At 40.2% G+C, this 230686-nt stretch carries 187 protein-coding genes, 5 tRNA genes and 1 other RNA gene (1 of these 193 cut by a window edge); 96 read left to right on the forward strand and 97 right to left on the reverse strand.

Translation table 11 applies throughout. The features are described 5' to 3' along the window. Positions 1–810: 810 nt before the first annotated feature. The 16 genes from rpoC to BWD42_RS17805 form a co-directional block, all read right to left on the reverse strand. The gene (gene rpoC / locus BWD42_RS17730; protein ID WP_077437769.1) at positions 811–5088 is read right to left on the reverse strand and encodes a DNA-directed RNA polymerase subunit beta'; all 4278 of its coding nucleotides are present in this window, start codon (positions 5086–5088) and stop codon (positions 811–813) included. 71 nt (positions 5089–5159) lie between these two features. Beyond that, the gene (gene rpoB / locus BWD42_RS17735) at positions 5160–8969 is read right to left on the reverse strand and encodes a DNA-directed RNA polymerase subunit beta (RefSeq protein WP_046672286.1); all 3810 of its coding nucleotides are present in this window, start codon (positions 8967–8969) and stop codon (positions 5160–5162) included. A gap of 168 nt (positions 8970–9137) precedes the next feature. Continuing rightward, positions 9138–9515 carry a 50S ribosomal protein L7/L12 gene (gene rplL / locus BWD42_RS17740; protein WP_002992785.1) on the reverse strand — a complete coding sequence of 126 codons (378 nt, stop codon included), beginning with the start codon at positions 9513–9515 and terminating at the stop codon, positions 9138–9140. A 78-nt stretch (positions 9516–9593) separates the two neighbouring features. Continuing rightward, a complete protein-coding gene (gene rplJ, locus BWD42_RS17745; RefSeq protein ID WP_077437770.1) occupies positions 9594–10112 on the reverse strand; it encodes a 50S ribosomal protein L10 in 519 nt (172 codons plus the stop codon). A gap of 2 nt (positions 10113–10114) precedes the next feature. Next, on the reverse strand, positions 10115–10813 hold the full coding sequence (rplA, locus tag BWD42_RS17750; protein WP_046672240.1) for a 50S ribosomal protein L1: 699 nt from the start codon (positions 10811–10813) through the stop codon (positions 10115–10117). Positions 10814–10835: 22 nt separating this feature from the next. After that, the gene (gene rplK / locus BWD42_RS17755; RefSeq protein ID WP_028072660.1) at positions 10836–11279 is read right to left on the reverse strand and encodes a 50S ribosomal protein L11; all 444 of its coding nucleotides are present in this window, start codon (positions 11277–11279) and stop codon (positions 10836–10838) included. 352 nt (positions 11280–11631) lie between these two features. Continuing rightward, complete coding sequence (locus tag BWD42_RS17760; protein WP_077437771.1) at positions 11632–12003, reverse strand: S41 family peptidase; 372 nt, start codon at positions 12001–12003, stop codon at positions 11632–11634. After that, positions 11943–12710: a hypothetical protein gene (locus BWD42_RS17765; RefSeq protein WP_077437772.1), complete on the reverse strand. Its 768-nt coding sequence runs from the start codon at positions 12708–12710 to the stop codon at positions 11943–11945. The genes BWD42_RS17760 and BWD42_RS17765 overlap by 61 nt, the downstream gene beginning before the upstream one ends. A gap of 70 nt (positions 12711–12780) precedes the next feature. Then, a complete protein-coding gene (nusG, locus tag BWD42_RS17770; RefSeq protein ID WP_077437773.1) occupies positions 12781–13326 on the reverse strand; it encodes a transcription termination/antitermination protein NusG in 546 nt (181 codons plus the stop codon). Positions 13327–13345: 19 nt separating this feature from the next. Next, positions 13346–13540 (reverse strand): preprotein translocase subunit SecE, encoded by a 195-nt coding sequence (gene secE, locus BWD42_RS17775; RefSeq protein ID WP_028072657.1) that lies wholly within the window; start codon positions 13538–13540, stop codon positions 13346–13348. Positions 13541–13563: 23 nt separating this feature from the next. Continuing rightward, a tRNA-Trp gene (locus tag BWD42_RS17780) sits at positions 13564–13634 on the reverse strand. A 160-nt stretch (positions 13635–13794) separates the two neighbouring features. Next, on the reverse strand, positions 13795–14979 hold the full coding sequence (gene tuf / locus BWD42_RS17785; RefSeq protein ID WP_077437774.1) for an elongation factor Tu: 1185 nt from the start codon (positions 14977–14979) through the stop codon (positions 13795–13797). A 71-nt stretch (positions 14980–15050) separates the two neighbouring features. Continuing rightward, positions 15051–15122: transfer RNA gene (locus BWD42_RS17790), tRNA-Thr, on the reverse strand. A gap of 95 nt (positions 15123–15217) precedes the next feature. Continuing rightward, positions 15218–15290, reverse strand: a tRNA-Gly gene (locus BWD42_RS17795). Between the two features lie 48 nt (positions 15291–15338). After that, positions 15339–15419, reverse strand: a tRNA-Tyr gene (locus BWD42_RS17800). A 26-nt stretch (positions 15420–15445) separates the two neighbouring features. Beyond that, positions 15446–15518, reverse strand: a tRNA-Thr gene (locus BWD42_RS17805). Between the two features lie 324 nt (positions 15519–15842). On the opposite strand from BWD42_RS17805, the gene BWD42_RS17810 reads away from it, so the two are divergent. After that, a complete protein-coding gene (locus BWD42_RS17810) occupies positions 15843–17006 on the forward strand; it encodes a BamA/TamA family outer membrane protein (protein WP_077437775.1) in 1164 nt (387 codons plus the stop codon). A 289-nt stretch (positions 17007–17295) separates the two neighbouring features. Here the strand turns inward: BWD42_RS17810 and BWD42_RS25015 are convergent, their stop codons facing one another. The 4 genes from BWD42_RS25015 to BWD42_RS17830 form a co-directional block, all read right to left on the reverse strand. Continuing rightward, positions 17296–17823, reverse strand: a complete 528-nt coding sequence (locus tag BWD42_RS25015; protein ID WP_077437776.1) for a hypothetical protein — start codon at positions 17821–17823, stop codon at positions 17296–17298. 266 nt (positions 17824–18089) lie between these two features. Further along, a complete protein-coding gene (locus BWD42_RS17820) occupies positions 18090–19409 on the reverse strand; it encodes a sensor histidine kinase (RefSeq protein WP_077437777.1) in 1320 nt (439 codons plus the stop codon). Between the two features lie 3 nt (positions 19410–19412). Further along, positions 19413–20774, reverse strand: a complete 1362-nt coding sequence (locus BWD42_RS17825; RefSeq protein WP_077438030.1) for a sigma-54-dependent transcriptional regulator — start codon at positions 20772–20774, stop codon at positions 19413–19415. 31 nt (positions 20775–20805) lie between these two features. Next, on the reverse strand, positions 20806–22185 hold the full coding sequence (locus BWD42_RS17830; protein WP_139351203.1) for a TolC family protein: 1380 nt from the start codon (positions 22183–22185) through the stop codon (positions 20806–20808). Between the two features lie 324 nt (positions 22186–22509). On the opposite strand from BWD42_RS17830, the gene BWD42_RS17835 reads away from it, so the two are divergent. The 15 genes from BWD42_RS17835 (at position 22510) to BWD42_RS17905 (ending at position 56569) form a co-directional block, all read left to right on the forward strand. Continuing rightward, positions 22510–23763, forward strand: a complete 1254-nt coding sequence (locus BWD42_RS17835) for an efflux RND transporter periplasmic adaptor subunit (RefSeq protein ID WP_077437779.1) — start codon at positions 22510–22512, stop codon at positions 23761–23763. Positions 23764–23849: 86 nt separating this feature from the next. Next, positions 23850–26216, forward strand: a complete 2367-nt coding sequence (locus BWD42_RS17840; RefSeq protein WP_077437780.1) for an ABC transporter permease — start codon at positions 23850–23852, stop codon at positions 26214–26216. A 101-nt stretch (positions 26217–26317) separates the two neighbouring features. Further along, on the forward strand, positions 26318–27001 hold the full coding sequence (locus tag BWD42_RS17845) for an ABC transporter ATP-binding protein (RefSeq protein ID WP_077438031.1): 684 nt from the start codon (positions 26318–26320) through the stop codon (positions 26999–27001). Positions 27002–27106: 105 nt separating this feature from the next. Further along, positions 27107–29524, forward strand: a complete 2418-nt coding sequence (locus BWD42_RS17850; protein WP_077437781.1) for an ABC transporter permease — start codon at positions 27107–27109, stop codon at positions 29522–29524. A gap of 135 nt (positions 29525–29659) precedes the next feature. After that, positions 29660–32035 carry an ABC transporter permease gene (locus BWD42_RS17855; RefSeq protein WP_077437782.1) on the forward strand — a complete coding sequence of 792 codons (2376 nt, stop codon included), beginning with the start codon at positions 29660–29662 and terminating at the stop codon, positions 32033–32035. A gap of 15 nt (positions 32036–32050) precedes the next feature. Next, positions 32051–34468, forward strand: coding sequence for an ABC transporter permease (locus BWD42_RS17860; protein WP_077437783.1), 2418 nt, complete (start codon positions 32051–32053; stop codon positions 34466–34468). Between the two features lie 57 nt (positions 34469–34525). Next, positions 34526–36928: an ABC transporter permease gene (locus BWD42_RS17865; RefSeq protein ID WP_077437784.1), complete on the forward strand. Its 2403-nt coding sequence runs from the start codon at positions 34526–34528 to the stop codon at positions 36926–36928. A gap of 37 nt (positions 36929–36965) precedes the next feature. Then, the gene (locus BWD42_RS17870; protein WP_077437785.1) at positions 36966–39374 is read left to right on the forward strand and encodes an ABC transporter permease; all 2409 of its coding nucleotides are present in this window, start codon (positions 36966–36968) and stop codon (positions 39372–39374) included. A 53-nt stretch (positions 39375–39427) separates the two neighbouring features. Next, positions 39428–41809, forward strand: a complete 2382-nt coding sequence (locus tag BWD42_RS17875; RefSeq protein WP_077437786.1) for an ABC transporter permease — start codon at positions 39428–39430, stop codon at positions 41807–41809. Between the two features lie 84 nt (positions 41810–41893). Then, positions 41894–44260 (forward strand): ABC transporter permease, encoded by a 2367-nt coding sequence (locus BWD42_RS17880; RefSeq protein WP_077437787.1) that lies wholly within the window; start codon positions 41894–41896, stop codon positions 44258–44260. Between the two features lie 214 nt (positions 44261–44474). After that, a complete protein-coding gene (locus tag BWD42_RS17885; protein ID WP_077437788.1) occupies positions 44475–46838 on the forward strand; it encodes an ABC transporter permease in 2364 nt (787 codons plus the stop codon). A gap of 30 nt (positions 46839–46868) precedes the next feature. After that, on the forward strand, positions 46869–49262 hold the full coding sequence (locus BWD42_RS17890) for an ABC transporter permease (RefSeq protein ID WP_077437789.1): 2394 nt from the start codon (positions 46869–46871) through the stop codon (positions 49260–49262). Positions 49263–49312: 50 nt separating this feature from the next. Continuing rightward, on the forward strand, positions 49313–51697 hold the full coding sequence (locus tag BWD42_RS17895) for an ABC transporter permease (protein ID WP_077437790.1): 2385 nt from the start codon (positions 49313–49315) through the stop codon (positions 51695–51697). A gap of 31 nt (positions 51698–51728) precedes the next feature. Beyond that, positions 51729–54134, forward strand: a complete 2406-nt coding sequence (locus BWD42_RS17900; RefSeq protein ID WP_077438032.1) for an ABC transporter permease — start codon at positions 51729–51731, stop codon at positions 54132–54134. A 50-nt stretch (positions 54135–54184) separates the two neighbouring features. Then, complete coding sequence (locus tag BWD42_RS17905; protein WP_077437791.1) at positions 54185–56569, forward strand: ABC transporter permease; 2385 nt, start codon at positions 54185–54187, stop codon at positions 56567–56569. Positions 56570–56604: 35 nt separating this feature from the next. Here the strand turns inward: BWD42_RS17905 and BWD42_RS17910 are convergent, their stop codons facing one another. Beyond that, a complete protein-coding gene (locus tag BWD42_RS17910; RefSeq protein WP_077437792.1) occupies positions 56605–57222 on the reverse strand; it encodes a hypothetical protein in 618 nt (205 codons plus the stop codon). 931 nt (positions 57223–58153) lie between these two features. On the opposite strand from BWD42_RS17910, the gene BWD42_RS17915 reads away from it, so the two are divergent. Continuing rightward, positions 58154–60559 (forward strand): ABC transporter permease, encoded by a 2406-nt coding sequence (locus BWD42_RS17915; RefSeq protein WP_175992088.1) that lies wholly within the window; start codon positions 58154–58156, stop codon positions 60557–60559. Positions 60560–60586: 27 nt separating this feature from the next. Further along, entirely contained in the window at positions 60587–62983 is a 2397-nt protein-coding gene (locus BWD42_RS17920) for an ABC transporter permease (RefSeq protein ID WP_077437794.1), read from the forward strand. Between the two features lie 148 nt (positions 62984–63131). Here the strand turns inward: BWD42_RS17920 and BWD42_RS17925 are convergent, their stop codons facing one another. Next, entirely contained in the window at positions 63132–63515 is a 384-nt protein-coding gene (locus tag BWD42_RS17925) for a hypothetical protein (RefSeq protein WP_139351204.1), read from the reverse strand. Between the two features lie 93 nt (positions 63516–63608). After that, the gene (locus BWD42_RS17930) at positions 63609–63815 is read right to left on the reverse strand and encodes a hypothetical protein (RefSeq protein WP_139351205.1); all 207 of its coding nucleotides are present in this window, start codon (positions 63813–63815) and stop codon (positions 63609–63611) included. 136 nt (positions 63816–63951) lie between these two features. On the opposite strand from BWD42_RS17930, the gene BWD42_RS17935 reads away from it, so the two are divergent. The 6 genes from BWD42_RS17935 to BWD42_RS17955 all read left to right on the forward strand — a co-directional run bounded on the left by BWD42_RS17935 (position 63952) and on the right by BWD42_RS17955 (position 69223). Next, positions 63952–64176: a helix-turn-helix domain-containing protein gene (locus tag BWD42_RS17935; protein WP_077437797.1), complete on the forward strand. Its 225-nt coding sequence runs from the start codon at positions 63952–63954 to the stop codon at positions 64174–64176. A 33-nt stretch (positions 64177–64209) separates the two neighbouring features. Then, positions 64210–64437 (forward strand): hypothetical protein, encoded by a 228-nt coding sequence (locus BWD42_RS17940; RefSeq protein ID WP_077437798.1) that lies wholly within the window; start codon positions 64210–64212, stop codon positions 64435–64437. Between the two features lie 212 nt (positions 64438–64649). After that, complete coding sequence (locus BWD42_RS17945) at positions 64650–67052, forward strand: ABC transporter permease (RefSeq protein WP_254846269.1); 2403 nt, start codon at positions 64650–64652, stop codon at positions 67050–67052. 246 nt (positions 67053–67298) lie between these two features. Then, a complete protein-coding gene (locus BWD42_RS24540) occupies positions 67299–67514 on the forward strand; it encodes a hypothetical protein (RefSeq protein ID WP_139351206.1) in 216 nt (71 codons plus the stop codon). Between the two features lie 100 nt (positions 67515–67614). After that, positions 67615–68274 carry an ABC transporter ATP-binding protein gene (locus tag BWD42_RS17950; protein ID WP_077437800.1) on the forward strand — a complete coding sequence of 220 codons (660 nt, stop codon included), beginning with the start codon at positions 67615–67617 and terminating at the stop codon, positions 68272–68274. 97 nt (positions 68275–68371) lie between these two features. Beyond that, a complete protein-coding gene (locus BWD42_RS17955) occupies positions 68372–69223 on the forward strand; it encodes a transglutaminase-like domain-containing protein (protein ID WP_317041809.1) in 852 nt (283 codons plus the stop codon). A gap of 14 nt (positions 69224–69237) precedes the next feature. On the opposite strand, the gene BWD42_RS17960 is transcribed toward BWD42_RS17955, so the two are convergent. Next, positions 69238–70380, reverse strand: a complete 1143-nt coding sequence (locus BWD42_RS17960; RefSeq protein ID WP_077437802.1) for a hypothetical protein — start codon at positions 70378–70380, stop codon at positions 69238–69240. Positions 70381–70558: 178 nt separating this feature from the next. On the opposite strand from BWD42_RS17960, the gene BWD42_RS17965 reads away from it, so the two are divergent. From BWD42_RS17965 to BWD42_RS18020, 12 genes are all read left to right on the forward strand, one after another. Continuing rightward, complete coding sequence (locus BWD42_RS17965; protein WP_077437803.1) at positions 70559–71209, forward strand: epoxyqueuosine reductase QueH; 651 nt, start codon at positions 70559–70561, stop codon at positions 71207–71209. A 102-nt stretch (positions 71210–71311) separates the two neighbouring features. After that, positions 71312–71848, forward strand: a complete 537-nt coding sequence (locus tag BWD42_RS17970) for a YceD family protein (RefSeq protein ID WP_046672268.1) — start codon at positions 71312–71314, stop codon at positions 71846–71848. Between the two features lie 14 nt (positions 71849–71862). After that, positions 71863–72054, forward strand: a complete 192-nt coding sequence (gene rpmF / locus BWD42_RS17975; protein ID WP_077437804.1) for a 50S ribosomal protein L32 — start codon at positions 71863–71865, stop codon at positions 72052–72054. A gap of 106 nt (positions 72055–72160) precedes the next feature. Next, positions 72161–73099, forward strand: a complete 939-nt coding sequence (gene plsX, locus BWD42_RS17980; protein WP_077437805.1) for a phosphate acyltransferase PlsX — start codon at positions 72161–72163, stop codon at positions 73097–73099. 6 nt (positions 73100–73105) lie between these two features. Then, entirely contained in the window at positions 73106–74095 is a 990-nt protein-coding gene (locus BWD42_RS17985) for a beta-ketoacyl-ACP synthase III (RefSeq protein ID WP_077437806.1), read from the forward strand. Between the two features lie 75 nt (positions 74096–74170). Then, positions 74171–74650, forward strand: coding sequence for an acetyl-CoA carboxylase biotin carboxyl carrier protein (gene accB, locus BWD42_RS17990; RefSeq protein WP_077437807.1), 480 nt, complete (start codon positions 74171–74173; stop codon positions 74648–74650). 71 nt (positions 74651–74721) lie between these two features. Then, positions 74722–76077, forward strand: coding sequence for an acetyl-CoA carboxylase biotin carboxylase subunit (gene accC / locus BWD42_RS17995; RefSeq protein WP_077437808.1), 1356 nt, complete (start codon positions 74722–74724; stop codon positions 76075–76077). A gap of 76 nt (positions 76078–76153) precedes the next feature. After that, entirely contained in the window at positions 76154–77014 is an 861-nt protein-coding gene (gene tatC / locus BWD42_RS18000; RefSeq protein WP_077437809.1) for a twin-arginine translocase subunit TatC, read from the forward strand. 13 nt (positions 77015–77027) lie between these two features. Then, positions 77028–77474, forward strand: a complete 447-nt coding sequence (gene rpiB, locus BWD42_RS18005) for a ribose 5-phosphate isomerase B (protein ID WP_077437810.1) — start codon at positions 77028–77030, stop codon at positions 77472–77474. 278 nt (positions 77475–77752) lie between these two features. Next, positions 77753–79327 (forward strand): M28 family peptidase, encoded by a 1575-nt coding sequence (locus BWD42_RS18010; RefSeq protein WP_077437811.1) that lies wholly within the window; start codon positions 77753–77755, stop codon positions 79325–79327. Positions 79328–79454: 127 nt separating this feature from the next. Then, positions 79455–80390, forward strand: coding sequence for a DnaJ C-terminal domain-containing protein (locus BWD42_RS18015; protein ID WP_077437812.1), 936 nt, complete (start codon positions 79455–79457; stop codon positions 80388–80390). Positions 80391–80394: 4 nt separating this feature from the next. After that, entirely contained in the window at positions 80395–80685 is a 291-nt protein-coding gene (locus tag BWD42_RS18020; RefSeq protein WP_077437813.1) for a chaperone modulator CbpM, read from the forward strand. A 36-nt stretch (positions 80686–80721) separates the two neighbouring features. Here the strand turns inward: BWD42_RS18020 and BWD42_RS18025 are convergent, their stop codons facing one another. The 5 genes from BWD42_RS18025 to BWD42_RS18045 all read right to left on the reverse strand — a co-directional run bounded on the left by BWD42_RS18025 (position 80722) and on the right by BWD42_RS18045 (position 85347). Next, a complete protein-coding gene (locus tag BWD42_RS18025; RefSeq protein ID WP_139351207.1) occupies positions 80722–81612 on the reverse strand; it encodes a hypothetical protein in 891 nt (296 codons plus the stop codon). A gap of 12 nt (positions 81613–81624) precedes the next feature. Next, positions 81625–83679, reverse strand: coding sequence for an energy transducer TonB (locus tag BWD42_RS18030; RefSeq protein WP_077437815.1), 2055 nt, complete (start codon positions 83677–83679; stop codon positions 81625–81627). Between the two features lie 29 nt (positions 83680–83708). Continuing rightward, entirely contained in the window at positions 83709–84077 is a 369-nt protein-coding gene (locus BWD42_RS18035) for a BlaI/MecI/CopY family transcriptional regulator (RefSeq protein ID WP_077437816.1), read from the reverse strand. Positions 84078–84226: 149 nt separating this feature from the next. Beyond that, a complete protein-coding gene (arfB, locus tag BWD42_RS18040) occupies positions 84227–84631 on the reverse strand; it encodes an alternative ribosome rescue aminoacyl-tRNA hydrolase ArfB (RefSeq protein WP_077437817.1) in 405 nt (134 codons plus the stop codon). Next, entirely contained in the window at positions 84628–85347 is a 720-nt protein-coding gene (locus BWD42_RS18045; RefSeq protein ID WP_077437818.1) for a DUF1003 domain-containing protein, read from the reverse strand. Before BWD42_RS18045 ends, arfB begins: the two co-directional genes overlap by 4 nt. Before the next feature lie 262 nt (positions 85348–85609). On the opposite strand from BWD42_RS18045, the gene bshA reads away from it, so the two are divergent. The 4 genes from bshA to BWD42_RS18070 all read left to right on the forward strand — a co-directional run bounded on the left by bshA (position 85610) and on the right by BWD42_RS18070 (position 89352). Next, positions 85610–86752 carry an N-acetyl-alpha-D-glucosaminyl L-malate synthase BshA gene (bshA, locus tag BWD42_RS18050; protein ID WP_077437819.1) on the forward strand — a complete coding sequence of 381 codons (1143 nt, stop codon included), beginning with the start codon at positions 85610–85612 and terminating at the stop codon, positions 86750–86752. 74 nt (positions 86753–86826) lie between these two features. Further along, positions 86827–87531, forward strand: a complete 705-nt coding sequence (gene pyrH / locus BWD42_RS18055; RefSeq protein ID WP_075991132.1) for a UMP kinase — start codon at positions 86827–86829, stop codon at positions 87529–87531. Between the two features lie 29 nt (positions 87532–87560). Further along, positions 87561–88124: a ribosome recycling factor gene (frr, locus tag BWD42_RS18060; RefSeq protein WP_077437820.1), complete on the forward strand. Its 564-nt coding sequence runs from the start codon at positions 87561–87563 to the stop codon at positions 88122–88124. A gap of 244 nt (positions 88125–88368) precedes the next feature. Then, positions 88369–89352, forward strand: coding sequence for a sugar phosphate isomerase/epimerase family protein (locus BWD42_RS18070; RefSeq protein ID WP_254846270.1), 984 nt, complete (start codon positions 88369–88371; stop codon positions 89350–89352). Between the two features lie 44 nt (positions 89353–89396). On the opposite strand, the gene purE is transcribed toward BWD42_RS18070, so the two are convergent. From purE to glyA, 8 genes are all read right to left on the reverse strand, one after another. Beyond that, positions 89397–89906 (reverse strand): 5-(carboxyamino)imidazole ribonucleotide mutase, encoded by a 510-nt coding sequence (purE, locus tag BWD42_RS18075; protein WP_077437822.1) that lies wholly within the window; start codon positions 89904–89906, stop codon positions 89397–89399. 7 nt (positions 89907–89913) lie between these two features. Beyond that, the gene (locus tag BWD42_RS18080; protein WP_077437823.1) at positions 89914–91056 is read right to left on the reverse strand and encodes a 5-(carboxyamino)imidazole ribonucleotide synthase; all 1143 of its coding nucleotides are present in this window, start codon (positions 91054–91056) and stop codon (positions 89914–89916) included. A gap of 32 nt (positions 91057–91088) precedes the next feature. Then, the gene (locus BWD42_RS18085) at positions 91089–91592 is read right to left on the reverse strand and encodes an NADH-quinone oxidoreductase subunit B (RefSeq protein ID WP_077437824.1); all 504 of its coding nucleotides are present in this window, start codon (positions 91590–91592) and stop codon (positions 91089–91091) included. A gap of 2 nt (positions 91593–91594) precedes the next feature. Then, positions 91595–92182: an NADH-quinone oxidoreductase subunit A gene (locus BWD42_RS18090; RefSeq protein WP_077437825.1), complete on the reverse strand. Its 588-nt coding sequence runs from the start codon at positions 92180–92182 to the stop codon at positions 91595–91597. 126 nt (positions 92183–92308) lie between these two features. Next, positions 92309–93649: a signal recognition particle protein gene (gene ffh, locus BWD42_RS18095; protein WP_077437826.1), complete on the reverse strand. Its 1341-nt coding sequence runs from the start codon at positions 93647–93649 to the stop codon at positions 92309–92311. Positions 93650–93784: 135 nt separating this feature from the next. Then, complete coding sequence (locus tag BWD42_RS18100) at positions 93785–94480, reverse strand: zinc metallopeptidase (protein ID WP_077437827.1); 696 nt, start codon at positions 94478–94480, stop codon at positions 93785–93787. A 232-nt stretch (positions 94481–94712) separates the two neighbouring features. Further along, a complete protein-coding gene (locus tag BWD42_RS18105) occupies positions 94713–95303 on the reverse strand; it encodes an RNA polymerase sigma factor (RefSeq protein ID WP_077437828.1) in 591 nt (196 codons plus the stop codon). Positions 95304–95903: 600 nt separating this feature from the next. After that, complete coding sequence (gene glyA / locus BWD42_RS18110) at positions 95904–97175, reverse strand: serine hydroxymethyltransferase (protein ID WP_077437829.1); 1272 nt, start codon at positions 97173–97175, stop codon at positions 95904–95906. A gap of 284 nt (positions 97176–97459) precedes the next feature. On the opposite strand from glyA, the gene BWD42_RS18115 reads away from it, so the two are divergent. The 7 genes from BWD42_RS18115 (at position 97460) to BWD42_RS18145 (ending at position 105319) form a co-directional block, all read left to right on the forward strand. After that, positions 97460–97810 carry a HesB/IscA family protein gene (locus BWD42_RS18115; RefSeq protein WP_077437830.1) on the forward strand — a complete coding sequence of 117 codons (351 nt, stop codon included), beginning with the start codon at positions 97460–97462 and terminating at the stop codon, positions 97808–97810. Between the two features lie 335 nt (positions 97811–98145). Further along, positions 98146–101559, forward strand: a complete 3414-nt coding sequence (ileS, locus tag BWD42_RS18120) for an isoleucine--tRNA ligase (protein ID WP_077437831.1) — start codon at positions 98146–98148, stop codon at positions 101557–101559. A 3-nt stretch (positions 101560–101562) separates the two neighbouring features. Beyond that, the gene (locus BWD42_RS18125; protein ID WP_046674049.1) at positions 101563–101949 is read left to right on the forward strand and encodes a TraR/DksA family transcriptional regulator; all 387 of its coding nucleotides are present in this window, start codon (positions 101563–101565) and stop codon (positions 101947–101949) included. A 54-nt stretch (positions 101950–102003) separates the two neighbouring features. Beyond that, the gene (locus BWD42_RS18130) at positions 102004–102654 is read left to right on the forward strand and encodes a lipoprotein signal peptidase (protein ID WP_077437832.1); all 651 of its coding nucleotides are present in this window, start codon (positions 102004–102006) and stop codon (positions 102652–102654) included. Between the two features lie 131 nt (positions 102655–102785). After that, complete coding sequence (locus tag BWD42_RS18135; protein ID WP_077437833.1) at positions 102786–103730, forward strand: M20/M25/M40 family metallo-hydrolase; 945 nt, start codon at positions 102786–102788, stop codon at positions 103728–103730. A 132-nt stretch (positions 103731–103862) separates the two neighbouring features. Continuing rightward, positions 103863–104777, forward strand: coding sequence for an SDR family oxidoreductase (locus BWD42_RS18140; RefSeq protein ID WP_077437834.1), 915 nt, complete (start codon positions 103863–103865; stop codon positions 104775–104777). Positions 104778–104791: 14 nt separating this feature from the next. Next, positions 104792–105319 (forward strand): acyl-CoA thioesterase, encoded by a 528-nt coding sequence (locus tag BWD42_RS18145; protein ID WP_077438034.1) that lies wholly within the window; start codon positions 104792–104794, stop codon positions 105317–105319. A gap of 113 nt (positions 105320–105432) precedes the next feature. Here the strand turns inward: BWD42_RS18145 and BWD42_RS18150 are convergent, their stop codons facing one another. From BWD42_RS18150 to BWD42_RS18165, 4 genes are all read right to left on the reverse strand, one after another. Continuing rightward, positions 105433–105843, reverse strand: coding sequence for an EVE domain-containing protein (locus BWD42_RS18150; protein ID WP_077437835.1), 411 nt, complete (start codon positions 105841–105843; stop codon positions 105433–105435). Between the two features lie 26 nt (positions 105844–105869). Next, positions 105870–106220 carry a gliding motility protein GldC gene (gene gldC / locus BWD42_RS18155; protein ID WP_077437836.1) on the reverse strand — a complete coding sequence of 117 codons (351 nt, stop codon included), beginning with the start codon at positions 106218–106220 and terminating at the stop codon, positions 105870–105872. Positions 106221–106319: 99 nt separating this feature from the next. Then, positions 106320–106565: a hypothetical protein gene (locus BWD42_RS18160; protein WP_077437837.1), complete on the reverse strand. Its 246-nt coding sequence runs from the start codon at positions 106563–106565 to the stop codon at positions 106320–106322. A gap of 5 nt (positions 106566–106570) precedes the next feature. Beyond that, positions 106571–107941, reverse strand: coding sequence for a DEAD/DEAH box helicase (locus BWD42_RS18165; protein WP_077438035.1), 1371 nt, complete (start codon positions 107939–107941; stop codon positions 106571–106573). Between the two features lie 176 nt (positions 107942–108117). Here BWD42_RS18165 and BWD42_RS18170 point away from each other — a divergent pair, with 176 nt between their 5' ends. Next, positions 108118–110256 carry a S46 family peptidase gene (locus BWD42_RS18170; protein WP_077437838.1) on the forward strand — a complete coding sequence of 713 codons (2139 nt, stop codon included), beginning with the start codon at positions 108118–108120 and terminating at the stop codon, positions 110254–110256. Positions 110257–110374: 118 nt separating this feature from the next. After that, positions 110375–110554, forward strand: a complete 180-nt coding sequence (locus BWD42_RS18175) for a histone H1 (RefSeq protein WP_077437839.1) — start codon at positions 110375–110377, stop codon at positions 110552–110554. A 75-nt stretch (positions 110555–110629) separates the two neighbouring features. Here BWD42_RS18175 and BWD42_RS18180 read toward each other — a convergent pair whose 3' ends face one another. The 7 genes from BWD42_RS18180 to BWD42_RS18210 form a co-directional block, all read right to left on the reverse strand. Beyond that, positions 110630–111421 carry a GLPGLI family protein gene (locus BWD42_RS18180; RefSeq protein ID WP_077437840.1) on the reverse strand — a complete coding sequence of 264 codons (792 nt, stop codon included), beginning with the start codon at positions 111419–111421 and terminating at the stop codon, positions 110630–110632. Between the two features lies 1 nt (position 111422). Beyond that, positions 111423–114140 (reverse strand): outer membrane beta-barrel protein, encoded by a 2718-nt coding sequence (locus BWD42_RS18185; RefSeq protein ID WP_077437841.1) that lies wholly within the window; start codon positions 114138–114140, stop codon positions 111423–111425. A gap of 296 nt (positions 114141–114436) precedes the next feature. Continuing rightward, entirely contained in the window at positions 114437–115231 is a 795-nt protein-coding gene (locus BWD42_RS18190) for a GLPGLI family protein (RefSeq protein WP_077437842.1), read from the reverse strand. Positions 115232–115242: 11 nt separating this feature from the next. Continuing rightward, positions 115243–117984, reverse strand: coding sequence for an outer membrane beta-barrel protein (locus tag BWD42_RS18195; protein WP_077437843.1), 2742 nt, complete (start codon positions 117982–117984; stop codon positions 115243–115245). Positions 117985–118166: 182 nt separating this feature from the next. Next, complete coding sequence (locus BWD42_RS18200) at positions 118167–118517, reverse strand: hypothetical protein (protein WP_077437844.1); 351 nt, start codon at positions 118515–118517, stop codon at positions 118167–118169. Then, positions 118510–119061, reverse strand: coding sequence for an RNA polymerase sigma factor (locus BWD42_RS18205; RefSeq protein WP_077437845.1), 552 nt, complete (start codon positions 119059–119061; stop codon positions 118510–118512). The genes BWD42_RS18200 and BWD42_RS18205 overlap by 8 nt, the downstream gene beginning before the upstream one ends. A gap of 6 nt (positions 119062–119067) precedes the next feature. After that, the gene (locus BWD42_RS18210; protein WP_077437846.1) at positions 119068–119382 is read right to left on the reverse strand and encodes a hypothetical protein; all 315 of its coding nucleotides are present in this window, start codon (positions 119380–119382) and stop codon (positions 119068–119070) included. 108 nt (positions 119383–119490) lie between these two features. On the opposite strand from BWD42_RS18210, the gene BWD42_RS18215 reads away from it, so the two are divergent. The 16 genes from BWD42_RS18215 (at position 119491) to BWD42_RS18290 (ending at position 136803) form a co-directional block, all read left to right on the forward strand. Continuing rightward, positions 119491–120861, forward strand: a complete 1371-nt coding sequence (locus tag BWD42_RS18215; protein ID WP_077437847.1) for a dipeptidase — start codon at positions 119491–119493, stop codon at positions 120859–120861. Positions 120862–120922: 61 nt separating this feature from the next. After that, positions 120923–121825, forward strand: coding sequence for a LysR family transcriptional regulator (locus BWD42_RS18220; RefSeq protein WP_077437848.1), 903 nt, complete (start codon positions 120923–120925; stop codon positions 121823–121825). Between the two features lie 80 nt (positions 121826–121905). Further along, positions 121906–122886: a c-type cytochrome gene (locus BWD42_RS18225; protein WP_077437849.1), complete on the forward strand. Its 981-nt coding sequence runs from the start codon at positions 121906–121908 to the stop codon at positions 122884–122886. 1 nt (position 122887) lies between these two features. Then, on the forward strand, positions 122888–123361 hold the full coding sequence (locus BWD42_RS18230; protein ID WP_254846271.1) for a DsrE family protein: 474 nt from the start codon (positions 122888–122890) through the stop codon (positions 123359–123361). Positions 123362–123365: 4 nt separating this feature from the next. Next, on the forward strand, positions 123366–124280 hold the full coding sequence (locus BWD42_RS18235) for a substrate-binding domain-containing protein (RefSeq protein ID WP_077437851.1): 915 nt from the start codon (positions 123366–123368) through the stop codon (positions 124278–124280). Between the two features lie 67 nt (positions 124281–124347). After that, the gene (locus BWD42_RS18240) at positions 124348–125139 is read left to right on the forward strand and encodes a lysophospholipid acyltransferase family protein (protein WP_077437852.1); all 792 of its coding nucleotides are present in this window, start codon (positions 124348–124350) and stop codon (positions 125137–125139) included. Next, positions 125121–125879 (forward strand): ABC transporter ATP-binding protein, encoded by a 759-nt coding sequence (locus BWD42_RS18245; protein WP_077437853.1) that lies wholly within the window; start codon positions 125121–125123, stop codon positions 125877–125879. Before BWD42_RS18240 ends, BWD42_RS18245 begins: the two co-directional genes overlap by 19 nt. Positions 125880–126002: 123 nt before the next feature. Further along, the gene (locus tag BWD42_RS18250; protein WP_028072584.1) at positions 126003–126224 is read left to right on the forward strand and encodes a DUF2795 domain-containing protein; all 222 of its coding nucleotides are present in this window, start codon (positions 126003–126005) and stop codon (positions 126222–126224) included. Positions 126225–126304: 80 nt separating this feature from the next. Next, a complete protein-coding gene (locus BWD42_RS18255) occupies positions 126305–126772 on the forward strand; it encodes a hypothetical protein (protein WP_077437854.1) in 468 nt (155 codons plus the stop codon). A gap of 389 nt (positions 126773–127161) precedes the next feature. Next, positions 127162–128151 carry an anthranilate phosphoribosyltransferase gene (gene trpD, locus BWD42_RS18260; protein ID WP_077437855.1) on the forward strand — a complete coding sequence of 330 codons (990 nt, stop codon included), beginning with the start codon at positions 127162–127164 and terminating at the stop codon, positions 128149–128151. Between the two features lies 1 nt (position 128152). Beyond that, complete coding sequence (locus BWD42_RS18265) at positions 128153–128779, forward strand: phosphoribosylanthranilate isomerase (protein WP_077437856.1); 627 nt, start codon at positions 128153–128155, stop codon at positions 128777–128779. Then, positions 128776–129960, forward strand: a complete 1185-nt coding sequence (gene trpB, locus BWD42_RS18270; protein ID WP_077437857.1) for a tryptophan synthase subunit beta — start codon at positions 128776–128778, stop codon at positions 129958–129960. The genes BWD42_RS18265 and trpB overlap by 4 nt, the downstream gene beginning before the upstream one ends. Positions 129961–129963: 3 nt before the next feature. Beyond that, positions 129964–130725, forward strand: coding sequence for a tryptophan synthase subunit alpha (trpA, locus tag BWD42_RS18275; protein WP_077437858.1), 762 nt, complete (start codon positions 129964–129966; stop codon positions 130723–130725). A gap of 150 nt (positions 130726–130875) precedes the next feature. Then, positions 130876–133341 (forward strand): phosphocholine-specific phospholipase C, encoded by a 2466-nt coding sequence (locus BWD42_RS18280; RefSeq protein WP_077437859.1) that lies wholly within the window; start codon positions 130876–130878, stop codon positions 133339–133341. A 350-nt stretch (positions 133342–133691) separates the two neighbouring features. After that, on the forward strand, positions 133692–134111 hold the full coding sequence (locus BWD42_RS18285) for an HYC_CC_PP family protein (RefSeq protein ID WP_077437860.1): 420 nt from the start codon (positions 133692–133694) through the stop codon (positions 134109–134111). Positions 134112–134214: 103 nt separating this feature from the next. Beyond that, the gene (locus BWD42_RS18290; RefSeq protein ID WP_077437861.1) at positions 134215–136803 is read left to right on the forward strand and encodes a TonB-dependent receptor domain-containing protein; all 2589 of its coding nucleotides are present in this window, start codon (positions 134215–134217) and stop codon (positions 136801–136803) included. Between the two features lie 39 nt (positions 136804–136842). Here BWD42_RS18290 and BWD42_RS18295 read toward each other — a convergent pair whose 3' ends face one another. Together BWD42_RS18295 and BWD42_RS18300 are read right to left on the reverse strand one after the other, a co-directional pair. Next, on the reverse strand, positions 136843–137424 hold the full coding sequence (locus BWD42_RS18295) for a Maf family protein (protein WP_254846272.1): 582 nt from the start codon (positions 137422–137424) through the stop codon (positions 136843–136845). Continuing rightward, positions 137424–137942 (reverse strand): KdsC family phosphatase, encoded by a 519-nt coding sequence (locus BWD42_RS18300; protein ID WP_077437863.1) that lies wholly within the window; start codon positions 137940–137942, stop codon positions 137424–137426. The genes BWD42_RS18295 and BWD42_RS18300 overlap by 1 nt, the downstream gene beginning before the upstream one ends. 603 nt (positions 137943–138545) lie before the next feature. Between BWD42_RS18300 and BWD42_RS18305 the strand changes: the two genes are divergently transcribed. The 7 genes from BWD42_RS18305 to BWD42_RS18335 all read left to right on the forward strand — a co-directional run bounded on the left by BWD42_RS18305 (position 138546) and on the right by BWD42_RS18335 (position 147823). Then, on the forward strand, positions 138546–141977 hold the full coding sequence (locus BWD42_RS18305) for a response regulator (protein ID WP_077437864.1): 3432 nt from the start codon (positions 138546–138548) through the stop codon (positions 141975–141977). After that, positions 141965–142804, forward strand: a complete 840-nt coding sequence (locus BWD42_RS18310; protein ID WP_254846273.1) for a CheR family methyltransferase — start codon at positions 141965–141967, stop codon at positions 142802–142804. The genes BWD42_RS18305 and BWD42_RS18310 overlap by 13 nt, the downstream gene beginning before the upstream one ends. A 6-nt stretch (positions 142805–142810) precedes the next feature. Next, positions 142811–143371: a chemotaxis protein CheB gene (locus tag BWD42_RS18315; protein ID WP_077437865.1), complete on the forward strand. Its 561-nt coding sequence runs from the start codon at positions 142811–142813 to the stop codon at positions 143369–143371. Positions 143372–143393: 22 nt separating this feature from the next. Further along, positions 143394–144995 carry a response regulator gene (locus BWD42_RS18320; RefSeq protein ID WP_077437866.1) on the forward strand — a complete coding sequence of 534 codons (1602 nt, stop codon included), beginning with the start codon at positions 143394–143396 and terminating at the stop codon, positions 144993–144995. 55 nt (positions 144996–145050) lie between these two features. Next, positions 145051–145584 carry a plastocyanin/azurin family copper-binding protein gene (locus BWD42_RS18325; RefSeq protein WP_077437867.1) on the forward strand — a complete coding sequence of 178 codons (534 nt, stop codon included), beginning with the start codon at positions 145051–145053 and terminating at the stop codon, positions 145582–145584. 360 nt (positions 145585–145944) lie between these two features. Then, entirely contained in the window at positions 145945–147351 is a 1407-nt protein-coding gene (lpdA, locus tag BWD42_RS18330) for a dihydrolipoyl dehydrogenase (protein ID WP_077437868.1), read from the forward strand. A gap of 67 nt (positions 147352–147418) precedes the next feature. After that, positions 147419–147823, forward strand: coding sequence for an acyl-CoA thioesterase (locus BWD42_RS18335; protein WP_077437869.1), 405 nt, complete (start codon positions 147419–147421; stop codon positions 147821–147823). 176 nt (positions 147824–147999) lie between these two features. Here the strand turns inward: BWD42_RS18335 and BWD42_RS18340 are convergent, their stop codons facing one another. Beyond that, the gene (locus tag BWD42_RS18340) at positions 148000–148299 is read right to left on the reverse strand and encodes a DUF3817 domain-containing protein (RefSeq protein ID WP_077437870.1); all 300 of its coding nucleotides are present in this window, start codon (positions 148297–148299) and stop codon (positions 148000–148002) included. Positions 148300–148543: 244 nt separating this feature from the next. Here BWD42_RS18340 and lpdA (BWD42_RS18345) point away from each other — a divergent pair, with 244 nt between their 5' ends. Next, positions 148544–149932, forward strand: a complete 1389-nt coding sequence (gene lpdA, locus BWD42_RS18345; RefSeq protein WP_077438037.1) for a dihydrolipoyl dehydrogenase — start codon at positions 148544–148546, stop codon at positions 149930–149932. A gap of 77 nt (positions 149933–150009) precedes the next feature. Here the strand turns inward: lpdA (BWD42_RS18345) and BWD42_RS18350 are convergent, their stop codons facing one another. The 4 genes from BWD42_RS18350 to BWD42_RS18365 all read right to left on the reverse strand — a co-directional run bounded on the left by BWD42_RS18350 (position 150010) and on the right by BWD42_RS18365 (position 153002). Continuing rightward, on the reverse strand, positions 150010–151014 hold the full coding sequence (locus BWD42_RS18350) for a LacI family DNA-binding transcriptional regulator (protein ID WP_077438038.1): 1005 nt from the start codon (positions 151012–151014) through the stop codon (positions 150010–150012). A gap of 133 nt (positions 151015–151147) precedes the next feature. Then, the gene (locus BWD42_RS18355) at positions 151148–151678 is read right to left on the reverse strand and encodes a hypothetical protein (protein ID WP_077437871.1); all 531 of its coding nucleotides are present in this window, start codon (positions 151676–151678) and stop codon (positions 151148–151150) included. 72 nt (positions 151679–151750) lie between these two features. After that, entirely contained in the window at positions 151751–152230 is a 480-nt protein-coding gene (locus BWD42_RS18360) for a hypothetical protein (protein ID WP_254846275.1), read from the reverse strand. 121 nt (positions 152231–152351) lie between these two features. Then, positions 152352–153002 (reverse strand): ABC transporter ATP-binding protein, encoded by a 651-nt coding sequence (locus tag BWD42_RS18365; protein ID WP_175992097.1) that lies wholly within the window; start codon positions 153000–153002, stop codon positions 152352–152354. 172 nt (positions 153003–153174) lie between these two features. Here BWD42_RS18365 and sucC point away from each other — a divergent pair, with 172 nt between their 5' ends. The 3 genes from sucC (at position 153175) to BWD42_RS18380 (ending at position 156851) form a co-directional block, all read left to right on the forward strand. Next, positions 153175–154368: an ADP-forming succinate--CoA ligase subunit beta gene (gene sucC / locus BWD42_RS18370; protein ID WP_077437873.1), complete on the forward strand. Its 1194-nt coding sequence runs from the start codon at positions 153175–153177 to the stop codon at positions 154366–154368. Between the two features lie 250 nt (positions 154369–154618). Then, on the forward strand, positions 154619–156064 hold the full coding sequence (gene asnS / locus BWD42_RS18375) for an asparagine--tRNA ligase (protein ID WP_077437874.1): 1446 nt from the start codon (positions 154619–154621) through the stop codon (positions 156062–156064). Between the two features lie 166 nt (positions 156065–156230). Then, the gene (locus BWD42_RS18380) at positions 156231–156851 is read left to right on the forward strand and encodes an L-threonylcarbamoyladenylate synthase (protein WP_077437875.1); all 621 of its coding nucleotides are present in this window, start codon (positions 156231–156233) and stop codon (positions 156849–156851) included. A 398-nt stretch (positions 156852–157249) separates the two neighbouring features. Here the strand turns inward: BWD42_RS18380 and BWD42_RS18385 are convergent, their stop codons facing one another. The 7 genes from BWD42_RS18385 to tilS all read right to left on the reverse strand — a co-directional run bounded on the left by BWD42_RS18385 (position 157250) and on the right by tilS (position 162237). Further along, positions 157250–157684: an SRPBCC domain-containing protein gene (locus BWD42_RS18385; RefSeq protein ID WP_077437876.1), complete on the reverse strand. Its 435-nt coding sequence runs from the start codon at positions 157682–157684 to the stop codon at positions 157250–157252. A 246-nt stretch (positions 157685–157930) separates the two neighbouring features. Continuing rightward, positions 157931–158494: a Crp/Fnr family transcriptional regulator gene (locus BWD42_RS18390; protein ID WP_077437877.1), complete on the reverse strand. Its 564-nt coding sequence runs from the start codon at positions 158492–158494 to the stop codon at positions 157931–157933. Between the two features lie 15 nt (positions 158495–158509). Beyond that, entirely contained in the window at positions 158510–158839 is a 330-nt protein-coding gene (locus tag BWD42_RS18395) for a DUF721 domain-containing protein (RefSeq protein WP_077437878.1), read from the reverse strand. Then, on the reverse strand, positions 158832–159935 hold the full coding sequence (gene recF / locus BWD42_RS18400; RefSeq protein WP_077437879.1) for a DNA replication/repair protein RecF: 1104 nt from the start codon (positions 159933–159935) through the stop codon (positions 158832–158834). Before recF ends, BWD42_RS18395 begins: the two co-directional genes overlap by 8 nt. 34 nt (positions 159936–159969) lie before the next feature. After that, complete coding sequence (locus BWD42_RS18405; protein ID WP_077437880.1) at positions 159970–160290, reverse strand: DUF4834 family protein; 321 nt, start codon at positions 160288–160290, stop codon at positions 159970–159972. An 88-nt stretch (positions 160291–160378) separates the two neighbouring features. Next, complete coding sequence (locus tag BWD42_RS18410; RefSeq protein ID WP_077437881.1) at positions 160379–160873, reverse strand: hypothetical protein; 495 nt, start codon at positions 160871–160873, stop codon at positions 160379–160381. A gap of 32 nt (positions 160874–160905) precedes the next feature. Further along, a complete protein-coding gene (gene tilS / locus BWD42_RS18415; RefSeq protein WP_077437882.1) occupies positions 160906–162237 on the reverse strand; it encodes a tRNA lysidine(34) synthetase TilS in 1332 nt (443 codons plus the stop codon). 99 nt (positions 162238–162336) lie between these two features. On the opposite strand from tilS, the gene BWD42_RS18420 reads away from it, so the two are divergent. Then, on the forward strand, positions 162337–164715 hold the full coding sequence (locus BWD42_RS18420; protein ID WP_175992090.1) for an OstA-like protein: 2379 nt from the start codon (positions 162337–162339) through the stop codon (positions 164713–164715). 190 nt (positions 164716–164905) lie between these two features. Here the strand turns inward: BWD42_RS18420 and BWD42_RS18425 are convergent, their stop codons facing one another. The 4 genes from BWD42_RS18425 to BWD42_RS18440 all read right to left on the reverse strand — a co-directional run bounded on the left by BWD42_RS18425 (position 164906) and on the right by BWD42_RS18440 (position 168768). Then, a complete protein-coding gene (locus tag BWD42_RS18425; RefSeq protein ID WP_077437884.1) occupies positions 164906–165481 on the reverse strand; it encodes a non-canonical purine NTP diphosphatase in 576 nt (191 codons plus the stop codon). 189 nt (positions 165482–165670) lie between these two features. Beyond that, positions 165671–166303, reverse strand: coding sequence for a hypothetical protein (locus tag BWD42_RS18430; RefSeq protein ID WP_077437885.1), 633 nt, complete (start codon positions 166301–166303; stop codon positions 165671–165673). Between the two features lie 128 nt (positions 166304–166431). Further along, on the reverse strand, positions 166432–167412 hold the full coding sequence (locus tag BWD42_RS18435; RefSeq protein WP_046674101.1) for a deoxyhypusine synthase family protein: 981 nt from the start codon (positions 167410–167412) through the stop codon (positions 166432–166434). A gap of 258 nt (positions 167413–167670) precedes the next feature. Next, positions 167671–168768 (reverse strand): mandelate racemase/muconate lactonizing enzyme family protein, encoded by a 1098-nt coding sequence (locus BWD42_RS18440; protein WP_077437886.1) that lies wholly within the window; start codon positions 168766–168768, stop codon positions 167671–167673. Positions 168769–169073: 305 nt separating this feature from the next. Here BWD42_RS18440 and gltB point away from each other — a divergent pair, with 305 nt between their 5' ends. Together gltB and BWD42_RS18450 are read left to right on the forward strand one after the other, a co-directional pair. Continuing rightward, positions 169074–173588 carry a glutamate synthase large subunit gene (gene gltB / locus BWD42_RS18445; RefSeq protein WP_077437887.1) on the forward strand — a complete coding sequence of 1505 codons (4515 nt, stop codon included), beginning with the start codon at positions 169074–169076 and terminating at the stop codon, positions 173586–173588. 17 nt (positions 173589–173605) lie between these two features. Beyond that, a complete protein-coding gene (locus BWD42_RS18450; protein ID WP_077437888.1) occupies positions 173606–175066 on the forward strand; it encodes a glutamate synthase subunit beta in 1461 nt (486 codons plus the stop codon). A gap of 138 nt (positions 175067–175204) precedes the next feature. On the opposite strand, the gene BWD42_RS18455 is transcribed toward BWD42_RS18450, so the two are convergent. Continuing rightward, the gene (locus BWD42_RS18455) at positions 175205–176497 is read right to left on the reverse strand and encodes an esterase-like activity of phytase family protein (RefSeq protein ID WP_077437889.1); all 1293 of its coding nucleotides are present in this window, start codon (positions 176495–176497) and stop codon (positions 175205–175207) included. A gap of 213 nt (positions 176498–176710) precedes the next feature. Here BWD42_RS18455 and BWD42_RS18460 point away from each other — a divergent pair, with 213 nt between their 5' ends. Continuing rightward, entirely contained in the window at positions 176711–179752 is a 3042-nt protein-coding gene (locus BWD42_RS18460) for a VIT domain-containing protein (protein WP_077437890.1), read from the forward strand. Between the two features lie 158 nt (positions 179753–179910). Here BWD42_RS18460 and BWD42_RS18465 read toward each other — a convergent pair whose 3' ends face one another. From BWD42_RS18465 to tgt, 3 genes are all read right to left on the reverse strand, one after another. Next, the gene (locus tag BWD42_RS18465) at positions 179911–180822 is read right to left on the reverse strand and encodes a DMT family transporter (RefSeq protein ID WP_077437891.1); all 912 of its coding nucleotides are present in this window, start codon (positions 180820–180822) and stop codon (positions 179911–179913) included. A 109-nt stretch (positions 180823–180931) separates the two neighbouring features. Continuing rightward, entirely contained in the window at positions 180932–182011 is a 1080-nt protein-coding gene (locus BWD42_RS18470) for an LptF/LptG family permease (protein WP_077437892.1), read from the reverse strand. Between the two features lie 100 nt (positions 182012–182111). Continuing rightward, a complete protein-coding gene (gene tgt / locus BWD42_RS18475; RefSeq protein WP_077437893.1) occupies positions 182112–183242 on the reverse strand; it encodes a tRNA guanosine(34) transglycosylase Tgt in 1131 nt (376 codons plus the stop codon). Between the two features lie 244 nt (positions 183243–183486). On the opposite strand from tgt, the gene BWD42_RS18480 reads away from it, so the two are divergent. Together BWD42_RS18480 and rsmG are read left to right on the forward strand one after the other, a co-directional pair. After that, positions 183487–184629, forward strand: a complete 1143-nt coding sequence (locus BWD42_RS18480) for a glycosyltransferase (RefSeq protein WP_077437894.1) — start codon at positions 183487–183489, stop codon at positions 184627–184629. A gap of 22 nt (positions 184630–184651) precedes the next feature. Next, positions 184652–185287 carry a 16S rRNA (guanine(527)-N(7))-methyltransferase RsmG gene (rsmG, locus tag BWD42_RS18485; RefSeq protein WP_077437895.1) on the forward strand — a complete coding sequence of 212 codons (636 nt, stop codon included), beginning with the start codon at positions 184652–184654 and terminating at the stop codon, positions 185285–185287. Here the strand turns inward: rsmG and BWD42_RS18490 are convergent, their stop codons facing one another. Next, positions 185288–185878 carry a hypothetical protein gene (locus tag BWD42_RS18490; RefSeq protein WP_077437896.1) on the reverse strand — a complete coding sequence of 197 codons (591 nt, stop codon included), beginning with the start codon at positions 185876–185878 and terminating at the stop codon, positions 185288–185290. 77 nt (positions 185879–185955) lie between these two features. Next, positions 185956–186189 carry a hypothetical protein gene (locus tag BWD42_RS18495; RefSeq protein WP_077437897.1) on the reverse strand — a complete coding sequence of 78 codons (234 nt, stop codon included), beginning with the start codon at positions 186187–186189 and terminating at the stop codon, positions 185956–185958. Positions 186190–186511: 322 nt separating this feature from the next. On the opposite strand from BWD42_RS18495, the gene dprA reads away from it, so the two are divergent. The 5 genes from dprA (at position 186512) to accD (ending at position 190800) form a co-directional block, all read left to right on the forward strand. Continuing rightward, a complete protein-coding gene (gene dprA / locus BWD42_RS18505; RefSeq protein ID WP_077437899.1) occupies positions 186512–187633 on the forward strand; it encodes a DNA-processing protein DprA in 1122 nt (373 codons plus the stop codon). A gap of 129 nt (positions 187634–187762) precedes the next feature. Further along, positions 187763–189265 (forward strand): MFS transporter, encoded by a 1503-nt coding sequence (locus BWD42_RS18510; RefSeq protein WP_077437900.1) that lies wholly within the window; start codon positions 187763–187765, stop codon positions 189263–189265. Continuing rightward, on the forward strand, positions 189258–189485 hold the full coding sequence (locus BWD42_RS18515; RefSeq protein WP_077437901.1) for a DUF6814 family protein: 228 nt from the start codon (positions 189258–189260) through the stop codon (positions 189483–189485). The genes BWD42_RS18510 and BWD42_RS18515 overlap by 8 nt, the downstream gene beginning before the upstream one ends. Before the next feature lie 149 nt (positions 189486–189634). Next, positions 189635–189732, forward strand: an RNA gene (ffs, locus tag BWD42_RS18520) — signal recognition particle sRNA small type. Between the two features lie 225 nt (positions 189733–189957). After that, on the forward strand, positions 189958–190800 hold the full coding sequence (accD, locus tag BWD42_RS18525; protein ID WP_077437902.1) for an acetyl-CoA carboxylase, carboxyltransferase subunit beta: 843 nt from the start codon (positions 189958–189960) through the stop codon (positions 190798–190800). An 81-nt stretch (positions 190801–190881) separates the two neighbouring features. On the opposite strand, the gene BWD42_RS18530 is transcribed toward accD, so the two are convergent. Beyond that, a complete protein-coding gene (locus tag BWD42_RS18530; RefSeq protein ID WP_077438040.1) occupies positions 190882–191217 on the reverse strand; it encodes a hypothetical protein in 336 nt (111 codons plus the stop codon). A 297-nt stretch (positions 191218–191514) separates the two neighbouring features. Between BWD42_RS18530 and BWD42_RS18535 the strand changes: the two genes are divergently transcribed. After that, entirely contained in the window at positions 191515–191850 is a 336-nt protein-coding gene (locus tag BWD42_RS18535; protein WP_077437903.1) for a MerR family transcriptional regulator, read from the forward strand. Between the two features lie 114 nt (positions 191851–191964). On the opposite strand, the gene BWD42_RS18540 is transcribed toward BWD42_RS18535, so the two are convergent. The 3 genes from BWD42_RS18540 to mutS form a co-directional block, all read right to left on the reverse strand. Beyond that, complete coding sequence (locus tag BWD42_RS18540; protein ID WP_077437904.1) at positions 191965–192459, reverse strand: metallophosphoesterase family protein; 495 nt, start codon at positions 192457–192459, stop codon at positions 191965–191967. A gap of 3 nt (positions 192460–192462) precedes the next feature. Next, positions 192463–193170, reverse strand: coding sequence for a tRNA1(Val) (adenine(37)-N6)-methyltransferase (locus tag BWD42_RS18545; protein WP_139351210.1), 708 nt, complete (start codon positions 193168–193170; stop codon positions 192463–192465). Positions 193171–193462: 292 nt separating this feature from the next. After that, on the reverse strand, positions 193463–196069 hold the full coding sequence (gene mutS, locus BWD42_RS18550; RefSeq protein ID WP_077437906.1) for a DNA mismatch repair protein MutS: 2607 nt from the start codon (positions 196067–196069) through the stop codon (positions 193463–193465). A 136-nt stretch (positions 196070–196205) separates the two neighbouring features. Between mutS and mtgA the strand changes: the two genes are divergently transcribed. Then, a complete protein-coding gene (gene mtgA / locus BWD42_RS18555) occupies positions 196206–196970 on the forward strand; it encodes a monofunctional biosynthetic peptidoglycan transglycosylase (RefSeq protein WP_077437907.1) in 765 nt (254 codons plus the stop codon). Positions 196971–197137: 167 nt separating this feature from the next. On the opposite strand, the gene BWD42_RS18560 is transcribed toward mtgA, so the two are convergent. The 16 genes from BWD42_RS18560 to BWD42_RS18635 all read right to left on the reverse strand — a co-directional run bounded on the left by BWD42_RS18560 (position 197138) and on the right by BWD42_RS18635 (position 214275). Next, a complete protein-coding gene (locus BWD42_RS18560; protein ID WP_077437908.1) occupies positions 197138–197593 on the reverse strand; it encodes an ABC transporter ATPase in 456 nt (151 codons plus the stop codon). A gap of 24 nt (positions 197594–197617) precedes the next feature. Beyond that, on the reverse strand, positions 197618–198163 hold the full coding sequence (locus BWD42_RS18565) for a DUF420 domain-containing protein (RefSeq protein WP_077437909.1): 546 nt from the start codon (positions 198161–198163) through the stop codon (positions 197618–197620). Positions 198164–198171: 8 nt separating this feature from the next. Next, on the reverse strand, positions 198172–198900 hold the full coding sequence (locus tag BWD42_RS18570) for an SCO family protein (RefSeq protein WP_077437910.1): 729 nt from the start codon (positions 198898–198900) through the stop codon (positions 198172–198174). A gap of 12 nt (positions 198901–198912) precedes the next feature. Then, positions 198913–199290 (reverse strand): cytochrome C oxidase subunit IV family protein, encoded by a 378-nt coding sequence (locus BWD42_RS18575; protein ID WP_077437911.1) that lies wholly within the window; start codon positions 199288–199290, stop codon positions 198913–198915. Positions 199291–199317: 27 nt separating this feature from the next. After that, complete coding sequence (locus BWD42_RS18580) at positions 199318–200052, reverse strand: cytochrome c oxidase subunit 3 (RefSeq protein ID WP_077437912.1); 735 nt, start codon at positions 200050–200052, stop codon at positions 199318–199320. A gap of 9 nt (positions 200053–200061) precedes the next feature. Beyond that, positions 200062–200643, reverse strand: coding sequence for a heme-copper oxidase subunit III (locus BWD42_RS18585; protein ID WP_077437913.1), 582 nt, complete (start codon positions 200641–200643; stop codon positions 200062–200064). Next, positions 200643–201548 (reverse strand): heme o synthase, encoded by a 906-nt coding sequence (gene cyoE / locus BWD42_RS18590; RefSeq protein WP_077437914.1) that lies wholly within the window; start codon positions 201546–201548, stop codon positions 200643–200645. Before cyoE ends, BWD42_RS18585 begins: the two co-directional genes overlap by 1 nt. A 73-nt stretch (positions 201549–201621) precedes the next feature. Then, positions 201622–202665, reverse strand: a complete 1044-nt coding sequence (locus BWD42_RS18595; protein WP_077437915.1) for a COX15/CtaA family protein — start codon at positions 202663–202665, stop codon at positions 201622–201624. 80 nt (positions 202666–202745) lie between these two features. Next, a complete protein-coding gene (locus BWD42_RS18600) occupies positions 202746–204617 on the reverse strand; it encodes a cbb3-type cytochrome c oxidase subunit I (RefSeq protein WP_175992091.1) in 1872 nt (623 codons plus the stop codon). Positions 204618–204645: 28 nt separating this feature from the next. After that, entirely contained in the window at positions 204646–205983 is a 1338-nt protein-coding gene (locus BWD42_RS18605) for a cytochrome c oxidase subunit II (RefSeq protein ID WP_077437916.1), read from the reverse strand. Positions 205984–206026: 43 nt separating this feature from the next. Beyond that, positions 206027–207262, reverse strand: coding sequence for a quinol:cytochrome C oxidoreductase (locus BWD42_RS18610; RefSeq protein WP_077437917.1), 1236 nt, complete (start codon positions 207260–207262; stop codon positions 206027–206029). 19 nt (positions 207263–207281) lie between these two features. Further along, the gene (locus BWD42_RS18615) at positions 207282–207920 is read right to left on the reverse strand and encodes a c-type cytochrome (protein WP_410528293.1); all 639 of its coding nucleotides are present in this window, start codon (positions 207918–207920) and stop codon (positions 207282–207284) included. After that, a complete protein-coding gene (locus BWD42_RS18620) occupies positions 207904–208440 on the reverse strand; it encodes a DUF3341 domain-containing protein (RefSeq protein ID WP_077437919.1) in 537 nt (178 codons plus the stop codon). The genes BWD42_RS18615 and BWD42_RS18620 overlap by 17 nt, the downstream gene beginning before the upstream one ends. Positions 208441–208446: 6 nt before the next feature. After that, positions 208447–209931: an NrfD/PsrC family molybdoenzyme membrane anchor subunit gene (nrfD, locus tag BWD42_RS18625; RefSeq protein ID WP_077437920.1), complete on the reverse strand. Its 1485-nt coding sequence runs from the start codon at positions 209929–209931 to the stop codon at positions 208447–208449. Positions 209932–209960: 29 nt separating this feature from the next. Then, positions 209961–212975 (reverse strand): TAT-variant-translocated molybdopterin oxidoreductase, encoded by a 3015-nt coding sequence (locus BWD42_RS18630; protein ID WP_077437921.1) that lies wholly within the window; start codon positions 212973–212975, stop codon positions 209961–209963. 37 nt (positions 212976–213012) lie between these two features. Then, entirely contained in the window at positions 213013–214275 is a 1263-nt protein-coding gene (locus BWD42_RS18635; protein ID WP_077437922.1) for a cytochrome c3 family protein, read from the reverse strand. 338 nt (positions 214276–214613) lie between these two features. Between BWD42_RS18635 and BWD42_RS18640 the strand changes: the two genes are divergently transcribed. Next, positions 214614–215084 carry a methionine-R-sulfoxide reductase gene (locus tag BWD42_RS18640; RefSeq protein WP_217700102.1) on the forward strand — a complete coding sequence of 157 codons (471 nt, stop codon included), beginning with the start codon at positions 214614–214616 and terminating at the stop codon, positions 215082–215084. On the opposite strand, the gene BWD42_RS18645 is transcribed toward BWD42_RS18640, so the two are convergent. After that, on the reverse strand, positions 215074–216084 hold the full coding sequence (locus BWD42_RS18645) for a LacI family DNA-binding transcriptional regulator (RefSeq protein WP_077437924.1): 1011 nt from the start codon (positions 216082–216084) through the stop codon (positions 215074–215076). The two genes, BWD42_RS18640 and BWD42_RS18645, sit on opposite strands and share 11 nt — an antisense overlap. A gap of 143 nt (positions 216085–216227) precedes the next feature. Here BWD42_RS18645 and BWD42_RS18650 point away from each other — a divergent pair, with 143 nt between their 5' ends. Then, positions 216228–218510 carry a GH92 family glycosyl hydrolase gene (locus tag BWD42_RS18650; RefSeq protein WP_077437925.1) on the forward strand — a complete coding sequence of 761 codons (2283 nt, stop codon included), beginning with the start codon at positions 216228–216230 and terminating at the stop codon, positions 218508–218510. A 77-nt stretch (positions 218511–218587) separates the two neighbouring features. Beyond that, on the forward strand, positions 218588–218914 hold the full coding sequence (locus BWD42_RS18655) for a DUF493 domain-containing protein (RefSeq protein ID WP_077437926.1): 327 nt from the start codon (positions 218588–218590) through the stop codon (positions 218912–218914). A 66-nt stretch (positions 218915–218980) separates the two neighbouring features. On the opposite strand, the gene BWD42_RS18660 is transcribed toward BWD42_RS18655, so the two are convergent. Beyond that, the gene (locus BWD42_RS18660) at positions 218981–219928 is read right to left on the reverse strand and encodes a hypothetical protein (RefSeq protein WP_077437927.1); all 948 of its coding nucleotides are present in this window, start codon (positions 219926–219928) and stop codon (positions 218981–218983) included. Between the two features lie 84 nt (positions 219929–220012). Beyond that, positions 220013–222199, reverse strand: coding sequence for a polyribonucleotide nucleotidyltransferase (gene pnp, locus BWD42_RS18665; RefSeq protein WP_077437928.1), 2187 nt, complete (start codon positions 222197–222199; stop codon positions 220013–220015). A gap of 624 nt (positions 222200–222823) precedes the next feature. Here pnp and BWD42_RS18670 point away from each other — a divergent pair. After that, a complete protein-coding gene (locus tag BWD42_RS18670; RefSeq protein ID WP_077437929.1) occupies positions 222824–223483 on the forward strand; it encodes a DUF6266 family protein in 660 nt (219 codons plus the stop codon). 100 nt (positions 223484–223583) lie between these two features. Here BWD42_RS18670 and rpsO read toward each other — a convergent pair whose 3' ends face one another. Both rpsO and BWD42_RS18680 read right to left on the reverse strand, forming a co-directional pair. Further along, positions 223584–223862, reverse strand: coding sequence for a 30S ribosomal protein S15 (gene rpsO, locus BWD42_RS18675; protein WP_077437930.1), 279 nt, complete (start codon positions 223860–223862; stop codon positions 223584–223586). A 102-nt stretch (positions 223863–223964) separates the two neighbouring features. Beyond that, entirely contained in the window at positions 223965–225179 is a 1215-nt protein-coding gene (locus tag BWD42_RS18680) for an acyltransferase family protein (protein WP_254846276.1), read from the reverse strand. Positions 225180–225402: 223 nt separating this feature from the next. Between BWD42_RS18680 and BWD42_RS18685 the strand changes: the two genes are divergently transcribed. The 3 genes from BWD42_RS18685 to BWD42_RS18695 form a co-directional block, all read left to right on the forward strand. Beyond that, the gene (locus tag BWD42_RS18685; protein WP_077437932.1) at positions 225403–226566 is read left to right on the forward strand and encodes an ROK family transcriptional regulator; all 1164 of its coding nucleotides are present in this window, start codon (positions 225403–225405) and stop codon (positions 226564–226566) included. Between the two features lie 379 nt (positions 226567–226945). Beyond that, positions 226946–228112, forward strand: a complete 1167-nt coding sequence (locus BWD42_RS18690; protein WP_175992092.1) for an ROK family protein — start codon at positions 226946–226948, stop codon at positions 228110–228112. Between the two features lie 24 nt (positions 228113–228136). Continuing rightward, a protein-coding gene (locus tag BWD42_RS18695) for a SusC/RagA family TonB-linked outer membrane protein (RefSeq protein ID WP_077437934.1) crosses the window boundary here: on the forward strand, positions 228137–230686 show its 5' portion. 546 nt of this gene lie beyond the right edge of the window; only the first 2550 of its 3096 coding nucleotides appear in the window; the start codon lies at positions 228137–228139; the stop codon falls past the right edge of the window.

Below are 230686 nucleotides of genomic sequence, written 5' to 3' on the forward strand. Positions count from 1 at the left end.
CTAGCGTTCATCCTGAGCCAGGATCAAACTCTCCATTGTAAAATGAAGTTTTTGATTCTAACTATTTACATAATCAGAATTCTTTTTTTATATCTCTGATCTTGGATCGAATTGAACTAATTCTTGAATTTTGTTCATGACTTTCGTCTGTCTACTCGTCACGCTACATGATTGTGTTTTCTTAAAGAACTTTTTGCGCTTCAACTTCCGTATCTGCTTTATTCCGATGGACATTGCGTCCCTCTTTATCTTTTCCTGTTTCCCTCCGTTTCCGTTGGGACTGCAAAGGTAGAAATCTTTTTTGAACTTCCAAAAAACTTTTGAAGTTTTTTTTTCTTTTTCTCTTTTCTGATTTCCGCGTTTAAAATAAGCTGAACGGGATTTTAAATCCTGCCAGGCTCATCTAAACCCTTCTTTTTTCATGGCTGCCTGCTCTCGCGGCAACCGTCCCTCCCTTGCGGAGTGGTGCAAAGATAGGGAGTTTTTATAATCACTTCCAAGACTTTTGTTTATTATTTTTTAATAAAAAAGTTAACTTACTGTAACATTGAAAGATTCATTTGAAAAATAGTATTCCATGGGCAATCCAACAGGTCAAATTAACAAACTGGCACATCCATTAACAGGCAAAATCTGTAAGTAAAATGGACAAGAAAACATCAATTGTCATTTTCCTTTTGTGGAGAAGCAAAATATGCTCATATAGAGTAAATCCACTCGTCTTGAAGAATATAGATCAATGAGTTTCCATGAAGCAAAAAAGGCCCAAGCATACACTTGGACCTTTTTTATATAATAATCGAGTAACGATTAATCTTCTTCTTTCGAAGCCAACAATTGATCGTACTCCTCGCGAGAGCCCACGATTAAATTGCTGTATTGACGGATACCTGTACCTGAAGGGATCAAGTGACCAACGATTACGTTTTCTTTCAAACCTAATAAGTTATCACGTTTACCTGCGATAGCAGCCTCGTTCAACACTTTTGTAGTCTCTTGGAAAGAGGCTGCAGAGATGAACGATTTGGTACCTAATGATGCTCTAGTGATACCTTGCAACAATGGACTTGAAGTCGCTGGAATTGCTTCACGTACTTCTACAAGTTTTAAGTCACGACGTTTCAAGCTTGAGTTTTCCTCTCTCAACTTACGTAAAGAAACAATCTGTCCTGGACGTAAGTTATTCGAGTCTCCTGCATCAACAACCACTTTTTTGTCAAACAAGGAATCATTCTCTTCCATGAAATCCCATTTGTTAACTGCTTCTTTTTCTAAGAAACGAGTATCTCCTGGATCTTCGATGTTAACTTTTTGCATCATTTGGTGAACGATCGTCTCAAAGTGTTTATCGTTGATCTTCACACCTTGCAAACGGTATACCTCTTGGATACCATTCACAATGTAATGTTGCACAGCTGATGGACCTTTGATCGACAAGATATCCGCAGGAGAAATCGAACCATCTGATAATGGCATACCAGCTTTCACGAAGTCATTATCCTGAACAAGGATATGTTTAGAAAGAGGTACCAAGTATTTCTTGATTTGACCATCACGAGACTCGATAGACATCTCACGGTTACCACGTTTCACACCACCTAATGTTACCACACCGTCGATTTCTGTTACAACAGCAGGGTTAGAAGGGTTACGTGCTTCGAACAACTCGGTTACACGTGGAAGACCACCCGTAATATCTCGTGTTTTACCAGTAGAACGAGGAATCTTAACTAAGATACCACCTTCTTTAACAGTCACACCGTTAGCAACAGCAACGTGGGCACCTACTGGAATATTGTATGTACGAATAACCTCTCCTGATTTATCAAGAATCTTGATGGATGGGTTTTTCGTTTTATCACGTGTTTCAATAATTACCTTCTCTTTGTGACCAGTTTGCTCATCTGATTCCTCACGGAAGGTAACACCTTCGATGATCGCATCAAACTCAACTTTACCAGCAAATTCAGAGATAATTACTGCGTTATATGGATCCCACTCTACCAATTTATCACCTTTAGCTACTGTACCGCCATCCTCAACGAACAACTGCGAACCATAAGGGATATTTTGTTGGAATACAATCTTATTGTGTGCATCAATGATCTTAACCTCACCAGAACGTCCTAAGACAACCTGATGTGTACCATTGTCATTTGTTTGCGAAACAGTACGTACGTTTTCAAATTCGATTTTACCATCGTATTTAGAAATGATGCTTGAGTCAGCAGCAATATTCGATGCCGTACCACCCACGTGGAACGTACGAAGTGTCAACTGTGTACCTGGCTCACCGATTGACTGAGCGGCAATAACACCGACAGCTTCACCTAACTGAACACGTTTACCTGACGCCAAGTTACGTCCGTAACAACATGCACAAACACCACGCTTCGACTCACAAGTCAATACCGTGCGAATCTCAATACCTTCGATACCCGCTTTCTCAATAGTTTCAGCGATTTCCTCTGTAATATCTTCGTTTGCAGAAACGATCAACTCCTCTGTTTCCGGATGGAATACATCATGTAAAGGCGTACGACCCAAAATCCGATCGAACAATGGTTCAACAACATCATCATTATCTTTCAATGCTGTCGTATAAATACCACGTAAACCACCACAATCTTGTTCCACGACGATCATGTCTTGTGCTACATCATGTAAACGACGAGTCAAGTAACCCGCATCGGCCGTTTTCAATGCCGTATCGGCAAGACCTTTACGCGCACCGTGGGTAGAGATAAAGTATTCCAATACGGACAAACCTTCTTTAAAGTTTGATAAGATTGGGTTTTCGATAATCTCACCACCAGAAGTACCGGATTTCTGAGGTTTCGCCATCAAACCACGCATACCACATAACTGACGGATCTGCTCTTTCGAACCACGGGCTCCAGAATCCAACATCATGTAAACTGAGTTGAAACCTTGGTTATCATTCGAAAGAATATCCATAACGTGTGCCGTCAATCTGTTGTTGATACGTGTCCAGATATCGATGATTTGGTTGTAACGTTCGTTGTTTGTAATGAAACCCATGTTATAGTTATTCATTACTTCTTCAACCTCGTTAGTTGCTTGTTGAATCAATTCAGCTTTCGCAGCAGGAATGTTCAAATCTTCCAAGTTGAAAGAAAGACCACCTTTGAAGGCTGTTTGATATCCCAATTCTTTCATATCGTCCAAGAATTGCGCAGCACGAGCCATACCCGTTGTCTTCACAATCTCGCCAATGATATTACGTAAAGATTTTTTGGTAAGCAGTTCGTTTACGAAACCCATTTCATCTGGAACAACTTGGTTGAAGATCACGCGACCTACAGTTGTTTCTAACAAGGTATCAACGATACTACCATCTTTTTGTCTAACTTTTGTTTTTACTTTAATCCAAGCGTGAAGGTCAATTTGCTTCTCATTTAAAGCAATGATAACCTCTTCGGCCGAATAGAAAGTCATATCTTGACCTCTTACGATATGATCGCCAGCAGTTCTACGGCCTTTAGTAATATAGTAAAGACCCAATACCATGTCTTGAGATGGTACTGTGATCGGTGAACCATTCGCAGGGTTTAAGATATTGTGGGCTGCCAACATCAAGATTTGGGCTTCCAAAACTGCGGCATTACCTAAAGGTAAGTGAACCGCCATTTGGTCACCGTCAAAATCGGCGTTGAACGCTGTACACACTAATGGGTGCAATTGGATCGCTTTTCCTTCCACCAATGTAGGTTGGAAAGCCTGAATACCCAAACGGTGAAGCGTAGGTGCACGGTTTAGCAATACAGGGTGACCTTTCAATACATTTTCGAGGATATCCCATACCACAGGATCTTTGCGATCAACGATTTTTTTAGCAGATTTTACTGTTTTTACAATACCACGCTCGATCATCTTACGGATGATAAACGGTTTGTAAAGTTCAGCAGCCATATCTTTAGGAAGACCACACTCGTGTAATTTCAAGTGAGGACCTACAACAATTACCGAACGGGCCGAATAATCCACACGCTTACCTAACAAGTTTTGACGGAAACGACCTTGTTTACCTTTCAAAATATCAGATAATGACTTCAATGCACGGTTACCTTCTGTCTTAACAGCATTCACTTTACGTGAATTGTCAAACAAAGAATCTACCGCTTCTTGAAGCATACGTTTTTCGTTACGTAAGATTACTTCAGGAGCTTTGATCTCGATCAAACGTTTTAAACGGTTGTTACGGATAATCACACGACGGTATAAGTCGTTCAAATCCGAAGTCGCAAAGCGACCACCATCCAAAGGCACTAAAGGACGTAATTCAGGCGGGATGATCGGAACGATTTTCACAATCATCCATTCTGGACGATTCTCGATATTTTCACGTGAGCTACGGAAAGCTTCAACCACATGAAGACGTTTTAACGCTTCATTTTTACGTTGCTGCGAAGTTTCATTAGCGGCCTGGTGACGTAAATCGTAAGACAATTGATCCAAATCAATACGTTTCAACAAGTCTTCCAAGGCCTCAGCACCCATCTTGGCAACGAATTTTTGAGGATCGTTATCGTCTAAATATTGATTTTCTTTTGGTAAGGTATCTAAAATATCTAAATATTCTTCTTCAGTCAAGAAGTCCATGAAGTTGATACCATCTTCTTCCTTAATACCAGCTTGGATAACCACATAACGTTCGTAGTAAATGATCATATCCAATTTCTTGGTAGGAAGTCCCAATAAATAACCAATTTTATTAGGAAGAGAACGGAAGTACCAGATGTGTGCAACAGGAACAACCAAATTGATGTGTCCCATACGCTCACGACGTACTTTTTTCTCAGTTACTTCAACACCACAACGGTCACATACGATACCTTTATAACGGATACGTTTGTATTTACCACAGTGACATTCGTAGTCCTTTACAGGACCAAAAATGCGCTCACAGAATAAACCGTCACGTTCTGGTTTGTAGGTACGATAGTTAATCGTTTCTGGTTTTGTAACTTCACCACTTGAGCGTTCCAAAATAGTTTCTGGAGAAGCCAAGCTGATCGTAATCGAAGTGAAGTTGCTTTTAATTTTATTATCTTTTTTGTAAGACATACTTATTCAAAAGTTAAAGCTTTATAAAGAAGCTTTGAAGGACTGAGCCCTTCAAAGCCCTATTTGCTTAATTAATCCAATGTGATATCTAGACCCAATCCACGTAACTCGTGTACCAATACGTTAAACGATTCTGGTACCGATGGTGTCGGAAGGTTGTTACCTTTTACGATTGCCTCGTAAGTTTTGGCACGACCAACCACGTCATCCGATTTCACCGTTAAGATCTCTTGAAGGATGTTAGATGCACCGAATGCCTCCAATGCCCAAACCTCCATCTCACCAAAACGCTGACCACCGAATTGTGCTTTACCACCCAAAGGTTGTTGTGTGATCAATGAGTACGGACCGATTGAACGTGCGTGCATTTTATCATCAACCATGTGACCTAATTTCAACATGTAGATGACACCCACCGTCGTTGGTTGATCAAAACGGTCTCCCGTCAATCCATTGTACAAATATGTACGTCCAGATTTTGGTAAACCTGCCTTAGCAACCCAATCTTGTACCTGATCCATTTCAGCACCGTCAAAGATCGGTGTAGCAAACTTAACACCTAATTTTTGACCAGCCCAACCCAATACAGTTTCGTAGATCTGACCCAAGTTCATCCGTGAAGGTACCCCTAGTGGGTTCAACACGATATCAACTGGTGTACCATCTTCTAAGAATGGCATATCCTCATCGCGTACAATACGTGCAACGATACCTTTGTTACCGTGACGACCAGCCATTTTGTCCCCTACTTTCAACTTACGTTTCTTAGCAACGTAAACTTTAGCCATCTGCACAATTCCTGATGGAAGTTCATCACCGACAGATACTGCGAATTTATCACGTTTGAACGAACCTAACTCTTCATTAATTTTGATATTGTAATTATGAAGGGCCATTTTGATCAACTCGTTTTTATCTTCGTCAGTTGTCCATCCCATTGGGTTGATGTTGTTGTAATCTAATTCAGCTAGGATTTTTTGCGTAAACTTAGCTCCCTTAGCAACCAACAACTCTTTATAGACATTGTATACCCCTTGGCTTGTTTTACCATTCACTACAGTGAATAATTTTTCAACCAAACGATCTTTCAATGATTTAACAGCTCTATCATGAGCAACCTCTAATTTCTCTAAAGTTTTACGTTCAACTTCTTTAGACATTTTCTTCGCACGCGAGAATAACTTCGTATCGATAACAACACCTTTCAATGATGGTGGAGTTTTCAATGAAGCATCTTTCACGTCACCAGCTTTGTCTCCAAAGATTGCACGTAACAATTTCTCTTCTGGAGAAGGATCAGACTCACCTTTAGGCGTGATTTTACCGATAAGGATATCACCACCACCAACTTCAGCACCGATACGGATAATACCGTTTTCGTCCAAGTCTTTTGTCGCTTCTTCAGATACGTTAGGAATATCAGCTGTTAACTCTTCTTCACCACGTTTTGTGTCACGAACTTCAAGTTCGAATTCTTCGATGTGAAGAGAAGTAAACCAGTCTTCTTTCGCTACACGCTCAGAAATTACGATCGCATCCTCAAAGTTATATCCTTGCCAAGGCATGAATGCAACTTTCAAGTTACGACCTAATGCCAATTCACCATTTTCAGTCGCATAACCTTCACATAATACCTGTCCTGGTTCAACTCGTTGACCTTTCTTAACGATAGGCTTCAAGTTCATACATGTATTTTGGTTGGTTTTCTTGAATTTGATCAATTTATACGTTTTGACATCATCATCGAATGATACAAGACGATCATCGTCGTTTCTGTCGTAACGGATCTTAATTTCATCAGCATCTACATATTCTACTACGCCATGACCTTCGGCATTGATCAAGGTACGTGAATCTTTTGCAACACGACCTTCAAGACCAGTACCTACGATAGGAGCTTGTGGACGCAATACAGGCACAGCCTGACGTTGCATGTTCGATCCCATCAATGCACGGTTGGCATCATCGTGTTCCAAGAAAGGAATCAACGAAGCCGCAATAGAGGTAATTTGGTTTGGAGCAACGTCCATATAATCAAGCATATTAGGCTCGATAATTGGGAAGTCACCCTCATATCTGGCTTTCACTTTCGCATCTTCGAAATTACCTTTGTCATCATACAAAGCATTCGCTTGTGCAATTGTTTTACCATCTTCATCCTCAGCAGATAAGTATACTACAGGTTCATCGACCACAACAACCCCATCTTTAACCTTACGGTAAGGAGTTTCAATAAATCCTAAGTGGTTGATTTTCGCGTGTACAGCCAATGAGGAGATCAAACCGATATTTGGTCCCTCTGGTGTTTCGATTGTACAAAGACGACCATAGTGTGTATAGTGAACGTCACGAACCTCGAAACCTGCGCGCTCACGGGAAAGACCACCTGGACCTAAAGCTGACAAACGACGCTTATGCGTGATCTCAGCAAGAGGGTTGGTCTGGTCCATGAACTGAGACAACTGGTTTGTACCAAAGAAAGAATTGATTACAGACGAAAGAGTACGTGCATTAATCAAATCTGTTGGTGTAAACACTTCGTTGTCGCGAATATTCATACGTTCGCGGATTGTACGCGCCATACGAGATAGACCTACACCAAATTGAGCATATAATTGTTCACCTACAGTACGTACACGACGGTTTGATAAGTGGTCAATATCATCCACCTCGGCTTTGGAATTGATCAAGTTGATCAAATACTTAACGATTGCGATGATATCTTCACGTGTCAGGACTTTCGTGTCATCAGGAGTACCCAATTTCAACTTACGGTTGATACGGTAACGACCTACATCACCCAAATCATAACGTTTATCAGAAAAGAATAAACGGTCAATGATACCACGAGCAGTTTCCTCATCTGGTGGTTCAGCGTTACGCAATTGACGATAGATATGCTCTACCGCTTCTTTTTCTGAATTGGAGGTATCTTTTTGTAAAGTATTATATATAATAGAATAATCGGCATTATTTGACTCATCGTCTTTGGCTAAGATAATAGACTTAACACCAGCTTCGATGATCAGATCAATGTGATCTTCTTCTAGAACAGTTTCACGTTCAAGGATAATTTCATTACGGTCGATAGATACCACTTCACCAGTATCCTCATCTACGAAATCTTCTACCCATTTTTTTAATACCCTAGCCGCAAGACGACGGCCAACATATTTTTTAAGACCAGATTTACTAACTTTTACTTCATCAGCTAGGTCAAACAATTCTAAGATATCTTTATCCGAATCGTAACCGATAGCACGCAATAAGGTAGTTACTGGGAATTTCTTTTTACGGTCGATATAAGCATACATAACGTTGTTTACGTCTGTCGCAAATTCGATCCAAGATCCTTTGAAAGGAATTACCCTTGCAGAATAAAGTTTAGTACCATTTGTGTGTCTACTTTGACCAAAGAAAACGCCCGGTGAACGGTGTAATTGCGATACGATGACACGCTCTGCACCATTTACCACGAAAGTACCTTTAGGAGTCATATAAGGGATAGTCCCTAAATATACATCCTGAACAATAGTTTCGAAATCTTCGTGTTCTTCATCATTACAAGATAACTTTAACTTAGCCTTTAAAGGAACGCTATAAGTCAAGCCGCGTTCGATACACTCTTGGATATCATAACGTGGTGGATCAATGAAATAATCCAAAAACTCTAGCACAAAAATGTTTCTTGAATCAGAAATAGGGAAGTTTTCCGAGAATACCTTGAACAGCCCTTCCTGATGGCGGTTGTCAGAAGTAGTTTCTAATTGAAAAAACTCCTTGAAAGATTCCAATTGCACATCTAAGAAATCTGGATATTCCAATACTTTCTTACTTGTCGCAAAGTTTATTCTTTCTTGTTGAATATTATTGTTTGCCAAGGGAATATGAATTTTAGTTTTAAAAAAACTGCGCTTACATGCATGCTGTAAACCACATGTCCACTGTGCCCAGCATATACACAGCATAGTGGCGTATTGATATAAATAGGAATAGACTCTGACGAAAAATCGTCAGAGTCTAAACCTTTTCGGGCTAATTAGTTGAGATTATTTAATCTCAACAACAGCACCAGCTTCTTCTAATTGTTTTTTCAAAGCTTCTGCTTCGTCTTTAGATACACCAGCTTTTAATTCTTTAGGTGCTCCGTCAACTAAATCTTTAGCTTCTTTCAAGCCTAATCCAGCTAAATCTTTAACCAATTTAACTACAGCTAATTTTTGACCACCAGCTTCTTTCAAGATAACGTCAAATGAAGTTTTCTCTTCAGCAGCAGCAGCACCACCTTCAGCTGGAGCAGCAGCTACAGCAACAGCAGCAGCAGCAGGCTCGATGCCATACTCGTCTTTTAAGATATCAGCTAATTCTTTAACTTCTTTTACTGTTAAGTTAACTAACTGTTCAGCAAGTTGTTTTAAATCTGCCATTTTATTTTGAATTTTTGAATGTACTTTGTAAAATTGTTAATTAAATTGTAACGAATAATTCTTGTTCTAGAGGATTCGTTAACCTCTTTCTTCTAAAGCTTTTACCAAACCTGCAACAGTATTTCCTCCTGATTGAAGAGCTGAAATAACATTTTTCGCAGGTGACTGCAATGCAGCGATAACATCAGCGATAAGTTCGTTTTTAGATTTAAGATTAACTAATGCAGTTAATTGATTATCTCCAACGAATGCAGTTTGCTCAATATAAGCAGCTTTCAATACTGGTTTGTCACCAGCTTTACGAAGCTCCTTGATCAATTTCGCAGGTGCGTTTGCAACTTCAGAAAATAACATTGTAGAAGCACCTTTAAGTGTTCCAAAAATATCTTCTTCGTCAACACCAGCTTCGATCAATGCTTTTTTGATCAACGTGTTTTTTACCGCTTTGATTTCGATACCTTGCTCGAAACATTTACGACGAATGTTATTCACTTTTTCAACTGACAACTCAGCAGTATCGGTAATATAGAAGTTACCGTAAGATTTAATCTGTTCGGCTAAAGCTTGAACAATTTCTTGTTTTTCTTCTTTTCTCATGATTAAATACCTGCTACTGATTTAGTCTCAATATGAATACCAGGACTCATAGTTGAGGAAATGTGAATACTTTTAAAGTAAGTTCCTTTAGCTGCAGACGGCTTCAAACGAGCTAGAGTTTGTAATACCTCTAATGCGTTATCATATATTTTATCTGCATCGAACGACGCTTTACCAATAGAAGTATGGATGATACCGGTTTTGTCAACTTTGAAATCGATCTTACCACCTTTTACATCTGTTACAGCTTTACCAACTTCTGTTGTAACTGTACCAGTTTTAGGGTTAGGCATCAAGTTTCTTGGACCTAAAATACGACCCAATTTACCAACTTTAGCCATAACACTAGGCATAGTAATAATGATATCAACGTCAGTCCAACCACCTTCAATTTTGCTGATGTAATCATCTAAACCTACGTAGTCTGCACCTGCCGCTTTAGCTTCTTCTTCCTTATCAGGAGTACATAAAACTAAAACACGAACAGTTTTACCAGTACCGTGAGGTAATGTTGCAATACCACGAACCATTTGATTTGCTTTACGAGGATCTACGCCCAAACGAACGTCGATATCCACAGAAGCATCAAATTTGGTCAATGAGATTTCTTTAACTAAAGCCGAAGCTTCTTTCAAAGAGTATGCTTTACCAGCTTCAATTTTGGATAGTGCCGCTTTTTGATTTTTTGTTAATCTAGCCACTTTTCTTAAATTGATTTCTTAATTAATTGTTCCAAGGAGCATTACCTGATACAGTAATACCCATACTACGTGCTGTACCAGCTACCATTCTCATAGCAGCCTCTACAGTAAATGCATTTAAATCAGGCATCTTATCTTTAGCGATTGTCTCAACTTGTTCCCAAGTGATAGCCGCAACCTTTTTACGGTTAGGCTCGCCAGATCCACTTTTTAATTTAGCAGCGTCTTTCAACTGAACTGCTACTGGTGGAGTCTTGATGATAAAATCGAACGATTTATCAGCGTAAACTGTAATGACAACAGGCAATACTTGACCTGGTTTGTCTTGCGTACGAGCGTTAAACTGCTTACAGAAATCCATAATATTCACACCTTTAGCACCTAATGCAGGTCCTACTGGAGGTGAAGGATTCGCAGCTCCGCCCTTAACTTGTAATTTTACTAACGCACTGACTTCTTTTGCCATTTTGTTTTGAATTTAATTTTGTTAAATGTCTGTTAGTAAGTTGGAAGCAAATAACGTAACATTCATCAGTCGGGACGTAACACCCCAACCGAGGTGCAAAGTTAATAAGAAGATTTTAATCCTGCAAGTATCTAACTTTTAATTTTTCAGGAATTTACACTTTTCCTGAAAAAGCCAGGGTCCATTCGTTTATTTTCCCGAAATGCCAACGATTCAACCAGCTAATTAAACATAGAAGGAGTCAGAATTATTTTTCAAGGCAATGAAAAAAAAATAATATCCAATATAAATACAATTGGATTGATTTCAAAATACTCATGGCGTTGGTGTATTTGCGCTCAATATATCCAACTTAATTTCCTATAGACTTCAGCACTTTATCCATTACCGGATCTTTCCCCGTGATCACATCATCGATACTGCGCACGACAGGAACATCCGGCATTACACCCCTTCCCTCTTCGGCTACTTGAAAATAAGGTTTGACATTCATCAAACCAAAGCGCCAACACAAATGGGAATTTGGAAGTTTAAGCACAGGAAGGGATCCCGCAACCGTACCTCCAGCAGCCCCTCCGGTTTCCTCACCCACAAAAATAGCGCGCTTCCCCGCTTTTAGATTTGTCGCAATCAAACTCGCTGCAGAAAAAGTCCCGCCATCGATCAGTACAAATAATCTACCTCGATATCGATGGAGTTTTGATTTTTCGATTTTACTTCCAATTTCCTCTTTTGTTCGGTCGCTTCAAACTTTCTTACAACAGTTCGCTGGTAAGTACTATCGCTAAGAGAAAACAAGATATCAATGGAATCCCGGTATCCCAGTTCCAGTTGATAATACCGCGGCAACAAACGCTCAAAAGCCCGGTCTATAAATGTTGTATTATAGCCATCCGAAGTAAACGTCGGACGATATTTCGTGTATAGATTTTGAGGCTGTATACCTTCTATAGCGAGTATTTTGGAACCGAGGACCAACGTGGAATCCATCGTTCCATTTTTTATTAGATAAAGTGTATTTCCTTGCCAATGAAAGCCTAATTGCGAAAAAGGCCCCCTACTTTTTTGGTAACGAACTTTATCTTTACCTTGTGGATCGAATTTGGGAATAAGAGGGCTCAGGCTCATGTGTCCCTGCCGAACTTCTGACAATACAGACGCTAGTGCCAACTGAAACTGGTTGGGCAACAATGGCTGGCGGATCGCAAAACGAAGGCTGTCAAACTTAGCTTTTAACAGATCTTCTCGCACATACTGAAACAAATCCGGATGCATTTTCCACAAGTTGTGCTCAACATAGTTGATATCCCGCTGCATTGCCTCCACAACAAGGGGTGTCTCTATAAAACGATTGTACTTCTCAACGTTTGCACAGCTCAGCAATGTGAAAGCATAGAACAATAAGATTAAATAACTAGCCGGCCTTTTCATTAGTAGTAATATACAAAAAAAAGCCTTCCAATTTTCATGGAAAGCTTTTCTCTATCGTTAATTACTAATCTTACTCTTTTTCTACTTGCATGTAGTTCAATTCAAGAGGAGTCTTGCGTCCGAAGACTTTAACCATTACGATCAATTTCTTCTTATCTTCGTGAACCTCTTCAATTTCACCTGTAAAACCGTTAAAAGGACCATCATTTACTTTCACAGTTTCACCAACGTAATAAGGAACATTAATGGTTTCGCCTTGTTCTGCCATTTCATCAACCTTACCTAAGATACGGTTAACTTCCGCTTGGCGCAAAGGAACAGCATTTCCGGCTTTATCACCCAAGAAACCAATTACGCTATTGATATTCTTAATGATGTGCTCCAACTCTCCATCCAAGGCAGCCTCCAATAAAACGTAGCCTGGGTAGTAGTTACGTTCTTTAGCAACCTTTTTACCATCACGCATCAAGTAATATTTTTCCATTGGAATCAACACTTGAGGAACCAGGTGTTCAATACCTAAACGACTAACTTCGGCATCAATATATTGCTTTACTTTCTTCTCTTTCCCACTTACAGCACGAACTACGTACCATTTTAAACCTTGATCTGCCATAAATAAATACTATTGAAAATTAAGAAGCAATACCGTACAAGAACTCTAATCCTACACTCGAAGCCTTATCCATTACAAAGACCACCAATGCAATAAGAAGAGATGCAACAAGCACAATAACAGCTGAACTTTGCAACTGAGACCATGTAGGCCAAGTCACTTTCTCAGTGATCTCTACATAAGAGTCTTTAAAAAAATCAAGTACTTTTGCCATTTTAGTTTATCTGTTTTTATAAGCACGGGCACCAGGACTCGAACCCAGACCAAAGGTTTTGGAGACCTTCGTTCTACCTTTAAACTATGCCCGTGTATTTCTTATTTTGTGATGCAAATATAGTGTTTTAAACCACTTTCTGCAAATCTTTTTTTCTTTTTTTTTATTTTAATCCGATAAATCGCTTATCGAAAAAATAAGCTAATCAACCTCAGTCGATTAGCTTATCTTATATTTTTCTAGATCTTTAAAGACTAGATAATTTCAGTTACCTGACCAGCACCTACTGTACGACCACCCTCACGGATAGCGAAACGTAGACCTTTTTCCATAGCGATAGGAGAGATCAATTTAACAGAGATCGTAACGTTATCACCTGGCATAACCATTTCAGTACCTTCTGGTAAAGAGATTTCTCCAGTTACGTCAGTTGTACGGAAATAGAATTGAGGACGGTATTTGTTGAAGAATGGAGTGTGACGTCCACCTTCTGCTTTTGACAATACGTAAACCTCAGCTTTGAAATGATCGTGAGGAGTTACTGAACCTGGTTTACAGATAACCATACCACGTTTGATATCAGTTTTCTCAATACCACGTAACAATAAACCTACGTTATCACCAGCCTCACCGTAATCTAAGATTTTACGGAACATCTCAACACCTGTTACTGTAGATTTCAAGTTCTCAGCACCCATACCTAGGATCTCAACTGGATCACCAGAGTTGATTACACCTCTTTCGATACGACCTGTAGCAACTGTACCACGACCAGTGATTGAGAATACGTCCTCGATAGGCATCAAGAAAGGTAAGTCAGTCAAACGTGGAGGAATTGGAATGTAGTTATCTACAGCATCCATTAATTCCATGATTTTCTCAACCCACTCAGGCTCACCGTTCAATGCACCTAAAGCAGATCCTTTGATTACAGGGATATCATCACCTGGGAATTCGTAGAATGACAATAACTCACGAACTTCCATTTCTACTAAGTCTAACAACTCAGGGTCATCAACTAAGTCAGTTTTGTTCATGAATACTACTAACGCAGGAACACCTACCTGACGAGCCAACAAGATGTGCTCACGAGTTTGAGGCATAGGACCATCAGTCGCAGCAACTACGATGATAGCACCGTCCATTTGAGCAGCACCAGTTACCATGTTCTTAACGTAGTCAGCGTGACCTGGACAGTCAACGTGTGCATAGTGACGGTTAGCTGTAGAATATTCTACGTGTGCAGTATTGATTGTGATACCACGCTCTTTTTCTTCAGGAGCAGAGTCAATTGAATCAAATGAACGAGCTTCTGACAAACCTTTATCAGCCAATACTTTAGTGATAGCAGCTGTAGTTGTAGTTTTACCGTGGTCAACGTGACCGATAGTACCAATGTTTAAGTGTGGTTTACTACGGTCAAATTTCTCTTTTGCCATGTTTATGCGAATTAGTAATTATAAATTATTTCTATTTGTTATATACTCTTGCTTAACTTTACACAAGTACGAGCCAAAGATGGGATTTGAACCCACGACCTCTTCCTTACCAAGGAAGTGCTCTACCCCTGAGCTACTTCGGCTTACTAAAAAACCTTATTTACGTATTAATGCCCCCACCTTTAGATACATTATTATCAAAGAAGATAGAGACTAAATTTAATACTTGAAAAATTTGAGCGGAAGACGAGGTTCGAACTCGCGACCTATAGCTTGGAAGGCTATCGCTCTACCAACTGAGCTACTTCCGCTTAATAACTAGAAACTAGAGTAAATCTAAACTCCAATTAAAAAAAGTGTGGAGGGAGAAGGATTCGAACCTTCGAAGCCGAAGCAACGGATTTACAGTCCGTCCCATTTGACCGCTCTGGAACCCCTCCAGACCTGCAACCTACGTTGCATTTAGAGCCTCTTATCGGGATCGAACCAATGACCTACTGATTACAAGTCAGTTGCTCTACCAGCTGAGCTAAAGAGGCTTCTAATATTTTTAAAACAACTTACGTTCTATCAACGCCAATCCGATAATCTTATCTTTTCAGCGAGTGCAAATATCGAATTTACTTTTGATTTTTGCAAGTTTATTTTTTACTTTTTTTCATTTAAAGAACTAAGCAAACTTCGTTGTTATGAACCGTTGTTCCCTTGTTTGCTGATGCAAAGATAGACACAAAAGTCACTTTACAAAAATATTTATCAAAAAAAAACAGCACTTTTTGTCAATTATACTGATATGCAGCACAATAATTTTTAATTGACTATTTGCCTATTTTGGTTATTTGCCTAATATACTATCTTTGGGCATGCAAATTTTACCCCAATCACTTTCAAAACTTACCCGCTATACAGCGTTACTTGCGCTGTTTATAGTTGGTAAAGGCGATTTGAAAGCTCAAAATATTATTCAAAAATTGAGTAAAAAATTTCTTTCGGCTGAGAAAGACTCTACCCGTTCGGGCAGTTTTATGGTTTTGCCTGCAGTTGGGTACGCACAGGAAACCGGAGTAGAATATGGTTTAGCCAGCTCATATAACTTTTACCTGGACAAATCGGATCCCCATATTCGCACCTCCACGATGACATTGATGGGAACCTTTACCTCTAAACATCAGTCAAACTTTAAATTTCAAACTGATCTTTGGACAAAAAATAACGATTATCATTTTGTCAGCGAAATTAGGTACCGCAACTGGCCATTTAATTATTATGGCATCGGTATGGATACCTGGAAAATAGACGAAGAGCGCATCGACCAAAAACTATTTCGCGTAAAACTGGAAGTAGAGAAAAAAGTCCATAACAATTTGTATTCGGGCATTAATATACAGTACGATAATTTCACAATCCGCAGTGATAGCAACGACCGTGTGTTTAATCGATCTGACCTTATCGGAAAAAAAGGGGGGCAACAACTGCTCCTCGGTGTATCGCAGTTATTTGATAACCGCGACAATGTTTCTTATAGCACACGTGGTTATTATGCCAAATTTCGCCTCGCCTACGCACCCAAATTATGGACCAGTGAAGATTTTAATGGTGCAAATCTGGACCTGGATCTCCGTGGTTTTATTCCTCTACATAAAAACGTCACACTGGCCCTCCAAGGAATCCTTCGTTCGACATTCGGAAAAACAATTCCTTTCTATAATTACCGTGAATTAGGCGGCGATATGATGATGCGTGGATATTACCTTGGACGTTATCGTGACAAAAACTACCTCGCTTCGCAAGCCGAATTACGCTATCGTTTTCACCCCCGTTTTGGTATCGTTGGTTTTTCTGGAATAGGGTCAACCTTTTCAAAAGAAAATAGCAGCAGGTATGTACCAAGTTATGGCGGCGGATTACGCTACTTTTTTAGTTTGGAACACAATAGCAGTATTCGATTTGACTATTCATATGGTGAACAACGGAACGGAGAGAAACGCCAATCAGGCTTTTACCTATCCCTAAGTGAAGCTTTTTAAATAAAGAAGGGGGCATAAAAATGGACTGCCCCCTTTTTTTATTTTATCCGGAACCTGCAACAATTTCTATCCAATTGTTGACGAGCCCCAGTTTATCTTTTTGAACAGCCTCCCCCCCTTCATCAATTTCAATAAGGTACTGATTGATGCTATATTAGTTCTGTGCTCACAATAAGTCTACCTCAAGTCACCTTTGCGGGTAGATGCATACAATCTACTTCCACGTATACCGTAATACGTTGATGGCTTTCAATCCTAATCAAACATTGTAGAAAGAACAACGGAGAAACTAAAACCTGATTAGAAAATTTTCCTTACGTTGTCCAGCCCTAAAAAAGACCAAGCCAATTCGATACAAATCTATGGTGACAACTACGCGACTATCATCCTTGAGCCTCTTCCAATAGTCTTCACGCTCGACCGACAAATGGGGCTCGTTTACAATCAGCATATCGCGTTCGCCGACGATAGCCAGAAAATCCAGGTCTAGGTTTGTCTTATCGATATAATAGATCTTGCGAAAAGAATAACTTCCGGCTTGCTGTTTCAACAGCACCTCGTAACTTGGCAGTGACTTCTCTGCCAAAACCACAAACTGATCAAATGCAAAAGCCTTCAATAGGCGATCGATTAGCAGATATTTTTTTTCTTCTACCTTCCCCCTTACACTAATGTCCCGGGGCAAATTTAAACGCATATCGGGATTATCTTTCTGATAAATGACCTCATCGACCAATTTATAAACAAACGGTGAATGTGTCCCATGTCGGCTATGGGAAATGAAATAATGGCGCCAATACTTCAGGTGGTAATTCATTTTGCTGCAAACATCGAAAAATTTGTCTTGATATACAATTAAATTCTCCTTTCTGTAAAGGCATATTTAATCACCTACAGCTCGATAAACAGCAATTTGTTGTATACTCAAAGAATAGATGACATTCGTTTTGCATGAAAAATACTGATTTTACACTTTATTTCACATGGAACATCAAAACACAAGACATGAACAAGCCATTTGCACCATAGGCATAACAAGAACAAGATGATCGTTAAAAGCTAGGTTATAGTTGGAAAGAAGGGTTAAAACTGAAGTATAAAAGCACTACCTTCTCCCTCAACGCTATTGAGAAAGATCGTGCCTTTATGCAGCAACATAATCTGCTTACTCAGAGTCAAACCCACCCCTGTTCCAGTTTTCTTTGTTGTAAAAAAGGGTGTAAATATTTGTTCCTGGAGATCCGCCGGGATTCCCCGACCATTATCTTCGATGCGAATCTGCACCTTTCCATCGATTTCCATTGCAGATAAACTGATATAGGCCTCCGTTCGGGATTTCACTGCATCAATTGCATTTAGCATCAGATTGATAATAACCTGTTCGATCAAGTTGACATCAGCATACAGTATCAACCGGGTGTTCTTTAAGATAATATCAACATCAATATTTTTTTGGATCAGCGTCGGCTCGAGCAACTGGTAAATATGTTCAAATAGTTGGGAAACCTGAATCGGCGCTACCTGTGGTTGATCCACCTTATTAATCATACGGTAGCTTTTTGCAAAATGCAGGAGTCCTTCGCTCCGCCTTTTGATGGTTGATATACCGGTTTTTAGATCATCAATATCCTCATGTCCTCTGAAATGGTCCAAACGCCCATTGAGTGTTTCGGCCAATGAACTGATTGGCGCAATAGAATTCATGATCTCGTGCGTAAGTACGCGCAATAACTTATGCCAAGCCTTTGTCTCAGTCTCATCAATAGCTTCGTTGATATTTTGATAAACGACAATGCGAAATATGGCATCTTGTGTTTCAAAACTAGAACTTTGAATCAGCAATTTTATTTTTCCTTTACTTGACTGGATAGACTCCATTTGTTGCTGACCATTATCCAGCAACATGGTCTTTTCATAAAGGTCGGGATTTTTCTTTTTCAGTCCGGCAATATTCCCTAGATGTGGCAGATGAAAAAGTTGTTTAAAGGCATCGTTCACCCACATTACTTTTCCCGTATCCATTTCATAGAAGATAATAGCCGAGTTAAGCATATTAATAACACGATCGAGGTACTGATGCTGTATCTCCTGTTTAATACTGATTTCCTTATACGTTTCGTTAATCTGATTAAAAGCGCGAAAAAGCTGCCCTTCGACCGATTTCGGATTTTTCACCAAAAAACGTCGCGTAAAGTCGCGATATTTAACTGCCTCGGCAAATTCTACAAGCTGTCTTTCCAAAAAATTATATTGGGCATATAGATTAAAACCCAGATAGAGCATAATACAAAAGATCAAAGACGCTTGTACATACTCATGCTTCATCAAGAGGTAGGCAGCCACAACCGCAGCTACCAACAGCAAAACAATCTTAATTACATTTAAAATCTTTCCATGTCTCATAGGCTAGATATCGTATTTCTCCAAACGCCTATAGAGTGCCGCACGGGTAAGCCCCAATTCCTTTGCTGCCTTACTGATATTTCCATTATAACGTTCGATGGCCGACTTAATGGCTTTGCGCTCCAACTCTTCCAGATTTTGACTGCTAGGAACAGATTCAACAACAACCTGTTCTACTTGCTGCTCAATTGGAGAAAAAAACAGATCATTTCCGGCAATACTTACCTGATCGGCCATGATAACAGCTCGTTCGATACTGTATTGCAACTCACGCACATTTCCGGGAAAGTGATAAGCAAAAAGCTTTTTTATCGCATCTGGTTCAAATCCTTCTATGCGTTTATTGTACTTCTTGGCATAGATATCCAGAAAATATGTTGCCAATAGCCCGATATCTTCTCCCCTATCCCGTAAAGGAGGAACTTGAATTTCCACGGTATTGATGCGATAAATCAGATCCTTCCGAAAACGGCTCTCATCGGCCAAGTGTTTAAGGGATACATTTGTTGCGGAAATTAGGCGTATATCCACTGGGATCGATTGGTAAGAACCCAGCGGTGTAACTTGACGATTTTGTAATACAGTCAATAGTTTGGCCTGTTGCTGCAACGAGATATTACCGATCTCATCCAGAAACAAAGTCCCGCCATTTGCCGCTTCAAAACGTCCCTGACGGTCTTCCCGCGCATCTGTGAATGCCCCTTTTTTATAGCCGAAAAGTTCACTTTCAAACAAAGTCTCCGTCAATGCACCTACGTCAACTTTCACATAAACCTGATCCGAGCGCAACGAGCGCCGTTGAATCGCCTGTGCAATCAAATCCTTACCGGTGCCATTCTCCCCCAAGATCAAGATATTTGCGTCTGTTGGTGCTATCTTCTCAAGCTTATATTGCAGTTCGTCCATGACCACCGAATTACCGATCAGATCTGGGCTATTGCCGGAGCGTAACAGCGAACTCTTATTTTTCTTTTCTTTATTTTTTGATTCTGCAAGCGTGCTTTCAATGGTTGCCAGCAACTGCTCGTTTTCCCAGGGCTTGACCACAAAATCGGCGGCGCCCTGTTTCAGTGATTTCACAGCCAGGTCTACTGCCCCATAGGCTGTAATCATAATCACATGAATCTGCGGAAACTTTTCCTTGATCCGCGACAACCAATATAACCCTTCATTTCCGGTATTGATTGTACTTTTGAAATTCATATCCAGAAGCACAAGGTCATACGGCATTTTCTCCAAATGCCCAATCAGGTTCTCTGGATTAGATTCGACATGAACATGGCTGACTTTAGGTTTTAGCAAGATTCTTGCTGCTGTAAGTAAATCTTGGTCATCGTCGACTACTAAAATAGATGCTTTTTTCATATTCCCTGGCTTCATTCAGACACTAAGATAACTATAAATTTAACGAGCCTGCGTAATAATCATTGATATATTTTTGTAGCAACCACTCATACTGCTTGACAACCAATTGGATCTGGCTATTATCATATTTTGTCTTTGCAGTTAAAAATATGACTGAATTACTGTTTCCCAATTCGAATACGACCTTGGCGATACGAAATGATTCAGCGTAATTTGTATTTTGCTCCTGCAATTGTGTAATTGTATTGCTGGCATTTTGCAGGTTAAAAACCGCATTTGCAGTCTCGGTCCTCAAATTATTCAGCGCAATCTCGCGTTGAAATTTGCTTGATTCCAAATCTAATTTAGCCAGTTTAACATCATTCCTAACCTTAAATCTGTTAAAAATGGGAATTGAAAGATCTAATGATACAGACTTTCCAAGATTATTCTTCATTTGATACCAATAACCGCCCGTTTTTACATTTTTGGAATAATTCGAACCTAATCCACCATTTAATGACAAAGAAGGCCAATAGGAAGATTGCGCTATTTTAATATTTTTTTCGGCCGCTTTAATTTTCCAATCCAGCGCCGGAATATTCGGTAGATTCTCCGTTGCCAAGTTATAAAGTGTTGTAGCGTCCATTTTTTGTGCATCAGCTTTTAACTCCAGTGCCTGCAAATCGCCCAATTGCGCCTCTTCTATATTTAATAAACTGGCTAACTTTACACGATTCGTATAAAGCCGCTGTTTATTGCTTTCGATCATATTGATATCATTAGCAAGCTGTCCTTTTAGATCAAAATAATCCCCCGGATTAATTGCACCCTCTTTTTGCATCGCTTCAGCACGACGTACCTGCTCACGTGTCACCTCTGTTTGCACCTCTGATTGCCTCAAAACATCCTGTGCTGTTAATACTTGGATATAAGCCGTAATAACATCCAGTTTCAATGCATTGACCTGCGAATCAAATTCAAGTTTTCCCGCTGCCTTCGCATCTGCGCGCATCCGAATATCATTCAATATACGAAACCCATTAAAAACAGGCACACTAGCATCCAACCCAAAATTTCCAGAAGAGTTATTGCTAGTAATATATTGATTTGTCGCATTATCAACGGAACGTCCTGAGGTAAGGCTATGCCCCAAGCGTCCATTCAAATTAGGTAATCGATTCGATTTTGCCTGTGAAAGATTCACTTCAGCTCGTTTTACTGCTAATTCATTTTGCAATAAGGTAGGGTTGGCTTTTATAGCCAATTGGATACAGTCGGCCAAGCTACGTTTTGATTCCGACTCATTCCCCCTGATAGCTTCTACTTTTACAACATCCCGCTCCCCAATTCCTTGCTCAGTCTGTTGTGCCTCAAGTTTTATATAAGTCAACAAAAAACACAATGTACTATATATATAGATTCTCTTCATATCCACTTTTTGTTTTCCAAGCAGACCATCGCCATGCCAAACAATAAAAATTCTGATTATCAACAAGATGCACAAAACAACAAACGATCAATGTCCAAGTTCGTACAATCAACTGTCCGATATTGAACACCCGCGCAATCTTATTAAAATACAATAAAAATATACGGTAAAAATCATAGATAAGATCCGGGTTGTACGCCATCGTACATGAAGTGTCCGCTATCGAACACCGAACAGCAGCACAAACAAAATAAACAACTAAAAATCAATACGTTAAATTATTGGCACAGCTTTCATAGTTACATAGCAAATTGATATTAAATTATGGACAGACCTTTAGAAAAGAAGAAGTGGAATAGCAAACGCATCATGACCATTGTAGGGATTGCTGGCATCGTTGGATTAATCGGCGCTAGTTTTTACTTTACCTCGGGCAAAAGCAAGCTAAATGTAGAAGCGGACCGTATCTCTATTGTCGAAATAAAAAATGGTAACTTTCAGGAATTCATTCCAATCAATGGCACAGTGCTTCCAATCAGCAGCATCTATCTCGATGCTTCTGTAGGTGGTCGTGTGGAGGAAAAATTTGTTGAAGATGGTACTGTCTTAAAAAAGGGTGATCCGATTATGCGTCTATCCAATACCGATCAGGAGCTTACGTTGGTTCAACAGGAAACACAAGTACTGAACCTTTTGACACAGTCGCAGATCGCGCAGACCAATGCCCAACAAGCATCTATTAACAACCGTAACCAGATGGCAGATGTCGAACAGGCTTTTAGGGAAGCCGAGCGTATCTATAACTTAAACAGAAAATTACTCGCGGAAAAGGCTATTGGATCACAGGAATTTGAAAAATCAAAAAATGAATATAATTACCAAAAGGAACGGGTTAATCTAACGAAACAGATTCTAAAACAAGACGAAATATCCAACGCTCAAAAAACGAATCAGGACAGACAGACCTACCAACGTACACAAAGTGCGTTGGAATTAATGAAACGAAAAATTGGTGACCTCATCGTACGGGCACCTGTCGATGGTCAGTTAACTGCTTTTGATGCCGAAATTGGACAGAACAAAAATGCGGGCGAGCGACTCGGTCAGATTGACGTCCTGACTGGATTTAAAGTTCGTGCTGATATCGACGAGCATTATATCAACCGTATTTTCCCAGATCTTCAGGGCGAGTTTTCCATTGGAGACAAAACCTACAAGCTTCGTATTAAAAAGGTATACACGCAGGTAACCAATGGCCGGTTCCAGGTCGACATGGAATTTATCAATGAAGTCCCCAAAGGAATCCGTCGTGGACAGACGCTACAGATACGTCTCGCCTTAAGTGATGAAACGAAAGCATTATTATTAGCTAAAGGTGGTTTCTATCAACAGACCGGTGGCAACTGGATCTTCAAACTCGATAAAAATGAAAATACAGCTTACCGTGTCGACATCCAACTGGGCAGACAGAATCCAGAATATTATGAAGTGATCAAAGGATTACAACCCGGAGACAAGGTCGTCGTATCGAGTTACGAGACCTATGACAAAGTGCAGGAATTAAGTATTAAGCGATAAATTCGAAGTAAAAAATAAAGCCATTGTTAATCCACTGGCTTATTTAACCAAATCTGAATAAACAACAGCAATTACGCAATACCACGATGATAAAGAACTTTATAAAAACAGCCTTTCGTAACCTTTGGAAAACCAAAGGGTACAGCTTTCTCAATATTTTTGGGTTAGCGATCGGCATTGCAGCAGCATCCTTGATCTTTTTATGGGTAGAAAATCAGTTAAGCTATAATGATAACTTCCCCAACAAAAAGGATCTCTATATCGTCAAGTCAAAACAGACCTATGATGGTGCAACCTTTGTGTTCGAATCAACCCCCGGCCCCCTGGCGCAAAATATAGCGAAAGAGATTCCGGGCATTAAACATGCCGTACGCATGACATGGATTAGCCCAATGTTATTCTCTGTTGGTGATAACAATTTATTTCAGAATGGACTATATGCTGATGCGACCGTTGCCGACGTGCTTTCGCTGGAATTTATGGAGGGGGATCGTAAAACCGCATTTGACAAAGTAGATAACATCATTTTATCAGAATCCGGCGCGAAAAAATTATTTGGCAGTCAACCCGCCCTAGGTAAGACAGTAAAGACTGATAACAAAGAACTTTACATCGTATCAGCCATTACAAAAGACCTCCCTAAAAACAGCAGTTATAATTTTCAATGGTTAATTCCCTTCAAAAAATTTGAGTCTAGCCAAGACTGGCTGACCAGATGGGACAATAATGGTATCCAGACGTTGATTCAGGTTGAAGACAATGCAAACGTTGATCAAATCAACAAACAGCTCATGAACTATGTCAAAAATAGAACCAATGGTGAGGTTACTTTTTCACAAAATTTCCTCTATCCAATGGAAAGATGGGTTACACATAACCGTTTTGATAACAGTGGAAATGAAATAGAAGGAAGTTTAAAAAATATTCGTCTGTTCAGCATTATTGCTTGGATCGTTTTGCTGATTGCCTGTATCAATTTTATGAATCTTGCTACCGCCAGATCCGAAAAAAGGGCAAAAGAAGTCGGTATGCGCAAAGTTGTTGGTGCAAGTCGTCAATCGTTGATTGGACAATTTCTCGCAGAATCATTGGTCCTAGCTTCTATTTCCTCATTAGTTGCTATTTTATTGGTCTATATTTGTATTCGGCCATTTAATACCATGATTGGCCAAGACCTTCAGGTCGATTTATTCAAACCGATACATCTTGCCTTTGTCATCACAATTACTTTAATATGCGGGCTATTTGCAGGAAGTTATCCCGCATTCTTTCTGTCTGCTTTCAAGCCACTATCGACTATCAAAGGAGCGAAGCAGAAAGCTGGCACCGGAAGTCTTATCCGCAAGGGATTGGTTGTACTACAGTATACCGCATCAGTTGTACTGATCATTTGTACGATTATCATTTATCAACATATACAACATAATAAAAATAGAGACATTGGCTTTGACAAGAGTCAGGTATTGACCACCACACTGCAAGGTGATATGGCCAAACATCTTCCCCTGATCAAAAACCAGCTCCTAGCAACAGGATTGGTGGAGCAGGTTGGTGTCAGTGATGTGAGTATTCTCAACATTTACAACAATACCTCTGGTTTCAATTGGGAAGGAAAAGATCCAAACAAGAGTATTCTGATCGGAATGCTACGTGCAGATGAAGGCTTAATACCGGCATTAGATCTTAAAATGTTTGATGGAAGAAACTTCCACGCCAACTTACTGGGTGACAGCACATCGGTTCTTATTAATGAAACCCTTGCTAAATTAATCCGGAAAGACGGCCATGTAGTGGGTAGTATCCTTAATTACGGCGAAGAGAATTACACGATTGCCGGAGTTGTCAAAAATTTTGTTTATAACAACGTATATGCCGATCCAGATCCCATGTTATTTATACCTCTGGTCAGAGAAACCGGCCTATTGAATATCCGTACAAAAGCAGGGATTGACCTGCCGCAGGCTATTCAACAAATTGAAAAGATTATTGTAAAAAATAATCCCGGATTTCCTTTCGATTACAAATTTTTGGATGAAACCTTCAACAGCAAATTTCAGGCTGAACTGTTTATACAGCAGTTATCCAGTGTATTTGCGGTTATATCCATTATTATTTCATGCTTAGGCCTATTTGGTTTGGCTGCCTTTGCGACAGAACAACGTGCCAAAGAGATCAGTATACGCAAAGTCCTTGGTGCTTCCGTTTCTGGTCTTATTCAGATGCTCAATCGCGAATTTATTATCCTGATAGGTATCTCCTGTATCATTGCATTCCCGATTGCCTGGGTTTTCATGCACAAATGGCTCGCAGACTATGCACACCATGTTAACATCTCCTGGACGGTCTTTGTGCTGAGTGGTCTATCTGCCATAATAATAGCCCTGTTAACGATTAGCTCACAGGCTTTTAAAGCCGCAATAGCCAACCCGACGAAGACACTCCGAGACGAATAAAAAGAAAAATAAACAATTTAAAAGAATAGAATTAAACAGAATAATAACCGCCTAAAGCGATTGCCGAGGGCCCAAAACATAAAACCATGAGCGCAAAAAATATGATTAAAATAACCAATCTTCAAAAGTATTACCGCACGGAAGAAGTAGAGACTGTCGCATTGAACAATCTGAATATTCACGTAAAAGAAGGTGAATTTGTTGCCGTGATGGGTCCATCTGGTTGTGGCAAATCAACTTTACTGAATATAATCGGACTATTGGATGATCTGGATGAAGGGAGCTATTTATTCAACGATATCGAGGTGGCTAAATTCAAAGAACGTGGTCGGTCAGATCTTCGCAAACATAATATCGGGTTTGTATTCCAGAGTTTCAACTTGATCGATGAACTTACTGTATTTGAAAACGTGGAACTTCCTCTTGTCTATACCAATGTCCCAGCAGCCGAACGTAAGAAACGAGTTGAAGAAGTACTGGAGAAAGTGCAAATCATGCACCGCCGCAACCACTTTCCCCAACAGCTTTCCGGAGGACAGCAACAGCGTGTGGCCGTTGCCCGTGCTGTCGTCAATAATCCCAAATTAATTCTTGCCGATGAGCCTACCGGTAACCTGGATTCCAACAATGGTAATGAAGTGATGCAACTCTTAACCGAACTGAACGAAGCTGGTACAACCATCGTGATGGTTACCCACAGTGAACATGACGCCAAATTTTCGGATCGTATCATCCGCATGCTGGATGGTCAGGTTATTATGGAAACGACATCATTAGGATCCTAGCCAGGGCCAGCTGATCCTTTTAAGGGTAAGGAATGTTCTTAAAAATCTAAAAGCGCTTACCCATGAAGGGCCGAGAGCTATTAAACGAGTTTAAAGTATAAAACGATGAAAGGCATAAAATTAATTTTGAGACAATGGGGACGTAACCGTCTGTTTACCTTTCTTAATATCATCGGTCTAGCGATCGGGATCAGCGCAAGCTGGATTGTATTTCGGATTGTCAATTACGAATTCAGTTTTAACCAGAATCATCCCGACAAGGAACGGATTTACAAGCTTTACTCGGCATTTAAGGAAGGTGAAAATATCCATCGTTTTGATGGGACCCCCTACCCTCTTGGTGCTTATCTCGGTGCTAATCTAAAGAAAGATCTGACCGGACTGGAAGTGGTTGCACCTATTGCTAACCGATCATTTGAAAGCATCAAGGTAAAGCGTTCTAACAACGAAACGCTGGAATTCAATGAGCAGGATAAAATTGTTTCCGCCACCGCCGACTATTTTAAACTCGTTCCCTATAAATGGATCGTTGGTAATCCAAATACGGCGCTCAAAAACAACAATGAAACCATCCTGACGGCCTCCCGTGCAAAACAATATTTCCCCGATGCAGATCCAAAATCTCTTCTTGGCAAAACAATACAATACGATGATCAGCTTCTTACATTAACCGGTATTGTCGCCGACTTAGACTATCCGAGCAGTTTTGTCAGTAAAGAATTTATCCGTGTAAAACCCAATCCCCAGGAAGCAGACAATTGGGAGAATTCAAGTTCAAATTTCCATGTTTACATTAAATTAACTGAAAATGGGATGCCTTCGCAAGTAATTAAACTAGCTACCAAGAAGTTTCAGGAGATGGCTGGCGAAGAATTTAAGCAGTACAATATAACGGCCGGTTATGAGTTAGCACCACTGACGGACTTGCATTTCAATAAATTCATCTTGAACGGAAGTGACAAGCAGGTGTTGTTCGGATTGATAGGTATAGCCGTATTTCTCCTTATACTGGCAAGTATCAATTACATCAACCTGACCACCGCCCGTGTTCCGGCCCGGGCTCGGGAAATCGGTATTCGGAAAACATTGGGCGAACAACCCAGACACTTGACACTATCCTTTATCAAAGAAACCTTTTTTACCTGTTTATTTGGGTTATTATTCTCCTGGCCCTTGGTCAAAATATTCGAACTTACCTTTAGTACATATCTTCCGGAAAATATAAACGCTTATTCAGATAGTCTATCTGTCTTTATCTTTCTATTGGGACTTATTATCCTATTGACATTAATTTCCAGTCTGTATCCAGCTTATCTCATCAATAAAGTACATGTCGTAGAGGCCATCAAAATCCATGCAACAGATAAAATTTCGTTTGGTGGTATTTCGCTCAGAAAGATCCTCATTGTCTTTCAATTTGTAATCGCACAAGCTTTTGTCGTGCTGACAGTGATCATGGGTTTACAGCTCCAGCATGCTTTAGACAGCGATGTTGGTTTTCAGGATGATGCTGTTATTACACTCAAACTGCCGTATAAAAAAGCAGAAGATTCGGGTAAAAGTCCATTTCTGTTGAAAGAACTTCTTCAAAAATATCCTGAAATTGATCAGATTTCGCTAGGCCACCTCCCCATGAATAACGACCAATGGGGAAATAATATCGTTATGCAGAGCGATACCGGTCAGATCTTGATTAATATGCCTTTTAAATATATTGAAGAGAACTATTTGGATGTATTTAAAATGAAATTACTGGCCGGCCGGGCTCTCAAACTCTCGGATACAACTTCAGGAATACTGATCAATCAAAAGGCCATTAGTAAATTTGGATTTAAATCCCCAGCTGAAGCTGTCGGAGCAATTGTTACCGTAAGCGATCGTCCAACGACAATTGTCGGTGTACTGGCTGATTTCCACAACTTTAATCTCCATGCGCCATTAGAACCCCTTGCCATGCAAATATCAACTGATAAGGGCACGCTGCAGAATATAAATATCAAATTAAATGGAGATCCTAAAAAATGGCATCAGGCAATTGCATCCATCAAGACTGAATGGGAAAACGTATATCCAAATGCACCTTTTACCTACCAATTTTATAACGAGCGGATCAAGGAACTCTATGAGAAAGATTATCGCTTTTATAAAATAATCAATCTGTCAACGTCAATTACCATTTTATTAAGCTGCCTGGGATTGATTGGTTTAGTGACATTAACTACGCACCAGCGAACAAAGGAGATCGGGATCCGAAAAATTTTGGGCAGCACGGTCAGTGGCATCGTGCTACTGCTCTCAAAAGATTATATCAAACTAATTCTTATCTCGATCCTAATCGCTACACCGATTGCCTGGCTGGCGATTGATAAATGGCTCACAGACTTTGCGTTTAAAATAGAACTCAGCTGGTGGATGTTTATTATTCCGGCGATAGCAACTATCGGCGTAGCATTTTTAGCCATGGGCTATCAATCCCTCAGTGCTGCCCGTGCAAATCCAGTAGACAGTTTAAGAGATGAATAAAGAAGCTCAATAGTGATCAAGGAAAATGATGGGATTCAGTAATGTTCCCATCACAATCCATGTTTTTGAAGAACGAACCGCAAGAGAATACACAGAACACAGCAAAATTGACCAACACTACAAAAACCTAACCATATGATAAAGAATTATTTAATAACAGCCATCAGAGAATTAAGGAAAAAGAAGTTCTATACCGTTATCAATATCTTAGGGTTGTCGGTCAGTCTTACTGCCTCGATATTAATTATTCTCTGGGTACAGGATGAACAAAGTTTTGATAAATTCCATCCAGACTATGAACGTATATATACAGTCAATTCTCACTTAGATCCCGAACACAACGGTTCTATATGGGGATCTTCCCCAGGTCCTATTGGAAATTATGCACAAAATGTACCTGAGGTTGATTACGCAACGCGTGTTTCACGGGACTACAATACAACATTGGTCAATGACAAGTTGAAACGTCCCGTAACGGATATGAACATCTATTATGTTGACGGCAATTTTTTCAACATGTTTCATTTTCCACTGCAAGAAGGCTCTCTTGCAGGTTTTCAGGCTAATTACAAGCAGGCACTTATCACTGCATCAACAGCCGAAAAACTTTTTAGCAATCAGCAGGCTATCAGAAAGACTTTTCGTTACCAAAAAGATCTCTTTACTGTGTCCGGTATCCTACAAGATCTCCCCCAAAACTCCTCCATGCAGTTCGATGTCGTTATTCCATTAGGATATCATGCACAGCGATTTACAAACTGGGGGGGGAATGGAAAATGGAAAACAATCGATGAAGATCTGGGAAACTACAGCTTTTCAACCTATGTTAAAGTCAAACCCAACGCTTCTGCAGCACTTATCGGAAAATCTATCACAGACTCCTATACCAAAGCCCGTGACGGCGAAAATTCGACTGTATTTGTTTTAGACCCGTTAAAAACCATGCATCTAATTGCGCCCGACGGAAATAAATCTACACTTCGCATGGTGCAGATTTTTGGGATCATAGCGGTATTGCTGCTGGTCATCGGTGCAGTAAATTATGTCAATCTGAGCACCGCAAGGGCATTGGATCGGGCGAAAGATGTTGGTATCAGAAAGATTATTGGTGCCAACCGTCTCCACTTATTCTTACAATTCATCACGGAAACGGTTATTGTATTTCTTTGTTCGTTAGTGATCGCTTTTATCCTGATTCTGATCCTTCATACAGGATATAATCAGATTGCGCAAAAATCAATCAGCTTTTCTTTCCGTAATACGGCAATATGGCTGTATATTGGGGCTGCAATTTTGGGAACACTCGCGCTATCCAGTATATATCCCGCAATTCAACTGTCCTCATTCAATCCAATTCAATCCATAAAAGGGAAATCAGTAAAAGGTGTTTCATCTAATACAATGCGTAAAATATTAGTGGTCTTCCAGTTTACCCTTTCCGTGACGTTAATTGTGTGTACACTTGTCATCCGAAACCAATTGGCTTTTATCCAAAAGATCAACCTGGGCTATGACAGAGATCATGTCATAACCCTTGGTCTTCCAGAGGAAGCCTATAAGCATATAGATGCAATACGGACCGAACTCAAAAACAACAACGCCATACAAGCTGTCTCCTTATCCGGTGTTTACAACATGACCGACTTCGGAAATGCCACTGGGGATATAGATTGGCAAGGTAAATCTAAAGACAACAAACTGATTGTAGCTCAGGCGACCATTGATAAGGATTTTATTCCACTGATGAACATACAATTTCTCGAAGGGAAAAATTTTACTGGTATGCCAGCCGATTCTTCTGGCTATATCATCAACGAAACATTGGCTAAACAGATGGGCTTAAAACCACCCTATGTGGGATCCAACATGAGTTTTCATGATATCCCGGGACAAATCATCGGAGTGGTAAAAGACTTCCACTTCAAATCCATCAAAGATAAGATTGGTCCAATGGTCTTTTGGACACGTTGGGGAGCGGGCACTTTATATGTAAAAACAAGTACGACAAAAGCTCCTGAAGCCATTAAGGCTTTAGAAAAGATCTATAATCGCTATCCTTCCGATGCTCCATTTAATTATACATTCATTGATCAGCAATTTGACAATTTATATAAATCGGAACACCGGACAGGACTACTATTCAACATTTTTGCAGGTATTGCGATTTTTATATCCGCTTTGGGCTTATTTGCACTAGCAACTCACGAAGCACAAATGCGCATAAAAGAAATCGGAATCCGCAAGGTCCTCGGAGCAAGCACCTTTGGCGTCGTAAGACTATTGGGCAAAAATTTCGTGATACTCGTCTCCATTGCCATTTTGATTGCCTGCCCCATTGCGGTCTATTTGATGAATAAATGGTTGAGTAATTTTGCCTATAAAACAGAGCTGGACATACAGACCTTTATCTTCGGCAGCATTCTGGCCTTGCTGATTGCCGTTACCACAGTCAGCTATCAGGCCATTCGCGCGGCTTTGAGTAATCCTGTCGATAGCTTAAGGGACGAATAATTAACACGATAAATCATGATACAAAATTATATTAAAATAGCCTGGCGCAATATTCTAAAGAATAGAGGTTATGCCACCATAAATATTGTAGGTCTCGCCATTGGCTTGGCTTGCTGTTTATTAATTGTTATTTATGTACAGAATGAACTTTCTTACGATAAATATCATATCAACAAAGACCGTATTTTCCGCGTTGTACATGATTATAAAGAAGTCGGTAGTACAGAACAACATCAGATCTGGGGAAATGCCCCAATCGGAGAAGCCCTGAAATCCGACTTCCCAGAAATCGAGAAGATCGTTCAGTTCTCCGGGCAAACGTCCATCCTACTCAAACAAGGGGAAAATAGATTCCAGGAAGAAAATGTATTTTTCATGGATTCTACAGCATTCGATGTATTCAGCTGGAAAGTCCTTGCCGGAGATCCACATACAGCATTAAAAAATGCATATTCTGTTGTATTGACAGAAAGCACAGCTAAAAAATATTTCGGTGACCAGAATCCCATTGGCAAAACCATTGAAGGGGGATTAGCAGCAGGTCGGGCTGATGCAGGTCTGTATACCGTAACAGCTGTAATGGAAGATGTTCCTGCCAACTCACATTTTACCTTCGATGCGCTGTTATCTATGAGTACCTTCCGGAAAGCAAGACCTGATGTCTTCGAAAAAGAAGGCTGGGACTATGTAGATTTTTACACCTACTTTTTGACATCGAAAAAATTTGATCCTACAAAATTCAATCAGAAGATACCTGGCTTTCTCAAACGAAATGTCCCCGTACAAGTAAACGCCAATTCAAAATACAGTTTTCACCTCGAGCCCATGCTTCAGGCCTACATGCACTCCACTGCTGATCGCCAACCGGGAACAACGGGTAGCTTTCAAAATTTATATATTTTCGCGATCATAGGTGGATTTATCCTGCTGATCGCCTGTGTCAATTTTATGAATCTTGCTACGTCCAGATCCATGGAGCGTGCCAAGGAAGTCGGTGTCCGAAAAGCCATTGGTGCCAATAAAAGCAATCTGATTCTACAGTTTATGTCTGAGTCGCTGGTACTCGTATTTATCGGTGGTATATTGGCTATCGCTTTGGTCATTGCCTTTCTCCCTTTTATGGAAGCTTTTTCCGGTAAACAGTTTGGTTATTCATCCCTCCTTAATGGCACCACCTGGACGATTTTCTTTTTGGTAACACTTATAACCGGGCTATTAGCTGCCAGCTACCCCGCATTGATCCTGGCAAATTTTAAACCGATTAAAGTTCTGAAGGGGACGTTTGGCAACAGTAAGGGCGGAACTTTGTTACGTCGGGGGCTCGTCGTCTTTCAATTCTGTCTTTCTATTGCATTGATTGCAGGTACTGTGATTGTATTTTCCCAATTGAATCAACTGCAACAGCAAGACCTTGGTTTTCAAAAAGCACAACGCCTAATCATCGACTATAATTTCGATGAAAAAGTCAACAATAACCTAGAGGCGATCAAAAATACGCTCGCAAAAGATAAAGATGTACAGTCGGTGACAGCTTCGCGCACTGTTCCGGGAACATTTTTTCCAAATGCCGGAACAGAGATCATGTCAACGGACGGCAAAATGACCAATTTCGCTCCCTCACTCTATGAAATAGATATAGACTTTATCCCCAATATGGGCATCAAGATGGCTGCGGGGAGAGCTTACTCACGCGATTTCCCAGCAGATAGCGCCCATTCACTGGTGATTAATGAATCAGCAGCCAAATTATGGGGCTATTCAAATCCACAGGATATCATCGGAAAACAATTTAGACAGTGGGGCAAAGAAGGCACGGTCATCGGCGTTGTAAAAGATTTCAATTACCTATCCCTGCATCGCAAAATTGAGCCATTGGCACTACGACTTGAACCAAGTAGCAGCCGTTATCTGGCCGTGAATCTAAAAAATATCAATCAGCAAACAATCGACCGAATTGGCAAATTATGGACTGAACTCGTCCCTCACCGTCCCTTTCTATATAGTTTCCTAGACGATAATTTTAACCGTCAATACGAAGCCGATTATAACTTCAGAAGACTCTTTACAGCCTTTTCAAGCCTCGCTCTTTTTATTGCTTGCTTAGGTTTACTGGGATTGGTGACCTATACGGCTCAACAGCGTACCAAAGAAATCGGGGTGCGCAAAGTGCTTGGTGCTTCCATATACAATTTAGTGCTGCTGCTTTCTTCCGACTTTATCAGATTATTAGTCATCGCGATCTGTATCGCTACACCATTATCATGGATGGCAATGAACAAGTGGCTGGATAATTTTGCCTACCATATTGAACCAAAATGGTGGATGTTTGCTTTTGCCGGATTGTCAGCTGTATTCATTGCCCTGATCACCGTTAGCTATCAAACATTTAAAGCCGCTAAAGCAAATCCAGTGGACAGTCTGAGAGACGAATAAATAGTATACAATCAAGAATAAACTTAATATATCAGCACGAAACAAATAGATACGATCATGATCAAGAACTACACAAAAACAGCTTGGCGAAGTATTCGGGCCAACCGATTTTTCAGCATCCTTAATATTAGCGGATTGGCGATTGGCATCTGTGTATCTCTTCTGCTATTTGCTTTTATCCGTCAGGAACTGAGTTTTGATACCATGTATTCAAAAGCTGATAATATCTATCGTCTGCACATGCAGCTGTCGGCAGAATACAATCGGGAGAAAATGATTAACCTGCCCAATGCGGTTGGGCCCGCCCTCAAATCTGATATTGCGCAAGTTGATAATATGGTACGACTTGTAAAAGATGGCTTTGGAGCTACGGCTTCTATCCGTGCCGGAATGGATAATTTTAGTGAGAAGCAATTGTATCTAGCCGATTCAACATTGTTCTCCATCTTTGATTTCCAATTTATAGAAGGGAATGTTCATACTGCGTTTTCAAACAAGAAAAGTATTGTCCTCTCCCAATCAACAAAGGAAAAAATGTTTGGAAGCAACGGAGCATTAGGGAAACTTATCTCCATCAACCAAAGAGATACCGTACAGGTAACCGGCGTATTCAAAGATCTTCCCGCCAATAGCACCCTGGACTGTAATATGGTCATGAATATTATGGATTCCTGGATGGGGCAAAATGTCTATTGGAGTAATGCCAGTTATGAAACGTATATATTATTAAAAAAAGGAAGCGATCCGGCTATGGTCGCTCAACAAGCGACAAAGCTGATTGACAAGTATGTTGAAAAAGACCACCGGTATTACACCCAGTTTTTCCTGCAACCCCTGTTAAAGGTGCATCTCTACTCATCGAATCTCGGAGAGGGCGTCACCAAACGTATAGGAAACATTGACACCATTCGAACACTATACGTCCTTGCTTTTCTTGTCATCGCCATTGCCTGTATCAATTACATGAATCTAGCGACCGCAAAATCACAGAAAAATGCCAAAGAAGTGGGTGTAAACAAGGTACTTGGAGCTACTAGAAGCCAACTGATTGTCCGTTTTTTTGTGGAGACCGCAACGATTAGTCTATTTGCAATGACATTAGGCGTGGTCCTGGCCATTCTTTTGATCCCGCTATTTAATTCAATCGGCAATACAAACATTACTATTCAACAACTCCTGAACTGGGATATGCTCGGGATATTGGCCTTATCCTGGTTTATGATTACGTTTGCCGCAGGCAGCTATCCAGCCTTATTCTTATCGAAAATAAAATCGATCGCATTAATGAATAAAGGCTACAACAAACAAGGGAAAACAGTCCTGATCAGACAAATATTGGTGGTATGCCAATTTACCATTTCGATTATATTGATCATCGGCATCTCCGTGATGCTCACCCAGATGAATTTTATTCGAAATAAAGACCTGGGCTATCAACCTGAACATGTGGTCTCGGTCCCCATCCGTTCTTTCCGGAGTCTGGAAAAGCTCAACACGCTCAATCAACAGGTCCAAAGCTTATCAAATACGCTGTCCACCACATTCGCACAGTCCGTACCCGGAAGTAACGAAAGCGGAAAAACAACTTATAAGCTCGTCACGGATAAACAGGGTTTACCGACCCTGAGCTGTGTTACTTATGGAAATACAGTAAATACACTTGGATTAAAACTACTTGCCGGAACAGATTTACCTGACATATGGGGACGTCCTGACTCCACCTGTTATGTACTGATCAACGAGAAAGTACTGAAATATTTAGGCTATAAATCACCGCAAGAAGCCATTGGAAAGCATATTATCACTGAGATGAGTCCAACCAACTCAATCATCACCGGTGTCGTTCAGGATTTTAATTATACAAACCTTAAATCCGAAATCGGAGGTTACAGCTACTACACCATGAATGATCCCTCAGAATCACCACGCAACTTGTTGATCCGTTATAAAACCACAGATGTTCAAGGATATATCGACCAAATAAAGAAGATATATACGACTGTCGCTCCCGAAGCTGCTTTTGATTTTTCGTTTTTAGATCAACATGTCCAACGCCAATATGAAAATGAAATCCGCTCATCCAATATCATGAGCATGTTTTCATTTCTTACACTTTTTATAGCCTGTCTCGGTCTGTTGGGATTAGCAGCCTATACCACAGAAGCCCGAAGCAAAGAAATCGGTATCCGCAAAGTTCTGGGAGCCAGTGTTCCGGGTATTATTCATCTACTGTCATCAAATTATATCAAACTGATTTTGCTTGCTTTTCTTATTGCTGGACCAATCGCTTATTATCTCTTTAATAATTGGTTAAATGATTTTGTATATCATATTCAGATGCCTTGGTGGGCATACCTGATTGCGATATTAATAGTAACACTGGTCGCATTTATCACTATAGGATTTCAGACATTTAAAGCCGCGCTATTGAATCCGGTAAATAGTCTAAGGGACGAATAGATCTTCATCTGGTTGAATCAATTAAAACTAAACGACAATGATTGGAAACTCACTAAAAACAGCTTATCGTTTTTTGAAAAAGCACAAGTTGATTACATGTATCAATGTCATGAGCTTAGCCATTGGCATCACAGCGACATTAGTCATCTTTTTGATGATTCAATACGACTATAGTTTCGATAAACATGTTCCAAACAGGGAACAGGTTTACCGTATTGTTAGTGACGGTGAAATTAAAAACGCGGGGGTATACATGCCATTAGTACGAACTATGGAAGAAGAGCTACCAAACATCGACGCCATAGCTCCCGTTTATCGAAGTCATGTTCAAAAACTGAAAATCACGACTCCTAGCAACACAGCTCAAGTTTTTCCAAAAGAGCAACGCATTGTACTGACCAATAGCCAATATTTCAATATTTTACCACGCAAATGGCTATCCGGAAATCCATTTAGCCTTAATACAGCAGGCTATATCGTGCTGACAGAAAAAACACTGGAAAAATTTTATGGAAATGAGTCTCCAGCCAATGTCATTGGCAAAACCATCGTTTATGCAGACAGTATTCCGCTCCAGGTTGTCGGCGTGGTCGAAAATGCAAAACAGAACTCTGACTTCAATTTTGACAGTTTTATCTCCGAAAAAACAATTCCCCAGAACAATAGTTTAAAGGAGATGTTTAATTGGGAAGCCTGGAACAGCATCTCTGACTCCCATCAGGTTTTGATCAAAACCAAACCCGGTACCCGACCAAACGTGGTAGAAAGTAATATTGCAAACCTATTAAAAAAGTATAAATTTAAAAATGGCGAGAAAATTACTGATCACCTGTTATTACAACCGCTATCGGATGTCCATTTTAATACGACTTTCAATTATGAAGCTACTAAGCCTGAAACACTACGAAACCTGATCCTGCTGGCATTTTTCCTTTTGGCCTTAGGCGCGGTTAACTTTATCAATTTATCTACCGCGCAATCCATCGAACGGGCAAAAGAAGTGGGCATCCGCAAGACACTGGGAAGTTCAAAATCGACTTTAATTAAACAATTTCTGTTGGAAACTTTTCTGATCACGCTTGCAGCCACTGTACTGGCTGTTCTACTGTTACCTCTTTTTCTACAAGTCTTCGAAGGATTTATTCCTAATAACTTAAACCTGGATTTATTGGATAAAAAATTGATTATAATGTTCCTATTGGTGCAGCTTCTTTTGGTCACACTACTGGCAGGTTTTTATCCTGCTTGGGTATTGACGGGATATGCACCGGTATTGGCCCTCAAAAATCAGCTGGGGAAAAACACCAATCTTTCCAGAAGTGCATGGATACGTAAAGCACTGACCATTTTCCAATTTGTGATGGCCCAGGCTTTTTTAATCTGTGTATTAATTGTGATTCGGCAAATTAATCACCTATCCCACAAGGACATGGGATTTCAACGTGATGCCATCATCAATATCGATATCCCTGGTGCCTTTCAGAACTCGGACAAAGGACTACTCCTCAAAAATGAGCTATTAAAACTTCCCGAAGTAAAAAAAATTAGCTTTGGAAATATTGCCCCGGCAATGAATGGTTATATGACAACTTCAATAGTTTACGATCAGTCTTCGGACAAAAAATCCTTAACTTTTGATAACCGCTCAGGCGATGAAAACTATTTGGATGTTTATAATATTCCACTTTTGGCCGGAAGAAATATTCGTTTACTGGACTCTACAAGAGAAATACTAATCAATAGAAAAGGTTTAGAATTATTAGGTATCCAAAAACCGCAGGATGCAATTGGCAAAACTTTCGAAAATGGAGCATCTACGATTGTCGGTGTTATGGAAAATTTTGACATTGCTTCGGCGCGCCAAGCTGTCAAGCCTGTATTGTACATCGGAAGTAAGACAGGTTATGTGCTTCATATTGCTTTGGATCAAAAACATCCGGAAAACTGGAAAAAGGCAATCGACAAGATCACGGCCACCTACAAATCTACTTTTCCTGACGATGAGATCGACCTTCGTTTTGTAGATGAGATTGTCCAAAAATTCTATAACCAAGAAAAACGCCTTTCCAAATTGCTGTCCTGGGCCGTCGGGCTGTCCGTATTTATAGCCGGATTAGGCTTATTTGGGCTGACCATATTTACCGCCAATCAAAGAACAAAAGAAATTGGTATACGTAAAGTTTTAGGAGCTTCAATAGTGCAGATTACCTTTTTATTGCTCAAGAATTTACTTTCTCTGGTGGCCATAGCCTGTTTGATTGCATTCCCGATTGCTTATTACTTCATGTCACATTGGCTAAATGATTTCGCCTATCGCACCACTATGGAACCATGGATTTTTGGGTTGTCTGCCCTCAGCCTGATAGCATTCGCCAGTTTCGTGCTATCAACCAAAAGTATTATGGCAGCAAAAGCTAATCCGGTAAATAGTTTGAGAGACGAATAGATCAAGTTGAACTTTCATTTATAACATGAATTAAAGATTTAAATCTCACAACAATGATAAAGAACTTTATAAAAACCGCATGGCGCAATATTTTTTCCAACAAATTCTACAGCGCTATCAATATCCTCGGGTTGACTGCAGGATTAGTTGTGGGAATCTTCCTACTACTATGGATAAAGGATGAATTATCCTTTGACCGTTTTCACAAGAACCAAGGCTCAATCTACAAAATCGGAATCGAGGGCGGAACCGGGATCTCAAAACGAATATTTGGATCTATCATTGCCCCAGTTGGGAGTTTTGCCAAGAGAGAAATTCCTGAGGTTAAGGACGCTGTACGTATCTTTCGGATCGGTGACGCCGCCATCAAGTATAAAGACAAACGATTTAGAGAAAAGAATTTCGCTTTTGTAGATCCAAGTTATTTTAGTGTTTTTGATTTTCCGCTCATTCAGGGTAACCAGAAACAACCTTTTTCCGACAACAATTCCGTTGTTCTTACTGAGACTACCGCCCGTCGATATTTTGGCAATGAAAATCCAATCGGTAGAGCTGTCATACTGGGAATAGAAGATCTATGTGTAGTCAGCGGAGTTATCGCTGACTATCCCGAAAATTCTTCCTTTCAATTTCAGGTACTGCTTCCCTTATCACGCTTTAACGAATATGCCTACGTCAAAAACAAAACCACCTATGACAATAAAACTTATCTGTCATCAATGGATACCGATTGGTCCAACTTTTCTTTTGAGACCTACCTCCAGCTGAGACCTGATGCCAGCCCCATAGCAGTAGCCCAGAAATTACAAAAGATACACGAACGCAATAAACCGGAAGATACCCCTGTTCCATATGTTACCCAACAGCTATCAAAGGTACATCTGTATCAGATGGATGGTAGTGATGGTGGGATAGGCACTGTTCGAATCTTTATTGGAGTCGCTTTGATGATTCTTATTATTGCCAGTATCAATTACATCAATCTCTCTACCGCACGGTCCTTGTCCAGATCCAAAGAGGTTGGTATCCGTAAAATTATCGGGGCCGGAAGAAAAGAGTTATTTTTCCAATTTATTCTGGAGACGACACTGTACTTCACGATCGCCGCCATTCTGGCCATCAGCATCGTTTTTATCTTTCTTCCCTTTTTTAACAATTTCTCTGGCAAACATATCTCATTGCAGTTATATAGTATTGATCTATGGAGCTATATTTTAATCATGTTAATAGGTACATTACTGTTGACCAGCATTTATCCGGCATTGTTACTTTCAAACTTTGATCCGATCAAAGTACTAAAGGGCAGATTCGGAATGAAGAAATCAAATTTTAGAAAGATATTAGTGGTATTACAATTTACGGTATCTATCGTTCTCATCACCATGACGGTCGTCATCGGTAGACAATTGGATTATATACGCAACAAGAACCTTGGTTATGAAAAAAGCAATATCATAGCTGTCTCCATGGCACCGAAAATGGCACAACATTTTGAGGCCGTTAAAAGTGATCTCCTAAAAAATAAAGGCGTAAGTGATGTCATTCGGCTTGGGAGGGATATGGTATATGGTGGAGGATCTACGGGTGATAACGATTGGGATGGAAAACCCAGCAATTCGAATCTTTGGTTCAGCATTACTTATTCGGATCAATTTGCGCTTGATTTTTTCAAGATAAAACTGGCTCAGGGAAAAAACTTCACCGGCTCGATTGCAGATTCTACGCATTTTCTTATCAACGAAACCGCTGTCCGCGAGATGGGATTAAAGAATCCCCTTGGTACCCGTTTACGGATCCGAACTGTTCCGGGAACCATTATCGGTGTGGTCAAAGATTTTAATTACGCGAGTGTACGCCAAAAAATCGAACCCATGGTCTTTCAATTTAGCCCAAAAGATTGTCAGCAGCTTTATATAAAAACAAACCCTGCCGGAACCAAATCGGCATTGCTCGCACTGCAGCAGATCTGGAAAAGTTACTATGACGATATGCCGATCAGTTATAGCTTCTTAGACGAAAGCTACCAACAGCAGTATATGAGCGAGCAAAAACAAGGAACATTATTTAATTTCTTTGCCATCATAGCGATCATGATTTCTTGCCTTGGACTTCTTGGACTATGTACGTATACCGCACAACTGAAAACCAAGGAAATTGGCATCAGAAAAGTCCTCGGTGCGACGGTCTTCAATATTATCCAAATGCTGAATAAAGAATTTTTGCTTTTGATCATTATTGCTAATATTATCGCAATTCCTCTCGCGTTATATTTCACTTCGAACTGGCTGGACGGATTTGCCTTTAGAACAACAGTGCCGATAACGATATTTTTAGGTGCGGGCTTACTAGCGATTATCATTGCCCTGTTTACCGTTAGTTTTCAATCAATCAAAGCAGCTATCGCTAATCCGGTCAAGAGTCTAAAAGACGAATAGCTTTTATTCATAAAAAATCGACCCAAAATATATTGAAAAATTAATCAGCACACCAAATAACAAACATAACCATCAAGCAGCACCATGATTAAATTATTTTTGAAAACCGCTTTACGCAATCTTAAACGCAACCCCTTAAATACTGCAATCAATATTCTCGGATTGTCCTTGGGATTTACGGTTGCTTTGGTGAGCACCCTGTGGATCTTGAAACAGTTTTCCTTCAACCAGCATTACAAAAATTATGATACGATCCATCAGCTGATGATGACCGGCACTTTCAACAATGAAAAATCCACGGATGGAACTTCCACCCCCATCCCGTTAGCAAAGTTGATGGAATCTGATTTTAAGGATGAAATCCAAGATGTCACATTGATTACAGATGCTGAAAGCTCTGCCATTAAAATAGGTGAAAAAAAATTGAATGCGACAGGATTTTACGCCATGGGAAAGTTTTCAGAACTATTTTCATTCGAAGCTGTACAGGGAAATATCGCTACCCCAACTGCAGCATCCACCATAATTATTTCTGAATCATTGGCCAACAGGTTATTGGGGACTACTGATCTTATCGGGAAGACTATTCAACTCAACGGAAACGAACAATATACGATACAGGGTGTTTTTAAAGACATTCCTGAAAACAATACATTTCACAAACTGGAGTATATCCTACCTTTTGCTGATTATCTCCATAAAAATGAGGGTATCGAAGAAAAGTGGTCAAACTGCTTTTTTAGCACCTATGGTAAGATTGAGACCCCTCAAATGATCCCAGGACTCGAACAAAAACTAACCAACATCTTTAGAACAAATCTTACAGACATCAACCCTGAGATTCTGTTGCACCCCATGTCCAAATGGAATCTTTATGATTCATTCAAAAATGGTAAAAATGCAGGTGGGCAGATTCAATATGTGTGGATGTTTGCCTGGATCAGTATATTTATTCTCTTGTTGGCCAGTATAAATTTTATCAATCTCAGTACAGCCCGAAGCTTAAAAAGAGGAAAAGAAATTGGTATCCTAAAATCTGTTGGTGTAAATCGTAGGCAATTGATTGCCGGATTTTTAGTGGAATCCATCCTGTCTGTATCCTGTGCTTTTCTGATGGCGATCATATTAGCGACCTTGCTCCTCCCTTGGATAAACACCATCGCCGATACCATATTGCAAGTTCCTTTTACGCATATTCAATTCTACTTATATTCCTTTTTGGGGGTTCTCACTATTGGCGTTCTCACCGGACTATATCCTGCGTTATTCTTATCCTCTTTCAACCCGATCCTTGCACTCAAAGGAAAGATGAACATCGGCAAAAGAGGATTCAAGGCCAGAAAAGGAATGGTGATCGTACAATTTGCCATTTCCATCTTTCTGATGATTGCAACCTATTTGGTCATCAAACAACTGCACTATACAAAGGATCGTCCGATTGGTTACAAAAGTTCAAACCTGGTCAACATCAACAGTCGGAGCGAGTTAATTGTCAAAAACTTTGATATCCTGAGAAAAGAACTCATCAATCAGCGTTTGGTGCAGGATGCCTCCCTTTCTTCGAGTTCGATTAATCGCCTCTCTTTGACGGGCGGTGGTTTCAATTGGCAGGGGAATGAAACAAAAGAAGGGGCTATTATGGGAATTTTCACCATCGACGAAAACTTTGCTAAAACAGTACAATGGAATTTTTTGAAAGGAAGGAATTTCTCCAAAGATTTCAAGACTGATTCCACTGCCGTAATTATCAATGAAGCAGCCGCCAAATTTATGGGAGTTACAGATTTGACGAGCAAACAATTATCTAAAAGAGGAATCAGCTATACGATTATAGGTATTATACAGAACACTTTATCCGAATCACCGTTTAAGTCGATTACACCTACTGCTTATTTTCTTGATTTTCTACCCAAAAATAAAATAACACTTCGACTGAATGAACAGCAAGATATTAGCCAAACCATGAAAGCAATCGCCCAACAGTTCAATCGTTTTGATCCGGATCTCATCTTCGATTACACATTCACAGATAAAGAATATGCGAAGCAATTTGAACAAATGGAAATGATCAAAAGCCTGACCAGTATTTTTACAGGGCTTGCCATACTGATTTCCTCTCTTGGGCTATATGCTTTGGTCGCATTCCTAACTGAACAACGCGAAAAAGAAATTGGTATCCGCAAAGTCCTTGGGGCATCAGAAGTTGGCTTATGGAAATTATTATGCACAGAGTATGTCTGGTTGACATTGATCGGTTTTCTTGTTGCCGCTCCTCTAGCCTATCTATTAATGGAAACATGGCTCGACAATTACGTTTATCGCATTTCAATTAGCTGGACCGTATTTGCTTTTACAGGATTAACTGCACTGGTCATCACCCTCCTAACAGTTAGTTATCAAGCCATTAAAGCAGCATTGACTAACCCCGTGATCACATTACGGAACGAGTAGATCTACCTGTTCGGCGACGGACAGCAGACTGTCCGTTTCCGAACATACAGTAAGTACACAAAAAGCACAATAACAACTAACAATCAACAAATTACACTTATGGCAAACGAATTGAATTAACGATTTATAGTATACATGATCAGCATAGCGCTATCAGCTAGGATAGATTGCTTGGCCTAACAGTAGATTATGAAAAAGTAAAAAACTCAATACGATGATTAAGAACCACATCAAAATCGCTTGGCGGAATCTTCAAAAAAATAAGAGTTATTCCATTATTAATATCCTTGGACTTTCCATTGGCATGACTGCAGTGTTGATTATCGGGATCTGGGTACAAAACCAGCTCAAGTTTGATAATTTTTATAGTGACCATGAGAACATCTATAAGGTTTTTAATAAAAACCGCAGCGCTGAAGGAAAGATTAATCTACAAGGATATACATCGGGGCATGCATCTCCGGCTTTAACGACAGACTACCCAGAAGTGAAACGCGCTGCCCGTGTCGGCTGGAGCACGAACAGGCTGCTCTCTTTTGATGACAAGAAGATCAAATCCAACGGGAACGAAGTGGATCCTGCATTTATCGACATATTTGATTTTAAAATTGTAAAAGGCAACCGCAACAGTGCATTAAAAGAAACAAGAAACATCATCCTGACTGAAAGCCTTGCAAAGAACATCTTTGGGGATAAGGACCCTCTCGATAAAACAATTAGACTGGACAATAAGGAACTCTATAAAGTTTCAGCAATAATGCAAGATCTTCCAGCCAATACAAATTTCAATTTCAGTTATTTAATTCCCCTCGTCAAAGCCGAGGAATATTCTCCAAACTGGAATACGATTGCATTCCAAACTTATATTCAGCTAAAAAAAGGAACAGATATTACCGCTTTTAACAATAAGCTCACTGATATTATCAAGAAAAAGACTAACAACGAGCTAGAAGGATCGCTATTTCTATATCCAATATCCAAAACGCACCTGTATTCAAAATTTGAACAAGGTATTCCGGTTGGTGGCAAAATCGATCAGGTTAAACTAGTCGCAGGGATTGGTTTATTAATTTTGTTGATTGCTTGTATCAATTTTATCAACCTCAGTACAGCACGCAGCCAAAAAAGGGCAAAAGAGGTTGCCATACGAAAAGTTGTAGGAGCACATCGCACCAATTTAATCATCCAATTTCTTTCAGAATCCATATTGGTAGCCATGATTTCGGGTGCACTTGCCATTCTCCTAACAATCATCACGCTTCCGCTATTCGACAAGATTTTTGACAAACCTTTGGTATTTCCATCATCAGAACCGTCAATTTGGCTTGCGTTGGCCGGATTTATTTTTCTGACAGGTTTGTTGGCTGGCTTGTATCCTGCATTTATATTATCGGCTTTCAAACCTATAAAATCGCTAAAGATATTCGGACAATCCAAAAAGATCCCTTTGAATTTTCGTGAACTACTGGTCATCTTTCAATTCGGTATTGCGATCATTCTAATTATTGCCACTATCGTCGTCAGGAAACAAATTGACCATGCAGGACAACGTGAAATTGGGTATAACAGCTCTCAATTGATAGAAATTTTTATGGAAGGTGATATTGGGAAAAACTATGAAGCGATTAAATCAGAACTTATCAATAAGGGTATAGCTACCGCTGTCACGCGTTCCGGCTCATCAGTGACCGGCAATGCGGGTAGTACTTGGGGCGGCATTTCCTGGCAAGGATCTACGCCTGAGCAGGAAAAAAAAATAGGCTTTGATGTAGGGAGAACCGAAAGTGATCTTGTCAAAACACTTGGCTTAAAACTCGTTGCCGGGCGGGATATCGACTACGCCAGATTGCCAGCGGACAGCACAGCAATCCTCCTAAACGAAGCTGCTATCAAGGAAATGAACCTAAAGAACCCAATAGGAACTTACTTCAAATGGGGAAGCAATACGTTTACAATCGTAGGAGTAATTAACGATTATATCAGCGGATCTCCCTATAGTCCCGTGACACCTTTACTTATATATGCTACGAAAGAATCCCTATACAATTTAATTATCCGAACTAATCCGACCTCCCCTGTGCAAGATCAACTCAAGCAGATCGAACAGATTCTAAAGAAATTCAATCCAGCGTATCCATTCGAATATCAATTTGTTGACCAAAAATTTGCAAGTAAATTTAGAGCGCAACAACAAACAGCTCAACTGGCATTCATCTTTTCGGGGCTGGCGATTTTTATATCCTGTCTTGGCTTGTTGGGATTAGCCTCCTATATTGCTGAACTCAGAACCAAAGAAATTGGGATACGCAAGGTACTCGGTGCTTCTGTTGGTGGCATTACAGCCATGCTTTCCAAAGACTTTATTAAACTGGTGATTATTTCTATCATTTTGGCCTCCCCCATTGCTTGGTGGGCAATGAACAAATGGTTACAGGACTTCTCCTACCGGATCGAAATACAATGGTGGATTTTTGCTTTGGCTGGACTTTCTGCTCTTTTTGTAGCTTTCTTTACCGTAAGTACTCAAGCCATAAAAGCTGCTAGTAGTAATCCGGTAAAAACCTTACGGGACGAATAGATTAAGACGATACAACTTAACGTAATAACAATGATAAACACATATATTAAAATCGCCTGGCGGAATCTACTAAAGAACAAGGCTTTTTCTGCAATTAATATCCTTGGTTTGGCCATTGGTATGGCAGGCGCCTTACTTATTGCATTGTGGTTGCAAAATATGTTAGGAATGGATCGCTTTCATGAGAAAGGTGACCGGCTTTATATCATGAGCAACCGGGATGAATATCAAGGCGAAAAATCCGCATGGACCTTCACCCCAAAGATATTAGGACTATCGATGGCAACTGATTTCCCCGATATTGAGGCGTTCACAAGATATGATGAAGGCAATCAATTCTTAACAACATTTCAGGATAAAAAACTAATTGCCAATACCGTCTTTGTCGATCCTGGATTTTTCAACATGTTTTCACTCCCCCTCTTGCAGGGATCCAATAACATTCGTTTTGACAATCCCAAAGGTCTCGTTCTCACAGAAAGTTATGCCAAAGCTTTATTTGGAAATGAGGACCCTATCGGGAAATCAGTGAAGATCGACTCGGTCAACCAAGTCACTGTACAAGCGATACTCAAAGATCTACCTAGCAATTCAAGCTTCAAATTTGACATATTACTCCCCTTTGCATATGCAAAAACAATCGGCTATGTAGATGAAAATTGGGGCAATAATTCGTTAAGGACCTATATTTTATTAAAAAAAGGAATTTCGCTTTCAGACTTCAATACCAAGATCAGAACTTATTCACGAGATCATATTAATGCGGCAAATAAAGCTGAAGGGAATAAAAGTGCAAAATATACTGGAGAAATCTTCGCATTTCCGTTTCAAGACAGTTTCCTCTACAACAATGGTAAAGGTGGTAATTATACATCCGGGCGTATTGATATCGTCAAGCTCTTTGTTTGGATCGGTATTTTTATATTATTGGTGGCGAGCATTAATTTTATGAATCTAAGTACCGCCCGTTCAGAACGAAGGGCCAAAGAGGTGGGTGTCCGGAAGGTCATTGGTGCCAATAAATTAGGGTTAATGGCTCAATTCTTAACCGAAAGCATACTGATTAGTGTGATTGGTATGCTCGTAGCTATAATTCTCGTTTTTATTGCCCTCCCTTTTTTCAACGAACTTGTCGGAAAACAACTCAACTTATCCTTATTGAACTTTGGCACCTGGCTATTTTTAATTGGATTCGCATTGCTGACAGGAATATTTGCAGGCATTTATCCCGCTTTTTTCCTTTCCTCATTTCAGCCTATCAAGACATTAAAAGGCAAATTTATTTCTAAGACCAAAGGGCTTAATGTTCGTTCTGTCTTGGTAGTTATTCAATTCAGCTTGGCCATCGTGTTGATTATCTCCACGGTTGTGGTAACTAAACAAATTCAATATACCAAACAACGTGAACGCGGTTATAATGAAAATGGCTTATTATATACCAGCCTCAAAGGAGATATGGAAAAAAACTATAAACTGATCCGAGACGAACTTTTAGCCAGTAATGCCGTCATTTCTGTATCAAAGAACATGTCGCCGGTAACAGATTTTTACAGCAACGGCTGGGGATATACTTCAGGCACTCCTACAGAGGAGGACAAACGTATTTCATACAATCGTTTCAGTACAGATGCCGATGCCGTAAAAAACCTTGGGCTGAAACTCGTACAGGGCCGGGATATAGACATCTATAAATTTAAGACGGATAGCAATTCCTTAGTTCTAAATGAATCTGCGGTTAAGAGTCTTCATCTCAAAAATCCAATAAACAGCATCGTCGATGGAGATGGAACAAAATGGACTGTTGTCGGAGTCGTAAAAGATTTTATAATGGGCTCGCCATTTGGTAACAATGTACCAATGATTATTTTTGGGCCAAGAGCTTGGTTTACAACAATTCATTATCGTTTAAATACCAATCGTAATATAGCGGACAACCTCAAAACAATTGAATCAATCTTTAAAAAATTCAATCCGGATTATCCCTTTGAGTACCAATTTATTGATAAGACTTACGAAGAAAAATTCAAAGAAACAAAAGCCATAGGCACGCTTTCTATGGTATTCGCAGGTTTGACCATCTTTATTTCCTGTCTTGGTCTGCTCGCTTTGATAGCCTATATGGCTGAGACGCGTATGAAAGAAATTGCCGTGCGCAAAGTGCTCGGCGCAAGTGTTACACAAGTAACTTCATTGCTGTCCGTGGACTTTATTAAATTGGTAATTGTTGCAATCCTGATCGCTTCACCGATCGCCTGGTGGGCCATGGACAAATGGTTGCAGGATTATAGTTACCGCATCCAGATCCAATGGCACTATTTTGTTTTTGCCGGACTGGTGGCAATATTAATCAGTATGGCTACCATAAGTTATCAGGCAATTAAAGCTGCTTTAAGTAATCCTGTCGATAGTTTGCGGGATGAGTAAGTTGTCCACTTTAGTAAATAGTTATCAAATTTTAAATCAATAAAGCAACAATGAATACATTTAAGCTTACGTTACGAAGCATTGATAAGCAGTATGCCTGGATAAATGTTTTCGGTTTGAGCATGGGCTTAACACTTTGTCTTCTTGTGTTTGCACTCGTTGTTGAAGAAAATTCATACGACAAAAGTTGGAAAAATGCGGATAATCTCTTTCGGATCGTGACCCTTGATTCAACTGCAGGACTAGAGCACCAGATGTCTGAGACTTTTGTGAATCTAAGTTCTGAGCTAAAGCGACTATTTTCGGAGGTTCAAAATGAAACCTATATAGAATCAACAAATATCTATCTAAAAACGGCTAAAGAGGCAACACAATCCGGTGCGATACCCGCGTTGGAAGCGGAAACAAACATTCTGAGCCTACTTGACATCAAAATCCTCGAAGGAAGCCCTAGTCAGCTCATTCAAGGAAAAACAAACCTGCTCGTTGACAGTGAATTCAAAGAGAAATACTTTAAAGGTGAAAATGTGATTGGAAAAGTGATCCAAAGTGCCGACCCATATTCCAATAAAGCATACGATTATGTAATCACAGGAGTCATGGAAAAACTCCCCTACAATTCCACCCTAAGGACATCCGCCATTGTACTATTACCTAAACTGGCAATGGAACTTCAAAGGGATGGTTCAGGTTATTACAGGCAACAGTTTTTGCGGTTGAAATCCGGAACATCAATACCAGACTTCGAGAAAAAAATAAACAGTTGGTATAAAGGTTTTCTCAACCCAGGGGGCAAAAACATGACATCTTTTCGTCTACAGCCTATTCACGACATCTACATGGAACCGTTGAGAGAGAACAAAATCAGTGGCAACTCAAAAACAACTAAAATATTTGTCGGTGCTACTATTTTGGTATTGATTATCTCCTGTATCAATTTCATAAATATTTATGCCGTAAGGACAATTAAGAAATTAAAAAACCTGAATATACATAAAGTACTTGGGGCCAGCAGGAACCAAATAATCTGGCGCTTGTTATTGGAGACGGTATTGATCTTTTTTACCTCAGCTGTAATTAGCGTATTACTCTTTAAAGTTTGTCTACCGCAACTTGAGAATTTTCTAGGATACGATCTCGCTTATGTGAGATCCATCCAATCAATGTTACTTCCATCCTTTTTGCTTTTAGCTGTCCTGTTGGGACTTTTAGTTGGGTTCTATCCCGCATGGCTAATCTCTCGGATTAAAAGTTCGGATGCGCTCAAAAACAAACTCTCAAAGGTTCCTAAAGGAGAAATATTGATCAAAAAGGTGCTCATTTCAATTCAATTTAGCATTTCCATTGTTGTCCTCATCGGACTGATTACCATTAAATCACAGCTAACCTATATTCAGTCGTCGCCCTTGGGAATACAAGTAAAAAACATCCTCAATGCGGATTATTTTAATATGGAAACACATAGTACCGCTGTACGAGAGGAAATCAGTCGACTTTCAGGAATAGAAGCTGTCAGCATTGCAGCGTGGATTCCAAGTCAGGGGTCTGGTTATATGGCAAAAACGATTGCCGACAAAAATAACCCAGAAAAAAACATCCAGGTGAGCTTTATTGGTGGGGATTCAAATTTGCCAAAGACATTGGGAATGCAATTGACAAAGGGAAGATTACTGATTCCTGAAGACTACGCCGATGTCGAAACCGACAAATCCAACGATGAAGACAATATCAACAATGCCCTTATTACGGAAAGCACAGCAGAGCAGCTCGGGATAGACAAACTCAATGTATTGTATAAAGATCTACAAATTATTCCTGTGGGCATTGTAAAAGACTTCCACAGCGAGTCCTTTCATAAAAAAAAGGTACCAACAATCATCTTGGCCAAAGAATTTGACCGCGGCAACATCCTGATGAAAGTTAAGGAAGGACAGGAACAGCAAACTGTTCAATCGGTCTTAAAAATTCTTCAAAAAACTTATCCAGATAAACTAATCTCATTTAACTGGGTCGACGATTTAATAGCACAGCAGTATGAAAAGGAAAACAAGCAGGTACAGTTATTTGTCCTATTCAGCGTATTGACCTTATTGATTTCCGCACTTGGTATCACTGGATTAATTATGCAAAGCCTTGAACAATGCACGAAAGAAATAGGTATCCGCAAAGTTTTGGGGGCTTCTGTTACGGATATTTCACATCTTTTTTCAAAAGACTATTTGATCTTGATTATCCTTTCCGTTTTAGTTGCTAGCCCAATAGCCTGGTATTTTTCCCACAAATGGCTCGAAGATTATGCCTATAAAATAGAAGTGCAATGGTGGTTCTTTATTACCGCCGGACTCTCACTTTTATTTGTCAGTATGATTACTGTAAATATTCAAACAATCCGGGCAGCGTTAGTCAACCCTGTCGATAGTTTACGGGATGAATAGTAGAAATATGAACAGCGAATACAATCCCATTATGATAAAGAATAATCTAAAAATAGCGTGGCGGAATCTAAGAAGAAATTCTTCCACCTCGATCATTAATATCACTGGGTTAGCCTTGGGTATTGCGATCTGCTTACTGATAAGCCTATATGTGGCTGATGAGTTCAGTTTTGACCGGTTCAATACAAATGCGGATCGAATTGTACGTGTGGTCTTTCGCGGTACGGTAAAAGGGGGAACGATGAATGAGGCGCATGTTATGCCCCCTGTGGCAGCCACAATGAAAGCTGAATTAGCCGAAGTACAGGAAACAGCACGTTTGAGACAAGGTGGAGCCCCCTTATTTACGGTTGGTGATAAGGTTTTTCGTGATGAACAGATGGCCTATGTGGATGCCTCCTTCTTTAAGATTTTCACCTTGCCTCTTATCAAAGGTGATGCGAATACTGCCGTGAAGATGCCTTATACGGCGGTAATATCTGAATCCATGGCACGCAAATATTTTGGAACAACAGACGTCGTAGGTCGGGATCTCGCCATAAAAGGTGACCAAAATATGCTAAAAATTACCGGAGTAATGAAGGATATCCCTAAAAACTCGCACTTCCATTTTGATATCTTCACCTCAATGGCGGCACTGGAAGACTCCCGTTCAAATTCCTGGATGACATCCGAGTACTATACCTACGCACTCCTCAAGGAAAATACCGCCTTAGAGAATCTAGAAAAAAACTTAACGACCTTATTTGACAAACATGTTGGGGCTCAGTTTATGGCCGGATTCGGGATGAGTTATGAGGATTACAAAAAATCAGGCAATACAATAGGTCTCTATTTACAGCCCCTGACCGATATCCATCTGCATTCCAATTTTGGCTACGACCTCAGTCCATCCGGTGATATCCGATATATTTATATTTTTAGTGCTATAGCGCTGTTTATGCTATTGATCGCGACGATCAATTTTATGAATTTGTCTACAGCCAGCGGTTTCCGGAGAAGTCGGGAAGTAGGTGTACGGAAAGTACTCGGCGCGGACAAGCAAAGCCTGATTCGTCAGTTCCTATCTGAAGGCATTTTGCTGACCTATTTGGCCTTGTTTCTGGCAGTCGGAATTGTTTTACTTGCTCTTCCTCTATTTAATCAATTATCGGGTAAATCCATTGCAATCCATCAGCTCGATTTTGCCAAAATCATTCCCCTCCTGCTCGCATTCGGCTTATTGGTAGGTCTATTTTCGAGTACTTATTCTGCATTATATCTAGCTGCATTCAACCCTTTGGTTGTATTAAAAGGACGTTTGTTGCGGTCTACAAAACGGTTCAACCTCCGGAGCAGCCTTGTCGTCTTTCAGTTTATTATTTCCGTAGGCCTCATTTTCTGTACCGTAGTTGTCATCCGGCAGCTCGATTATATGCGGAACATCAAATTAGGTTATGAAAAAGAGAATGTCATTGTGATCCAGAGTTGGCCCTTGGGCGAAAACGAAAAAACTTACGTCAAGCTATTATCCGAAGACAGCCGTATCAAGCATATCTCCCGTTCATCTTACCTACCCGCTGGAGAAACCAACAACAATAACTTCTTTGTCTATCCGGACGGCAATACCGAGAAATGGGTCAAAACACTGCGTTATGATGTAGACGAGGAATATATTCCTGCAATGGGCATACAGCTTCATGAGGGACGAAATTTTTCGAAAGCTTTTGGTAACGATACCTTATCCATTATCGTGAATGAAACCGCAGCAAAAGATCTGGGCTGGAAAGGAAAAAGTCTTGGCCGTACATTGACCAATAAGGATAATAAAACCTATCGTGTCGTGGGTGTTGTCAAAGATTTCCATTTTAAATCGCTACACGAACCCATCTCACCCTTAGTCATGGTATTGGGCGATCAAGCTGGGAGCCTGATTATCAAAACAGAGACAAAAGATACCGAAGCGCTGATTCAAAAGTTGAAAGCGGAATACGACGCCTTCCCTTCCGATATTCCATTCAACTATTCTTTCCTCGATGAGCGCTATGCCCAAACCTATCAGGCCGAAGTCAAAACAGGAAAATTGTTGAGCATATTCGCCGGACTGACAATTTTCGTCGCTTGTCTGGGTTTATTTGGATTAGCTATTTTTACAGCAAACCAGCGCCGGAAAGAAATCGGTATACGTAAGGTCATCGGCGCTTCTGTTCCGGGTATTACAGGGATGCTTTCGACAGAATTTATCAAACTTGTCCTGATCGCTATCGTGATTTCTTCACCCATAGCCTGGTGGGCGATGCACAAATGGCTTGAAAATTTTGCTTACCGCGTTGAGATACAATGGTGGATGTTTGCCCTTGCGGGGCTACTTGCGGTACTGATCGCACTGCTGACCGTGAGTTCGCAAGCCATCAAAGCTGCGATAGCAAATCCTGTCGATAGCCTACGGGAGGAGTAATCTCCAATACGGACAAAACAGTGATATTGTAAACGCAACACAATAAAATTATGATTAAAACATATTTCAGATCAGCGCTACGGCAACTATGGAAACATAGCTACTATACCTTTTTAACAATTGCTGGTTTAGGGCTGGCAATTGCATGTAGCTTATTTATCTATAGCTATAACAGTTTCCAATATAGTTTTGATCAGTTTCATACCGATAAAGATCGCACCTTTCTAGTCGTACAGGATCTCAAACTAGAACAGGTCGAGCATAGCAAAGGCGGATCCTATGCCATGTACAACGCTATTTCACGTGAAATTCCACAAGTGGAACGAACAGCATTGTATATGGATAATAAAGACTTGACGCTACGGATCGGGGATCAACTTTATAAAACAGAGGGCAAAGCCGCTTTTGTTTCATCAGCATATTTCAACACCTTAAATTTCCCTTGGCTGGAGGGATCCCCAAAAGATCTGGATCAGCCTAACACCGTCGCGTTAACCAAGACAATCGCCAAAACTTATTTTAATAACGATAACCCCTTGGGCAAAACGATCCTGGTTGATAGCAAATTCCCGGTAAAAGTCGTGGGTATTATCGATGACAGCAACAAAAATTCAGACTTCCGTTCAGAAATCTATCTTTCGCAAAGTTCTGTTGCTACCTTATGGCAGATCCCTCAAAACGATGGATTCTTTAACAATTGGGGCTATTCCAACTCTAGTAATAATATTCTCGTCACCTTAAAAAATGTAGCTGATAAAGGTACCGTCGAACAGGCCATTCGTACGCTTGTTGCCAAGTATTGGCATAAAGATGTACTACAGACATTCAATTATAAACTCCTGCCATTGACAAGCTACCATTTTGACACAGACTACGGAAAAGGAACACAACGTACACTATTGAATATTCTGGTCGCAATTGCAATTGGGGTCAGTATCATGGCTTTGGTCAATTACAGCAACATCATCTTTGCCAGACAAATGAACCGCAGTGTAGAAATGGGCGTGAGAAAGGTATTGGGTAGTTCCAAAAGACAGCTGTATATTCAGTTTCTGATCGAAACCCTGATCCTGACCGCTGCAGCTGTTATCTTTGCCTTAGTTTTATTGCTGATCTTTTCAAACTGGGCAAATCAGGCTCTTTTTCCAAATGAACCCGTACAGATTATCCATCCCCTATCATTTATGGGGATCATTGGTATTATCTGGATTTTCACGAGCTTATTGACCTCCGTCTATCCGCTGATTTTCGTCAACCGGATGAACATTCAGCAGGCACTGAAAAAGCTGACCATAGGCCCCTGGAGTTTTAGCCGCAAAACGCTGATTGTGTTTCAGAATGTGATCGCCATGACGCTGCTGATTGCCACTTTTGTTATTGTCTTACAGGTAAATCATCTCAAAAACACAGATATAGGATTCAGTAGGGAGCAGGTTATCCTGCTTCCGTTCACAAAAAAAATGATCCAATCAAAAGCGAAAATCGCTCATTTCATCAGCAATAGAACCGATATTCAATCCTATACTTTTAGCGACAACCCACCTTCATCTGAAAAGGTATGGGGCGGAACCATCCAGTTTGACAACAGAACGGATTGGGAGAAATGGCCTGCACGATACGCTATCGGGGATTCTGCTTATATCAGCACATTCAACATCAAATTATTGGCGGGAAGAAATTTCAATGATAATCCGCAGAAGCCAGAATTTCTAGTCAACAAGAATATGGCTGCCGCATTAGGTTTTAAAGATCCCAATGATATTATCGGCAAATCTTTAAACGCCGGCGGGCTAAACGAAGAACAAGCAGGAACAATAGTAGGTGTTGTTGCGGACTTTAGCACCAATTCGCTGAACGAACCCATCTCCCCTACTGTAATTGGGTATAACGAAACACGGTTAAAAAATGTAGCGATTAAACTAAAGGGTACCGATCATCAGCTGCTCATGAAAGATCTGGAACAACAATGGAAAAACTGGTATCCGGATGAAGTGTTCCAATACAGATTCTATGATCAGCAGATTGCTCAGCTCTACAAGAAAGAAGCATTACTGGAAAAACTGATATGGATCGCTGCTATCATTGCGATAAGCATCAGTATGCTCGGTTTTCTGGGATTGCTCTCCATCAATATCCTGAAACGAACAAAAGAAATCGGAATCCGGAAAGTGTTAGGTTCTTCGGTAACAGGTATTATTGTCTTGTTGTCACAAGATTTCTTCAAATGGATCACCATCGCCTTTGTAGTTGCAACACCGCTAGCTTATTATCTTATGAACCGCTGGCTGGACAATTTCCCGTTTCGGATCAGTATGGGCTGGTGGATCTTTGTATTGGCTTTTTGCGTTGGGCTTATTTTAACGATTGCCGTGGTATCCCTACAATCTATAAAAGCCGCTACAGCCAATCCTGTTGATAGTTTAAGGGACGAATAGGAAAGGAAGCTGTTCCATATTCGAATAAGGCCTGACTAAAGCACATAACTGCTGATGATATCGCTATAATTTGGAGTGGGGTCTATTCCGATATAGGAGACCCTAAACTCATATTTCCGAAAGGACTCCAACCCATCGATAATACAGCTGCTTTTCGAACAGAGCCGTGTGTTCCAGTCTACATTTTGACCTTTGATGCGAAATTGATACTGATACATGCGAGCTCCCCGCCATCGTTGTGTTTTTAGCTTCACGCGCCCGCTCCCCACCTCCTCGGGGCGAGCAATTAGTTGCCCCGCTTTGGGAACCACCCCACCATAGGACGTCTTGGATTTTCTGACAGCATAACCTGCAGCCAAAATAATCGTCGGGTCAGTATTGGCTATCGTATCTACATATTTAGCGAGCTCTTTCAGTACGTACGCCAGTTCAGTCCTTTTTTGATTACGGATCAGTATAGCACGTGTATCCCGATAATAGGCTTCCGTTGCGGCATTCCGAAATGCATGGAGCGCTTCCTCCAAAATTGGCAATGCTGGTACAGGGGTCGCAAACAGTTCGGTTTCAGCAGCCATTTTGCTCAATACCTGTTCCGCCATCTGCATTAACTCAACATCCTTATGCCCTCTTTCATTAAGTGTAACTTGACTCATCTTTTTTAGAATTAAAGGTTCCAAATAAAATTGTTTACATAAGCAAAGATACAGTCAGGGGACTCGCGGATAGGGGTAAAATTCCGCCAAAATGATAAAACCCGAAAAGACTATTTGGCGGAATTTTACCCCCCTATTTTCGCTGATTTCAAACAAAACTTTATGTCAAATATTGCATTACACGCCAATAAACATCCTTTTCCCGAAACAGAACGATCCGGTATCATCCACATTGGGATTATTTGAAAAATCAAAAAACCAATTATATTCTGAAAAATACAGATGGAAAAGTTCGCAGTCATCTTCTGAAAAAACAGAAAACAATTGAGCTATCGGAGATCCCCCTTTAGGAATTCAATTTTACAGCTGAGCTAAAGCCGAATAATATAAACATAGTGCTTATCATTCATTAAACATTTGCTGAATTCATCTAGGGAAGGTATAAAACCAATATGATGTCGGCGCTTTCAAATTAAACATGGCACAAATCAAATTGAAAAAATTGAACATCTCATTTGATGACTCCTTTTATTAGCAAGGAACTCCCTTTCTCAAATAAAAAACAGGAAATAGTTATTTAGTATAAAACGATTCTCCTCTTGAAAACCGAAATGTATTAGCTATAAAACGGAACTGTTCACTTGATACAACCAATTGCTGCCATATTCTTACAGTATTCCATTTAATTTTTCTGCTTACCGGTCTGGCTATCACTATTCTTTCGGAAAACCGAAGAGATCAAGGTGTTCACGCATGTACAACGACTGTCCGATTTCGGACAGTCCAAACAGCTGAAGCCATCTTAAAAAACTAACAGTCAAACGAATATATACTTGGCTAAGGATTTGTATTACCGTACGCAAATTAGCAAAAACCAAAGCCGGCATCCAATCTGTTTGCGGTGATGGAAATAAACCTTATACGAGTGACAATGACGTTTACAAATTTCAAAATTGCCTGGCGAAATATCCAAAAGAAAAAAATTCAAAACCTGATCAACCTAATCGGATTAACCCTTGGCATTACTTTTTTACTGCTGGTCGGAGCCTATGTCTGGGATGTTCATCAGGTAAACAGCAAGATCAAAAATATAGATCAGCAATATCTATTGCAGAGCAAGTATAAGAAAGAAGGATTTGGGATCAATTTGACTACGATCGGAGCGCTGCCCAAAGCCCTGTATGAAGAATATCCAAATTTGGTGGCCAATTATTACCGTATCGACGGATTGACCGGTATTGTAGCAAATGGTGCTACGATTTATGAAGAAGGAATGGCGCTCGGTGATCCCAGTCTTTTGACCATGTTTGGTTTTGAGCTTTTAGCAGGCAATCCGGAGACCGCGCTCAACAATCCTTTTTCTATAGTGATCACTGACCAGGCTGCCCTAAAATATTTTGGAACTATAAATGTGCTGGGAAAAAGCCTACAGATTAAAAATTTCAAAGGAGAAAAACATGATTTTGAAATTACTGCGGTCATAAAAACTGCCGTACAAAATGCGGTCATGGATCTGACAAAGAACATGCATTCTGACATTTTCCTGCCCATTGCCAACGAAGAATACTTCGGTCGGGCCGTGGATAACTGGGATAATCCTTACATCGCAGGTTATCTTGAATTGAAAGCTGGGGTGACGACCCAACAACTGAATGCGGCCATTCAAACGCTGGTTCATAAAAATACAGATAAAGAATTCGCCATCGCCTACAGTCCTGATTTAAAACCGCTGAAAAGCTATTATCTAGACGATAATCAAGGCGCGGTACGCAAGATGATTCAGACGCTAATCTGGATTGCTATTTTTATCCTGGTCATGGCGATCATCAACTTTATCAATTTCAGTATTGCACAGCATATTACACGGCTAAGAGAAATCGGTGTACGCAAAATTATGGGATCCTCTAGACTGCAATTGGTAAGGCAATTACTGACAGAATATATCCTTATCGTAGCAATTGCGGCTTTGATCAGTTTGCCCATCTATTGCATCATACGCCCGCTGTTTGCACATGTACTGATGCGCGAGCTGCCCACTCTAATTAATTTACCGGGCTATTTTTTCGGTTTATTGGGTTTATTGACCGTAGTAGTCGGTATACTGGCGGGACTATATCCAGCCATTAAACTGTCCAATATCAAGATACTTCCTTCGGTCAAAAATCAGTTCTCGGCATTGGGTGACAAGCAATTGGTTCGGAAAGTACTCTTGTTCTTCCAGTTCGCTGTTGCACTGCTCCTGTTGGTCTGTACCCTAATTATCTCCAAACAGGTCAATTTATTTATAAACAGCAATTTAGGATACAACAAAGAGTATCTATTGACCGTACAGGCACCAAGGGACTGGTCCGAAACTGGTATCCGGAAAATGGAGACCATCCGGCATGAACTGCTGCAGGAATCAGCGGTCAAGTCCGTAAGTCTCTCCTATGAGACCCCAGGGTTATTAGGCTCCAATATGCAACCGGCTTTTGGCAATAACAACGATACGGACGTACAGGTTCAACAGATTAACAGTGACAGTTATTTTCTGGAAACCTATGAAATCCCGCTATTGGCAGGTACCTTTTTACCCAAAAATGCGGTGACTGGAGCCACAAATAGACCCGTTGTGATCAACAGGAAAGCCATGGAAGATTTTGGTTTCGGTAACGCCCAAAATGCGATCGGTCAACAGATCGCCCTGAACGATCCAAAAGAGAAGATGACCATTGTGGGCGTCACCGAAAACTTTGTTGCAAATTCTCTTCACCGGGCATCTCCGGCTATTGTCTGGACAGATATCCACGAAAATTTCCAATACCGATACCTGAGTATCCGTTTAAAACCGGGCCAACTCTCCAGCGCAGTACAGGGACTGGAAAAGAAATGGACCGCATTAATGCCTGATGCACCATTTAAATATCAGTTTATGGATGAACGCATCAAAGGTTTATATGAAACGGAACTGCAACTGCATCGGGCGGCACAGATTGCGAGTGCTGTTTCACTTTTGATCGTTGTATTGGGACTGACCGGCCTGATCTCCCTATCGATTCATCTCCGTAACAAAGAAGTTGGTATCCGTAAAGTACTGGGCGCGTCATTGGCACATTTGATGGTGCTATTTTCGAAGGAATACTATGGTATATTTCTGTTAGCTATTTTGGTTACAGTCCCATCCAGCTATATGCTGATGCAACATTGGCTACAGAACTATATCATCCGGATAGAAATCAATGCATTTACGTACCTGTTGCCACTGGGCATACTGTTGAGCATACTTGGCCTACTGGTAGGCTTCATCGTATTTCGGGCCACCCGGTTTAATCCAGTCGAAAAATTGAGGGACGAATAATGTCAGAAACCAATCCATATAAACAGTATGATAAAGAACCATCTTAAAACCGCCTGGCGGACATTGATGCACAATCGTATCTATTCGCTATCAAACCTCATTGGTTTAACCATTGCGTTGCTGGTATTTATGTTAATCAGTTCGCTTGTCGTTGATGAGCTTTCCTACGACAGACAATGGAGCAACTCCAAAGAGCTCTACCGAATGCGAATAGTGCCTAAAGAAAAACAAAAAAATTTCACGAACAGTATTACGGGCGCTCCACAAGGTATATCTGCGGCACTAAAAGCTAATTTTCCAGAAGTACTTGGTTATACTTCAATCAATTCATTTTCGCCAAAATTAACAATAAACAAGCGCTCAAAGCAGTTTACCGAAATCAGTACCCTGGAAATTGACAGCGGTTTTTTCAATCTTTTTGACATAAAAATCATCGCAGGCAATCCGAAACAAGTCATTGCCGGAGCAAAAAATATTACATTGACAGCCTCTGCGGTACAAAAATACTTCGGCGGCAAAGACGTGCTCGGTAGCACCTTCTACAATAAACCTCAAGAAGGTGAACCCGAAGCTTATTATGTCAATGCCATTATTGAGGATATGCCCCATAATTCTTCCTTTCAGGCAGAAGCCCTCGTGCTAATGCCTAAGGTGAATGAATTCAATCCCGAAAAAAGCGGTTCGCTACAAAACCAAATTCTATTGCTCAAAAGCACAACCGATGTTAACAGCTTTTCAACCAAAATAAACAAGTGGTATAATGCACAAAAACTGGATGATTGGCTGAAAGGACACAATCTTTTTATCGAACCTATCAAAGATATACACTTACTAAGTATTACAGGATGGGAGAACCCCATGCAAGATATTTATCTGCTGGCAGGAATAGCGATCTTGATCCTTGTATTGGTCAGTATCAACTACATCAACCTGAGCTTTGCCCATGCTTTAAAACGCACACAGCAAATCGGTATCCGCAAAGTATTGGGAGCAAGCCGAAAAAATCTGATCCTGCAAATGGGCCTAGAGAGTACCATACTCTTTGTCGGCTCTTTTCTGATTGCATTTTTTGGTTATGTACTTATCAGTCCTGCATTTGAACATTATTTAGAACATCCATTGACCATGAGCTACCAGCATTCCTTATTTATGTTTGTTGGACTATTATCCCTTTGGATCGTTCTGGGCTGGCTTTGCAGTTTACCTACAGCTTTGTCACTATCAAAAACACAGCCATCACTGGAACTTCGGAAGCAGCTTTCTTTCTTTAGACTTCCGCTCAATATGGCATTTACCAAAGTACTGGTAGTTGTCCAGTTTGCCATTGCCATCGTCGTAGCGATCTGTATGATGTCCATGCGGGCGCAATTGCATTATTTGTACAACAAAGATCTTGGTTACGAGCCCAAAAATCTCATGGCCATCAATTATACCTCCTGGGAAGGAAAGGATCAGGCCTTCAAACAGGAGTTACTAAAAAATTCGTACATCTCCTCGGTCAGTCTTACTGGCTGGACTCCCTTTAGTGGAGGTGTGGATTTTAAAACAGTAAAAGACCCCGACAATCCGAACGAAGAACTCTCGGTTGTATTTGTTTATGCGGATTATGATTACATCAAAACAATGGGCATAAAGCTCCTTGATGGTCGGCCTTTAAGCGCGGACTATGCGCTGGATAGACCCTTTACGGATTCGGTACAGGCCGGACAGCGGGTCTTTACAAATATGCTCGTCTCCGAAGGAACCGCCCAGCGGCTGTCTTTAAAACTCAATAAGAGCAATGAGCCTCTCAACAATACACCAGTGGGTGTATTTAAAGAGTTTAACGGAGCAAGTTTAAAGTTTCCGATCGGTCCTTTTGCGATTAAGGCACAAAAAGAATGGGAAGGCGGCTGCATGCTTATCCGCGTAGAAGAAGGGAAGAAAAAGGAAGCTTTAGCCTTGGTAAACAGTACCTGGAACAAATTTTTCCCTAACCGGATCGCACAGATCAACTGGCAGGAAGATCAGGTACAGCATCAATATAACAAAGAGAAAAAACAGTACCAGCAATTGGCACTTTTTACGGGTTCCAGCATGCTGATTGCAATCTTAGGGATTGTAGCAATTGCCATTTATACACTAGAACGACGGGTGAAAGAAATTGGTATCCGTAAAGTGCTTGGTGCTTCGGTGAATACGATCACCTATATGATTTCCAGATCCTTTATCATACTTCTGCTGATCGCTATTCTAATAGCTTTTCCGATAGCATGGTGGTTTACACACAAATGGCTAGAAAACTTCTACTATCATATTGATGTTCCGATCGCGCTATTTGTTTTCACCGGAATGTTTATCGGTTTGATGACCCTAGCGATTATCGCTGTCCAGATATTCCAGACAGCCCGTATCAATCCCGTCAATAGTTTACGGGATGAATAAGAAAAATAAGCCGTAGGTGTTATCTTACGCTCGCAAAAAGTACATTTATTATTGACCGATTGGGAATGGAAGTTTATAATTGGTATACCTACGGCTTAGGATCTTTGAAGCAATTTTTAGTTGTTCATCGCGAACAGCTAAAAATTGCTTATTTCTTTTCAGTCGATTTTGAATGAGCAGCTAAAACATAGCCGAATCCGTATCCAGTTTGATGACGAACAATCCTTGCCGCCTCACTACCTTGAAGCAATTCATCTAATACTAGCATCAGATTTTTAGGCTGTATATATTTCTCGAGCTTCTCACAACACAAATTGTGGATCTCATATGCGATCCTTTCCTCACTAAAATATCCCGTATCAATTTGCTCGTTCAAAAAGATCCTTATTTTTTCAACCTCCTCCCTTGTTGAATTTGTATAGGGATCAATATCATGTCTAATATCTATTAACTTAAATTCCTTTATTTTTTGATCCTGTTCTACATCCACCTTATACATAGCATAGATAACCCGGTCAGCTAATTTTGTCATATGCAATTCATAGGTATTTTTTTGTGATGATAGTTCTACGCCCAAAGGCATCATCCCATTGATACTATTTAGTTCAAGTACAAGATGTATTAGTCATAGATCCTCAAGACGACTCGACTTAATTTTGAAGGTTTCTACTTTTTTTATAAAATCCAATGGTTTGCCCATTAGAAAGGAAACTTCCTCAGGTGACAGGTGCCGCGAAATACGTTGTAGCAGCATGCGATAATAGATTAATATATCTAACTCTTCACATTTTCTCCTATAGATCTTTGTTGTTTGATTTTTCGCTGTTTTCATAATTGGCACATTGAAATGATATAGATTTTCAATACAAAAGAACAGAAAATATTTCAAAAACAAAAACATTTGTATAAATAAAAATAACATTATCTATATTTATCTATACAAAAGGACAGATTAATAAAATAATACGATGACAAAACTAGGCGAATTTTTAGCGAAGAAATCTGTGAATAAATCCCAGATTGCTCGCAAAACAGGATTAAGTAAAGCGAGGATCAATGAATTAACCATGACCGAGACGGCTAAATTACGTTTAGATGAAATGTACTTAATTGCTCTGGCCATCGATACGGACCCGGCCAAAATGATGCTCGAACTCTGCGAACATCTCCAACTGAAAGAGATCGAAGAGTAAGTTTAATGTTATGTAATTTCATCAGTACACTTTATGCAATTTCATCAGTACACCTTATGTAATTTCATCAGTAGACCCTATGCAATTTCATCAAATAACAAAGAACTCATTTCCCATTTTTTCAAACAGCTTGACAAATTTGAAAGCTACCAACAATTGCCCACTCAGAAAATTTTGGTTTATGGAGGCAATCAAACTCAAAAGCGTACCAACTATCTCGTCAAAAGCTGGATGCAGGCAGCTGACGGAGCTGGATATTAAACATTGTACGATACCGAACGTCAAATTGTTCGATATCGTACAGACACAAAATGCAATAAACAAATCAAAAACCTATAAATCAACAACTTAACAAAATGGCAATACAATTGACTTCAGTCTAATGTCTAGATTGACCGGTCTATTACCGATCAGTAAGGTCTTAAAAATGTATTGTTATGATAGGAAATAGCCTTAAAATCGCTTGGCGGAACATGGCAAAAAATAAACTCTATTCTTTTATAAAGATCGGGGGATTTGCTTTTGGTATCGCAATCTGTATGCTCATCGTACTGTATATCAAGCATGAGACGAGTTACAACAAATTTTATCCAACGATGGATCGAATTTATCGTCTGGTCGTTCAGCTTCCGATCGAAGGTAAAATAGAACGTTGGGTATCTCTTTCTGCACCGGTTGCCCCAACATTGAAAGCAGAAATTCCCTCCATCGAACAAACGGGCCGAATACTCCCTAACCCTTTATTTGGCGCTGGAAGCAATCAGCTTTCCCTGAATGATAACCCACAAAGCTTTTATGATGATGGCTTTGTCTATATTGACCAGTCTATTCTTGACATGTTTCCGACTCCAATGGTTTCAGGAACACTTGCCCATGCATTGGATAAACCCAATACACTTGTCATTACGAAAAGTAAAGCGGAAAAATACTTTAAAAATGATCCTATCGGACAGACCATTTATCTGAACAATAACAGATCCAAGCTCTATACCATTACCGGCGTGATCGAAGATATACCCAAAAATTCCACTTTAGCAGGTTATAGCTTCTTCATGTCGCTCGCAGGCGAACCCTTCTATCCCGGCGAACAGAACCAATGGCTCAGCAACAATTACACGGTCTACGTTAAATTAAAACCCAATGTCAATATTGAACAAACCGAAAAGGAGATTTTAAAAAATTATAAAGCGCACTATTTACCTGAATACAAGAAATCAGGCCGCAAACTCAATCCTTTATTCGAACAGGCAAGAATCAACTTACAAAATGCACTTGACATCCATTTGAAGTCTTCCGATATCGATGACGATAAAGTCAGCACATTGAATCGGGGAGATATCCGTATGGTCTGGACCTTTGCCATTGTTGCATTGTTTATTCTCCTGATTGCCTGTATCAATTTTATCAACCTGTCCACGGCCAATGCCGCTACACGGGCCAAAGAAATCGGTATCCGAAAGACAATTGGCTCCACAAGAACATTATTGATCGGCCAATTCCTGCTTGAGGCCATTTGCTATAGTATATTGTCTTTGCTTGTCGGTCTATTGCTGAGTTGGGTATTGTTGCCCATATTCAACAATCTCGCCAATAAGTCCCTAACCATTCCATGGGCATCCCCCTACTTTTTCCCATCTTTATTGCTGGCGATAATTTTCATCGGCAGCTTGGCCGGAATCTATCCAGCCCTATACCTATCCCGGTTTAAACCCATTGCAGCATTGAAAAACAAGACCACCGGAACCAAATCCTCCTTATTCAGAAATGGTCTTGTCATTTTTCAGTTCGCAACCTCCATCATCCTTATTGTCAGCGCACTCGTGACCAATCAACAGATACGCTATATCCTGGGAAAAGACCTGGGCTTCAAAAAGGAACAGGTGATTGTCCTACGCGGTATTGGTACGTTGGGAAATCAGATCCCTAGTCTTAAGAATGAATTAAAGTCCATTCCAAATGTCAGTTCCGTCTCATTAGGTGACTTTCTCCCAGTCCCCATTGATGGTGCCAAAAGAAATGGTAATCCTTTTTGGAATGAAGGCAGACGGGAGATCGATATGGCGACACAGGGGCAGTTTTGGGAGATTGATCAGGATTATCTTGCTACCTTCGGATTGCAACTGACCAAAGGGAGAAATTTCGATCCCAACATGGCCACCGACAGTACAGCCGCAATCATCAACCAAAAATTAGCGGATGATCTGGGATTAAAAAATCCGATCGGGGCAAAAATAACCAATGGCACTACCTGGACAGTAGTTGGCGTTGTGGACAATTTTATTTTTGAGTCACTGAAAGGTAAAGGATTTGCCGGCCTTTGTATGGTATTGCGGGGTTACCCATCACTCCTCTCTGTTAAAGTTAAGCCCGAAAACCTACAGGAGACCCTCAACGGAATTAACACGGTATGGAATAAATTTTCACCCAATCAAAAAATCAATTACAGCTTTTTGGATGAGGGCTTTGCCTCACTTTATCACGATGTTGAACGGACGAAAAATATTTTTAGCTGTTTTGCAATCGTTGCCATTTTTGTGGCAGCCCTTGGGCTATTTGGACTCGCCACCTATGTGACACAACAGCGGACAAAAGAAATCGGCGTAAGGAAAGTGCTTGGCGCCAGTACCCTCAGGTTGCTGAAACTGCTGTCCGGAGACTTTATAAAATTGGTGTTTGTTGCCATGGTCATTGCCTCACCTGTTGCGTGGTGGGCAATGAACCAATGGCTCAGAGATTTCAACTATAAAATAGATATCAACTGGATGTATTTTATTCTCGCGGGCATGGGCGCTGTCCTCATCGCCTTAGGTACCATTAGTTATCAAACCTGGAAGGCTATCCGGACCAATCCTGTCGATAGTTTAAGGGATGAATAAAGTCAGAAGATCTTAAAAATGGGTGCTTGTTGCCTTGGTCATTGCCTTGCCTGTTGCGTGGCAGGCAATGAACCAATGGCTGAGGGGGATGAATGTTCGATTGCGAACGAAAACTGTCCGAAATCGAACATCAAAAAGGAACTAACACCAGCTAACAAACTCATAATAAAAGCATTAAAACACTGGCAAGGGGATTGTATTTTTATACGACAGATTTGATGCGAAGGTGATTAAATATAAAATCCAATGACATGGCACAATATTAACATCGGCATAGCCCTTCCTTTAGCTTATTTACTCATGGACAAATGGCTTTCCAATTTTGCATACCATGTCAATATACAATGGTGGTCGTTTTTGATCCCGATATTTTGCATATTTATCTTAATATTGATTTCCATTAGCTTCCAATCGTTGAAAGTTGCAAGAACAAATCCGGCAGATAGCCTGCGGGATGAATAAGTAGATTTAAAAAACAATAATTAAAAACGAGATACCAAGTAAGTCATCGGTTGCGCAACCAAGGTCTCAATACTCATATCTCAATACTCAATACTATAAAATGATACAATTAAAACATTTATTCAAGTGGTATAACGTAGGTGGTACTCGCTCGTTTGTGCTCAAAGATGTCAGTTTAGATATAGCAGAAGGTGATTTCATATCCATTATGGGGCCTTCGGGTTCAGGAAAATCCACCCTGTTGAATATTATCGGCATGCTGGACGAACCCGATGAAGGTGAATATATCTTTATGGATGAAAATGTATTGGAGATGAAAGCAAAAAAGCGCACGCAACTCTATCAATCCCATATCGGATACGTGTTTCAGGCCTATCACCTACTGGATGAATTGACAGTATATGAAAACATAGAAACCCCGTTGATCTATAAAGATATTTCCAGCAAAGAACGAAAAGCCATTGTGGCCGATATGCTTGACCGTTTTGGTATTGTGGGAAAGAAAGATCTATTTCCGGCTCAGCTGTCCGGAGGGCAACAACAGATCGTTGGTATCGCACGTGCTTTGGCAGGATCTCCGAAACTCCTGTTGGCAGATGAACCTACCGGCAACCTCAATTCCAAACAAGGCGAAGAGATCATGGAACTGTTCAAACAATTGAATGATGACGGTGTCACAATCATACAGGTTACCCATTCCGAAAAAAATGCCGAGTACGGCAAAAGGATTGTCAATATGCTGGATGGCCAGCTTAAATAATTGTATACCAATTTAACCTGAATAATCCCTACCTGGTACATGAATTACTGTAGGGATTTTTTTGTATCATTTCTCAATTCAATTCTTTAACTTCGTTATGATGAATGAGAGAGAGCTGAAATCGTTAATATTCCTGTTGGACGATACCGATCAACAGATTATTCAGGAAGTGGAGCATCAGTTAAAAAGCCAAGGCCCTGAAATCGTTCCTTATTTGGAGAAATTCTGGGAATCTAGTTTTGATCCAAGGGTACAGGGACGGCTGGAGAACATTATCCATGAAATTCAGTTTGACCAGACCAAAAACGAACTGCAGATCTGGAACCTGAGCAATTCCTTCAATCTGTTGGAGGGGCTTATCATTCTCAATAACTATCAATATCCTTCTTACGAAGACCATAAAATTGTATTGAAGATTGAAGACCTGAAAACAGAGGTATGGCGCGGGCTACAATACGATATGAGTCCCCTGGAAAAGGTAAACCTGATCAATCACGTATTATTTGGTTCTTTTGGCTTGTCGGGTAATACAAAGGATTATCACCATCCCCAAAACTCCTATATTGGTCAGGTGCTGGACACAAAACAGGGGAATCCCTTGACCATATCCTGCATCTATAGCATTATCGCACAAAAACTGGATATCCCGATCTACGGAATCAATTTGCCCAAGCATTTTATCCTTGCTTATATGGATTCGGATGAAGAAGGAAATGAACATGTGTTGTTTTACATCAATGCGTTTAACCGGGGGCAGATTATGCAAAAAAGTGATGTAAATTCGTTCCTAAAACAGTTAAATCTAAGTCCAGACCGGGAATTTACCTATCCCTGTGACAATGTGACCATTATGAAGCGGGCGCTTCGGAATTTATTGTCGGCCTATGAAGCACATGAAAGTGCAGGCAAGCAACAGGAAATCAGAGAACTGTTCGAATTACTTGCCTGATACAAATTGACAAACTAGAAATCTGTTCTTTCTCTGGCATCCAAAAAGATATAATTTGGCGTCAGCGTCCCATACTCTTTTGTTAGTTCGGGCACGATATCTCCTCCCTGATCGGTCAGGTTAAAACGTAGGATTTTTTTCGTATTATAATCGGAGACATAAAAGAATTTACCGTTTTCAACACGGTCGTCGATCGCAATTCCCTGTGGCCTATCAAACCCGGTCTTCGTACCAGCAACCACATAGTCAGGAGCAATCGGTTTATTTCCAGATCCGCTAAACAACGCATCAGGATTTTTAAAGAACAATACCTCCCTACCTGCCGTGATCGCAAATAATTTTTTATTCGGTGCATAAGACACTGCACGTAAGTCTGTTTTTCCCTCCACATAGACTGTCAATGCAGGCTCAAATCTATCCTTATTGATGATTGTATCGCCCGGCCTGTCTATCAACTCCTCTTTAAGTCCTTTATAAACAGCAAAACCAATTCTGTTTTTGGTTTCATCATTAAATCCAATGAGTACCCATTTTTCATTTTTATCAGCTGGATTTCCCTGCAACAAGGTCAATGATACAGGTTCAATATCCCCTAAACTGATCTGCTTGTCGATGATCTTAGAACCACCTGCTCCACCTTTTCCCTCTGGACGGCTTATCGCATATAACATTTTCCCACTTGTCGCCGCAAGCAGAAAATTAGTGACTGCCGATCCGCCAGTGCCATTTTGTTGCGCATAGGTATAATAAGCCAATCCTCTTACATTTCTAAAACCTCTAAACCCAAGCTGACTTGCTTCACCTGGTTTCCCATAAATGTCGTCCAAAGGAACCCGTTGGATAAAGGTATCCTGAGCAACGCCCCCCTCACTGGCTTGAAAAACTGATGTTGCATTGGGATCAAAGATCACCGGTCCACCGCCTCTAGCGGGGGAAAGATATTGAAAGGTATTGTCCAGTGTATTGGTATCCGCAGGATCAACAATCATAAGATTCTGGATCGAGTTATTTGTCCGATAATCCCAGAAAGAAATATACAATCTTGAAATAAGGGTTGGCAAGCCCTTTTCTGGTTCATCATCCAATTTTTTACAGGAAGCAACACCTATTAGACTGGCAAATAATACAATAACACAGGTTTGAAATGAAAATTTCATATATTTTTTAGTATAAATAGCTTATAGTGTCAAACATACAAATCTACTAATATATGCAGAATATCAATGAATTTATCTGATTCTTTTAGACAGATCCGTTGATCTGTCAAACGGAAATATTTGTCATTCCGCTACTTTTTGATTAAAATTGCCTTTGTTTTTGATATCACATACGATTATGGAAAAGAAGGAATTTGTACGGGAGAAGCTGACATTACCAGGAGAAGGCAAGAAATTGCTTTTACATTCCTGTTGTGCACCTTGTTCCGGAGAAGTCATGGAAGCATTGATTGCTTCGGATATCGATTTTACGATTTATTTCTACAATCCCAATATCCATCCCCGCAAGGAATATGACCTGCGCAAAGATGAGAATATTCGATTTGCGGAGAAGCATAACATCCCTTTTATCGATGCAGATTACGATGTAGATCACTGGTTCGATCTGGCGAAAGGCATGGAACAAGAGCCTGAAAGAGGGATCCGCTGTACCATGTGTTTTGATATGCGCTTTGAGAAAACAGCGGAATATGCTGCAGCGAATGGTTTTGACGTGATCTCAAGTTCATTGGGTATTTCACGTTGGAAAAATATGGAGCAGATCAACGACTGCGGCTTGCGTGCAGCATCCCGTCACCAAGGTATGGAGTATTGGACGTTCAACTGGCGCAAAAAGGGTGGTTCGGCTAGGATGTTAGAAGTGTCCAAAAAAGAGAAATTCTACATGCAGGAATATTGCGGCTGTGCTTATTCGCTGCGTGACACCAATAAATGGCGTATGGCAAATGGACGCGAAAAGATAGAGTTAGGTAAAAATTATTATGAATAAGTCGTGCTCTGTGTGTATATAAAGCATTCGACTGGAATATTTAAAAAAATATTTCGATCCTAATGATTTTATACATACCTTTGCAGGCTCAAATGCAAGATTGTGAAACATCTAAAACAATACAGAATTCCCTTTTCGGGACTCAACGCTGGAAAGCACAATTTTGAATTTGACATTAATAAAAAGTTCTTTGACTGCTACGAACATTCGATTGTAAAAGATGGCAATCTGAAAGCAGAAGTTGAATTGCAAAAACAGGAAAATCTATTGATTTTGCACTTCGATATCCAAGGCGAGATTCAATTGACTTGTGATACCTGCTTGAAAGAGTTTATGTCACCGATTTCAATTCAGGAACGGATATTGGTCAAATTCACGGATGAAGATTGGACGGACAATACCGAAGAGGTGTTGATCTTATCAAAAAGCGACCATGAGTTGGATATAGCTGAGTTATTGTACGAATACATCAATTTAGCTGTTCCGTATATCGTAAAATGTGAAGAGCAGGGACAAGGGATACAATGTGATCCTGAAATGCTGGCACTATTTACAAGTGAGCCGGATTCAGAGGAACAAAAAGAAGAAGAAATTATCGACCCACGTTGGGAAGCATTGAGAAATATTAAAAATAACTAAAACAAAAATACGAGATGGCACATCCAAAACGTAAAACTTCTAAATCAAGAAGAGACAAAAGAAGAACACATTATAAAGCTGAAGCTCCTAGCTTGACAGTATGTAAAGAAACTGGCGCAGTTCATTTACCTCACCGTGCTTACAAAGTAGACGGAAACTTGTATTACAACGGTAAATTGATCATTGAAAATACAGCTGTTGTCTAAGGTAAACCTTTCATAACACCAAAACATCCCAAACAAGCAATATTTTAGAAATTTGCTTTATTTTGGGATGTTTTTTGCGTATTATTGATTTACTAAATAATAACGGATGAAGATTGGTTTAGATATTTTAGGAGGAGATTATGCTCCTAAAGCAACGATAACAGGTGCTATTGAAGCACAAAAACAGCTTACTGGAGACCAAAAGATAGTCCTTTTTGGTAAAACTGAAGAGACTAAACAATTAATCGATCAAGCCGGAGGAAATTCATCTGACTTTGAATATGTGGAAGCTCCAGAAGTCATTGCGATGGGTGAACATCCAACCAAAGCGATAACTCAAAAACCCAACTCAAGCATTGCGAAGGGATTTGAATATTTAAAAAACAAAGAAATCGATTCATTCGCATCCGCTGGTAACACCGGAGCCATGCTCGTAGGATCGATGTTCAGCGTGAAAGCTATTCCAGGCGTATTGCGCCCAGCCATAGCATCAATTGTTCCAAAATTGAAATCAGGATTCGGAATCCTACTGGATGTCGGTGCAAACGCAGACTGTAAACCAGAGATGCTGAATCAATTTGCAATGTTGGGCAGCCTCTTTGCCGAGCATGTATTCAATGTATCCAACCCAAAAGTGGGATTGTTGAACATCGGAGAAGAAGAAGAAAAAGGAAACATCCTGACAACCTCTACCTACCCCCTACTTAAAGCCAACGACAAGATTAACTTTATCGGAAATGCAGAAGGCCGCGACCTGTTCAGTGACCATGCCGACGTTTACGTCTGTGATGGATTTACGGGCAATGTGGTCCTGAAACTTGCAGAATCATTTTATGTAGTGACCCTGAAAAAAGGTTTTAAAGATGATTTCTTCGACCGATTCAACTACGAGCAGTACGGCGGTAGTCCAATCTTGGGAGTCAATGCTCCTGTCATTATTGGTCATGGTATTTCAACACCAGAGGCCATTAAAAATATGGTTTTATTTTCAAGAGATATGATCGAGTCTAAATTCATTGACAGCATCAGATCTATTTTCAATTAAGTATTTATGTCAAAGATTCATGCCGCGATTACGGCTGTAAATGGTTACGTTCCGGATTACATCCTCACCAACAAAGAGTTGGAAACAATGGTCGATACCAACGACGAGTGGATTGTATCACGAACAGGAATCAAAGAGAGACGCATCTTAAAGGGCGAAGGGCTTGCTACATCAGACCTTGCTGTACCTGCCGTTCAGGGTTTATTGAAAAAGAGGGGAATAGAAGCGACGGATATCGATTTAATTATCTTTTGTACCAGCACACCGGATATGCTGTTCCCAGCCACTGCAAACATTTTGGCCGATAAGATCGGGGCAACAAATGCTTGGGGCTTCGATCTACAGGCAGCTTGCTCAGGTTTCTTGTTCGGTCTGAATACCGGAACACAGTTTATCACGGCTGGTACACATAAAAAAGTACTTGTTATAGGTGCTGATAAAATGTCATCGGTCATCAATTACCAAGATCGCAATACCTGTATCCTTTTTGGAGATGGTTGTGGTTGTGTGTTATTGGAGCCAAATGAAGAAGGATTGGGTATACAGGATGCCATTTTGAAAACAGATGGTTCAGGTGGCCAATTCCTTAATATTAAAGGCGGTGGTTCATTAAACCCCGCATCACATGCCACTGTTGACGCAGGTCTGCATTACGCTTACCAAGAAGGTCGTACAGTATTCAAATTTGCTGTGACCAACATGGCTGATGTTGCCCATGATGTTATGGTGAAAAATAACCTGAAGTCAGAAGACATTGCTTGGTTGGTACCGCATCAGGCCAACAAACGCATCATCGATGCGACGGCAGAACGTGTAGGTCTTCCGGAAGAAAAAGTGATGGTGAACATCCAAAAATATGGAAATACTACCAGCGGAACAATCCCCCTATGCCTATGGGAATGGGAATCTCAATTGAAAAAAGGAGATAACCTGATCCTTGCCGCGTTCGGTGGCGGTTTCACCTGGGGATCCATCTATTTAAAATGGGCGTATTAATTGTCCATTTTATGGTATAATTTATTACTTTTGACAGTTAGAATTTTTTAAGAAACAAACAAAACCTAGAATACTATGGGTATGGATATCAAACAAATTCAAGACTTGATTAAATTCGTTTCAAAATCAGGTGTGAATGAAGTCTCGATTGAAGAGCAAGATTTTAAAATTACAATAAAGACAAATCAAGAGCCTACGTACGTTACAGCTTCTGTTCCAGCTGTTGCACCAGTTGCTGCTGCTCCGGTTGCGCAAGCGGCAGCTCCAGCTCCTGTGGCTACGCCTGCTGCTCCAGCAGCTAACGCTGACGCGAACTTGATTACAATCAAATCACCAATGATCGGTACCTTCTACCGTTCAGCAGGACCTGGTAAACCATCTTTTGTGAATGTTGGTGATGATATCAATACAGGTAATGTATTGTGTATTGTTGAAGCAATGAAATTGTTCAACGAAATCGAATCTGAAGTTTCTGGTAAAATCGTTAAGATTTTGGTAGAGGATGCTCAACCTGTTGAGTATGACCAACCATTATTCTTAGTTGAGCCTAAGTAATTTACAAACGTAAATGAATATGATGTAGCCTCCAAAGGGCTACATTTTTGTAAACTTCATAATTCAAGACAATGTTTAAAAAAATACTAATTGCAAATAGAGGCGAGATTGCCCTGCGCATTATCCGTACCTGCCGTGAGATGGGTATCAAGAGTGTTGCAGTATATTCAACCGCAGATAGAGACAGCTTACACGTGCGCTTTGCCGACGAAGCGGTCTGTATTGGCCCTCCACCGAGTAAAGATTCTTACTTAAACATTCCGAATATTATTTCTGCGGCTGAATTGACAAACGCTGACGCGATTCACCCAGGATATGGTTTCTTGTCCGAAAACGCACGTTTTTCAGCAATCTGTGCAGAGTACGGTATCAAATTTATTGGTGCTACTGCTGAGCAGATCGAAAAAATGGGCGATAAGTCACGTGCAAAGGATACCATGAAAAAAGCCGGTGTACCTACTGTACCTGGATCGGATGGTTTGATCTCAAACGTAAAAGAAGGGATCACATTAGCCAATGAAATCGGTTACCCTGTAATTATCAAGGCTACTGCCGGCGGTGGTGGTCGTGGTATGCGCATCATCTGGAAAGACGAAGAATTCGAACCAGCTTGGGATTCTGCCCGCGTAGAATCCGCAGCCGCATTTGGCAACGATGGTATCTACCTTGAAAAATATGTAGAAGAGCCACGTCACATCGAATTCCAGATCGTAGGCGATCAGTTCGGTACCGTATGTCACTTATCAGAACGCGACTGCTCTATCCAACGTCGTCATCAAAAGTTGATCGAGGAATCCCCTTCACCATTTATGACACCTGAGTTAAGAGTTAAAATGGGTGAAGCTGCTGTAAAAGGGGCTAAAGCTGTAAACTATGAAGGTGCCGGAACAATCGAATTTTTGGTTGACAAACACCGCAACTTCTATTTTATGGAGATGAATACACGTATTCAGGTAGAGCATCCGGTAACGGAGGAAGTGATCAACTTCGACCTGATCAAAGAACAGATCAAAGTTGCTGCCGGTATTCCGATCTCCGGAAAAAATTATGAACCGGAAATGCACGCGATCGAATGCCGCATCAATGCCGAAGATCCGTTCAACAACTTCCGCCCTTCACCAGGCAAAATCACGAACTTCCACTCACCGGGAGGCCATGGTGTACGTGTAGATACACACGTGTACTCAGGGTATACTATTCCACCGAACTACGACTCGATGATCGCCAAATTGATCTGTGTGGCACAGACACGTGAAGAGGCCATCTGTACCATGGAGCGTGCTTTGAGCGAATTCGTGATTGAAGGTATCAAAACAACCATTCCTTTGCACCTGAGATTGATGCGTGACCCTAACTTCAGGGCCGGCAATTTCACCACAAAGTTCATGGAAACATTTGACCTAACTGAATATCCTGTAGAAGATTAAATAAAATTATCTTTACATACATAAAAAATACCATTCTTTACAATAAGAATGGTATTTTTGTTTCCAAACAATTTTTATGAGTACACCAAATTCGAAAGATCTAATACAAGCTATCAAAAATAAAGGGAAGAATATAGAAGCCGAGATGTCTTTCTTTGACCATCTTGAAGTCTTAAGATGGCATTTGGTTCGTTCAGCTATTGCAATCTGTATCTTTGCAGGTATTGCTTTCTCGTTCTACGATTTCGTATTCAACGATATTATCATGGGACCCAAAAATCTGGATTTTTGGACTTACCGTATGATGTGCAAAGCTGCTGATGCTTTCAATCTGGCCGATTTCTGTGTCAAAAAAATACCTTTTAATATTATCAATACGGAATTAGCTGGGCAATTTATGCTCCAGATCAACTCCTGCTTGTTGATGGCCTTAATGATGGGGTTCCCTTACCTTCTGTTTGAAATCTGGTTATTTGTTAAACCGGCATTGACAGATGTGGAAAGACGTTCCGCTCGTGGTTTTGTATTTTACTCCACAATATTGTTTGTTTTGGGCGCGCTTTTCGGGTATTATATTGTTGTACCATTATCTATCAACTTCCTAGCGAATGTATCCTTAAGTGACGAAATCGTCAATCAGATTACAATCGACAACTACCTGTCTACCATTGCGACATTGACCTTAGGCTGTGGAATCGTATTCCTATTACCGATCATGGTGTTTATCCTGTCTAAAATAGGCATCATGACACCTGAGTTTATGCGTGCCAGCCGTCGTTATGCAACAGTAATTATTTTGCTTATAGCGGCCGTCATTACACCTTCTGCAGATATTATCACCATGTTGACTGTTGCTGCGCCGATGTTCTTATTGTATGAAATAAGTATTATGGTCTCTGCGGATGTCAAAAGAAAAAAATTAGCACAAGAAAAATAAAATAACAAGAGAAATGAGCAGTGTAAAGAAAATTGCGGTCGGAAGTGACCATGCAGGATTTGAGTACAAAACGGCATTGGTTAGCTTTTTAAATGAATTGGGTTATGAAGTAACCGACTTTGGAACAAACTCGCCAGATTCGGTCGATTACCCAGATTTTGCACATCCCGTCGCATCTGCGGTAGAGAACAAAGAGGCTGATGCAGGTGTATTGATCTGTGGTAGTGCCAATGGTGTTGCGATCACAGCCAATAAACATCAGAATATCCGTGCCGCAATCTGTTGGTTGGAAGAAATTTCGGCATTGGCACGTCAACATAATGATGCCAATGTGGTATGTGTACCAGCCCGTTTTATTGATCTTGATCTCGCAAAAAAGATCGTTTCAACTTTTATGACAACCGAATTTGAAGGCGGGCGTCATGCCAATCGCGTCAATAAAATAGCTTGCAGCTGTTAATAAATTAACATATTTTAAGGAGCGGATGAAGGGTAAAAGATACTTTTCATCCGCTTTTTTAGTTATATTGTATATGATTTAAGGTGATCGAAATTGGCATTGCTATCACTTCATATTGTTATGGAAATAATAACACACTGTTGCTGATAGTCAACAAGCGATCATCCGATATATACTATTTTTAACGATAAAAGGTGTATTGCGTACAACGTAGAACCTTAAGCTTTCGGCACCCGGATCTCAATACGCAATACTAAATACTAAATTCTCAATACGAAATGAATAAAATACATAACCTGATCTGGATAGCGTTGTCTATGGTAAGCTGTGCTCAGGCACAGGATGTCAGCAGCAAGTACGCGAATGAAATCACCGTAGAATCGACACAAAAACATCTGCGCACACTCGCTTCTGTAGACTTTGAAGGAAGAGGAACAGGACAGAAAGGCGGTCAGCTAGCTGCGGATTATATCGCCAACGAATTCAAAAAATACGGCCTTTCAGCACCAGTAAATGGATCTTATTTCCAGGCCCTTCAGCTTATACACAATAGCTTTAAGGTCAAGCAGTTCACGATCAATGACCGGCCGTTCCTAAATGGGAAAGATATTTTCATCATTGGTAACAATGAGAATAAACTCTTTGAAAGCGATGAGATCATGTTTATAGGCTATGGCATTGATGATTCAAAATACTCCGATATTGCGCGACTTGACCTGACCAATAAAGTTGTGCTATTAGTAAACGAAGGCGAACCTACAGACGATAAAGGAAATTCATGGATCACCGGAAAAAAAACTCCATCGGACTGGTCGACAAGCAGGAACAAGAAAATCAAAGAAATTCTCAAGAAGAAACCAAAATTGATACTAGCCGTCAACAGCCAGCTATCCCAATTACTTGAAGAGGCCGGGGACCGCGCGACAGAAGGGCGTTATAATCTTGCCGTTGATCAGCCGGCCCCCGAAAAGTCACCGATGATCCCGGTCATCAATATTACCGACCATGCAGCAAATTATATTTTTAATCTCGCACGCACAAATCTGGCAGCTGTTGTCGGCAAAATCAACCGTTCAGGACAGCCAAATTCCTTTGCCATTAACACTAAGCTTAAGGCTGAATTCGGCACCAATGCCCAACCTTTAACTGACCCCAATGTTTTGGGATACCTGGAGGGAACCGACAAAAAAGATGAAATTGTTGTCATTGGTGGACATTACGATCATGATGGCAAAGATTCCAAAGGAACTATCTTCTTTGGTGCGGATGACAATGCCTCCGGAACAACGGCAGTATTGGAGCTTGCCCGCAGCTTTGCCCGCGCAAAGGCCGCAGGGAATGGTCCAAGACGCAGTATCCTGTTTGTTACCTATGCCGCTGAAGAAAAGGGCTTACTCGGTTCTAAATTCTATACCGAAAACCCCATCTTTCCGTTAGCAAACACTGTCGCCTGTATTAACATCGATATGATTGGACGTGTAGATGATAAACACCTCAAAGGAAACCATGACTATATCCATGCGATAGGTTCGGATAAACTGAGTTCTGAACTTTATCAGATCAATAAAGATGAAAATGAAAAAAATACCAAGCTGGAAATAGATTATATGTATGATAATCCGAAAGATCCAATGCGTCTTTATTACCGGTCAGATCATTATAACTTTGCGAAAAAAGGGATACCGTCCATCTTTTACTTTTCGGGGCTCCATCCGGACTATCATACACCGGCCGATACCTATGATAAAATAGACTTCCCATTGATGGTCAAACGGGAAAAATTGGTCTTTTTTACGGCATGGCAAATCGCTAATAGAGATCAGCGATTAATTATTGATAACAACAAAGAATAACAAGTCAACGTTGTCCTCAAAAAAAAGGAGTTCCGGCATTCAAACGCCGGGACTCCTTTTTTTGAACAACATCCAGAACAAAGCCCTCGATAGTTTGTTATATTTATTACAAGACAACAAAATACATATGGCTTTTGTAGATTACTATAAAGTGCTCGGCATTGATAAAACGGCTTCGGCTGATGATATCAAAAAAGCATACCGAAAACTAGCGCGTAAATACCATCCTGATGTCAACCCCAATGATAATGAGGCTAAACAACGCTTTCAGGAAATTAATGAAGCGAATGAGGTATTGTCCGATCCCGAAAAACGCAAAAAATATGACCAATATGGCGAGCATTGGCAGCATGGAGAGGAATATGAAAAGGCGCAACAGCAATACAGACAATCCCAATCTGCTGGTGGCAATCCTTTTGGTGCGGGGGGGAACCCCTTTGGCGGCGGCTCAGGTTCTTACGAGTATACCGGAAATTTTGATGACGGTCAATTCTCAGATTTTTTCGAACAGATGTTTGGTAGTCGACGTGGCGGTGGCAGACAAAGTACCTTCCGTGGGCAGGACTTCAATGCCGAACTGAGCTTAACTCTCCAACAGGCCTATACAACCCACCAACAGACCTTTAACATCAACGGCAAAAGCATCCGTATTACGATCCATGCAGGTGTCGAAGATGGACAGAAAATCAAATTAAAGGGCTATGGTAGTGAAGGAATAAACGGTGGACCTAAAGGCGATCTGTATATTACAATCAACATCACGCCCGATGCAAATTTCAAACGGCAGGGAAATGATCTATATACTTCACTGGATGTAGACCTCTATACAGCGATTTTAGGCGGAGAGGCAACGCTGGATACCTTCGGCGGTAAAATCAAATTAAAGGTTAAACCTGAAAGTCAAAACGGAGCAAAAATGCGGCTCAAGGGCAAAGGATTCCCGGTCTATCGCAAAGAAGGTGAATTTGGAGATCTGTATGTCAGCCTAAATATTAAAATGCCGAGCAATTTATCTGAAGAGGAAAAGGCATTGTTTCAGCAACTGAAAGATTTAAAGCATTAATCTCATGGAAACAACACTCATAAAAGTAATAGACTTCTGTCAGTCCAGAAAAGTTGAAACAACTTTCCTGCAGACCATGGAGGAATATGGTCTTATACATATTGTCATACAAGAAGAAGAACAATTTATTGACGAAGATGAACTCAAAAAACTGGAACGCTTCTCCAATCTCTATTATGAGCTGGAAGTAAATCCGCAGGGAATTCAGGTGGCCCATCAGCTATTGGATAAGGTCGAACAACTTCAAAATGAAATTATACAGCTTAAAAATAAATTAAAAGCCCTGGATTATTAATCCCGGGCTTTCATATTTCCCCATAAAATAGAAAAACTAGAATACCACATCCTGCTCCGTATTAATTTTGGTCTGCCAGACAATTTTATCCTGCAGTGTTGTATAGATAATCTCATAATCGCCTTTGCAGACAACAAAGGACCCATAAAAATCTCTGGGCTTCATTAAGCGATAAACCACCAAGGCGCGCTTTCCTTCAACCATTCCGTATGCTTTCATCAGCATATATCCGGTTTTGTTAATTTTCTCTTCGGGGATCTTATAGTCCAGGTGCGAACGGCTTCCATCATCCGGACAGTGTATTGTCGTTCGGCTCGGTGTAAAAATATAGCGGTTGCGATACATGGCAACATTAGATTGCACAATATCTTTTGCCCAGGCAATATCTTCAAAATCATCCGGAAGCAGAAAGATCATACTTAACATTTTTTCCTGCCAAAGCCGGTCATTGAATGGGATAACAAAATGTAATACCTTCCGTCCTTTAAATTCACTTATATTATAGAAATAACGTCCCTCCTTGTTTTCCTCGCGATGGAAAGTAGTCAGATCCAATAAATGATTTTTTTTGCCTTTAGCATTCGGATAGTTGTTCATTACTGCAAGAATATCATAACTGTACCTACCTTTTAGGCTCCCTGTAAATAACACTTTGTAAGCAGTATCCGCGTAATTTAGATGCTTGAGGACATTTTTGTATTTCACATTGACCTTACTGACATTGATCGGTCCGGTATAAGCATTCCAGTTTTCCTGCCTTAGCATATCATCACCCAGAAATACCGCGAGCTCTTTGTCGATATTGATAAAATATTCATCGCCTTCCACGGTGTAACCGTTTGGCACAACCTGATAGGATTTGCAGGACGACAGAATAGCACATAGGGACAGCATAAACAGCAGAAACGGCCTTTCTTTTTTAAACATCCGGGAGGTCTCCTATGATTTTAGCTTTTGTACTTTTAGCCCCTCCCAACGATAAACATCATATGAATTTCCATTTCTTTTCATTACCTTTAATGTCAGCTCATATTGATTTCTAACCTGTCGGCCATCAAGAAGTCCGGGCTTCCATTTTACTCCGCTTTGCAACAGTTTTACAAGCTCCTGTGCAGCCTTTGTATCAGGCGTATTAAGGATTTTAAAGTCATTCAAACTGCCATCTTTTTCAACCATAAACTGTACGACGACATTACCATCCTCCCCCGTCGAATTTGGATTATAATTCTTTATAATATAGTCTCTGTAGGCAATCATCCCCCCTATGGGCTCCGAATTCACATCCACCCGGGTATAATTTTTTACATAGCCCCCATCTGGCGTAAACTTAATCCGAAAAAAACCAGTGGATTTTACGGGTTTGCCCTCTACCACAGCGGGATTCCATTTCGTTTTCTGTAAAAGTCTTGAAGCCTCCTGAGCAAATGCACGTCCTAAATCCGAATTGGTTGACACAGACTCAATGCTACCATCCGCATTAATTGTCAAATAGGCCTGGATGACAGGGTCAAGATCTTGTTTGGTAATCTTTCTAGGGAACTTAAAGTTCTGAATAAACCATTTTTCAAGTCCTTCACGGCCTAAGACCGAACTTCCTGCTGGATTTTCACGCACGACCTGATTCTCTTTTCCATCGCTTAGATTTAGACGAATCGGCAATGTATAAGCCACTCGAACAGCCCGTCCATTTTGAATTCCCGGTTTCCACTTTTTCGCCTTTTTTATTAAATCCAATGCAGCCTCTTTCGTGCCATGCCCCAAATCCCGCTTTACTCTGATATCGGAAAGACTGCCATCTTTTTCTACAACAAAAGAAATCTCAATGATACCATTCACCTTTTTTTCAAGTGCTTCCTTAGAATAGGTATAATTTGTAGACACCCAGTTCATAAAATTGGTCATTCCCCCGATTGGCTCTGGGTTAACCTCAACAGCTGTAAATATCGCATTGAAAGCTGGATCAAGCGAATCAAGCTTGGTATTCCCATCCTTCATCTGTCTTTCCGCAGCAGCCCGCTCAGTATCCAATTTAGCCTGTTTGGCGTCGGTTACTTTTCTATTTTTAGTTGTATCTGATCTAAGTTCCCTATTGTTGGTAAATAGACCATCCTCCACTTTCATCATCTCTGTTGCTGTCGTTAGTTCCACCTGATTGATCGAACTTTCAACGTCTGAAACGATATCCTTAGCACGTGTGGTATTAAAGACCAAGGTAGACCCCATTACAACCAATAACATAGGTAATACGGCGGCATATAATAGACGCTTTTTTCGCGCTGATTTATTCTTAAATAACATCATAATTCTCTTCTTTAAAAACGAATGATTAGAAAACTCATGCGTGAGTGCCAGATGGTCCACCTTTAGGGCATGAGCAACTAGCATTTCGGCGTAAGCAACCTTGTCCGTTGAGCAGACTTCATCGGCAATACACTCATGCTGAAACTTTAACTCCTTTTGAAAGAAATATAAAATCGGATTAAACCAGTTGAAAATTTTCAACAGTTCCATCAAAAGCAGATCATAAGAGTGGCCCTGTTCGACATGAACACGTTCATGCGATGCGATACTGCCCTTGTTTGTAATAGATCCGCCAATGACGATTTTATTGAAAAATGAGAAACTTAGATAATCATGTTTATGTCGTAAAGCCCTAAGCAGCTGTATCACTCGAACCAGTAGTAACATACATGCTATCGCAACGCCCGTCCAATATACATAAGTCAAGATATCGACCAAATAAATGGGCTGTTCCTTTGGGCTACTGATAGCCATATCCATATAGCCACTCAGATCCACCATAGGTATGGAGTACGCGATTATCTCTGCTTTCGGTAATTCAATAAAAATCCCGATCGGCGCCAAGAGCGAGAATATAATCATCCCGATCAAATAGATCCGGTTCCATTGGAAAAAAGTGAGTTTACGAAATATCAGCCTATAGAGCGCAAAGCTGATAATCAATGAAACATTGACAATCATTAAGTAAATCATAATCAAAAGTTTATAAGAGGTTGTTGTTGTTATTTGTTTTTTCGGATAATCGAAAGAATATCGTCTAGTTCTTTGACATCCAGTTTATTTTCCTCCAGAAAATAAGAAAGCATACTTTTGGGAGAATTATCAAAATAATTATTCAACAACTTACCAGTAATTCCTTTTTTATATTCCTCTTTTGAGATCTTCGGTAAATACTGATGGCTTTTACCAAAAGACTCGTGCGTCACAAAACCCTTGGTTTCGAGAATACGCACTATCGTTGAAACTGTATTGTAAGCAGGTTTCGGTTCGGGTAGTCGGTCAATGATATCCTTGACAAAACCACGTCCCATTTCCCAAAGCTCCTGCATGATCTGTTCTTCTGCTTTAGTCAATTCTTTAAAATCTTCCATAACTCCTTATGATTAACAGTACTGTTGTAATCGATTACAATACAAGTATATAACTAAAGAAATAGTTTTACAACTATTTCTTTAGTTATATACACAATAAATTGATTATTAACACAATAAAATTTAACTAACCACTATTTTATAACAAATTAATCATCAAAACTTCGTCTGCGTGAAGCTTTCAATTGAGATTGTTGTTTTTTGCGGTCCAACCTTTTTAGCACGCTGGAATAGGGTATTTTGGTTTTCTTTCTTGGCTTGCTGGGCACAAGCGCATCTTTCACAAGATGAAGAAAACGGTCAATGGCGATTTCTTTGTTTCGTACCTGCGAGCGGTCCGTATCCGATTCCAATTGCAATATTCCTTCTTTATTGATACGATTTGACAGCTTCTCAGCTACCAGAGCCTTTTCTTCGGCCGAAAATACAGCAGACCGCTCCACATCCCACTGCAGGGTAACCTTGGAAGATACTTTGTTGACATGCTGCCCCCCTGCTCCACCAGACCTTGAAAATTTAAACGTCAGTTCCCCTATTAATCCTGTTATATTCATTTGTCTTTAAATGCTTCTTCAATTTTTTCCATTTTCTTTAGCAGAAAGCTTAATTTCTCTACCTGGTCACGCTGTATTTCTGCCAGTTCCTGCTCTTTTCGGATAATGAGATGATCTATTTTCTCATGTAATTCCCTGATTTCGAGCTCTGCCTTCAGATTCACCATGTAGTCATTCCGTGCCCGTTCACGATCCTTAGCCTCCTGCCTATTTTGGCTCATCATAATCACCGGGGCCTGCAGTGCAGCCACACAGGACAAGATCAGATTAAGCAAAATAAATGGATAAGGGTCGAAACCTTTATTATTTAACCAATACATATTGAGCGCGATCCAGATCAGCAAAAATACAACGAAAGAAATAATGAATGTCCAGCTACCTCCAAATTCAGCGACTTTGTCCGCGACACGTTCGCCCAACGAGGCTGCTGTTGCGACATCGTTATCCATACTTGCACTAATGACCTTATTATCCTTAAAGCTCTGTATCACTTGCTGGTCTAGCTGACTGAGCTGGCCGGACTCGTCCTTTAAAAATTCAGTAATATAGGCCTCCTTAAAACGTGTAAGCTCTGTCGCTGCGAGAGCGTTATCTTTTCTAAAATTTGGATATTCCTTACGGATCAGTTTAAAAATAGGCTGTCGGATAGAGGCCCCCAAAACACGTTGCTCCAATGGGAATTGTTGGCCTGAAATATCACTTATGAAATTGTCCATATACCGCTCAAATGTCTACTTAAAGATAATGCTTTTTAAGTAATCAAAAAATTCACAAAACTATGGCAATTGGTTTTTGTTATTTTAGGCATAAATAGCCGAAATTTGCAACACAAAAAATCAGATGATGAAAACGTCCTGATTTACTCCGCGCGACAGTGAGCGGGATAAGATCAGACAGCTTTATCGCGTTTAAAATAAAAACGGGTGCCGCGGGTTCATTTAGAGCAATGAAAGCGAACACTAATAAAAAATTACACAAATGAAAATAGGCATTGTTTGTTATCCCACATTTGGTGGCAGTGGTGTTGTGGCAACGGAATTAGGAAAGGCTTTAGCGGCCAATGGACATGAGATCCATTTTATAACCTATCGACAACCCGCACGCCTAGATTTCTTTTCGGAAAACCTATACTACCACGAAGTAGCTGTATCCCAATATCCACTTTTTGACTTCTTACCTTACGAATCTGCACTGGCCAGTAAATTGGTCGATGTCGTACGTTTTGAAAAGCTGGATCTGATCCATGTACATTACGCCATTCCCCATGCGTCAGCAGCATTTATGGCAAAGCAGATCCTGCTGACCACTTATGGAATCAATATTCCCGTAGTCACCACCTTGCACGGTACGGACATCACCCTGGTTGGAAAGGACAAAAGCTTCAGTCCGGTAGTTACCTTCTCCATCAACCAGTCTGATGGTGTAACTGCTGTTTCACAAAACCTTAAAGATGAGACGCTACGGTATTTTGATATTTCCAGGGCGATTAAAGTGATCCCCAATTTTATTGATCTCGATAGATTCAGCAATAAGGACCGTTCCCATTTCAAAAAGGCAATCGCTCCGGGTAATGAGCGGATATTGGTGCATACCTCCAATTTCAGAAAAGTAAAAAACACGGAAGATGTCATCCGTATATTTAAGAAAGTACATGATGTCATTCCATCCAAATTATTGATGGTGGGCGATGGACCTGAACGTCGTAATGCAGAAGAATTATCCAGAGAATTGGATGTATGTATGGATGTCCGTTTTTTGGGTAAACAGGATGCTGTGGAAGAGATCCTTTCAGTTTCTGATCTCTTTCTGATGCCTTCCAGTTCGGAAAGTTTTGGGTTAGCAGCTCTAGAAGCGATGGCCTGTCAGGTTCCGGTAGTGTCCTCCAATACCGGTGGATTACCCGAATTGAATGAAAATGGCGTAACAGGATTTCTCAGCAATGTAGGCGATGTGGATGATATGGCCAAGAATGCGATCTATATCCTGGAAGATGCTGAACGATTGGAAAAATTTAAAGAAGCGGCATTAAATCACGCAAAAAAATTCCAATTGTCCAATATCATGCCTTTATACGAACAATATTATCAGGAAGTAATTGATCAAATAACAAAAGCGCAATAAATATCATTTTTGGCCTTAAGGGTTGAAAAAAAAATTTTATCTTTGACCTTTGGAAAATTTCCAAAAAAACAATTATGAAATACAAACGTATCTTATTAAAACTTAGCGGTGAATCCTTAATGGGTGACCAAAGCTATGGTATCGATATTAACCGTGTATCACAATACGCTAATGATATCAAAGAAATTCACGATCAAGGTTTAGAAATTGCAATTGTTATCGGAGGTGGTAACATTTACCGTGGTTTGAGCGCTGAAAAATCAGGAATGGACCGTGTTCAGGCAGACTACATGGGAATGCTTGCCACCGTTATCAACAGTATGGCACTTCAGGATGCTCTTGAAAAAGTAGGTAAAAAGACACGTTTGCTAACGGCTATCAAAATGGAACAAATCTGTGAGCCATTTATCCGCAGAAGAGCGGTACGCCACCTCGAAAAAGGTCGTATTGTTATTTTCGGAGCTGGTACCGGAAATCCATATTTTACAACGGATACTGCTGCCTCTTTACGCGCAATTGAAATCAATGCGGATGCTGTGCTAAAAGGAACCCGTGTAGACGGTATCTATACTGCTGATCCAGAGAAAGATCCTAGCGCGACAAAATTTGAGGAAATCTCATTCACGGAGGTCTACGAAAAAGGACTTAATGTGATGGATATGACAGCCTTTACCCTTTGTCAGGAAAACAAATTACCAATCATTGTATTTGACATGAACAAACCAGGCAATTTATTGAAACTTGCCAATGGAGAACATGTTGGAACTGTGGTAAAATAATTAATATCTGTAAAAAAACGTAATCTTATATGAACGAACTAATTTCAATTGAATTGGACGATTGTAAAGACAAGATGTCCAAAGCAGTTGCTTACACGGAGGCTGAATTAACAAAAATTCGCGCCGGTAAAGCTTCTCCATCGATGTTAGATGGTATTTCAGTCGATTATTATGGTAGCGCAACTCCGCTTTCGCAGGTCGCTAACATCAATACAACTGATGCACGGACAATTGTCATCCAACCTTGGGAAAAATCGCTCATCAACGCAATTGAAAAAGCTATTACGGATGCTAATCTTGGCATCAATCCTCAAAATGATGGTATCGTTATCCGCTTAAACGTTCCTCCTTTGACTGAAGAAAGAAGACGCGACCTGGTCAAAAAAGTAAAAGAAGAGACTGAAAGAGGCCGTATTGCTATCCGTAACATCCGTAAGGATACAAATGAGTCCATCAAAAAACTAAAAAATGATGGTGCCTCAGAAGACGAAATCAAAACCGCTGAAGGTGAAGTCCAAAAATTAACTGATGCATTCATTGTAAAAGTTGATAAATTGGCTGAGCTGAAAGAAAAAGATATCATGACTGTTTAAGATCTTATTTTTAAACATACAAAACGAGGATGTCCAATGCTTTGGACATCCTCGTTTTTTTTGCGTTTCCCCCGAAATCCCTTATCATTTATCCGATTTTCATCGGGTTCACTTTCACGTTCTAGACAAGCTCTTTTAATATTCCGGAAGTCCAATGCTATGCGTTCACAAAAATATTTCCAGCAGGTTTTATTGATTTTTGAGCAAAATAATTGTACATTGTACACTACACATAATCAGTTATATGATGAACAATTCTCGCCGTCAATTTTTAAAGCAAGCTGGAATAGGTCTTTCGGCAGCTTATCTGATGCCCAATTTGTTATCTTGTCAAAATAAAGCCGGTGCTGTCAGCGACAATCCCTTGCAGAATATAGGCGTACAGCTTTATTCCATCCGTGATTTAATGGATAAGGACCCCAAAGGTTCTTTGGAACAGGTCGCAAAAATAGGCTACAAACATGTCGAGCTCTATGGCATAGATCCCACCGCCAAACAATTCTGGAAATTACCTTATAAAGAGCTAAAAAAGATTCTGGACGACAATGGTCTCAAAACCTATTCGGGTCACTATGACATGTCCAAATACCTCAGTAAATCACATACCGATAAAGAAGATCTATCCGTTTACTTTGATGCCGCAAAGGAACTTGGACAGGAATATGTTATTGCACCGGTAACACCGATGTTCGATATTAATGCGCTGAAGAAAGATGACTATCTCTATGCTGCCGAACAGCTCAATAAGGCCGGTGAACAAGCTAAAAAGATGGGACTAAAGGTTGCTTACCACAACCATTTTTGGGAATTTAGGGATTTAGGAAACAATACGACAGGTGAAGATGTCATGTTGGCTTTTACAGAGCCTGATCTCGTGGATTTTGAGCTTGATCTTTTCTGGACCGAGAAAGCCGGAAAAAACCCTGTATCTATATTTGAAAAATTCCCTAACCGATTTAAACTATGGCATGTGAAAGATATGGACCGTACAAAATCCAATCCGATCGAATGGCCTAAGGATGGTAAGTTGCCTGTGGAACAAATCTTTAAGGATATCAGATATACCGAAGTGGGTACCGGAAGCATTTCGTTTCAAGAAATTGTCAAAGAAAAGGCTAAAGCTGGCCTCAAATACGCTTTCGTAGAGCAAGACGACATCTATATGCCTAACAAGATAGAAAGTCTTAAGAAAAGCTACGATTATGTACAGGCAAACCTTATCAAATAAAAAAGGGAAGCAAATGCTTCCCTTTTTTATTTGATAAGGTCGCTTTAGAATTGCGTATCCTCTACTTCGACCGCAGTTTCAATCACTTTGCGTGCTAGTTCTTCCTTGAAGTCAATAATATTCTTACTGATCGTCTCGTCATGGGTTCCTAGAATCTGAGCAGCCAAAATACCAGCATTTTTTGCAGCATTTAAAGCAACTGTAGCCACTGGAATACCGTTGGGCATCTGTAGGATTGATAATACCGAATCCCAACCATCAATGGAATTGGATGATTTTACAGGTACACCGATCACAGGCAAATGCGTGATTGAAGCCACCATTCCGGGAAGATGCGCAGCACCACCGGCCCCAGCAATAATGACTTTTAAACCACGGGATGACGCATCCTTTGCATAATCAAACATACGTTGTGGTGTACGATGCGCCGAAACAATCGTAACTTCAAATGCTACTCCAAGGACTTTCAGGACATCGATGGCATCCTGCATAACCGGAAGATCGGATTTACTTCCCATGATAATCCCTACCTGGGCCTTATTATTGACTGACATAGTATAATTAAGCTTTAACTTTTAATATTTCTTGTACTTTTCTCGCATTGGAAATGGCTTTTTCCCGATCATCATTAATGATACATACGTGGCCCATTTTACGAAAAGGTTTTGTATACTTCTTGCCGTAAAGGTGCAGATAGACTCCTTCCATGGCCAGCACCTCTTCTACACCATCATACTTTGCAAGACCTTCATATCCGTCTTCGCCCAGTAGGTTAATCATGACGGCATTGGTCCGGCATCGGGTATCACCCATAGGCAAATTGAAAATGGCTCTTAAATGCTGTGCAAATTGAGAAACGTAATTTCCCTCGATCGTCTGATGTCCACTATTATGCGGGCGCGGAGCCAGTTCGTTCACAAGGATATCGCCGTTTTTCGTTAAAAACATTTCCACCGCAAGTAAACCTACAATCTGTAGATCATCCGCAATCTTCTTCGCAATTGCTTCGGCACGTTGCTGGATCTCTACCCCATATAAAGATGGTGCGATAAGAAATTCCACCAAATTAGCCTGTGGATTGAATTCCATTTCCACCATCGGAAAAGTAGACACCTCACCTCTATCGTTACGTGCAACAATAACCGCGATTTCCTTTTCAAAATCCACCCATTCCTCAATCAGGCTAGGCTCTTCAAAAGCATGTTCAATATCCGCCTCCGTAACGATTTTCTTCACTCCTTTTCCGTCGTAACCATCTTTACGGAGTTTTTGAATATAAGGTAAGCTCAAAGATGCATTTGTGAGATTATCCTTATTGGATATCAATTGAAATGCAGAAGTCGGGATATCATTTTGTTTAAAAAACTGTTTCTGTAATCCCTTATCCTGAATCAAGCGAATGATGCGGGACTGTGGATAAACAACTACCCCCTCTTCCTCCAATTTTTCCAATGCATCCACATTTACTTTTTCGATTTCGATAGTAATCAAATCCAGGTCTTTACCAAAATTATATACCGTCTCAAAATCGCTCAATGAACCACATTCAAATTTGTTGCACAGTTTACGACAGGGCGCATTCTTGTCGGGATCCAGTACATGAACGTTTACATTGTAATTAATGGCTTCCTGGATTAACATTCTTCCCAGTTGACCACCACCAAGAATGCCTAATTGCAGTTCGCCATAAAAATCTTTTGCCATAGTTGATTTTAGAATCTTATAAAATTTATCTTTTAAGCTTTTTCTCTGAACAGCTGTTCACCTAATAAGCTTTCTTTATCTATCTTTTTTTGCAGTTCAATAAAAGCACCTATCAGTGCTTCCGGACGTGGCGGACAGCCTTGAACATACACATCCACTGGAATGATCTTATCAACCCCCTTCACCACATGATACCCATGCTGCCAATATGGACCACCACAATTGGAACAGGATCCCATCGAAATTACATACTTAGGATCTGGCATCTGCTCATATAGCTTTTTAATACGATCAGCCATTTTGAACGTGACTGTACCTGCAATAATAATAACATCCGATTGTCTTGGCGAAGGCCTTGGAAACACCCCCATCCGATCCAGGTCATAAGTTGAAGCCATAGCACCCATCATTTCGATCGCACAACAGGCTATACCGAAACTCATCGGCCACATCGATGAAAGCCGTGCCCAGTTTAGCAAATCATCCAATTTGGCAACAACGACACCATTATTTTGCAACTGACTATCTAAACTCATGTTTACTCAGGTTTTTTAAATCGAGGTTTAAAAGCAATTTTCGGAGCACTCGTCGGCTCCTGAACGACAGCATGCTCCACAGCCTCAACTGCGGGCTGTCTATAATCCCGTACCTGATATGCGGTATTGTTCAAAGCGGAATAAGCACTTTGGGGAATATTGACCGGAACCTTAGGTAGTGAAACATTCGGTTTAACCCATTCCAAATCTCCTTTTTTCCAGACAAAAACCAATCCCAAGATCAAAATACCGATAAACATCGCCATTTCAATTAGCGTAAACCATCCCCATCGACCATCGGCAGCAATATATTCCGGCTGTCCAAACACCGTCGCCCAGGGAAAAATAAAAATGAGTTCCACATCAAAAAGCAGGAACACCAAAGCAATGACGTAGAATCGGGGATTAAATTGTACCCAAGAGGATCCAATCGGATCTTCGCCACATTCGTAAGTACCAGATTTAATGGGATTATTCTTTTTGGGAGAGATTAAACGTGCTAGAAAAATGGTCGCACAGACTAACAGCGCCCCTATCAGCAGAATGATAAGGATTTTGCCGTATTCCGATAATTGCGCGGGGTCATCCATAATGATTACAAATTTAACAATTATTTCGTTTACTCTAGCGAGGAACTTGAAATTACAAATTATTTATTAAAAAAATAGGGCATTGTATGCGTACAATGCCCTATCGTATATAACTATACATTAAAATTACATTTTACCCGGCATTTTAGGCATATTACGCATCAATTTAGCGGCCATTGCAGGATTAGACATCTGTTTCATCACTTTACGCATGTCGCCAAATTGCTTCAATAATTTGTTCACTTCGTTAATATCGGTTCCCGAACCTTTGGCAATACGTAAACGACGTTTTTGATCGATCACATCCGGATTTTCGCGTTCAAAAGGTGTCATCGAATCAATAATTGCTTCGATAGGTTTGAATGCATTATCATCGACTTCAATATCCTTCATGGCCTTTCCTACCCCGGGGATCATGCCCATCAAATCTTTCATATTACCCATTTTTTTGATCTGTTGGATCTGGGATTTGAAATCATTGAAATCAAATTTATTCTTACGGATTTTCTTTTGAAGCTCAGCAGCTTGTTTTTCGTCAAACTGTTGTTGTGCACGTTCTACCAAAGATACGACGTCACCCATACCTAAAATACGGGATGCCATACGATCCGGATAGAAAACGTCCAATGCATCCATTTTCTCACCGGTACCGATAAACTTGATTGGTTTATTGACAACAGATTTGATGGATAGTGCAGCACCACCACGTGTATCACCATCTAATTTGGTCAATACCACACCCGTAAAATCAAGGCGATCGTTGAATGTCTTCGCTGTATTGACAGCATCCTGACCCGTCATCGAATCAACCACAAATAAGATCTCGTCCGGTTTTGTTGCTTCCTTAACTGCGGTAATCTCCACCATTAAAGGCTCATCTATCGCCAGACGACCTGCCGTATCGATGATAACGACATTATGGCCATTGCGTTTAGCCTCTTCAACCCCCGCTTTGGCGATGGCAATCGGATCCGTTGATTCCCTATTGACATACACCGGAACACCAACCTGTTCAGCCAGGACCTCCAATTGATCAATCGCTGCTGGGCGATAAACGTCACCTGCAACCAACAATGGTTTTTTATTCTTTTTATCTTTTAGGAATAATGCCAGCTTACCAGAAAAAGTTGTTTTACCGGCACCATTCAGACCTGCTATCAAAATGACAGTAGGGTTTTTACCGGTCTCTAATTCGGTAACAGATCCCCCCATCAATGCTGTCAGCTCATCATTCATGATTTTAGTCAACAACTGACCCGGAGAAATACTTGTCAATACATTTTGCCCTAAAGCTTTTTGTCTAACATCATCTGTAAAAGTTTTAGCAGTCTTGTAATTCACATCGGCATCCAACAATGCTTTGCGAATTTCTTTCATCGTTTCAGCAACGTTGATTTCGGTAATACTGCCTTGTCCTTTTAATACCTTAAAGGCCCTATCTAGCTTATCTTGAAGATTTGAAAACATAAAATCTGAATCTTATTCTATATAAACAGCAAAGTTAAAAAAATTGTCTGTAGTAACCTCATTAACACCCCATAAAAAATGCGACTATTAAAAATAATCGCATTTTTTTGTATACTTGAGTGGCCTGGCCACGCATTAATCACTTCTCCGTCCACCAAATAAGATGGAAGCATAGTATAAAAGAGTTACCAAGGCACTCAAAGCAGCAACTACATAAGTCATAGCAGCCCATTTTAAGGCATCTTTCGCACCGTCATGCTCTTCGCCATTATAAGTAACGCCCGCATGGTTCAACCATTCCAAAGCACGGTTTGATGCATCAAACTCCACTGGAAGTGTGATGAAAGAAAATATTGTTGTGATCGCCAAGGCACCTACACCAACTGCTAACAACCATGGGTTTCCGCCTTTGGAAAATGCAAATAACATCACACCGAGCATCAATACCCATGAGGTCAGTTTGGAAGCCACATTGACCATAGGTACCATTGCTGAACGGAACCCCAGCCATTTGTATGCTTTTGCATGCTGAACGGCATGGCCACATTCATGGGCTGCCACAGCAGCCGCCGCCACACTCCGACCGCTATACACCTCAGGACTCAAATTAACCGTTTTATCCGATGGATTATAATGGTCGCCCAAGCGATCAGGAATGGAGATCACTTTCACATCATATATACCGTTATCGTTGAGCATTTTTTGCGCAATCTCAGCACCCGACATTCCATTCCCCAATGGCATTTCCGAATACTTTTTAAATTTGTTTTTAAATCGTGTCTGGACAATCAGGCTTACCACCATTATTCCAATAAATAAAATCAAGTACATAGCTTTTTTATATTTTTTATCGTTATTCTCTTTTACTGTTTCAATCTAATGATCAAACCTCATTCCAATTCCCTCAAATGGACAAAGACATGAACTTCTAAGTTAACAAAAAGCGAATAACTGACAAAAAGATCAAATTCTTCTGATGCCGGCATGACATTGTAGCATAAAAAAGGGAGTGAAAAATTCACCCCCTCGTGTTGTTATCTTCTAAAATATAGTATTAACTCCCTTATCCCATCTGAAAGACCAGATCAGAACCTTCAATCATTTTACGCAGGTTGCTCAACGCATAGCGCATTCTTCCTAAAGCTGTATTGATACTCACTTCTGTAATTTCAGCAATATCCTTAAAACTCATATCACAGAAGTGACGCATAATTAAGACTTCTTTCTGATCATCCGGCAGTTTTTGGATCATTTTCTTTAAGTCTACATCCACCTGTTGTTTCAGCATCTTGGATTCAGCACTTTCATCACTGAATTCCAATACCTCAAAAATATCGAAACCATCCGCATTCACGATATTTGGGGCACGTTTGGCTTTTCTAAAAAAGTCAACGATCATATTATGCGCAATACGGATTGCCCAGGGCAAAAATTTACCCTCTTCATTGTACTTGCCCGATTTTAAGGTGTTGATGATTTTTATGAAAGTCTCCTGGAAAATATCTTCAGCAAGATATTCGTCTTTTACTTTCATATATATAGAGGTGTAAATTTTCGATTTATATCGATTCAACAATGCCTCTAGGCCGGACTCTTGGCCACCGACATACATTTGGATCAATTCTTGATCACTCTTACTTTTCAAAAGTCTCATACGTCACTTACTTTTTTAGCAGTTCGCAAATAAATTATCAGTTCTGTTGTAAAATGTAAATGTTGGGCGTATAGTGTTCCTTTCTTATTGTAAAACAATCAATTAATACTATTTCAAAGTACCGTAAAATTATCGAGTAATCAAATTATTACAATTTATTTTAAGATTTTTTAACATTTAAGAAGCGCAGAGCTTCCTTGATTCTACGAAAAAAGCGCTTGACAACATCCGTAAGCCTGCCGTAATTTATGGGGGTATTAACTCCGTCACAAATTCTTAAATGATAGGGACTTTACAGGGACCTCATTCGGACCTAGTACGGACCTCATTCGGATAAAAGCGTATAAAGTACCTATTAAGTCCGTACCAAATCCGATTAAATTCCTTACTATTCCACAAGTTATTATGCAGTTTATAACCAGATATGTCGGTACTATCCCAGCAGTTTATGATCATGAAATTCTAGGTCAATGGATGGGGTTTAAGAATGAAGAGAATGGCCTTGGAAATGAAAACAGTCTTATAAACTAAAAAGCGGAATCACCTTAAGATGATTCCGCTTTATGCTATTAAGCGTTGCTATATTAAAAAGACAATGTCTTATTTATACAATGGGAATTCGGCCATTAGGGCTTTCACTTTACCGTGGATTTTATCCAACTCAGCATCGTTTGAGGCATTTTGCAATGCTTCGTCAATTAACTCTCCGATTTGAACAATTTCATTTTCTTTGATACCACGTGTCGTAATTGCTGCTGTACCGAAACGCACACCTGAAGTCACAAAAGGAGAACGTGTATCAAAAGGAACCATGTTTTTGTTGGTGGTGATACCCGCTTTACCCAATACTGCTTCTGCTTCTTTACCAGAAATATCTTTGTTACGTAGGTCAACCAGCATCAAGTGGTTATCCGTACCACCAGAGATAATCTTATAGTCTTTATCAACGAAGAACTGCGCTAATGCGGCCGCATTTTTCTTCACCTGAACGATATACTCCATGTATTCGTCTGATAATGCTTCGCCGTAAGCGATTGCTTTAGCAGCAATTGTATGTTCCAAAGGACCACCTTGTGTACCTGGGAAAACAGCCAGATCCAACAATTGTGTAATCGTACGGATTTCGCCTTTAGGAGTCTTGATACCCCAAGGATTTTCAAAATCCTTACCTACCATAATCATACCGCCACGTGGGCCACGTAATGTCTTATGTGTAGTTGTTGTCACAATATGACAATGAGGAAGTGGATCATTCAATAGGCCACGTGCGATCAAACCAGCTGGATGGGAAATATCTGCCAAAACAATTGCACCGATCTCATCAGCCACTTTACGGATACGGGCATAATCCCAATCACGTGAATAAGCTGATGCACCACAGATGATCATTTTTGGTTTTTCACGAAGTGCTGTTTCCTCCAATTGTTCGTAATCAATCAGACCTGTATCTTCTTTTACACCATAAAATAATGGCTGATAGATCTTACCGGAAAGGTTTGCCGGTGAACCATGCGTCAAGTGCCCACCATGAGATAAATCAAGACCTAAAATTTTGTCGCCAGGTTTGATTGTCGCCAAAAAAACAGCCGCATTTGCCTGCGCTCCAGAGTGAGGTTGAACATTTACCCATTCTGCGCCAAATAATTGCTTCGCACGATCAATTGCGATGGTTTCAATTTCATCCACAACTTCACAACCTCCATAGTAACGTTTTCCTGGGAGGCCTTCCGCATATTTATTTGTCAACACTGAACCAGCAGCTTCCATTACCTGTTTTGAAACAAAGTTTTCTGAAGCAATTAATTCAATACCTTCTTCTTGGCGTTTAAGCTCATCAGCTATCAAATTAAAAATGGCTTGATCTCTTTCCATTGTTTTTAAATGTTGTAAAGTAAATTTTGTTTTTATTTTAATGCCTCAAAGATAGCATATTCCATAAAGAATATCGACAAAAAGCCATATTTTATTAAATGTTCTTAGAAAAATAGACTTATTTATGCGAATTAACTAATTAGTGTAGTATCCTTTTAATTCCGGTTTGGAGCAAAATCACCCCTAAAAATCGAATGTTTTGTAAATGTCAAAAAATCCAATACAATCAATTTGCGATTTAAAATATGTATTTTTGTCTAAGAATTGGCTAAAACGATATCAAAATGAGCGCAGAACATACAGCAGTTGCTCCCGTTACCTTAACTCAGGGAGCGATCAAGGAACTCAATAAATTAAAAGATCAGCAAGAAATCTCTGATGATTTTGGTTTACGTGTCGGTGTCGAAGGCGGTGGTTGTTCAGGTATGAGTTATATCCTGGGTTTTGATCAGAAAAAAGACGGAGACAACGAGTACGAAATTGAAGGCATCCGCATATTCATGAATAAAGCACACGGCCTATATCTTGCAGGCATGGAAATTGATTTCAAATCAGGGCTTGATGCAAGAGGTTTTACCTTTAATAACCCCAATGCAACCAGCACCTGTGGTTGTGGAAGCAGTTTTTCCGCATAAGTTGAAATTTAACATATTTCAGTAAAAGAGGGATTGCCAATAGCAATCCCTCTTTTGTATTAGCTCTGCGGAATCGCAAACCTGATCAGCTGTTTCGGAAAACTCAACCGTCCTTTATCCGACTTATTCCTGTAACAGGCTTCCTGTCACCGGACTTTCCAATTCAACTTCAGCAATCAGCATTATTGGGTAATTTTAGATCAGCAACAACGATGAGGATTTTCAAAAATATTTTGCCCATCATATAATGATACTACAGCAACAAAGCCCTCTTTCTTTTTCCATCATAATTCACTAAATTAGCGACCTTTAGAAAAGAAGCATACAACAGTCTGATGTACAAAGAATATAAGCAGTTAAATTTACCGGAGATTGGTAAAGAGATTTTGACCCGTTGGGAACAGGAAAAAATATTCGAAAAAAGTATCAATAATCGCCCTGAGAGCAAGTCATATACATTTTTTGAAGGGCCACCTTCTGCAAATGGAATGCCGGGCATCCATCACGTGATGGCTCGTACGATTAAGGATATTTTCTGTCGCTACAAGACATTGAAAGGCTACCAGGTAAAACGAAAAGGAGGCTGGGATACCCATGGCCTTCCGATTGAGCTTGCTGTCGAGAAAGCTCTTGGTATTACTAAGGAGGATATCGGCAAAAAGATTACCGTAGAAGAATATAATGACGCTTGCCGCAAGGAAGTGATGAAATACACGGATGTATGGAATGACCTAACCAACAAAATGGGCTATTGGGTTGATCTTGAACATCCTTACATCACGTATAAAAACGAATACATTGAAACCTTATGGTATTTGTTAAAAGAGCTATACAAAAAAGGCTTGTTATACAAAGGTTATACCATCCAACCCTATTCACCTGCTGCGGGCACAGGTTTGAGTTCACATGAGCTTAATCAACCGGGCACGTATAAAGATGTGAAGGATACAACCATTGTTGCTGAATTCAGATTGATCAAAAGCCAGCTGCATCCAGCGATTGAAAAATTAGTGGATGATGAAGCCGAAGATGTTGCATTTATCGCCTGGACAACTACACCTTGGACGCTACCGTCCAATACAGCTTTGGTTGTTGGCAAGAAAATAAACTATGTCAAAATCAGAACGTTCAATAAATATACAGGTGCACCGGTATCTGTTGTATTGGCGAAAGATCTGATCAGTAAACACTTTAAAGCTGAAGGTGAAAATGCCTCTTTCCAAGACTACAAACTGGGCGATAAAGTAATCCCTTGGGAACTTGCAGCTGAATTTGTGGGCGAAGAACTTGTGGGCCTGCGCTACGAGCAGTTGCTGCCTTATATCACCAATGAAGAGCTACAGGAAAATGCTTTCCGCGTCATCCCTGGTGACTTTGTGACCACTGAAGATGGTACAGGTATCGTGCATGCTGCGCCGACCTATGGTGCAGATGACTTTCGTGTAGCAAAAGAACACGGTGTACCGGGTATTTTGGTCAAAGACGAAAATGGAAAAGATGTGCCTACGGTAGACCGTACTGGCCGTTTCGTTAACGAAATCACTGATTTTGCCGGACGATTTGTAAAAGAAGAATACTACAGCGCTGAAGAGCGTGCGAAAGAAGACTTCAAACCTACTGACGTCCTGATCTCGATCAAACTAAAAGAGGATAATAAAGCATTTGATGTTAAAAAATACGAGCACACCTACCCACACTGCTGGCGTACAGACAAGCCGGTTTTATACTATCCATTGGATAGCTGGTTTATCCGTACTACTGCCGTAAAAGAGGATCTGGTTGCGTTAAATAAAACAATCAACTGGAAACCTGAAGCTACCGGAACAGGGCGCTTTGGAAACTGGTTGGAAAACCTGGTCGATTGGAACCTTTCCCGCTCCCGTTACTGGGGAACACCACTTCCAATCTGGCGTTCGGAAGATGAGAATGAAGAGGTTTGTATCGGTTCGTTACCGGAGTTAAAATCTTTCTTGGAGGCTTCACTGACTTCGGATGTCCTATCGGCAGATGAGAAAGCGAAAAACCAAGCCTATCTGGATAAATTTGATACAGAAAAGCTGGATTTACACCGTCCATATGTGGACGATATCGTTCTTGTTTCTGATGCCGGTCAAAAATTATTCCGTGAGCCTGACTTAATCGATGTATGGTTCGACTCAGGTGCAATGCCTTATGCCCAATGGGGATTGGATCATGAGAAATTGGCAAAAGGTGAAGAATTCCCATTTAAAGATGGATTCAATCACGCATATCCTGCAGACTTCATTGCCGAAGGGGTAGACCAGACGCGTGGATGGTTCTTTACGCTACATGCGATCTCCACGATGATGTATAAATCGGTCTCTTTCAAAAACGTTGTTTCCAATGGGTTGGTATTGGACAAAAACGGAAATAAGATGTCCAAACGTCTAGGCAATGGTGTTGATCCTTTCTCAACGATAGATCAATATAGTGCGGATGCTACCCGTTGGTATATGATCAGTAATGCTGCTCCTTGGGACAACTTAAAGTTCAACATGGAAGGATTGGATGAGGTACGCCGTAAGTTCTTCGGTACGCTATACAATACCTATGCATTCTTTGCACTTTATGCCAACATTGATAAGTTCTCCTATGCAGAACCGGATATTGCATTGGAAAACCGTCCTGAAATCGATCGTTGGATTATCTCTTTACTCAATTCACTAACGAAAGAAGTGGACGAATATTTAGCGGATTACGAACCGACGAAAGCCGCACGTGCAATCCAAAACTTTGTGGATGAGCATTTGAGTAACTGGTACGTTCGTTTGTGCCGCCGTCGTTTCTGGAAAGGAGAATATACGGAAGATAAAATTTCGGCCTATCAGACCTTATACACCTGTCTGGATACCATCGCGAAATTAATGTCACCGATATCACCATTTTTCTCGGACAGACTGTTCCTTGACCTGAATACAGCGACAAATAAAGAACAAGTTGAATCTGTTCACTTGGCCAACTTCCCGGTATACGATGAAAAACTTGTGGATAAAGATCTGGAAGAACGTATGGCCCTGGCGCAGGATATTTCGTCGTTGACACTTTCATTACGTAAGAAAACGTCGATCAATGTGCGTCAGCCATTGAACAAAATCCTCGTTCCAGTACTGGACAGTGCTTTCCAGGAGAAAGTGGAAAAAGTAAAAGATTTGATACTTTCTGAAACTAATATCAAAGATATTGAGTTTATTACAGATACAACTGGTATCATCAAGAAAAAAATAAAACCAAACTTTAAAGCTCTTGGCGCGAAAGTTGGTAAGGATATGAAGTTAGTCTCTTCAGCTATCCAATCGTTGACTATTGAACAGATCAGTACCTTAGAATCAGCAGGTGAATTGGCCTTAGTTGGCACACCATATACTATTCTATTGAGCGATGTCGAAATTATAGCAGAGGATGTGGAAGGATGGCAGGTTGCTAATTTAGGTAAATTAACCGTCGCATTGGATGTCCATATCACCGAAGAATTGAAGAAAGAAGGTTTATCAAGGGAATTGATCAACCGTCTACAAAATCTACGGAAAGAAAAAGGACTTGAAGTAACGGATAGAATTAACGTAAAGTTAACAGTTTCACCGGAAGTGGTCGATGCTGCGAAAGAAAATTTATCTTATATTTGCACCGAAATTCTAGCCGATTCATTGGTATTTGAAGATTCACTAACTGAAGGAGAGACCATCGAGATCGATGGCAAAGAACTTAAGGCATTAATCCAAAAAAATTAAATTATGGCAAACAACAACGAGAAAACACGCTATAGCGATTCAGAATTACAAGAATTCAAAGATATTATCTTGGACAAGCTTAGAATAGCAAAAGAAGAGCTTTCCTCGTTGACGGCAACGCTTAATAATAGCAATGCGAATGGTACAGACGATACTGCAGGGACTTATAAGACCTTAGAGGATGGTTCTGCAACGTTGGAGAAAGAACAGACAAATCAATTAGCGGCTCGCCAAAAGAAGTTTATTGACAACCTTGAAGCAGCCTTGGTACGTATCGAGAACAAAACGTACGGTATCTGTAGAGAAACCGGAAAACTGATCCAAAAAGAGCGTTTGAAAGCTGTTCCACACACAACGTTGAGCATCGAAGCGAAAAACAAACAATATTAATTTTAGGTAAAAATATATGGTCTTTGCTTAGGCAAAGACCATTTTTATAGCACAATGAAGGGGTATACGAAACCAGTCGCACTAATCGTGGCGATTCTTTTAATAGACCAATTGTCAAAAATATGGGTTAAGCTCTCTATGACAATTGGCCAAAGTCATCACATCCTAGGTAAATTCTTTCAGATCCATTTTATTGAAAATAATGGAATGGCCTACGGAATGGAATTCGGTGGTGATTACGGGAAATTGTTCCTGACCGTGTTTCGCATACTGGCCGTAGCTGGTATCGGGTATGGTCTACACTACATGATCAAGAATAAATACAACCGAGGTTTTATATTAAATGTAGCCCTGATTCTTGCCGGTGCTCTGGGCAATATCATTGATTCGGCCTTCTATGGTGTGATTTTTAGCGAAAGCAATTTTTACGAAAAGGCATCCTTATTTCCCGCTGATGGAGGATATTCCTCCTTTCTGCATGGAAAGGTCGTCGATATGCTCTATTTCCCTTTAATAGAAGGTACATTCCCTACATGGGTACCTTTTTGGGGCGGTGAAGAGTTCCTATTCTTCCGGCCGGTATTCAACATTGCAGACTCGGCTATCTCAGTCGGTGTGGTGCTCATATTATTGTTCCAAAAACGGTATTTCAAAACAGAAAAAGAAGAGAAATCGAGTATCCATAGCGAAATCGTTGAAGATTAACGAAATATCTTACAAAAGCCTTGTTAATCGCAAGGCTTTTCTTTTAAAAATTAAAAATACAGATCATAAACCGGTTATCCACCAAGCAAATAATCCGGATTATGATGATCTAAATAATATCATACCAAAAAATGAAAAACATAAACTTATTCCTGATCGCAGGCTTACTTTTTGTGACAAAATTGGCACAGGCACAACAAATTGAAATTCCAAACCTAAAAAAACATATCTACTACCTGGCAGATGATAAAATGAAAGGTAGAGGAACGGGTAGTAAAGAAGTGTTCAAAGCCGCGGACTATATTGAAAAGGAATTCAAAAAATATAAATTGCAACCAAAAGGTGAAAAAGGCTATCGCCAATCCTTCAAAGCCAAGGTATGGAAAGTAAAAGTAGCCGACAGCATCCGCAATGCAGACAATATTATTGGCTTTATCGATAATGGAGCTGCACTAACAGTCGTGATAGGTGCGCATTACGATCACTTGGGAACAGGTCGTCAGGGCAGCTCGAAAGACTCGCTAGGTGTTGGTAAAATCCACAATGGCGCCGATGACAATGCCTCGGGTACTGCAGGTTTATTGGAACTGGCACGCTATTTCAGTACCAATAACCAAAAAGAACCCTATAACTTGTTGTTCATCGCTTTTGGTGCCGAAGAACTAGGTTTGGTCGGCTCCAAATATTTTACCGAGCACCCTACCCTACCGTTAGAAAAAATAACAGCAATGCTTAATATGGATATGATCGGCCGTTACAACCCAGGCAATGGGCTTGCTGTTATTGGATATGGAACGAGCAGTCAATGGCCTATCATATTCAAAGATATCCAGGCACCTATAAAGTTTAATCTGAGCAAAGATGGTAATGGCGGATCCGATCAAACTTCATTTTATAAGAAGAATATTCCGGTGTTATTTTTCCATACCGGCGGACATCCGGATTATCATATGCCGACGGATGATGCAGATAAAATCGATTACAATTCATTAAAATCTATTCTGGATTTGGAGAAATCGGTGATCGAGAACATCATGAAACAGTCGAATAAAATGGACTTTATCTGGACCAACTAAAACCGATAGAGTAAGGCTTTTGATCCTCTTTCAAAACATCACTTTAACCAGAGGACAAAGGAGCGAAAAAATAGACGAAGGTACCATAGATATCTTCGAGATGAAAACACGGATAAAAAAATAGTAATACGGATGAAAAAAATTCTTGTCACAGGATCTAATGGCTTTTTGGGTCAGAAGGTCGTCGATCTACTTGCTGGTAATGATCTTTATGAAGTTACAGCCATTTCAAAAGGCGCGAATAGAAATCCTAATCAAATCGGATATGCTTTCTATCAAGTCGACTTATTAGATCAGACCTTATTAACGGATTTTTTATCCAACCATATCTTTGATGCAATTATACATACCGCTGCCATGACCAGTGTGGAAGCATGTGAGGCCGATCAAGCGGCCTGTCAGCTGATCAATGTGGATCTGGTAAAAACACTGGCGGGCTACTGCGAAAAAAATAAAACGCAGCTGATACATCTATCGACAGATTTTGTATTTGATGGCAAAAAAGGTACTACCTATAATGAACTTGACAGCCCCAATCCACAAAGTGAATATGGGAAAAGTAAATATGCATCTGAACAAGTCCTCGCGCAGTCGTCCTGCTCTTATGCCGTCCTACGTACAATTTTGGTCTATGGCATCAATGCTGATCCAAACCGTTCGAATCTGGTACTATGGGCAAAAGGAAAGTTATCACAAAAAGAAGCGATAAAGGTGGTCAATGACCAATGGAGAATGCCTACCTTTGTAGATGATTTAGCGAAAGCATGTCAATTGGCCGTTGAGCGAAAGGCTCAGGGAATATTTCATATCTCGGGAGCAGAATTGATGTCCATCAATGAAGCGGTTGATAAAATTGCAGATTATTGGCATCTGGACAAATCCTTGATTTCGGAAATCAGTGCTGCAAGCATTGGACAGGCGGACAACAGACCCCGGCTGACAGGTTTTGATCTCAGCAAGTCCAAAAATGAGTTGGGCTATAAACCTACGGCATTTGTAGAATCCTTGGCTATTATTGATCGCCAGGCCAAGGAATTTGGAAGATAATGACAAAAAACGATATGATAGAGAAATTTGCGAGAGAGTCATACACGGAGATGAACGAACTGGTTCTTCCGAATGATACCAATACCTTTGGGAATCTCATGGGTGGCCGCTTATTATACTGGATGGATATCTGTTCGGCTATTGCCGCACAGAAGCATTGCAGCAATGTAGTCGTCACGGTATCTGTGGACAATGTATCTTTTAAGCGTTCGATCAAATTGGGTGAAGTGGTTACCATACAGGCACAGGTCACCCGTGCATTTAACAGCTCCCTAGAGGTACGCATGGAAATTTTCGCGTCCAACCTGCCCGAGGGCACACGTGTGAAAACCAATGAAGCATATTATACCTTTGTTGCCGTTGATGCCGATAACAACCCCAAAGCTGTCCCCATATTGATTCCGGAAACAGAATCAGAACACAAAGCTTATGAGGATGCATTGCAGCGCAGAGAACTTCGCCTTATCCTTGCAGGGAAATTAAAACCCGAAAATGCAAAAAAACTAAAAGCCTTGGTCAGTCTGTTCAGTCAGAAGAACTGATACAGCATGGAAAAGTTGCTCTACAAATAAAGCGAGTACATATCGATATGTACTCGCTTTATTTGTAGAATCTGTAAGAACAATGTGGTTCCGTACCTTGTTATGTTGGATGGTTACTCCCCATTGCCTAAAGCGAGGATCCGGTCAAATTCCTCCGGTTTAAGCGGCATCACCGATAGACGGCCCTGTCTTACCAAAGCGATATCCTGTAACTGTTCATCCGCTTTAATCGTCTCTAACGTAACTGGCTTCTTCAATGTCTCAACCGGAGCTAGGTCTACGACAACCCAGCGTTCATCATCCGTTGTCGGGTCCTGATAAAACTCTTTCACGACCTTCGCAACTCCAACAACATCTTTACCTTCGTTGCTATGATAGAAAAGGACCAGGTCCCCTTCTTTCATCGCTTTCATATTATTCCTAGCCTGGTAATTGCGTACGCCATCCCAAAACGTCCTTCCATCTTTATTGAATTGCTCCCAACTATATTTAAATGGTTCAGATTTTACTAAGAAATATTGCATAATCTAAATTTGTTAAGCGTTAAAAACTATTGTTGTGGCATTAATACTTCCATTTTATCCGCAAAATGGGCACAATAATCACGTAAATCGCCAATCACCTTTTCAGCCATGGGATCTCCACCTGAAGAACGGATAAAAGAGTCTCCCAAGGTTTGCAAAGTTTCATAGAAGAACCTTTTCATCTCATCGTAGGGCATATCTTTCGTCCAGAGGTCGATTCGCATCGAATTTTTATAATGAGAATCCCATAAAGCTAAAAACATTGCTTTTGCTGGCAATTCTTCCGAATTATTTCCATCTGTGGACGACCACATAATGTTTTCAGGAACATTGTTTTCGTCAAGCTCTACCTGTAATTTTATTTCTGCTTTTTTCATTTTAATATTGAGTATTGAGATGTGAGTATTGAGATTTTACCTCAACAAGCCTAGGGCTTATACATTATCTCCATTTTTTAATTTTCACTTTATAATATATCAACTGAATGCCACTTTAACGATCAGGCTGGCAACACAAACCAGCAGCAAAAACACGAGCTGCAACATCCACATTTTTTTATTTTCTTTGACAAGTACCCTAAACAAAATATCCACGGCTGTCAGCAATACCATTAAGGCGATAAATGCCCCCCATGTAAAGAGCGCCTTCCCGTCATTGGGATTCTCCATGACGAACCAAGCGACCAAGCATGCACTGGCAATATTTAATGGGGTAAACCGCATGCTGATTATCGTTTCTTGAAATTACGGCTTGGTCCTGTGGATTTTCCCCCGCTGGACTTACCCTTGCTTTTGGCCTTCGGCTTAAAGCCCGAGGCTCGTTGCGCTTCGCGTACTTCCTTTTGTTTGATCACATATTTCTTCTCATGGAAAGCACCCTGATAATCTGGATTATCTTTTTTCTTTTGATTATCAATATCGCGGGCTATATCCTGTTTCTCCTGAAAAGGGGTTTTCTCCACAAATACTTCCTCCGGAATCGGATATACCGGAATACTCTGTTTGATCAATTTCTCAATTTTTCGGACATAGTACTTCTCGGCCTCATTACAAAAAGTGATGGCATCTCCTTCATTGAAAGCCCGGCCCGTACGCCCGATACGATGTACATAATCTTCAATAACAATAGGCACCTCAAAGTTGATTACATGGCTCACATTGGACACATCAAGTCCGCGTGCCGCAACATCCGTTGCCACCAGGATACGGATATTCCCCTCCTTAAACGCATTGATTGAATTGATACGTGTATTCTGTCCTTTATTGGCATGAATGACACGCACTTCATCTTTACCATATTTACGTTCCAGAAAATGAAAAACGTTATCCGCTACTTGTTTTGTTTTACAAAAAACAATCAGTCGGCTAAAAGCTTCATCATCTTTTAACAGATGTTGCAGTAAGTTGAGTTTTGTTTTTTGATTAGGGACAAAATACAAAGCTTGGCTGACCGTTTTGGCCGGTGTGGCCTGTTCAGAAACTTCTATAACGGTAGGAAATGCAAGAAAATCCCCAGCAATCTTACGGACAAGCTCACTCATTGTGGCTGAAAACAACAGATTTTGGCGTTTACGCGGTACGATCTCCAATACACGGTGGATTTTACTGATAAACCCCATGTCCATCATCTTGTCCGCTTCGTCCAAAACTAAAAATTTAAGTGACTTAACGACGATATGTCCTTCTAAATATAAATCAAGGAACCGCCCCGGTGTGGCAACGATAATATCAACTCCTTTTTCAAGTGTTTCTATCTGAGTTTTGGGGCCTAATCCGCCATACAATACGACCGAACGTAAATCGAGGTAAGTAGAAAATAATTTGATATTCTCCTCTATCTGCATGGCCAACTCCCGGGTTGGTGTCAAAATTAAAGCACGTGCATCAGTTCCTTGAGCATACTTCAATTTCATCAACATGGGCAATACAAATGCAGCTGTCTTTCCGGTTCCGGTCTGGGCTATTCCCATCACATCCTGCCCCGCCAATATCGGTGTAATTGCCTTTTCCTGGATCTCAGTCGGTTGTTCATACCCCGCTTCTGCTATCGCATTTAGGATCTGTTTATTGAATTTAAAATTTTCAAATGATTGCTGCATCCGACAAAGATAAGGAAAAGACTCCATTTGACTTTCTTCGATAACCAATACGGTAGACATTTACTTTTAATTGACATAAAAATTGGGAAAAAGTACAATATAAAGTCTAATATTTTGGTTTTTAACAGAATTAAAGCATTTTTGTAGGGTATAAACAAACTTTTTATCAGGTTGATATGAAAAAATTATGGATGTGTTTGTTGTTGATAACAACAAGCTTTACTGCGTTTGCCGATGAGGGAATGTGGTTTTTAATGTATCTGAAGCGTCTGAATGAGGCTGATATGCAAAAAAAGGGGCTTCGTTTAAGTGCCGAAGAGATCTACAGCATTAACAACTCAAGCTTAAAAGATGCGATTGTGCAATTTGGCGGTGGCTGTACCGCAGAGATTGTGTCTGACCAAGGATTGGTATTCACCAACCACCACTGCGGCTATGGCGCAATTGCTGAATTGTCCACACCTGAGAACGACCACTTGACTAATGGTTTCTGGGCAAAGACAAAAAGCGAGGAATTAAAACCAAAATCGCTATCTGTACGCTTCTTTGTACGCATGGATGATGTATCAAAACGCATCTTAGGATTGGTCAATAATAAAATGTCCGAAGATGAGCGCAACAAAATCATCGCTGCCGAGATTGCTAAAATCCAAAAAGAGAACAGTGAAAATGGCAAATATGTTGTTGAGGTGAAATCTTTCTACCAAGGCAATGAATATTATTATTTCGTATATCAAGATTACAATGATGTACGTTTAGTGGGAACCCCACCAAATAGCATTGGTAAATTCGGTGGCGACACGGACAATTGGGAATGGCCTCGCCATACAGGTGACTTCTCCATTTTCCGCGTCTACGCAGATAAAAACGGGAATCCAGCAGAATATGCAAAGGATAATGTTCCATTAAAACCAAAACATTTCCTACCTGTAAGTTTAAAGGGTGTTCAAGAAGGTGATTTTGCGATGATCTTAGGTTACCCAGGCCGCACAAATCGTTGGATGCCATCGGGTGGAATCAATCAAAACGTAAAATTTGCATACCCTGCTTGGGTAGAAGCTTCCAAAACAGGTATGGATGCCATGAAAAAATTCATGGATCAGGATCAGGCTGTCAAATTGAATTACGCTTCGAAATACTCTCAGGTTGCCAATTACTGGAAAAACCGTCAGGGAATGATTGACGCATTGACTCTACATAAAACTGCTGCATCAAAAGCCAAAGATGAGGTTAAATTTGAAAAATGGGCAAACAAGGCTGCCAATAAAGCGGAATATGGTGATGTTATTAGCACGATCAATGCATACTATACCGCAACCAACGAGAAAGCGAAACACGACAATTACCTGATGGGTATGATCCGTTCCAGTGCAATTGCCACTTTACCTTACTCGATCGGCTCTGGCTTGGAAGTCTATGCAGCAGGTGATGATGCACGCAGAAAAGATATTCTTCCACGTTTAAAATCAGCGATCGATGCGGGCTACGAAAAAATGTATATGCCTTTGGAAGAACAGGTGTTGATCGACGAATTGAACCTTTACGCGAAAAAAGCTGGAAATATCGCGCCTTATGTTGCAGAGTTAGCAGCCAAAAACAATAATGATTTTACAGCCTATATCAAAGAATCTGTTAAAAACAGCATTTTTGCTTCAGCTGAGCGCTTAAATAATTACTTAGCAGATCCTAAGGCTGAAATTTTGGCCAATGATCCATTGTATAAATTATCTTCGGCATTGATCAACAAATACCGCCAGGAAGACCCTAGCGCAAAAGCTGAGCATGACAAGTTTGAAGCGGCTTACCGTAAATATGTTGCCGGTGTATTGGCTTCCAATCCAAAAGGCAAATTCTATCCGGACGCAAACAGCACCTTACGTCTTTCATATGGCTCGATCAAAGGCTTACCGAAAGACCCTCGTAACGATGCTGACAAGAACTTCTATACAACCTTAAAAGGTACTATCGCCAAATACAAAAAAGGTGACGAAGAGTTCGATTTACCACAACGTTTGATGGATTTGTATAAAAATAAGGACTATGGCCGTTACGCCGACAAAAAAGGACACTTGCCCGTAAACTTCCTAAGTGACAATGACATAACAGGCGGAAACTCAGGTTCTCCGGTAATTAATGGCAATGGCGAATTAATTGGCCTAGCTTTTGATGGTAATATCGAGGCAATGGCCGGCGACGTAATCTTTGACCATAAGCTACAACGTACAATTTCAGTTGACATTCGCTATGTTTTATTTATCATTGATAAATTTGCAGGAGCAAGCAACATTATTGACGAACTTAAGATTGTTGAATAGTTTTTTTTAAGCTTTTTCGATAAAAAAAAACGAAATTTATTTTCTATTTGATTCGTTTTTGTATATTTAAGGAGTGTTTAGGAAAAACCATAAAAACTAAAATTATAATTATAAAAAAATGGAAAACTACGTAAAATTAAAAGAGTTAGTAGCTTCTATCGAAGCTGATGCAGACAAGTTCTTCAACAATGGTAATTCTGCTGCTGGTACACGTGTACGTAAAGGATTACAAGACATCAAAACCTTAGCACAAGAAATTCGTAACGAAGTTACTGCTAAGAAAAACAGCGGAAAATAATCTTTCCTGAGTTTACATAAAAAAGGCCTTCTCAATGAAAGGCCTTTTTTTTGCTTTAATGGCAGCTGGAGTTTGTTACAAGTAATAACATCCCATCACAAGATTATATACCTTCACACCAAGATAATCCCCCACTACAGCATTCAGTTTATCATAAACTTGCTTTCTATTCAGAGGCTTGTCTTTTTTCTTAAGAAAATCCGCAGAAAAAATGGTAACAGGGCTTAGTTCTACCTTGGTCGCAAACATATTATAGTGAAGCTCAGGGACGGCCAAACCCAAAATCATCCCTGGCAAACCACTAAATGCAGAAGGTCCACCGGATACCGGAATCTGGTCTGTATAAAATGCGACAGCGTAGATCGAGTCCAGTACGAGCCCATTTGCTCTTCGGCATTGGTAGCCCGCGATCTGTCTATACTCATTGGTAATTTTCCACTTAATCTTCAATGTAGAATCTGCTATGACAATCCGCTCGCCTCCCAACTCGAAGGCAGACTTAAATTCCTTTGTTTTTAGGTTCTGACAACTGCTAATTCCGGACTCAAAAACCCCCATCCGCATTAAGTTCTGAGCAGCTTCCGGATACTCCTCTGGAATGTGCTCGTACAGCACCTCATTTGCAGAAAATTTCAACGTTTTTTTAAGCACCTGATTTTCGGGTGCGTGTTCGACCATCCCTTTGAATGCGTTGCGGCTCTCCTCATCCTTAGCATAAGCCGCATAACGTTTGATCAGATTTTTAAGAAATACGGTTTTCTCAAAAGTAATCGTTCCTTGATCCGGAAAGTAAGCATATTGTCCTTCCGCTGCCTTTCCCAAGCATAGTACCAAAAATAGGGTTATTATATTTCTGATCGTTCTCATTTTATTTTGATTTGACTAACATCTTGTTTATTTCCCAGCTCAGTTTTACCATATAATACCTACCGATGGTATTAAATCGGCGCTCGGTCAGCAGTGTTCCATTTTGATTACGCTCAAAGCCAACATTTTGGTTCAATATATCATTGATCGTAAAGGTCAGTTCCAGCTTTTCGTCTTTCATAAACTTTTTCGACAGTCCCGGGCTCAGCACAAACCGTTCGAATTTCTTGCTATAAACTGCCGTTGGCGCCTGATATCTGTAGTTAAAATCTGTCCGCAGGACAAATTTGGCCGGTAGAAAGTACTTAAATTCCCCATTGGAAGAAAATGTAAAACCTTTACTATCTTCCATCATACCAATTGAATTATCCTGGATGACATAACCGGGCGAAAATTCAACCCCAAAATCCAAACCTTTCGTAGTGGACTTTTGAAGTCCATAACTCAACGAATAGGTCTGAAACTTTGCATTAGCCAAAACATTGTTCACGTAATTATAATTATTACCAATGGAAATAGCAGGCCCCCCACCGTGTCGCAATTGATACTTTTTCCATAAAATTCCATAATACATTGGTGAAATGCTGATTTGATTATTGGCATTGTGATTCAAATTATCCCAAATAAAGGTTGTTTTACCAACGGAATCAATTGTGGTATTCTGAACAAGTGCATTATTCGTACGGGAAGCATTTACGAAAACCCCATAAAATTCACCACGAAGAATTGAAAACGATCTAAAATTTAAATTCAATTCATTCGTATAAGATGGCTTTAAATTTTCGTTTCCTAAATATTCGTTCAATGGATCAAGATTTGATCGTAAGGGCTGAATCTGATTGAGGGAAGGTAGTCCATTAGTACCCCGATAGACTACTGAAACTGACCTATTTTTATTAATCTCGTATTTTAAATCCAAAACTGGATTATATACAAAAAAAGATCTGGACAAGTGTGCGTCATCCGCTCTATTTAATTGTGATAAATCACTATTTTCAAACCTGTTGGCAAGATTGATAATAAATTTCTCCAATGGTTTATAGTTAAGGGAAAGGTTATAGGTGTTCTTCGTTGTTTTGTATAAAAAGTCATTGCTATACACCTCGTCCTTATCGTCATACTTTCCTGTATTTAGATTTTTGTTCAGGGATTCCACCGAATTGCTATTGCGGTCAAAATTAATACCATATTCAAAAGCCAGTATAACCTTTTTTGACAATGGTTCAGAATAAGACAGCTGACCACCGGTTGATAATGTATTGTTGTCGATGATCTTTTTCTGATCCAGGATTGTGTTCCCCACAGAGTCTCCGTTTCTATAATAAACCAAGCTGGAATATAGCTTTTGTTCGCCATCCTGTTTACTTCCAGATGTGAAATAATTGATTGTTAATGAACGGCCCTTCTTCTTAAACCGTTTCACATAAAGTGCCGAAACATTATACCGCTCGGACTCGGTATCATTGTAAAAATCTCGGGTATTTCCATTAACCATCTGATCAAATTGGTTGACCGTATTTGAAACAGTTTTTGAAGAACTGATATCCCGTCTCCTACTGGCACCTGCCCATACCGTCAAATCGGATAAAGAATCTATTTTAAATTCATATTTCAGTCCAACATTATGTTTTTTATTCTCATTGGCAGCCGAAGTACTGTTATTACTGATCAGAATCGTATCCCGGGCTGCATTTCTGGTAAATACACTTCTATCCAGATCGACATCTGACTGACTATATTTATAGTCAATCCGCCAGGAGTGTTTCTTATTGGCGGTTTTATCCGAATATAAGAAACCAGTATTGAGGGATTTTGGAACTCCTTCGCCATCAAAATTTCCGGAACCACCACCATCATCGCCTATGCTAGAAGCTTCCTGATCATTTAATCCCGTTTTACCGGTATTGCTTGCGATCAAATAAGTTGAAACCCGAAAAGATTGATTGAAATAATTGAGGAAACCTTGACCAAGATAAAATTTATTACTTCCCCCACCAGCGTCAACTTTTCCAAAAATACCACGTTTTGCTTCTTCTTTTAACTTCACATTGATGGTTTGTGTACGTACGCCATCATCAATACCTGTTTTCTCTGCTTTATCGGATTTTTTCTCGTAGACCTGGATTTTATCGACCATATCAGAACGGATATTTCGGCTCACCAATTTCGGGTCGTCGCCAAAAAACTCCTCCCCATCAACAAGCATCTTTTCGACCGTTTTTCCCTGTGCGGTAATCTTTCCGGAAGCATCCACAGTAATCCCGGGCAGAACCTTTAAAAGATCCTCAACCTTGGCATTCTTTTCGACCTTAAAACTGCGGGCATCGTATTCTGTGGTATCTCCCTTGATTGTTATTGGAATCCGACCCGTTACGATCACCTCCTGTAATAAAGTAGCACTATTTGTAAGCCCGATCGACAAGTTTGTATAATCCCGTGAGGGCAAAATATCGACATAATATTCGCCATATTTTGGATAGGTAACGATAAGTATATATTGCCCAGTATCCGGCTTTAATAAGGAAAACTGTCCTGCTTCATTAGACCGGGTAAAATCAGTCAGAATTGAATCTTTGGCCGTTAACAACATAACGGTCGCATGATGGAGTTTGATTTTATCTTTAGCGTCGATGATTTTTCCTTCGATTTTGGATTGTGCTTGAACTATTCCGCATGAGCAAAGTAGAAAAAGTAAAAGTGATGACCACACTCTTTTCATAAAATTTATTAAATGGTATTTAGTGACTAATTGCAACAGCAGGTAAAACTACTATTTTACGAGGTAATTTTTACTTCGTTATAAAAAAAAATAACTATGTAATGAAAAAATCACCATTTCCCTTAAGCCGGGTCAACGTAGATCAGATAAAGTCGCCAAAGTTTCAGATCAAGCCAGTATATTAACAGTGATTTTATTTTGTTCCGATCGACAAAGGGCTATCCGTGAATAGCCCTTTGTCGATCGGAACAATGGTTGTCGCCCAATCACATGGATTATAACATAAGACAAACTTCTTACATATTGCCCAGTTCCATAATAAATTGAACTGTTTCTTTATTCATGTGCTGAGACAATACACCCGAAATCTGATCGGTCATGGATTTTCTGGTCATCCGTTTTACCTTGCTTTTTTCGAACCGCTGTTTATCCATAGGCACATCGTTGCTCAATTCGACCTTGGTGGCAAAATAAGAAACGTGCTGGCTGGGGACCACCAATCCGAGTATCATTCCGGGAAGTCCGTTGATAGACTCAGGTCCGCCACTGACTGGAATTTCATTGCAATAATAGCCGATCACGTAAATCGAGTCAGTTGTAAGACCATTAGCTCTCCGACAGTTATAACCGGCTATTTCACGGTATTCATCCGTAATTTTCCATTTTATCCGTTTCATCGTGTCCTCAACAATGATCTTTTCGCCAACAATATCATTATATCGTTGGAAGGAACGTGTTGTCATATTGGACAATGTAATCGCTTCAAAGTCCAATGCAAACATCATGATATATTGCTTAACCATTTGATCCAGATTGTCATTTTTGACAGGCTCAAACAGGGTTTCATTCGAATTGAATTTTAAAGTCTTTTTCAATACAGCATTTTCGGGCAGCTTGGGCAATACCTGCTCAAAAAATGTTTTTGAATTGTTATCAGCCTTCGCGATAAACTTCTTGCTCACAATATTTTTCATATACATGGTCTTATCATAGGAAATGCTCCCAGATCGCCCAAACAGCGTGTACTGCGCCTTGAGACTTACTATAGTACAACACAAAAAGAGAAAAAAGATATATTTTAACATGGTCATTAACTTAAATTTTATAAGAACATTTTTGTAAAGTCCCAGGATAGCTTCAGCATATAGTATCTACGGATCGTGTCATAGCGACGCTGCGTAAAAATTGAAGTTGATGCCGAACGGCTAAAGCCTTTATTCTGGTCAAGCACATCATTGATCATAAAATCCAACATCAGGGATTCATTCTTCAGGAATTTTTTACTTACTCCGGGGTGAAGCAGGAACTGCTCAAATTTTTCATCAAAAGCTTTCGTTGCCGCTTCATAGGTGTAGCTATAGTTTGTATAGACTTTAAAGGTTTTATTGATAAAATATTCGACACTACCATTCGATCCAAACACAAAGCCATTACTATTTGTGTTACGTTCCAGACTGGATTTCATTAAGCGATATTGCGGACTGAAATTTAAATCGAAATTCAGCCCAGTCTTCGTATCTCTTTTAAAATTGTATGTAAAGTTGAAATTTGTCGTATTCACCTTATTTAATTGCTGATTGAATAGATTATAATTGTCACTCATATTCAGATAGAACTGCGGGGTATTGGACAAGCCCAGTTTCTTGCTCAATTTAAAATGGTATCCGGACCAGATATTTACGGAGGTATTTGTTTTCCCCTTTACGTTATTCCAGGTATAAATATTGAGCCCCTGTGCGGTATCGATATTTTGTGTGATCGGATTTTTATCCAGCGTAATATTACCGCCCACATAGACATAGCTTCCCGTAAGAATACGAAATGAATTATAATTGATATTTAGGGAATTTCTAAAAGAAGGCTTTAAATTTTCATTTCCCAAATAGCGGTTGATCTGATCCGAATTATCCAAAATCGGTTGGATCTGACTCATGGAAGGCAATTGATTCTTTCCAGTGTAATTCATCCATAATCCTTTGGTTTTTGTGAAGGAATATCCGGCACTCACATTGGGGTTATACGTAAAATAACTTCTGGAAAGCCCTTCTTGGCTATAGTAATTATATTGTTTGAGTTTGTCATTATTAAAATTATTGGCAACAGTAAACTTCAACTTGTCCGTTGTATGCACGATTGCTAATTTATATCTGCTGCTCCGTCTATCGAAATCGTAATTGTTACTGAAACGACTGTCCAGATCATTATATTTCCCATCAGCACCTTTGTTGAATGATTCAACACGGGAGGAGTTATTACTACTTTCTATGCCAGTTCCGACCACGAGATTCCAAACATTTGATAACGGTTCGGTATACGAAACTGAAGCACCCAGTACATCATTTTTATTATTGCGTTCCTTGCGTTGATCTGTCCTGTCAACCAGCCTATTGCCTGCGGTATCCTTTTTAGCATAATTTTCAACAGTTGAGAATAGATGACCATCTCCTATCATTTCACTTCGTCTGAATTGACCATCAAATGTAAATGAACGTCCCTTTTTCTTAAATTTATGGGTAAAATAAGTGCTAAAATTCAACTCATTGATTGTGTTCTTGATGGTCTCACGCGTAGTTTCAGCAATTGTTGTATCCATACTTTGCGTAAATTGATAGGCGTCACGCTTGTTGTCCGACCAAAGATTTTTGCGGGAAGCTCCGCCCCGGATGGTTAACGTATTTAATGAATCAAAATTCAGATCATATTTTAAATTGGCGCGATGCTGATCATTCTCCGTATCTACAGATTTAGTCGATTTATTATTGATAAGACCGGTACTAATTGTCTCATCATCGCCATCACTGCTTAATCTTCCGTATTTATAGTTGATATTTACACTGTGTTTATCCTTGTTGAATTTATCCGAAAAATTAACACCCGAATTAATCGCCTGAGGTATTCCGATCACACCTTGTCCGGAAAAAGGATCCGTAAAATTAGTCCAGGACATAGACCCGTCGTCTCCATAGGAAACACCCGAATCACCGCCATATTTCTGTGCATCCTGCCAGTTCATACTGGTCGTTCCATTATTTCCAAAAAGGCCATACACGGAGATCTTTTGAGAACCTTTGAACTTGTTCAACATCAACTGCCCCATATAATAATCACGGGTACCTCCTCCTAATAAGGCTTTTCCGAACATGCCATTTTTGGAGCCCTCTTTTAGTTTGACATTAATGGTCTGTTCACGTTGGCCATCATCTACCCCCGTCCGTTCGGCCTGCTCAGATTTTTTTTCATACACCTGCACCTTATCCACCATATCCGATCGAATATTGCGGGTCACCAGGGTTGGATCATCGCCGAAAAACTCCTCGCCATCCACAAGTACCTTTTTGACCGTCTTGCCTTGTGCGGTAATTTTCCCGGATGCATCCACTGTGATCCCCGGAAGCACCTTCAACAGATCTTCAACCTTCGCATTTTTTTCTACCTTAAAACTTCCGGCGTCATACTCGGTAGTATCCCCTTTTATCGTAATGGGAATTCGACCGGTGACAATAACCTCCTCTAATAAAGTAGCTGTCTTGGTCAGCCCGACACTTAATTTGGAATAATCTTTATCTGGGGAAATCTCGGTATAATAATCACCATATTTGGGATAACTTACGATCAAAAGATAGGAACCGCTATCAGGCTTTAACAAGGAAAATAGTCCATTTTCATCTGATCTCGTAAAACCGGTCAATATGGAATCTTTAGCGGTTAACAACATGACTGTCGCATCTGATAGCTTAATCTGATCTTTTACATCACTTATTTTTCCGGCAATTTTGGACTGCCCCAATGCTATTCCGTGCATACTGAAAACGAAAAATAAGAGAATTTGCAAAACTCTTTTCATAAAATTGTTGGATAGTATATTAACATCAATATAACATTAGTAGATAAAACCAATGTTTTGTTACAGTAAATTTAATTTTATTTCTAAAAAATATTCAATAGCGTCCTGACACTAATTAAAAAGACATAAATCTTATCTAATTAGGATGCTTAAATCCAAAATTTCCATAAAAAAAATTAAAATTATTGATAGCTTTTTTCTTTTTGTATCTTAATTAATTTCCACAATTGCAGACAGAAAAAACAGATCAATAGCACGAAGATGATCTGAGAGAATATGAGCGCATAATTGCGATACGCAACCTCGGTGGTTAGGATCTGAATTCTGTTAATAAAGTAGTTATTGAGCATAATCCCAAATATCGATCCCAACAGAAAAAATACGATGGCATATTTCCGATCGGAGAGTGCCTTGGCTTTTTCTTTTTCCAAATCGCTGATCTGTCTCATAACACGCTGCTCGAAGTCATCGAAAGGCATATTGACTCGGCTCATTTGCATGGCTTGCTTTATTTTATTGTTTTCCCTATCCATGGTATTCTGATTTTTTTATCAATTGATTCAACACTTGCAGCATATTTTTTCTTGCCCGATGTAGCACTACTTTGGTATTTGCGAGCGTCCAACCCATTATTTCCTGGATTTCTTCCATAGACTGTTCCTCTAAATAAAAAAGGCGTAAGGCAACAGATTCTTTTGGCGACAAAATCGCTAAGGCATCATTGATCATTTCCTTACGCTCGTTATCAATAATTTCGTCGAGAACGGACACATCACTAGCATGGTCGTGATCTTTCAGATCAAAATCGACCAATTCCAGCTTTTTGTAACGGATGCTATTAAAAGCAACATGGACCACAATGCGGTAAAACCAGGTGCTGAACTTGGATTTACCTTTAAATGAGGACAAAGATTGATAACACTTTATAAAAGCTTCCTGTACGACATCCTCGGCCATATGTTCCTGTTTGACAATAGAGAGTGCAACCGAAAAAGCCATGTCCTGATAGGTCTTTATAAAATAGCGGTATGATTCAACGTCCCCGGACAGTACTTTACGAATATAGATTTCATCCATCTAAGCCTAAATATCGTGTTTTTTATCTAGCCGGTTTGCAACAATCATAGATACCCCAGCGGATATGATCAAAATCGCCACTACCAATGAATCTGGCAGGCCGGCACGCAGGTAATTTTGTAATACGCCCACAATGAGCAGTCCGATACCTATCCCCAACACGAGGATACCTGGTTTTTGCCAATCTGCAGGCTGCCTCCTTCTTTCCTCACCAGGAATGTGGATCGCCTTACTACGATAACGCATAATAAAATATACACACAGCGTGATACAGGTAAATAATCCCACCGCTACGATTGCACCCATTGTTTGTTTTTCCATAATTTTTTTGATTTAATTTTTACATTAGTCACCTTCAGGCCCGAAAAGGTTACAACAAATTGAGTTAAATGTGCCGATTTGTGTAAATTTGTTTCAAATACAAACAATATGCAAAACATTAAAGAATATGTAGAAGCAAACAAGCAACGTTTTTTAGATGAGTTGTTTGATTTATTGCGTTTACCTTCGGTCAGTGCTGATCCTAAATTCAAAGGCGACGTACAGAAGACTGCAGAATTTGTTGCCCAAAAATTACGTGATGCAGGTGCCGACAACGTAGAAGTTTGTGCCACAGCTGGTAATCCAATCGTTTACGGCGAAAAAATTATTGATCCTTCATTGCCAACTGTACTGACTTATGGTCATTATGACGTACAACCGGCAGATCCATATGAGTTGTGGGATACCCCGCCTTTTGAACCAACTATCCGCGATGGTAAAATATACGCGCGTGGTTCAGCAGATGACAAGGGGCAGTTTTATATGCATGTGAAAGCCTTCGAATATATGATGCAAAACAACGCCTTGGCGTGTAACATCAAATTTATGATCGAAGGAGAGGAAGAAGTTGGTTCTGTTAACTTAGGTACTTTCGTCAAGGAAAACACGGAAAGACTTAAAGCGGATGTGATCGTGATTTCGGATACCTCGATGATCAGTATGGAGCAACCGTCATTGGAGACAGGTCTTCGTGGGCTTTCTTATGTTGAAGTTGAAGTCACCGGACCAAACCGTGATTTACACTCTGGCGTGTATGGTGGTGCTGTTGCGAACCCGGCTACCGTTCTGGCAAAACTTATTGCATCTTTGCACGACGAGAACAACCATATCGCAATCCCTGGATTTTACGATGATGTCGTTGAATTAACAGCTGAAGAACGTAAAGCGTTGAACGAAGCTCCATTTGATATCGAAGAATATAAATCAGATTTAGGCATCGAGAATATTTGGGGCGAGAAGGGTTATACAACTTTAGAACGTACCGGTATCCGCCCTACGCTGGAAGTCAATGGTATCTGGGGAGGCTATATCGGTGAAGGAGCCAAAACCGTGTTACCTTCCAAAGCAAACGCAAAAATCTCGATGCGTCTTGTACCAAACCAAAATTCTGAACGCATTACGGAACTATTCAAAAAACATTTCGAGGGTATTGCACCGGATTACGTTAAAGTAGAAGTAAAACCGCATCACGGTGGCGAACCCGTAGTTACGCCAACGGATAGTATAGCCTATAAAGCGGCTGAAAAAGCATTGCATGAAACATTTGGCGTAAAACCGATCCCTACCCGTGGCGGTGGATCCATTCCGATTGTTGCTTTATTTGAAGATGTTTTAGGATTAAAAACAGTACTTCTCGGATTTGGACTTGACAGCGATAACCTGCACTCTCCAAACGAAAAATATGGAATCGAGAATTACTTAATGGGTATATCGACAATTCCTTTATTTCATAAATATTACGCAGAACTAAGCAAATAATTTAGTTTTTCATTAGATAAAGGGTTATTTTTAAATTTTAGAAATAACCCTTTATCTTTTTATGGATTTTGATTTTCGTCTCATCGTTTTTTATACTGCTGCTCAGCACCTTAATTTCACCAAGACTGCTTCGGCACTCTTCATCTCCCAACCCGCAGTCAGCAAAAACATCCAGGAACTGGAAAAAAAGCTCGGCGTCCCTCTTTTTGAGAGGAAGGGAAATAACCTCGACCTGACTGAATCCGGACAAATTCTCTATAAATACGCTCAACAGATTATCAATCTTTATAATCAGGCAGGACAGGAAATACAGGAATTACAGACTGGACGTAAAGGGAATCTTGTATTAGGGGCCAGCACGACAATCTCTCAATATGTGCTTCCAACGTTACTGGCAGATTTTTTATCTCAATATCCAAACAACCGCATCCAATCTTTTCAATCCAATAGTCGAAGCATCGAAGAACAGCTTATTGACAAAACATTGGACCTAGGGATCACAGAGGGATCAACCGACAATAGGGCATTAAAATATATCCCTTTCATGAAAGATGAGCTCGTATTGGTCACCAATAGCGAAAACCTACTATTAAAACAATTAAAAAATCCCATTCTCTCTGATATCACACGTTTACCCTTGGTACTTCGCGAGCAGGGTTCAGGTACACGTACCATTATTGAAAATGCATTAAAAGAACAACGGATCAGTCTTGCTGAGATCCAGATCGACATGATACTTCCATCAACAGAAAGTATCAAAGGATATCTGGCCCGTCGTCATAGTTTTGCGTTTCTTTCTATCCATACCGTGCAACGGGAGGTATTAAATAATCAGTTGACCATCGTCGATATTCCGCATTTGTCCATCGAACGTTACTTTTATTTCACCCATCTATATGGAGGCCTCGCTGGTACCCCTAATCAATTCCTACAGTTTTGCCTGAGACAGAATTTCAAGATATAACATTTGGTTATGTCTCATAAAGAAAGGTCGTTTTAATCCCTGCGCATAGGCAGGTAGATTTGTACAAACGAATTAGAGGCATGGAATACAAAAAACTAACAAATTATCTAAAAGCGCTCAGTTGGATCATTGTCGCATTGGTTATAACCTGTACAACGTTGTGTGTATTTCCACTTAAGCATACAAGTAATAACAGCGTCACGGATTCACTTGCTCTCGCTACTGATTCATTGATCACACATGTGTCACAGTTCAAAGCGGTACCCTTCAAAAACAATCCCGAAGGGGAAATGGCAAGTTATGGCGAAAAGCTGATCAAAAATACCTACGATTATTTTTACGATGGTGACATAAAAATCGGAAATAAATTGGCCTGCAGTAGTTGCCATCTCAACGGCGGAACAAAAGCTTTTGCAGCTCCATACGTTGGGCTCACGCACGTTTTCCCCACATACATCGGCCGGGAAAACAAAGTTGAATCTTTAGAGGAACGTATTAATGGTTGCTTCGAAAGAAGTATGAACGGCCGAGCTATCCCTGAAAACAGCAAAGAAATGCGGGCTATAGTCACCTATATAAAAAATATCAGTATCAATACGGTCAGCAAAGGCAGACTAAGCGGCCAAGGCTTTGTCAAAATGGAGATTCCAAATCGTGCTGCAGATCTGAAACATGGTCAATTGGTATTCGAAGGCAAATGTACAAGCTGTCATGGAAAAGATGGACAAGGGATGGCACAGCCTACTGGCAAGGGCTATTTATATCCGCCACTTTGGGGAAAAGACAGCTATAACGATGGAGCCGGCATGGCGCGATTGCTTACCGCTGCGCGTTTTATAAAAGCAAACATGCCTTTAGGCGCAAGTTATGATGCTCCGCAGCTCAGCGATGAGGAAGCCTATGATGTCGCCGCCTATATTAATTCTTTCGATCGCCCCAAAAAAGCAAATAAAGAACTTGATTACCCGAATTTAGCAAAGAAACCAAAAGATAGCCCTTATCCGCCATATGCAGATAACATTAGTTTGGCACAACATAAACATGGACCTTATAATTTTTAAAATGATGAAAAAACAATTGACGATTGCTTTCATCCTCTTCGCGATGACAATAGTACAAGCTAAAGCACAAAACAATAAGTTATTACAGGACAACCATCAATATACAGGGGCCGTTGCCAAGAAAAAGCTGTATAAGGCGATCTATCAATTGGATAGTAATGATCCAAAAACAATTGAGAAAGCCATTCGGAATATCAATAACGTTTTAAAAGATCCGAGGCTCAAGGGACACCTACAAATTGAACTGGTTGCTTTTTCAGGCGGCACAGAAGCTTATTTAAAAAAGAACAGCCAATATGAAAAACCCTTGCAGGACCTTGTTGAAAAAGGTGTTATTGTCGCCCAATGTTTAAATACATTGGAAGAAAAACATATTGCAAAAGAAGAGCTGTTTGATTTCATTGGTTATGTCCCTAGCGGGAACGGTGAATTGATCTTAAGAGCAAATGAAGGCTGGGTCATTGTTAAACCATAGTATAATGAAAAAGCTAGTCCCATTCGCCCTCGCTATGGCCTTGTTCGTATCGATAAAAACTAAGGCCCAAGAACATCGTTTTGATCCACCATGGAATAATCCCCCAGAATCAGCCCTGAATTTTACAGTTCCGGGAATAGACAATATCCCAGATCTATACGGCGATATTGAGAATCCACAGTTAACCGTTTTCTTTGCGGGCAATCAGTTTATGGTCGTTGACGATCTATTAACATCTTTCAAACAGGAATATCCCCAATACAAACGGATTTTTGTAGAGACATTGCCTCCGGGAATTCTGGCCAAACAGATCAAAGGCGGTTCTATTACCATCGGTAATCTACGCATCACGCATAAACCCGATATCTATACGGCAAGCAAACGTGCAATTAACGAGATGGCAGATTATTTCAGTCATACCCAAACCTATTGTTACAACAATATTTGCCTGATGGTCCCCCAGGGCAACCCTGCAAATATCAAAACATTGAACGATCTGGGCAATTCCAATGTGCGCATTAGCATGCCCAACCCGCAATGGGAAGGTATAGGTGAACAAATCAAAGCATCGTATAAAAAAGCTGGTGGCGAACAACTGGTCAGGAAGATTATGGAAGAAAAAGTAAAGGACGGAAGCACGTATTTGACAAAAATACATCATCGTGAAAGCCCGATGCGTATCCTTTATGCCCAAGCTGATGTGGCTCCGGTCTGGACATCTGAAGTTGTCTATCAAAAATTGATCGGTCATCCAGTAGAAGGCATTACAATTCCTGACAGTCAAAATACCACAGCAACTTATGTAGCCGCAAAGCTAAAAAATGCACCGCATGCTCAGGCAGCGGATGATTTCCTGAAATTTATGGATTCTCCTACAGCCAAGCAGATCTACAAGAAGTATGGCTTTACGATAGACTAAAAAAAGAAAATGGATAATTAATTATCCATTTTCTTTTTTTACTTTAGGTCAAAATTAGCTGAATTGTATGGTTCTATTCCTTAAAAAACTTCATCGCTATTGGTATTTTATCAGTGTTCTACTTGTTTTCCTCGTTTTATTCCCCTATATCTATTTTTTAGCTCAGCAGCCAGAAAGGAATTATGCTCGGATTGCACGGATGAGACGCTGGGTTTCGATCGGTGGATCGGCCTTAGCGGGTGTATTTTTTAAAGTAAGTTACGAATCAAAAATGGACTGGAACAGGCCAATGGTGCTATGTCCCAATCATACCTCAGTGCTCGACATCACAGCACTTACGTACTTATGTCCGATCCCGTTTTCGTTTATCGGCAAAGCTTCTCTTCTTAAAAATCCCGTTACCCGTATATTCTTCAAAACCATAGATATTCCTGTCACAAGGAGGAGCAAAGTTTCTTCTTTTAAAGCATTTCAACGGGCCAACGAACTTGTCCAAAGTGGCCGAAGTGTCGTTATTTTTCCGGAAGGAAAGATAGATGATGGATTTCCACCTCAAATACATGCTTTTAAGTCCGGAGCTTTTCGTATTGCGGTACAAAATGATGTGCCTGTAGTACCAATCATCATTGAGAATGCATGGGATATTTTCTTTGATGACGGCGCTAAACGAGGATCGCATCCGGGAATTGTTAAAGTGCATGTTTTCTCGCCTATCGAAACAAAAGATTTTGACGACAACAATGCAACTGAGCTGGAGAAAATTGTTTATGACAAAATGCATTCCTATTGGATTATGAAGAATAAATCGTATTTTCATCAACCAGAGAACGTCCAAAAAATATGTCAGGAAAGATACTAATCGAAATCAAAGATATTGCGCGTGAATACCAAATTGGCTCGGAAACAATTCATGCGCTCAGTTCGGTTACACTCAATATCCATAAAGGAGAATTTGTAGCACTTATGGGTCCCTCGGGGTCTGGAAAATCTACGTTAATGAATATTCTAGGTTGCTTAGATACGCCAAGTAGAGGTGAATATATCCTCAATGGAATTAATGTAAGTGACATGTCAGAGGATGAACTCGCTGAAGTAAGAAACAAGGAAATAGGTTTCGTTTTTCAAACATTCAATCTACTCCCTAAGAGTACCGCACTGGAAAATGTGGCACTCCCATTGATCTATGCGGGATACAATAAGACCAAGCGTGAAGAAAAAGCCAGCAGCGCTTTGGAAAGTGTTGGATTGGGACATCGTATGGATCACAGGCCCAATGAGCTCTCGGGCGGACAACGTCAGCGGGTGGCAGTAGCCAGAGCCCTGATCAATGACCCCTCCATCATATTAGCTGACGAACCTACAGGGAATCTTGACACAAAGACATCTATTGAAATCATGGGTCTACTCGAAGAGATCCATTCCAAAGGGAACACCATTATCCTCGTCACACACGAAGAGGATATTGCTTTGCATGCACACCGTATTGTACGCATGCGTGATGGCTTAATAGAAAACGATTATCCCAATCCCGATATCAAATCGGTATCGCCACGATTAAATGCGCTCAATGAAAAAGGGAGTGACTTTGAGAACATCTAGAAAATATTATTTCATTATAAATCAAACACTTATATTATTTACACAAAAATAACAGTTGATTTACTTGTTTAAGTTAAATTAAATGATAGTTTTGCGAAAATAGAGAACTTAAATTGTTTTTATATGTATTGGACATTAGAATTAGCTTCGCATCTAGAAGATGCACCATGGCCAGCAACAAAAGATGAATTAATCGATTACGCTATTCGTTCGGGTGCACCAGTTGAGGTGATTGAAAACTTACAATCTCTTGAGGATGACGGTGAGCCATATGAAAATATTGAAGAAATTTGGCCCGACTATCCAACAAAAGATGATTTCTTCTTCAATGAAGATGAATACTAGAAAATAAAAAACGCCTTTGATGAAAGGCGTTTTTTATTTCAGGGAATTAATCCATTGCCGTACAATTCAGTCTTAAACGTATGAAAATAAAAGTAAAGGTATTGTTGTTAACGTTTGTAAGCTGTATACTTTGTATATCCCTAAGTGCACAGGAAAAACCACTTAATTCCGAAAATATTGCCGTATTAAAGAAGTTTGTATATCGTCTAAACGATACTAACCTTGCAACGGATATCATTTTAAGCCAGGATTTATTAACGACAAAAAATCTAGATGAAGATCAACAGGAATATCTGCTAGCTAGCATAGACGAAATACGAATCAACGTGCAGAGCAAGGATATCAGTAAATTAGAATTCATCAATTTTTTACAGGCTGGCCGGAAAGAAACATACGATATAGACCTTGAAGGAATAGATCCAAAGCAAGTCTATTTTGTTAGATATCTCAATCGTTTTGTTTTTGCTGCTGTTATTCGTGACAAAAAAATAGCCTCTTTTACCCTGGTTTCCAAAGGAAACAATAAAGCACATTTTGTATTCTATTAATCCATAATTGCCCTTATTAATCGGTTACTTAGCAGATTGAACCGCTCTGATTATCTCAATATGTATGACAGAACAGTCTTCTGTTTCCCGGCATTAAGTAAGCCCAAGGCATTCAGCTTATTTCCGGTCTTCAAAACAGCTCGTTTGAAAGCAATTTTAACCGCAGGGATCTTTCTTAAAAATTTTTCAATAAAAACACTTGCATTTTAAAATTCTATCAACCATATTTGTATTAACAAAAAAAGAAATGATAATAACTGTATTAAATAAAGCTTGGTGGTGGCACGACGAATAACGTTGTGGCAAACACCTATTGCATTATTTGATATATACATCAAGATATGATGGGCTTGCCTGAATAAGGTAAGCCCTTTTTATTTAAAAATATTATGAAAGAAATTTTAGCCCATTTATTCGAATACAAGACTTTCTCGCGACAAGAAGCTTATGAGATCTTGACCAATATTGCCAAAGGTAAATACGACAGTCATCAAATCGCCGCGTTTATGACAGCTTATGGCATGCGCAGCATTCGGGTGGAGGAACTTGGTGGATTTCGGGATGCCATGTATGACCTCTGTCTCAAACTGGATTTTGAAGGATACAATTTGATCGACCTATGCGGTACGGGTGGTGATGGCAAAAATACATTCAATATTTCTACGATTGCTTCTTTCGTGACAGCCGGAGCGGGCTATCAGGTAGCAAAACATGGTAATATAGGTGTATCATCGAGCTGTGGTTCTTCGAATGTAATGGAGTATTTAGGTTATCAATTTACGAATGACAAAGCTGAGCTGCGGCGTCAGCTCGATGAAGCCAATATCTGTTTCTTGCATGCGCCTTTGTTTCACCCAGCAATGAAAACAGTTGCTCCGATACGTCGCGCCCTAGGAGTAAAAACGTTCTTCAACATGTTGGGACCATTGACAAATCCGGCCAACCCGAAATTTCAATCGGTTGGTGTATTCAGCTTGGAGCTTGCTCGTTTATATGGTTATTTATACCAAAATACAAACAAACAATATTCCATTATCCACGCGTTGGATGGCTATGATGAAATATCGATGACCGGAGATTTTAAGGTCATCAACAATCAGGGTGAAAATTATTATAATATGGAGGATCTGGGCTTTAGCCCTGTTCTTCCACAGGAACTTGCAGGTGGGGACAGCATCGCAGAGGCCGCACAGACATTTTTAGCTATCTTGAATAATGCAGGCACGGATGTACAGAATAATGTAGTTTTGACAAATGCGGCATTTGCCATAAAAACATTTCATCCGGAAAAATCTTTTGGTGACTGTTTCTATGAAGCTGAAGAGTCACTCATGACAGGAAAAGCACTCAAAAGTTTCAAAAAAATAACAAAACAATAAAATGGCAGTCAAGATAAAAGTTTGTGGCATGAAGCATCCTGACAATATCGCCGCTGTAACTGCCCTTGATATCCATTACATCGGGTTTATATTTTATGAAAAATCCAAACGATTTGTTGGCAATACCAGTCGGGAATATATAAAAGGGGTTAAAGGAGTCACCAAAGTTGGTGTCTTTGTAAACGCAAGCTTACCGGAAATTTGTCATAAAATAGACGAATTCAATTTAAATGCGGTTCAATTACATGGAGATGAAAGCCCTCAATTTTGTGAGGAACTTAAACAACATACTGCTGTAACCGTGATCAAAGCTTTCGGTATAGACCAAAATTTTGATTGGTCAGTATTGGACGCTTACGTGGGAGCTGTAGACTTTTTTTTATTCGACACCAAAAGCAGTTCTTACGGCGGCACCGGTATGCGATTTGACTGGTCCTTATTGCATCAATACAAACTCGAGCGCCCTTATTTCCTTAGTGGTGGATTAGATGTGGACAGTGTCGAAGATGCTTTACAAGCAAATGATCCCAGGTTATATGCCTTGGATCTTAATTCAAAATTTGAAGTAGAACCAGGATTAAAAGATATCGATCTTTTGGCCCGTAGCATAAATAGTATTAAAAAATGAGTATATATCAAGTCAATGAAAAAGGATATTATGGTCCATTTGGTGGTGCCTATATCCCCGAGATGCTCTATCCCAATGTGAAAGAGCTCCGTGAGGAATATCTCAAGATAATCGAAGAGAAAAGTTTTCAGGAGGAATTCAATCAGCTACTCCGTGATTACGTAGGACGCCCCTCCCCTTTGTACCATGCGAAGCGACTGTCTGAAAAGTATGGTACGACGATCTATCTTAAACGTGAAGATCTCAATCATACTGGAGCCCATAAAATCAACAATACCATCGGGCAGATCCTCTTGGCCGAGCGTCTTGGAAAAAAAAGGATCATTGCGGAAACAGGTGCCGGACAGCATGGTGTTGCTACGGCTACAGTCTGTGCATTAAAAGGAATACAATGTGCTGTCTATATGGGAGAAATTGATATCCAAAGACAGGCTCCCAATGTGGCACGAATGAAAATGATGGGCGCAGAAGTCATTGCTGCTACCTCAGGTTCAAAGACACTTAAAGATGCCACAAATGAAGCGCTGCGTGACTGGATCAATAATCCTGTGGATACACATTACATCATTGGTTCTGTCGTGGGCCCACATCCTTACCCTGATATGGTTGCCCGGTTCCAATCCATTATCTCCGAAGAGACGAAAAAGCAGTTGTTAACAAAAACCGGAAAAGAGAATCCAGACATCGTATTAGCCTGTGTCGGTGGCGGCTCCAATGCTGCGGGGATGTTCTATCATTTTTTGGATGATGAATCTGTACAGCTATACGCTGTGGAAGCTGCTGGACATGGTGTAGACTCGGGTGAATCAGCTGCTACGACAGCTTTGGGGAAAGAAGGTGTATTGCACGGGAGCCGATCCATATTGATGCAAACGGAAGACGGTCAGGTCATCGAGCCTTACTCCATCTCTGCAGGACTTGATTACCCCGGTATCGGACCGCAACATGCTTGGCTATTTAAATCCGGAAGAGGAAAATATGTTAGTATTACAGATGATGAAGCGATGCGTGCTGGACTGGAGCTCACTCGGCTGGAAGGTATTATCCCCGCAATCGAAAGTTCACATGCGCTCGCCTATTTAGCGAAAATTCCTTTTAAGGGTGATGAAACCGTTGTGGTTTGTTTATCAGGGCGCGGCGATAAGGATCTTGATAACTATATGAAATACTTTGATTTTTAAAGCATGAATACGATTGAAAAAAAAGAAGGAAATCCCCTTCTGTCGATATATTTTACAGCAGGATACCCAGCACTGGATAGTACAATTCAAATCGCCAAGAAACTGGAAGAAGCAGGTGCAGACTTTTTGGAAATAGGTTTCCCCTATTCTGATCCTGTTGCAGACGGACCTGTTATCCAACACAGTTCAGAAGTTGCTCTGGCCAATGGAATGACTGTCAAAAAATTATTTGAACAGTTACGTGAACTACGCCAACATGTACATATCCCGGTCTTCCTCATGGGGTACGTCAATCCAGTGATCCAATTCGGCGTAGAGAAATTCTGTGAAGAGTGCAAAAATGTAGGTGTAGACGGGGTTATTATTCCTGATCTTCCAATGTATGAATACGAAGATCTCTACAAAGAGACTTTTGAAAAAAACGGTATCGCGAACATCTTTATCGTAACGCCACAGACTTCAACGGAGCGTATCCGAAAAATAGACAGCCTATCCAATAGTTTTATCTACTTATTGTCCTCCAATGCCACCACAGGGAAAACACTGGATGTGGGCGAAGATACCAATGCTTATTTCAAGCGGATACATGATCTTCAGCTGAAAAACCCTTTGATCGTGGGATTTGGGATTTCAAACAAAGAAACCTTCCAAAAAGCAAGTCAATATACCGCAGGAGCAATTATCGGCAGTGCATTTGTAAAAAGGCTTGGAGGAAAGGACTATATGGATCAAATCCCTGATTTTATACAATCGATAAAGGGTTAAAATCTATTTGATTTCGATGATTTAAAAGAGCGTTCAGTCGAAGGTAACAATTCCTTCACTGAACGCTTTGTATTTTATAATTACCTCGTAAAAACCAATATTTGAAAAAGCATCCGTTTTTGATGTATGACGAACCGAATAAGCTAACATATGGACACACGAAGAGATTTTTTAAAAAAGGCGGCCATGCTTGCGGGTGGCGCATCCCTTTCTCAGGTTATTCCATCGGCTATTGCAAAAGCAATGGCCATTAATCCTGCGGTGGGCAGTACCTTTTATGATGCCGAACATGTGGTATTACTGATGCAGGAAAATAGATCTTTTGATCACGCTTTTGGCACATTACGAGGCGTGAGGGGCTTCAATGATCCAAGGGCGATCCGTCAGCCAAACAGACACAAAGTATGGTTACAGACGCAAAAAACAGGCGAAACATATGCCCCTTTCAGATTGGACATTAAGGATTCAAAGATTACCTGGATGGGCTGTCTGCCCCATAATTGGACCGATCAAACCGATGCCCGAAACAATGGAAAGATGGACAAATGGCTAGACGTCAAACATTCGGGATTTAAAGAATTCGCAGAACTTCCATTGACGATGGGACATTACACCCGGGAGGATATTCCATTCTATTATTCACTGGCAGATTCTTTTACAATCTGTGATCAACATTTCTGTTCGAGTATTACAGGTACAAACCCCAATAGACTCTATTTTTGGACAGCTAATATTCGCGAAAATTTAAACGGAAAGGCATTGGTATGGAACGGTGATTCAGAATTCAGTGGTAAAGCAAACTGGAAAACCTTCCCGGAACGTCTTTCGGAACTTGGCGTAGACTGGAAAATATACCAAAATGAGATTTCTTCAAGCAGTGCCGGATACAGTGGCGAAGCGAATGGTTGGTTAGCGAATTTTGGATGTAATCCCATGGAATACTTCCCACAATACCAGGTCAAATATAGTGCTCGTTATAGAGAACTACTTGCACGGAAAAAAGTAGAACTGGAACAGCAAATAGCCACAACGACAAGCAAAGATAAGCTTGATAAGCTGCATAGGGAACATCAACATGTGCTAGAAGAGCAGCAACAATACAGCGCAGAAAACTTCGAAAAACTTGATGAACGAACCAAAGATATCCATCGTCGTGCATTTGTGAATAATAGTGCGCAACCTGATTACATGGAGCTCGAGACGATGCAATATCAGGAGGGTGACCAGCAACGGGAGCTACAAATCCCGAAAGGCGATGTCTTATATCAATTTAGAAAAGATGTTGAGGAGGGGAAACTCCCTACTGTCTCCTGGCTTGCACCGCCGCAGCTTTTCTCAGACCATCCTGATTCGCCTTGGTTTGGGGCTTGGTATGTGAGTGAAATCATGGATATTCTCACACAAAATCCAGAAGTCTGGAAAAAGACAATCTTTATTCTTACCTATGATGAGAATGACGGTTATTTTGATCACTTCGCTCCATTTACGGCCCCTAATCCCTACGAAGCCGATAGCGGTAAGGTATCTACCGACATAGACCCCAAATTGGAATTTGTCCGCCGTGATGAACAGTATTATCCAGAAAGTGGCAGAGAAAGTAATATAGGCCTCGGATATCGTGTCCCGCTGATCATTGCTTCCCCATGGACAAGGGGGGGCTGGGTAAACTCACAGGTTTTTGACCATACCTCAAGTATACAGTTTTTAGAGAAATTCATCAGCCACAAAGTCAATAAAGAAGTCAAAGAAACCAATGTTAGCAGCTGGCGACGTACTGTTTGTGGAGATCTCACCTCTGTTTTTAGACCTTATCATGGAGAGATAATCAAAAAGCCATTGGTACTGCAACGTCAACCGTTTATCAAAGAAATCCATCAGGCAAAATTTAAAGGTCTGCCGATGGGATTCAAAGCATTAACTGCCGATGAGATCGAACAGATCGAGAAAGATCCCAGCGGCTCGCCCTATTTTCCAAAACAGGAAGAAGGGCTTCGCGACTCCTGTGCATTACCCTATGAGCTTTATACGCATGGGGAATATCTATCCGATGGAAAGTATCAATTGACATTTGAAGCATCTAATAAAATGTTTGGTAAACGCACTGCAGGTGCTCCTTTTACGGTATATCATAGCATGCCCTATAAGGGAGAGATTGGAACTTCCCGTAACTACGCTGTATCAGCAGGCGACAGCCTATCAGACAATTGGTCTATCAATGCATTTGATAACGGATTATTCCAGCTCGATATACACGGACCAAATGGGTTTTACCGTATGTTTAAAGGCGAGGCCAAACATCCAAATATTAAAATCCGTTGTACTTATGAAAAAAGCAAAGACGAAAACTCCTTTACGGGCCGTCTTTTGTTTACCTGCATTAATCAAGACAGTAGAACTCATCGCCTCCTAATCGAAGATCTCAGCTATGGGAAGGACAAAAAAGAAGTCCAACTCAAAAGTGGTGAGTCAACAACAATTTCGTTCGATCTTTCCAAACAGAGTTTTTGGTATGATTTCCGCATTAGCTGCAAAGATTACAGTGCATTCCAAGAGCAATATGCTGGTCGTATAGAAGCTGGGAAAATCGGAAAAAGTGATCCTTTATTAAGCAGATAGCAACAATATAAAGTCGAGGTTATTCATAAAAAGAATAGCCTCGATTATCTGTGATTCTCAAATCAAAAATCATTAAGGCTGAAATTTTTTATTTTCATAAATTATCCACGACAATAGCGTGAATTTTCGATATTATTCTTGTATACGACGAATAAGGTGGTAAAATCCTTTGTACAGTAAAACTGCACCAACAATCAAAAAAACAGCTAATAAATATAAACTGATAGAGTTAATAAATAATAGACACATCATAACGGTAATTTTTGGTTTTTCATTTCTTATGTACAAGTTATAACATTTATCCAAAATATTACAAAAAAAAAATACAAATTTTCTCTACTTTTGTCAGGATGAGGAAAATCGCATTGTTTATCGGCTTATTTTTTTATTTGCTTACAGCAAGCGGTGCAACCCTACATTTGCATTTCTGTCAAGGAGAAGCACAAAGTGTATCATTAAGCCAAGATCAAACGGTCCATTGTCCGCTGTGTGCCAAGTCAGAAAAAGAGCAGCAGAACCACTGTCATCAGGAAGGTAGTTGCAAGGACGTAACCATCGCTGCCCAAAAGGTAGATGATTTCAACAGATTATCTCAGACACTCAATTTCAATCATTTTTCTCCGGCGATTATTACACTTCACTGGATATATGATTATTACCAATTTCCTGCAGATGAGGATAGTTCATCCAAATTAATTACAAATCAGAACACCTTCCTACGGAGATACAGTCCTGCTGTATTTATTCTCAACCAGAGTTTCAGAATTTGATTTCCTAATTTTTTGATTTTTAATCAAAATACACGTCGAAGAAATTACCCTCGACCTTACATGCTATGCACGTTTTTTTTAGCCCGTACATTATCAAAAAACTATGAATCAATTTTTTAAAAAAATATATACAACAACCCTCTTATTGTTATTCTCCTTCGCAATTGTGCAAGCACAAAGCGATAGCACCCGAACGCTTACTGTAGCGGGAAATTGTGCGATGTGTAAAAAAAGGATAGAAACCGCTGCAAAATTACAAGGTGTTGAAAGCGCAGTCTGGAATGCGAGCGATAATTTGCTACATCTGAAATACAATGCACAAAAAATTGAACTGGAAACAATCAAAAAGAATATTGCCCAAGTCGGACACGATGTAGACAATCTGGTTGCAAGTGACGAATCCTATGCAAAGCTTCATGAATGTTGTATGTACCCCAGATTGGAAAACGGACAAGTTCCCGAAAAAAAGGCAGTACCTACCGAAGCTGGACATCATGATCATCCACATACCGTGACAGGTGTTGTTGTCGAAGAGAATGAAAAAGGGGATCTAAAACCTATCGTTGGCGCAAATTTACATTGGGCGAATCTGCCGAGCAGAAACACCCAAAGTAATGAAAATGGCGTATTTAAATTAGAACACAAAGAAGGTTTTGACAAACTGGTCGTTAGTTACGTCGGTATGAAATCTGATACAATTACGATTAAGGACCTACATGAGGTTGTTATGATTACAGCCAAAGGGAATGTCTTGATGGAAGTTGAAGTCAAAGGAACACGTCGGTCCAATTATATTGATCGTATGACACCTGCAAGGCTGGAAGTTCTGACAGGAAAAGAGCTATTTAAAGCCGCATGCTGCGATTTAAGTGAAAGCTTTGAGACCAACGCCTCTGTGGATGTTATCAGTGCCGATGCGGTCACTGGTAGTAAACAAATTCAGATGCTGGGCCTAAGCGGTATATACACCCAATTGACGGTGGAGAACTTACCGGGACCACGCGGTCTTGCGTCGCCACTCGGATTGAATTCTATCGCTGGTACCTGGATTGAGTCTATTCAAATTGCCAAAGGAGTAGGTTCTGTAGCCAATGGTTACGAAAGTATGGCCGGTCAGATCAATGTTGAACTGAAAAAACCACAAAATTCCGAGAGGCTGTTTTTTAACGCTTATGCCAATAACATGGGACGTACTGATGTGAATTTAAACCTTTCACAAAAAATAGGTGCACATTGGTCGACTTCAGTGTTATTGCATGACAACTTTATGTACAATAAATCCATGAACTTTAGCCACAATGGGTTTAGGGATGTGCCCGTTGGTAATCTTTTCTCGGGCGTGAACCGTTGGTTGTATGAGAATGGTAAAGGTCTGATGGTTCAGTTTGGTGTCAAGTATTTAAACGATGATCGTACCGGCGGGCAAATAGATTTTGACAAAAAAACGGATAAGGGCACAACAAATCGTTATGGTCTTGGTTTTGATATCGAACGTATTGAAGGTTTTGCTAAAATCGGTTATGTTTTCCCGGAAAACAAACACCGCAGCATCGGCCTACAATTGGCAGGTTCCAACTACAATCAAAAAAGTTATTTTGGACTAAAAAACTACAATTCTGAGCAACAGAATGGTTATGCAAACCTATTGTTCCAGGATATTATAGGAACTGTAGCCCATAAATATCGTATTGGGGCATCCATCAATTACGATAATTACGATGAATGGTATTTAACAGATCAAAATTTCAAACGTAAAGAGGTTGTTTCAGGTGCATTTGCAGAATATACCTTCAGTCCATCCGAAAATTTTGATGCGGTGGTAGGCCTACGTCAGGATTACAACTCTTTATATGGATGGTTTACCACTCCACGGTTGAACTTACGCTACGCCCCTATTGCCGGAACCACATTCCGAGCAAGCTCCGGTAGGGGCCAACGTACAGCAAATATCTTTGCGGAAAACACTGCCGTTTTGGCCAGTAGCAGAAAACTGATCATTCAGTCCCAGGATATATATAATAAAGCTTACGGTCTGCAGCCGGAAGTATCCTGGAACACAGGAATAGCGGTAGATCAAAACATGCGCATCTTTGGAAGAGAAGCTTCCGCCTCTGTCGAATTTTTTCACAACAGCTTTTCCAATCAGGTTGTGGTCGATTATGAAAATCCAAGAGAAATCAGTTTTTACAACTTAACGGGAAAATCATTTTCAAACAGCTTGCAGACCGAATTCCGGTTTATGCCTGCCCCACATTTCGAAACCAGATGGGCCTACCGCTTACTGGATGTTCAGACCGACTTTCAGAGTGGAAGAAAAACCAAACCTTTGTTAGCTAAACACCGTGGTTTTGTTAATTTAGCGTATAATCATCACTCGGGATGGAGCTTGGATTATACTTTAAATGTTGTTGGGTCAAAACGTATACCGTCGACAATGGATAACCCTGTTGAGTATCAGATGCCAAGCGAATCTAAAACCTATGCTACGATGAACGCGCAGATCAGCAAAACATTTGGAAAGGATAAAAACTTCACTGTTTATTTAGGTGGCGAAAATCTTTCAAACTATTTCCAGAAAACCCCTATCCTTGCGGCAGATCAGCCTTTTGGAAATTACTTCGATACCTCGATGTTATGGGGACCTTTAACAGGTCGGATGTTTTATACCGGCGTACGTTATTTCATAAAATAGTACTGATTTAACATAAAAAAAGCGGCTTAGCCGCTTTTTTTATGTTAACTTCTTCAACTCCTGATAGAGCCGCGCTGTTGGTAATCCCACAACATTATTATACTCACCTTCAATCTTCTCAATACCGATTAAACCGATCCATTCCTGGATACCATAAGATCCAGCTTTATCAAGTGGTGAAAAATGCGTGACATAATAATCTATCTCATCCTGATCTAAGTGATGAAAATAGACTGATGTCGTTTCAACAAAGGAATGTACCACGGCTCGCCACTGTAAAGCAACTGCAGTGATGACCAAATGTTTCTGTCCGGATAAGTTCCTTAAGGTCTGCTTAGCTTCGGCCTCGGTCCTGGGTTTTCCCAAAATTTCTCCTGCTGCCGATACTACCACGGTATCTGCACAAATAACCAGACAATCTGATTTGTCTGTAAAAGCTTTCACTTTCTGCAATGCAATCTGACGGACAGCTTCAGGAGCAGAGAGACTAGGATCAACATATTCATCTGTTTCCCGTACCTCCACTTCAAACTCAATGCCTAATCCTGATAATAATTGTTTCCGCCTGGGCGACTGGGAACCAAGGATAATCGTTTTATTTTTCAAATTTTCTAACATCATTAAATGCTTTTTATCGTTTCATCCTCATACCAATTCCCTTGCACTTTAAGTACTTTTTCGATCAGTTCCCTTACAACCCCTTTTCCGCCTTTAACCCCAGAAACGTAATGTGATATCTTCTTAATTTCTTCCGTAGCATCAGCTGGGGAAACAGCCAGCCCCACAGATCGCATGCAGCTAAAATCAGGGATATCATCCCCAATATACATCAACTCACTGAGCATTAAACTATAATTCTCTGCTACTTGTTTCAATTTTGAAAGTTTGTCCACCACACCGGAGTGAATCTCTTTAAGCCCCAAGCCCTGTAGACGTCGTTCAACTCCTCTCGAAGCTCCACCGGTAATGACAAAGATGGGGTAACCTTTTTTGATCGCCAATTGCATTGCATATCCGTCTTTGATATTAAACGTCCGCAGTTGTTCTCCCGCTTCGTTCACTTGTACCGTTCCATCCGTCAACACCCCATCCACATCCAGTACAAATCCTTTTATCGTTCTAAATTCAGTCAGTACCATTAAAATATATTTTTGTAAAAATAAGGCATTTCCATTAAATATACGATTACACTTTTATATGCTTATCAGTGAAATTTCAGTCAGCAATTTATTCAAATAAGACAAAGTATCATTTATTTGTCACAACATAGTTGTATTAGCAACTTATTATAAAAAACATTTGGATGGAACCTGATATTTACCGTATCTTTGTAGAAGATAATTAAAGGTTATCTCGCTATGAAAACACTAACAGCACTATTGAAACAGATAAATCTGTTAGTAGTTGCAGAAGATTAAAAAAACAATCAACTTAGTTTTTCACAGCAAAAAATACGGCAACTAATTTAGTTTGGTCGCCCTTAAAAAGTCTTTTCATAATTTAGGTTTATAATTGGTTAGTAACAAACCCTGGTGCCCATCATCAGGGTTTTGTTTTTTTATTAAGATATTTGCTTCGTTTCGCCACATAATTTTAATTATCGATAGTTGGGGGCTATTTTAAGAATAGCAAGTTTTTTTGTTATTTTACATATATCTTTTTTCCCAGGTAATGTCAGGAAAACTACCTATAGAAAAATGAACAATAGTTGGGCGACCAAAATTCATTAAACTCATTCTCGCATGGATCAAAAGAACTATAGACTGCAAATTACCATAGGAGTGATAATTTCTTTTTTGCTTATTTTTATTTCCGCCCTATACTTTTTTATCTCTTTGCATCATATCTTGGATAACGAGCGTAATATTGTTCGAATAGCCGAAAATAGGTTTAATATAATCAATGAGGTTAGAGCCAATATTGATGAAGTCAACGATGTTAAACTTCACTTTTTCACAAAACAAGATCCTGCATTATTTATTCCCTACCACCTCGAACGAAAACAGACGGATGGATTATTGAGAGCCATTAATAAGTCTGATGAATTCTACGTAGTTTCGCCACATGCAATCGAGACGCTCCGCAAGGAAATTGCACTATTCTATGATTTTGAAAAAGATATCGCATACGCCAAAACGAACAATGCCACTTTAGCTCCCTACATCCACGAGCAGAAAACAGCTATTTTAAACCAAATTGATTTATTGTCCAGAGACCTTCTTGATCAAAGAGCGGATCGACTGGAGAAGTCCGGAAACGATTTACAGCTAGCGCAAAATATTACTTACTTATTTATTGCGATCGGTTTAAGCGGCTTTTTTTATATCCTAGCCAAAATTTTTTCAATTTCGAAAGTATTAAGCGCAACGGTTAAAAGTCAACAAGAATCAAATAGTCAACTGCAACGCTTACAAGATCAGACCAATAATGATAACTGGATTTTAAATGCCATAAATCATATTGACGAACAGCTGCGAGGCGATTACAGTGATAAAAAAATAGCAGAAATCAGCCTAAATGCCATTACCGAAATGACAAAAGCATTGGGTGGTACGATGTATATATTTGATGATACTTATCTGGAATATCAATTATGTCATAAAATAGGCATTCCTGCTAGGCAACAGTTAAAAAAGAGCTTTAAGGAAAACGAGGGTATCCTAGGTGATGTCGCAAACAAGAATGCAGTCATAAAAATCAAAGATATTGATCACGCTCATCTGGTCTTAGAAACTTCATTATCCAATAGGATCGAAACTGACATCTACATTATCCCATTTACATATGAAAATCATTGTGTTGCATTGATGGAAATCTGCTGCCCACTTGTAAATGAAAGGGAGGAACAGTTGCGGGTCAATTTCCTAAATAAAGTAAAAGGCAATATCGCTGTCATTCTTAAAGTCGCGCAAACGCATGGTAAGCTCGCCGATCTTTATGAAGAACTTCAACAGCAAACCGAGGAACTAGAGGCACAACAGGAAGAATTAAGGACGACTAACGAAGAATTAATCCATAAAACCCATTTGCTGGAAGCTTCAGAAGAAGAGTTACGCGTACAACAGGAAGAACTTATTCAGACAAACAATGAATTGGATGAAAAGGCAAAACTGCTCTTCGCTCAAAATGAAGATCTGGAGAAAGCAAGAAAAGCCATCGCTCAGAAAATAGAAGAAGTTGAATTATCAAGCAAGTACAAATCTGAGTTCATGGCCAATATGAGCCACGAACTAAGAACGCCACTGAACAGCATTCTCATACTTGCTAAATTGTTGCAGGACAACAAAAAGAAAAATCTGAATGACGACCAGATTAAATATGCTTCGGTCATCCATAGCGCAGGTTCGGACCTCCTGCACTTGATCAACGAGTTGTTAGATTTGGCGAAAATAGAATCTGGAAAAGTCGAAGTTCAAAAAGAGCGTATCAACACGAATTATCTAGCTAAGTATATCAAAGATTTTTTCCATGATACCGCTGAATCAAAGGCTATCCAATTCAATGTTGAAATTGATGGGGATACGCCGCAAGAATTTATCGGTGACGAGCATCGTATACAGCAGGTGCTAAAAAATTTGTTGTCGAATGCTTTTAAATTTACAAACGAACATGGTACCGTATCGCTCAAGATCAATGTCGAGGGAGAGCAGATTCATTTTAGAGTCCAGGATAATGGAATAGGAATTGCTCCAGAGAAACAAGAACTTATCTTTGATGCATTTAAACAGGAAGACGGTTCAACAAGCCGCAAATATGGGGGCACAGGACTCGGCCTATCTATATGCCGTGAGATCGCTAACCTATTAAAGGGAAAAATCACACTAAACAGTAAAGTCAGCGAAGGAAGTACATTTATTTTCAGTCTGCCATTGGAAGCAGAATCTCAGGAAGATAAAATCACAGCACTACCTATCACTGAAAAAAATACACCAAATTCATATTTTCCAGTAGAAGATCTAAAAATTGGAAAGGATCAGGCGGTTGACAATGGCAGTGGCAACAATAAACTCTTAATTATCGAAGATGATTTCATCTTTGCAGACATCCTAAAAGATTATGCAATCCAAAATGGCTACGATGTTTACATCAGTTACGATGGACAGGACGGGCTCAACAAAGCACGAAACCTAAAACCGGCAGCAATCATATTAGATATAATGTTACCCAAAATGGATGGTTGGGAAGTACTGCGTAACCTCAAAAAAGCGAGCCTAACCAAAGATATACCTGTGCATATGATGTCTGCAGGAACATTTCTCCATGACGAACCTATATCTGCAGGGGCTATTGGATTTATGTCCAAGCCTGTCTCTGAAGAATCTCTGGCAGAGACTTTTCTGAAAATTAAAGCCTCAACAAGTTACCCTATTCAGAAAATCTTACTGGTGGAAGATCAGGAAATTCAAAGTGATTTTATCAAGCAATCTCTTGAAGAACAAAATATTCAAATATTTCAGGCATTCAATGCACAGCAGGCACTCGATCTATTGCAGCAGGAAAAAATCTTCGACTGTATTATTATGGATCTAAACCTACCGGATAAATCAGGCATCGAACTGCTCAATGAGATCAAGGCCAACAGTGAATTTAAAGATCTGCCGATTATTATTAATACCGCTATGGAGTTAAGTCCTGAACAAACATCCGAAATTTTACACCACAGTCAGGCGATGGTATTAAAATCAGCTAAATCCAACAACAGGCTAATTGATGAGGTCAATTTATTCTTAAATAAAATCCGAACCAGCAAAACGGAATATCAGTCATTCAACAATAGTTCATCTGTACTTACGGAGAACAATCTGGCAGCCAAGACGGTATTGCTGGCAGATGATGATATGCGGAATATATTTGCTTTAAGTACGGCGTTCGAAAGCTATGACATGAAAATTGAGATTGCTAATAATGGTCAGGAAGCCCTGGATATATTGGCGCGTAATGAGCATATTGATCTGGTTTTAATGGATATTATGATGCCTGTTATGGACGGATATGAAGCGATCGAAAAAATAAGGGCAAACAAAAGGTTTTCGAACCTCCCCATCATTGCTGTTACAGCGAAAGCGATGAAAGGTGACCGCGAAAAGACAATCGCTGTGGGAGCAAACGATTATATTAGCAAACCGGTAGATGTGGATAAATTAATATCCTTAATGCGTGTATGGTTGAGTTAGGCAATAAAATAGCAGCAATGATCACTTTTGAAGAGTTGGAGGAAGTTATTGACCTTGTCAAAAATCTCCACGGTTATGATGTGTCCGGATATACGAGGTCATCCTTAAAGCGGCGTGTCACCCGAGTTATGGAACTCAATAAGCTAGATCTGGTCGAATTAAAATCCAAATTAATTAATCAGCCAGGTTTCAGTACCTATCTCCTACAGGAAATTACAGTGAATGTGACTGAAATGTTTAGAGATCCGGAGTTTTACAAAGCGCTAAAAAATGAGGTCTTTCCTTACCTGGCTACCTATCCTCATATTAAATTTTGGAGTGCGGGTTGTTCTACAGGGGAAGAAGTGTACTCCCTGGCCATATTGTTAAAAGAAGCTGGCCTTTATCACCGCTCGTTTATCTACGGAACAGATATCAACACAAAAGTATTGGAAAAAGCCAAAAGGGGCATTTATTCCTTGGCAAAAGTGAAAGAGTATTCTGAGAATTTCATAAAAACAGAGCCCAAAAGTTCTTTATCCGAATATTATACAGCAATGTACAATGCTGCCACCATAAATAATAGCCTTAAGAAGAATGTTCTCTTTTCCCATCATAGCTTGGTTTCCGATCGCGTATTCAATGAGTTTCAATTGATCACATGCCGTAATGTATTGATTTATTTTGATACAAATCTTCAGGAAAAAGTCCTCGACCTGTTTTACCATTCACTCTGTCATCTCGGTTTTTTATGTTTGGGTGCAAAGGAGTCTCTGATTAACTACAAGAATGCTGCAAAATTTAAGGTTATAAACAAAAAGCACAATATTTATCAAAAAATAGGCTAGATCGAAATGGAACGGAAAATTCTTTTATTAGCGGGATCTGCAGGCGGGTTTAGTGTTATTCTAAATATCCTAAAGGCATTAGAACGCCCGATCCAAATACCGGTCATCGTGATCGTGCACAGAAATCCTAAATATGCATCGAGTATTGAAGATACATTATCGAAAGCATTATTGCAGAAGATAAAAACTGCAGATGATAAGGAAACTATTATGGATGGAACGATTTATTTTGCTCCCGCAGGTTATCATTTACTCATTGAGCCCGATTATAGCTTTTCCTTAGATATCTCCGAACCGGTTCAATATTCGAGACCTTCTATTGATGTAACCTTCGAATCTGCAGCCGAAGTCTACAAACAAAACTGTACTGCCATCTTGTTTTCTGGAGCCAACCAAGATGGAGCGCAAGGATTGTTAATGATAAAAAAATACGGCGGAAAAACCTATGTGCAGGATCCTCTTGATGCTGAAGTGCCGATTATGCCTCAGGCAGCAATAGAATTAAATGCGCAAGATAGGATTTTAACAATAAGCGAAATAAAAGATTACATCATGCAATTGACCTAAGGTTGTATTTAGATTTGATATAATGAAGAAGATTAATATATTGATCGTCGATGATAAAATTGAAAATGTTATCAGCCTCACAGCATTGCTGGAGGATATCGAATTTGTAAATATAATTAGTAGCACGGATCCGAACGAAGCCTTAAAAATCTGCTGGAAAGAAGATATCGATCTTGCTCTGGTCGATGTACAGATGCCCGAAATCAATGGATTTGAATTTGTTACTTTTTTGAAGAAAAATCCAAAAACGAATCACATTATTCCAATCATGGTAACGGCGATCTCGAAAGAGGATAAATACCTTATTCAAGGACTTAACAGTGGGGCAGTGGATTACCTGTATAAACCTCTTAATCCGGAAGCTACCATAGCGAAAGTCAAATCTTTTGTCCAGCAACTGTTGATACAACAGGAAATTAAAGAGAAAAACATTGCTTTGGAAGAATCCAAACAAGCAATTCTTAAAGCAAAAGAGGAAGCTGAATTAGCGCGCAAATCCAAGGAGACTTTCCTGGCCAACATGAGTCATGAAATCCGTACCCCGATCAATGGCATCATGGGAATTACCCAAATGCTAAAAAATTCACAGCTTACCGTTGAACAGGAAAATTGGATCAATAAACTGGATTCGGCGTCTCAAAACCTATTAACCATCATCAATGATATATTAGACTTATCCAAGGTGGACTCCGGCATGATGAAGCTTAATATGGAATCAACTTCAGTACATGATATTACGGATGACCTGAATAATCTATTCATCGATAAAGCAAACTATAAGGGTTTAGATTTCAATATAGATGTGGACGATCGAATAAACAGTTATTTTTTGACTGATCCGCTTCGTTTAAAACAAATTCTGACCAATTTTATCTCCAATAGTTTTAAATTTACGGCGCTGGGATCGGTAATATTAAAAATCCGGCTTCTAACAGAAACCGATCATCAGATTTGTCTGCAGTTTCAAGTCATCGATACAGGTATAGGTATAGCCGAAGATTCATTGGAAAAAATATTCATTGCTTTTGAGCAGGGAGAAGACAGCATCACCAAAAAATTTGGTGGCACGGGCCTGGGGTTGGCAATTGTAAAACGCATCGCTGCCCTTCTTAATGGAAAAGTATTCGCATCAAGTGAATATGGTAAAGGAAGCATATTTTCTTTTGAATGCAACTTTGATAAAATACAAGATAAACCTCAAGAAAAAGAAACACCAGTGCTTTATACCGAGTTACCGAAGTTCAATTCGCCAATGATCCTTATTGCCGAAGACAATGAGTTAAATAGTTTTATGTTGGCCAATATCCTCAAGAGTTGGAATTGTGAGATTGCGCTGGCAACAAATGGACAGCTTGCATTGGAAGAAATCAATAAAAAAAAGATAGATCTGGTATTTATGGATGCACATATGCCCCTAATGAGTGGTTTTGAAGCAATTAAAGAAATACGTCGTCATACTAACCCAAGAATCTCCAATATGCCTATCATTTCCATCTCTGCCTCGGTATTAAAAGCGGAACAACAGGAAGCGATGGATGCTGGCGCAAATGAAGTTGTTGGAAAACCATTTGATCCTATCAAATTATATAAAACAATTGATGCTTTATTGTCAAAATTGAAATGATTGTTTCGATTTATCAATGAAATCATTAATTTTAAAGAATTAACAAAACATAATAATGAAAAAACTTTTTATGATACCAGCAGTTGCAGTTGCTTTATCAATTGCATCTTGTGGCGGAAACAGTGAGAAGTCGGGCAAATCAGCTAGCACAGAAACGACAACTTCAACAGAAAACCAAGCGACAGAAACAGTCCCTGGCATTGAAAACGTAGCTATTTCCAACAGCTTATCTTTGGAAGGTAATGATCAGATGAAATTTGACAAGGATCTATTCCGTGTCAAAGCTGGTGAGCCTGTTGAATTATCGTTCAAAAATGCGGGTACCATGCCAAAAGAGTCTATGGGGCATAACGTTGTTATCCTTAAACCGGGTGTTGATCTTCCAACTTTCGGAGCAGAAGCAGCGGCAGCGGTAGCCGATGAGTATATTCCAAAGTCAGCATTATCTTCCATCGTGTCCCATACGAAATTGTTAGGTCCTGGTGAAACAGATAAAATTACATTTACGCTTGAAAAAGGAGTTTATCCTTTCATCTGTAGTTTCCCTGGCCATTACGGTGTAATGCAAGGAAAAATTGTTGCAGAATAATAACATTAAGCAAAAAGGATATTCAGTTATGGGTATCCTTTTTTGTTCTATTTTACCATAGAACAAAAAAGAAAACGCAGAGCCCATTTAATATCCAATGAGGATGGGTGTCCATGTGCTTTAAGACCTCATCCATTCGATATTGAATCAAACAATAGCTATTCGCTTTTGAACTTTATATCCTGATCTATATTTTGCTCCCGCAAATGATTGAAATTAGATTATTTTACCCAGGGTAAGCAGTCTCCCTTTTATCAAAAAAATGTAAAGTAAGTCTATTCGGTTACAAATCGCAAGTTTTGATTTCCTATCCCATTAATAATCATTAAATTTGTACTACTAAAAATTAAAACGTAATCAATGCAATACGACGTAATTGTAATCGGAAGTGGTCCAGGCGGATATGTAGGAGCTATCCGTTGTGCCCAATTAGGATTAAAAACAGCTGTTATTGAAAAATATAGCACATTTGGTGGTACTTGTCTTAACGTTGGATGTATTCCTTCAAAAGCGCTTTTAGATTCATCGGAGCATTACCACAATGCTGCCCATAATTTTGATGCATTTGGCATCAGTTTAAAGGACCTAAAAGTAGATATGGCAAAGATGATTGCCCGTAAGGACGATGTTATTGCTCAAAATACTGCTGGTATCACTTTCTTATTTAAGAAAAACAAAATTGACAGTTTCCAAGGGGTAGGTTCATTTGTGGACAAAAACACCATTAATATAACAAAAGCAGATGGTTCTACAGAGCAGATTACTGCCAAAAATGTCATTATTGCTACGGGTTCAAAACCAACTTCTTTACCATTCTTGCCTGTTGACAAAAAAAGAATCATCACTTCTACGGAAGCCCTTAATCTAAAGGAGGTTCCAAAACATCTTATCGTTATCGGTGGTGGTGTCATTGGCTTGGAATTAGGTTCAGTATATGCTCGTTTAGGTTCAAAAGTTTCAGTTGTTGAATTTGCAAAATCGATCATCGGTACAATGGACGGTGGCTTAGGAAAAGAACTACAACGGGTTTTGAAAAAATCTTTGGGCATGGAGTTCTATTTAGGTCACAAAGTAACTGGAGCTTCGGCAAAAGGTAAAGTTGTAAAAGTAACCGCAGAGGATCCAAAAGGACAAGAGGTAACCCTAGAAGGTGATTATTGTATCGTAGCTGTTGGACGTACAGCATACTCTGAAGGCTTAGGCTTAGAAAATATTGGCATCACTGTCGAAGAAAGAGGCAAGAAAATCCCGGTAAATGCTCACTTAGAAACCGCTGTACAAGGTGTATTTGCGATCGGTGATGTGATCACTGGAGCAATGCTGGCGCACAAAGCAGAAGATGAAGGTGTATATGTTGCCGAATATATTGCTGGACAAAAACCACATATAGACTACAATCTAATCCCGGGCGTTGTGTACACATGGCCTGAAGTGGCATCAGTTGGAAAAACAGAAGAACAATTGAAGGAAGCCGGCGTGAAATATAAAGCTGGATCTTTCTCTTTCAAAGCTTCTGGTCGTGCAAAAGCTTCTGGCGATACAGATGGTTTTGTCAAGGTATTAGCCGATGCTACCACAGACGAGGTATTAGGCGTACATATGATCGGGCCACGTGCAGCGGACATGATCGGTGAGGCTACAGTAGCCATGGAATACCGCGCGTCTGCAGAAGACATTGCACGTATTTGCCATGCTCACCCAACCTATACAGAAGCCCTCAAAGAGGCTGCATTAGCTGCAACAGCAAATAGAGCAATACACGCTTAAGCGTTAAATAGCATAAATTTAAGGGGAAAAGGAAACTTTTCCCCTTTCTTATAAATACCTATATCAGATGAATTTTTATACAAGAAAATGGGTCAAACCCGAAGATCTCAACCCCAACGGAACATTATTCGGTGGAACACTATTACGTTGGATCGATGAAGAAGCTGTCATTTACGCCATTGTGCAATTGGGAAATCCAAAAGTAGTGACAAAGTTTATTTCTGAAATCAATTTTGTGAATTCTGCAAAACAGGGAGATATTTTAGAGTTAGGTATCGAGGCCACCAACTTTGGAACGACATCATTGACGATGCGTTGTGAGGTCAGAAACAAAATCTCAAAGAAAACAATCCTATCCATTGATAAACTAGTGTTCGTAAACCTCGATGAAGATGGAAACCCTGTTCCCCATGGAAAAAATAGCATCACTTATGCCTATATGGGTATCGAGAAAACAGGACGAGATGATTAAACATCTCTCCTGTTCTATTAGTTTATTGATGCTTCATAATAAGAACGCAGACTCTTTAATAAATTTTTACATGTAAAATTGCACAATCATAAAAATTTAAAGTGCCATAGTATGTGCTAGGTCTCGGAAACTCATGGCTTATATACTAGGACCGGGAGGAGATTAGCATAGTATTGCTAATATTTCTGTCTTTTGCCTTCGATTTCTTTCTTTAAATCCAATTCGACCCAAAAACCCAAAATCGGCACCAAAGAAGCTAAAAAGTACTTTACTGCTTTTAAAATAGGCCATTTATATTCAACAGTAGACATAATAAGCATCACAACGAATATAACGACAAAAAAGCCATGGATGGATCCTGCGATCTTAACTGCCTCTGGTATCCCAGCAAAATATTTCAGTGGCATAGCAATAAAAAACAAGCAAATCGTGGAAATAGCCTCCCACAATGCGATCTGTCTAAATATTCTTAACATAATGATAAACTGTGTATTGTGAATTCCAAAAATAAGACTCTAAATACGGTTACTCCATTATTTTTTGTCCTTTTACCAAGTCGTGACATTATCGCTCATAGGATGACATTGTTTTATCAAAAACCGCCAATTTTACAATAAATAGTTCATATTCATCAGAAAAAATACGTACTTTTGAATGAATATATGGTTCAATACCTTGGTATTTGAAGCTATAACACTCAACTACAGAATATTTATTTATATGAATTACGACATCATTGTAATCGGTAGTGGTCCAGGCGGGTATGTTGCTGCCATTAGAGCCGCTCAGTTAGGGTTCAAAACAGCGATTATTGAACGCGAATCATTAGGCGGAATCTGTCTAAACTGGGGCTGTATCCCTACAAAAGCATTATTGAAAAGTGCTCAAGTATTTGAATATTTAAACCATGCCGCAGATTACGGCATCAATGTTCAAGGTGGTGAGGCTGATTTCGAAGCTATCGTCAAAAGAAGCCGCGGCGTAGCTGAAGGAATGAGTAAAGGTATTCAGTTCTTGATGAAGAAAAATAAAATTGATGTCATCAATGGAACTGCAAAGATTAAAAAAGGTGGTAAGATCGATGTGAAAGGTGCAGACGGTTCTACCAAAGAATATGCGGCAAAACACACTATCCTAGCTACAGGCGCACGTTCACGTGAATTGCCTAACTTACCGCAGGATGGTAAAAAAATCATTGGATACCGTCAGGCAATGACATTACCTAAGCAACCAAAATCTTTAGTTGTTGTTGGCTCCGGTGCTATCGGTGTTGAATTTGCTTACTTCTATAATGCAATTGGAACAAAAGTGACTATCGTTGAGTTTATGGATAGAATCGTTCCGGTTGAAGATGAAGAAATCTCAAAACAACTAGAAAAAAGCTTAAAAAAACAAGGTATCAATATCCTGACTAAATCTGAAGTGCAATCCGTTGATACATCTGGCGAATTGAGCAAAGTGTCCATCAAAACTGAAAAAGGTATTGAAGTAATCGAGGCAGAGGTTGTATTATCTGCAGTAGGGATTGCTCCTAACATCGAAAACATCGGTTTGGAAGAGGTTGGTGTTAAAACTGACCGTGGCCGCGTTGTCGTAGATGATTTCTACAAAACAAATATTGAAGGTGTATACGCTATTGGTGACATCGTTAAAGGTCAAGCCTTAGCTCACGTTGCGTCTGCCGAAGGCATTACTTGCGTTGAAAAAATCAAAGGTCTTCATGTAGAACCTATCGATTATAACAATATCCCTGGATGTACTTACTGTTCTCCTGAGATTGCTTCTGTCGGTTATACCGAAAAAGCAGCGAAAGAAGCTGGATATGAAATTAAAGTTGGTAAATTCCCATTCTCTGCTTCTGGAAAAGCTTCTGCAGCTGGAGCAAAAGATGGTTTTGTTAAGGTTATCTTTGATGCAAAATACGGTGAATTCCTAGGTGCCCACTTAATCGGAGCGAATGTTACCGAAATGATTGCTGAAGTTGTTGTTGCCCGTAAATTGGAAACAACAGGACATGAGATGATCAAAACAATCCACCCACACCCAACCATGAGTGAAGCAATCATGGAAGCATGTGCTGATGCATACGGTGAAGTGATCCACTTATAGTCGTGCATAACATAAAAAAGAGGGGAAAATCGAATGATTTTCCCCTCTTTTTTATGTTATCCATTGTGCAGAAACAACTACATCACCAATCTAGATTTAAAAACAATTTGTTGGTCTGCTATATCTGAATTCTCGATCCGCTCAAATAAAATCTCAGCTGCCTTACGCGCCTGCATGCCCGGAAACTGTTCGATACGCCCCATTGGTGGGTTTTCCATATATTGCCAAAGTGGGTAATTCGCATAACTGATGAAGAAAATATCCTGGTTTAAGACCAGTCCTTTATGACGTGCCGCCTTCATCAGATCCAATGTAACGAAGTCATTAAAAGAAATAATTGCTGAAGGTCTTTCGGACATCGCAAAGATGCTATCCATTGCTTTTTCATTTCCTTCTGTACTCAGATCAGTTTCAATAATATTTTTTTCCAGGATATCCATTCCATTACGTTTCATGGCGGATAAGTAGGCTACTTTTCTATCCTCACTCGCCGGCAATGTACTAGGTCCATTGACCAACGCAATCACTTTATGACCACGGGCAACAAAAGCATCAACAGCTTCATTCATGCCAGTAGATAGATCACTTTGAACTTTATTGATATTCGGTAGACTAGGAACACAATCAAAAAAGACAACCGGAATTCCAGAAGACTCCAGTTTTTCAATAAACTCCAAATTCGTTGTCTTCTTACCAATAGACATCAATATGCCATCTACGCGGTGATTTTTAAATGTCTTTAGAATCTGTTCTTCCCGATCCGGATCATCCAATGACTGTCCCATTAAAACAGTATACCGATGTGCCGATGCAACGTTTTCTATTTCACTGATCGCAAAAGAAAAAAAAGGTTCTGATAGGCTCGGCAAAATCACTGCAATGGTAAATGTTTTGCGCTGTTTAAAAAAAATAGCAGTCTGATTGGGCTCGTAGTTCAATTCTTCGGCCATTTTTTTAACACGCATTGTTGTTACCAATCCAATACTTGGATGATCATTCAACGCTCTTGAAACCGTGGAAGGACTGATTTTCAGCTTCTTGGCAATTTCCTTAATCGTGGCAGGCTTGTTCACTTTATTCATAAATCCAAGGGCTTTATATAAAAATAGGGCTTTTATGTCCCTAATCATAATCTTTTTTCAACAATGCTTACTTTTTATATTTTTAATAGTCAAGACATCGTTGGTAGACGATACAAAGATAATCAATGCAACCTTAGTCCACAAATTGAATCGCAGCGGTATCCACAGCAAATTCCTCTGCTAAAAATTGAGTAGGATTTATTTGTCGGAAGGCAAGTTCATCGCGGAAATAAATTTTTACCCGATTGCTAAACTCCCCCCAATCCACAAATTTCACTTTGTTCAATTGTTCCAAAGGATTTCCCTTTGTCAACACACATATCCCCTTGCCTTCTGCGCTCAACTGCGAAAAGAGTGTAACAATATGATCAAAAAGATTCAGCTTAAGCGGCAATACAGCATTTACATGCAACCTTTCAAAATGCTCTTTATATTTCATATCAAACCCAAATGTACTTTGAGCATGTTCAAATAGCGATTCCTCACCTTGGTTTTCCAAATGGTTTTTCATAAAATTAACCAGATCAGCCTGCGGTGGGAATGTCTCCGTGAATTCGATAAAATTTGCAAAGAGGTAGTAAACTTGGAGTAAATAGTCTTTTTTTGGAAAAAGAACATCGTCTAACTCAAAGACATACACTTTCTTTTCTTCTGGAAATATCATCACAAATAGACTTTAAATTAAAAACGTTGGACATATAAGACCCAACAAACAATAAGCAGCGCATGGATTATATTACTTCGACACACAGACCAAAGCGAATTCTTCAGCAGAATCTGACCTAACCAAAAGTCCATCCAAGGAATTTTCATAATGCCCTTCCCCCAATAGATCAGCGCCTTTTGAGAGCAAAACATAAGGGAGATCTGCTGGAGGGTTTTCAATTATAGGAAATGTTCCAAGGATATCCTTATCCGGTACAAGAACCGAAATCTGATATTCGTCAAATAAAACTTTCGCCTCAGCCAGTGGCTCCAGTTCAAAACCGCCCAAAGGTAACACGTAGTCCACCTGTTGATCCAAACTCAATTTTAGCACTTCATGTGCAAAAGTTGGCAGCAAACCTTTTGGTATAACTGCGTAATTCCCAGATTTCAAGAGCAATGCGGGGATCTCTTCCGAACTCGCATATAAAACTTCAAAACTACCTGAAAGCTTTTTAGCGATACGCATTGCCAACGGCCTAGTTCCGAAAGTTATCAATATTTTCTTCATCAAAATAATTTGTTTTTCATCGGCAATGAAGCTATCAAAGCTATGGCCAATCAATTTAGTTCTAGTCTCTAGGAGTTTATTCCTGATCTAAAAGCATAGTGGTTCCTCTAAAAGAATTAGGCTAAACAACCAATCCGTCACGCATATGGATAGTTCGGTCCGATATACGGGCTAGCTCTTCATTATGGGTTACGATGATAAATGTTTGTTGAAATTTGTTTCTAAGATCAAAAAACAACTGATGTAGTGCCGCCGCATTTTCAGAGTCCAAATTTCCGGAGGGTTCATCCGCCAAAATAACAGAAGGATCATTTATCAAGGCCCGTGCAACAGACACCCGCTGCTGTTCCCCCCCCGACATCTCGGCAGGTTTATGATCAATACGATGCGAAACCCCAAGTAGCTCTAATAGTTCTTTTGCTTTCTTCTCAGCTTCAGCACGTCCCTGTCCATGGATAAATGCCGGAATACACACATTTTCCAAGGCCGTAAATTCGGGCAACAAGTGATGGAATTGAAAAACGAAACCAATGTGTTCATTGCGAAATGCACTCAACTTTTTAGCATTCAGCTTATGGATATCAACACCATTAATAAATATCGACCCCTGATCTGGTTTGTCCAATGTACCGATAATATGTAAAAGTGTACTTTTACCTGCTCCTGAGGCCCCGACAATACTCACGATTTCACCTTTTTCCACGGTTATGTCAACGCCTTTTAAGATGGGCAATGCCCCATAAGCTTTGTGAATTCCTTTGGCTTGTAACATCATAGGGCAAAGATAAATAAATTTACGATATCACACCTTTGAATAAATAAGCTGTTATTTCTCTATTTCAGCCATTTTATTTATCACAAATGTCAAAAAATAGATAAAAGAGCAATTTATCCCTTGTCTTATCCCTCAAAAAAACATATTTTTACGCCAAATATTTTTGCAAATGAACATTCACGAATATCAAGGAAAACAAATACTAAAGAGCTTTGGTGTGCGCGTACAGGAAGGTATCGTAGCAGATACTCCAGAGCAAGCTGTGGAAGCGGCTAAAAAAATGAAAGAAGACTACAATTCCGACTGGGTTGTTGTCAAAGCTCAAATTCACGCTGGTGGCCGTGGTAAAGGTGGTGGTGTCAAGTTAGCTAAGAACTTAGATGAAGTCAAACAAAGAGCTACTGACATCATTGGTATGCAATTAGTAACGCCTCAAACTGGACCTGAAGGTAAAAAAGTAAACAAAGTTTTGATCGCTCAAGACGTTTACTATCCAGGGGAAAGCGAAACAAAAGAATTCTATATGTCTGTCCTATTGGACCGTGCTAAAGGTCGTAACATCGTTATGTACTCAACAGAAGGTGGTATGGACATTGAAGAAGTTGCAGAAAAAACACCGCACTTGATCTTCAAAGAAGAAATCGATCCAAAAGTAGGCTTACAAGGATTCCAAGCACGTAAAATTGCCTTCAATCTAGGTCTTTCTGGTGCTGCTCACAAAGAAATGGTAAAATTTGTTGCTGCGCTTTACAAAGCATACGATTCTACTGATTCTTCGATGTTCGAGATCAATCCGGTATTAAAAACTTCTGACGACAAGATCCTAGCGGTCGATGCTAAAGTAAATCTTGACGAGAACGCATTATACCGTCATCCTGATTACGCAGCTATGCGCGACGTAACAGAAGAAGATCCAACGGAAGTTGAAGCTGGTGAATCAAACTTGAACTATGTTAAACTAGATGGTAACGTAGGTTGTATGGTGAACGGTGCAGGTCTTGCAATGGCAACAATGGACATCATCAAATTGGCTGGTGGAGAACCTGCAAACTTCTTAGATGTTGGCGGTACTGCAAATGCTGAAACTGTAAAAGCTGGTTTCAATATCATTTTGAAAGACCCTAATGTAAAAGCAATCTTGATCAACATCTTCGGTGGTATCGTTCGTTGTGACCGTGTAGCACAAGGTGTAATAGATGCTTACAGCGAAATTGGCAATATTCCTGTTCCTATCATCGTACGTCTTCAAGGTACAAATGCCGAAGAAGCTAAAAAATTAATTGATGAGTCAGGTCTACAAGTTTATTCTGCAATCTTATTGAAAGAAGCTGCTGAATTAGTAACCAAAGTATTGAAAGGATAATTCCTTCAATCATCATAAAGCTTAAAAGCGGATCGACTCAGTTGATCCGCTTTTTTTTTGCGTGAAACACCCTTGCCCTTGTTTGGCATTAATCCAAATATCGGTGCTCAAAAAATAAGTTTAATGGTGTGTTGATCCTTCATTCAGCGAATTAAATCAACATTTATACCCAATAAACCAACAGAATAGCTTATTTTTGTATTGCTTTTTTAACAAAGCATCTTTTACAAGTCATTCTCCAAAAATTAAGATGGAACACACAAGAATAAAGGAACTATTGAATGCCACAGAATTCGGCAAAGAGGTCGTTGTTAAAGGTTGGGTAAGAACTTTCCGTAACAATCAATTTATAGCAATTAATGACGGTTCGTCAATCAATAATATTCAAGCAGTAGTCGATTTTGAAAATACACCTGAAGATATCCTAAAGCGTATTACTACCGGAGCTGCAGTTCGTGTAAAAGGTCAATTGATAGAATCGCTAGGTAAGGGACAAAAAGTAGAAGTTAAAGCAACAGAGGTAAGTATTATAGGTGATTCAGATCCTGAAAAATATCCTTTACAACCGAAGAAGCACAGTTTGGAATTTTTACGTGAAATTGCACATTTACGTTTCCGTACAGGTACATTCAATGCGGTATTTAAAGTACGTAACGCACTAGCGTTTGCCGTGCATAAATTTTTCCAGGAAAATGATTTTGTGTACATGCACACACCGATTATCACAGGTTCTGATGCCGAAGGTGCGGGTGAAATGTTTCAGGTAACGACATTGGATCTAAACAACCCACCACGTAAAGAAAATGGAGAAATTGATTTCAAAGAGGATTTCTTTGGAAAATCTACTAATCTTACGGTCTCCGGCCAATTAGAAGGCGAGCTTGGCGCAATGGCATTTGGAAACATCTATACTTTCGGTCCGACCTTTAGGGCAGAAAACTCAAATACGACACGTCACTTGGCTGAATTCTGGATGATCGAACCAGAAATGGCTTTCTATGAATTAGAAGACAACATGGATTTGGCCGAAGCCTTACTAAAATACGTGATCAAATACGCTTTGGAAACTTGTCCTGAGGAAATTGAGTTTTTGAAAAACCGTCTGTTGGAAGAAGAGAAATCGAAGCCTGCAGCGGAACGTTCTGAATTAAATTTGGTAGAAAAGTTAAACTTTGTCTTAACAAACGATTTCGAGCGTGTAACATATACTGATGCTATTGAAATATTAAAACGTAGCAAGCCAAATCAAAAGAAACAATTCAAGTATTTAATTGACGATTGGGGAGCAGATCTACAATCTGAGCACGAACGTTACTTGGTAGAGAAGCACTTTAAGAAACCTGTTATCCTGACGGATTACCCAAGGGAGATTAAATCGTTTTACATGAAACAAAACGAACCTGATGCTCAGGGACGCAATACTGTCCGCGCCATGGATATTCTTTTCCCAGGCATTGGCGAAATGGTCGGCGGTTCGCAACGTGAGGAAAATCTTGACCGTCTATTAGCACGTATGGCAGAAGTAGGCATACCAGCAGAAGAGATGGAATGGTTCTTGGATACACGCCGCTTTGGTTCAGTACCACATTCAGGATTTGGTGTAGGCTTTGAGCGATTGGTATTATTCACAACCGGAATGACAAACATCCGGGACGTGATACCATTCCCACGCACCCCAAAAAACGCAGAATTTTAAGATAAAGAACAGCAGCCAAAACAAAATATTTTGGCTGTTGTTCTTTTAGATAGATACGCATTTGGATAATTGTTCGAAAACTCAGGTATGACATCTGTCTCGTTCGACGGATCCCTGATAAAAAATACGATTTCCATATTACTTGATAAATAAGACGACAGTAGACATGCTCATTAAAATATACAACGACAATCCCAATCCAAAAGCCATAGCACAGGCTGTAGATATTCTCAAACGTGGCGGCGTGATCATTTATCCTACAGATACCGTATATGGTATCGGCTGTGATATTACCCAACAAAAGGCTATTGAACGCGTATGTGAGATCAGAGGCTTAAAACCGGATAAAGCTAACCTCTCCTTTATCTGCTATGACCTGACCGATATTTCACAATACACCAAATCTTTTGACACCGCAGTCTTTCGTGTTCTCAAAAAGGCATTACCGGGACCTTTTACATTTATCTTTAACGCAACAACCAAAGTACCCAAACTATTAAGTTCAAAGAAGAAAACTGTGGGTATACGTGTACCTGACAATAATATTGTTCGGGAAATCGTAAAGCAATTGGGGAATCCAATTGTAACTACTTCCATTCACGATGAAGATGAGATTATTGAATATTCCACTGATCCGGAACTGATCTACGAGAAATATCAGAACCTTGTGGATGCCGTAATCGATGGAGGATACGGAGACAATGTCGCTTCGACCGTAGTAGACCTAACAGAGGGAACCTTTGAAATTGTTCGTGAGGGAAAAGGTGATCTGGAACAATACCTATAATATTTGGTATTCCCAAAATATCACCCCACTATTAATATCCCAACAAGTACCTTACCAACTAATGGAGATCCGCCCAGATCGGGCTGTTAGTATTTTGTGTATAAGATCTCATTATTGCATCTCAATTTTAACTTATCAACAAAAAAAACCACTTATTAACATGCAAAATGTTAATAAGTGGAATACATTGATCATCACATGAACTGAATATGTGAATAACCCTACACTTACTAACATGTAAATGTGAATAAAACAAGAAACACGATCATTAAAATAGTCTAAAATGTGTATAACTACAGGGTTATCCACACAGAAATGTTTATAACAACCAACAATGCGTTTACATACGAAAATTCGATGTGCAAAAATACACCGTATCCACATCCCAATGTTGAAAGTTAATCCTTTTGTTCCACATATTGCTTTATCGCCTTATTGAAGAGTTCAAAACCATGATTCGTTGTTAACAGCAACTTTTTGCAGAATGGGATCAATAAACCTGAAAACAACTCCCCTTGAATAAGTCTAACTTTTCCCTCCCCGACTTGTTCTAATATAAAATAATGTTCGCCATCAAAGATCCCTGGAATAAGCAATTCTCCTTTCCAGCGTAATTCTCGATTAGGATCAATGCACAAAAAGCGGGGATTCATCTTTATTTTAAAGCCATCAGGATTTTCCAATATAACCGCACAACGCTTTCCTTCGATCGGTTGCCGTTCAAAATGCTTAATGGTCGGACTCCATAATGGATAAGCCTTGAAATCCGTCAATACTTGCCATACTTGCTCGGCGCTTGCCTCAATCGTAATACTTGTCTCAATTTTTTTCATTCTTTTAATAATTTATACCTCTGTATAATGGAACCAGCACGCTTCCCCAAATTTCTGGCGTCGGTTGCTATAAACCATAATGGATTCATTGGGTGGGCGATTACTCCAGAAAACTATCGTATGCAGAGCATTTCAGATTGGACAGATTGTTGCACAAGTTCTAGCCCAATACAAAGCACATGCCCCACTTGTTAATGGAGATAAAACAAAACTAGGATACAAAATGGAAACAGCTCTTGACTTTTATCAAGAACTCATTTTTGCACGGATACGACTGAGAGTTTCGGGACTCATACCCAAGACGGAGGCAATGTATTGAAGTGGTATTTGATAAAACAGAGACTTATATTGTTCAAAATATTGTTGATAACGTTCTTCTGCAGTCAAACAAATAAAATCAGAAATTCGTTGTTCCATCGCTCCGAAACATTTTGCCAAAAATGCCTTCTCAAATTTATTCCATTCGACAACCTCGGATTCCATCTTTTGGTAATCTGATTTTGACAAACAATACATACGACAGTCACTGATACATTGAAAATTCCATTTGGAAGGAACATCAAAAATAAAAGATGCGAGATCGGTTACGAAATGATTGGCGGTACCAATCCACTGCGTAAATTCACCTTTTTTACTCCAGCCATATTGACGGATCAAACCAGATTCAATAACAAATAAATTGGAAGAGTAATCTCCTTCTTTGATGACATAGTCACCCCGCTTGAATTCAACTTGTTCAAAATGAGCAAACAACTTTGACCGCGCAGCTTCAGGAAGAGGAAATAGGTTTTCAAACAATTGATTAAACATATCTACATGAGCAGATTATAAAATCACGACTTCTTCGATGATGACATGCCCGACATACTCGTTTACCCTTCCGAGGATTTGCCGGCGCATTAATGCCAGTTCGTTTTTAATGACAGCCGACTCCACACGCACAAATAACTTTTTGTCACGTACATAAAGCTGCTGGGTACGATTGGCAATTGCTTTTCCGATCAATTGAGGCCATACCGAAGCAATGGAGGTCTCATCAAATTTTCGACGCAGCTTGTAAGCTTCGAGCAGACGTTCTACCCCCTGCTTAATGGTCATATCATCGCTTGAGCGAATAAATTCTAGGCTCTTTTTCGTTGGTTGCTTCTTATACATTCACTTGTCCTCCTTCGATACCAAATATACGAACAGGGCGATTGATTTCGTCAAAGATTCGTTGAATTCTTTTTGAGTCCGTATCTGTTAGAAAAATTTGTCCAAAATCATCATCAGAAACCATCTGCATCAATTTATGCGTGCGACGATCGTCCAGTTTATCAAAAATATCATCGAGGAGAAGTAAGGGTTTAAATCCTTTTTTCTGTTGCAAATAGGAATATTGGGCAAGTTTCAAAGCAATGAGAAATGATTTTTGTTGGCCTTGGGAACCAAACTTTTTCAGTGGCATTCCACCATGAATGGTAAATATCAGATCATCTTTATGAATTCCCTGACTGGTACGTTCCAGAATACGATCACGCTCGAGGTTCTTTTCCAGAATATTCAAGAAAGAATCTAACATTAGCGGGGATTCATAGTGTAGCTGTACAGATTCGGCATCTTCGGTCAGAAATTGATAATGGCGATCAAATTCGGGCTGAAACTCCGCCATAAATGATCTTCTCTTCTCAAAGATCATATTGCCAACTTCCTCCAGTTGAAAGTTAAGAATTTCAATTACTCCCAAATCCAGGACATTCGTCTGGCGGGCCTGCTTCAACAGCGTATTTCGTTGTGTCAGGAACTTGTTATAGATAATTAAGGTATCAAGGTATTTATTGTCCGTTTGTGAAATCACATTGTCCACAAATTTCCGGCGTTCCTCACTACCATCTGTAACGATAACACTATCATTTGGCGATATCATGACCAAAGGGAAAAGGCCAATATGGTCAGCCAATCTAGGGTAATCTTTTTTATTCTTTTTAAACTGCTTTTTTTGGTTCTTTTTTAAACTGCAGGAAATAACATCACTATTGGAGTCTTTATCAAATTCTCCCTGCACCATAAACCAATCATAACCAGATTTGATATGTTGTGAATCAATGGGGTTAAAATAGCTCTTACAAAGCGACAAGTAGTGGATCGCGTCTAATAAATTGGTTTTCCCAACACCATTATTTCCTGTAAAAGCGTTTACTTCAGGTAGGAATTCCAAAGAAGATTCCGAGTAATTCTTGAAATTTAGAACAGAAAGTTGCTTCAGCCACATAGCTACAAAGATACGCTATTTGGACGGCTAAAAATTATTTTATTTCCTCAAAATCGACAAACTCACCCGCTGTTTCTGTTCCCTTACGCTCGGGTGTTTCCTTCGGTGGAATATAATCAACTTTGATTTTACCTTCAGGTTGTGATCTTTTACTCTCTTGCTGCCCTTGACCGGTAAATTCGTAATAGAAAGTACCACCCTGTCCTTGACTACTATATGCTCCACCCTGTTCCTGCGCTTTCTTCATCAGCTTTTCAGCTGCTTTACGCATTGCAAATGGTAAAAATAATTTGAATAAGAATCTTACTACAAAGTAAACAGCGAATGTAATAAGTATAAATTTTAAAAATGCCATAGTTAATTCGTTGCTATTTTCTCAAATTTAACCAATAAGTCGATAAACTGTTGTCTGTAAATTGTCAGATAAGAAATATTAACAAATTTTAAGACTTTCCCAATTTCCCTTTTGTCTCCATGATCGTGCGGTACAACTCTTCTTGTCTTTGGGTGCCCAGCACATAAGTCAATCCATCTTTATCGGTTAGGTATACCGCGTTTTTTCCTCCCGCAAAAAACTTAATCTTTCCTTTTGTATGTAGGTTATAAACAGGGTTGTTAAAAAAGAATGTACTATAAGGAGCCTTTTCAACCTTGGAAATGGAACCTAGATCTATTTTCACAACACGTGTAGACCAAAGACCACTGATCAGGACATGATCCTGAAATACCTCAATACGAAACAGGACCATATACATCATGATAATAGATGTAATAATAATCCCAACTCCGACGATAAAAAACAATTGACTTGAGATCAAGTGATCAAGGTTGAGATAAAATGCCGTAAAGCAGAATAGTACAAGCACCAAACGCACACTTATCCAAACACGGTCACGTCCTAAATATTGATTTTCCGAATAGAGTACACCTTCTTTCATTTTTTTTAGTATTGAGATAGTAGACTTACGCCTTAATCGCTTTTACAGACTAAAGTAAGGACTTTTTTTGTATTGGCGGTAATCTTATACCGATTATCCATACGATAATTGGCTAACCACAATATATCGCCATTTCCATTGACTACAATAGGAATATTTTCCTTTTCGAATAAACTGATTTTTTTATTGATGAAAAAATCACTTAACTTTTTTCTACCTTCCATGCCCAATGGATAAAAGCTATCCCCGATTTTCCAGGAGCGAATCGTTAATGGAAAAACAAGAAGGTCGTAATCGAGCCTCGCTATCTCTTTGTTGTTCGTGATAACAAGCTCAGTAGATGCACCTATATGGAAACAATACTGCTTCCATTCCACAGTTGATGTTTCTGAAGTGATAATCGCTTCATCCGAAGATATAAATTCCTTTTCTTTGATAAAAAGTTCATCTCTATCCAAAAGCATATGATAACAATCCGATTGAAAAATACGACCAGATTCCCTGCTCCAGGCCTGTTGTAAATCACTTAACACTGCTTTTGAAAAATTAAAACTGGAGAACAATTCGTATAACAAGGGTAAATTATTCAGATATTCCTCCAGATCCTCCTTACGCACAACCCAACCATCACCGGTTGTCCGAAAAAGCCTGTTCCGAATTGGCTCGACAAATTGTTGTAACAAGTGATAGGATTCCTTAAAGTGTGTAATATTCTGTTCAAAAATTTGTTCAAAATCAGGTTGCAGCTTTTTGAAATGAGGAATAATATCTATCCTGATCTTATTACGCGCATACTTTGTTGAAAAGTTGGATTGATCATCCCGATAGGCAATAGCATATTCCCTGACGTAATATTCTATTTCACTAGCTTTGAGAAATAAAAGCGGTCGAATAATACGATCGCGTATAGGCAAGATGCCCTGGAGCCCCTGTAAACCAGTTCCACGTGAAAGATTAAGCAAAACCGTTTCAATATGATCATTGAGGTGTTGGGCCACCGCTATTCGGTCAAACTGAAGTTCCGCCCGGAGTTCTTCAAACCAAGTATAACGGAGTTCGCGTGCTGCCATCTGAATGGACATTTGGTTTTCCTTGGCATAAGTTAGCGTATCGAACTGATTGACAAAAATTGGAATTCCATTATCTGTTGCAAACTTTCTTACCAAAGCCTCATCCAGTTCGGAATCCTTACCACGCAATTGAAAATTACAGTGTGCAATAGCGATCTGATACCCCGCTTTTGCAAATAAATGTGCCATCAACATCGAATCTTTCCCACCACTTACTGTAAGCAATATTTTATCATGAGGCATCATTAAATGCTCCTTTTCAATATATCCCTTTAATCTTTCCAGCACATTCATATAACAAAGTTACGGTATATTTTGGCTGAATGATAAATTCACATCTTAAAATTTGTGAAATCCAATAAAGTAGCAATTAAAATCCATATTTTTGCCTTTGTGAGACAATACATTTTTACCCTGATTGTATTAATTTTAACTGGCTTGACGGTCCAAGCGCAGAAACAGGACGAATTAAAGTTACTTTCTTCGTCGCATATTATTACCGGAAAGAATGGTAACGTGGTTTTTTACCGTCCAGTTTATGAACACGTTGGTTCGACACTATCGTCTGACAGTGGGTATTTACATAATGACAAATTGGGCAGACAATTCTTCGAAGCCTATGGAAATGTGATCATCACCCAACCCGATGGTACACAGATATTTTCCAACAAACTACATTATGAAGCGGCGATGCAGTTGGCCACATTGACTGGAGCTGTTCGTATGGTCAGTACTAGCGGATCAATATTGACTACCGATCACCTGGTTTATAACATGCGCAGTAAAATTGGAAATTACTACAGTGGCGGACGTATTCTCTCTGGAAGTGACACGATTACCAGCCAACGGGCTACCTATTTCGAAAACACCGGCGAATCTTATTTTAACCAAAAGGTAGTTGTCCGCTCAACCAACGTAAAGGTCTACACCGACTCCATGAAATACAATGCCAACACCCGTATAACAGACTTCTATGGTCCTACAAATATGAAGGGGAACAAAGGCGAAAATCTATATACCGAGAAAGGCCGGTATCATATGGCGACTGGTCAGGCCTACTTTTCGAAAAAAAATCTATACACAGAAGGCACTAAATTCCTCAAGGGGGATAGTCTTTTCTATGATAGACAAGTTGGAATCGGTAAAGCCGTGAAAAATGTTGTCTTTGTAGACACACTGGACAAATTCTACGCTTATGGTGGATATGGACTCTATAACGGAAGAAATGAATCCATCACCATGACCGATAAACCTCTGGTTGTCTCTGTCGTTAAGAAAGATTCGACAAAAAAAGATTCTGTCTCCTCATTCTCCCCTGTGCAGAAAAAATCTGAAAAGGAGCTAAAAAAAGAAGCGAAGGAATTAAAGAAAGCTGAGAAAGAGGAACAGAAAGACAACGGGAAAAGCAGCAAAACAGAGGTTGTTACTGATAATAAACAGAAAAAAGACATAACAGAAAATAAAAATATCCTCAGCAAGGATGAGAAATTGAAGGAAAATTCCGAAATGGATTCTGTGTTTATGACAGCTGATACCCTATTCTCACAGATGATCTTCCGACGCGATTATATTGCACGAGATTTTAAATTAAACCGTGAAGGAGGAGCCATCGAAGAAGACAATGAGGTTGATTATGGCGATAAAGATTCCATATCTTCAGATCTTGACTCAACCAATACCCTACAACAAGCAGCAGATAGTCTACAAAAAGGCATAGATAGCCTGCATAAAAATGAAATCAAGAAACCGATCGTTGGCAAAGAGGTCAAAAAAATAACCGATTCAGTTACGAGCAACAAGCAAAATACGCCGAAAAAACAACCGGTAATCGTTGGCGATCAAAATCGCATAGAAATTGAGAAAAACCTGAAAGCGGATAGCGTATTACGTAAAAAAGCGATTATACCGAAGGGTGGGGAATCGGATAAGATAATGGGGGCTGCATTGAAAAATGCACAAGAAGGGAAGCGAGATTCGCTGCCTCAAGATACGGCTAAAACGAGGATCCTAAAAGCCTACTATAATGCACGATTATTTAAATCCGATTTACAGGCTGTTGCGGATTCGATGTATTATGGTATGCAGGATTCGATGTTTAGGTTGATGGGAAAACCGATGATGTGGGCCGAGAATTCACAGATATCAGGAGACACAATATTCTTACAAGTGAAAAATCAGAAACTGGATAACTCCTTGTTGGTCGGAAATGCATTTATGGTTAATGCTACAAGCGACTCATTAAAGTTCAATCAGATTAAGGGTCGAAAGATCACCAGTTTCTTTAGCAATAACCGCATGGAACGCCTCTTTGTCGATGGAAATGCTGAAAACATTTTCTATAACATAGATGAGAAAACGAATATAGCGACGGAGCTCGTTCATGACCGGAGTAGCCGGTTTAAAATTCTGATGGAAGACAATAAGCTCAAAGAATACGTTTCCATCAGAAAAGTCGATGGAAAGGTCTATCCTATTGCAGAGGTTACGGCAGACAAAGAATTTTTACCCAACTTTACTTGGCGCCCTGAAGACCGTCCTAAATCAAAAGCGGATTTATTAAATAGAAAACGTGATCTTTCAAAGTCATCTTTCACCGCTCCGACTGAGAAGGAGACCGAAGAAAATGGAAAAATGAAATCCAAACCTAAAAATGAAAAACAGGTTCAGGAAAAGAAAGTAGAAGACACAAAAACTATTAAACAGGATTCAACGAATATAAAAACCTCGACACCATCGTCAAAAGATAGTACCCAAACGTCCAAAAAGAAATAAAATAGTCCACATACAGGATAAAACCTTCATGTTCTTATAAGCACCAACAGCTATGATAATCACGTGAAGGTTCTTTCTGACCGGTATAAAACAGACATTTTCAGAAAAAAACAAGCGGGACAAAATGGATTTTTGCCCCGCTTGTTTCCATTGCCAACAAAAAGTTTATTGATTAAAATACATCCCAATATTATTTTGTTTTTAAATAATCAGCCAGTTTGCCAACGGCAATCGCCCGATGGCTGATTGCATTTTTTTCTTCGGCACTCATCTCCGCGAAAGTTTTGTCATGACCATCCGGAATAAAGATGGGATCGTAACCAAATCCATCTATTCCCCTACGTTCTTTAATGATCTGGCCTTCAATACTCCCCTCAAAAAAGTGTTGCTGTTCATTCAGGTATAACGAAATAACTGTTTTAAATCGCGCGGTTCGGTTAGCATGGTCTCCCATTCTTTCCAAGACAAGATCAATATTTTTTTCCATATCCCTTGAACCCGAGTACCGCGCCGAATAAACTCCTGGTTCGCCATTTAGCGCGTCTATTTCCAGCCCCGAATCATCACCAAAACAATAAAGACCATATTTGTTTACCAAATAGTCTGTTTTTTGCTTGGCATTTTCTTCAAAGGTCACCCCAGTTTCTGGAATATCATCCTGACAATCGATATCGTTCAAACTTTTAATAACAAAAGCCTCTCCCACTATTGCCTGGACTTCCTCCAATTTATGGGCATTATTTGTTGCGAATACAAGTTCTAGCATCTTCTTTAAATTAAAATTTCATCTGTTGTTTCTTACCAGCTATCAAAAAGACCTGATCAATTGGATAAAGGTTTTAGCCAATTGGGGCCATCAAGCATTAATCTATTTATTATTATGGTGGCCTATTCCTATTCGTTTGCCGAATTGCAGTCTCTTAAATCCCGAATGTATAACATGAGATCCAGGAATTTAGGAAACAATAAACGTTTTAAATTCGTTCCAGAACAGCTTCTTTTTATTGACATCGGCAAACATTTCTTCAAAGCTGAAGGTGTTAAACACTGTAGCTATTCGCCCCTTCATATAAGAATTATGTTCGATTGACGGAAGTTTCAGCGAAGCAGGTTCCACGCCCAATAAAATAATCTTTGTTGGTTGAAAAAACTGCATAATCCGCTTAAAATCATTTGGATTGTGCGCATTTGCTAAATTAACCACAGCAACAGTTTCCTTCCTCAATTTTAAAGCTCCAATTGTTTTTTCGAATGCATCAAGTGCGGCGGGAGAAAAATAAGGATATTCTTCATAGCGCAAGATAAAGAGTATACCCTGATCTTTATTGCCCTGATAGATAAATTCTCCACCTAATACTTCCAGCTCATTATTACCTTGTTCATGACCAATATAACCAGATGTTAAGGTTCCATCTGGAACAGATCGAGTAAGATGATCAGCAGAAGGGATTCCGACAGCAATATATTCTGTATCCTTTGCTTTAGATACAGCTTCCTGAGTTGATTGAAAATCAAAACCATTGGTAAAAATGGTTTCATCCATCAAGGCTTGAAGTGCGACCGGATTATCTGTTGTTAAATTGTTCATCGTTTGAAAAGAAAAATAGTAGAAGGTAAAGATAAACAAGAAAAGAGTAAAAGAAAAAGGAGTAAAGAATAAAGAACCTGCCAAGGCAAAATTCTTGTTCCATACTCCTTTTTTATCAATCGAATAGATTAATGTCCTAAGATATAAGAGAAAATCAAAGGTGCTACGATTGTAGCATCAGATTCTACGATAAATTTAGGTGTATCGATATCCAATTTACCCCAAGTGATTTTTTCATTTGGAACTGCTCCAGAGTAAGATCCATAAGAAGTCGTCGAATCAGAAATTTGACAGAAATAAGCCCAGAAAGGTACTTCCTCCCATTCTAAATCCTGGTACATCATAGGAACCACACAGATCGGGAAATCACCGGAAATACCACCAGCAATCTGGAAGAAACCGACACCTTTACCAGCAGAATTGTTACGGTACCATTCTGTCAGGTAAATCATATATTCAATACCCGATTTCACGGTACTTGCCTTCAATTTACCTTTGATCACATTTGACGCGAAGATATTACCCGTAGTTGAATCTTCCCATCCTGGGCAAACGATAGGTAAGTTTTTCTCAGCAGCAGCTACGATCCATGAATCTTTTGGATCAATTTCATAGTATTGCTCCAACACACCGGAATTAACAACTTGATACAGGAATTCATGTGGTAAGTAACGCTCACCTTTCGCCTCTGCGGCATGCCATACGTCTTCAAGATGTTTCTGTAAACGGCGGAAAGCCTCTTCTTCCGGAATACAAGTATCTGTTACACGGTTGTAGTGATTATCCAATAATTCTCTTTCCTGTTCTGCTGTCAAATCCCTATAATTCGGGATTCTCTTGTAATGTGAGTGCGCAACGAGGTTCATCACATCTTCTTCCAAATTAGCCCCAGTACAAGAAATAAAGTGCACTTTATCTTGACGGATCATTTCTGCCAAAGAAACACCCAATTCAGCAGTAGACATTGCACCTCCAAGGGAGATCAACATTTTTCCACCATCCAAAAGATGCTCCTCGTAACCTTTTGCAGCATCTACTAATGCTGCCGCGTTAAAGTGACGGTAATTATGCTCAATAAATTGAGAAATAGGTCCTTTTTGAGTACTCATGATATTTTCTAACTTTTATAAAAAAACAAGTTCCGCAAAGGTACTGAATATTATCTATTTTAATTTCTATGTCCTGTCAAAACAGCTATTAACGGCTTATTTTTTAACAAATGTAAAAAAACAGACAATTTCTACTTCTTGAGCAGTCTTGAAAAGAAGAAATATGCAGCCACTAAGAAAATGACAATAACAATAAGGACGGCAATCTCTTGGCCACCTATCCCCCAGTTCATGCTATTCATACGCTGTGTATAAAAGTTAAATTACCCATTTCTCGCAGCGATCTAAAAATGCTTGGTCTATATCCGCACCGATACCCGGTTCATCCGAAATATGGATTTTGTAACCTTCATATTGGATCCCTCCGATAACCGGATCCTCTAGGTGACCAACCATACAGGTATCTAAATCAAAAAATTTGACATTTGGTGCAGCATAGGCAAAATGCACTTTGGCGGCTAGGGCCAAGCGTGATTCGAGCATCCCCCCTATCATACAGTTGATACCATACTCCGCGGCGACCTGATTGATTTTCAAGGCTTCCTGAATTCCTCCTGACTTCGAAAATTTGATATTGATATAGTCGCAGGCATCCGCTTTGCAGAGCCGCTCGGCATCATGGTGAGAATAAACCGACTCATCCGCCATAATGGGAACAATCGTTTCGGTACGCAGCTGAGGTAATAACTCATCGTTCCATGTGCGCATGGGCTGTTCGCAAAATTGAATTTTAAAGGGTTCCAGTCCCTGCAGAGCAACGACAGCCCCTTCATACGACCAACCTTGGTTGGCATCGATGCGAATAGGCATCTCAAACCCAACAGCTTTTCGTATTTCACGGATGCGGGCTACATCTGTTTTAGGATCTTTGCCCAATTTCACCTTCAATACCACGGCTCCCCCGTCCTGTAGACCTTTAGCTTTCAATGCCATCTCCTCAGGAGAGGCTATCCCCAGCGTCATATCGGTCGTTATCTCTCTTTTTGTTCCATTTAAAAACTGATAGAGTGGAATACCGGCATGTTTAGCCGCCAAATCATGTAATGCGATATCAAAAGCAGATTTGATGGTTCTATTACCGGCAATGTACAAATCTAGTTCGGCCAAACGTTCGGCAATAATCAATGGATCTTTTCCTTTCCAGATTTTAGCAAAATCACGTGCCAAAACTAGACAGGTATCCTGTGTTTCGCCCACGATCATGGGGAATGCAGAACATTCACCTACCCCGTAAATCCCCGTATCAGTGTGTATGCGGATAAACGTGTTTTGCGCATAATCCATGGTTCCGGTCGCGATAACAAATGGTTCCATCGGAATACTTAATCTGTAGATCTCTATTTCAGTTATTTTCATATTTTCTGTCTATAAAATAAGGCCTATCATTACGGCACAAACAATGTGCAATACTTTGCCTAATTTATACATATTCTTGCAATCACATGCTATTTTTTCCATTTCCAGTAAAAATTATCGCCAAATGATGCATTATTAGGGATTGAAAAATTCAATTAACCCCAAAAAACATTAAATACAATATCCATAATAAAAACAATAAAATGAAACAATAAAATCAAAACAAACACATTTTTATTAGAATATTTATAATATTATCCATTTTTATTCCTATATTAGCAATGTATAATATTTGAAAAGGAAAGATGATTCAACAAAGACCGAAAACGGAGGGCCTTTACGACCCTAATTTTGAGCATGACGCCTGTGGAGTAGGCTTTGTCGCCCATATTAAAGGGAATAAATCACACGCACAAGTGAAAGACGCGCTGACCATGTTGGAGAACATGGAGCATCGTGGCGCCTGTGGTTGTGACCCCGAAAGTGGTGACGGAGCCGGTATCATGATTCAGCTGCCACACGAATTTTTATGGGAAGAATGTATCAGCTTAGGGATACAGCTAGAGGAACCGGGTTATTATGGGACAGGAATGGTTTTTCTGCCTAAAGAAGAAACCATGAACAAAATATGTAGGGACTTGATTGAGGAAGCGACAGCAGAAAGGGGCATGAAATTCCTTGGCTATCGTCCAGTACCAGTCAATCGTGAAGGTATTGGACCAACAGCCCTCAGTGCCGAACCTGAAATCGTTCAGTTTTTTGTTAGCAGACCGGACGGAGTTTCAAACACTGAAGAATTTGAACGCAAACTTTTTGTTCTACGTCGCCTGATCATCCAAAAAGTTAAACAACAACAAGAATACCCTCTCCCACTTTACTTTGCATCGCTTTCTTGCAAAACTATCATTTACAAAGGTCAATTAACAACATACCAAGTCGGCACTTATTATCTTGATTTGCGTGATCCTCGTGTGGTATCCGCCTTTGGATTGGTACACTCTCGCTTCTCGACCAACACTTTTCCTTCTTGGTCGTTAGCGCAACCATTCCGTATGCTGGCACACAACGGTGAGATCAACACCTTGACGGGTAACCTCAATTGGTTTTATGCAGGCATGCGCGCCCTTTCGTCTCCATATTTCACTGAGGAAGAAATGGAAATCCTGCTTCCTGTTGTTGATCGGGGTCAATCAGACTCCGCCTGTCTAGACAATGTTGCCGAGCTCCTTTTACATAGTGGTCGTAGCCTGACGCACGTTATGCTGATGTTGGTGCCGGAAGCTTGGGATGATAATGCACAAATGGATCCGCTGAAACGCGCATTCTATGAATATCATGCTACGCTGATGGAACCCTGGGATGGTCCTGCAGCCTTATGTTTTACAGATGGTAAACATATCGGAGCAACACTGGACCGTAACGGTTTACGTCCATTACGTTATGCCGTAACCTCTGATGATCGTGTCGTAGTTGCTTCCGAAGCTGGCGCACTGCCGATCGAGGAATCAACCATTATTAAAAAAGGCCGCCAACAGGCAGGCAAGATATTTCTTGTCGATATGGAACAAGGCCGTATCCTGACCGACGAGGAGGTAAAAGACCAATTGATCAATCAGCAACCCTATAGTGAGTGGCTGGACAATTATAAAATCAAGTTGGAAGAACTGGAAGAACCCCGTGTCACCTATACCTATCTTTCCAAAGAATCCGTTTTCAAATATCAAAAAACATTTGGTTTCTCAAGAGAAGACCTTGAAACAATTCTGACACCGATGGCATTGACCGGATATGAACCAACTGGTTCAATGGGCTCCGATGTTCCTTTGGCTATTCTCTCCGATCAACCACAGCATATCTCAAGTTACTTTAAACAATTCTTTGCACAGGTAACCAATCCACCGATCGATCCAATCCGTGAACGCCTGGTGATGAGTCTGGCCACTTTTATCGGTAATGCCGGAAATATCCTAATCGAGGACAAAAAATTCTGTCACTGTGTGACTTTGCCTCATCCGATTCTTACTTCCAAAGAACTCGAAAAATTGCGTTCTATTGATACCGGATTATTCCAGGCAAAAACCATCCAATCTTATTTCCGTTCCGACGGGAAACCTGGCTCACTGGAAGCAGGTCTAGAGCGTCTATGCAGATATGCCGATGATGCTGTACGTGATGGTTTCCAGGTATTGATCCTTTCTGACCGTGCTATCGATTCCAAACACGCTGCCATCCCTTCGCTACTTGCGGTGTCAGCGGTCCATCACCACCTGATCAAAACCGGCAACCGTGGCGCTGTAGGTTTAGTCGTCGAAGCTGGTGATGCCTGGGAAGTACACCACTTTGCCTGCCTATTGGCTTTTGGCGCTACTGCGATCAACCCATATATGGCACTGGCAAGTATTCGGACCATGAAGGAACAAAACACCTTGGATACTGAACTAACCTGGCCTGAGCTTTCTAAAAACTACGTGAAAGCGGTCAACAATGGTTTGTTGAAAATATTCTCCAAAATGGGGATTTCAACCTTGCAGTCCTATCATGGTGCACAGATCTTTGAGGTACTTGGTATTGATAAATCTGTTGTTGACAAATTCTTCTGCGGCGCAGTATCCCGTATCGGTGGTATGACATTGGATGATTTGGCAAAAGAGGCTCTATCTAAACACTGGCGTGGATTTGAAAAAAGCCGTACACCACAGAACCTATTGCCTGAGGGTGGTATCTATCAATGGAAACGCCGTGGCGAAGGTCACTTGTGGAATCCTGATACCATTCACTTATTACAGCAAGCATGCCGTACCGGAGATTATGCTACATATAAAAAGTATGCGAGCAAGATAAACGAACAGAAAGAGCATATGTTTACCCTTCGCGGGCTGTTGGATTTTGCTAAGCACCGCAATTCCATCCCATTGGAGCAAGTTGAGCCTGCAAGTGAAATCTTAAAACGTTTTGCAACTGGCGCGATGTCCTTTGGCTCTATCTCTCACGAAGCACATAGTACCCTTGCGATTGCGATGAACCGCATCGGTGCAAAATCGAATACCGGTGAAGGGGGGGAAGATGAATTACGCTATCAACCGTTGCCCAATGGTGATTCCATGCGTTCGGCTATCAAACAAGTCGCTTCCGCACGTTTTGGTGTAACTTCCAATTACTTAACACAAGCAGACGAGTTACAGATCAAAATGGCACAAGGAGCTAAACCGGGAGAAGGTGGTCAATTACCAGGTCCTAAAGTAGATGCCTGGATTGCAAAAACCAGACACTCTACTCCAGGTGTAGGTCTGATTTCACCACCACCGCATCATGACATTTATTCCATCGAAGATTTGGCACAGTTGATCTTTGACTTAAAGAATGCAAACCGTCAAGCAAGGATCAACGTGAAGCTCGTATCTAAGGCTGGTGTTGGAACGATTGCCGCTGGTGTTGCCAAAGCACATGCCGACGTCATCCTGATCGCTGGTTTCGACGGCGGAACCGGAGCTTCGCCAATTAGTTCGATCAAACATGCCGGACTACCTTGGGAACTAGGGCTTGCAGAAGCACATCAGACCCTTGTAAAAAACAAACTGCGTAGCCGTGTTGTCCTACAAGCTGATGGACAGGTAAAAACAGGTCGGGACATTGTCATCGCTACACTATTAGGTGCTGAAGAATGGGGCGTATCCACAGCGGCATTGGTTGCAGGAGGCTGTATTATGATGCGCAAATGTCATCTGAATACTTGTCCTGTTGGGGTAGCTACACAAGATCCTGAACTGCGTAAGCTATTCTCCGGAAAACCCGAAGATATCGTCAACCTATTCACCTTCCTTGCCGAAGAAGTACGTGAAACGATGGCATACCTGGGTTTCCGCACCATCAACGAAATGGTCGGCCGAGCACAATTCCTCAAAAAACGTGAAAATATCGACCATTGGAAAGCTAAGAAGATCGACTTTACCGATATCCTTCATGTGGAACGCAATGAGCCGGGGCAATCATTGTATAATACCGAAGAACAAGATCACGGCATGGCCATGATTTTGGACTGGGGATTATTGAAACAATCGAAATTAGCTTTGGAAAGCAAAACTCCGGTATTTGGAACTTTCAAAGTAAAAAATACCGACCGTACTATCGGAACAATGCTATCCAATGAGATCTCCAAATTATATGGATCTGAAGGATTACCTGATAACACCATCAACTTCAAATTTGAGGGTTCCGCAGGTCAGAGCTTTGGCGCATTTTCAACAAAAGGACTTTCCTTTGAATTACAGGGAGAAGCCAATGACTATGTCGGTAAAGGCCTATCAGGCGCACAACTGGCAATCTATCCAGTAACAGAAAGTGCTCTTGTACCTGAAGATAACATCATCATTGGTAATGTGGCCTTATTCGGAGCTACATCAGGACACCTATTCGTCAATGGACAGGCAGGTGAGCGTTTTGCCGTTCGTAATTCAGGTGCTACTGCTGTCGTGGAAGGTGTAGGTGATCACGGTTGTGAATATATGACTGGTGGCCGTGCGCTGATTCTTGGTGCAACAGGGCGCAACTTTGCAGCCGGGATGAGCGGTGGTATCGCTTGGATCTACGATATCAACGCTGATTTCCGCGAAAACTGTAACCTGGAGATGGTCGACTTGGATCCATTGGAAAGTGAAGATGAAACAGCGATTATAGCTTTATTGAAACGCCATGTGCTATTGACCAACAGCCGTAGAGCAGATTTCATCTTACAGAATTGGGCCCGGGAAAAAAATAAATTCATAAAGGTATTCCCTAGAGAATACAAAAATGTTATTCGTCAAAAATTAGTTGAAGCATAAAATAGGAAGCACAGATCATGGGAAAAATTACAGGTTTTAAAGAATTTGAGCGCGTGCTTCCAACAAAAGAAGCTGTTGAAGGCCGTGTACAGCACTTCAAAGAATTTAATAAAGGATATTCTGAGAATGAGCTAAATAAGCAAGCTGCACGTTGTATGGATTGCGGTATTCCGTTTTGTCATTCAGGCTGTCCACTGGGCAATGTTATTCCTGAATTCAACGATGCGGTATATGACGGAAAATGGGAAGAGGCCTACCAAATCCTGACCTCCACCAATAACTTTCCAGAATTTACAGGTAGAATATGTCCGGCACCCTGCGAATCTGCTTGCGTGCTTGGAATCCATAGCACACCGATCACAATCGAAGAAATTGAAAAGCATATCATTGAGATTGCATTCAAAAAGGGCTATGTTAAAGCTCATAAAAGCTATTTAAAAACAGGCAAGCGTATTGCTGTTGTCGGTTCTGGCCCAGCCGGACTTGCCGCTGCAGCACAATTGAATAAAGCCGGCCACGATGTCACAGTTTTCGAACGTGACGATCAGGTCGGGGGCTTGCTCCGTTATGGTATTCCAGATTTCAAACTGGAGAAATCCGTTATTGACCGCCGGATTAATTTAATGAAAGAATCAGGAATTGAGTTCAGAGTGGATACCGAGGTAGGTAAAGACATTAGTTTTTACGAACTCAAGGCTTATGATGCTGTCGTTTTGGCGACGGGTTCAACAGTACCCTGGCATATGCAGTTACCGGGACACGAAGCCAAAGGGATACACTTCGCTATGGACTTTTTGAAACAGCAAAACAAAGAAGTAAGTGGCATTAGTATTGACCAGGAACGTATTTTAGCGACAGATAAACATGTTGTGGTTATTGGTGACGGCGATACAGGTTCAGACTGTATAGGAACCTCCAACCGTCATCGAGCCAAGAGTATTACCCAAATCGCCCGTAAACCAATTCCATCAAAAGAGCGTTTAAAAAACAATCCCTGGCCAATGGACAAAGTGACCTTTGGGACCTCCTCTTCGCAAGAAGAAGGCTGTGAACGCCTTTGGGCAACGGAAACACAAGAGTTCATCCACGACGAAAATGGCCACGTTAAAGCCGTAAAAGTCAAAGAGGTTCAATATGAAGTTGACGAATTTGGGCGCCGTACAAGATTGGGCGAATCCGAAGTTCGTGAAATCCCCGCAGATCTCGTTTTATTGGCTATTGGCTACAAACATACAGAGCAAAGGTTATTGGAACAGCTCGGTGTTCGCGTGGACGAAAAAGGAAATATTCTGGCTAATGATAAAGATTACCAAACCTCCGTCGAAAATATCTTCACGGCAGGCGATTGCCGTAAGGGACAATCGTTGGTTGTCTGGGCAATTTCCGAAGGCCGGGAGTGTGCAAGAAAAGTAGACGAATACCTTATGGGATATTCCGAGCTCGAAAGCAAGGATTTCCTCGCTGCACAAAATGCCTAAAGCCTGGCGATCCATATACCCTTCAGCATAAAGAGAAAGTCGGCCAATAGGCTTACCCTCGATGCTTTAGAATATTTAATCAAATACAAAAAACGCCTGCTGAAGTGAATATCAACAGGCGTTTTTGTTATACAACATTTACTTTAACGGAGTCTTTAACTTGATGAAGTAAATACCATTCTTATCAACGGTATTTATAGCAGGTAATATCTTAGATTTATAAATCCCCTCTCCTGTAACCCCGAAATCATCATCATTACATATTGCAATTAAAGAAGAATTAATAACAGCCAACCCTTCTGCTTTATCGTGCGGATATAATTCTTTGATGTCTGTCATTAAATCAGACACTAATGTTTTTTTTACAGGTATTATATTATTCGCAGCCAGGGTAGCAGCGTCTTTTAGTTCTTCTACACTCTTCCCATAAAACAGCTTCCCATTCTCCCCATTTTTATCATCAGATATATCCGTTGCCCCCGAAAGGTCTATATGATAGATTTTTTTGAATACCTTGTTCCGTGTTGCCGCCGTCGCATATTCACCGTCACGTTCCAGTACAATAAACGTAGAGTTAGACACCGCAGCAATTTCACTCACGGCTTGCAGGTCCGGCTGTTCCATCATATAGACATACTGTTTTGTATTTCCTGTCGCAATATCCATAGTGACTATACGGATAACCAAAGAATTCTTCACCGCATCCTTAGAAGGATTATAGAGGGGAAATTGCATGATACCAACCAGTGTCTTTCCATCCGGCGTAATAGTCAAGCCCTCCATTCCGCGATTTGGACGACGCTTAGCAAATACCAATGGTAATTTCTTCCCTGTTGTCCAAGGATTGATCCGCTCAATCTCCTTTCCAGAAGCATCAAAGTGAACAATATGTGGCCCATATTCGTCACTTACCCACCAAGAGCCATCGGCAGCTCTCGCCAATCCTTCCGAGTCGATACCGTCTTCGCTTTTTCCCAAATCATTTCCATTCGTATCCAACGCTTTTTCTCCCGACCCACCTTTACCCTCAGGGTTCGGCAAGCCGTTCAATTTTACGCCGTTTTTATTCTTTAATTCAATTGCTGATTCAAAAACCAGCACATTATCTTTTAATCGAAATTTACCGATCTGCGGTGTAAACATTGGGTTAGCAAAAACTTTGCTGTTTTTCTCTGTTCCATCAATATTTGGTCCACGATCCGTTAATAAATAAAAGACGGTTTTATCATTCGGATCCTGAACCATAGAAGACCCATACCCACCATTGTATACCTTGACTTCACCAACCGTACCCAATACTTTTGGATCTGTGGCTACTGCCTTATCCGGATAAGTTAAATTAACAATTGGATCGATTATCTTTGACACATCGTCCTTACTGCAGGAGGCACACAAAAGAGCAATCCCCAAGGCACTGTATAATTTTCTCATAATTTGTTCTATTATCCTGCAAACATAAACCTCGCATATTAGGCAATCATTAACAAATGTTTAAATAACTTACATCCACCACCACATCATAATGACAAATAAAAATAGCTTGCCTTTATGGAATTTGATTTTTCATTGCATCCAAGGAAAAATAGGCAAAGGAGTTTGAGCGCGTTCCGACTCCGATAAAAATAAACCAACAAATTTATACGGATGAAAAAGACAATATTAGCCCTCCTCACCCTATTGGTATTTTCCAATGTGGATACAAAGTCTCAAGTAAGACCTGCCCGTGAGGTACCCAGCTTAAAAATAAAAAACGAGCAAGGTATCGATGCAGCAAAACTGGTCGACCTAAAAGTAGCTGTCAGTATTTTTGGAAATATTGCAAAAACATCGATGACCATGACTTTCGAAAACAGCACAGACCGGGATCTTGAAGGGGAACTTACTTTCCCGATGCCTGAAGGTGTTTCCGTTAGCGGTTATGCACTGGATATCAACGGAAAACTACGTCAGGCGGTACCGGTAGACAAACATAAAGGCACCGAAGTTTTTGAAAGTATAGAAACACGACGTGTAGACCCCGGATTGCTCGAAAAAGTAGAAGGAAACAATTTCCGAAGCCGAATCTATCCCCTACCTTCGAAAGGACGACGTACGATCCAGATCAGTTATTCCGAGAACTTAACACCAGAATCCGATCAGGCATTATATTATTATCTGCCTTTGAACTATAATTTCCTTATTGAAAACGTCGAGCTGAACATCAATGTCTACCAAGGCAATAAGAAGCCAAGCTTTACAGAGCTGCCTGATGGTTCCTTGGCATTTACTGAACAAAACCATAACTACGCAGCTACATTACATAAGCAAAAGTTTAAATCCTCAAAGAATCTCGCGATTAAACTCCCTTTAAGCGAAAACACCGTCTCAGGATTAAAACAATTCAACCAGGATAGCAGTTTTTACTTTCTTGCCAATGCGAAATTGGAAATACCCAAGCAGACGCAAAAAAAATGGGGCAACAGTATCGCCATTATCTGGGATCGTTCATTAAGTTCAAAAAATAGAGATCTCGAAAAAGAGTTGAGCCTCCTGGATCAGTTTTTCAGTGACAACCAGAATATATCCGTGGATCTAGGTTATTTAGACATACGTTTCAGCAAAGCCCGGACATTTCAGATCAGTCAGGGAAACTGGGAAGAGTTGAGAAATTATCTAAAACAGACTGTCTATGATGGTGGAACTGACTATAGCCAAGTAAAGAGCGGCGTACTGCATGGCGCAAATTACCTGTTTTTCAGCGACGGACTTTCAACATTCGGCAAGGGTAAAATTGAACTTGATCAGCCTACTTACTGTATCACCTCCTCAAGCAGTTCAGACTATGCCAATCTAAAACAAATTGCTCAGGCCCATTATGGGAAAATGATTAATTTGACAAATACGACCGTAACTCAAGCCTACAGTACGTTAAATCTGCTCGACCTGCTCTTTTTCGGAGTAAAAGAACAAGATGCTTTTACAGAAATCTATCCTGAGAAAGGCTCACCTGTTCAATCTTATTTTTCTGTCTCGGGACTTGGCAAAGACAGTAGGGCAAAAGAAATCACAGTTTTAGTCGGTGATGGCACACAGATCATTAAAGAAATCAAAGTGCCATTAAAACCCGACAATGGAGAGATCGATCTGCAACAGATCTGGGCGCAGAAAAAAATAGAGGCCTTGGACGTCCAATACGAAGATCATCGTGAAGAAATCGAGGCAATCGGAAAACAGTTTGGCATAGTGACACGAAATACCAGTCTAATTGTTCTGGAAGATGTGGAAGATTATGTACGCTATGCAATTATGCCGCCAGCAGAGTTACTTCCCGAATACAACCGACTCCTAAAAGAAGAACGTATAGAAAAGGAAGAACGTGTAGCAGATTTATTGACCCTGGCCCACAATATCACCGAGCAACTCCAATCCTGGTGGAATACCGACTTCCAGCAAAAAACCAAATATCCACAACGGGGCCGGCCTACTGATACAACTATTGCACAAGAGGCTCCAATTGCCAGCACCACCATCCCACATCTCCCCACTCCTCATTCGGCAAGCCCTGTGGCCACACCACCGGTCGTGGAATCCAGATCATCAGTGGGGACTAGTGACGGCAAGAGCATGTCTGCAGTCGCCAATTCAAGAGCTACTACTGAAGCGGCCAGCGAAGTAACACTCGAAGAAATCTCATCGAAGGATGTACTTAAAGAATCCGTCACGATAGTCGCTGACGAAGCTGTAGATGTACCCGTAGCTGGAGTAGGGGCGACCAATACCCTCAGCAACGCAACCGGCAAAATCAGTATTCCCGAAATAAAGGAAGACAATGCTTACCTAAAGAAGCTCAATCAATCCAAAGATCCTTACAAAAGCTATCTTCAGCTACGGGATCAGTATATGGGAACACCGACCTTCTATTTCGATGTTGCCAACTTCTTTTTCAAAAAGGGAGATAGGCAAAAGGCTTTACTCGCCCTAAGTTCGTTGGCTGACCTGCAAATCGAAAATGCAGATCTTTACAAGACCATTTCCTACAAGCTTAGGGAATGGGGAGATGTTGACAATGCATTGTATATAACTGCTAAAGTACTGAAATGGAGACCAATGGATCCGCAAAGTCATCGTGATTATGCCCTGGTATTACAGGATAAGGGTCGGTACAAAGAAGCGCTGGAACAACTTTATGGCATTTTGACACAAAGTTATTCACCCGAGGCCGCTAATCGGGACGATGGCATTGAGGAAATCCTTGTGATGGAGATCAATAACCTTATCAAACTCCAGAAAAGTGCAACGGCTAAAGTTGCTGTGGAAAAGAAACTTGTCGCTGACTTACCTGTTGACATGCGGGTAGTCATCAATTGGAATTCCCAAAATACCGATATTGATCTCTGGGTCACAGACCCCAATGGAGAAAAATGCTTTTACAGCAACCCCGCAACAGCCATTGGAGGTCGGCTAAGTAATGATTTTACAGGAGGCTATGGTCCAGAACAATTCTTATTAAAAAAAGCATTGAAAGGGAAATATAAAATAGAAGTTGATTTCTATAACGATAGCTCCTTGACTCTGGCTGGCCCTGCCGCTGTCTTAGCTGAAATCTTCACCTATTATAGTTCAGGAAGACAAGAGCGCAAACTCACAACGATCTACCTTGACCGCGACAAAGAAAGAAATATGTTAGTGGGAGAATTTATATTTTAGTTCGCCTGAAAGATAGGATGAGGGTGGGGTTCAAAAGAAGCAAATCCGCTGCATTTGAAGAGTGAAATAGATCTGCAAGCGAGTAAGAGTAGAGTGAAAGAATATGAGCAGAGTGAAAGAAAAAAGGTGTCCAACTTTGCTGGACACCTCAGTAATCTTTAGTGCAATTTGCGGATGATTAGCTCCTTTTGTCGTTTCTCCAACTTCGTTTTCACATAAGGATAGGTAAATACAGCACCGAGAACGATACATGCTCCGAGATAAAACCCACCGCTCATGGTTTCCTTCTGTCCAAAAATCAACATCGCCAAAAGTATACCATATACCGGCTCGAGGTTAGTCGTCAATGCAACAGTAAAAGCCGATAGTTCCTTCATCACCGCTACTCCCATCACATAGGCTACTGCCGTACAGACTACCCCCAACAACAGCAGATAGATCAAATCCTGTTGTCCTAGATACATCTCAGTACTAAAATCCCCTGTGAATAGCATTAATATACTGATCCAAAAACAGGCTCCTAGCATTTCATAAAATGTAATCAGCGTTGGACTGGATTTCTTGACCATCCTAGCATTGGCAATAGAAAATATACTTGCACAGAAAGCGCAACCGAGGCCAGCCAATAGACCAAGCAGATAATGTGTCTCAAACGAAAATATGGTGTAAATCCCCAAAATGATTACCAGACCAACGACAATATCCAATAACGCGATACGTCTTTTGTTAACAATAGGTTCCAATATAGCCGTAAACAATGTCACAGAGGATAAAGTTACCAAAGTCACCGAGACCGTTGATACTTTGATGGAATAGAAAAATAAGACCCAATGTAAACCAACAATAGCCCCCACCATAAAAAACTGGAAAAACTGTTTTCTAGAAACCAATATCGATTGTTTGGTCAACAGAAAATAGGCCAGTAGTGAAACAGACGCTATCGCTACACGATACCAAACCAGGTGAATGGCAGAAACAGAAATGAGACTACCCAAAATCCCTGTAAACCCCCAAATAAGAATTGTTAAATGCAGAATTAGAATATTCCGATTTAGCTGAATTTTAGACATATTCAATAGAATATAAATTATTTTGTAATAGCGATGAAACGATTAGCAGCAGCGCTTATTTTTCCCTTTGTTATATTAACTGCTTAAGCCAATGTGATATGAATTGGAGCTATTTTGGTGCTTTTATCGCAAGATAAACTGCGACCAATAAAAAAGTCACATTTGGAATCAATACCGCTATCAATGGCGGCAATCCCCCTTTCAGTGAAAACATGGTAGCAAACTGGATAAAAACAATATACGTAAAACTTAAGCCGATTCCGATACCCAAACTTAAACCGATCCCCCCCCTGACTTTCTTGGAAGAAAGCGCAACTCCCATAAGTGTCAAAACAAAAGCCGAAAATGGATAAACATAACGTTTATATTTTTCAAGCAACAGATCATTCATGACTCCTGTCCCCCTAGTTTTCTCTTTATGGATACGGACATTAAGTTCCCGCGTGTCCATTGCAGTAAACATATTATCCCTTAATTCAAAATCCGAGGGTTTCATATCCAAGGTCGTATCTTTGACTGTCCCTTTGTCCATTCGCTCATGTAGCCCATTGATAATCCGGTTTGTGTAGCCCTCTATTTTCCATTTCGTCGCTACGGAGTCCCATGTGATACGGTCCGCCATCATCTTCTCTCTTAAGGTATCACCTTTGAAAATCTCCAGCACAAAACCATAGCCCGTCTTGGTGGTGTTATCGAAATTATCAATATAAACGTAGCTGTTTTTATCCAACTGCATATGTGTGGATACCCGGGAGTTATCCTTCAAAGGTTTTACATAAATATTCTCAAAATCCACTTTCATTTTATTCGTATGTGGAATAATGAATATATTAAATATGAAAGAAACAGCAAAGATTATTGTTGCGGCAATCATATATGGTCGCAACAAACGGTTGAAACTGTACCCCGCACTTAATATCGGAACAATCTCCGTCTGATCCGCCATTTTCGACGTGAAAAAGATAACTGCAATGAAGTTAATTAATGGACAGAGAAAATTAAGATAGAATGGAATAAATCCCGCATAATACTCAAAGACAATCTTATCTAAAGGTGCCTTATATTTCAGAAAGTCATCCAATCTTTCGGATACATCAAAGACGACCATCACCACGGTGAATATGGCCATCGTAAACACGAATGTTGTCAGGTACTTTTTGATGATGTAACGATCGATTAACGAAAGCATATTGTTAGATTTGAGTATTAAGATATGAGATTTGAGACTCTACTACTGCAAGCCTAGGACTTACATACTTTATCTATATTTTATTTTTTATTTGACGCTATTACAAACGCTGATCCAAAATTTTCACCATTTTATTTTTCCAGTCATAGAATGTTCCGTCGATGATTTTCTCACGGGCTTGATTGACCAACCAAAGATAAAAATGTAAATTGTGTAATGAAGCGATTTGCGCGCCCAAAATTTCCTGCGATTTTATCAGATGCCGTAAATAAGCCTTTGAATAGAATTGATCGGCATGTAAATCACTTTCCGCTTCAATAGGCGAGAAATCATCCTTCCATTTTTCATTCTTGATATTGATGATCCCATTTTGTGTAAAGAGCATACCATTCCGCGCATTACGCGTTGGCATCACACAGTCAAACATATCAACTCCCAAAGCGATATTTTCCAGGATATTCACTGGCGTACCTACCCCCATTAGATAACGCGGTTTTTCTTTAGGTAAAATATCACAGACCACTTCGGTCATTGCATACATTTCCTCTGCTGGCTCTCCGACAGATAATCCACCAATTGCATTCCCATCCCGATTAAAGGATGCGATTGTTTCCGCGGATTTTATTCTTAAATCTTTGTAAACTGATCCCTGTACAATCGGAAACAATGTCTGATCATAGCCATACAGCGGATCCGTACTATCAAAACGATCGACACAACGTTTCAACCAACGATGAGTCATATCCAATGAACGACGTGCATAACCATAATCACATGGGTAAGGCGTACATTCATCAAATGCCATAATGATATCCGCACCGATAATACGCTGTGTATCCATTACATTTTCAGGCGTAAAAAGATGTTTTGAACCATCAATATGCGAACGGAAAGTTACTCCCTCTTCTTTAATCTTACGCACTTCTGTCAAGGAATAGACTTGATAACCACCGGAATCTGTCAAAATCGGACGGTCCCAGCCATTAAACTTATGCAATCCGCCAGCCTTGTTCAATACATTCAATCCCGGACGCAGATAAAGATGATAGGTATTCCCTAGAATAATCTGTGCTTCAATATCATTTTTCAACTCATGCTGATGAATGGCCTTCACCGTACCGGCAGTACCAACAGGCATAAAAATAGGAGTTTGAATAGGACCGTGTGCAGTTTCAACAACACCCGCACGTGCTTTTGATAGTCTATCTTGTGCTTGTAGCGTAAATTTCATTAATATTTTCCTCTGAGACTAAGTTCATTTTAGTAGACTGACCTCCGTATATATTTTTCCATTAATACCGCGAGACTGTTTTCAACGACGGAAATATGGTTCCGCTAGCGTGTATATTGACATCCGTCTTTTCCTAAAATATGTTGCAAAAATACTATAAAAAGATTTGCAAACAGGATGTTTCGGGAATAAATTATCATTTTCCTTTATAAAAAGATTATGATTGCGCTTATCTTTGTGGGCTATGCTTGACCTACATGTATTTTTGGCCAATCTTCCATATATTGTATTTGGAATATTAGGTCTTTTCCTATTGGCACAATTATATTACATCTTATTTGTTTACAGCAAATTGAGCAGGTACCAAATTGAATCTAATCAAACGGAAACCGATCTTCCGCCCCTATCTGTTATTATCTGCGCGCACAATGAGCAGGATAATCTTCGGGAATTCCTACCCAGTATCCTAAATCAAGATTATCCCAATTTCGAAGTGATTGTCGTCAACGATTTCTCGACAGATGAAACCCCTTGGGTACTGCAGGAGTTTGATGAACAATATGCCCATTTAAAGATTGTTGAGATCAAGGAACATATCCGATTGAAACATGGTAAAAAATTCGCAGTAAGTATGGGGATCAAGGCTTCAAAACACGAGACCTTGGTATTTACCGATGCAGATTGCGCTCCACAATCCGATCAGTGGCTGAAAGAGATAGCATTCGCCTTTAAGCCTGAAACCGAAATCGTATTGGGCTATTCACCTTATTTTAAGAAAAGAGGGCTACTCAATCTCTTAATCCGGTTCGAAACGAGCCACACAGCCATGAGTTACCTCGCCTATGCACTCAAAGGAGATGCTTATATGGGCGTGGGCCGCAACATGGCCTACAAGAAAGGGCTCTTCTTTCGCAACAAAGGATTTGCAGCTCACATGCATATTAAATCAGGTGACGATGATCTTTTTGTCAATCAAAATGCAACAGCGATAAATGTCAATATCGCCCTTTCACCGGCCGCTATTGTTTACTCCGCACCCAAAACAACTTGGAAAAGCTACTATAAACAAAAAGCAAGACATTCAGGTGCCTCTACTATTTATAGAAAACGTCACCAGCGCATGCTGGGCACACAACTGGTATCTGCTGTATTGTTCTACCTAACCCTAATCGCGGTGGCTATTGCGTTCCCTTCTTTTTGGTATGTTGCCCTTACGGCTTACCTATTGAGACTATTCTGCCAATGGGCCGTTTTTACAGCTATTTACAAGAAACTTGAAGTGAAAGAACTGATTTGGTGGCTTCCTTTGGTAGACTTCATCTACTATTTCTATATTTGCATCAATGGTTTGTTCAGCCGAAAGAAGAAAAAAATAAGCTGGAAATAATTCACCCTTAAAACATCACATTTTGAATCCTACAGTCGATATCATATACAACTATTTCCCGAAATTAACGGATACACAGAAAGAGCAGTTTGCCAAACTTGCAGACCTCTATACTTTATGGAATAGTCAGATCAATGTAATTTCACGTAAGGACATCGATAGTCTATACCTTCACCATGTCTTACATTCATTGGGCATTGCCAAATTTGTACAGGAGCTAGCTCCAGGAACACAGGTTTTAGATGTCGGAACCGGCGGCGGTTTTCCGGGTATTCCCATGGCGATCCTGTTTCCAGAAGTTAAGTTTCATTTAGTGGATTCTATCGGAAAAAAAATCAAGGTAGTTCGAGAAGTGGCTGCAGCGCTTGGCCTTAAGAATGTTGAAGCTGACCACATTCGCGCAGAACAATTGGACGATAAATATGATTTTGTCATCTCTCGGGCAGTAACCAGACTTGGAGAGTTCACCCCCTGGATCCGAAATAAATTTGTAAAGAAAGATAAAAATGGAATCCCGAACGGAATTCTATATCTGAAAGGTGGCGACCTCAGTGAAGAAATCAAAGAATCCAAATTAAAAGCCGAATTGCACCCGCTCTCGAGCTACTTTAAGGAAGATTTTTTCGATACGAAATACTTGGTATACGTACCGATGTAGTTAAAGTTGTGCATTACCCATAGGAAACTGAAGCCGCCTATGGATAATGTCTACAGAATCTAGATAATATGTTAAGCACTTATGTATATAAGCGATCTTCTCATACCGATCATGCTCACGGAACCACTTTATAGTGGGTTCATAATATATCCTAAATTTGCGCAATGAATCTCCGGACAACTTACTGTATTCTTTCGTCAGCAGGTGCCATTCCTCCCGAATCAGATCCTGTTGGTATTCCTTTTCAAACTGTCGCTGAAGCTTTCTCGCATTCCGTCCTTTTCGACTTAATTTATTATAAAGCTTATTAATACTAAGCCCTATCCCACCTTTCTTGGGTAAGGCGACCATCTCCTTGCTATCCCCTAAGGCGTAAATGGATTTGTAAGTTTCTTTTTTTTCGTTAAGCCTGTCGTCGGCTGGGTTATTTTTACGCTTCACCTGGACTGTATCTAACCGAAGCGTATCTTTTCCATTCTTCTTTTTTACGGTATCCTGCAAAACGAATTCTACAGGCTGAGCGAAAACCGGCCGATCACAAGCAAAATAAACGCAAAAAGCGACTAAAAACAGGAAACCAATACGTGCCATATCTATAATTGATTACCCTAAGATAATCAACAGGAAATAAGGCCGAAATGACTTTAACGATCTTTAACTTATACGACTTATTGCCCCAGTTCTTTTTTGATCTCCTCACCGATCAGGTTAATCTCTTCGTCCATGCCGAACATTGGCAACTCAGTTTCAGGATTCAGTTTCAACCAAGTCGTATCCGTATCCTTAATAATTTTCACATATTCCATTCCATCTTTAAAGACTACATAGGTATCTTCCTCTTCCGGAAAAACAGAATAAATCACGTCACCTAACTCGATATCAAAAGGTTCTTTCATTTCCATGCTAAAAATATTGTTAATCAAGCAAAGCTACCAAATCCAGCACATTCTTTCCAAACAGGGCCTCAATTTCTTCCCCATAAAAGAAAGTTCGCAAATTGCACCACTAACACAATTAAATATTCCCGTTTCAAATATACCTTACATTATTCAACAGCTCATCCCTTTTATGAAATCCAAAGAATGTGTCGTAGTCTCACGACTTCCCCAACGTCTTCTTATCAAAGCAATGTATGTTAACAAGAATAATCTTCAAAATGACTTTCATTCTAACGAAAAGTCATACAAGAAGTTATAAATTTTCATTATATTTAAAACACCGATTATGAAACTAATTTATCCCATAGCTTTGACTAAGATCAAGGGCATTGGCCCTAGAACAGCCCGTAGCATCATGGCCCATAGTGAAAGCTTAGCGGATCTATTTTCCTATTCAAAAAAAGATCTGATGCAAATCCCCGGCGTACGGGAATCAATTGCAGACGCAATCTGCAACAAAACATACCTAGAAGCCTGCGAAAAAGAACTCGCTTTTATTGATAAACATCGCATCAAAGCCCTATGGATCGAGGATAAGGACTACCCCGATCGACTCAAACAATGTGATGATGCTCCACTCATGTTATATTATAAGGGACATGCCGCACTAAACTCAACCAAAGTGATCAGTATCGTCGGGACCAGACACGCAACACATTATGGCCAGCAACTATGCGAAGACTTTATGCAGGGCTTAAATGAAAATCAAGATCTACTGATTGTCAGTGGGCTTGCGTATGGTATTGATGCATTGGCACATCGTAATGCCCTAAAGAACAATATACCAACGGTTGCAGTACTCGGCCATGGACTGGACCGCATATATCCTGCGTCCCACCGTGAGCTTGCATCAAAGATGCTCGAACAGGGAGGATTATTGACCGAATTTACATCTGAAACCATACCTGAGCGGGTTAATTTCCCGATGCGTAACCGCATTATTGCAGGAATGGCCGATGTTACAATTGTGGTGGAAGCTGCGATCAAAGGCGGAGCGCTGATTACAGCCGAAATAGCAAATAGCTATAATAGAGATGTATGCGCATTTCCTGGATCCCTTTACGAAAAGAGTAGCGAGGGAACCAACTATCTGATCAAAACAAATCGGGCACATATGATCAGGCATGTACAGGATCTCGAATATTTGATGAATTGGGAAATCCGTAAAAAAAATGAAGCCAACCAACAATTAGCACTTCCATTTAAGTTAGACAAAGACCAGGAACGTGTTTTTAATCTCATTCATGCAACGGGACAACTGGAGCTGAATCAAATGATTGAGCAACTCCAATGGCCTCAGAGTAAATTGGCGCTGGTCTTATTGGAATTGGAAATGCAATCATTGATCCATTCACTGCCCGGAAAAGTCTATAAATCAATTGGGCAAGCACTCGTAGCAACAAAATAGGTTTTCAATGCATTATCCTAACAAGAGATTAAATGAGACAATTAGATTTCTGCAGTAAGTAAGTAAGTAAGTAAGTAAGTAAGTAAGTAAGTAAGTAAGTAAGTAAGCATAACACTAAACCAATTATTAATGAACGACAACAGTACAAAGAGCATCTGGAAGGTCATCGGAGCCTCATCGATGGGGACACTTATTGAATGGTATGATTTTTTTATTTTCGGAAGCCTCTCCATCGTAATTTCCACCAAGTTTTTTCCCGCCGACAATCCGACAGCGGCTTTTCTATCTACTTTAGCCACTTTTGCTGCTGGATTTGTCGTACGTCCCTTCGGCGCGTTGTTTTTTGGTCGATTAGGCGATATCATAGGACGCAAATACACCTTTATGGTCACACTGATGCTCATGGGTGGTGCAACATTTTTGATAGGCTGTATCCCTAGTTATGCAAGCATCGGTTTCTGGGCACCATTAATTGTTTTGATTCTACGGCTCTTACAAGGCCTTGCTTTGGGAGGTGAATATGGTGGCGCTGCCACTTATGTTGCAGAACATGCGCCGGTGGGGCAACGTGGTTATTGGACATCCTGGATACAGACGACCGCCACATTTGGTCTATTTATATCCCTCGTGGTAATTCTTTTAACCAAGAGCTTTCTGAGTGAACCCCAGTTCGACAGTTGGGGCTGGCGTGTCCCTTTTTTACTCTCGTTGGTTATGGTATATGTATCCTACCTCATCCGTAAGAAGATGAAGGAATCACCCGAGTTTAGCAAAGCTAAAGCTGAAGGAAAAACAAGTACAAATCCGCTAAAGGAAAGTTTCGGAAATCGCTATAACCTAAAATTTGTGTTATTAGCCCTATTTGGTGCCGCGATGGGACAAGGTGTGGTTTGGTACACTGGTCAATTCTATTCCATGAGTTTCATGAAAACAGTCATGCATCTCCAATCCGATCAGGCGGATACCATCTTAGGTATCGCACTGCTGCTTGGCACACCTTTCTTTGTCGTCTTTGGATGGCTTAGTGATAAAGTCGGCCGCAAATGGATCATGTTGGGCGGGATGCTCCTTGCCGTGCTGACCTACCGTCCAATCTACGCATCCATGTATCAACTAGCGAATGTTCAACAGAAAACAAAATTAAACGAAACAACAACAGCAGCCACCGAACAAAATTCCGCCATCGTTACCGTCACCAAAAGTCAATATGACGATGGAACAGAAATGACAAGTTCAAAAATACTACATCAGACAGGTGAGCTTAAAGGCAAAGAAACGATTAAAACAACCACCCATTTGGCCGGTAAAAATTATATCCTGCTCGTCGCCCTTATCTTTATTCAAGTGATCTATATTACGATGGTATATGGACCGATTGCGGCATTTTTGGTCGAACTATTTCCCGTAAAAATCAGATATACATCTATGTCTTTGCCCTACCACGTCGGTAATGGTATATTCGGAGGGCTCCTACCCGCAGTTTCCACTTACCTCACCACAAATGCGGAGGCTTCAAATACCCCACAATTTTATTTAGCGGGATTAGGATACCCCATCATTATAGCCGCTGTCTGCTTTATCATTGGTAGTCTATATATCAACAACACATCAACACCTCCAAATCATGAATAATCTAAAAAAGCTTCTTGGTATTGTATGGATCATCTTGGCCATATACACCGCATACTTCTCCATTTTTGAACTGGCATTACCTAAGATTTCAACAGGACACCAAGAAGATCTGGTCTTTGGTATCATTATACTTTGTATATTAACGCCGATCATTTCCCTCGGTTTAGGACTATTTGGTTACTATTCTTTGTTGGGTGAGTACGATAAAAGGAAGATGTGAGGCATAATAAATACCACTTGGCCATCTTAAGAGATTATTTAAACCGGCAAGATGGCCATCCAAACAATTTATTCTCATGAAAATCAGCATCCTAGAATAAAAAGGCATTTTTTCTTTCCTAAAACTATTTTTTTTTCTACTTTTGTGGCGGGTAAGTCTTCTACGACCAGCTCCCATTGACTCCCCCAGGTTGGGAACAAAGCAAGGGTATTTGGTTGAGCGGTGCGATAGGAGTAGCTTACCCTTTTTTTGTGCCCAAATTTTTGGTTCAATCCTCCTATTTCACCTGACTTCAACTCTTTTTTTAACAAAACAATTTGCGTTCTAATCTGGTCTATTATCATGCACCAGAATAACAACAAGTAAGCTTTCCAGACAAATCTATTGATTTACTGCCACTTACATTCAACACAATTATAATTGTATATAAAAGCATTTTTATCTAAGTTTGTAATCGAATAAGAACTATCGTATGAGTTGGTTTAAAAGAGAAAAAGCTGGTATTAGCACAGCTACCGCTAATAAAAAAGAAGCACCAGATGGCATGTGGAACAAGTGTCCCACGTGTAAAAAGCCGTTGTTGCATCTTGAACAAGTAGAAAACGACTATGTTTGTCAATATTGTGACCATCATTTAAGAATTGGCTCCAAAGAATATTTTTCAATTTTATTTGACAATAACGAATTTACCGAACTATTCCCTAATCTAAATTCTGGTGATCCACTGGAATTCTTTGATTCTAAACCATACCCTGAACGTTTAAAAGAAAGTCAGGCAAAAACAGGACTGAAAGATGCAATACGCTCAGGTCACGGAAAAATGAATGGCAAAGATATCGTGATTGCCTGTATGGACTTTAGCTTCATTGGCGGATCAATGGGATCTGTTGTAGGAGAAAAAATAGCACGTTCGATTGATTATTGTCTTGAACATAAAATTCCATTTATGTTGATTTCAAAATCAGGTGGTGCGCGTATGATGGAAGCTGCATTCTCTTTGATGCAAATGGCAAAAACTTCAGCTAAATTAGCGTTATTGGCACAGGCAGGCCTTCCTTATGTTTGTCTATTGACAGATCCAACAACAGGTGGCGTTACTGCATCCTATGCGATGCTAGGTGATGTCAATATCGCTGAACCAGGCGCGTTAATCGGATTTGCCGGTCCACGTGTTATTAAAGAAACAATTAAAAAAGATCTTCCTAAAGGATTCCAGACATCCGAGTTTGTACTTGAACATGGATTTTTAGACTTCATTGTTGACCGTAGACAATTAAAAGACAAAGTGGCTACTTATCTCAAATTGGTCGGATAAAACGAACAAAAGGAATTTAAATATAAAAAGCTCTTAAAATATTTTAGGAGCTTTTTTTATCATTTAATTATCGATTCATACCTATAAATAGCACCAAAATGCCCAGGTCTTCCTTTTTGACAAGTAATCAGAATCTTCTTCATGGCAATAAGCTTCCCGTTCAAAAGAAATATGAAGATAGGCCTTGTCAAAATCTCGCAGCTGAACAAAACGGATGACAAATTCAAGCAGATACCATAAGTAAAAAAATACGATCCCCAACTCCAGCGCCTGACGCAAATGAATGCGTTCATGACGGATTAATGCTTTGTTATTTTTAAAATAACCATATTTTAAAAAAATAACAGGAAAGATAGTAATCGCATTAGCTTTACCAAAAGAGAATAAATTTGTCCAAAATTTGCTAACTATAATCATGCGATCGATCAACATTAAGTTTCAAACCCAGCCAAACTTAACTAATTTAGCCTTCATTTACAATGCAAACCATCCTATACAAATAGCAACAGCATAAACCCAAGGTCTACCGCCACTACAAGAATGCACCAAGCAGACATTCACCACCTTTAAAAATCTGCCGGAATAAAAAACACCATTTCTTATTATCGACTCAAATTCATGGCTTTATTTCCCCCTGAATTAAAATAAGAGATTGCAAAATTTCTTTTTGAATTGGAATTTTTATTAAGTTTGCTATAGATTAATTGCGAAGATATGCCGTACAAAGAGCGTGAAATAAATAAATTGTATTATACAATGGGAGAAGTGACAGAGATGTTTGATGTAAATGCATCCCAGATACGTTTTTATGAGCGTGAATTTGATATCCTTCAACCCAAGAAAAATAAAAAGGGCAATCGTCTCTTTACACAGGAGGATATTGCGAACCTCAAAATTATATTCAATCTTGTCAAAGAAAAGGGTTACACCTTGCAGGGAGCAAGAGACTATCTCCGTGACAATAAATCAGAAGCAAAAGAAAATCAACGCGTAGTGGACTCTTTAGAGCGGTTAAAAAGCTTTCTTTTGGAAGTACGTGATTCCTTATAAGCCATCAAAGATAGGCTGTCCTACGACTACAGTATCCCGAAGATGGACTACCATCAAGAAAGAACAGGAAATAAAATCTGATCTATAGAAGCCTGCAAACAGATCTTTAATTAGCTATCTGTCCTTTAGCTCAATAACTTCGAGATTTTCAATCTTATCTTTATTGATCTCAAAGCGCATGAGTGTTCTTACTTTATGCCAGCCATGTTTTCCTGCAGCGCCGGGGTTGAGATGAAGACAATTGATTTTGGGATCAAACACGACTTTGAGAATATGGGAATGTCCCGTGATAAACAATTTGGGTGGATTGGCCATTAACTCCGCCTTTATCCTTACTGCATACTTTCCCGGATAACCGCCAATATGGGTCATAAAAACCTCCACTTCCTCACAGGTAAATCGCAGATCTTCGGGAAAACGTAACCGCAGATCCCTTCCATCTATATTTCCGTACACCCCGCGCAAAGGTTTAAAAGCTTCCAATTGGTCCGCTACATCAGCCTCGCCAAAATCCCCTGCATGCCAGATTTCATCACAATCAGCAAAGTACTTGAATACAGATTCATCTAAATAAGAATGGGTATCCGAAAGAAGTCCAATTTTTGTCATAGTTTAGAAAGCTAAAAAATAAGGCGCCAAGGCATTCTTGTAAGATTCCGAGTAAACACCTTTAGATTGATAAATCACAAATTCACGCTGTTTAAGCACTGTCGACGGTATACGTCCGAGGGTCACAATCTTCCGAATAATAGGCTCCCCATCGAATGATCTTATCTGAATTTCGGCCGTACAATGCAATCCATGATCGATTGCCAATGCGGTTAGGGTTTCTGCAAGCTGGGTAGGGAGAATCAAAACTAATCTTCCCACTGGAGTTAAATGCGACGATGCAAATTGTAGCAGTTCCTGAAAAAAATCCAGATCCGTATGCCGGGCCAATTTCTTCCGTGCATCGGGATTATGCAACGAATCCGTATAAAAGGGAGGGTTCGATACAATCAGATCATAGGGCTTATCTATCTGCAATTGTTGAAATGACTTGGCATGTAATACCAGGCGGCTACCAAAAATCGAATTACTAAAGTTGCTACTCGCCATCTCTGCGGCCAACGCATCTATCTCCACAGCCTCTATCCAGCTATTTACCAAGCGTTGTGCCAACATAAGGGCAATCACCCCCGTACCTGTCCCTACATCCAAAACACGCTTCGCATTGTCTGTATCAACCAATGATGCCAGTAATACCCCATCCGTATTGATCTTCATCGCACAATTGGATTGATCAACTTCAAACTGTTTAAATCGAAAAATTGACGCCATGAGCCAAAGATAAAACTTTTGGAATGTTTGTACACTGAAAAATGTATTCTGATTCCAAAAGGAATAATAGGAATAGATAAGATAAAGCGTTCGTGCTGTCACGAGACCAACAGCATTGTAAATTGACTGAAAGTTCTTTCTGGCCAATAAACAGCATAGCGAGAGTATTGTTATCTTATGACAGATACGACTCAATAAAAAACAGACAATTCAAAAAAAAACACCATTCATTTAGCAGTAACAACGTTTTATGCAAAATGAATGGTATTTCCTCAAGCGGCTATATCGCTCGTTAATTCTTTAGTAAACGCTGGATTTCATCCAGCTTCATCAAGGCTTCCACAGGAGTCAACGAGTTAACATCAAGGTTATTCAACATATCGCGAATTTTATTTAAAACAGGATCATCAATAGAGAACATCTGCAATTGGTAGGCCTGTTTCTGAATCTTACGCATACTATCTTTGATCTGCTCCCCACCAGTACGCTCCTGTTCCAATCGTTTTAAAATCTGATTGGCACGGTTCAATAATTTTGGTGGCATCCCCGCTAGCTTGGCAACATGGATACCAAAACTATGCTCGGATCCCCCCGGTACCAGTTTACGCAAAAAGATCACTTTATTATTGACTTCCTTTACGGTTACATTATAATTTTTGATACGGTCAAGGGAAGTTGACAGCTCATTCAATTCATGGTAGTGTGTCGCAAAGAGGGTCTTTGCTTTAGCAGCAGGATGATTATGCAAATATTCTGCTATCGCCCAAGCGATTGAAATTCCATCATAAGTACTTGTTCCACGTCCAATTTCGTCCAAAAGGATCAAACTCCGATCAGAAAGATTGTTCATGATACTGGCCGTTTCGTTCATCTCCACCATAAATGTAGACTCTCCGGAAGACAAATTATCTGAAGCTCCTACACGGGTGAATATCTTGTCCACCAAGCCTATTTTAGCTTCCTTGGCTGGGACAAAACAACCGATCTGCGCCATCAATACGATCAGGCCAGTCTGACGTAGCAGGGCCGATTTACCCGCCATATTGGGGCCGGTAATAATAATGATCTGTTGCGCTTTCGGATCAAGATAAGTATCGTTGGTGATATAGTCCTCCCCTATGGGCAGATTCTTTTCGATCACAGGGTGCCGTCCGCCCTTGATATCCAAAATCTTACTATCGCTCACTTCAGGTTTGACGTAATAGTTTTTTTCGGCGACGATGGAAAAGTTGAGTAAAACATCCAACTTGGCAATAAGCTGTGCATTCAGCTGAATGGGTTTGATATATGCTGCAATCGCAACCAATAGCTCAGCATACAATCTATTTTCCAATGCCTGGATCTTTTCCTCCGCCCCAAGGATCTGCTCTTCATATTCTTTGAGTTCCTCTGTGATATATCTTTCGGCATTCACCAAAGTTTGCTTACGTATCCACGTTGTTGGAACCTTATCTTTATGTGTATTGGTCACCTCAAGATAATAACCAAAGACATTGTTGAATGCGATTTTTAAAGATGGGATACCCGTCAGTTCAGCTTCCCTTTTTTGAATTTCCAGCAAATAGTCCTTACCCCCGAAAGAAATCTTACGAAGGCGATCCAGTTCAGCATCAACTCCCGCAGCGATTACATTACCTTTATTGATTGCAACTGGAGGTTCAGCCTGTATTTGTTGTTCTATTTGTTCCCTGATAGCAGCACAAGCATCCAATTGATCAGATATCACAGCCAGAGATTGCGCGTCCTTTCGGTCAGTCAATTCCTTCAGTTTTTCAATGGCATACAAGGCGCGTTTTAATTGCACGATCTCTCTTGGATTGGCCTTCTGGAGCCCAATTTTTGATATCAGTCGTTCTAGATCACCGACTTGCTTAATCTGACCAATCAAGTCGTCCCGCAGTTCACGGTTATTAAAAAAGAAATCCACAACGTTCAAACGTTCCTGAATACCCTTTTTATCTTTCAACGGCATGACGATCCAACGCTTGAGTAGCCGTGCACCCATTGGACTTGCTGTTTGATCGAGGACATCTGATAGCGTAACGGCATTCTCATTCATCGAACCGATCAGTTCCAGATTACGGATCGTAAATCGATCGAGCCACATAAACCGGTCCTCTTCGATCCGTGAAAGCGTAGAGATATGCTGTAGATTACGGTGTTCCGTCTCATTGAGGTAATGCAGTGCAACCCCAGCAGCAACGATTCCTGCAGTCATCCGGTCTACGCCAAAGCCTTTCAAGGAGGCAACTTCAAAATGCTTCAATAAAGCTTCGGTCGCATAGTCACCCGTATAAGGCCACTCATCCAAAAAATAAGTGTAATAATGTGCTCCGAATTGCTCGATAAAATCCTTGCTCTGTTTCTTTGGCAAAATGATCTCAGTCGGTTTGAAGCCCTGAAGTAATTTATCAATATAAGATGTGCTTCCCTGGGCAACCAGAAATTCACCCGTCGAAATATCCAAAAAAGCAATACCGATCTTATCCTTATCCGTAAAAATAGAAGCGAGATAGTTATTCGATTTCTGTTGAACAATATTATCATTGTAAGAGACACCCGGAGTAACCAATTCGGTAACACCACGTTTAACGATCGTCTTGGTTGTTTTGGGATCCTCCAGCTGATCACAGATTGCTACCCGTTGACCTGCACGCACCAATTTAGGGAGATAAGTCTCCAAAGAGTGATGCGGGAACCCCGCTAAAGCTGTTTCAGATTCCGAACCATTCCCCCGTTTGGTCAAAACGATACCCAAAATCTGAGCCGCTTTGATTGCATCCTCACCAAATGTCTCGTAAAAATCGCCAACACGGAACAACAATAACGCTCCAGGATACTTGATCTTGATCGCATTATACTGCTGCATTAACGGAGTTACTTTCTTTTCTTTTGCCAACTTCTAAAATCAAATTTGTGAAGCGTAAAAATAGGATAATATCGTCGCTTTGACAAACAATACCCACAACTTCTCTATAAAATCATTTCCATTAAACAAGAATATACACTAAGTTTGTATCCGAAAAAATTCAGTCATGGCCATCAAGAGATCTGGTAAGCAAAATACAGCCAGCAAACAAAAAAATACCTTTAAGAAAGTTTCCTTCAATCCATTGAAGTCTATCAAATCACCCATTCTCCGCATCATAAGCAGAGTAGTTCTTTATTTTATCGGTATAAGTCTTTTTTGGGTAATCAGCTTGCGCTTTATTAATCCGCCTATTACCTGGTTAATGATTCAACGTGGTTTTGAACTTAAGGAACAGGGCAAGGGATTTAAATTGGAAAAAAACTGGCTGAGCTACGACGAGCTTTCGGACAATTTAAAACTGGCGGCCATTGCGGGGGAAGACGCCCACTTTATGACCCACTGGGGTTTTGACCTCAAAGGCATTCAAAATGCCATCAAGAAAAATGCACAGGGTAAAAAACTCCGTGGCGGAAGCACAATCAGCCAACAGGTCGCTAAGAACGTCTTTCTATGGCCAGGGCGTTCCTGGTTAAGAAAAGGATTTGAGACTTACTTTACCGTTTTAATTGAAACATTCTGGAGCAAAAAACGTATTCTGGAAGTTTATCTCAATGTCATCGAAATGGGACAGGGAGTTTATGGCGCAGATGCAGCTGCAGCATACTACTTTAGCAAAAATGGAACTAACCTTTCCAAAAAACAGGCTGCACTGATTATTGCTATCTTACCGAACCCTCGTGCATGGGATGCCCGTAATCCTTCGTCTTATGTCAATAGAAGAGCAAATGCTATTGCAAAATATATGCATCATTATACCATTCCAGAATAGGGACACAAGTATTTGATCGTTAAGATCAATCATGGAACTTTTAGGAGCTAGTACGAGCAACAGAATCTGGACTATTAGCAGCTGTGGATACGGATTGTGATAGCTCGCTACAGTATAAAAAAAACGCCATTGACGAAAAGGCGTTTTTTTTATACATGTTATTTGGGTTATGCAAATAATCTTTTGTGCCAGCTCTCCTTAAAAGGAACCACCCAAGCGCTATCCAATTGATGCTCGTAAGTAATAGTATTATCAAACACAAGTGTGTTGTCATCGATTTCGCCCGCGGCCAGTAACTTTTCAAAACCCGAACGGTTGACGACTGCGACGCCACTCGTCGATTTATAGGCAAATTGCATGCGATCGAAGAGTTGTACCCCGTACTTTTCTTCTATACCCTTCAGAAACCGAACAGAGCTATCTACAGAACAACCTGAAGCGGCAGCAACATCCTCGTCAACCTTTAGGATAATAAAAAGATGATCACGAAGCTCAGCTGAAGCAGACAAAGGTTTTCCATGGACTTTCCATTGTTCAGCAAAAGCCGCTAATTCAGTCGAAATATGCTGGCTTTCCTGCGCAGTCAAAATACGATCAGCTTGATAAATCCAAATACGTTTCATAAGTACACTCCTTTCCTTTTTAAATTAACCGATATAATAAGGTGAAATCATCAAATAGACGATAACGCCTGTCACAGCCACATAAAGCCACATCGGGTAAGTGATCCGTGCCAACTTTTTGTGTCGCGCATAAGATCCCGAGATACCTCTTACAAAAGTAAAAAGTACAAAAGGAATAATGATAATTGAAAGTAAGATATGTGTGATCAATATAAAGAAATAGATTGGCCGCAAAATCCCCTCACCCCCATATTTTGTTTCGATCGAAGTCATGTGATAAGCGACATACATCGCCAAGAAAGCCAGGGAACAGGCAATGCAACATTTAATCAAACGCTCATGCAATGTTTTGTTCCCTTTTTTTATTGCGGCTACTGCGCAGAACAACAAAATTGCAGTGAGACCATTGATTGTTGCATAAATAGGTGGTAAAAAAGTCAATGGCTTCACATCGTAACCTAATTTTTGCAGGTTAACGGTAAACAATACGGCCACCACGACTGGTATCACGATTGACAATATCCAAATCCACGTACTGTATTTTTTTTCTTTGATTAGGCTATCTTCCATGTTTTTAACTATCTCTTTTGTTCTATCTTAGCCGGATGATTTCGAATCTCCTCCACCAACAATAATTTAATTTCATCTTCCAAACGATCAATATCCGTTTTGACATTGATATCATAGATACCCCTGATCCGTCCCTTGGTATCAAGTAAAAGATAATTGGATCCAATGATAAAAGGTTTCGCTTTGTCGTTATTTGCGATGGCATCCTGCAATAAACTCTCTTTGGCAAATTTAAAGATATCAACGGAAGGATCTGTCACAAAAAACCAAGATTTGGTCCAAGGTTTGTAAACTTTGGCATATTTTGCTAAGACCTCCGGCGTATCGTATGTCGTATCAACTGTAATGGAATACAACTTGACCTTTTTATTCTGAATAAAACGATTGGCAATCTGATCTAATCGTTTAATCATGGTTCGCGACAAGGACGCGTCCCGCGAATACATCAGATGAACGACCGAAAGTGTCGTATCATTATCCAATAGCTTCACCGGCTTCTCATCATAATTAACGAAATCGACCGAAGGAACAGTATGATAGATGGTATCAGGAATATCTCGTCCCCATTTGCGATGTGTTGTCCCCGGAACTTCCTTCTTGCCAAAAATAGGTAGGGAAACGTAGCTATTGGAACCACTTTTATTTAGTATAAAATATAAAAATCCTGGCAGTAAAAGAATTACTGCCAGGATCAATATAGTTTTAATACCTTTCTTTTGTCCAGTATTATTATCCATTATTCACTTTATCTATTTGTTTGGAAACAATTGATGCTCCTGAAAAGCACCTGCCAAGAAACCACCCTCAACCAACATCAGGACGATAAAATAAATAATAAAAATAAAGACGATTGATACGGTAACAATGAAACTCGATTTTTCGAATTTCAAGTGCATAAAGAATGCAACGATATAATATGCTTTAACTAAAGTTAAAACAATATAAATAGTATTTACCAATGCACCTTTGGCCAAAATCTGCCAGTGGTGAACAAAACCCAACGCAATTAAGAACTCTAGACAAGTAAGCGCCAAAAGTACGCCAAATACTCTCCAGATGGCTTTCTTATCCATCCCACCTTCGTGAGCATGCTCTCCGTGAGCGATATTATCTTGATATTGTGACATAGCGATCTAAAATTATTAATTCAGTGATTAGATTAAGTAGAAGAATGTAAATACGAATACCCACACCAAATCCACAAAGTGCCAATATAAACCTACTTTTTCAATCATTAAGTAAGAACCACGATTTTCGAACGTATTGTTTAACGTCATGAAAAGAACAATGATATTCAAAATAATACCAACTGTAACGTGGAAACCGTGGAAACCTGTAATCGTAAAGAACAAGTTTGCAAATTGCAACGCCGAAGTATAGGAAATATCATGTGTAAAGTAAGGTAACAGTGCCGTCTTAATTGCATCACCTTCTAAACCTGTCGCTGGGTTTTTACCAAACCAGAATCCCATGTGGTGTAAGTGAGTCCACTCTATAGCCTGACAGCCAACGAAACAGATACCACCCAAAATCGTCCACAACATCCACTTTACAACCTCATTTTTTTGATTGCGGTGTCCAGCTTCTACAGCCAATACCATTGTCACTGAAGACATAATCAAAATAAAGGTCATCAAACCTACGAATACCAAAGGTTGACCATGCTCCGCAATACCCGGGATAGATTGGAAAATCTTATCAGGATCAGGCCATGTTGGGTGAGAAAAGCGTTGTGCGCCGTAATAAACCAAAAATGCAGAAAATGTGAAGGCATCCCCTACCAAGAAAAACCACATCATGATTTTTCCATACTCTAAGTTCCAAGGTGATTTTCCACCATTCCATGGACCAGTTTTTACCTTATCCAATTGCGATACTGTTGTACTCATTGTTTACTATTATTGATTCAAAAGTAAGAAAACATATATATAAATCCATAAAAGATCGAGAAAATGCCAAAAAATACTGGCAAGATCCATGCGGAAAAGATTGCCGTCCTTAGAAAGCTTATTCGCTCCTATAATCGCGCCAATCAAAACGATCAAACCCGCAATAATATGCGCCAAGTGCATTCCTGTAAAAATGTAGATAAAAGATTGAGACGCATTGTTATTCACAAAATAAACACCTCGTTCTGTTAACACATTCCAGGCATGTACCTGTAATGCAAAAAACACGATACCCAAAACGAAAGTTACCACTAATAATAACTTCTGTTTGGATGAATCACCATTTTTAGCCGCTTTATGCGCTAAAAACATCGCAAGACTGCTCACCACGATCACGATTGTGCTATACACAAACGTATCTGGCAACAAGGTCTTGATTCCCTTGTCCACACCACTTGCCGTATATACAATGAAACCACTGGATAAGGCAGCAAACATCATGAACATCCCCAACATACCCAACCAAAGGTTGAATTTCTGGGCTTTTCTCTGTACTAACTTCTCGTCAGTTTGTGCTTTTATATCTAACATTATTTCAAAGGAATAAAGTTAAGCAATAATACGAGTTGTGTAACCGGCAGATAGATGAATGACGTAAACATCACTTTCTTTGCCGAAGGAATATCACAATTCTTAAACAGCAAATAGCCATAATACCCAAACATCAGTCCACCTATGACGGACACTATCGTAAACCAAATTCCACCAAAGCCAAAGTAATAAGGTATAAATCCTGCAGGGATCATTAACAATCCTGTAATGAATACCATAAAGGCCGATATCTTATCCCGTTTTGTAGTCGGCAACAACCTAAAACCAGCCAATTTATAGTCATCATCCACAACCCAGGCGATTGCCCAGAAATGCGGAAACTGCCATAAAAACTGAATCGCGAACAAAACAAAGGGAATAATAATAATTGCGGCTTCGTTGTGTCCACTGTAATAGGCCAGATCATCCTGTGAAAAGGCCGCATAATAACCAATCAATGGTGGAAATGCGCCCGGGAATGCTCCTACAAACACGGCTATTGGTGATTTTCTTTTTAAAGGGGTATAGATAAACGCATAAAGAAGGATACAAAAAACCGACAGTAAGCCAGCGACAAAATTTAAGCGAACCAACACCAAAGTACCTAAGATGCCCATAAAGACACTTAATACCAAAGCTTGACCTGTTGTCATCCGACCCGAAGGTAGCGGTCTATCTTCTGTACGTTTCATCAATTTATCCAGATCTTTTTCGATAATTTCGTTAAAACCATTGGCAGAACCTGTTACCAGAAAACCACCCACAGTCAACAATAACCAATTGACCCAGAAAATTTCACCCTGTTGTTTTGATCCTATCAGAAAAGCAATTGAGGCGGAAAATACCACCGTCAACGTAAGTCTTAACTTAACCAGCTTTTTAAAATCTGAAATAAATTCTTTCATAATTAAAAGAGACCTCCTACTACCAGTGTATTCAAACACATAGTTTTTAACATAAACATCTCGAATTTCAAAATTAATGCCTTTGCTTATTCAACAGTAACAACAGGTAAAATTGAGCACCAAATAAAAGTGTCCCAACCACCAGATGCGTAGTCTGCGCAAATGCAGGTATTGCAAATCGAGCTAAGATAATTCCTGATAGCATTTGGATACCCACGAGGATCAATGTGATTAAAGCAAATTTAAATTGCTTAGACCCCGTATTGAAACTTGTGCGGACCAAAAAGAATAATACAATAACTAAAATCAAAGAACAATATGCCAACCATCGATGTACTTCGAATTGTTGGCCAATAGCTGTTATAAATTCGGCGCGGGCAACGTTGGAACCAGTCAATAGATCAACTTCCTCCCGAACGCCAGTACCGACGATCACCTGCGTTAGCATCAACAAAATGGAGATCAACGCAAGACCTTTTAATATACTTAAAGAACGATTAACCAATATGGTCTTGTCACGCAACGTAACCGCTTTAAAGTAGGTATATATACTGATACAAACAATCACAAGCGCCAAGAGCATATGTACAGTGATAATCCAGGGCATTAGATTGGTCGATACAACGATCGAACCCAACCAGGCCTGAACGACCACAACAAAAAGATTAACCACTGACCAAACAACGATCGAACTTTTTGATTTTATATATGTGAAAGAATAAACTGCAGTAAACAATAAACAGAATCCAGAAATAACACCTACCAATCGATTGATATACTCCGTCCAGGTTTTTGCGACATTAAATTCCTCATGTTGCAAAATACTTTTGTCTGTCCGGAGCTTGTAAGCCATTTCCTTATCACCAAAAAATTCTACAATCTTGGCGAAACGTTCATTCTTCTTTGCTCTCCCTTCAATATAATGTTGTTCGTATCCCTGTGGTAATTGAGAAATATCAGTGGGTGGAATAATACGGTTAAAACATTTCGGCCAGTCTGGACAGCCCATCCCTGAACCTGTACTCCGCACAACACCCCCAGCAATAATGACCATAAACAATACGATAATCGTAATAAAATTGGTCTTTATAAATCGCTTTTCAGCTGCTGGAAACATAATACAACCCCTACCTCTTAAAATACAAACTTGTATAAAATAGAGTAGGTACCGGCCCTACTCTATTCTATTAAATCTTTTTAGTCTTTTCTACCATTTTGCGCATTCCATTCTGCCTGGATACGCTCAGCTTCCTCATCTCCTTCAAAATCGTGAGGCAAATTCGAACTCATCGTTTGAGAGAAAGGAACATCTTGAGGAATGAAGTCCTCACCATGACCTGGCTTACTGTAATCGTAAGGCCAACGGTGTACAGTTGGAATTTCTCCAGGCCAGTTACCATGAATATGTTCTACCGGAGTAGTCCATTCCAAGGTATTTGATTGCCAAGGATTCTGTGGCGCTTTCTTACCGAAGAAGATCGAGTAAAAGAAGTTCCATAAAAATGCAACCTGTCCCAAAGCAGCGATGATCGCAGCCCAAGTAACCAATTGATTCACAGATACCCATTTTGCCATGAAAGCAAACTCAGTAAATGCATAGTAACGACGAGGCACACCATCTATACCCATAAAGTGCATTGGGAAGAATACCAGGTAAGCGCCGATAAAAGTCAACCAAAAGTGCAAATAACCTAGTTTCGTGTTCATCATACGACCAAACATTTTCGGATACCAGTGGTAAACACCACAAAGCATACCGAAGATGGAAGCAGATCCCATTACCAAGTGGAAGTGAGCTACAACGAAATACGTATCGTGCAAGTTGATATCCAATGCTGCGTTACCCAAAAACAATCCTGTTAAACCACCGGAGATAAAGAAAGATACCAAACCGATAGCAAACATCATTGCTGGCGTAAAGCGGATATTACCTTTCCATAACGTAGCCAAGTAGTTAAATGCCTTAACAGCGGAAGGAACAGCGATAATCAACGTTGTGATCATAAACACACCTCCCAAGAACGGGTTCATACCTGTCACAAACATATGGTGACCCCATACGATAAATGACAATACGGTAATACCGATCAAGGAGTAAACCATGGCGTGGTAACCGAAGATTGGTTTACGTGAGTTTGTTGCGATAACCTCAGACGTCAAACCTAAAGCTGGCATCACAACGATATATACCTCAGGGTGACCCAAGAACCAGAACAAGTGCTGGAACAAGATTGGAGAACCACCTTCGTTAGGTAAAATCTGTCCTTGTACAACCAAGTCAGACAAATAGAATGACGTACCAGCGGCACGGTCAAAAATCAAAAGAACAACTGCAGATACCAATACCGGGAATGACAACATACCCACGATCGCAGTTAAGAAAAATGCCCAGATTGTCAAAGGCATTTTCCATAGATCCATACCTTTTGTACGCATGTTCAAAATCGTACTTACGTAGTTGATACCACCGATCAACTGAGAAGCTACGAATAGAACCATACTAACCAACCACAAGGTCATACCTGTCGCAGATCCGGCGATCGCAGTTGGTACAGCCGATAATGGCGGATAGATTGTCCAACCAGCAGAAGCAGGACCGCTCTCTACAAAGAAAGAAGCAACCATGATTACTGATGCAACAAAGAACAACCAGTAAGATAACATATTCATAAAAGGCGACGCCATATCGCGCGCACCGATTTGATATGGAATTAATAAGTTACTGAATGTACCCGATAAACCTGCTGTCAACACAAAGAATACCATGACAGTACCGTGGATAGTCACCAAGGAAAGGAAAAACTCTGGCTTAATACGGCCACCTTCAGCCCATTTACCCAAGAATACTTCTAATATAGGGAATTCTTTATCCGGCCATGCTAATTGGATACGGAATAATACTGATAAAAGCATCGCAAAAACTGCCATGATGATACCAGTGATCAAGAATTGCTTGGCAATCATCTTGTGGTCACCCGAAAAGATATACTTTCTGATGAATGATTCCTCGTGATGATGTCCGTGCGAATCGTGATGTTCAGCGCTATGCGATATTACTGTACTTGACATATTCGATTTTATATTCAAAAATTCTTAATTAGTTCAAAGAAGCTGTAACCTGTACGCTATCCTTTTTTACGTTAGCTGTTTTACCGCTGAATTCCTTTTGCAGATCCTCAGTAAAATATTTGTTTTGCTTAGCTAACCACTCTTTATATTTTTCTTCTGTTACAACAACCACTTTCTTTTGCATGTTCCAGTGAGCAGATCCACAGATTTTGTTACACAACATCACGAAATCGTAGTTGTAATCGCCCAAACGATCACGCATTTCTTCTGTCGTTACAGTAGGTGTGAATTGGAAATAGTTGGTCATTCCCGGAACAGCGTTGATCTGAACACGGAAATCCGGAATAAAGAAAGAGTGAATAATATCTTTTGAAACGATATGGAAGCGAACTGGTTTATTTACAGGTAACCAGATTTCAGAACCTTGAATATCATCCCATGAATTTTTATCATTAAAATCGATACCGTAAGGATTTGTCGGTGTCGTCATTTTGTAATTACGTTTACCAATAACACCGTCTGTTCCTGGGTAACGCACATTCCATTGGAACTGCTCGCCCAACACTTCAATTTGCAATGCAGATTTTTGAAGATCCTCAGGAACATTCGTAATTGATCTCCATGTAAAGAAACCGAATAATACCAATACGGTCAAAACGACTGCCGGAACGATCGTCCAAAGTTTCTCGATAGCATTGTTATGTGGGTAGTAGTAGGCCTGACGTTTTGCACGCATGCGGTACAAGAATGTAAAAGTCATCAACAAGATATGCGTAATAACCAATACAAACGTAGTGATCGCAGTAGTGATGATAAACATGGTATCAATACGCTCACCGTGTTCTGTTACCGCGGACCGCCAGTATGCTGCGCCCCAATGTACGTATGACCAGTAAACACCATAAAGAAATACAACCAAGAAGATAAACAACAATGCCGATTGGAATGTGTTATTTGCAAATGGATTGTATCTACCGTTCATTTTACGTGTCAATTCGTAGATCGAAAGTACCTTGCCGATCACAGCAATGACTGTACAAATAACTAAGAATAACAACACATAATATGTGAAGTTTTTATAAACCTGAGGGTCTATTTGCTTCACTTCTTCTACAGCAGGAGCAGCCGCGCCAGCTTCCGTCGTAGAGCTAGCAGATGCAACAGCAGCAGTACCTGCTGCCGCTGTTGTATCTTTTGCAACCGAATCCGTTGCCGCAGGGGCAGCTACCGCTGTAGTCGCCACTTTAGCAGAATCAGATGCTACTGTATCTTGTTGACTTGCAAGAATAGGATTTGCAAAAAGCAGCCCTAGTGCAAGCACAAAACCCGAGATGGATTTGAATCTATTATTTAATTTAAAGCTCATTTCTTTTATAACGTTTTTACGTAACCTTCCTTTAAAAGTGAAACTATATCTGGTGATGTAAACTCTCATCCAAGAAAGGATGATTTTTAGGCACCAATGCTTGTTTGCTCAATTTACTCATCACTAAAAAGATGAACAAACCTAAGAAACCAAGTGCAGTTCCGATTTCAATGATACCAAATCCTCTATGTTCAGCGACAGTACCAGGCATAACCATGATGTAATAATCAAGCCAGTGACCAGCCAACAATAGAATCGCTACGAACAACATCACATTTTGTTTACGTTTAGCATCGCGATCTACCAATATAAGCAATGGAGACACAAAGTTAATGATAATACTCAACCAAAACCAAGGTTTGTATTCTGGTTCCCAACGTTTGTAGAAATAAACTGTTTCTTCCGGAATGTTGGAGTACCAAATCAACATGAATTGTGCAAACCAAACATAAGTCCAGAAGATGGAGAAACCGAACATCAATTTACCCAAATCGTGTAAATGATTTTCGTTTACCCAGTTCATATAACCCGCTTTCTTCAATACAACAACGATGATCGTGATACAACAGATACCACTCACCCACATTGCTGCGAAGTTGTACCATCCGAACATGGTAGAAAACCAGTGCGCTTCTAAGGACATGATGGTATCGAACGCCCAAATTGGAGTTGTGAAACCGAAGATAACCAAGAAGATAGCAGACAATTTAAATGACTTTTTATAAGAAGTCAAACCGCCTTCCAAATCCTCTTTGTATGAAAGCTTCGCAAGGATAACAGCAAAAATGCTATATATTCCTAAGAAGATAACTTGACGAGATAAAAAGAAAGGTACATTCAAGTATGCAGACTTTCCTTCAATAATAGGGTCATAGTTTGGACTATTGTGATCCAACAAACCTTCACCATGCCAATGGTGGTAAAGATTATGGGTAGATAAACCCAATCCAACAATAACCACTAACAAGAGTGCTGCGATAGGCAGGGTACTTGCCATAGCTTGAGGTATACGTACCAGACCTGCAGACCATGCAGATTGTGTTACATATTGCAAAGCAACGAAGAATGCTCCAGCTGCGCACACACATGTAAAGTAATAACCCATCAATAACAAGTTGGCGTATGTACGCTCTACAGTAACGTGATCGCCCGAAAGCAATCCGAAAGCTACAGCAGCTACGCCTAGTACAACAGCGATAATACTGAACATTTTAGCTTTGCCAGCAAACTCGTATCGCTCGTTGAAATTATAATCGTGATGATGACTGTGAGTTCCCATTTATATATCTGATGTTAGATTATTTCTTTTGTAATTCGTGAACATACATAACAACTTTCCATCTCTCTTCTGGAGACAATTGAGACGCATGCGATCCCATGGAGTTGTGTCCGTAATAAATCGTATGGTAAATTTTACCATCTGTCAAGTCAGCCATCAAACCACCTCTGGAAGAGTTTGCCGCATCTGTTCTATGATAAGATGGTGGCGGCGGAAAGTTCTCTAACTGACGAGTACCTCTAGAATCAGTTACACTACGATCTTTCGTCAGCGGTCCATCCCCTTTACCTTCCACTCCGTGACATACTGAACAGTAAGTAGTAAACAAAGCCTTACCTTTTTCAAGGTTTTCAGCATTAACAACCAAAGGATTTTTCACCTCAGCACCAGCACGTACATAATCCTCTAGTGTATTGGCATACTCAAAACGGGTAAAACCAATTGGATCTGTACCTTTAGGAGGTGCTTGCGCTGTTTTTCCATCAGCAAAATTCGCATTGGGTTGATCCGGATTAAAAGCAAGCGGATCGTACATGTTACGGGAAAATTCCAAACCTGTACTACGAGTCGTTTTGTCACCACAAGAAGAAACAAGTGCTGTCAATGCCACAGCTGCGCATACAGTTCCAAGTAAATTCTTCTTATTCATAGCTAACATATTTTCTATCATTGTACTTAACTTCAACAGCACCTGCTTCTTTCAATAAGCTATCGATCAAAGCGTGGTCTGTATTTTCTTTGGCATCTACTGCAAGGATGAAACGGTCATCTGTTGCTCTTAGGTCCATCACGCGAGGTGTACGTCCCGGGAACAAGTGGTTGCGGAAGAAAAATGTAGCAACCATACCCAAAGCACACAACAAGATCGTAACCTCAAATGTTACCGGAACAAAGTTTGGCATTGCAAATGATGGTTTACCACCGATGTTCATCGGCCAATCGTATACCATGGTATAATACAACAAACTAAAACCTAATGTCGTTCCTAATGCTCCAAAGCAAAATGCTGCGATAGGCAAGCGGGAAGGTCTTACACCTAACTTCGCTTCGATCCCGTGGATAGGCATCGGTGTAAAGCAGTCATAAATACTTATATTGTTTGCTTGCAATTTGTCGATCCCATGCATCATGTCATCCGGATCCGCAAAACTACCTAATATATATTTTGTATTGCTCATTGCTGATTATTTTCTAACTGATAATTCTTTAATCTCTTCTTCTGTCACTGAATCGTATTTTTCCAATGATTCCTGGAAGTACTCAACTTGCTCTGCAGGGAATGCACCTTCTTGAGCCAATTTAGTCTTGTGTTGTAATGACGATGATTTCAACAACAATTTAACTTCGGCGATTGCGATACCCGGCAAGAAACGTAAGAACAACAAGAATAACGTAAAGAATAATCCAATTGAACCTACAAAGATACCTACGTCTGTCCAAGTTGGGTAGAACATTGCCCAAGATGAAGGCAAGTAATCACGGTGCAATGAAGTCACGATAATTACGAAACGCTCAAACCACATACCGATATTTACCACAATGGATAGAATCCAAGAGATCGGAATACTTGTACGGATTTTTTTGAACCAGAATAACTGTGGAGAAATTACGTTACAAGTCATCATCGACCAGTATGCCCATGCATATGGACCCAACATACGGTTCTCGAAAGCATACATTTCGTATTCTGAACGAGAGTACATCGCGATAAATAACTCGGTTAAGTAAGCCACACCTACGATAGAACCAGTCGTCATGATGATAATATTCATCGATTCAATATGGAACATCGTGATGTAGTTCTCAAAGTTCATTACTTTACGTAAGATCAACAATAAAGTCTGTACCATCGCGAAGCCTGAGAAGATCGCACCTGCCACGAAGTAAGGCGGGAAGATCGTCGTGTGCCATCCAGGGATAACCGAAGTTGCAAAGTCCATGGATACGATGGTGTGTACAGAAAGTACCAGTGGTGTTGAAATACCTGCCAAGATCAATGACACGATTTCAAAACGTTGCCAAGTCTTCACAGAACCATTCCAACCGAATGATAATACAGAATAAATCTTTTGTTTTAATCCAGTAGCACGGTCACGGATAGTCGCGATATCCGGCAACAAACCACAGTACCAGAATACCAAGGATACTGTAAAGTATGTTGAGATCGCGAATGCATCCCATACCAATGGCGAGTTGAAGTTAACCCAAAGTGATCCAAATTGATTTGGAAGCGGGAAAATCCAATATGCCAACCAAGGACGACCCATGTGAGCTACAACGTAGGTAGCCGCACAGATTACCGCAAAGATCGTCATCGCCTCTGCGGAACGGTTGATGGAATTACGCCAGTTTTGACGGAAAATTAATAATACGGCCGAAATCAACGTACCAGCGTGACCGATACCAACCCACCATACGAAGTCGGTGATATCCCAAGCCCAGCCTACAGTTTTATTCAGACCCCAAGCGCCGATACCTGTCCAAAAGGTATAACTAACGCTAACTACCCATAATAAAGCACCCAATACAGCAACGGTAAAACCGATCCACCATGCTTTATTTGGTTTATTTTCAACCGGCAGTAAGATATCATCCGTAATTTTTGCATACGTGATGTCTTTACCGGTCATTAATGGTTCTCTTAATATTGATTCGTTATGCGATGACATAGTATTTTTATTTCAAATATTGTACAAGATTACGCCTCAAAAGTGTTTCTAACTTTTGTCATATAACCGATACCCGGTTGAACATTGATTTCCTCAAGTACGTAATAAACACGCTCGTTGCGCAATGCTTTGGATACTTCTGATTCTGGATCGTTAGCGTCACCGAAGATGATTGCATTTGCCGAACATGCTTGTTGACAAGCCATTTGGATATCGCCATCTTTCACTTTGCGGTTTTCAATCTTAGCCTGTAATTTACCTGATTGGATACGTTGGATACACATTGAACATTTCTCCATGACCCCACGTGAACGAGTGACTACATCTGGATTCAATACCAATTGTGTGAACTCATTGTTCAAGTAGTTGTCAAAACGTGAATCATTCCAGTATGCAAACCAGTTGAAACGACGCACTTTGAACGGACAGTTGTTCGCACAGTAACGTGTACCGAAACAACGGTTGTATGCCATGTGGTTCAAACCTTCTGAAGAGTGTACTGTTGCCAATACCGGACAAACCGTTTCACAAGGTGCGTGGCCACAGTGCTGACACAACATGGGTTGGTGAACAACAGTGATATCTTCGAAATCCAATTCAGCCGAAGCTTTCGCAATTTCTTTCTCTTTTGTAAGATCTTTTTCTTTGCCTTCGATTGTATAGTAACGGTCGATACGTAACCAGTGCATCTCACGACGACGACGAACCTCGTCACGACCTACAACAGGAATGTTATTCTCTACGTTACAAGCTACGATACAAGCACCACAACCTGTACAAGCGTTCAAGTCGATCGCCATCACCCATTTGTGGCCCGGTTGCTCATATTTATTCCACAAATCGTACGTTTTGTGATTATCTGTAAAACGTCCTGCCTCAGAGTTAGGATCTTTCAGATATTTCGCAAACGTAGTCTCACGGATCACATTACGACCTTCGATGGTGTGGTGTGTTTGTGTTTGTGCCAATTGGTATGTCCCAGCTGCTTTCGCTACAGTTGCTTTTGCAACACCTTGAACAGTACCATTGATGATAGAAGCAAATGGGAATGCGTTTTTACCAACTTCATTACCTGCTTTACCCACTTTCGTACGTCCGTAACCTACAGCAACAGAAACAGTACCTTGCGCTTGACCAGGTTGTTGTACAACTGGCAATTCAAGTTCAACACCATTTGCTTTTACAGTTACTTTACCATCTTCACCCAAGCCTAGTTTTTCAGCATCTTTAGGGTTTAGGGCAGCATAGTTGTCCCAAGTTACTTTAGATACTGGATCAGGCAATTCTTGCAAGTAAGCATTGTTTGCGTAACGACCATCGCGAAGCGCAGAAGGTTCGTAAAGTTTCAATTCAAACTCACCAGTGATTGCTTTGCTGGATGCTTCGATTGCTGAAGCGGCAGCAGCTGCGTTTCCTGTAAATGCAGGAGCAGTTGCCACTTTGGCACCTTTATATTCAAAACCAGTTTGCAATACAGCATCCCAGTTTTTCGTAGAACCGGCTAAGATTTGTGTAGACCACAAGTTCTTAACGAAGTTGTACATATCTGTTGTGTTTCCTGCCCAAGTCAACAAGCTTTGCTCAGCTTGACGTGTTTGGAAAACAGGATTGATTGTCGGTTGAACGATTGAATACAAACCTTCTTTCGGATTAGCATCACCCCAAGACTCCAAGAAAGTACTTGCAGGAGCAATCGCTGTCAATTCCGACGCAGTCTCATCAGCACGTTGTGAGAATGATAAAGTGAAAGGAATCTGTTTCAAAGCCGCTTTTACATCCTCTGCTTTGAAGTAGTCATATACAGGATTGCTGTTCAAGAAGAACGCTACACCTACCTGGCCAGCTTTTGCAGCAGCTAAGAAAGCCTGGAAAGAAGAATCCGAACCCTGGTATTGTTTCGAATAGTTATCTAAATCAATGATTGTACCGTAAGCGCCCAATGCAACGTTGATCGCATTGACCAATACCTGAACATTCACATCGTTAGAACCAGCAACAACTACGGCAGCACCTTTGCTGTTGACCAATTCTTTCGCCGCTAGGGCTACACCTTTTTGCGCTTTTTTGTTTGCAGTTGCTCCAGCCAATGATTGACCAGTGATTGCATTATATAAAGCAATCAAGGTAGCACCTTCTTCCGAAGGTTTGATCGCAATACGCGCATCGGCATTTGTACCAGTCATTGAAAGACCAGACTCAAACTGTACGTGACGTGACATTTTTCCATTTTTTAAGGATTTGTAGTCACGGTTTTTAGCGTATTGTTGTGTATGTTCTTCACCTGCCAACCAAGTTCCTAAGAAATCAGCAGCAACTGAAACGATGACATTTGCTTTATCAAAATTGTATGAAGGAACTACAGCCTTACCGAATGAAGCTTTATTTGCTTCGATAATACCGCTGTAAGAAACAGCGTCGTATTGTACGTGGTTAACTGTAGGGAATTTCGTTGCAAAAGCAGCGATAGCAGCCAACGTTGAAGGACTGTTTACGGTATTCGAAACGATCGTAATTTGTTTACCAGAAGATGCAGCAGCAGTCAATGCTTTAACAACTTCCCCATCCAATTTAGACCACTCCACATCTTGACCTTTCAATTGTGCTTGCTTCAATTTAGACTCATCATATAAATCCAATACCGAAGCAGCAGTTGTTGAATCCAAACCTTGGTTCAAACCAATTGCATTTGGGTTAGGCTCAACATTGATCGGACGACCTTCACGCGTTTTAACCAAGATACTTTGACCATTGAATGTCGACGTATAGTAGTTAGGGATACCTGGAGTTACCTCTTCAGGTTTAATCAAATAAGGAACTGCCTTATGCACAGGAGTACGGTTACAAGCCGCTAAAGAAACAGCACCCAAACCAAAACCTAATGCTTTCAAGAAGTCACGGCGAGGAGTTTTCGTACTCAAGCCCGCTTCATTTAATACATCTTCTACAGGAATAGATTCGGCAAACTCACCCTTGCTTCCCTCAACGAAAGCAGGAGTTTGATTTAACTCTTCCAAACCTTTCCAATATTTTTTATTGCTATCCATTTAAGCTGTATATAAGATTGCGTATTTCAAATAATTATTAATAGTGACATTTACCACACTCAAGACCACCGATCATGGCTGCAGTCATTTTTTCACCTTTCTTAATTCTTTCGTGTGCCTTGATCAAATCTTCATAATATTTATTATCCGATTTGATATCTGTCTTTTTGTGACAGTCCACACACCATTTCATTGTCAATGGAGAGTATTGATATACTTCTTCCATATTTTGGATCGGCCCGTGACAAGTCTGACACTCTACTCCTGCTACCACAACGTGTTGTGAGTGATTGAAGTAAGCGAAATCAGGCAAGTTATGGATACGAACCCATTGAATTGGCTTCGGATTGTTACCATAAGTACGTGTCTCAGGATTCCAATCTAACGCACGGTAGATTTTAGCAATTTCTGGTGAGATTTCACCATCATAATGCTCTGATGCAGTGATTGTATTGTGACAGTTCATACACACATTGGCCGATGGAATAGACGCATTTTTAGATTTAAATGCACCACCGTGACAGTATTGACACTCAATTTTATTTACACCAGCGTGGATTTGGTGCGAGAACTTGATCGGTTGAACAGGTTTGTAACCTTCGTGAACACCTACGTTCCACATTGTTTTCCAACCACCAACTGCCAAAAGAGCAACAAGCATCAACACGGTAAATCCAACTAATTTTTTGTTTTTAACGAATGCTTTCGCAAACTTCACAAAACGTTGATTGTCCTCAGGCTCTTGTTGCGCAGCAATAGCTTCCTGATTCTTAGCAATTACATTTTCTAAGGTACGGATCACACGGTTCAACACCACGATCACGACAACCGCCAAAACAACAACCGCGATCAAGCCCAAGATCATGAACATAGACGCATTGTCATCTTTTGCAGCAGCACCAGCAGCACCAGCTTCTTTCGGCTTCTCTACTGAGGCATCTTTGATAAACGCAATGACAGATTTAATCTGATCGTCAGATAAATCCGTAAAAGAAGTCATCACAGATTTGTTGTACTCTTCGAAGATTTTAACAGCCTCAGCATCACCTGTAGCGATTAAAGCTTGAGAGTTACGGATCCATTTGATCAACCATTCTTCAGATTTTGTATCTGGAACTCCTTTCAAAGCAGGACCAACTACTTTTCTGTCAATGGCGTGACAGGATGTACACTTAGATTTGAAGATTTTTTCACCTTCCTTGACATCTTGCGCATGCAACGTCGTAACGGCAAATAATAGCATCAAACTCGTTGACACCACCCTCGCAAGGCTTCCCAAAACGGATGAGATAGTTCTCATATTTAGCACTTTATACTATTTATTTGTGAATGTAAAAAATTAACTCCCATGGTTAAAGGAGCCACTACCCCCCTAACAATGCCACAAAAGTATGATTTATTAACAAATCGCTGACAATTTTGTGACCTTTAATATCAATTTATAATCATTCTAAACAATTGCGTTTAAACCACGTTAAATCCCTATTATGCGAACGAAGTATATCAATTGCCTTAACTTTTCATCAGGGTACGCCTATCAAATATAAGACATTACTATGACAATTTAAAATACTTGAATATCAAGATAGTTCCGGGCTAAAAAAACATTTTTGATATTAATTCCGTAACTTTATGGGTATGAAAATGCTATTATATAGCTACGGTATATGCTTGTTCCTCATAGGTTCTTCCTGTCAGGGGCAAGAGCATGTTAAACAGAAAACAAAAATGGAAACGAATAAAAAATATAACCCGTTAAGCAAAGAAGAGGAATATGTCATTGTACACAAAGGGACGGAGCGTCCTTTTACGGGAGAGCTTTTGGACAACAAATCAAAAGGAACCTATATTTGCCGGCGTTGCGATAGCCCGCTCTATCGTTCGGAATCAAAATTTGAATCTGGCTGTGGCTGGCCGAGCTTTGATGATGAGATCCCCAATGCAATCACCCGGATCACGGATGCAGACGGGCGCCGTACGGAAATTCTCTGCACAAACTGTGGCGCACACCTCGGGCATGTTTTTCTTGGGGAAGGCTTCACAGCGAAAAACACACGCCATTGCGTCAATTCCATTTCAATGAAATTCGTAGCGGATACTACAAAGTAACCTTTGCTTTTGTCGATTCGCGAATTTTCAGTTCACAAGGCAACACGAGCTTACGTGTTGCTTTTATTTTGCCCTGGAGACGGAGCAAAAGTATATTGATCAGGTTTTCGGCAATCTCCTTGATCGGTTGTGAAACAACGGTGATGGAAGGTTCCAATAGTTTAAAAACTGTATGGTCATCGAAGGCAATCATCGCTGGCATAACAAAATTATATTTCTTCGAAGCCTTCAATCCGGAAATCGCGAGATAATTGGTCGAAAATAAAAGAGCATCCAGACGGTTTTCACAAATAAAATCTTTTAGGGACTCCATTGCCTCGTCATCCGAAGCATCCATCTGCACCTTCTGAATGAAACTTTGCTGTTTATGATTATCCATTGCTTTGAGATAGCCCTCTGAGCGTTCCTTCATCTGGGTCTGATCCGAATATAACGATACAAAACCTATGCGCTTATACGCCTGTTGACAGAGATGACTTGTGGCGTCAAAAGCACCCTGAAAATTATCCGCTCCGACATAGTCAGTCTCCAGGTTCGGAAAGTAACGGTCGAAAAGTACAACAGGAATATTACTTTGCTGCAATTGCTTGACAGTATCCTCCAAACCATCTGAAGGTGTAATGATAAAACCGTCCACCTGACGGTCGTAAAACATCTGGATCAGCTCCTTCGCCTTTTCTACATCGTTGTTGGTACTACAATAAATAATACGGTACCCCTGCTCGTACACTTTGCTTTCGATCAGACGCGCAATATTGCCAAAAAACGGATTCGAGATGTCTTCGATAATCAAACCCAAAATCTTTGTCTTTCCGGTACGCAAGCTTTTCGCCAGTTCATTTGGCTTATACCCTACTTTCTTGACATAATCCAATACGCGCTTGGTCAACGCCTCGCTGATACGCTTCTCTTTTGCCTTGTCATTCAAAATAAAGGAGACTGTAGTTACAGAAATTCCCAACGCCTTTGCGATATCACTGATCAGAATACGTTTCTTCATGTAGAGTAGGTTTGTTAAGTTTTTATTTCGAAGATTACTAAAGTAAAAAATTTAACGACAATTTACTAAAATAATAATAAAATTGCGCTAAAAGGTTTTATTTACTAATTTTAAGCAGTTTCAAATACCCGAACACAAAACCTATGACAGGAAATAAACTCATCACAACAGTGTTGGGCACGCTAATTTTACCATTTTGCGTTCAAGCTCAGCAAAATTTAACACAATATGTCAACCCATTTATTGGGTCAGCAGATCACGGCCACGTATTTGTCGGAGCCAATGTACCCTTAGGTGCAGTACAGCTTGGGCCAACGCAGATCCCACAGATCTGGGACAAATTCAATGGCTGGGATTGGTGCAGCGGCTACAATTACAAAAGCCAGGAAATTCTGGGCTTTACCCATACCCATCTGAGCGGAACCGGTATTGGCGACCTCAATGATCTGATGATCGTTCCGGCGAATGGCAAGCTGCAATTGACAGCAGCAGAATTCAACAAGATGAATACCGGCTACGGTTCATCTTTCAAAAAAGAAAATGAAGTTGCTAAACCCGGATTCTACAGCGCCTATCTGGATGACTATAAAGTGCAGGCTAATCTCACCGCTACGGAAAGAGTGGGCTACCACCAGTACGTTTACGAAAAAACAGACAACGCCCATATTTTGGTTGACCTGGGTTACCACATCAATTGGGATAAAGCAACGGATACCTATATCAAACAGGTCAATGATTCCACCTTCGTTGGTTACCGTTTTTCGACAGGCTGGGCCAGTGACCAAAAATTATACTTTGCCATAAAAACTTCGCAGCCTATCCAAAAGGTTAGATTCTTTGATGGCAAAGACGAAAAATTCGGTCAGACGACCTTCAAAGGACAAGCGATCAAAGCAGCGCTTTTCTTCAATGCGGCTAAAAACAAGAATATTGAACTGAAAGTGGGTATTTCTCCCGTCAGCTCCACCAATGCCTTAAATAATATCAATGCGGAGATTCCGGGCTGGAATTTTGAAAAGGTAAAACAAGAAGCCGATCAACGTTGGAACAAAACCCTGAACAAAATCCAGTTTGAAGCGGATAAGGACACCAAGACCATTTTCTATACCGCGCTATACCACACTTACTTCGCACCGACAATTTTCAACGATGCAAACGGTGATTATATGGGTACAGATAAACAGGTTTACGAAAAACAAGATTTTGTCAATCACACCGTATTCTCCCTATGGGATACCTATCGTGGACTTCATCCACTGATGACCATCCTGGAGGACCGCAAGATCAATCAGGATTTTATCAAAACCATGCTTGCGATCTATCAGCAACAGGGAAAATTACCGATGTGGCATTTGCAGGGCAATGAAACCAATACCATGGTCGGTTTGCCTGCCATTCCCGTGATTGCAGACGCTTTCTTAAAAGGAATCATCGACGAGAAGGATTATCCTTTGGTATGGGAAGCGGTCAAAACAACCGCCATGGGCAATGACCATGGATTGAAATTTGCACGCGACCTGACATATATTCCCATCGACAGTATGCCGAACGAATCCGTTGCCTGGGCATTGGAATACGCAATCGCTGATTTCGGCGCTTACAAAATTGCAGAGAAATTAGGAAAGACCGAAGATGCCGCTTATTTCAAAAAACGCTATAAACTATACGAACAATATTTCGATAAAGAAGTTGGTCACTTTGTGGGTAAAAAAGCCAATGGTGACTTCCGCAGGCCTTTTGATCCCTTAATGGCCAAGCACCGTGAAAATGATTACTGTGAAGGAAATGCATGGCAATATACGTGGTTGGTACCACAAGACGTGACAGGTTTGATCAATCTTTTTGGTGGCGAACAGCAATTTTTAAAGAAACTGGATTACTTTACCACAATGTCTTCTGATCTCGGTGGAGAAGCTTCCCCGGATATCTCAGGACTAATCGGCCAATACGCACAAGGGAATGAGCCCAATCACCATATCCCCTACTTATATGCTTACGCGGGACAACCCTGGAAAGGTGCTGCATTGGCACGTAAAGCAATGACCGAATTCTATACCAATACACCAGCAGGACTTTGCGGTAACGATGACGTCGGTCAGATGAGCGCATGGTACGTATTCTCAGCGATGGGATTCTATCCATTGAATGCCATGAGCGGTGTGTATGTATTTGGTTCACCGATGATGGAACATGCCAACATCAATTTGCCAAATGGCAAAACTTTAGCGATCACCGTTAAAAACCAAGGTAAAGCAAACCAATACATCAAATCGATCAAATTGGATGGAAAGCCTTACAGCAAGACTTTCATCACACATGCACAATTGCTACAGGGTGGTCAGATGGAAATTGAGATGAGCGCTACACCGAACAAGAACTTCGGAAAGAACAAAGCAGACAGACCGACAAGCGTTGACAATAATTAACTGAAAAATTGTCAGCAAAACATTCATGGATTAATATTTGTTAATACCTTAATATATAAAATTAAGGAGAACAAAAAATGGCAGATTACAAAAACATCAATATACAAGATATTCCTGATGGGGGCGAAAATCCAAAAGACTTCTATGAAAGTTTCAAAGAGAAGTTAGAAGACTTGGAGACCTTCCCAAAAGACTATACCTACAAGTTTATCTTACCAAAGGATCAGGATCAATTCAACCAGATCCAGGCTGTATTTGATGATACTGATGCAAGCTTTGATTTCAAAGACTCCAAGACAGGAAAATACACCTCGATCACGGTTAATGTAAATGTAAAAGATGCCGATCAGGTCATTTACTTCTACAAAGAAGTAGCCAAGATAAAAGGCGTTATTATGCTATAAAACAAAGCCGGCTGTCGAAATGACAGCCGGCTTTGTTTTATAGCTATATTAATGGCCTTAGTCCCCCTATTTTAACAGCACAACATCAAGCCGATAATCGCCACTAAATCTTTTACTATCATAGTGCAGCTTGAATAGCTTGAGGGCAGTCTCATCCTGTAGGGAATTTAAGATTCGTTTGACATCTTTTCGTTCAACAAACTGTTTCCAATTGTTTTTCCGATCATAGAAAAAGGACATCTGTCCCTTCATGCTATTTCCGGCCGCGCCCAGCGCATATAACTTCGTTTCACTGAACAGTATATTAAAATAGTCGTTATATACCAAGCAATCAAGCATAATCTCTTTATTTTTATTAGCCATCCAGTCAAATCGATACGAACAGTACATCGGCTTCCCATAGTAAATACCAGGTTTATGAGGAATCTTGATCTCCGCAAAAAATTGCTTGAGCAATTCCACCACCGCAGGCTCACCATCGTACGCTAAGGGCAAAGAGCTAAGCTCACAATCCATATATAAGGTAAAAGAAGACAGATTGAGGCCCCAGCGTCCTTGACGATCCAACAAAAACTTGGACAAACGCTCCAAAAGTAGTGACATGCCGCCCCTGAATTCGCCCGGCACGGAAAGAGCATCAAAGTGTCTTGCCTCATTAAATTTATAACGTTTTTCATACATATCTATCACAAAGCGGTTATATTCCTGATCAAAATTAACATAAAGCTCGTCTATCATGGAATCTCTGATAGCTTTATCCTTTAGAATTAACCTATTAAAAGGCCAAAATGAATCCTGTTTATAGGGCCACAAAATGGCATGCCCCAGCTTATAAAACTCATAGCGTCCCTTGGGCAAGATCAATTTATTCTGATTTGCATAATCTTGTATAGCAATGGAAAGATTCCGAAATTTATCGCCATAAGACAATTGACCGTAAACGGACAGATGCAATAGCATAAGCGCGAGTATCAGATTCGATTTAAACACTACCGTGCGAAATATACCTTTCATAGGATAACGATGTAAGCAAGTCCTATTTTCCATAAAAAAAGCCCGCTATTTAGCGGGCTTTTTTATAGTAAATTCAATATAAGTTTATTCCTGACCGGCACCAGCTACGGGAGCTTCGCCGTTCGGCTTATCTTGTTTTGGTTTATCTTCTTTTGGAGGACGAGGCAATAAAGCTTTACGTGAAAGTTTCATTTTACCTTGTTTGTCAATATCCAATAATTTAACCGTTACTTTATCACCTTCCTTGAAGATTCCGTCCATTGTTTCAAGTCGTTTCCAGTCAATTTCAGAGATGTGCAACAAACCATCTTTACCCGGCATAATCTCAACAAATGCACCAAACGGCATAATTGATTTTACTTTACCTTCGTAAGTTTCACCGATCTCAGGTTTAGATGCAATCGCTTTGATACGGCCTACCGCATCATCAATTGCTGCTTTATTATCCGCAAACACCTGTACGACACCCTTGTTATCAACCTCCTCGATAGAGATTGTTGCACCAGTCTCACGTTGCATTTCTTGGATGATCTTACCACCTGGGCCGATTACAGCACCGATAAATTCTTTATCGATCAATAACTGAACAATACGAGGTGCATGTGGTTTGTAGTCTTCACGTGGAGCAGAAATAGTTTTCTTCATTTCACCTAAGATGTGTAAACGAGCTTCTTTTGCTTGATCCAAAGCCTGGGTCAACACTTCCCATTTCAAACCATTGATTTTTAAGTCCATCTGACAAGCAACAATACCTTTTTCAGTACCTGTCACTTTAAAGTCCATGTCACCTAAGTGATCTTCATCACCTAAGATATCCGATAAAATTGCATATTTACCGGTTTTCTCATCGGAGATCAATCCCATTGCGATACCAGATACAGGAGCTTTCAATTTCACACCAGCATCCAAAAGAGCCAATGTACCGGCACATACCGTCGCCATAGACGAAGAACCATTGGATTCCAAAATATCAGAAACCACACGGATTGTATACGGGTTTTCATTATCTGCAGGTAATACTTGTTTCAATGAACGCATGGCCAAGTTACCATGACCAACTTCACGACGGCCTGGACCTCTGTTTGGTCTGACTTCACCTGTAGAGAATGCAGGGAAGTTGTAGTGAAGGATAAATTTGTTATAACCGTTGATAAAAGCACCATCGATCATTTGTTCATCGTCTTTAGCACCTAAAGTAACTGAAGTCAATGACTGTGTTTCACCACGTGTAAATACAGCTGAACCGTGTGCAGCAGGTAAGTAATCTACTTCTGACCAGATTGGACGCACTGTACGAACGTCACGGCCATCCAAACGAATTCCTTCGTCCAGGACAAGGTTACGGACAGCATCGTACTGAACATCGTGGAAATATTTTTTAAACAAGAATGCTGTATCATCATCCAATTCCTCAGGCATTGTTGCTCTATATTCTTCTGCAATCTTCGCAAAATTTTCAGAACGCTCATGTTTCGCTGAAGCAGATTTTGCGATAGCGTAAACTTTATCATACGTAGCTGCAAAAATTGAATCTCTCAATTCAAGGTTTTCAGGCTCGTGGTTATATTCGCGTTTTACAGTTTTACCGACTAGATTCGCCAATTCAACCTGTGCTGCGATTTGTTTTTTGATCGCTTCATGAGCAAAAGCAATTGCTTCTACCATTTCAGCTTCGGAAATTTCTTTGGCTTCACCCTCAACCATACCGATATCTTGTGCAGAGCCGGCAACAATAAATTCTAAAGAGGCGTTTTCCAGTTCAGATAATTTTGGATTGATCACCAATTGACCGTCAATCTTCGCTACACGAACCTCTGAAATAGGACCATTGAAAGGAATATCAGATACTGCGATTGCTGCAGAAGCCGCCAAACCCGCTAAAGCGTCAGGCATAATATCTTTATCTGCAGAAATCAAGCTAATCTGAACTTGTGTATCTGCGTGATAGTTTTCAGGGAATAAAGGACGTAATGCACGATCTACCAAACGGGAAATCAATACCTCATAGTCTGATAATCTAGCCTCACGGCGTAAGAAACCACCTGGGATACGACCTGTAGCCGCATATTTCTCTTGATAATCTACTGAAAGTGGTAAAAAATCAACACCAGATTTAGCTTCTTTGGCAGAAACGACAGTTGCTAGCAACATCGTATCACCTTGTTTTAACACTACAGCACCATCAGCCTGTTTTGCCAATTTCCCTGTAGACAATTCGATCTGGGTGCCATTACCCATATCGATGGTCGTTTTAATTTCGTTGTAATTCATTTAATCTTGTTTTTGACACGCTTTTCATCTTGTTGGCAGCGTGCCGATATTTTAAATACGTTAGATTTCAGCACAAAGGTAAATTAAAATATTAAGATTAATGCAATTAACAGCAGGCTAAATATGCAAAGGGGATACTTAGACCAGGGGGAAGTGAAGCATCTGCCATCATTCTTTGGAAATCTGCTCCTAAAAAGTTCGTGAAGTTTGAAACGGTTGAGAGGCCATCTATCCACGAGCGGAAAAAACAGTACGTGATTGAAAATAATATTCTTCGCTATTGACCGAATAAAAAGCTCCCTATTTCAAGTAGAACCTTCAAGTTGGATTAATAACCGCACAACAGCGTTTTTTTTGTTACATCAACCCCGACTCCTTCGCTTTTTTTCTTTTAATTTTTAGGGAAGGCATATTAAGATCAAATGGTGACCAACTTTACCCTTACGACAGTACTTGTTCAGTGTTTGTTCAGTGCTTGCTCAGTAATTACTCAGTGCGAGCTGAATAATTAATGAGTAATTACTGTCTAAAAATTGATTGAAAATTGTGCTTAGGGATAAGTTGGTATTAGGATGTTTCCGTTTTAATGTTTATCTTAATTATCTATTTTCTAATCAGACCGTTATGGCAATAATAAAAAATGGCGTTAATGGAACTGTTTCCGGGAAAGCGGGTTCCGTTGTGTTTGTGTTGACGAAAACAGGAAATTATGTACGCGCTCTCCCTCGGGTTAAAAAACGGGACCCCAGTCCTGAACAGCTGCTCAATAGAACCCGCTTCAAAATTGTGAGGTCACATATTAGTCTATTAAATCCGATCATCAAGATAGGTTTTAAGGCATATAGCTACCCAAAGCGGGCATATGATGGTGCGATGTCTTATAATCTGAACGAAGCACTTATCCAGAAAGAAGACGATTTTACGGTTGACTGGCAGAAATTTATGATTGCCAAAGGAAGCCCCAACCCCATCACTTCCTACACGATGGATTTCGATCAAGAAAACCGAGCGCTACGGGTTACTTGGGAATATGATGCCTATCTGGAGAAAAAGTTTGACACCAGGTTTTATGATTCCTTCTTAGTCCTGTATAATGCAGCGGGTAATGGGGTTGAATATCCACTTTTGACGAACGACTCAAAAAACAGCTTAACAGCTGGCAAACAAGACATTATTATTTCAAAACATGGAAAGGAAGCTACTTACGAAGTGTATATATTTTTTGTAGAGAGCTATGGTGGGCGGAATACAGACAGTCTGCACCTGGGCAGCGTAAAGGTTTGACCACAGCTTTTGCTAGCAGAACCATACAGCTGTGCTATAATAAAACGAAAAAAGCCATCCAGATCTGGATGGCTTTCTTAAAAAACCTTTGTACAAAAGCTTATTTGATGATATCACGTAAACCTAGCGCTTTGATGATCGCACGGTAACGGTTAATATCAGTTTTGTAAAGATAAGCCAATAATGAACGACGTTTACCTACCAACATTTGTAGGGCACGTTGTGTACCGAAATCTTTTCTGTTCTTTTTCAAATGCTCTGTTAAGTGAGCAATTCTCTTAGTGAATAAAGCAACCTGACCTTCTGTAGATCCAGTGTTTGTCGCTGATCCAGCAAATTCTGCGAAGATTTCAGCTTTGTACTCTTTACTTAAATACATCTCTTGAATAATATTAAAGCGTTAAAAAATTTATTAATTGCGTGCAAAGGTAGCATTTTTTTTTGGATCAGCAAATGTTCCTTCCTAACGTCTTCACTTTCACTATACTTTTACATAGATTTTTTTCTTGTCCAACCAGTAACAGATGACCCACATGAGCGCCAAAAAACACAGGGAATAAACAAAAGAGCCTAGTTCGGGGATTCCGGGAACTTTGGCACAGACGTATTTATAAAACCAGCCAAAAGCGTCGATATATTTTTGAGTTCCGTCTTCCGCCAATCCGTCCGGGATCCGGAATAAACCCAAAAAGCGCGGTAAAATTCCACTCAGTACAAATATAAATAAAGGGTTTTTGCCGAACACATCAAAAAATTGAGTCAATTTATTTTTAACCCCTTGCACCTCAATAAACCAAATCATACCAGCGATTGTCATTGTCGCAAGTCCGGTTGTGTAAAGCACGTAGGAACTTGTCCAGATTTTCTTATTGATCGGAAAGCCCAGCGCCCAGATCCATGCCAAAACAAGAAGGATAAAACCAGTTACAAACATACCCGATAATAGCTTAAAATGAGGCTCGTTTGAAGCCGGTACCTTGGACCATAACCAGTCCACCTGCCCTTGTTTCTTGATAAATACCCCTACCAGATAACCAAATACAACCTGTACCACCGCTGGTAAGGTACTCATTAGCCCCTCGGGGTCAAATGGAACTCCTTCGCCCTTATAGATATGTGGCACGCCCAAAAGAGCGATATCATATTTTGTTCCAAACCATCCTTCTAAGCTATATGGATCTGTTCCTCCGGCCAGGGCACAGACAGCCCAATACAGTAATAATATGATGGTAGAAATCCAGATAATTGCCTTCTCTTTAAAGTAATAAGCTAATATGGAGGCAAAACAATAAGCAATCGCGATACGTTGTAGGACTCCGAGGATACGGATACCCCGACTTGGATCATTTGGGTCTACCCATTGTTTAAAAACCAGTTCTGCTCCCTGCCATTTAATAAATGGCCACCAGTTGATAAAGAGGCCAATTGCAAAAATCAGGACAGTACGTTTAAGTACTTTTTTCCAGAAGACCGCCGGACCGGCCTCCTGCAATCGCGGAATGACAAAGGACATCGCGTTTCCGACAGCAAATAGAAAAAATGGGAAAACCAAGTCCGTTGGAGAGCATCCATGCCAGGCTGCATGTTTTAGCGGGGCAAACATATGCGCCCATGTGCCCGGATTATTGACCATAATCATCAGAGCAACAGTAGCCCCGCGAAATACATCCAAGGAATAATAACGTTGTTTCATCATAAATTAAGTGATTAGCTAGTAAATATAGGCATTTTGACTTCATTTTTATGCCAAATCAAATCAATCACTGCACAAACAGGAAGCTTTTAGCAAAAAAACAGTATAAAAATAAGGGCTAACAAAATTCCTTTTTAAAATTATTTAAAAAGTTGTTAAAACTTACCTAAAATACTTATCTTTAGCTAACAATTATGACCAATTCCTTTTATTAGGTAATTAAACAATGAAAGCTGACATTTTACGATTATTATATTATAATAAGACACAATCCATTGCGGATCTCTCTAAATCTCTTTCAAAAAGTACGCCCATAGTCACAAAGACAATTAATGAACTTGTGAAACAAGAACTTATTCTTGATCATGGCCTGGGGGAATCAACAGGCGGTCGGCGTGCCGCCCAATATGGACTCAATAGTAACCTTTCATACTATATCGTCAGTGTCGCTATAGATCAATATTATAGCTCCTTTACCATTTCCAATTTAGCGCACACTATTGTTGCACAACAGAAAGATATCGCCATCAACTTAAAAGAACAGGATGCCGGGGAACGGATCCTCCATGCACTTGAAACGATTCTTCATGAAAGTCAGATTGACAAACAACATATTATTGGTGTGGGAATCAGTATGCCCGGATTTGTTAATCCGGAAGAGAAAATAAATGACTCTTATCCCCAAAATTCTTCCCTCCACCATCTCTATAAACAAATTGAAGAAAAATTACAGTTAGCCACAGTTATTGACAATGATTCCCGATGTGTTGCTTGGGCGGAAAAGGAATTTGGCCATGGGGTGGATATCGCGCATACCCTTGTCATCAATTTAAACTGGGGTGTTGGACTTGGAATTATCATAAACGGTGAAATCTTTAAAGGTGCAACAGGTTTTGCAGGTGAGTTTAGCCACATTCCCTTGTCCGATAAAACCACCTTGTGCTCATGTGGCAAGAGAGGCTGTTTGGAAGTCGAAGCATCCTTAAATGCCGCCATACAAAATACCGAATCAGATATCCAAAATGGTGAATATTCGATTTACTCCACCTTTGCTAAAATAAATACAAATAAAGCGGATACATTAATTGAAGCAGCGAAGTTGGGTGATCAAATTGCGATTAATAACCTTGGAAAAATTGGCTACATGCTCGGAAAAGGTATTTCAACCCTACTGCATATCCTCAATCCGAACAAAATAATCATTAGCGGACGTGGAGCGGAAGTGGGTGATATTATCGCCCCACAGATCCAGGTCGCAATCAACGAGTTTAGCATTCCCAAAATCGCAAAAATGACCAAAATAGAAATTTCTGAACTTCACAGAGACGCACAGCAAATGGGGACCGCCGCCTTAGTGGCGGAACATCTGATCGATAATATTATCCATTAGTTAGGAAAACTGCTATTCACATATACAGCTACACTGATTATCAGATTAATATCAATCCAGCTACAACTCACCCTGTAGCTTGCTATCTCGATCGAGCATCGTCTGATAAAAGATTGTACGAGGATGTTTAGATTTAAAATCAAATCATCCAGCGTCAAAAGTACCATCAACAAAATAAGGGTCTATACAGGTTCCTAAAAAACGCTCCAATTATGAGAGCGTTTTTTATTTACAGGTCAACAAAATAAAATATAACCAGTTCTAAAGGCTACTTTTTAAAAAAAAATAAAAAGGTATTTCCACTTAACACAAATATAACATATCTTTAGCGATCACTAAATGGGAAAACACTAACGCATCCCCACATAACAGCATGGAATTGAAGGAGAAAATCCTTGTATATCTTTACTATTTAAAGGAGCTGTCTATTGCTGGACTTTCTAAAAGCCTGGCAAAAAGCACGCCTATTGTTACAAAAGCAATTAATGAGCTATTAGAACAACATGTTATTGTAGACAAAGGTTTGGCCGCCTCCACCGGAGGCAGAAGGGCAGCGTTATATGCTTTAAATGATCATGCTGACCAACTCATTATTAGTGTGTCCGTAGACCAGTTCTATACATCCATTCATCTGAGCAACCTGAAACAGGAAGTTTTAGCTGAAACAGTGGATATCAGGCTCGACCTAAGAGACGAATCTACTGGAAATGATATAGTTGAGCACATCAGAAAGTTTATTAATGCTCATAAATTAAAAAGCAGCAAAATTATAGGAATAGGAATCAGCATGCCGGGCTTTGTCAACGCCAGCCTTGGAGTCAATGATTCATTTGCCGATAACAATCCACTTCATCATCTTAAGCACAACATTGAAAAGAAGCTGAATATACCCACAATAATTGATAATGATTCCCACTGTGTTGCCTGGGCTGAAAAAGAATTCGGAAGTGGCGTAGACAGCACACATACGCTGGTCATTAATCTGAATTGGGGAGTAGGCTTGGGAATTATCATTAATGGTGAAATTTTTACCGGCGCTACGGGTTTTGCTGGCGAGTTTAGTCACATTCCGCTCTCTAACACCAACAGTTTATGTTCCTGTGGAAAAAGGGGCTGTCTTGAAGTGGAGGCATCTTTAAAATCCGCAATAGAGCAAACAGAATTGGCAATCCAACAGGGAGAGTATTCCATCTATAGCACGCTTATAAAAACCATGAGCAACAAAAATAATGCCCTCATCGAGGCCGCAAAAATAGGAGACCAATTGGTTATCTATAATATTGGGAAGATCGGTTTTATGATCGGGAAAGGGATATCGACCTTGCTTCACATCCTCAATCCAAATAAGGTTGTTATCAGTGGCCGAGGAGCGGAGATTGGACATATTTTAGGCCCACAAATCCAAAACGCTATCAATGAATTCAGTATTCCCAGAATAGCCAAAATGACTGAAATAGAAATTTCAGGGCTACATAAAACTGCACAACAAAAAGGGACAGCTGCATTAGTTGTCGAACATTATATCAATCGCATTTTAACGAATTAAACTCTTTACTTAATTACCTAAAAAATGAGTCTATTTTACAAAAAAGCAGCGGGGTTAGCATTGGGCACAATATTTAGTGCTTCAGCCCTCTATGCGCAACAAACAATTACAGGTAAGGTATCCGATGACAAAGGGCCTATTTCAGGAGCCACTGTAGCAGTCAAAGGAACTACAAAAGCGACACAGACAAACGCCAGTGGATCATTTAGCATTGATGCAGCTCCAGGTGAAACCATCCGTGTATCAATCGTCGGATACAAAGCCCAAGAAATCGTGGTTGGTTCAACTAAAACGATTAATGTTACATTAATCTCAGATGCCTCAACATTAGGAGAGGTCGTCGTGACAGCCATGGGTATAAAAAGGGAGAAGAAAACATTGGGTTATTCTTTTCAGGAAGTTAAATCCGAACAATTGACAGATGCCAAAGAAACTAATGTTGCGAATGCATTGGTCGGTAAAGTTTCCGGACTTCAGGTAATAAAAGGTTCGGCAGGTCCAGCATCTTCGACGAAGATCACACTTCGTGGTAACAACTCACTTACAGGAGATAATCAACCATTAATCATCGTTGACGGTGTGCCGATGAACAATTTCCTTGGTGGTATGAAAGGAAATGGTGATAAAAATAACGATATGTGGAACCCCGCTACGGATATGGGTGGTGGTTTAGGTGACATCAACCCAGATGATATCGAAAGCATGTCTGTACTTAAAGGCGGTGCAGCATCCGCATTATACGGATCAAGAGCTGGTAATGGTGCCATCGTGATCACGACCAAATCAGGTAAAGCTCAAAAAGGCGCAGGTATCACTTACTCTTCAACAATCGGTCTTGAAACGATCTTCATGACACCGAATCTGCAAAATAGCTATGGACAAGGAAAAGACGGTGTTTATAATCCAATAAGTACAACGAGCTGGGGCGATAAAGTAAGCAAGGTATATGACAATATTGGCGCATACTTCAATACGGGGGTTAATCATACACAAAACCTTGCTTTTCAACAACAGCTGGGCGAGACCAACATCTATTCTTCCGCAACTTATTTAAATGACCAAAGCAAGATTCCTGGTTCTTCCTTAGAAAGAATCAATTTGATGACTAAGGTTACCTCATCATTTGGCCCTGATAAACGCTGGACCACTGATGTCAAGGTGCAGTACATGAATATGAACGCCAAAAACAGACCTATCTCTGGCCAAAATAATTCGAATGTGTATAGCACATTGTTTACCATGCCTCGTTCCATGAATATCCTTGATTTCAAAAATCCATTGAATGCAGTCGGTGATATGGCTTGGTATGGAACAAGTGAGAATAAAACGATGAACCCTTATTGGTTGGAAAAATACCGTCTGAACAATGATATTCGTGATCGTTTTATCATGAATGGTAATATCAAATACAAATTCAATGACTGGTTAGATGCGGAAGCAAGATTTGGCCGTGATCAGTATACAACCAATTATGAAAACAAAACGTATGGTGGTAGCCCATTGATTACAGGTGGTAGTTATGGCGTGGGTAAAAACACATTCTTTGAAAATAACTTCACTGTTGCGTTAAACGCCCGTAAAGATAATTTAATCGGAAAATGGGGTGGATCTGCTTCCGTATTCGGACAAATTATGAAGACAAGATCAACTGGGATAGATGCAAGTACAGGCGAACTACAAGTACCAAATCTGTTTTACATCAATAACAGTAAGTCATTCCCAACAATTGAACAAAGTTTGTTACAAAAACAAATCAACTCACTGTATGCCACAGCTGAGATCAATTATGATAATTATTTATTCTTTAACGTGACCGGAAGAAATGACTGGTCATCTGCTTTAGGACTAGACAATAGATCATTCTTCTACCCTTCAGTAAGTGGGTCGTGGGTAATTTCGGATATGATTAACAAAACGGGAGGTTCATTACCGAGCTGGTTATCATTTGCGAAATTAAGAGGGTCTTATGCTGAAGTTGGTAATGATCTTCCATCCTTCCAATTGTACAATGTTTATAACATCGGAAAAGATCCAAATGGGAACACGACTGCTGGAATGGGAAATACCAAATATAGCCCGAGCATTCTGAGCGAACTTATCAAAACCATCGAGTTTGGTTTCGACACCCGTTTATTCAACAGCCGATTAGGTTTGGATTTTGCCTGGTATAAAACCAACGCGACCAACCAGCTGATCGATCTTCCAATGAACCCTTACAGTGGTTATGAATATGAAAAAATCAATGCCGGAAATATCCAAAACTCGGGTTTTGAAATCGTATTGGACGGAAGAATATTGACAAATAAAGATCAGTTAACATGGAATTCCAGCCTGAATTTTTCAAGAAACAGAAATAAGATCATCAGTCTTGCCGAAGGGGTAGATATGTATCCGTTGGGCTCTTATGACAATGTTTCGATCCGTGCCCTTGAAGGTGGATTGTACGGCGATATTTATGGCACCAAATTCTTAAGAGTTGAGGATCCGAACAGCGAATTTAACGGTCAATTGATCTTAAACGGCAGCGGATTACCACAGGCGGCAAGCGGTCTTCACAAACTTGGAAACCAAGCT

This window comes from Sphingobacterium sp. CZ-UAM, assembly GCF_002000245.1.
In the GTDB taxonomy this organism is placed as follows: domain Bacteria; phylum Bacteroidota; class Bacteroidia; order Sphingobacteriales; family Sphingobacteriaceae; genus Sphingobacterium.

Bases quoted from the DNA above. Each gene is read 5' to 3' on its own strand.
- BWD42_RS18670 (WP_077437929.1), top strand. From the start codon at position 222,824: ATGGCAATAATAAAAAATGGCGTTAATGGAACTGTTTCCGGGAAAGCG.
- rplK (WP_028072660.1), bottom strand. From the start codon at position 11,279: ATGGCAAAAGAAGTCAGTGCGTTAGTAAAATTACAAGTTAAGGGCGGA.
- BWD42_RS18130 (WP_077437832.1), top strand. From the start codon at position 102,004: ATGAAGGGGTATACGAAACCAGTCGCACTAATCGTGGCGATTCTTTTA.
- rpsO (WP_077437930.1), bottom strand. From the start codon at position 223,862: ATGTATTTAAGTAAAGAGTACAAAGCTGAAATCTTCGCAGAATTTGCT.
- BWD42_RS18365 (WP_175992097.1), bottom strand. From the start codon at position 153,002: ATGTTACAAGCCAAAGGAATTCACAAAGCTTATGGGGCATTGCCCATC.
- BWD42_RS18545 (WP_139351210.1), bottom strand. From the start codon at position 193,170: ATGGCGTCAATTTTTCGATTTAAACAGTTTGAAGTTGATCAATCCAAT.
- trpB (WP_077437857.1), top strand. From the start codon at position 128,776: ATGAGTATATATCAAGTCAATGAAAAAGGATATTATGGTCCATTTGGT.
- BWD42_RS17855 (WP_077437782.1), top strand. From the start codon at position 29,660: ATGATAAAGAATTATTTAATAACAGCCATCAGAGAATTAAGGAAAAAG.
- BWD42_RS18145 (WP_077438034.1), top strand. From the start codon at position 104,792: ATGATAGAGAAATTTGCGAGAGAGTCATACACGGAGATGAACGAACTG.
- accB (WP_077437807.1), top strand. From the start codon at position 74,171: ATGGGTATGGATATCAAACAAATTCAAGACTTGATTAAATTCGTTTCA.
- BWD42_RS18220 (WP_077437848.1), top strand. From the start codon at position 120,923: ATGGATTTTGATTTTCGTCTCATCGTTTTTTATACTGCTGCTCAGCAC.
- rplJ (WP_077437770.1), bottom strand. From the start codon at position 10,112: ATGAGAAAAGAAGAAAAACAAGAAATTGTTCAAGCTTTAGCCGAACAG.
- recF (WP_077437879.1), bottom strand. From the start codon at position 159,935: ATGTGGCTGAAGCAACTTTCTGTTCTAAATTTCAAGAATTACTCGGAA.
- BWD42_RS18180 (WP_077437840.1), bottom strand. From the start codon at position 111,421: ATGAGAACGATCAGAAATATAATAACCCTATTTTTGGTACTATGCTTG.
- BWD42_RS18470 (WP_077437892.1), bottom strand. From the start codon at position 182,011: ATGCTTTCGTTAATCGATCGTTACATCATCAAAAAGTACCTGACAACA.
- BWD42_RS18200 (WP_077437844.1), bottom strand. From the start codon at position 118,517: ATGGATAGGGAAAACAATAAAATAAAGCAAGCCATGCAAATGAGCCGA.
- BWD42_RS18350 (WP_077438038.1), bottom strand. From the start codon at position 151,014: ATGAATAAAGTGAACAAGCCTGCCACGATTAAGGAAATTGCCAAGAAG.
- BWD42_RS17825 (WP_077438030.1), bottom strand. From the start codon at position 20,774: ATGAAAAAAGCATCTATTTTAGTAGTCGACGATGACCAAGATTTACTT.
- BWD42_RS18560 (WP_077437908.1), bottom strand. From the start codon at position 197,593: ATGAAACGTATTTGGATTTATCAAGCTGATCGTATTTTGACTGCGCAG.
- BWD42_RS24540 (WP_139351206.1), top strand. From the start codon at position 67,299: ATGACATGGCACAATATTAACATCGGCATAGCCCTTCCTTTAGCTTAT.
- BWD42_RS17840 (WP_077437780.1), top strand. From the start codon at position 23,850: ATGATAAAGAACTTTATAAAAACAGCCTTTCGTAACCTTTGGAAAACC.
- BWD42_RS18615 (WP_410528293.1), bottom strand. From the start codon at position 207,920: ATGTTAGCTATGAATAAGAAGAATTTACTTGGAACTGTATGCGCAGCT.
- nusG (WP_077437773.1), bottom strand. From the start codon at position 13,326: ATGGCAGATCAAGGTTTAAAATGGTACGTAGTTCGTGCTGTAAGTGGG.
- BWD42_RS17850 (WP_077437781.1), top strand. From the start codon at position 27,107: ATGAAAGGCATAAAATTAATTTTGAGACAATGGGGACGTAACCGTCTG.
- BWD42_RS18490 (WP_077437896.1), bottom strand. From the start codon at position 185,878: ATGGCACGTATTGGTTTCCTGTTTTTAGTCGCTTTTTGCGTTTATTTT.
- BWD42_RS18125 (WP_046674049.1), top strand. From the start codon at position 101,563: ATGGCAAACAACAACGAGAAAACACGCTATAGCGATTCAGAATTACAA.
- secE (WP_028072657.1), bottom strand. From the start codon at position 13,540: ATGGCAAAAGTACTTGATTTTTTTAAAGACTCTTATGTAGAGATCACT.
- BWD42_RS18645 (WP_077437924.1), bottom strand. From the start codon at position 216,084: ATGAAGAAACGTATTCTGATCAGTGATATCGCAAAGGCGTTGGGAATT.
- gltB (WP_077437887.1), top strand. From the start codon at position 169,074: ATGATTCAACAAAGACCGAAAACGGAGGGCCTTTACGACCCTAATTTT.
- BWD42_RS18265 (WP_077437856.1), top strand. From the start codon at position 128,153: ATGGCAGTCAAGATAAAAGTTTGTGGCATGAAGCATCCTGACAATATC.
- accC (WP_077437808.1), top strand. From the start codon at position 74,722: ATGTTTAAAAAAATACTAATTGCAAATAGAGGCGAGATTGCCCTGCGC.
- BWD42_RS18100 (WP_077437827.1), bottom strand. From the start codon at position 94,480: ATGTACTTGATTTTATTTATTGGAATAATGGTGGTAAGCCTGATTGTC.
- BWD42_RS18070 (WP_254846270.1), top strand. From the start codon at position 88,369: ATGATGAACAATTCTCGCCGTCAATTTTTAAAGCAAGCTGGAATAGGT.
- BWD42_RS17895 (WP_077437790.1), top strand. From the start codon at position 49,313: ATGAATACATTTAAGCTTACGTTACGAAGCATTGATAAGCAGTATGCC.
- BWD42_RS18405 (WP_077437880.1), bottom strand. From the start codon at position 160,290: ATGGCATTTTTAAAATTTATACTTATTACATTCGCTGTTTACTTTGTA.
- BWD42_RS17905 (WP_077437791.1), top strand. From the start codon at position 54,185: ATGATTAAAACATATTTCAGATCAGCGCTACGGCAACTATGGAAACAT.
- BWD42_RS18410 (WP_077437881.1), bottom strand. From the start codon at position 160,873: ATGAAAGAAGGTGTACTCTATTCGGAAAATCAATATTTAGGACGTGAC.
- BWD42_RS18135 (WP_077437833.1), top strand. From the start codon at position 102,786: ATGAAAAACATAAACTTATTCCTGATCGCAGGCTTACTTTTTGTGACA.
- BWD42_RS18680 (WP_254846276.1), bottom strand. From the start codon at position 225,179: ATGATGAAACAACGTTATTATTCCTTGGATGTATTTCGCGGGGCTACT.
- ileS (WP_077437831.1), top strand. From the start codon at position 98,146: ATGTACAAAGAATATAAGCAGTTAAATTTACCGGAGATTGGTAAAGAG.
- rpmF (WP_077437804.1), top strand. From the start codon at position 71,863: ATGGCACATCCAAAACGTAAAACTTCTAAATCAAGAAGAGACAAAAGA.
- BWD42_RS18585 (WP_077437913.1), bottom strand. From the start codon at position 200,643: ATGTTAGATATAAAAGCACAAACTGACGAGAAGTTAGTACAGAGAAAA.
- bshA (WP_077437819.1), top strand. From the start codon at position 85,610: ATGAAAATAGGCATTGTTTGTTATCCCACATTTGGTGGCAGTGGTGTT.
- BWD42_RS18620 (WP_077437919.1), bottom strand. From the start codon at position 208,440: ATGAGCAATACAAAATATATATTAGGTAGTTTTGCGGATCCGGATGAC.
- BWD42_RS17930 (WP_139351205.1), bottom strand. From the start codon at position 63,815: ATGAAAACAGCGAAAAATCAAACAACAAAGATCTATAGGAGAAAATGT.
- frr (WP_077437820.1), top strand. From the start codon at position 87,561: ATGAACGAACTAATTTCAATTGAATTGGACGATTGTAAAGACAAGATG.
- BWD42_RS18085 (WP_077437824.1), bottom strand. From the start codon at position 91,592: ATGAGTTTAGATAGTCAGTTGCAAAATAATGGTGTCGTTGTTGCCAAA.
- BWD42_RS18250 (WP_028072584.1), top strand. From the start codon at position 126,003: ATGTATTGGACATTAGAATTAGCTTCGCATCTAGAAGATGCACCATGG.
- BWD42_RS18535 (WP_077437903.1), top strand. From the start codon at position 191,515: ATGCCGTACAAAGAGCGTGAAATAAATAAATTGTATTATACAATGGGA.
- BWD42_RS18575 (WP_077437911.1), bottom strand. From the start codon at position 199,290: ATGTCACAATATCAAGATAATATCGCTCACGGAGAGCATGCTCACGAA.
- gldC (WP_077437836.1), bottom strand. From the start codon at position 106,220: ATGAAAAAAGCAGAAATAAAATTACAGGTAGAGCTTGACGAAAACAAT.
- BWD42_RS18255 (WP_077437854.1), top strand. From the start codon at position 126,305: ATGAAAATAAAAGTAAAGGTATTGTTGTTAACGTTTGTAAGCTGTATA.
- BWD42_RS18140 (WP_077437834.1), top strand. From the start codon at position 103,863: ATGAAAAAAATTCTTGTCACAGGATCTAATGGCTTTTTGGGTCAGAAG.
- arfB (WP_077437817.1), bottom strand. From the start codon at position 84,631: ATGAATATAACAGGATTAATAGGGGAACTGACGTTTAAATTTTCAAGG.
- BWD42_RS18530 (WP_077438040.1), bottom strand. From the start codon at position 191,217: ATGATTATAGTTAGCAAATTTTGGACAAATTTATTCTCTTTTGGTAAA.
- pnp (WP_077437928.1), bottom strand. From the start codon at position 222,199: ATGAATTACAACGAAATTAAAACGACCATCGATATGGGTAATGGCACC.
- BWD42_RS18230 (WP_254846271.1), top strand. From the start codon at position 122,888: ATGATGAAAAAACAATTGACGATTGCTTTCATCCTCTTCGCGATGACA.
- BWD42_RS18185 (WP_077437841.1), bottom strand. From the start codon at position 114,140: ATGAAAAGAGTGTGGTCATCACTTTTACTTTTTCTACTTTGCTCATGC.
- BWD42_RS18660 (WP_077437927.1), bottom strand. From the start codon at position 219,928: ATGAAAGGTATATTTCGCACGGTAGTGTTTAAATCGAATCTGATACTC.
- BWD42_RS17885 (WP_077437788.1), top strand. From the start codon at position 44,475: ATGATTAAGAACCACATCAAAATCGCTTGGCGGAATCTTCAAAAAAAT.
- BWD42_RS18285 (WP_077437860.1), top strand. From the start codon at position 133,692: ATGAGGAAAATCGCATTGTTTATCGGCTTATTTTTTTATTTGCTTACA.
- BWD42_RS18175 (WP_077437839.1), top strand. From the start codon at position 110,375: ATGGAAAACTACGTAAAATTAAAAGAGTTAGTAGCTTCTATCGAAGCT.
- BWD42_RS17965 (WP_077437803.1), top strand. From the start codon at position 70,559: ATGGAAAAGAAGGAATTTGTACGGGAGAAGCTGACATTACCAGGAGAA.
- BWD42_RS17985 (WP_077437806.1), top strand. From the start codon at position 73,106: ATGTCAAAGATTCATGCCGCGATTACGGCTGTAAATGGTTACGTTCCG.
- BWD42_RS18360 (WP_254846275.1), bottom strand. From the start codon at position 152,230: ATGAAGAAAATATTGATAACTTTCGGAACTAGGCCGTTGGCAATGCGT.
- BWD42_RS18225 (WP_077437849.1), top strand. From the start codon at position 121,906: ATGGAATACAAAAAACTAACAAATTATCTAAAAGCGCTCAGTTGGATC.
- lpdA (WP_077437868.1), top strand. From the start codon at position 145,945: ATGCAATACGACGTAATTGTAATCGGAAGTGGTCCAGGCGGATATGTA.
- BWD42_RS18540 (WP_077437904.1), bottom strand. From the start codon at position 192,459: ATGACAAAAATTGGACTTCTTTCGGATACCCATTCTTATTTAGATGAA.
- BWD42_RS17875 (WP_077437786.1), top strand. From the start codon at position 39,428: ATGATAAAGAACTTTATAAAAACCGCATGGCGCAATATTTTTTCCAAC.
- BWD42_RS18325 (WP_077437867.1), top strand. From the start codon at position 145,051: ATGAAAAAACTTTTTATGATACCAGCAGTTGCAGTTGCTTTATCAATT.
- BWD42_RS17880 (WP_077437787.1), top strand. From the start codon at position 41,894: ATGATTAAATTATTTTTGAAAACCGCTTTACGCAATCTTAAACGCAAC.
- BWD42_RS18495 (WP_077437897.1), bottom strand. From the start codon at position 186,189: ATGGAAATGAAAGAACCTTTTGATATCGAGTTAGGTGACGTGATTTAT.
- BWD42_RS18570 (WP_077437910.1), bottom strand. From the start codon at position 198,900: ATGGATAATAATACTGGACAAAAGAAAGGTATTAAAACTATATTGATC.
- BWD42_RS18600 (WP_175992091.1), bottom strand. From the start codon at position 204,617: ATGTCAAGTACAGTAATATCGCATAGCGCTGAACATCACGATTCGCAC.
- BWD42_RS18605 (WP_077437916.1), bottom strand. From the start codon at position 205,983: ATGAGCTTTAAATTAAATAATAGATTCAAATCCATCTCGGGTTTTGTG.
- BWD42_RS18320 (WP_077437866.1), top strand. From the start codon at position 143,394: ATGAAGAAGATTAATATATTGATCGTCGATGATAAAATTGAAAATGTT.
- BWD42_RS18395 (WP_077437878.1), bottom strand. From the start codon at position 158,839: ATGTATAAGAAGCAACCAACGAAAAAGAGCCTAGAATTTATTCGCTCA.
- BWD42_RS18655 (WP_077437926.1), top strand. From the start codon at position 218,588: ATGGCAGATTACAAAAACATCAATATACAAGATATTCCTGATGGGGGC.
- trpA (WP_077437858.1), top strand. From the start codon at position 129,964: ATGAATACGATTGAAAAAAAAGAAGGAAATCCCCTTCTGTCGATATAT.
- BWD42_RS18150 (WP_077437835.1), bottom strand. From the start codon at position 105,843: ATGCAATATTTCTTAGTAAAATCTGAACCATTTAAATATAGTTGGGAG.
- BWD42_RS18465 (WP_077437891.1), bottom strand. From the start codon at position 180,822: ATGTCTAAAATTCAGCTAAATCGGAATATTCTAATTCTGCATTTAACA.
- tilS (WP_077437882.1), bottom strand. From the start codon at position 162,237: ATGAATGTGCTGGAAAGATTAAAGGGATATATTGAAAAGGAGCATTTA.
- BWD42_RS18235 (WP_077437851.1), top strand. From the start codon at position 123,366: ATGAAAAAGCTAGTCCCATTCGCCCTCGCTATGGCCTTGTTCGTATCG.
- BWD42_RS18165 (WP_077438035.1), bottom strand. From the start codon at position 107,941: ATGCAGCAATCATTTGAAAATTTTAAATTCAATAAACAGATCCTAAAT.
- BWD42_RS17915 (WP_175992088.1), top strand. From the start codon at position 58,154: ATGACGTTTACAAATTTCAAAATTGCCTGGCGAAATATCCAAAAGAAA.
- rpoC (WP_077437769.1), bottom strand. From the start codon at position 5,088: ATGTCTTACAAAAAAGATAATAAAATTAAAAGCAACTTCACTTCGATT.
- BWD42_RS17955 (WP_317041809.1), top strand. From the start codon at position 68,372: ATGATGAATGAGAGAGAGCTGAAATCGTTAATATTCCTGTTGGACGAT.
- BWD42_RS18440 (WP_077437886.1), bottom strand. From the start codon at position 168,768: ATGAAAATAACTGAAATAGAGATCTACAGATTAAGTATTCCGATGGAA.
- BWD42_RS18210 (WP_077437846.1), bottom strand. From the start codon at position 119,382: ATGGAAAAACAAACAATGGGTGCAATCGTAGCGGTGGGATTATTTACC.
- BWD42_RS18160 (WP_077437837.1), bottom strand. From the start codon at position 106,565: ATGCGGTTTACCCCATTAAATATTGCCAGTGCATGCTTGGTCGCTTGG.
- BWD42_RS18025 (WP_139351207.1), bottom strand. From the start codon at position 81,612: ATGTTTAAAAAAGAAAGGCCGTTTCTGCTGTTTATGCTGTCCCTATGT.
- BWD42_RS17765 (WP_077437772.1), bottom strand. From the start codon at position 12,710: ATGAAAAGGCCGGCTAGTTATTTAATCTTATTGTTCTATGCTTTCACA.
- BWD42_RS18480 (WP_077437894.1), top strand. From the start codon at position 183,487: ATGCTTGACCTACATGTATTTTTGGCCAATCTTCCATATATTGTATTT.
- ffh (WP_077437826.1), bottom strand. From the start codon at position 93,649: ATGTTTTCAAATCTTCAAGATAAGCTAGATAGGGCCTTTAAGGTATTA.
- sucC (WP_077437873.1), top strand. From the start codon at position 153,175: ATGAACATTCACGAATATCAAGGAAAACAAATACTAAAGAGCTTTGGT.
- BWD42_RS18635 (WP_077437922.1), bottom strand. From the start codon at position 214,275: ATGAGAACTATCTCATCCGTTTTGGGAAGCCTTGCGAGGGTGGTGTCA.
- BWD42_RS18030 (WP_077437815.1), bottom strand. From the start codon at position 83,679: ATGATTTACTTAATGATTGTCAATGTTTCATTGATTATCAGCTTTGCG.
- BWD42_RS18170 (WP_077437838.1), top strand. From the start codon at position 108,118: ATGAAAAAATTATGGATGTGTTTGTTGTTGATAACAACAAGCTTTACT.
- BWD42_RS18105 (WP_077437828.1), bottom strand. From the start codon at position 95,303: ATGAGACTTTTGAAAAGTAAGAGTGATCAAGAATTGATCCAAATGTAT.
- BWD42_RS17910 (WP_077437792.1), bottom strand. From the start codon at position 57,222: ATGAGTCAAGTTACACTTAATGAAAGAGGGCATAAGGATGTTGAGTTA.
- BWD42_RS18045 (WP_077437818.1), bottom strand. From the start codon at position 85,347: ATGGACAATTTCATAAGTGATATTTCAGGCCAACAATTCCCATTGGAG.
- BWD42_RS17870 (WP_077437785.1), top strand. From the start codon at position 36,966: ATGATTGGAAACTCACTAAAAACAGCTTATCGTTTTTTGAAAAAGCAC.
- BWD42_RS17890 (WP_077437789.1), top strand. From the start codon at position 46,869: ATGATAAACACATATATTAAAATCGCCTGGCGGAATCTACTAAAGAAC.
- BWD42_RS17925 (WP_139351204.1), bottom strand. From the start codon at position 63,515: ATGACAAAATTAGCTGACCGGGTTATCTATGCTATGTATAAGGTGGAT.
- BWD42_RS18630 (WP_077437921.1), bottom strand. From the start codon at position 212,975: ATGGATAGCAATAAAAAATATTGGAAAGGTTTGGAAGAGTTAAATCAA.
- BWD42_RS17860 (WP_077437783.1), top strand. From the start codon at position 32,051: ATGATACAAAATTATATTAAAATAGCCTGGCGCAATATTCTAAAGAAT.
- BWD42_RS17950 (WP_077437800.1), top strand. From the start codon at position 67,615: ATGATACAATTAAAACATTTATTCAAGTGGTATAACGTAGGTGGTACT.
- BWD42_RS18315 (WP_077437865.1), top strand. From the start codon at position 142,811: ATGGAACGGAAAATTCTTTTATTAGCGGGATCTGCAGGCGGGTTTAGT.
- tatC (WP_077437809.1), top strand. From the start codon at position 76,154: ATGAGTACACCAAATTCGAAAGATCTAATACAAGCTATCAAAAATAAA.
- BWD42_RS18290 (WP_077437861.1), top strand. From the start codon at position 134,215: ATGAATCAATTTTTTAAAAAAATATATACAACAACCCTCTTATTGTTA.
- tgt (WP_077437893.1), bottom strand. From the start codon at position 183,242: ATGAAATTTACGCTACAAGCACAAGATAGACTATCAAAAGCACGTGCG.
- BWD42_RS17960 (WP_077437802.1), bottom strand. From the start codon at position 70,380: ATGAAATTTTCATTTCAAACCTGTGTTATTGTATTATTTGCCAGTCTA.
- BWD42_RS17830 (WP_139351203.1), bottom strand. From the start codon at position 22,185: ATGAAGAGAATCTATATATATAGTACATTGTGTTTTTTGTTGACTTAT.
- BWD42_RS17810 (WP_077437775.1), top strand. From the start codon at position 15,843: ATGCAAATTTTACCCCAATCACTTTCAAAACTTACCCGCTATACAGCG.
- BWD42_RS18295 (WP_254846272.1), bottom strand. From the start codon at position 137,424: ATGATGTTAGAAAATTTGAAAAATAAAACGATTATCCTTGGTTCCCAG.
- BWD42_RS18080 (WP_077437823.1), bottom strand. From the start codon at position 91,056: ATGGCAAAAGATTTTTATGGCGAACTGCAATTAGGCATTCTTGGTGGT.
- BWD42_RS18450 (WP_077437888.1), top strand. From the start codon at position 173,606: ATGGGAAAAATTACAGGTTTTAAAGAATTTGAGCGCGTGCTTCCAACA.
- glyA (WP_077437829.1), bottom strand. From the start codon at position 97,175: ATGGAAAGAGATCAAGCCATTTTTAATTTGATAGCTGATGAGCTTAAA.
- asnS (WP_077437874.1), top strand. From the start codon at position 154,619: ATGGAACACACAAGAATAAAGGAACTATTGAATGCCACAGAATTCGGC.
- BWD42_RS18280 (WP_077437859.1), top strand. From the start codon at position 130,876: ATGGACACACGAAGAGATTTTTTAAAAAAGGCGGCCATGCTTGCGGGT.
- BWD42_RS18010 (WP_077437811.1), top strand. From the start codon at position 77,753: ATGAATAAAATACATAACCTGATCTGGATAGCGTTGTCTATGGTAAGC.
- BWD42_RS18425 (WP_077437884.1), bottom strand. From the start codon at position 165,481: ATGCTAGAACTTGTATTCGCAACAAATAATGCCCATAAATTGGAGGAA.
- cyoE (WP_077437914.1), bottom strand. From the start codon at position 201,548: ATGAAAGAATTTATTTCAGATTTTAAAAAGCTGGTTAAGTTAAGACTT.
- BWD42_RS18455 (WP_077437889.1), bottom strand. From the start codon at position 176,497: ATGAGAAAATTATACAGTGCCTTGGGGATTGCTCTTTTGTGTGCCTCC.
- accD (WP_077437902.1), top strand. From the start codon at position 189,958: ATGAGTTGGTTTAAAAGAGAAAAAGCTGGTATTAGCACAGCTACCGCT.
- BWD42_RS17940 (WP_077437798.1), top strand. From the start codon at position 64,210: ATGCAATTTCATCAGTACACCTTATGTAATTTCATCAGTAGACCCTAT.
- BWD42_RS18245 (WP_077437853.1), top strand. From the start codon at position 125,121: ATGTCAGGAAAGATACTAATCGAAATCAAAGATATTGCGCGTGAATAC.
- BWD42_RS17835 (WP_077437779.1), top strand. From the start codon at position 22,510: ATGGACAGACCTTTAGAAAAGAAGAAGTGGAATAGCAAACGCATCATG.
- BWD42_RS18020 (WP_077437813.1), top strand. From the start codon at position 80,395: ATGGAAACAACACTCATAAAAGTAATAGACTTCTGTCAGTCCAGAAAA.
- BWD42_RS17845 (WP_077438031.1), top strand. From the start codon at position 26,318: ATGATTAAAATAACCAATCTTCAAAAGTATTACCGCACGGAAGAAGTA.
- BWD42_RS18240 (WP_077437852.1), top strand. From the start codon at position 124,348: ATGGTTCTATTCCTTAAAAAACTTCATCGCTATTGGTATTTTATCAGT.
- BWD42_RS17820 (WP_077437777.1), bottom strand. From the start codon at position 19,409: ATGAGACATGGAAAGATTTTAAATGTAATTAAGATTGTTTTGCTGTTG.
- nrfD (WP_077437920.1), bottom strand. From the start codon at position 209,931: ATGTCATCGCATAACGAATCAATATTAAGAGAACCATTAATGACCGGT.
- BWD42_RS18435 (WP_046674101.1), bottom strand. From the start codon at position 167,412: ATGAGTACTCAAAAAGGACCTATTTCTCAATTTATTGAGCATAATTAC.
- BWD42_RS18380 (WP_077437875.1), top strand. From the start codon at position 156,231: ATGCTCATTAAAATATACAACGACAATCCCAATCCAAAAGCCATAGCA.
- BWD42_RS18685 (WP_077437932.1), top strand. From the start codon at position 225,403: ATGAAAGCTGACATTTTACGATTATTATATTATAATAAGACACAATCC.
- dprA (WP_077437899.1), top strand. From the start codon at position 186,512: ATGAAACTAATTTATCCCATAGCTTTGACTAAGATCAAGGGCATTGGC.
- BWD42_RS17935 (WP_077437797.1), top strand. From the start codon at position 63,952: ATGACAAAACTAGGCGAATTTTTAGCGAAGAAATCTGTGAATAAATCC.
- BWD42_RS17945 (WP_254846269.1), top strand. From the start codon at position 64,650: ATGGCAAAAAATAAACTCTATTCTTTTATAAAGATCGGGGGATTTGCT.
- BWD42_RS18205 (WP_077437845.1), bottom strand. From the start codon at position 119,061: ATGGATGAAATCTATATTCGTAAAGTACTGTCCGGGGACGTTGAATCA.
- plsX (WP_077437805.1), top strand. From the start codon at position 72,161: ATGAAGATTGGTTTAGATATTTTAGGAGGAGATTATGCTCCTAAAGCA.
- BWD42_RS18215 (WP_077437847.1), top strand. From the start codon at position 119,491: ATGCAAAACATTAAAGAATATGTAGAAGCAAACAAGCAACGTTTTTTA.
- BWD42_RS18565 (WP_077437909.1), bottom strand. From the start codon at position 198,163: ATGGAAGATAGCCTAATCAAAGAAAAAAAATACAGTACGTGGATTTGG.
- BWD42_RS17920 (WP_077437794.1), top strand. From the start codon at position 60,587: ATGATAAAGAACCATCTTAAAACCGCCTGGCGGACATTGATGCACAAT.
- trpD (WP_077437855.1), top strand. From the start codon at position 127,162: ATGAAAGAAATTTTAGCCCATTTATTCGAATACAAGACTTTCTCGCGA.
- BWD42_RS18595 (WP_077437915.1), bottom strand. From the start codon at position 202,665: ATGTTTCCAGCAGCTGAAAAGCGATTTATAAAGACCAATTTTATTACG.
- tuf (WP_077437774.1), bottom strand. From the start codon at position 14,979: ATGGCAAAAGAGAAATTTGACCGTAGTAAACCACACTTAAACATTGGT.
- BWD42_RS18305 (WP_077437864.1), top strand. From the start codon at position 138,546: ATGGATCAAAAGAACTATAGACTGCAAATTACCATAGGAGTGATAATT.
- BWD42_RS17900 (WP_077438032.1), top strand. From the start codon at position 51,729: ATGATAAAGAATAATCTAAAAATAGCGTGGCGGAATCTAAGAAGAAAT.
- mtgA (WP_077437907.1), top strand. From the start codon at position 196,206: ATGGCCATCAAGAGATCTGGTAAGCAAAATACAGCCAGCAAACAAAAA.
- BWD42_RS18335 (WP_077437869.1), top strand. From the start codon at position 147,419: ATGAATTTTTATACAAGAAAATGGGTCAAACCCGAAGATCTCAACCCC.
- purE (WP_077437822.1), bottom strand. From the start codon at position 89,906: ATGTCAGTCAATAATAAGGCCCAGGTAGGGATTATCATGGGAAGTAAA.
- BWD42_RS18300 (WP_077437863.1), bottom strand. From the start codon at position 137,942: ATGGTACTGACTGAATTTAGAACGATAAAAGGATTTGTACTGGATGTG.
- rplL (WP_002992785.1), bottom strand. From the start codon at position 9,515: ATGGCAGATTTAAAACAACTTGCTGAACAGTTAGTTAACTTAACAGTA.
- BWD42_RS18190 (WP_077437842.1), bottom strand. From the start codon at position 115,231: ATGACCATGTTAAAATATATCTTTTTTCTCTTTTTGTGTTGTACTATA.
- BWD42_RS18515 (WP_077437901.1), top strand. From the start codon at position 189,258: ATGAATAATCTAAAAAAGCTTCTTGGTATTGTATGGATCATCTTGGCC.
- BWD42_RS18510 (WP_077437900.1), top strand. From the start codon at position 187,763: ATGAACGACAACAGTACAAAGAGCATCTGGAAGGTCATCGGAGCCTCA.
- BWD42_RS17865 (WP_077437784.1), top strand. From the start codon at position 34,526: ATGATCAAGAACTACACAAAAACAGCTTGGCGAAGTATTCGGGCCAAC.
- BWD42_RS18310 (WP_254846273.1), top strand. From the start codon at position 141,965: ATGGTTGAGTTAGGCAATAAAATAGCAGCAATGATCACTTTTGAAGAG.
- BWD42_RS18650 (WP_077437925.1), top strand. From the start codon at position 216,228: ATGACAGGAAATAAACTCATCACAACAGTGTTGGGCACGCTAATTTTA.
- BWD42_RS18090 (WP_077437825.1), bottom strand. From the start codon at position 92,182: ATGGATGACCCCGCGCAATTATCGGAATACGGCAAAATCCTTATCATT.
- BWD42_RS18580 (WP_077437912.1), bottom strand. From the start codon at position 200,052: ATGAGTACAACAGTATCGCAATTGGATAAGGTAAAAACTGGTCCATGG.
- BWD42_RS18640 (WP_217700102.1), top strand. From the start codon at position 214,614: ATGAAAATGCTATTATATAGCTACGGTATATGCTTGTTCCTCATAGGT.
- BWD42_RS18115 (WP_077437830.1), top strand. From the start codon at position 97,460: ATGAGCGCAGAACATACAGCAGTTGCTCCCGTTACCTTAACTCAGGGA.
- BWD42_RS18430 (WP_077437885.1), bottom strand. From the start codon at position 166,303: ATGAACAATTTAACAACAGATAATCCGGTCGCACTTCAAGCCTTGATG.
- BWD42_RS18610 (WP_077437917.1), bottom strand. From the start codon at position 207,262: ATGGGAACTCACAGTCATCATCACGATTATAATTTCAACGAGCGATAC.
- BWD42_RS25015 (WP_077437776.1), bottom strand. From the start codon at position 17,823: ATGAATTACCACCTGAAGTATTGGCGCCATTATTTCATTTCCCATAGC.
- rpiB (WP_077437810.1), top strand. From the start codon at position 77,028: ATGAGCAGTGTAAAGAAAATTGCGGTCGGAAGTGACCATGCAGGATTT.
- BWD42_RS18015 (WP_077437812.1), top strand. From the start codon at position 79,455: ATGGCTTTTGTAGATTACTATAAAGTGCTCGGCATTGATAAAACGGCT.
- BWD42_RS18355 (WP_077437871.1), bottom strand. From the start codon at position 151,678: ATGATATTTCCAGAAGAAAAGAAAGTGTATGTCTTTGAGTTAGACGAT.
- BWD42_RS18385 (WP_077437876.1), bottom strand. From the start codon at position 157,684: ATGAAAAAAATTGAGACAAGTATTACGATTGAGGCAAGCGCCGAGCAA.
- BWD42_RS18390 (WP_077437877.1), bottom strand. From the start codon at position 158,494: ATGTTTAATCAATTGTTTGAAAACCTATTTCCTCTTCCTGAAGCTGCG.
- BWD42_RS18340 (WP_077437870.1), bottom strand. From the start codon at position 148,299: ATGTTAAGAATATTTAGACAGATCGCATTGTGGGAGGCTATTTCCACG.
- BWD42_RS18460 (WP_077437890.1), top strand. From the start codon at position 176,711: ATGAAAAAGACAATATTAGCCCTCCTCACCCTATTGGTATTTTCCAAT.
- BWD42_RS18195 (WP_077437843.1), bottom strand. From the start codon at position 117,984: ATGAAAAGAGTTTTGCAAATTCTCTTATTTTTCGTTTTCAGTATGCAC.
- BWD42_RS18035 (WP_077437816.1), bottom strand. From the start codon at position 84,077: ATGGAAGATTTTAAAGAATTGACTAAAGCAGAAGAACAGATCATGCAG.
- lpdA (WP_077438037.1), top strand. From the start codon at position 148,544: ATGAATTACGACATCATTGTAATCGGTAGTGGTCCAGGCGGGTATGTT.
- pyrH (WP_075991132.1), top strand. From the start codon at position 86,827: ATGAAATACAAACGTATCTTATTAAAACTTAGCGGTGAATCCTTAATG.